Source organism: Pedobacter heparinus (assembly GCF_032678725.1).
GTDB lineage: Bacteria > Bacteroidota > Bacteroidia > Sphingobacteriales > Sphingobacteriaceae > Pedobacter > Pedobacter heparinus_A.
Window position 1 is genome coordinate 1 of record NZ_JAVTSC010000002.1, and the last position, 230,686, is coordinate 230,686.

The following is a 230,686-nucleotide window of genomic DNA, read 5'->3' on the forward strand; positions in this document are numbered from 1 at the left end:
CTTGATAAGAACGACCAAATTAAGCCTGTATCTGCATACCTAAATGATGATTTTCCGTCTTCTTTAGAACTAATTTCCATGTTAGAGAATGGGCTTAAAAAAGGAGTCAAAAATGGGGATTATAAGATTGCAGTCCTGGTGATTGATGTTACTATTAAGGAAAATAATATCAGTACCGATGCAATCGAACTGCGCTTTTTTCAGCCGAATATTATAGAAGAGAAACAACATATAGAATATATAACTCATGGCAGCTATATTGAATTTGTGTAATACAAAATCCAGATTTTTTGTTCCGATGCATGTTGAGCATTTAGAGCAAATATGCCCATTAATTTTGAAATACTTAGGCCTTGCCCCAGGATGGCGATTTCTTATAGATGAGGATTATGAAGATGTTTGGGAGGATCAGTTAGGCATAACCTATTGGAATATTAACTTGATTCATGAAAATTAAGTTATATTGTAATAAGAATGGGAAAGTTAATGTTTTGTTTCCAAAAGAATTTTTGGAAAGTAAATTTGGCGAAAATACTAAGCAGAGGGAAAAATGATTTGGACGTCCATGGAGATACGATGAATGAAAAACAATTCGTGTCAACAGTTAAATCATTACTTTTCGGCGTAGCCGTAGGTGATGCCCTCGGTGTTCCCGTAGAGTTTACAAAAAGAGAGGTCATTCGTATAAAGCCCGTAGCTGACATGACTGGATATGGCACATACAATTTACCTGCAGGGACTTTCTCAGACGATAGTTCCTTAACTTTTTGTTTGGCTGAGGCATTATGTGACGAATTTAGTTTAGATGTTATCGGACAGAATTTTGTAAAATGGTTCTACGATAATTATTGGACAGCAACGGGACACGTTTTTGATGTTGGAATCGCAACTCAACAAGCTATCAAACGACTAGAAAAAGGTGTAAAACCAGACTTAGCAGGTGGATTTGAGGTTTCATCTAATGGAAATGGTTCGTTAATGAGAATCTCTCCATTACTCTTTTATTTGTTTGACAAGCCCATTCATGAGCGATACGAAATTACCAGGCAGGTTTCATCCATTACGCATGGACACACACGCTCGGTAAATGCTTGCTTTTACTATCTCGAATTCGCAAGGTTGATATATAAGGGCAGGGACAAGTTTGAGATATATGAAATTCTTAAAACTAAAATTACAGATCATTTAATTTCGTCTTTGGTAGAACCGAAAGAAATTGAATTTTTCGATCGGTTGTTAAAACAGGACATTTTTGAATCTGGCGAAGATAAAATCTTTAGTAGTGGGTATGTTATACATACACTTGAAGCGAGTATATGGTGTCTTTTAACCACCAACAGTTATAAAACAGCTGTTTTGAAGGCCGTAAACTTAGGCGACGATACAGACTCAACAGGTGCTGTAACAGGAGCGCTTGCCGGACTATTATATGGGTTTGAAGGGATCCCAAAAAAATGGATTGGCCAAATTGCAAGAAAGAATGACATCCTAGCATTGGCTGAACGATTTGGAAAAAAATCTTTTACGCAATTAAGTTCATTATCCACTATTTATTAACTTTATAACAACTACCACATATCATACTGAAATCTAACCTAACATTAAGCACAATGTTCAACTCTTTCATCATTACTATTGAAACGGAAATCGGAGTACGAGAAATTTTCATGAGTCCGTTTTTGCTGCAATCTAAACAAGAGCCTAACATTAAAACAGGTGAACATGATATTAAAGTACTATATTTTTACGATAACCTGAGAGATCAAGATTATCTGGCAATGCTTGGACAGAAAGAATTTTTTATAGAAGAATGGAAATCAGATCGGTATATTATTAACTGGGGACAGGATTTTGAAAAGTATTATTTAGGAAGCCTACATATAAACTACCAGACTCAGCGGTATTGGCAATGGGAAGGAAAATCAGGTAGTTTTACCGATAAAGATGTAAAAGCATTGGTTGATTCCGTGCTAAATCCTCAATCTAAAATTCGACCGGTTACATTGGTCGCACCTACCCTTCCATCTGACTTTAATTTAAGTTTAAGAGACTAGAAAACAATGCCGATATAAAGAATGGCTGAATGGATGGCTACCAAGGGTGGGTTACAGCAAGCTGGAAATACTCAAAACCAATTTTAAGAAGCACAGTATTTAACTAAGATATCAAAATCCCCGAATATGAAGACGCTTAAGATATTAGCTGTTATCTGCATTACAGGAGTTTTGCTTCAGATTTATTTATATATAAATCTGAAGGTTAGCAATAAGTATGAAGTGGATCTGATGGAAACTCATGTTATTGTATCTAAAACGAGCGCGACAGAAAAAGCTGAAAAGCTCCATCAAATAGCCTTAAAGAAACAGGAAATTGCTTATGACCAGAAAGTCATTAAGGTATTATTTTGGATGTTTTTGATTGGATTAATAATATTATTATACCTCATTTCGGATAAATGCAAATTAAGAAACAAAGTTATAACAATCTAATTTTCCCGTTCAGTTTAGCTGATATATCGATTTTACGTCAATTGGAATATAGCGCTGAGCCTTACTTAAGTGCTGACTTCGAATAAAACGACATCGCATCGCTGATAAAAACTCTGTCACTTGGTAAATTTTCGCCGGTCACGTAATCTACCCTATATCCATGGGATGCCCAAGGTTTAATCTTCTGGGCCACTGGCTGTAGCTAACCAGGAAATTACAGAGACTCAATATGACGAAACAGTAGTCCCAGGAAAATTCTATAAAGTTCTCAGCGAAGCTTATATTAGGTGCTGAAATTACAATGAAATGGCGATTGTAAAAAATATAATAAACTTTTTTAAAGCTTTCGTTAATGTATCAACTAGAAGATTCAGGTCAGAGGAGTTGTTCTTTGGCGGTTCCATGATAGCAACGGTTATATCGAATTATAATTCGATTATTCCTGATCTGTTTGTAATGCTGCTACTCGCTTTTTATTATCTTTTTTTTGGATGGATGATTTTATCTACTAAAGCAGAGAATCATCTAATTTTTTCCATAATCTCAGGTATCGTGTATTCAATATGTTTAGTGAGTATGGCAATTATGGAAATTGAAGGTAAACCATACATATTTTTGGTTTTCTTGCAGGCATTAATGCTATTAGCTCTGTTTGTCTATTTAAAAATGAAGGAGTGGGGTGTATATAAGGGCAACCATTATATTCGAATAAGCATAATGATATTTTTAAATCTGTTTATTTATTTTTTAAAAATAAAATAATCATCGATCAAGAAGAATTTATCGAGTTGATTAAAAAGATATGATTAAATCAAAGTTATGAACAAAAAAAATACTTATAGATTTATAAAGAACCTGAAGGTAGACCTATCAATGGGAATAAATTGAACTTTATGATTTGGTTAAAAAAACTCAAAGAAAAATGGCTTGCTGAAAATGCAATTAGTGAATCAGCGGTAGACGATAATTATTTGTCGTTATTCCAGGAAAAAAATGATGTTAGGTTGCCTGATGATTTAATTGAATATTTTAAATCATTAAATGGGACTGGGGGGGATTATGCAGATGATTTTTATAAATTTTATTCAATTGATAGGATTAGAAAAGTGAAAGAAGAGTTCAAAAACTGGCATGGTGTTCCAAATTATCAAGATATCTTGAGCATCAATAACATTAATGATCTCTATGTATTTGCTGATTTTAATTGTAACCTTTTTGCATATGCAATTGAGCTCCGTTCTAAATTCGCGAATAAAAATGACGTATATATTCTTTGTGGGGAGAACTATAAGAAAATAGCGAATTCGTTTTCAGAATTTATTGATCTCTATTTAAAAGATGCTATCGAATTGCAGTTTTCCTAGCTCCCCCCTGACATCAAATTTTTGAATGCTAATCCAAAATTCCGATATAAATATCAAATCATTAATAATTAAGAAATATATAATCCTTATAATTTATTTAAATTTTGTTTTAAACAATAAAAGTTCTATTTTTGCTTAAAAGATCTTATGCAAAAAGAGGACTTTACAGAAAATGTACTTGCCGAACCGGTTGCTGCTTACAGCATTCAGGAAGGAAAGCCTTACTTTATCGATCCGCTGGATGATCTCGGATTCAAACGCCTGCTTGGTGCTGAGCAGAGTAAGGACATTACTATAACTTTCCTGAATCATGTACTCAAAGGAAAACGGCAGGTAGTCTCGCTCGAATTTCTGAAAAACGAATATCCCGGCGAAACCAAGGAAGAAGGCGGGGCGGTAATTGACTTGGTATGTAAAGACCAGAACGGTGCCTATTTCATCGTAGAAATGCAAAGGAACTGGCAGAAGAGTTTTAAGGAAAGGTCTTTATTTTACGCTTCCAAGCTCGTTATGGAACAGGCGCCGCATGGCAATCGCAAGGGATGGGCCTATGCACTTAAAGACGTATACGTGATTACATTACTGGAAAAATTTAGGATTAAGGCAGGAAACAAAGGTAAATGGTTACACGATGTAGCATTAATCAACGCAGATACAGGAAGGGTTTTCAATGAGCGACTGCGTTTTACTTACATCGAACTGCTCAGTTTTAACAAAACAGAAAACCAGCTGGAAAACGAACTGGAAAAATGGATTTATGCTCTCAAAAACCTGAAACACTTAAAAAACACACCTGCTGCATTTACGGAGCCCCAATTGCTCCAGTTTTGCCAGGCTGCCAGATACATTAACTTAACAAAGGAGGAAAAGAACATGATCAGTGCAAAAACAAAAGCCAGATGGGATTATTACGCCGTAATTGACGGAGCAAAGATAATGGGCCGCGAAGAGGGAGAAACCTTGGGAAGAGCCGATGGAGCGCACGAAAAAGCCATTGAAATCGCGCAAGCTCTATTAGCCAAGAATATTGATCTAGGCATCATTTCCGAAGCAACAGGCTTGGGCCAGAAAGAAATTCTGTCCCTTCAATAGAATCCACAGTTAACACCTGCTGCATTTACGGAGCCCCAATTGCTCCAGTTTTGCCAGGCTGCCAGATACATTAACTTAACAAAAGAGGAAAAGAACATGATCAGTGCAAAAACTAAAGCCAGATGGGATTATTACGCCGTAATTGACGGAGCAAAGATAATGGGCCGCGAAGAAGGAGAAGCCCGTGGAGAAGCACGCGGTGCGCATGAAAATGCAGTTAAAGTGGCTATCAAACTCAAAAACAAAGGGGTGCCTTTAGCAGAAATCGAAGAACTAACGGAACTCAGTATTGAAGAAATTAGTAAACTTTAAGCCATAAATTGGTTTGCCCTCTACAAAGGAAGCTGCAGGACTAAAAATACCTTGATAAGGGTTGGTTGGAGGGTTGGTTGGGGTTTGCTGGGCTAAAAGGTACCTCTAGCCCAGCAAACCCCAACTGAGCCTGCACTAAAGGCTCTCTCAGCCCAATAGTTTTATTGCACCATGCTACCTTTTAGGTGGTTTTGAGTGCTTAGTTTTTCATTAAACGCCTCTAATTTCTCGATACGTTTATTTTGATCAGAAATTGCTTTTTCCTTTTCAATCAAATGCAAAGTCAACTCCTCTATTTTCTGCAACAGCTTCACATTCATTTCTCCCAGATCAATACCATTGGCCTTTACTTCTGCAGCTGACGGGATACCGGGCAAATGGCCTTTATCCTTGATGTGCTGTTCGGTTTGTTGAAGAGTTGGAAGTTTGTAATCTTTTGTAAAGACATAATCAGGCCAATTGGCGGTTTCAACTTTGATTTCTCTTGCTCGGATATTGCCGTTTACGGATAGCCTTTCCTGCGGCGACAAGGTTCCAATACCCAAGTATCCGGAAGATGTAAGGCTCATTTCGACCGATTCAATTGTTGTATTGGCCTGTCGAGAAATCCATTGAAATAATGGCGCGCCGGCAGTTTCTCCTCTCGTATCAATCCTAAACGCACCTCCAACGTAAGTATTGTCCTTATTTGATGATCTAAAATTTACATCAAAATTTAACAAAGGCGTTGCAGTCCCTTGAAATTCGGTCATCAGGCCCATAGGAATCAATGAATTAGAAATCAAAATATTTCCATTGACTGCAAGTTTTTCAGAGGGGGAAGTGGTCCCTATTCCATAATTTCCATTTTCATTAGAAACAAGAACTTGTCTCCACCCTTCCCAGGTAGGTGTATATCCCGACCGAAAAAAAAGTTTTGAATCATCAGAAAATGCAAGTTCATGGGCCTTGCCACCAGTATTGTCATTCCAACCTCTTAATCCGATTACGGTATGGTATGAACTTCCTGCCAAAGGCAACCCCAAAATGTTGGAATACTTAAAATGGGATTTTAACATTCGGCTATAGTCAGCTGGTGAAGTAGCAGTACCTCTGGTATCATGTACATTTAAGCTGTCTGCCTGAGCAAAAGTATTATAACTGCTAAATACTATAATCAAGACAATTAATGATGTTTTCATTACCAATCAATTTAGTTTGTGCGTTAATTCTTCAAGTTTCAATGCCAATTCTTCTACTCGATTATTTGTCTTGACGATCTCTTTTTCCTTTTCTATTAAATGCAAAGTCAGCTCCTCTATTTTCTGCAATAACTTCGCATTCATTTCGCCAAGATCAATTCCATTGGCTTTTACCTCAGCAGCTGAAGGGATACCAGGCAAATGACGTTTTTCTTTGATGTGTTGTTCGGTTTGTTGGAGGCTTGGGAGTTGGTAATCATTATTGAAAACATAATCCGGCCAGTTGGCAGTTTCAACTTTGATTTCCTGTGTACGGATTTTGCCATTGACAGCAAGTTTGTAGCCCTTTGGATCTATTGTTCCAATACCAACATCTCCAGATGAAGTAATTCTCATGCGTTCAATTCCATCTGTTGTTTCGGAGGGCACGCCGAAAACCATTGCACTACCAGTGTTTGTATTTGGCCCCGTTACTATTCCTTTTATCCAACTAACAGCACCACCATTGTTAAGATTTAGCCTTACTGCACCATCAAGATTACCATAACCGTTACTTATAGTAAGTTGTCCTCCCAGTGCCGAAATATTATCAAGATTAACATTAGCCGTTCCACCTTGAACATCCAATTTATGACCTGGATTACTAGTTCCTACTCCAATATTTCCATTTGACAAAATCTTCAAGGCATAGCTACCCGCACCCCGCCAACCAAATTGGATTGGCAACTTTGATCCCGAAGCGTCTAGCGGCGCTTCAATGAGCAGTCCATACAATTCGGAATAAATACCTGTTTTCTGATAAGTCGTTCCATCTAGTCCACCTCCCCAAATGAATAGCGGAGAATTCTGAGCCTTTGCAGAAAAAATGTTTACCAATAAAAGACCTGTTATTAGGAATATTTTATTTTTCATTCGTATATAATTTTATTTCTGATTGTGATAATTTATCGTGGCCAAGTTCATTGTCCTGATTTTCTTTCCAAAGATTCTAGGCGACCGATCAATTTCTTTATTAAACTATTTTGACGATCCGAATTCAACTGTTGATCTTTTTCTTGCTTGATCAAATGCAGCGTCAACTCCTCAATCTTCTGCAACAGCTTCACATTCATTTCTCCCAGATCAATACCATTGGCTTTTACTTCCGCAGCTGAGGGGATACCAGGTAAGTGACCTTTTTCTTTGATATGCTGTTCTGTTTGTTGAAGGGTTAGGAGTTTATAGTCGTCTGCAAATACAAAATCTGACCATGATCCCTGAAGTTGAACTTTAATAGATTCTGCAATCATATTGCCGGCAACTGCAAGTTTGTACCCTTTAGTATCCTTTGTACCGATACCTACATTAGAACTGGCAGCACCCAGGTTCAGGAAACTAAAACCATTTTCTGGGTCAATTAAAAGTTGTGCATAATTTGATCCAGAACCATTTTTTGACGTTTGAAACCTTATCCTACTTTTATCAGCATCAGTTCCAACCTGCTCAAAATATGCACCACTTACATCCTGGCCCGTATAGAGATAATTGGTGTCTTCACCACCCCATCTAATAGCTCCAATTACATGTAAATTGGCCAGAGGGTTCGTTGTTCCTATGCCTATATTACCGTTACTACCAATTCTCATTCTATGTTGAAAGTCACCATATGCACCATTATAATTCGTATAGAAATCCAGACCCGTGCCGTAGCTTCCATCTCGAAAAAAACCAATGGCAGCACCACCACCGCCTCCACTTTGATAGGTAATTCCATTATGACTTGTGTTAGCGATAGAACCGTTAATTCTGTATCCTTCTAACATATTGATATGAGTTGGCACAGTGGCGCCTGCAAACGAAGAAGAATTTGCCGTAATCAATGCAACAGAAATACCATTGGAAGTTGTAGCCCCGTTATCTGTTACCTGTTGTAATGTTTGAGCTGTTATATTCCTTCCGCCCAACAAAATGATGAATAAAATTATTGCTCTGATTGTTTTCATTTTAGTTTTAGGATTATCTTTTCAAGACTGGATCTCAAGGTTTGATTCTCTTTTTTTAATTCATCAATGGTATTTTTAAAGAGGTCAACCTCTTTTTTATTCCGTATCAAATGCAGCGTCAGCTCCTCAATCTTCTGCAACAGCTTCGCATTCATTTCACCTAAATCAATACCATTGGCCTTTACTTCTGCAGCAGAAGGAATACCGGGCAAATGACCTTTTTCTTTGATGTGTTGTTCGGTTTGTTGGAGGGTTGGAAGTTTATAGTCGTCTGCAAATACAAAATCTGACCATGAGCCTTGAAGTTGAACTTTAACTGATTCAGCAATCACATTACCGGCGACTGCCAGCTTATAGCCTTTAGTATCCGTTGTGCCGATACCAACTTTACCTAAGGAATACAAATCACCTTGATTGGTTACTATCCCCTGAAATCTATTTTTGTAAGCTAAGTTGTGAATTTGAGTGCCTTGGATTGGCTCATCAGCAACTGTCCACCCTTGAAACCAACTACTTTGCTCTGCCATACCTTGTGCAAATGCAGTTACCTTAAATCGCTGATAATAGACCCTATCATTGATAAAGACATTTACAAATCCGTTATTATTCGTTAAAAAAACTTCTGGGGTATATCCACCAGATGAAGAAATCGCAGGATTGTAAAAAACACCACTATATATATACCAGACAATATTTAATGAGATAACTTCCGATAGACCGTAACTATAGCCCTCAATTTTTAAACTCACCATTTGGGTACCGTCTCCAAAAGGTAGATTTGTTCTAATATTTACACCATTCGTTGGCGTATCGTTGCGATTATAATTTACTACTTCGTATGATTGTGCTTGCGTAGATACCCAAAAGAATAAGAGACAGATGGTAGGGAAAATTCTTTTCATTTTCTATAGTTTATTAGTTGTTCAATAAGTTTTTTTTGACCACTAAGCTCCGATGACTGCATTTCTATTTTTTTATTTTGCTCTATCAAATGCAAAGTCAATTCTTCAATCTTCTGCAAAAGCTTCGCATTCATTTCTCCTAAATCAATCCCATTGGATTTTGCTTCCGCAGCAGATGGAATCCCAGGTAAATGACCTTTTTCTTTGATATGTTGTTCTGTTTGTTGGAGGCTTAGGAGCTGATAATCCTTGGTAAAGACATAATCTGGCCAGTTGGCGGTTTCTACTTTGATTTCATGAGCGCGAATTTTGCCATTGACTGATAGCTTTTCTGTTGGTGTAGTTGTTCCGATACCCACTTTACCTGCAAAGAAATTTGTTGCTTGCCCATTGAAGTAAGCATTATATTCATGAGATATTCCTTGAGTATTTACATACTGCTCTAACGTCGTTTTAAAGGTATGATCTGTCCCTGCCGGATCATACGCTGAAGGCTCGTTAAATGGTAGCGTGTTAGATACACCATCATAAACCGCCGGACTAACTTCAAAATTGCTATTATAGTAATAGGTAATTCCTCCACCTTTCAGCCAAATTATGATTTTCTTATTGTCACCACTATTGGCAGTTGCGTCCTTCCAGCCTGCTATAAACACAATCTCAGATTGCCTGATGTCTGCATTTATAAAATTGGACTTATGTCCACCTAAACTGACATGAAAAACAAACTTTGACATCAATGAGCCTAACCAGATAGCGTCAGTATGAATAGAAGAACGCCCTAAGTATAACTCGGTTGGAATGTTATTATCCCAGGCGCCATCTACAAAAGTTACCGGATAAAATTTATCACTGTCCCCATTTACCTTAAAGCTGCCATTAAATCCTGCATAACTCACAGACATGGACAGTAGCATGAAGAGTATGGTAATTACTGTTTTCATTTCTTATTTTCTAATTGATTCACCCGTTTGCTCAAATTCATATTTTCTTTTTTCATCTCGATTAAATGCAGCGTCAGTTCCTCTATTTTCTGCAATAACTTTGTATTCATTTCTCCTAAATCAATTCCATTGGCTTTTACTTCCGCAGCTGAGGGGATACCAGGCAAATGGCCTTTTTCTTTGATATGATTCTCCGTTTCCTGAAGCGTTGAGAGTTGATAGTCTTTGGTGAAAACATAATCTGGCCAGTTGGTATTTTCTACTTTGATTTCCTGAGCACGTATTTTGCCATTAACAGAGAGTTTTTCTGCGGGGGTAGTAGTTCCAATACCAACATTTCCATTTTCTAACGCTCTAATCGCGATGCTTGCCCCTTCAGTTGTAACAGTGTTACCAACATACAAACTCCAATCGTTTGTCATTGGAAGGAATTTGCTTACCGTCAAGTCATTTCCAATGGTACTCACAGTTGTCCAGGAGGCATTGAAATTAATAGACCTTACTTTAATGTAAACTAATAAAGGTTGTGATGTTACTCCATAAGTATTGATTGCCCTGATTCTAAACCTGGGATTTGCATATTCAGTATTACAATCAACTGTAAAATTATGGTTTTCAGATCCCGGAGTGACGTAACCATTGCTATTGACCCTCCCTAATTCTCTCCAAATATCAGGATTTGAATGTGTTATACTTGCAAGGTATGTTGCTGCAGCAGCGATGTTTCCCCTGGTATAACAAATGGAGATTTCATAGTTTCCTGATGCACCAGCACCAATTGGCGCAACTCCTACAAACTCCCTATAATCCCCCACCTGATAATTATCCGGAAACGTAACGGATCCTTCCCAATAATTACTGGTTTGCCCGTATCCAAGTTTAACAAGAAAGAATAACCCTATTAGAAATAGCTTTTTCATCTTTTATTATTTTTTAATTGATTAATCTGATCCCTTTGCTCTCCTACAGTTGAGTTTAGAAGCCCAATTTTTTTATTCATATCAATCAAATGCAGGGTAAGCTCCTCTATCTTTTGCAACAACTTCGCATTCATTTCCCCCAAATCAATTCCATTGGCCTTTACTTCTGTAGCAGAAGGAATGCCTGGCAAATGACCTTTTTCTTTGATGTGGTTTTCGGTTTGTTGGAGGCTCGGGAGTTTATAATCCTTGGCGAAAACATAATCTGGCCAGTTGGCCGTTTCAACTTTAATTTCCTGAGCCCGGATTTTACCGTTAACGGCGAGCTTATCGGATGGAGTAGTTGTACCAATGCCTATGTTACCAAATCGATCTATCCTCAAACGTTCTCTTGAATCATGCCCGTTATTATGTGTTACAAATGCTATCTCTGCGCTATTGCCCGTTCCCCCACTAGTGTGTACTATTGCCATACCTGCCGAACCATTATCTGTGCTTGAAAGATTGCCTCCATTAAAAGTTCCATCAGCACCAGTAATACCTATAAAAGCAAATTGTCCAGCCAAAAGAGAAGAATATGTACCAAGACTAATTCCTTGAGCATTTGATATAATAGGCACGGTAAGTGGTTGGCCGGGGCTTGTTGTTCCAATACCAACATTTCCATTCTTGCTAATCTGCATTCTTACAGATGGCGTACCCCCAAGCGGATCTGTGTCATCATTTGTTAGAAATTGTAAGGTCGTTCCCATGGAACCATTTCGGTAGGCCTGAATTTGCGCTTTACCTGCCGAAATAAAATCAAATGATATATTCCTGGCACTTACAATACCTACCGGGTCGTTTTGCCCAATTATTCTAATAGAGGTCGGGTTGTTCGCATCGAGGGACGTTGTGGTTATTGTATTGTAACTCTCATCTTGAGCGTACACGGAAGAAATTAAAAACAAGGATAGTACACTTAACGCTATAACTTTCATACGCATTATTTTAGCTTTTGAATAATTGAATTGATTTGTTCCTGCTGCTTTTTCAGCTGAAATTGTTGCTTATCGAGGACCTCTTTTTGAAGTTTCAGTTCAGCCTCCTTTTCTATTAAATGCAGCGTCAGTTCTTCGATCTTTTGTAACAACTTTGCATCCATTTCACCTAAATTAATCCCATTGGCTTTTACTTCTGCAGCAGACGGAATGCCGGGCAAATGACCTTGTTTTTTGATGTGTTGTTCTGTTTCTTGTAGGCTTGGTAGTTGGTAGTCTTTGGCGAAAACGTAATCGGGCCAATTGGTATTTTCTACTTTTATCTCTCTGGCCCTTATATTTCCATTCACTGCAAGTTTGGAATTTAATGCTGATGTGCCAATATTAACATCTCCACTAATATTGAATTGCGGAACATCATGGGTTTCGATCTGATTGGGAATAAAATCCTGAATGTTACTTAACACATCCTGATTAACAAGAGCACCACTAATCTTATATGGAACTGTAAGCATGTTTTCTCCTGTAGAAACCGTCCAACCGGTAAATCTATAACCATAGTCATGATGAGATGCATTATAGGGTACATCTAATGCCAGGTAGTTCTTACCATTAAACACACATGTCTTTAATTTCCATTCCCCCGCGTTGTTGAAAATAGAAGTAACATTTGCTGAAACCGAATTATAAGCAGATGAACTATTAATCTCAGCAATATTTACTCTATTCCAGGATGCCGTGCTCCCCCTATAGGCAAATAATGTTCCCACCGCGTAATTGGCGTTAATTAGTGTCCCATCTGATGCTTCGTGAAGCAGGATCAAACAATTAGTGTAATCACTATTAGTGCTATAGTTGGGGATAATGACGTTTTTATAGTCTCCAGGAGCGATTGAAGTAACTTGCGCATTTAGTTTAAAAAATGCCAGGCAAATAAATAAAATCAAAGATGCTCTCATTTCTTTAAAGATTTGGTTTTCAATTCAGTTACTTCTAACTGTAGTTTGTTAAATTGATCTTTATAGTGCTCTGCGTCTTTTTTCATATCAATCAAATACAATGTCAACTCCTCGATTTTCTGCAACAGCTTGGCATTCATTTCCCCTACATCAATTCCATTGGTCTTTACTTCCGCAGCTGACGGGATACCAGGCAAATGGCCATTCTCTTTGATATGTTGTTCTGTTTGTTGAAGGGTTGGGAGTTGATAATCTTTGGCGAAAACGTAATCTGGCCACGGAGAAGCTTCTACTTTGATCTCCAGGGCGCGGATTTTACCGTTAACGGCCAATTTATATCCTTTGGGATCAGTTGTCCCTATACCGACATCACCTCCGCTATTTTGTAGGATTAGATTGTTTAAAGTATTGCCACCATTACTAAATGCTCTTATTTGAGAATAAGTATCGCCAGATGCCGCACCCTGATCCATTTGTATGAAAGAGCCGACGGAACCTATTGAAAGATCTGTAGTACCGATAAATAAATTGCCTCTGACATCAAGTTTACCGATGGGCGCGGTTGTTCCTATTCCTACATTTCCGTTAAATGCAATGTTAATCCTGGGAATTCCAGCAGTAAAAAATCGTAAGCCTGCATGAGCGGACAAATAAGCAACCGGACTACCTAGCCCTTCATCATACCATCCTAATGCATAATGGCCTACCGGTAGACCAGAATAATTAAACCGATAATTTGAGTCATTAACTGAAGCTCCATGCCCTATACCTGGTACATTTAATGGTACATCTGTCTGACCAAAAGCCGTTAATCCATAGCAAAAACTTAATAATACTAAAAACTTTTTCATTTGATTTGTTTATCTGATTGGGATCTTCAACTTTCTTTTAAAGGTTTCGTTTTCGCTTTGCAATACATTTACTTTTTTCCCTATTTCAATCACATGCAGCGTCAACTCCTCAATCTTCTGCAACAGCTTCGCATTCATTTCACCCAGATCAATACCATTGGCTTTTACTTCCGCAGCAGAAGGGATACCTTGTAAATGACCGTTTTCCCTGATGTGTTGTTCTGTCTGTTGGAGAGTTGGGAGTGGGTATTCCTTTTTGAAAACGTAGTCTGGCCAATTGGCGGTTTCTACCTTTACTTCCTTGGCTCTTATATTGCCGTTCACTGCAAGCTTTTCAGCGGGCGAAGCAATACCTATTCCTAAATTTCCACCTTGGGTAAACACCATTCTTGAAGCAAATGAACTTCCATTATAAGTCCAAAACTCTAAAGGAGAACCCACCCCGGTATTGTTCTCAGAATATATGATTCCTGCCTGCGAAGATTGGTTATAGCCCAACGATATCCCCTTTATCCCTGTAGGATCGGTAAAAGTAGTAAGTAGCGTCATGTCTCCAGTAACGTTATTACCGTATTTGGCCACCTCAAGCGGTACTTTGGGGACAGCTGTCCCAATACCTATATTTCCATTTGAAATTATACGTAATCTTTCAGCATTATTGACTGAGAACAACATCGCTCTTGGGACAGACCCCAGGTAGAAATTATGTTCAAGGGCAATATGGGCTGCTTCGCCATAATAATCATAGAACTTAAGTTTCCCCAATGACGATGTTCCCGATGTTAAGGTAGTTCTATCTCTTAAGGCTATTGATCCTCCGTATTCGCCAATCGTAAGGTTTGCGACCAGGTCTTCTGTACCGATACCTACATTACCACTCGTAGGAAATGTGTTTTGACCGAATGAACTATGTGTTATTGTCAAGAGCATTGCAGTTATTAAATATATTTTCATATGCCTGGTTTTGTTATGCTGTTACAACCAAGCAATCTTAAAAAAAGAAAGGGCAACCAGATTGCCCTTTACTTTTTTTTGAAAATTATTTTTTTACAGTGTTTTTGCTCCAAACAAACATCAAAATAGGCCTTCATTTAGCATGGGAAGCATTATTAAGAATTGAAGGAGATAATCTTTAAGTTTTTTATGAAATTCTCCGGGGCAGTTTTTTGTCCTACCCCCGGCGTAAACCTGCTTTGAAATTTAGTTTATGGTTTTGTTATTCAGCATTAATATGATTTCGTCGAGTTTCAATCTGATATCTTTGTTTTCATTTTTCAGCACCCTGGTTTCTTTATCCTTTTCAATCAAATGCAAAGTCAATTCTTCAATCTTCTGTAAAAGCTTCGCATTCATTTCTCCTAAATCAATCCCATTGGATTTTGCTTCCGCAGCAGATGGAATCCCAGGTAAATGACCTTTTTCTTTGATATGTTGTTCTGTTTGTTGGAGGCTTAGGAGCTGATAATCCTTGGTAAAGACATAATCTGGCCAGGGCGAGGCTTCTACCTTAATTTCCTGAGCACGTATTTTTCCGTTGACGGCTAATCGATACCCTTTGGGGTCATCTGTTCCTATGCCTACATTACCATCTGCATCAATCCTCATTCTTTCCAGAAGTGTATTTGCAGCACTTGATGAGGTTGTAAAGAACGCCAATCGGCTTCCCCAATAATTATGCAAATTACTGTAACTTCTTATTTGAGAATAATTACCAGTTCCATTTCCATAATCCCCGTCCAATGTAATGGCTACATAATGCTGAGCATTATCTGGGTTAATGGTATTACCTTGTACAATCATCGCTGATTGGTCAGGAAGACTTTGATATATATGTAGCTTGCTTTGTGGGTTGTTAATCCCAATGCCAACCTTCCCGGCAGTTTCCAATAATACTTTACTCCATGGCTGGCTAGCGCTATTGCTAGTTTTTCTGAAATGCAATTCCTGATCATAAAAGCCTCCTGAAAATTGCATAGCAAAGTTATTACTTGGATTACTATGTCTAACATCTAAAAGATGCCACCAGCCAGTAGCACCTGCTGGATAATTTACCGGGGCATTTGCTTCGAAAAAACCGGACGTTGCCCCTGCATCGCCTTGCAATCCAGCATCATTTCGGGTTTGTCCAACAATAAACATTGGCAGAACCAAAGTAATCACCAGAATTGTATAGCATTTTTTCATATTGAGTTGATTTTTTATTAATTTTTAATCTCAATTGTTTTCACTCTCTTTTCAAGATCTATAATGTAAAGCGTCAATTCTTCAATCTTTTGCAACAGCTTCGCATTCATCTCCCCTAAATCAATACCATTGGTTTTTACTTCCACAGCTGATGGAATGCCTGGTAAATGGCCTTTTTCTTTGATGTGCTGTTCTGTTTGCTCGAGGGTTGGAAGCCGATAGTCCTTGGTGAAAACATAATCTGGCCAGTTAGCATTTTCTACTTTGACTTCCTGGGCACGAATGTTTCCGTTAACGGCAAGTTTTGAACTAGGTGTTGTGGTACCTATTCCTAGGTTACCATTGTCCATTAATGTTAATCGGCTTGAACACATGCCGCCAGAACTACAACCAATGTTATCATAAGCCCAAAATTGAAGGCTATTGCCATAGCTACCTGCCATGTTAAAAATAATCCAGCTGCTTGCAACTCCATTTGCAGTCTTTGCAGGATTACGGAGTTCAAGATGCCCACCAATATCTGCTCCTGCTAAAGAACTGATTATTTTTCCAGAAACAAATGCATCGCCAGATGGGGGGAAACTATTTTGAGCATACGATCCAAGCGAAAGAAAAATTAATATTATCCATAAAATGTGCTTCATAACTATTTTTTATTTGAGTTTATTATCAATTTTTTCTGGTCAGCTAATTCTTTCCTTATTGCTTTATTCTCCTTGCTTATTTCTATTAAATGCAATGTTAATTCTTCGATCTTCTGCAACAGCTTCGCATTCATTTCTCCCAGACCAATACCATTAGCCTTTACTTCCGCAGCTGATGGGATGCCAGATAAATGACCTTTTTCTTTAATATGCTGTTCTGTTTGTTGGAGGGTGGGAAGCCGGTAATCTTTGGTGAATACATAGTCTGGCCAGTTGGCGGTTTCTACTTTGATTTCCTGGGCGCGGATCTTGCCATTAACAGCAAGTTTGTACCCTTTGGTATCATATGTACCGATACCTACATCACCTGTATTTGTATGCTTAACCAGCAAGCCATCATATGCAACTGTGCCTTCAGGATGTATGAAAAATAGTTCGGAAAGCCCTAACTCGTTACCGGGTCCTGAAGCATTATAAAATGTATATCTTATTTTGCCAACCGCGGCTCCATTGACTAATGCCATATAACTAAAACCTGAATAGCTAGCTTCTTCTGCAACAGTCACCCATGTATTTGCTCCCTCATGAATGTTATAAATTTCGATTTTAAATTTTATAGGATTATAAAATCTTGTAGTCCAGCCAATCCATGCACCCGCCTGAACATGTGCATTTGGCAAATTCTCGATGAGAACAACGAATGGATTAAGCGGGTCAATAGGACTAGAATACAACGGCTGAAAACTTCCATCAAATAGGTTAGCAAGTGGCAGTGACGTACTGCCACTCTGGCTAACTGAATACCGCTGATCCGAATAGAACAACATATTCTTTTCAAGAGATGTTGTCGATCTGTTAGACGGGGGAATTACTGTTTCTATCTGTCCAAGTACTTTGTCAGAAAAGAAAATCAGCATTATAATGCTAAGTAGCGTGAACTTTAGGCTTGTCTTCATTTTATTGACTTTTAGATTCGAGAGAGCTCATTCGTTTTTCCAGCTTCTGGATTTGTTTATCCTTTTCAATCAAATGCAGTGTCAGTTCTTCAATCTTCTGTAACAGCTTCGAATTCATCTCACCCAGATCAATTCCATTGGCTTTTACTTCCGCAGCTGACGGTATACCGGGTAAATGGCCGTTCTCTTTTATATGTTGTTCCGTTTGTTGAAGGCTTGGGAGTTGGTAATCTTTGGTGAAAACATAATCCGGCCATGGCGAGGCTTCTACTTTAATTTCCTGAGCGCGTATTTTTCCATTGACGGCGAACCTATAACCCTTAGTATCTGTAGTTCCAATCCCGACATTGCCCGCCTGTGTTATCCGCATCACTTCATTATCTGTTGATGAGATATCTGTGTTCAATGCGCTTGCAACCCCAGTATGGAAGGTGATACCATGATAATAATTCAAAGACACATACGATCCTGGATCATCTGGACTAACAAATCTTTGAACCGTATTATTTCCCAGTCCTGCCTTCACATTGTTTCCCAAAATTGTAGATGCACCATTTAAAGATTCAGACAATGTCGCGTACTGAATAAATAAGCCTCTACTTTGCCCATTTATCTTTATACTTCCATCAATAGTGAGCTTTTGTGTTGGATAAATTGTACCAATCCCAACATTGTTTGTAAATCTTACATTTCCAACATCTGAGCTGATAACTAAATTATCTCCATCATGTTGTAGATAACCCACTCTTGATAAATTCCCGGCATTTCTAAAAGATAAGTATGAATTCCCAACTAATCTTAATCCCTCGTTTCCTGTATTTATGGATATTGTGTTAGAAGTTGTACTTCCAATATCTGTAACTTCTTGTAATGATTGCCCCTTGATGTTAGAAGCAATAAAAGATAAAACTAATAGTAAAATAGTATTTTTCATTTGCGTTTCTTTAATTGTTCAATTTCCTTTTGCTGACGGATCAAATGCAATGTCAGTTCCTCTATTTTTTGCACCAGCTTCGCATTCATTTCGCCTAAATCAATGCCATTGGCTTTCACTTCCGCAGCAGATGGGATGCCGGGTAAATGCCCTTTTTCTTTGATGTGTTGTTCCGTTTGTTGAAGGGTTGGAAGTTGGTAATCTCTGGAGAATACATAATCTGGCCATGGAGAGGCTTCTACTTTGATTTCCTGAGCGCGTATTTTTCCGTTTACGGATAGTTTTTCTGTTGGTGCTTCGACTCCAATTCCTAGGTTTCCCTGAAAATAAGACTGAGCAGGTGAGTCACTATAAATTGCATAACTACTAGAGGCACTGGCAACATTATAAATTCTTAAGCCCAAATTCGATGTTGCACCGATTGCAGTAGTAAAAAGGCCTATATTGGTATTAGCCCCGGAACCCGTAGCTTTTCCAACAACACCATAGTTAGTTCCAGTGGTGCGACCAATTTCAACTTCTACACCAACATCATTTTCTGAAACTGCAGTTACTAATCTGAACTTTCTACTACCTGGATTGGTTGTGCCAATTCCTACATTTCCCTGATTAATTGTCAGATATGTATTTGCGCCATCTCCCCAGGATTGTATATTATTATAAGGATCTCTTTCCCACCAACATCTTGTATCAACCTGAGGTGTAAGAAAGGAGATATCAACACTGATCCCGTCATGCAAGCTTGCATTGTACCAACTATTGCCATTCTGCGTGCGATACAACCATTTTTTATTCATAAAGGAATTTTCGGTGGCTCCACCAGCAGATGAAATTTCAACACTATTCCCCTGAAGCGGACCCAGGACCTGCGCCTTCCCAGCCACTGGTAACGCAACAAGTAGGAGCCAAATTATCTTGTTTATAATTTTCATTGTTTTACTTTTTAAGCGCCTGAATTTCAATTTGCTGTCTAGCCAATATTTCCTGTTGACTATTTATTCTTTTATCTTGTTTCAGTAAATACAAGGTGAGCTCTTCTATTTTCTGCAACAGCTTCGCATTCATTTCACCAAGATCAATCCCATTGGTTTTTACTTCCACAGCTGATGGAATGCCAGGTAAATGGCCTTTTTCTTTGATATGTTGCTCTGTTTGCTGAAGCGTTGGAAGTTGATAGTCTTTGGTAAAAACATAGTCTGGCCACGGAAAAGCCTCTACTTTGATTTCCTGGGCGCGGATTTTACCGTTAACAGCTAATTTATACCCTCTTGAATCTGTTGTACCTATACCAACATTCCCCGAAAAATAAGTTTGTTCTGACAGGGCAGATTGTGTTCCAAGTAAAGATTGTATAGATGGCTCATCTCCGTTCACCAAATCCACACGAGGCGCATAAAAATACTGCCTATCACTAACTTCATTGTCATAATACAAATAACTCCTATGATAAGTATTAACTGTAGTTGTGAAGAATTTAAAGTCTGTACAGTCTAAAACCTTGGCTCCTGTTGTTCCATCGTAAATTCCTCCCAGACTAGTTTGAGATGCATCACCACTACCATGGATATACCCCACAAGCAAATACCATTTATTCAGCTCCGGCAAATCACCATACCAGAAATAAGCGTTTGGATGCGCGGTTCCGTCAAGATCAGTTACATTTTCACACCCAAAGTAAGAAGTGCCATTGTGCGAGTTTGTTTTCTTTATCCACACACTGAAACGATACATTTTCGTATGATCAATATCAAAAGGATAACTGTTCCAGCCTCCGTCATCATTTACATTCCCATCAGGTTGCGCTTTCCATACGATAACCCTCTTGCCATGTGGCCCATCTCCCCATTCCCTTATATTTTCTGTAAGTTGACCATTTGTAGTAAAGTGATTTATTGATGCCTGACCAGGGGTCCAACCTTCAAGATTAATTAAATTTTGTGCATTGCTTTCATTTATAAAAAGTATGCTGACAATGCCTAAAAAAAACTTTTTCATAGAACTCTTTTTTTATTTTCAACATTTAGTAGTCTTTGATTCAACTCCTCATTTTTCTTTTTCATCTCGATCAAATGCACAGTCAATTCTTCAATCTTTTGCAAAAGTTTCGCATCCATTTCCCCTAAATTGATCCCGTTAGCTTTTACTTCCGCTGCGGAAGGGATGCCCGGCAAATGACCTTTCTCTTTGATGTGTTGTTCTGTTTGTTGAAGGGTTGGGAGTGGGTAGTCTTTGGTGAAAACGTAATCTGGCCATGGAGAGGCCTCAACCTTGATCTCTTGGGCTCGTATTTTTCCGTTAACGGCAAATCTATAAGATTGTGTATCTGTAGTACCTATTCCTACATTTCTTCCAAAGTAGATATCGCTTGAATAATACAATTGTTCCCTTGGGGCTAGGTAAATGCTGTTAGCTGGAATTGTACCGGATACCATATCACTTGTCCAATTCCCAGAAACTGATTTTAAGATTAGTAGGGAAGCCGAACCTGTAAATGCAGGTAGATAGGCATAAAAATCCCATAACTCTAAGTTAACCTGGACAATTCTAAGGCTGTCAATTACTTTTCTGCCAGTATTATAATAACTCCCTGAAGCGTAAAATCCGGAATTTTCTGAATTACCATTACTTGTCCTAAAATGAATAGAACATTCACCCATTTGATCTGGATTCGCATTATATCCTCCACCAGAAACAATATTTAACTCAGCATCTTCACCTTGCTGTGGTAAATATAGCCTTCCTAGCTTATACCAGCCAGAATTAGAGCCGCTATTGCCAAGATTAAATATTTGTGCATCACTGTTTTTCGCAAAGCAAAGACACAGAAATATCAGTAATGATCTATAAAGTAGGTTCATTTTATTTATTTTTAGTGATTTCAAATTCTAGTTTTTTGAGTCGCTGTTCCTGATTTTTATTAATTGATCTTTCTTCGGAAAGCTCTTTGTCTTTTTTTATTAAGTACAATGTCAATTCTTCAATCTTCTGCAACAGCTTGGCATTCATTTCACCTACATCAATACCATTGACTTTTACTTCCGCAGCTGACGGAATGTCTGGTAAATGACCCTTTTCTTTAATGTGTTGTTCGGTCTGCTGAAGGGTTAGGAGTTGATAGTCCTTACTGAACACATAATCCGGCCAGGGGGATGCTTCAACTTTGATTTCCTGGGCACGGATTTTTCCGTTAACAGCGAGTTTGTAACCTGAGACAGGAATATAATTACCAATCCCAATATTGTTATCGTTTGTAATAAAAATTGGCCAGGAATTGTTGGTACGGTTAAAAATTCCAAAACCATTCGGCTGTGGGTAAAGCTCCCAGGTACTCCCCGCACCTCCAGCCGTAGCGAACTGGACATTATTTGTTCCGTCGTAATTACCGGATAATTTAACATGGCCATTTACATGCAATTTAGCCTGGGGATCGGATGTACCAATACCAACAAAACCATTATGTTTTAGAATAAATTCGTTTTCAACGCTGATCCTTCCATTGCTTGCAATGCTTCGTACGTCTCCACCTCCATCAGGGAGTGTTCCGGTATACAAAGTTGCCGCACGCCATCCGTAGTCATCTAACAACAATGTTAGCGTTGTAACAGCTGCCGTAAAATTCACCTCAATGTAAGCGTTCAGGCCGTCGTCTGTAATCCGGAATCCGGACCAATAAGGTGACTCATCAGAATCTGAATAAATGGAGAGTCCGGCATTGGAACCCCAATCGTGATGCCAATTGACGCTGGTCATGTTGGGGGTATAAGTACCCCCAATAGTGTATAGGCTGATGCGACCAAAGCCCCGGCCATTGTCCCCCTGAATGCTTGCAATTCTTTTCCACCCTGATCCACCTACAGATACATTGGCAGTTTGTTGTGCCAATATCCTGGTATTTGAAAAGATTCCAGTAATCAATATAAATAATAGTATCCTTTTTTTCATTTACTTTATTTTTTGCTTTCCTTTAAACTCTTAATTTCCTTTTGTATTAGGTCATTTTGTTTTTTCATCTCAATCAAATGCAATGTCAATTCTTCAATCTTTTGCAAAAGTTTCGCATCCATTTCCCCTAAGTTGATCCCATTGGCTTTCACTTCTGCAGCTGAGGGAATACCGGGCAAATGCCCTTTTTCTTTTATGTGATTTTCCGTTTCCTGAAGCGTTGGGAGTTGATAGCTCTTAGTGAAAACATAATCCGGCCAGTTAGCGGTTTCTACTTTAACTTCTCTTGCCCTGATATTGCCATTTACTGCAAGTTTTTCATTAGGGTTATTCGTGCCTATTCCTACATTTCCAGAACCATCAACCCTCATTCGCTCATTGCCACCATTGGTAAAGAATGCTATTGGCGAATTTTGCCCAGTGTAAATATTTAATGCCCCAGAACCACCATAAAAACCAGTGGAATTTTCATTGTTTGACCATATATAATTGTCAGAAGCACCCGCTTTAATATTTACTTGAGAAAACTGATTTGCAGTTATACCATCGGTATTTTCAACTTTCAGCATTGTACCGCTACCCACGAGGTGAAACTTAGTTTGCGGATCTAATGTCCCAATTCCTACATTTCCAGCCGTGGTTAAGGTCATTACATCATTCCAATACCCCGCTGTAAAAGTCAGATTATTATTGCTTTCTGTACCAATTTTCCCATTATACCCAGCATGAGCATACATGCCGACCTTAACACCACTATTTTCCGTAACTAAAAATTTGGCGTGCTGTAGTCCATTTAGTTGAAGTACTTTATTCCAGCTCTGCGTGTTATCAATAGTCGAGGTACCAATTCCAACATTTCCTGTAACAGGATCTTCATACACCTGAGCCTTAATTATAATCGTTGTGAATAGCATACAGCAGGTGAGCACTACTTTGATTATTTTCATCCTTATATTTTTAGCGGTTTTCAATTTTATTAAGGCGTTCTTCTAACATTTTAATTCTCTGCGCTCTTTCCACCTCTTTCTTCTCCTGATTCTTTAATCGCTGCTGATTTTCAGCGTTCTTTTTACTCTCGTGAATCAAATGAAGTGTCAATTCTTCTATCTTCTGCAACAGCTTCGCATTCATTTCTCCTAAATCAATACCATTTGCTTTAACTTCTGCGGCTGATGGTATACCGGGTAAATGGCCCTTTTCATTGATGTGTTGTTCTGTTTGTTGAAGGGTTGGAAGTGGATAATCTTTGGTAAAAACATAATCCGGCCAGGGGGAAGCTTCTACTTTAATTTCCTGGGCTCTGATTTTGCCGTTAACGGCAAGTTTGTACCCTCTTGTTTCAAGTGTTCCAATACCTATATCTCCAGATGTAACTCTCAATCCTGCACCCTGAACATCAACATAACTTTTTCCATATGAAACTCCAGGATCTAATATTATACCGGTATCCCATGACAGTCTTAGTTGTTGATAATTAGGGGCCGCCCATGTACCAGCGGTTCTGTGTATTCCATAAACTAAAGAATTAGGACTATACCAGGTAATTCCATCAGTATTATCGTTAGTTAAATTATTGAAACTAATTTTTGCAGTAGGGTTGGTATTCCCAATCCCTATGTTTCCAATGAAATTATGGGCAGGTGCTTCATAATTTAACCTCGAATCGTAACCAAATATTGCTCTTTGTGGACCGCCACCCAAATGATTAAAAAACTCTAAATAGCCGTAACCAGCCTGTTTTTCCCAAATCTGTAAGCCATGTGCGCCATCTCCTGCTTTAATTACAACAGGCATGTTAGTCCCTGTTTGAATAATCCGTCCATTATCGTAAGCAGTTTGTAGAGTTTGGGTATGAACAGCTTTGTGTAATAGTAAAACAATAAATATTGCAAATACCTTTTTCATCTTAGTTATTCTTTAGCTTGTTTATTTCCTTCTCCTGAGCACTTAGCCTTTTGTTTTGTTCAATCAAATGCAAAGTCAGCTCTTCAATCTTTTGCAACAGCTTCGCATTCATTTCTCCTAAATCAATTCCATTGGCTTTTACTTCCGCAGCTGAGGGGATACCTGGCAAATGGCCTTTTTCTTTGATGTGTTGTTCAGTCTGCTGAAGGGGTAGGAGTTGGTAATCCTTAGTGAAAACATAATCTGGCCAGTTGGCGGTTTCAACTTTAATTTCGTGGGCCCTGATTTTCCCATTTACAGAAAGTTTTTCCTTAGGAGTTGTTGTCCCTATCCCTACGTTGCCATTAGATAAGAAATTCATTAAGTATCCATAACCAGACTGATATACCCACCACGATCCACCACCGGTATTATTTACACCTGTTTGCCAAATGCCATAGCTTGTGGTGGAATATGTAATATTTGTCTCTTGTTCAGGCCCCGTGTCACTTAACTTCAATCTTAAGCCATTGCCTCGAATTTCTAGATTTGCAGAAGGTGTGCTTGTTCCAATCCCGACATTGCCGTCATGATTAATCCGCATTGCCAAAATTCCATTAGGTCCGATATCGTAGTTTGCCCCATCGTTAGTATTGTTCACGTAGAAATCCAATAATCCTCCGGCTACAGAACGGCCGGCAACGATTCGATTGCTTCCATTATTTCCCAGCTGCAGCCCTGCCCACCTTAATGAGCCATAATGGTTATTTGTCCCATCATAATCAAAACGTATCTCTCGATTGCCCTGACCTATATGAAGTTTAGCCGCAGGCGACTGAGTTCCAACTCCAACATTCCCGTTAGCAGGATCCTCGTAAACCTGAGCATTAAGGGCAAAGGCAATCGATACCAGGCCCCAGGTTAGCAATAATCTGGTTGTTCTCATGTGTATGCTTTAATGGTTCTCAATTTTATTAAGACGGTCTTGAAGTATTTGGATCTTTTGTTCTTGTGCTGCATTTTTCTTCTCCTGATTTTTCCGGCCTTCATCGTTTCTTTTGTTTTGCTCTATCAAATGCAATGTCAGTTCTTCAATCTTCTGCAACAGCTTCGCATTCATTTCTCCTAAGTCAATCCCATTCGTTTTCACTTCCGCAGCAGAGGGAATACCTGGCAAATGCCCTTTTTCTTTAATGTGTTGTTCAGTTTGCTGAAGCGTTGGAAGTTGATAGTCTTTGGTAAAAACATAATCCGGCCATGGAGAAGCCTCTACTTTGATTTCCTGGGCGCGGATTTTTCCGTTTACAGCGAGTTTGTAGCCCTGGAAATTATTAGTGCCAACTCCAAGATTGCCATCCACTACAATATCTTTATATGGGGTTGCCTCATGAATTTGTGAAGTTGTACCGGAAGGCATTTCTCCTTCGGTAAATGTCCATCCACTATAGTAGTTGTAAGTATGATCTCCAATATCAGTAGCAGACACTGAATAATTGGACCAATACACTGAATTATTTGAAACCTCTATTCTAATAAATGGAGAGCCATTTTTTATGTAAGTTCCAAGTCTTATTCTTGAAGGTTTTTGATAGCCTAAGTCACTATGCCACTGCGACCAATAAAAATTGCCTTGATAATGATACCATCCAATGGTAATTTTCATTGCTTTATTTGCGGCACCATACATATAGCCGGTAATTTGTATCTGAGGTGCTGCATAATCAGCTGCTGGTATATTGGTGTTGATGTAGAAATAGCCAGGGCTGGAATCCAGGGACGGGATTTTTAGAACATTTATAAATGCACCATTTCCTCCGATTATTCCCGAAGAATGAAGATCTCCGGCAACTGTAAGCAGACTTCCCGGGCTTAAAGTCCCAATACCAACATTTCCGCTCGTAGGAAACGTATTCTGCCCAAATGAAACACCAGCAAATGCCCCGAGCATTGCAGTAAGTAAAAATCTTTTCATATTATCTGGTTTTGTTATTCTGTCACAACCAAACAATATTAAAAAAGCAAAGGGCAACCAGCTTGCCCTTTACTTTTTTTTGAAAATAAATTTTAACCTACTTCTTTAATGCAAAAAACCTTGTTCCAATACTTGAAACAAGGTTTTTTATTTTCATTTGCTGGCTTTGCCCGGTCAGCACCGAAATTTGCGGGGCTAAAAAGTGTACCACCCCCCGCGTGATCGGCTACCTCAAGGTACTTAGCGCTTATCCCACCATACTTTAGAAAGGAACGAGTCCCCGTTAGTTAAACGGCCCACCGCAGCATTGTAATTACTGGTATTCAGCTGAGATTCCCGGGTTGAGTAAATCGCCCTGCGCGGGATCTGCCCGTTGGTAGAGCCCAGGTTGCTGCCAGGGGTTAAAGCGGGTAAACCGTTTCTTCTCCATTCTGCAAAGGCTTCATAATTTCTGCCGAAAAGATGGATCCACTTCTGGGTCATGATCCTGTCCAGCTTCTGTGCATCGTTAAGCCCGGTAAAGGAAAGCACGGCAGTATCGTAAGCCGGAGGAATGGTAGTGATGTTGTAGGGTGGCAATTGCAGCGCAGCAGCCACTCCTGCTTTAAAGAAACCTTCGGCTGCTGTAGTTTGCGCACCCCAGCCCAGCAATGCGGCTTCGGCTTTGAAAAAGCAAACCTCTGCATAAGTCAGCGCATAAGCCGGAATAGGTGTAAAAGTACGGCTAAACCAGGTACTCAGCGAAGCCGTTGAGTAATTATTCCGGATCACCTGCGACAATTGTGCATCAGTTAATGCCACACCAAGACCTACATAGTCAGGCTGCCCGGCGTTTACATTGTTTACCGTTAGTTGTGCCAATAATGGCAGGCGCGGATCGTTATAGGTTTTCAGCTTGGTTACCAATGCAGCGGCAAGGTACCTCAGATCGGAACTGCCTGCAAGAAACTGCTGCAGCATAGGATTGGCATTTGTAGTTTGTGCATCGCTAAAAGTTGGCACTGCGGCATTGTCCGTATTTGAACTGAACAGCAAAGCGGGTTTGCCCATTGCCGATTCAACAGTTGCCCTTGCCAGTGTAGGGTTTGCATAACGCAGCCTTAAGCCCAGGCGGAGTTTTAAAGAATTGGCATATTTACGCCAGGAGTTGATGGCTGTAGCCCCTTTATAAAAGAAATCTGCAGTGCCATAATTCTCGTCCGTATCGTTCAGGTTGTTCATCGCCACATCCAGATCAGCAATCAGCGAGGTATAAATGCTTTCCTGGGTATCAAATGCCGGCGTAACATTAATGGCTGTTGCATCTTTGGAAACCTCTGAATAAGGAATGTCGCCAAAAAGATCGGTAAGGCGTTGCCAGATGCTGATCTCATAGATCCGGGCAATGGCCAGCTTTGTTCTTCCGGATGGGTCATTTTCCTTTCCTGCCAGTTCCAGGCGGATCTGCCGGAGGTCGCGGATCAGGCTGTAATGCTGTTCCCATATCAGATCTTCCGATGATTCGATGTACCGGGACACGGGAACCACCGCCGCACCAGCCCAATGCTGTACCCATGAACCAAATTTATTATTGGGCAGCTCGCCACCCTCGGCAAAAGTACCGTCCTTCTGTACCCTGGAGAACAACAGTGCCGGATCAATAGAGGTAATGGAAGTGGGCGGTGTATTCAGGTTTTCAAAATCTTTGGTACAGGCGCTAAAACCAATAGCGATGGCTAAACTGTACAGGCTTATTTTGATGATATTTTTCGTTTTCATAATTTCTAATGCTAATGGTCAGGTTAAAATCCAATACTCAGGTTAAATCCGATGTTTCTAAGCATAGGCAAGGAGGTAGACTCGATACCAATGGAAGAATTGGAGGTGTTAAAAGAGGCCGACTCTGGGGAGAACCCATCTGTTTTACGCTGAAAGTAAAACAGGTTGCGTCCGTAAACACCAATTGACGCATTGCGGATTTTATTGCGCGGTAAAAATTTGGTAGGGATCTGGTAACGCAGGCTCAGTTCGCGCATGGCGATATAGCTGCCGTCGTTCAGCATCTCTTCAGATACCATTACCTCTTTATCACTGGCCACTACATTCCAATAGTCCTGCGCTTTAACGGTTTTGGTATTGGCCACTCCTGTACCGCTCCAGCTGCCATCGGCATTTTTTACAGCCACTACACCTGTTGCCAGGTAAGAACCATCCCTGCCTGCCAGGGTCTTTTTCGTGGTTCCGTAAATGATCTCTTCACGGTTACTCTGAGAAAAGATCATCCCGCCCTGGCGGATATCTATCAAAGCATTTAAAGTGATGCCTTTATAAGTAAACGAGTTGAAAAATCCGCCCAGCCAATCTGGCTGCGCATTGCCTATGGTTTCCTGCACCCGGCTGGTAGTGGTTAAGGGCAGGCCGGTATTCGGATCAATCAAACGGTTGCCGTTCGCATCCTTTAACCAGGCAAACTGGGTACCGATCAGCTGTCCGAAAGGTTTGCCCACTTCGGCCACCACGTTGATCCCCCTGTCCGATCCCAGTAAAAAGGTTTCTACACCAGGGTACAGCGACATTACTTTATTGGAGTTCTTGTTGTAGTTAAAGGTCGTTTTCCAGGTAAAACCCGATGCCGTTTTTATCGGAGTTGCATTTAAAGAAAGTTCAATACCCCGGTTGCGGATTTCGCCGGCATTGATCCGCATCACGGTAAACAAGCTGGAAGGCGATATTGGCACATCCAGGATCTGGTCTTTGGTAGCAGCCTGGTACAGGGTAAAGCCCATACCTACACGGCCCGACCACAATTCCAGGTCTACACCAACCTCTATGGAAGTGGTGAGCTCATTGGTCAGGTTCTTATCCGGAAGGATCGTGGTAAAAGAACCCAGCGGAACACCGCCATGGGTAAACTGGCTTAAACTATAGGTACCTGTTAACTGGTAAGGATTTCCGGAGCTGCCCGCCTGTGCCCAGGAACCCCTGACTTTAAGGTAATTGACTACACTGCTTTTAAAATTGAGCGCTTCGGAAGCGATGAAGCTGGCACTTACAGAAGGGTAGAAAAAGGAATTGTTCTCTTTGGAAAGCGTAGAAGACCAGTCGTTACGGGCCGAAAGATCAAGGTACAGGAAGTCTTTATAGGAAACCTGTCCGGAACTGTACACGGAATTGATTTCTGACTCCGTTAAACCGAAGATATAGGAGTTGGTGAGGGTATTGTTGATCACATACAGGTTTGGTACGATAAACTGGCTGCCCGAATTACCGGTTTGGCGCAGGTAACGGCTCAAATGGCTGGCACCCACATTGATGGTAAAGCCGAGGCCGTTTTCCAGCTTAAAGTTGCTGTTTAACAGGGCATCGTAGTTGTCTTCCCTAACCCGGATAACTGTTTCGCTCATGTCGCCTTTGCGGTTCAGGCTCTGGTAGGTATTTACTGCACGATAACGCAGGCGCTGGTCGGTATAAAAATCAGTACCTCCTGTAGCGGTCAGTTTTAACCAGGGTGTAAAATCATAAGATAGCCTGAGCAATCCGATCACACGGTCCCTGCGGTCGGTATTTTTAGTTTCATTGATGGTCCAGTACGGATTGGCAGTGGAACTGTTGGTGGCATAGGTTTTTTCCAATCCTGCAAAAATACCGGTATAGCCCAGTTGTTTAGCCACATCATTTGCAGTCCATTTGTATTGCGACATGATATCCATAGGGATACTCCTTGGCTGGCTGATCAGCAGATAGGCCGGGTTGTCAGAAGCATCTGACAAGGTAGGCCTGTTGGTACCATCCTGCATAATGTAGTTCAGCTTGGCGTCAAGGTTAAATTTATCGGTAATTTTAGCCTGGGTACGCAGGTTAAAGTTGTTCCTGTTGATCACATTGGTAGGTACGTAGCCATCGATATAGGTATTGGCATAAGACAGCCTGTAGTTTACCTTTTCATTGCCACCCTCTACACTCAGGTTATTGGTGTATTGTTTTTCCGTCTGAAAAAATGCAGAATAGGTATTTGCCTGCGGGGTAAGGGAAAGCAGGTTTCCCCATTGGTCTTCATAGCTCTGCCCTTCCATTTTTGGCCCCCAGCTGGAACGGGTAAGGCGGTCCCGGCCGGCACTCATTTTCGGTGTGCCCTGAATGCCCCCGGCAATGGCCTGGGCCATGGTAATGATCGTTCCGTCTGCCCTTCTCAAATGGGTAAAGTCGCCATTTAGTCCCTGTGCATATTCGTTTTGAAAATCGGGGGCAACCAGTGTATTGCCCAACGAAAAATCGCTGTTAAACTGGATATTCATCCCTTTTCCTGCCGTTCCGGCTTTGGTAGTGATCAGAATTACACCATTGCTTCCCCGTTGCCCATATAATGCTGCGGCATTTGGTCCTTTCAGTACCGAAATGGTGGCGATATCATCCGGGTTGATGTTAGAAATACCATCCCCGTAATCGGTACCGCCGGTGCTGGTAGCCGAGCCTACGGTCTGGTTATCGATCGGAACCCCATCTACCACGTACAGGGGCTGGCTGTTCCCGATCAGTGAGTTGTTGCCCCGGATGATCACTTTGGATGAGCCTCCGGATCCGGAAGCTGCCCTGCTTACCTGTACACCGGAAACTTTTCCGGACAAGGAATTGGCCACATTGGCTTCTGCGCCCTGTGTGAGTTCATTTCCTTTTAATTCGGCCATGCTGTAGCCCAGCGCTCTTTTGTTGCGCTTGATACCCAGGGCGGTGACTACTACTTCGCCCAAAGCGGAGGCATCTTCATCCAATACCACCGCGATGGAGATCTTATCCGTAAGGCTGATGGTATAATCCGTCATCACTTTTGGCTTAAACCCTACTGAAGTAATGGTAATGGTGTAATTGTTGCCTGCAGGTATACCGCCGATGGAGAATATCCCCTGGGCGTTGGTACTGGTGCCGGCCCTGAAATTGGTGGTTTTGTTTTCTATTTTTACAGAAACTCCCGGTAGCAAAGCGCCCTGGGCATCCTTTACGATTCCTGTTGCTGTTGCACCGGTTTGTGCAAACCCTGTACCATTACAGCAGAGCAAAAAACAACAGCACAGTACGATCCTGTGAAAAACTTGCCTGGTTTTTAATAAAAATTGGTCCATAGTTTAGTTGGTTAGGTGAATGAATTGGTTAATTATTGGTCTGATTGCTTTTCAGGATATAGGTACTATCCCTTCTTTCTATATTCAAGTGGTTCAATAGTGCAATTTCATTTAATACAAGTGCCACGGTATGGGCACTCCGCTTAAAGGAGCCTGTAAAATACATGCCTGCAACCTGGGCCTTATCGAATTCGATGACGGCAGAAAAATCGCTTTGTAAAACACGGAAGATTTTATCCAGGGGCTGGTTGCGGAACGAAATTTCAGTTGCGTTGAGCTCTGTTTGCCCTTTTGGTGCCATGAGTTTACGGCCCGGAGCCTGCAGCCCGGCTTTTTTGATCAGGGTAAGCGCGAAATTTGTTTTGTTGATCAGCAGTTTATTGCCGGGAAGCAGGTAGGTTTTTTTCATGCGGCTGGCGTTTGTACTGCTATCGGCACTAACTACGACCTTGCCGCTGTGCAGCAGCACACTCACCCTGTTGCCCTCTTCCTGCGAAGAAATGGTGAAATCGGTGCCCAATGCAGTAGTTACCGTACCGCCTGCATATACGTTAAAAGGGCGCATTTTATCCGCAGCTACTTTAAACCTTGCGATACCTTTCAGCGTAAAATCCCGTTTTTGTTTGCTCAGCTGTTCCAGATAGCGGATTTCGCCGCCCGGCTTTAAATAAATGATGGAGCCATCGGCAATGTTCAGCTTCATGTCTTCCCTGCCGTAATTGATCTTAACCAGTGTATAAGCTGTTGCCGGCTTGTTTTGCAATTGAACAGGCTGATCTGTGCCCCTGCCGAGCCACCATCCCAGGCCCAGGATGAGCAGCAGGGATGCTGCCACTGAAAGCACCCGTACAAGTGTGGTTCTGCCCTGCTTGATTGCTGTCTGTTTAAGGATGGCCTGCAGCAAAGTTTCCTTTTTATCAGCAGGCATTACGGACAGCGCTTCCATATCCTGCCATAGTTGTTCCGGAAAGAGTTCATCCAGCTTTTGAGGATGCGTTTCCAGGTATTTAACTACCTCCAGGGCTTCTTCCTCTGTGCATTGGTTGCGAAAAAACCTTTCCAAAAGTGTATTATCCATCTTCATATGCTGATAATACGCCCGGGACCGGGCCATCCCCCAATGAGATTTTATTTATTTAGAAAAAATGTTCAATACAAGGCCAGTAAGATCATCAATAGCGTAAAGCGACGCAGGTATTTCAGGGCCAGGCCAATATGGTTTTCAACCGTTTTTGGGGAAATGCCCAGCTTTTCGGCGATCTGCTGATGGGAGAGGTGCTCACGACGGCTCATCAGGAATACCTGTTTCCTGATGGCAGGCATCGCTTCTATTGCCTTGTTGATTAATTCCAGGGTTTCTTTGTTCTCGAAATTATCCTCTATAAAATTTTCGGCTTTCTTTTGCTGCAGCTCATCGGCATAGCGGCGGGCACGTGCGGCCTTTCTCAGTTCGTCGATAAAAATAGTTCTCGACATCCGGAACAGCTGAACATTAAGCGCATACTCCGTAGAAAGACTTGTTCTTCTTTCCCACAGGCGAACAAAAACCTGCTGTACAACCTCATCCGCTATTGCTTCAGATCCGCATTGCCGGAATATAAAAGTGTATATTTTTTCACTCCACAAGTGATATGCCTGCTCAAACGATTTTACGCTGCCATTTTTGATGGAAAGGACGTCGTTCATTAAATGGAGATTAATAAGGCCACACGCATAATTTGCAACTTATTCTCTCAACAAAGAAATTTGTTTTTAATTTATTTCGATAATAAACAAAACGGCGAGGGTATGAACTGATCAGACCGTTGGTTCATGGAGGGGCATTGTAGGTGCTACTGAGCTAAAATTGCTTTTTACAAACAGCAATTTTTACATAAATTGCTTTATAAATAAAGCAATTTATCGTATTTTTGTTAAATAGAATAAGTAGTATGGAAAATCTATTCGAAAAATCTTATCAAAAGTTATTGCGGGTACCCACAAAGTTTAAACGATACCTGGCAGATGAAATTGATTGGAGCAGTCGCCTGATTGGCATAAAAGGCGCCCGGGGTGCAGGAAAGACAACTTTAATGCTACAATATGCAAAGTTACATTTGCCTCAGGGTAAAGAGACCTTATATACCAGCTTAGATAGTCTATATTTTACAGACAATACCCTGGTTAATCTCGCCGATCAGTTTGTAATGCAGGGGGGCAAATTCCTCTTACTGGATGAAGTACATAGGTATGCAAACTGGTCTCAGGAAATTAAAAATATCTATGACGACCAGCCAGATCTGAAGATCATATTTACAGGCTCGTCAATTATGCACCTCAATAAAGCCAAAGGCGACCTGAGCAGGCGGGCGGTAATGTACGAACTTGCCGGACTTTCGTTTCGGGAATACCTCAATTATACACAGGATACTACATTTGAAGCAATCGGTTTCAGCGAGCTGATCAGTAACCATACCGCCATAGCAATGGATCTGGTAACAAAGATGCGTCCTTATGAACATTTTGGCAATTACCTTAAATACGGTCACTATCCCTATTTTTTGGAGAACATTAATCTATACCCTCAAAAACTGGCCGAAACCATATCCCTCGCCATTGGCATAGATCTTCCGGCTTTTCACGACATCAGTTATAAGAGTATTGAAAAAATCCGGTTATTGCTGCACATTATTGCAGAGTCTGTTCCCTTTAAGCCTAACATTTCAAAACTTAGCGAACGCATTGACATTAGCCGGAACAACCTGGTTCAGTACATTAAATACCTGGAAGACATGCGGATCATAAGAGGCCTATATCCGGATACCAAGGGAATAGGGTTGCTGCAAAAACCTGAAAAAATTTACCTGCACCATCCAAACCTGCAATACGCACTGGCCGATGAACAAAGTGATGTTGGTAATATGCGGGAGAGTTTCTTCATCAATCAGGTTGGTAAACTTGGGCCTATTACTTACACAGCCGAAGGTGATTTCGCATTCAAAAACTATACTTTTGAAATTGGCGGAAAGAATAAGACAAACAAGCAGGTAAAACACCTTGAAAATTCTTTTGTAGCAGCGGATGAGATCGAGATTGGGCATCAGCATAAAATTCCTTTGTGGTTGTTTGGGTTTTTGTATTAGTGGGATTTCCTGAAAATAAACAGCATCTATCTCAATCAAGAGCCAGGATTATTTTTGCCGATCAGAGAACAAGGAACCTTTTACATTACACAACAGTCATTGTTGCGCTAAAGGAGGACAACCAAAATATAACTTAAATGCTTTTTGATTCCCATTTCTAGTGACAAAAACTGTATCCGTACCTTTTCTTTTAACAACTTCATCCCCCCGGGTAAGGTAACTAAAGAAGCTAGAGGTGTCTACACCAAGAACTAGTGTCCGATTATTTAACCTGACAGTTTTAGAATTATGGTTAAGATCATCGAAATATTTGCTTTCAACATTGCCCTTAATATACACCTCCTTAAACTCTGTTAACTTGTCACATGCTAAAGCCTGACTCAATTTCTCGTCATTGAAGTAAATCAGCAAAGCAACAGTTACTATTATTAAAAATGAAACAAATACTTTTATATAATATTTCATAGACATCTAGTTGTGGTTCTCGACCAGGACATAATAATAATATTTATGCAGCCTATTGATTAAAGCTTGTTATCTAATTAATCGACAGGTTAAGTATTTGCAAGATATACAACAAAATACAAGAATAGACCAACGGTGATTATGACATTCAAATCAATAAGGTCTTACCTTAAATTACTTTTATTAGCATGTTAGGGTTGAGGTCGTATACCACCTGGTAATTTCAACTATTTTTACAACTTTCCAAACATTTTTTTCAAGTCCGTTGTAAATTCTATAACATCAAAATCCTGTAGCTTATATTTTTCAATAATTGATGGGACTTCTTTAATGATTTTACCTGCGACAATTCTGTTCCTTTCTTCCTGATCTATTTGCTTAAAAAGCAATAAATCAAGCATAATGTCTAAATAAATACTTTTCTCTTTTTTTGAATGCCTTATTCGTTGTTTTAAATTAAGCGCGGGTTCCTGACACATTAAAACAATTATGATTCCTTCGACTGAACATCCGTAATTCTTTTCGTTAAAAAAACGTCTATAACCTAAATTATTTAATGCAAATAAAACTGCATCTATTTTTGCTTCCCAATCGGCGTCGCACAGTATGTTTAATTTCATTGTTACCTTATTATTTTATTTCCTGGAGGCAAGAAGCTAGTGTTAAATTTAAAATTCAAAATCTTCATTTTTTCCAATTGCAATGATTCCTTTAAAGTTCCAGAAAATTCTTTAGAATAAAACACTCCATATTCAAGCCTGCAAACGAAGGCATCGGTGCTAAATTGTTAAATTCAAATGTCGCTTGACGAGTAAAGGTATATTGTTTAAGTGCGAAAGTTCTTTCAATTCCTGTAATAAATCTTCCTCAGTATTAACTAAACGAACCTTTTGGACTAATTTTTCAAGTAAGATTTTCTTTAATTCGCTTGTTCTGCTCTCTTTGGATACCTTGCTTTCAAGATCTAATAACTCTTTAATTCTCGTATTTTCGCGGTCATCTAAAGAACCTAAGCCACTAAATATGTGCATAGTTAGTCCATTTAAAGGAATTGCATTTAAGATGTATCCGAAATTGACGTAAAAACTATTACTAAATTGTGATTTTTGAAGGTTTACCATTTTAGTAATCTCAATACCATTCAGAACCCAATAGTTTCCTTTTTTCTTAAATCCAACTGGGACAAGCATTTCACTCAAAATACTTGCTAGTTCTTTTTTTTCCATTGAAAATTTACTTTTAATAATGGTCTAAAATTATATTCCAAGTGCCACCATAAGTCTCCTCAAAAAGAGCTTTGCCTAACTTTATTCACTACGGTTATCGATACCATAACCATTTACTTACACGGCCGAAGGCGATTTTGCATTCAAAAACTACACTTTTGAAATCGGCGGAAAAAATAAGACAAACAAGCAGGTAAAACACCTTGAAAATTCTTTTGTAGCAGCGGATGAGGTCGAGATTGGGCACCAGCATAAAATCCCTTTATGGTTGTTTGGGTTTTTGTATTAGTGAGATGAAAGGCGACCTTATAATCCATTGTCAAATTCTATAATCATGCCACCAATAGCATAATCCAACTCCAGACTATCAACTACCGTCCTGGCTAACAGACCTTTCATTTGCGATAAATTATAAAAATTATATTTCTTTAAAATCCCCAAGACCCAATGAATATCATCTCGTTGCTTATCTAGCGGATCTAACTGTTCTAATTTGTTTGTTAGAAATCTTTCTAGATCTCCTTTTCTCCTGTTAAAATTTTCTTCGGTCATAACTTTCTTAAGTTCTTTAAATGTGGTATATACATCTGATAATTTCCACCTGTATATATTCCACCTTGTGACGCAGCTCTACCGTAAATATAGACAGAACCTGGTTTAACTTGAAATTGGGATATGCCACTCATGTCATTCCATGCTTTCGGCAAGGCCAGGCCTGCTCTATTAGTAGTTTCAGTAAATGTTGGAAATAAGTAATGACCTGTTTGTTTACCGGCACCACCATAAAACCTTAATCCAAATGTACTATTACCTGCTGTTTTCAATGAAATAGTTTGAACTCTAAAACTTTCCAGGATTTGTTTCCGATATACTCTAGCAACACCCAATTCTTGTAAGTAAGTAGATGCCGCTCTTACTCCACTAAAAGAAGAAGATGCCACTTTTGTAGCTGCTCCTCCAAAGGAGGCTAAGGTACCCATCTGAGCAAAAAAGCTAATACCAGCTAATACACCTCCTGCAATATTTCCTTGTCTTCCAGCTTTTGTAGCCGCACCTATGGCGCCAAATGGCGTAAAAACAATAAGGGCTCCAGCCATTTTTTGTGCCAGGCTACCAAATGAAGAAACATTTCTGCCAGCACCTCCACTTTCTGGGTATCTACCTCCATGGCTAAAATATTCTTTCATCAACTGTTTTCTCAAAGTGAGAAAATGCTGTCTATACAATTCATCTGACTGCGCAATGGGTCCATATTTACCTGCAGCTGCGTCGCTTCGATAGAACATCAGTTGATAGCCCCTAGCTATAGCTTTTTCCTGATCCCGGGTAGGATCATTTCCATCCGGATCTATAAAATTAACTGGATTATTGACTGCATAATTATATGTAGAAAGATCATAATATTTTTCAGACATTTTATCTATAACATTCCATCGGGCAATCACCGGATCGTAGAACCGTGCGCCGTAATCATATTGCCCACCTTCACCTGTTGAGCTTAATTCATCTTGTATCTCCTTTCCATTATAAAGATATTTATTATTCAAAGAAATAGGTGAACCTGATTTTCGTTTTCCAAAGGCATAGTAGTCATCACTTTGCAATCGCTGTATTGCTCCCGTACTCGGGTGCTTGTTGAAAGTGTACCTTACATTTCCCAGATAATCTGTTAAATTATACTCATAACTGTAGGTTCCCCCATTATTTCTCGCCACCCCTTCTTCAGTATGGATTACATCAATGTTATTACCTACATATTCTATTCCTGAAATATATTGTGTCGTAATGCCATTGCTTATTTTGCTCAGCTTATCCCCTGTTGCATCGTAAGTATATGCAACGTCAACTCCGCTTTTTGTTATTGTAAGTGGAAGGTTTAGCAGATTGTAGGCTATGGTTACCCCACTTCTACCATCTGTTGTGGCATTACCGTTCAGGTCATATACATAAGTGCCAGTAGTCAGCGGACCACTAATGCTGTTCAACCGGTTACCCGTATAGCTGTAATTACTGATGCCATTGCCATCCCTATTCATTGAGATGATATTACCCATTACATCATAAGTTAGTGCCTCGCTGATCATAATTCCAGTACTGGTGCCACTAGTTAATCGATTTAATTTATCGTAGCCATAATTAAAAACATTTGGAAAAGAAGAAGCCACACCCCATTCCTGATTGGCGACATTTCCATTATGCTGAGGAACTGACCCGTCCTCATATTTTAATCTAAAACTAAGTTCGTTAGAAACATTATCTTTCAGCCAACCACGTTCATTATATGCATATTGAGTGCTTTGAAGAAAGCTTAAGCCGTTATCTGTACTATGTAGTTCCTTACTTGTCAATTGCCCTATTTCATTATAGCTATGTCTGCTCAATATGATGTCCGTACCGTCATTAATTTTCTGTTTAACTATTTTCTTTCGGCCAAAATTATCATATTCATAAGAATTAAGGATAGTTGTTGTTAATCCGTTTGCAGAATGGGTACGCGTACTGACTTTCAACTCATCTGCAAAATTCCATGTATTTACAACTTCATCTGATCCACCAAATACATTCTGATTGCTTGTTCTTAATACTTTTCCATCTTCATCATAATAGGTAGTACCAAGCATCATTGTACTCATCTTTGCTGTGTTATTATTTAATACATTAACTTTACTTCCGGTAGGTAAGCTTTTTACAGCAGAACTTTCGCCACCTCCTGGACCAGAATGTGTGTTTCCAAAGAAAACATAGTCATCATAATAGTTGATCGTATAATAGTGCATAACATCATTATCAGAGGGTAAAGTGTTATTGGTATACCCCGTTCCAGTTGCGTTACTATTTAAATCGTCCCGGATTTCCCATAACGTTGTTTGTCCATTTATATTGGCTTGCCAATCTGGCCTGCCTGTAGTACTATTAATAATTCCAGTAATAATTGCTCTACCAAGTGCATCATATTTTACAAAGGCCCACTTGCCATTGCTTCTTTGAACAGCATCTCTTGTTAACACAACCTGATCGATCTTATTATAAACTATATCTTCCCAGCCTTTCCCTGGTATTTTCTTTTCTACTACTCTTTGGTTACCGTCAAAATGATAAGCATAAATATATTTATCAAAAACCTGTTGCGTTTCATCAAAGCTATAGATCTCAGAGATTCCGTTTTCATTTACCGCTGGCGGCAATACATAACGTGTATTACCAAATTTATCGTAAACATAATACGTAGATAAACTTATGGAATCCGTTTCCCATATTCTTTTAAGAACAATTCGACCATTAAAATCCTTAAACTCTTCCTGCGTTCCAGATTTTCCATTCGCTGGAGTCCAATTTTCATCTTTTAGTATAGTTTTATGTAGCTTTCCAGAAAGATATGTCCCCGACGAAGCACTGCCGTTATTTACCGTCCACAGTTTCACTTCATTCGCGGCATTGGTTAAGTGCTCGGTTTTCATAGTATGTCCTGTATTACTCCCTGGTATTGGCTGCCATGCATCTCCCGAAAATCCCTCTTCCGTTATGCGATCTAATGGTGAGGCTTCAAATACTGTGACAGAGTAAGGTGTATTCATATCTTTATATCCATGTCCACTTAATGAATAAAATGACTTTTGCGCACTATTAGCATATCCGACACTGCCCTTTAAGGCATTTGAACGAAAGCTCCCTGCTACACCTTCAGAGTCCGTGTAAGGAAGATATTTTATGGATTCTCTACCAAAGACATCATATGCATACGGCTGAATTATATCCCGAGATTCCGGGCTACCCTGGGTGGTCACATTTTGTACCGGCCTTCCCAAACCGTCAAAATATTGTACAGCTTGGTTTACTTCGCAATTGCTTCTCGAACTGTCAATATTTGACATTTTAACACCTGGCATTTTAAATAAACGCGTACTTATATAATTCTGATTAATACTGGGCACCCCGGCAAATGGAATACATTGTACAGGCCCTGTTGTAAAAATATGGACACTATTACCTGCTGGAATGTAAAATCCATCGGTTAAAGTAATGCTGCCACTTGCTTTGATCTCATTTTGATTATTGTACACGTTTAGTGTAATATGCTGAGCAAATGATGTTACAGAGCATAGGAAACTTAACAAAATGATTATATAATATTTTTTCATATTAAACTTGTAATTTGGTTAGCATAAATCTTTATCTTATCACTTTTCTATAATATCAAGATGAACAGGTCCGTTGAACAAAGACGGGCCGAACTGAGCGAATTGACCACTCTGTACCGCACCAATAAAATAAAAATCATAAACACCGCTATAAGTTACATCATCAATTGTAACTGTATATGTTCCTTGGGGTATATCGTAAATCACACCCGAATCAGACACCTGATAAGTTACCCAGGTACCAGTCACACTACTTAAAAAGCCTATCTCGAATACTTTACCATACGGTAGTGGACCATAGCTCAATGTAAACGTTGGTATACAAGTCCCGTTACTGTTTGCGTAATTCTGGCCATCTGCAAGAATTTCATCATAAGCTTTTCGATTGGCATCTTCCTGGCTTATTGTTGACATATACTTATCAGCCGGAACAGTGACATCTACCGAACTGCCAGTTTGTCCAGGTGGGCAGTTATTTTTTGTTACGGATTGAGAAACCGCGATATTATAGTAAATAGGGGTTGAAGGAACTAAATAATTATAAGTATAATTTTTTAGGATATTCTGGTTGTTGTCCTTGATATTCTGCAAGCGATTGAACATATCATACTCATAATAAGTTGTCATGCCTTTTGCATCAGTTTCACTATACAGACCTAACATTGGCAAGTAGATATAGGTGTTAATCTGCGCATCAGGCAGGTTTGTTCTTAATGGCAGTAAAAAGGCATTTACTGCGGAAGGTGATGGATTGGCTATTTCCCTAAATGCGTCTACATTTGTCTGACCACCCAATGCAGCTATGACAGCACTTAATTCCGCATTCTTAACTTCTGCAATTGGATAATGGCCCTTATAACCCCACAAATAATTTGTCTTTATTCCGGCGAAATTAGAGGAGGAAAGAATATTTCCATTTAAATCATAACCATGATATTGAACCTTGGTTTCATTCAACTGGCTGACAGAATTGTAATTTTCCAGACTCAGAGGTTTATATATATTAGAATAAGGCTGATAAAAGTTGGTTTTAGTGACTTTTGTTAATTCGCCACCTATTAATTCTTTTTCCTCTATAACCGGGCTTAGTAGATTTTTATTGAACATGCTTTGATAAATACCTGTTGGATCATTTAGGTTTTGGACCATTTCCGATGGATAGCTCAATTGCTTTTCGGTCACTATACCATCACTGCCAACGGTAGTTATACGTGTAGGCTGAACATGTGCCGAACTCTCATAAAAAAAATTACTTTCAGTCTCAATATTGCCATTTGTAGTTATATCCGTTTCCCGTTTCTTCTTTAACAATAGATATTGCTTCAGGAATGAATAAGCACTAACGATAAAATTCTTTGTATTCTGATTGATGTTAATATTATTGGTAAGGCTTTTTAAACCTTTTACCTCAGCTTCTTTTATTCTTGTATATTCGTAATTACTCTCTTTAACTTTAAGATTATTGCTATTGTAGTATTTTTCTGATAAGATCTTGCCCCTCAAACTCATCTGAGAAATGTTAGGTAACAATGTAGTATAGTTATATGCTGCACTCTGATTTTGATTGGAGTGAGTAAACGTGGAGGTAGAGTCTGTGTATAGGTCGTAATTAGTAAACTGATATTCTATTTTTGATCCGTCCAGACTTTTCTTAATGACTTTTGAGTATCCAACATGGCTATTAAAAATATCTAAGTTATTGTTGTAGCTTTTAGAAGTTGTCCGCCTGACTTCTGCAATACAAGGCGCTGGAAAGCCTGCTATTGTCCCATAGCCTAAAGTATAGTAAATGACAGTTTGATAATCAATTTGCCCTGTTTGCACGCGGCCATATGACTGGTTGGTAAGGGTATCCCTGTAAATGTAGCTTTCAGAACTACTGAGAATTCCCTGATCTTCATGAACGATTTTGGATACATGAAGTCCCCCCCTGTTAATGTTGTTTGTACCATCAAAATATTCATTAAGGCCATACTCAAATTTTGTTAATCCACCATATTCATTTTCTATGCTAATAAGATTATTTATTCGGGTCCTTGCCAAATTAGGAACCTTATCTGCTACAGGATAAAATGGAGTTCCAGCACTGTTATTATTATAATACCCCCAATGGTCAAAACTATTGGAATTTCTATTAGGCGAACTGTAACTTTCATCGTAATAAAATCTTGCTAGTTTAAGCGCTTTGGCACCTGAAGATATTTGATCGACACCCGAAAGTTTCAATTTTCTTTCTCCGGATGAAGAGAAAAAATAATCATTATGCAATCTTATTTTATTTACCAAAAGATCGCTACTATCATAAAGTTCAATAAAATCAAGTTTTTTTTCGTTGATAATATCCAATCTGGAAGAATATACAAATTTGACCTGTTCAAGATCGTTATATATTCTCTTTAGTATTAATTTGTTCAATATAGTTATCACATTGTTTTCAAAGCTTTCAGTAGGATTAACATTAAAAGAACAAACGGTAGTTATCACATTGGTTACTTGTGACCTGACGGAATTATAATACAACTGATTTATCTGCCCGATATTTTCATATTCAAACTTCAGTTTTTCATTTGTGTTGGGCGTTGTAACCTCTATCAAATTCCATGTTGAAGTATATTCCTGGCTTGTTGATTGATGAGAAAATTTAGTTTGTATAATCTCTGTTCCTGTTGATGTACCTAACTTATATTCAAACCCGTTGATATCCTGTATAATCCATGCACCATTAATTTTATCATAATTTTGAGAATTATTACCAAAGGGGTTTGATACGATCTTAAAATCGTTATTGTTTAGTATCAGCGGTGTACCATTTGTACTCAAGACAAAGTAGAAAGATCCTGAAGGCAAATTCACATAAAATAAATCCGGTTCAATATCCCAATCACCTATATACCCCTTATTTAAAGTGTTATAGTCATAGTATGTAACATTATCACCAATATGGTTGGTACCACAATACCCATTTGCGTGTTCGTCTGGTAACCCCCTGACAGTTCTGGACACATATCCTCCACCTGACAAATTCCAACCAAGGCCTATTGATGAAGAATAATCTTCTACCTTTTGCCCTTTCCCATCATAAAAAATCGAAATCTTATGTTCTGTCTTTCCCAAATCGATTTCTGTCAAAGGAATTGAGACATTTAACGCACCGGTATACAAGTCAACAGAATTATCGAGTGCAACCTTAGCATACGAACTGTTCGAAGATGGGTGATAACCCGATTTGGTTTCAAATTGGCTTTTAGATATTGTAGGATAAGATATCAATCCAATCAAGAAAAAATAGAGTTGGTAATTAATCGTTTTTTTCATCGCTTATAGAATTAATCCATTGGTATTTTGGCTAATAAAAGTTTAAAAGGATTTAATAAAGTATTTTTATTTAAGAGCACCTCTATTTCAGATGAAGAGTAATGTGATCCGTAAATTAGAAGTTCCAGTAAACTCCCCCACAGGGATATTGTCATATTTGTTAAATGAATTAGACTCGGGAGACTTCGGAATATTTTTGATTATAAATGATATTTTGGGGTTACTAAATGTGCTATAAACCAGATTTAGAAGAACTACTAAAAATAAATACTTTCTCATGATAACTTTAATTAAATAAAACAACTACAACAGTCGCTTCAATATTAAAAAAGCAAAGGGCAACCAGTTTGTCCTTTGCTTTTTTTTGAAAATAATTTTGAAATAATTTTTTCTGCATTGAAAAACCCACTCTAAACACAAAAAAACCGAGCTTTAATCCCCAACTTTTACTCTCCCAAACCATATTTCACAAAAAGACCGGGGCAGTTTTTTGTCCCCGGTCAAAATTTTTCTTCCTGAAAATTGCTTTTGTTACTTTCCCTTTTAAAGCGCCAGCGATAAATAGGCCACCTGCTTAAACAGGTCTGGTAAAAAATACCAGCCCAAAATCAAGGGCGGAAAGTATTTCTTCAAGGCTTCATCGATGGCTTCTGTAACAATTTCCTTGTTACTGGCCCGGAACTTAAAATCACATCGCCCTTTCTGCGTATAAATGTAACTTTGCTTGGCATTGTCGAACCATATAGGGGCTTCGCAATCCTGTCTCATTTTTTTGATGATGTACTTTACTTGTCTTGGAGAGATGGCCAGTTTTTCGGCAAGGGTATCAACCGGACCTGTACTTTTTAGGCATATGAGGTCATTTAGCCTTTGATAGAGTGTTAAATTCATCTGAGAGTAATTTAGTTTTTTAAATGGTTGGTTTATTTGGCAACGATTATGAGCGCGTAGTTAAATACATTTTTCTGGAAATTATAAGACTTGATACGAAATGCAGGCTGGAAGGGACGGAAAGCCTTCCCGACGGTACGAAAAGAAACATGAACCAAAAGTGAATGGTATATATTTAGAGTTAACTTTTAACTGCACATTCTCTATTAAGTAAATAATGACGTACAGATGTATCATAATTGACGACGAGCCCCACTTTACAGAACTGCTGGAAGACTATATCGCTTCGCTACCCCAACTGGAACTGATCAAAACATTTCATAACCCGGCCAGGGCAATGCTGGAAATAACAAATGAAGATTTGGCAGATATTATTTTTCTGGACATCAATATGCCCCACATGAGCGGTATTGAGCTGGCCCCATATTTTAAAGAAAAATGCAGGTTCCTGATATTTGTAACTGCACACTCCCAATACGCGGTCAATGCATTTGAGCTGGAAGCCGATGATTTTTTACACAAGCCCTTCAGGATACAACGGCTTGAACAGGCAATTAAAAGAATAGCCCGGAAAAAAACACCTATGGTATTGGAGCCGCAGCTGCCTGAGGCTTTCTTTGTCAGAATTTCCAGTAATTCCGTTAAATACCGGAAGTTTGTGTACAGCGAAATTGTTGCTTTTGAAAGCGATAAAAACAACATCATCATTTATACGCCCTACGATAGCCACAGGGTTCACCTGGGCTTAAATGACGTGGAGCATAAACTAAACGGAAGAACTGATTTTATAAAAGTACACCGCTCGTTCATCATTTCGAAGGATTACATCCAGGAGGTGGAACACAATACGGTTACCATGAAAGAGAGCCGGATTAAAGTGAGCATAGGAAAAAATTACAAAGAGGCTTTTCTGGCGTATATGGAAAACCACAAGTTTTAAGCGGCACCACCTTTTACCACCTGATCAAAGCACTGGCCCAGGTAAAGCCAGAGCCGAATGCCGCGAGGCAAACCAAGTCGCCATCCATAATTTTTCCGGCTTCCCAGGCCTCGCAAAGCGCGATGGGAACTGAAGCCGCTGTGGTATTTCCATATTTCTGGATGTTGTTAAAAACCTGGTCATCAGACAGCCCCAACAGTTGCTGCACATACTGGCTGATGCGCAGATTGGCCTGGTGCGGCACCAGCAGGTCAATATCAGCTGCGGTCAAATTATTGGCAGCTAAGGCTTCATTGATCACCTCAGGAAATTTAACCACGGCCTTTTTAAATACGGCCGGGCCATCCATATAAGGGAGCGCTGCGCCACCTTCCAGCTGTTCTTTGGTTAAAAAAAGCCCCCCAAGTTCCTGATCGGGATAACCGGGCATGTCTTTGAGCCATTTATTGGCATGTGCGCCCGGGTAATACATGGCCAGCAGTTCTGCATCTGCGCCATCGCTGTGCAAATGAGTACTTAAAATTCCCTGCCCTTCCCGCTGTGCAGGCTGCAGCACCACAGCACCCGCTCCATCACCAAATATCACAGAAACATTGCGGCTGCGGGTTTCAAAGTCCATGGCAAAAGAATGCTTTTCGCTGCCAACCACCAGGATATTCTTATACATACCTGTTTTTATGAACTGATCGGCAATGGAAAGTGCGTATACAAAGCCCGAGCATTGGTTCCGGATGTCGAGCGCACCAATTTCTTTCATTTTCATTTCCCGCTGCAGCAACACCCCGCAGCCCGGGAAATAATAATCGGGGCTAAGGGTGGCAAAAATGATAAAATCAACATCCTGAGCAGTAATGCCCGCCCTTTCTATGGCAATTTTTGCGGCTGCCACCCCCATGGTGGTGGTGGTCTCTTCCAGCCTGTCGGCAAACCTGCGTTCCTTAATTCCGGTACGTTCCTGTATCCATTCATCACTCGTGTCCATAAACCGCGACAGGTCCTGATTGGTATAAACATTCCTGGGCACATAATATCCTATTCCGGCAATCTTTGAACGCTGCATCATATCTGGCTTTGTGATTAATTTTAAGCAAAAATAACTTTAACTGCAACATTATTTTGAAATTAGCTTATTTTTGTAAGATGTCAACAGAAACAAAAGAAGAAACATTTACATTAGAAGAAATACTCACTTCATTAAAAACCGTTCACCGTTTGATACTTTGGAATGATGATGTAAATACTTTTGATCATGTGATCCACTGCATGATGAAATATCTGGACTATTCTGAACACCAGGCAGAAAAAATCGCATGGGAAGTACACAATAAAGGCAAATGTGCTGTACTGGAAGGCTCCTTTACGGAAATGGAGGTTTACCGGAAAATTTTACAGCAGGAAGGTCTTACCGTTTCTGTCGATTAAGCCGGAAACTCCGCTTAGCCTGTAATAAAATAGTTACGCCACGTTTTTTAAACTTCCTAGTCGTTTATTTGTCCAACCTTAACACACACAAATAGACCTTATTTAATGATTACCAACTTTTACAAAGTTCTGCTTTTTACGCTTGCCATTTGTACTACCGCTGTAACACTTCATGCACAATCCACTAATGAGGGTAAAATAACCGCTAAGGTTGTGGATGCCCAGACCAATGAGACCATTCCTTTTGCTTCTGCAATGATCATCAACAGAAAGACTAAAGCTGTGGTGAAGGGCATGCAGACCGATGCCAATGGAAACCTGAACATGTCTGCTTTGCCTAAAGGTGTTTTCACTTTTAAAGTAAGCTATGTGGGTTATCAGACGATGGTAAGAGATTCCGTTTCTATTTCTGATGCGCAAAAAACCGTTCAGCTGGGTACCATTAAAATGAAACCTGCCAAAGGTACGGCCTTAAAGGAAGTAGCCATTACTGCCCAAAAAGCTACCATGCAGCTGGGCATCGATAAAAAAGTTTTCTCCGTTGACCAAAGTCTGGTAAGTGAAGGCGGATCGGCCTCAGACCTGCTGCAAAATGTACCTTCTGTTCAGTCGGATATTGACGGGAACGTCAGCTTAAGGGGTTCTGCAGGCGTTAAAGTATTGATTGATGGCAAACCTTCGATGATCGCCGGTGGCAATGTTGCGCAGATCCTGCAATCTATACCGGCCAGCTCTATTGAAAGCGTAGAACTGATCACCAATCCTTCTGCAAAATACGATGCGGAAGGGCAATCGGGCATCATCAATATCGTGTTAAAGAAGAATAAAAAGCTGGGCTTGAATGGCTCAGTAGCACTTACGGCTGGTAACCGCGACAACTACAATGCAAATACCAGCCTAAGCTTCCAGAACAGCAAAGTAAACATTTATGGAAACTACAGCTACCGCTATGGAAACCGCCTGGGTGGCGGCTACAGCAATATCCAGTATTTAAACCCCAGCTTCCCTACTGCTTTTGCCAATCAAAGCACAGATTCAAAATCACTGGATAAGGGCCATAATTTTAAAGCGGGGCTTGATTATTACCTTGCCCCAAAAAGCATCCTCAGTTTTACCGGCGGCTTTAACATCCGCGATAACGACAGGAATGAGTTTTTAAATATTGATAAACTGAATACTTCAAAAAACCCACTGGAGCTGAGCAGGAGAAACAATTCCAACTCAGGCTCGGGCGGCAGTTACGACCTTAGCCTCGATTTTGTGCAGAAATTTAAAAAGCCAAAGGAAGAGCTTACTTTTAATTTCAGCTTTTCAGACGGAACGAACGACAATTACCAGAACTACCTGACCGACATTTACAACATCAACGGGTCGGAGGTAAGCACCTTGCCTGCCATCCAGATCAACGATGGAAAAGGCAACAGCAGAAGTTATAACGTCCAGACGGACTATACCCTCCCGGTAGGCAAAAACGGTAAAATTGAAAGCGGTTACCGCAGCCAGATCCGTTATTCTGACAACAATACCTTTTCTACCAATTTCAACAACCTGAGCGGGGAATACGACGTTAACTTTGCTTTGACCAACGAGTTTAACAGCAAAGACCAGGTGCATGCCTTATACCTGAACTACCAGAACCAGGTTAAAAATTTTGGTTACCAGGTAGGCCTGAGGGCCGAAGATGCCACACTGGACACCCGGCTGGGCAGGTATGACAACAGCGGGCAGCTGACCTATGTTCCGGGAAAGGTAGAATATACAAGGTTGTATCCAAGTATTTTCCTTACCCAGAAACTGAATGCAGAGCAACAGCTCCAGCTGAGTTACAGCCGCCGGGTAAACAGGCCACGGGGCTGGGACACCAATCCTTTCTTAGACGTATCGGATCCATTGATCTACCGCCAGGGTAATCCCAATCTAAAACCGGAAGATGTACATGCTTACGAGTTAAGTTACAGCAAGTACTGGAAAAAGATCACCTTCATTTCTACAGCCTATATGCGCCAGACCAATGATGTGATCCAAAGGATCAGGACAGAGGCTGATGAAAACGGGATCACCATCGTTACCCCACAAAACTTAACCCGCGAGATATCCAGCGGTCTGGAGCTGATCGGCCGCTTCGACCTATCCAAAGCCTGGAACTTCACAGGAAACGTAAACTTATACCAGCGAAAACTTGATGGCGTACCCGAGTACGGCATAGTAGACAATTCCGGGTTCAGCTGGAATGCCAACCTGACCAACAACTTTGTGCTCCCATACAACATCACCCTGCAGGTAAAAGGCGATTACCGTTCCCGGGAAATCATGGCGCAGGGCAAAAGAAACGCCATGTACGTCATCGATGCGGGAGCCCGGTACGACTTTAAGAACAAAAAGTCATCCTTAAGCCTGAATGTGAGAGATGTATTTAACACCCGCCAGTGGAGCATGACCACCGGCGCCAATAATGCCATTACCGATTTCAGACGCTACATGCAGGGTACAATGGCCAGTTTAACTTATGCTTACCGTTTTGGTAAAAATGATTTTAACTTTAAAAAGACCAAAAAATCTGATCAGCAGGAAATGCGCTCAGATGAAGAATCCTTTTAGCAAACCCTAAGCCTGAGCAAACCTTGAAAAAGTATCTGTTTTTAATTATTGGTTTCCTGTTCAATCTTGCTGCTGTCAGCGGATATACTGCTGTCGACAAAGGAGTGATCACGGGTAAGGTTGTGGAAGAAGTAGGGGCACTGCCCATACCCTCGGCCGTGGTAGCGGTTTATGAAACCGGCTCTGAACGCCCTTTTGTAACCACTGCTACCGATGAGAACGGGTTCTTTAAATTCGAAGCATTAAAATACGGCACCTATAAAGTGAAGGTCAGTTTTGTTGGCTTTGCCAGCCTGAGCGTAAATGAGGTTATCCTTACGGAAAAGAATGCGGAGCGCAACCTGGGCACCCTGAAACTGGGCAGCGACCAAAATAACCTGAGCGAGGTAACCATTACTGCAGAAAAGCCGGTAATTGAATTTGCAGCAGACCAGATCACCTATAACGTAGACAAATCTATCCTGGCCGAAGGGAGCACGGCTACGGATATCCTCAAAAATGTGCCGATGGTGCAGGTGGATATTGATGGCAATGCCACCATTTCAGGGAAACGCTCTACCCGGATCTTCATCGACGGCAAGCCATCGGACTATATGACCTCTAACATTGCCGACCTGTTAAATGTACTGCCCTCCGATGCGATAGAAAAAATAGAGGTCATGACCAATCCGCCTGCCAGGTATTCGGGAGACGGGGAAGGCATCATCAACATTGTGATGAAGAAAGGTTTTGCCATCGGTTTTAATGGCAATGCCGGGATAACCGCGGGTTTACAGGGCAATACCAATATGAATACCAATGCGGCTTACCGCAGTAAAAACTATTCATTAACCGGGGGTGCTGCCTACAGGAGCAATATTGGCAGGAGCACCTCGCATTCTTACCGCGAAAACTTTGACCTGGTAAAAGACACCACCTTCTATTACGACAACTACAGCAACAGTAAAAGTAACAACAACGGTGGAAACTTCAGGGCCGGGCTGGACTGGGACATCAGCCCCCAGCAAAACCTGCGGGTAAGCACCAATTTTAATACGAATGAGAACAGCAGCAGGGCCGGTACGGATTTTAACTTCTTAAGTGAAGAACTTGCGCTAAGACGTGTACGTAACCAGCTTAGCACCAGCGGGGGGAACAGCCATAATTTTGTTTTTAATACAGATTATAGCCTGAAAGCAACAGAAAGCGGGGCAAAACTGAGCCTGGGCCTTACCTATAACAACAGTGCCAATGATTACCTGAGGTTACTGGACCAGCATTATACCCTGCCGGTTACCGCCAGACCTTCGCTGCGCGAAAATACGACGGGTATCGGCAACGAAGGCCTGACCATTAACCTGGATTATGACCGGCCGGTGTTTAAAAAGCGTGACCAGCTGGAGGCCGGCCTGATGTACAATTACCGCAAAAACAACAACGACATGCTGGTCCGGGATTTTGATTTCGATGCCCAGCAATATGAAATTGCGGAGAAGCTGAGCAATGAGTTTTTATACAATGAACGCATACTTGCGGGGTATGCTTCATACAATTACAGGGCTAAAGCTATTGGTGTTAAAACCGGCCTCCGGGCAGAGTTAACCGACATGGATTTTGACCTTTCTACAGGGGACAGTTACAACATCAAACCCTATCTGAGCTTGTTCCCTACGATCGCCATCAACCGCTTTTTCAAAAAAAGATACAACATCGGGGCAACCTATAGTGTAAGGATCAACCGCCCGAGGGAGAACACCTTAAACCCGCAGATCAATGACAATGATACCCTGAATGTATCCTATGGTAATCCTGACCTTATTCCCGCGTATACCCATCAGATGGACATCAGTTTTGGTGCCTTTGGCGAAAAATGGTCTTTTACACCCCGCCTGTCCTATTCAACCAGCAGCGGCGTAATCGAGCGTTACCGGGCTGTGAGCGTGGTAAACGGGGTGGCAAAATCAGAAACGACCTATTATAATGTGGGCTCCAATGACATTTTTGGCCTGGTCCTGATCGGTAATTACCGGCCAAACAAAAAGCTTTCTACCAACGCTAACCTTACCCTTACCCAAAGCAATTATAAATCCGCTTTAAACTCCGCCCTGAACAGGAAGGGCCTGAGCCTGCGCAGTGCCTTTGGCCTGTCCATGCAGCTTCCTTTAAAAACAGCCTTTGAAGCGAATGTAAACTATGCCAACGATGTAAACGCGCAGGGCAGGACCAAAGGTTCCATCACCAGCAGCATGGCGGCAAGGAAAATGTTCCTTAAAAACAGGCTGTATGCCCGGGTCAGCATTAGCGATCCCTTTGGAAAACGGAACTATACCCTGTTTAGCGAGGGCAGTAATTTCAGGCTGCAGAGCTACTCGGCCAACAATACCAGCAATGTCAGTTTAAGCCTCAATTACCGCTTTACAAAAATTAGAAAAGTGCCGCCTCCGCCTAAAGCGAATTAGCAGTGCTAAAACCAGAATTTTGTATATTGCGGCCATGGAAAACAGCAATCCCTGGGTAACAATAGACAGCCGTAAAATTTACGAGAACAACTGGATCGGGTTAACAGAGCACAATGTGATCAACCCTTCTGGCGGCAAAGGCATTTATGGTGAGGTACATTTTAAAAACTATGCCATTGGCATTATGGTACTGGACGAGGACCACAATACCTGGCTGGTAGGCCAGTACCGCTTTCCTTTAAAAGCCTATAGCTGGGAAATTCCTGAGGGCGGCGGTCCGCTGGAATCAGATCCGCTGGAAAGTGCGCAGCGCGAACTGATAGAAGAGACCGGATTGCGTGCCGGCGAATGGATAGAGATCCAGCGCATGCACCTGTCCAATTCTGTAAGCAATGAACTGGCCATCATTTACATAGCCAGGGCTTTAAGCCAGGGGGAGTCTGCTCCTGAAGAAACCGAACAGCTCAGCATCCGCAAGCTTCCTTTTGAAGAAGCCTATCAAATGGTGGTAAACGGGGAAATCACCGATAGCATCAGCGTTGCGGCCATTTTAAAAACCAAAATATTAATTCAGGAGGGTCATTTATAATTCGCTATGAATAAATTTTTAGGCTATATTTTCAGCCCTTTCTTTTATATTTTCTTTGGCCTGATCCTGATCATTTTTCATCCCATACAATGGATCTGCTACCGATTTTTTGGCTATCAGGCACACAAGGTCTCTGTGGATGCACTTAACTTTTTCCTCACCTACAGCGACCTCCTGCTGGGCTCTTCCATTACCTTTGTAAACCAGCAGAAACTGCCCCTGGGTCAGCCCATTATCTTTGTGGCCAACCACCAGAGCATGTACGACATTCCCGGACTGATCTGGTTCCTCCGGAAATACCATGTAAAGTTCATCTCAAAAATAGAACTGACAAAGGGCATACCCTCCATTTCTTACAACCTGAAATATGGTGGCGGGGCCAATATAGACCGTAAAGACAGTAAACAAGCAGTTTCAGAGCTGATCAAGCTGGGCCGCAGAATGAAAGAAAACAACTGGTCGGCTATGATCTTTGCCGAAGGTACCCGTGCAAAAGACGGACAGATGAAAACTTTCCAGGTTGGCGGCATTGCTACCCTCTTAAAAATTGTTCCCCATGCCCTGGTGGTGCCTGTAGCCATAGAAAACTCCTGGAAACTGGTACAATACGGCGCCTATCCGCTGAGTTTTGGTGAAAAGCTGCGCTGGACGGTACTCCGGCCCCTGGATACTTCCGGCAAAAATCCGGAAGAAATTGTGCTTGACGCCGAAAACGCGATCAGGGTTAAGCTAAACCAGGTAAAAGCTGAAGTAAAGCAGCCTTAAATATTCTTGTTGTCGATGTGCCTGAAAAATTCCTCCCTGTAAGTATCCCCAACCGGAATAATCTTATCGCCTATCGAAATCCGGCTGCGTTCAATGCTTTCAATTTTGTCGAGGGAAATGATGTAAGATTTATGCACCCGGATGAACTGACCCTTAGGCAGGGTCTCGTCCATTTTTTTCATGTTCTGTAAAGTGATCACCCGTTCGGTTTTGGTGAAAATGGAAATGTAATCTTTCAGCCCTTCTATATAAAGGATATCATCCAGTTCAATCTTTTGAATTTTATGTTCCGTTTTTACAAAAATAAAATCCTGCATGGGCTTAGCTGCTGCAGCGGGGGGCGATAAAAATGACTGAACCGGGGGCTGTTCTGCTGGTTTTGCAGCCTGTAGCTGGTTGTGCACCTTCTCTACCGCCTTATAGAACCGGTCAAAGGCAATGGGCTTTAACAAATAGTCTGAAACATTCAGGTCATAGCTCTCTAATGCATACTGAGAGTACGCCGTGGTAAAAATATAACTGGACTTGCCATTTGCAATCTTCAAAAACTGGATGCCTGTCAATTCAGGCATCTGTATATCCAGAAAAACGAGGTCAATCCCACCGGCCTGTACCATTTGCAGGGCCTCTATCGCATTTTCCGTACGTTTGATCAGCTCCAGAAAAGGTACTTTAGAAATATAATCTTCTATTATGTCCAATGCCAGGGGCTCATCATCAACTGCAATACACTTTAACTTTGTCATATATCTAGCATTAATTCACTGGTATAATGAGTAGCCGAATTTACGATATTTAATTTATATCGTTCCGGATAAAGCAACTGCAATCTCCGTTCAACGTTGTTTAAGCCCACACCACCCATCTGGTCTTTATTGTGTTTATTCTTTTTATTGGTAATACTGAAATGCAGGATTTTTTGGTTCGCGATGATATTGATGCGAATGGGATCCTTGGGATCGTTGGCCACGCCATGCTTAAAAGCATTCTCCACAAAAGAGATCAAAATCAGGGGTACCACCGGCTGATCGTCAATTTCACCGTTAATCGTGAACTCTACCGCTGCGCCGTCTTTAAATCTCAGCTTCTGCAGCTCTATAAAGCTCTGTACATAGGCAATCTCCTTGCTTAAGGATACCCAGCTGTCGTTACTCTCATAGATCATGTAGCGCATGATCTCGGAAAGTTTCAAGATCGCATCTGCTGTTTTATCTGATTTCTGGTAAGCCAGCGAGTAAATGTTGTTTAAGGAGTTGAACAGAAAGTGCGGGTTTAACTGTGATTTCAAAAACTGCAGCTCCATATCGCGCTTTTCGCTCAGCAGGTCACGTTGTATCCGCTCGGTGCCAAACCAGTCTATCGCAAATTTTAACAGCGCACTCACCACCACAAAAAAACCTGATACAAAAATAGCGAACACCACATACTTTGTAATTTCTTCGTACGCGATCTTGCCGGAGTCCTGGCTGAAATCGGTTAAAAAGAAATCGCTGTTCAGGCTGGCCACCACCGTTTTGATGATCACCATTACCGCTATCAGCAAACAGATAGAAAGGATATACAGCCCGTATTTCTTCTTTTTCTTTACCAGGATGGGGATCAGCAGCGTATAGTTGATATAAAATATAGAAAGGTTAATGATGGCAAAATACCCGAGTTTAATGGCTACTTCGTACCTGGACGGTGTTTGGCTGCCGCTGAAAGTATCCCAAAGCAAAATGGAAAGTATGATCAACCAAAAAAAAAGATGTACAACTAAGGGGCCTCTGCTTTTCATTAATAATCATTTTGCTGTTCATTTTCGACCAACGGGCAATTTTCTTCTACGAAAAGCCCAAATTGTTCAATTATTCACAAAACTATTCATTTTAACTGTTTATCTAAGATAAAATGCAATTGGTCTAAAACATTTTAGCAGTATTTTAAAAATCATTCTATTTGTTTCATCAACGGAGCGTAGCAAACTCTGGAGAATTAAAATAAATATACTACTATGAAAGCGTTAGCCAATACATCGCCATTTTTATTGTTACTTGTACCTGTTTTTATCGTCATGCTATTGACCTTTGCTGCAGGCAGCACCGTAAAACAAAACGAAGAGCTGGCGGCAAAGTCAACAGCAACAAAAGGTACATTTATCAAAATATTGAACCCTTTTTCTAAGTAAGAAGGTTCAATGCGCGCTCCATGTTTGCCAGTTCATCTGGCAGACAGCAATCAAATCGAAATTTAGTTTAGTTAATAATAAATCTGGCGGTGGATGCCGCCATTTTTAATACCCTGAACTCCCGGCCTGGGCGACTCCATTACTATCCATTTTTTTTATAAAAATATTTTGAAAACTAAAATATTAGTTATAAGTTTATACTAAATCTTTAGTTATACCGGAAAATGCGCGTTAACCGGAATAATTATTGGATAAGATTGATTAGACCAAAATAACATGGACAGCAGTAACAACTGTCTCTTAAAAGGAAGAACGATGGAAATAAAAGATCTAACAAAAGCAGAAGAACAGCTCATGCAGATCATCTGGCAAATAGAAAAAGGCTTTGTTAAGGATGTAATGGATTTTCTGCCTGAGCCTAAACCGGCTTACAACACGGTATCTACCATTATCAGGATATTGGAAACCAAGGGTTTCATCGGGCATGAGGCCTTCGGAAAATCACACCAGTATTATCCCCTGATCAGCAAGGAAGATTACAAGCGCCATGCTACGGAAAAACTCCTGGACAATTACTTCGAAAACTCCGTAGAAAGTATGTTCTCCTTCTTTGTAAAGGAAGAAAAGCTGGACCTGAGCGACGTGGATGAAATCCTTAAAATGATCAATAAAATTAAAAACAGACCAAGATGAGCACCGCACATTACATCCTGCAGGTCAATATTTACCTAATCGTATTTTATGGCTGCTATAGGTTATTGTTAGCAAAAGAAACCTATTTCCTGCTCAACAGGATCTACCTGCTTGCTGCCGGCCTGCTTTCCCTGGCCATTCCCTTTTTAAGGTTTGGGTGGTTTACCACACAGCCGGCCGCCGAACCCCTGTATGTTGGGGTAGCACAGCTGAACAATTTCATGACCCAGGTGATTGTAGCACCCGAAAAGCCTGAAAACTACACCCTTGGCAAGCTCGTTGTATTCATTTACCTGGCGGGCGTTCTGTTCTTTATCGGAAAGCTTGGCTGGCAATTGATAACTGTAAGTAAGCTGCTGAAAAAAACAGCTCCCGGCACTGCCTTTTCTTTTTTTGCACAAAAAAGGATCGACAGCACGCTACCCGGGCTACCGACCATCCATAAGCATGAGGAAGTCCATATCCGTCAGTTGCACAGTGCCGATGTGCTGTTTTTTGAATTGCTGGGCATATTTGCCTGGTTTAACCCGGTGATCTATGGCTACAAGTATTCCCTGAAAAACATCCATGAATACCTGGCTGATGAAGCCGCAGCTAAATTTCAGGGTGATAAAAAACAATATGCCCTATTGCTGCTCAGCAGCGCATTTGGCATCCCTGCCAACACCCTTACCAATAGTTTTTTTAATAAATCGCTGTTAAAAAAGAGGATATTTATGCTCCATAAACAAAGATCCAGGAAAACAGCCATTTTAAAATATGGCATGTTTGTTCCTTTAATGGCAATTGCCCTGATCATGTCTTCGGCCACCATCCGGAATAATGTCCAGATCCAGCAGATCGCAGATGAGATCCCACTGAACCATCCCATCGCTGCAGTTAAAGAAGTAGTGAGTCCGGTGATCAGTGAGGCGGAAACTGTAAATGTGATTAAAAAAGTACCAAAAGCGATGCAGGTTGTACCGCCTACCAGAACAGCAGGGACCGCAGAAGAAGCCGACTGGCAAAAATTTTACAAGTTCATTAAAACATTTGTAAGATATCCTGCCGCGGCCCAGCGGCAAAAAATACAGGGCAGCACCATGATCAAATTTACCGTGGCAGAGGGCCAGCTCGAAAATATAGGTATCGCGGCAAAATTAGGTGGTGGATGTGATGCCGAAGCCATGAGAACCATTTCAACATTTCCTATGTATAGAAGCATAAAGGACGGGAATTACAGCATCAGGATCAAATTCATCCTCAGCGATACCAATACTCCTAAAATAAACGAAAATATAATGCCTCTAAAAGGATACGCTGCATTAAGTGACATTATGATCGTTGCTTACGGCGGCTCAGAAACTGAAAATGACGATAGGGTTTACGATTTCGTGTCAATCGATAAACAACCAGGCTTTCAGGGGGGAATGCAGAATTTCTACGAGTACCTGAAAAAAGCCGTCCGCTACCCTGCAGAAGCACAAAAAAACAACATCCAGGGTAACGTGTTTCTATCCTTTATTGTAGAAAAAGATGGTACCTTGAACGACATTAAAGTAGAAAGAAAACTGGGAGGGGGTACAGATGAAGAAGCCGTAAGGGTATTGAAAGAATCACCAAAATGGACGCCGGGTATGCAGAACGGCAAAGCTGTACGTGTTAAATACAATATCCCGATCAGTTTCAGGCTAAGCAATGGCCCAGCTCAAACCCCGGCAAGTGGTTCAATCGATAACAATAGCGGGATCATCTTCAGGGATGCCAATGGCGGCCAGATGAAATTTGGCGACAAGGCCACAAATGCACCGCTGGTTATAATTGATGGCAAAACACAGGACAAATCAGACCTTTCAGGCATAATGCCAGATCAAATTGAATCCATTAATGTGCTTAAAGATGCCAGGGCGACAGCAATATATGGGGCAAAGGGTTCTAACGGCGTCATTATCATTACAACAAAAGCAGGTAAATTCGACAAGACCCCGCCAAAAAACAAAAAAGCAAGCGAATAAAACAGCGCTCCATTACACAAAGAAACCCGGCCATAATGGCCGGGTTTCTTTGTGTAATCCCTTGTCTCGTTGTATAAAACTATTAAATATCTTCCTCAGATACAAATTTTGCAGAATAAAAATCTCTGTTCATGCGTGCAATGTTCTCTAAAGATATGCCTTTAGGGCATTCTGCCTCACAAGCTCCTGTGTTGGTACAATTACCAAAACCTTCGGCATCCATCTGCGCCACCATGCTCTGAACCCTGCGGTAGCGTTCCGGCTGTCCCTGAGGCAATTGTGCCAGCTGAGAAATCTTTGCAGAAACAAACAGCATCGCCGAAGCATTTTTACAAGTGGCCACACAGGCACCACAGCCAATACAGGCCGCAGCTTCGAAAGCCGAATCGGCCTGAACCTTAGGGATTGGCAGGTTGTTGGCATCCTGCGCATTTCCCGTATTTACCGAAATAAAGCCTCCTGCTGCGATAACCCGGTCAAAGGCCGACCTGTCTACCGTTAAATCTTTAATCACCGGAAAAGCCTTTGCCCTCCATGGCTCAACCACAATGGTATCCCCGTCTTTAAAAGAGCGCATGTGCAGCTGGCAGGTGGTAATCCCTTCTTTTGGCCCGTGCGGCCTGCCGTTGATGAACATGGAGCAGGCCCCACAAATCCCCTCTCTGCAATCGTGATCAAACACAACCGGCTCGTCGCCCTTAGAAATTAACTGTTCGTTCAATACATCAAACATTTCTAAGAAGGACATATCAGGAGAAATCTCCGATAGTTTATAATCCACCAAATTGCCTTTGGCTTTTGTATTTTTTTGACGCCAGATTTTCAGCGTTAAATTCATATTTCCTGTACTCATGATATTGAGATTTTAGTACTTAGCTATTATTTATAACTTCTTTGTGCAACCTTGATGTTTTCAAATTTCAGCTCTTCTTTATGCAGCTCAAATTTAACACCCTCTTTGAACTCCCATGCCGCAACGTAAGCATAGTTTTCATCGTCTCGCATGGCTTCGCCCTCTTCCGTCTGGTATTCTTCCCTGAAGTGACCTCCGCAAGATTCATTTCTGTTCAATGCATCGATACACATCAATTCTCCAAGTTCGATAAAGTCGGCCACACGACCTGCTTTTTCCAGCTCCGGATTGAACTCATTGGCTTCTCCCGGTACACGGACATCGCTCCAGAACTCCTTGCGCAGTTCCTGAATTTCAGCAATTGCTTCCGTTAAGCCTTTTGCATTACGCGCCATTCCGCATTTTTCCCACATGATCTTTCCTAATTTTTTATGGAAATGATCAACGGTCTTGGTTCCTTTAATTGCAAAAAACTTATCAATAATTCCTCTTGCACTAGCTTCTGCTTCTACAAAGGCCGGGTGGTCCTGAGGGATTGGTTTGGTGGCCAGCTCTTTAGACAAGTAAGCCCCAATAGTGTAAGGGATTACAAAGTAACCATCGGCCAAACCCTGCATCAAAGCAGAAGCTCCCAAACGGTTGGCACCATGATCAGAGAAGTTCGCCTCTCCCAAAGCATATAAGCCCGGAACGGTTGTCATTAAGTTATAATCTACCCACAAACCGCCCATGGTATAGTGAACTGCAGGATAAATACGCATTGGCAGTTCATAAGGATCTTCTCCGGTGATCTGTGCATACATATCAAACAGGTTACCATATTTTTCCTTGATCACCTCACGGCCTAAACGCATGCAGGTTTCCTTATCAGGATTATGGATATTCTGTACATTGGCCTCAATGCGGCCATAACGCTCGGTATTGGCTTTAAAGTCCAGGTAAACGGCTAGTTTAGAGTTACCTACACCGTAACCTGCATCGCAACGTTCTTTAGCGGCACGTGAAGCCACATCACGCGGCACCAGGTTACCGAAAGCAGGGTACCTGCGTTCTAAATAATAATCTCTTTCCTCTTCAGGAATCTCTGAAGCTTTACGGGTATCGTCTTTCTTTTTAGGCACCCAGATCCTGCCGTCATTACGCAAGGACTCAGACATCAGGGTTAATTTACTCTGGTGATCACCCGAAACCGGGATACAGGTGGGGTGAATTTGCGTATAGCAGGGATTACCAAAGAAAGCTCCTTTTTTGTGTGCTTTCCATGCAGCCGTTACGTTACTGCCCATTGCATTGGTAGAGAGGTAGAATACGTTTCCGTAGCCACCGCTGCAAAGCAACACTGCATGTCCTGAATGACGTTCCAATTCGCCGGTAAGCAGGTTACGGGCAATGATCCCACGTGCTTTACCATCCACAACTACAACTTCCAGCATTTCGTGACGGGTAAACATCTCCACTTTACCCATGCCTACCTGGCGCTCCAAAGCGCTGTAAGCACCCAGCAGCAATTGCTGACCGGTTTGTCCTGCAGCGTAGAATGTCCGCTGAACTTGTGTACCACCGAAAGAACGGTTGTCCAGCAAACCTCCGTATTCCCTGGCCAAAGGCACACCCTGGGCCACACACTGATCTATAATGTTTGCACTCACTTCAGCCAAACGATGTACGTTGGCTTCACGGGCGCGGTAATCACCACCTTTTATGGTATCATAAAATAAACGATAAGTACTGTCGCCATCATTCTGATAATTCTTTGCTGCGTTGATACCACCCTGAGCCGCGATAGAGTGCGCCCTTCTGGGTGAATCCTGGAAGCAAAAACATTTAACCTTATAACCCATTTCAGCAAGGGTAGCCGCTGCCGAAGCACCTGCCAGCCCCGAACCTACTACGATAATTTCTATGCTTCTTTTATTGGCCGGATTAACCAATGGCATAGAAGAACGTAATTTGGTCCACTTCTCTGTTAACTCTCCTTCAGGTATATGAGCATTTAATTCTGCCATGTTGTTTAAACTTTAAGATCAAAAATTATTTAATAAGGCCCAGATACATTGCGATAGGCATAGACGCAAACAGCAAAGAAATGATAATGGAATACCATACGCCCAGGGATTTAATGATTGGTGTATACTTCTTATGGTTCCATCCTAAAGTCTGGAAAGCAGAAGCAAAACCATGCAACAGGTGATAAGCCAACGAAACCATAGCCAATACATACAACAAAACCAGCAACGGATCTTTAAAAGTTTCTACCATAACAGCAAACAGGTCATGATTGCCATTTACATCTGTGGTAGGGATGCCTGTAAAACGGGACATTACCCAGAACTTGTTGATATGGACGATTAAAAAGATCAACAGCAAAGTACCCAGTAAACCCATAGAACGGGAATACCACTTGCTGTTCGCGGCACCATTGGTAACTGCATATTTTACCGGACGTGCGGCCTGGTTTTGAAAAACCAGTCTGAAACCCTGAATGATATGCGCAAGTAAACCTGCGAATAAAACGATTTCCATAGCCCTGATTATCCAGTTGGTACCCATAAAGTGAGCCCCCATGTTAAAGGTTAACCCGCCGTCATTTACATAGATCAACGCATTGATAAAACAGTGCACTAAAAGAAATGAAATGAGAAACAGGCCGGTTATGCCCATTATTAATTTTTTTCCAATTGATGAGGAAAAAGCCTTTCCGAAACTTGCCATTAGATTGTTTTTTTATTTCTATTATGTGCAAAAGTATTTAATAAAAGAATTAATCGGTTAATTCCAAGCACAAATCAGCTATTTAGAAACATTCTAACCTTACAATTAAATGATAATTGAAATAACCATTCTCTTCAATCGCGGGAACTGCGCAGCAATCTTGAGGACTAACAAAATAAGAGCTACCGAAAAAACCTTTTTCCTGAAGAAGGAAAAAATTTTCCAATGCGCTTTCAGAGAAGGTAATTTCTATGTGAAACAGGGTGCTTAAAGGGCAAAAAAATTCCTGATGAATTGTATATTTCTCTTGCTATTCTCTTGGTAGAACAGGAGAAACGCAAAAATAAAGCAAGAGAAACTCAACTTTTAATAAGGCTTTCGTTAAAGCAAACAACAGCAGGGCTGGCAGCCTGAACAAAAAAAGGCTGCACCGTACGTAACGATGCAGCCTTAAAAAAAATTAATTAATTATTCTAGTTGGTTAAAGAATAGGTGAATCTGCCTTGTGGCCCAACTCCTGAAATGGTTGTCATGCCGTTCCTTGATCTTGGCAATGCGCTCTCCACATCTTTGGCGCTATTTACGGGTGTACCGTTCACCGAGGTGATCAATACTCCTTTAGGAATTTCCCAGGAATCAAACAGTTTACCAGCCTCTATGCTGCTCACCACAACACCACTTTTTACACCATAACGTGCTTTAAGCTGCGCAGATGCCGGCTCAAAAGCCGCACCCAACTTACCTAAACTGGTACCTGTAGATTTCTCAGCTAGTTTAGCTGTTTTTACACCTACACTACTATCGTCCCTTAATGTAACCTTAATGTCTTTTAAGGCTCCATTTCTCAACACCGTCAACTGAACTTTGTCGCCCGGGCTCAAACGCCCGATCTTTTCCTGAAGGTCCGGAGAGTCATAAACGGCAATACCATCTACTTTTTTAATCACATCCCCTTGTTTTATACCGGCAGCTGCGCCTCCGCCATCTGGCGATACACTGCTTACATACAATCCGTTGATGTCATTCACTTTTAGTTCTTCGGCATTGTCAGCATCCAGCGGAACAAAAGAAACGCCGATATACCCACGTTTCACGCTTCCGTATTTTCTAAAATCGTCCAGGATCTTTTTCGCCAGGTTAATCGGAATGGCAAAACCATATCCTTCATTGGTACCGGTTTGCGAAGCAATTGCCGCATTGATCCCGATCAGCTCCCCATTGGTGTTTACCAACGCACCGCCACTATTTCCAGGATTAATGGCTGCATCAGTTTGAATAAAGGATTCAATACTGCTGTTGGTACGCTGAGGGGCTTTACCCGTTCTCCGGTACTCTTCGTATTCTTCCTCGGTAGGCTGTTGTTGCTGCCTGCCTAAAATACCTATACTTCTGGCTTTAGCGCTCACAATTCCTGCGGTAACCGTAGTTTGCAGGTCCAAAGGGAAACCAACAGCCAATACCCATTCGCCAATCTGCACATTGTCAGAATTTCCCATTTTTACCACTGGCAAATCATTGGCCTCAACCTTAATCAGGGCAAGATCTGTATTTGGATCTTTACCGATCACTTTGGCACTCACCTTACGTTTGTTGGATAAAATCACTTCAATCTTATCTGCATTATCCACTACGTGGTTATTGGTTACAATATAACCATCAGGGGTTAAAATAACACCCGAACCAGAAGCGGCCCTTGGCATACGCTGCATCCGGCGGCCACCACCACCACCAAACAGGTCGTCGAACATATCAAAAGGCGAAGACGAACGCGTCTGACCTTCTGACGAACTACCACCGTACGACGTTTTAATGTGGACCACAGCCGGTGAAACCGCAGCAGCAGCCTCTACAAAATCTACTGCGCCTGCAGATGAAATTTTGGGGTTACTCGCAAAAAGTACCTTTTGCTGATCAGCAAACGACAACATCTCACCATTTTTGGGCTCCAATAATTTATAGCCACCAATTGCGGCCGCACCACCTATAAATGCAGCCAACACTATTAATCCTATCCTTTTCATTTATATATCAGTTTAAATTTATCTGTTAAAAAAACCATTAAATATTTCTTTTCATTGATTTATTCAAATTTAATACCATATCACCGATATTTGCATCTGTAAACAGTCAAGAATACTGTTAAAAAATGTTAAATACCTTCGCATTACGCTAATGAACATCCACTTCTTTAAATACCAGGGCGCCGGAAATGATTTTATTCTGATTGACCACAGGGAAAGTCCAACCAAAGATATTGATTATGAGCAGATTAAAAAACTATGCGACAGGCGTTTTGGCGTGGGTGGCGATGGGCTGATGTTTTTGACCAAGCATCCGGATTATGATTTTGAGATGCTTTATTTTAATGCCGACGGGAAACCGGGCAGCATGTGTGGCAACGGCGGGCGCTGCATTGTAGCTTTTGCCAAACACCTGGGAATCATCGACAAAGAAACTAACTTTTTGGCAGTTGACGGCCCGCACTATGCCAAAATTTCAGCTGAAGGCAACTGGGTAGAGCTGCAAATGATAGACATCACTACCATCAACCGGGATGGCGAAGCCTATGTATTGAATACCGGCTCGCCCCATTATGTAACCCAAATGGAAGGGCTGGCCGATTATGACGTTTATCACGAAGGTAAAGCCATCCGCAATAATGAAACCTATAAAAAAGAAGGCATCAATGTAAACTATGTAGAAGATAAAGGTGACCACCTGTTTGTTCGCACCTTTGAACGCGGCGTAGAAGATGAAACCTATGCCTGCGGCACCGGGGTTACAGCGGTAGCCTTGTCCATGGCAAAACATAAAAATCAAAGCGGACACATCAAAACCCCGGTCAAAGTACTGGGCGGGGATTTAAGCATCGCTTTTGATTATGATGGCCAGAAATTTACCAACGTATTTTTGTGTGGCCCGGCCGAAAAGGTTTATGAAGGGGATATCAGACTTTAATCCCTTTCTGCCAGGTGTGCCGCGATGCCGATCTTGATCTCGCCAAAAGAATAATCACGGCCCAGATGTTCCCTGATCGGGTTCATCTGTAAGGTTTGCAGTACTTTGATGGCATCCAGTATGTGGCCCAGCTTTTTACCGCCAATGATCTCTTTTGCCGAGATTTCCTGTTTGGCCACATAGTGTGCAAGGTGCCCTTCAATGGTGCCGGCAACCATTTTACGGGCCTCGGCAATTTCGGCAATGGTTTTTCCTTCCTTCAGCAGCGCAAGAGACAATTCTTTGGTATCTGCTTTTGGCTCCTTTTCTTTTTTCGGAGCTTTTGCTTTGGGGCCCGTTTTGCTTTTTGTTTTTTTATCGGTAAAGTCAAGTTTGCCCGGCATAGCGAAAACAGTTTCCATTTGCGCAGCCCTGTCTGCCTGGCTCAGCAAGGCATTTACATCCTGTTTGGTAAATTCCTTTCCGCTGATGGTGGCACTTAACAATGCTGTAGCCTTGCGGATTTTTTTGACCTGCTCATAAAACAGGGCTTCCATTTCCAATAACTCGGTTAAATAGGCCACCACTTGTTTGTCCTGTTTTACCAGTTCCATTCGCTCAAATATCTTTTTTGAAAACGAAGCAAGCAGGGGTTTAAAATAGTTTTCAGCAGCGGCAGTCCTGTTCAGCAGCATTTGCATGCCACTTTCTGATTTGTCCTGGTACAGCCTTTGGATCTGCAATAAAAACTTATTGGCATGGGCCTTCACTTCACCCAGGTCCTTTAACAAAGCTGCGGCCCATTTCACATGCTTTTGCTTGGCCGATTTGTTGATGTCCTTGGTATAGGAATGCACGTGTTCATAGACGTAATTATCCAGGGGATTGAGGTCAAAACACTGTAGCAGATAGGTCCTTAAAAAGTTTTCACTTTCCTGTACAATCTGTGTTTCCAGCACCGCATGTTCCTGCTTGTTCTTTGCGAAAAAAGAAACATTCTGGTCCTGTCTGATCCCTGAACCGGAAATGAGGGAGGTTAACACCAGCCCGTCTAAAGAACGCAGCCGGGACAAGGCCACATAGATCTGTCCGGGGGCAAAGGCATTGCCTATATCAATAATCGCCTTATCAAAGGTTAAACCCTGGCTTTTATGTACGGTTATTGCCCAGGCCAGTTTGAGTGGATACTGGGTAAAGGTCCCGATCAGTTCCTCCTTTATTTCGCCGCTAACCTTATCTGTAGTATACCGGATGTTCTCCCATTTGTATTTTTCTACAACGATCTTTTCCTTATTGCCTTCGGTTTGCACTTCAATCCGGTCTGGTGCCAGGGAAATTACCGTGGCAATTTTACCGTTAAAAAAGCGCTGCTCCCCACTGGGGTCGTTCTTGATGAACATGACCTGCGCCCCTGTTTTCAGTTCCAGGATGTGTTCTGCCGGATAGGCATATTCGCTGAATTCATCCTCCACCTTTGCCACATACAGGTAAGCCGGGCTGTTCAGTTCTTCCAGGCTTTGTTTATTTAATGTCTCCGCCTTATTGTTATGGGTGGTTAAAGTGATGTACTTATCTTCCAGGGCCGGTTTAAAATCAGCCTGGTAGTATTTTTCCAGCAAGGCAACATCCTGCTGGCTGACCGTATTGTTCCTTAAGTTGTTGAGCAGGTCAATAAATACATTATCGGCCTGCCTGTAGATCTTTTCCAGCTCTATATAAACCGGCGGCTGCTGCTGCAGGGCATGGGCATCAAAAAAATACGCACTGTTGTAAAACTGCCCCAGTAAAGTCCATTCATTAGATTTTACTACCGGGGGCAACTGGTGCAGGTCGCCGATGAACAAGACCTGTACGCCGCCAAAACTAGCCGAATTGTTTCTCCTGATGTAACGTAAAACCATATCGATAGCATCCAGCAGATCTGCCCGGAGCATACTCACCTCATCAATGATGAGCAATTCCATATCGGTAAGCACTTTGCGCTTGGCAGCAGTCATGTTCAAATGCCTGACAATAGATTTTGGAGTATTGTATTGCTGGTTATAATGATTGCCTTCAGCTGCGGGCGGTTTAGGCAGATAGGCCCCAAAAGGCAACTGGAATAAAGAATGGATGGTCACCCCATTGGCGTTGATGGCGGCAATTCCAGTTGGCGCAGCAATTACCGCCTTTTTATGCGTCAATTCAATCAGACCCCGTAAAAAAGTGGTTTTACCTGTTCCCGCTTTTCCGGTCAGGAAAATGTGCTTCGAGGTATAATTTACAAATCTGGCCGCAAGCTCCGCCGGGTTGGCATTTTCTGAATTCAGCATATGCAAATCTAACAAGAATTGTAACTTAACCCCATATCCCTAATGCTTTTATGCTGGTTAAACCGTTTAAATAAGACATTTAACAAAAATTAACATTAAATATTTCTATTACTAAAGTTTTAGTTATAACTTTAGATGAAACAAACCTAAACCATGAAATTAAGCGCTCTAGTCTTTTTATTCCTTTGCCATGCCCTCTTTGTTACTGCACAGCAACGTTATACACTGAAAGGATCTGTAACAGATACAATGGCTACCTACAAGCTGGTCAATACCACCATCACGGTTTTAAATCAGAAAGATTCTACCCTGGTAAAGTTTAGCCGGGCCAATGAGGATGGTAATTTTTCCATAAATGCGCCGCGCCCCGGCAAATTTATTTTGCTGCTTACTTATCCTGGTTATGCAGATTATGTGGAAGAATTTGCGCTGGACAGTGCCCATGCCCTTAAAGATTTTGGCAAACTGAATATGATCCTTAAGGCCACTTTACTGGAAGGAGTGATCATTAAAGGTAAAACCGCCGCGATTAAAATCAAGGGTGATACCACCGAATTTGATGCGGGCAGCTATACCATCCAGCCCAACTCCAAAGTTGAAGACCTGTTGAAACAGTTGCCAGGAATACAGGTAGATAAAGACGGAAAAATAACGGCACAGGGCCAGACTGTAAATAAGGTACTGGTTGATGGAGAGGAATTTTTTGGAGATGACCCTACATTGGTTACCAAAAACATTCGTGGGGATATGGTGGACAAGGTACAGTTGTATGATAAAAAAAGCGACCAGGCCGCCTTTACCGGAATCGATGACGGCGAGAAAACAAAGACCATCAATATCAAACTCAAAGAAGACAAAAAGAACGGATATTTTGGCAAGGTAGAAGGAGGTATAGGAACGGACAAATTTTACAAAAGCCAGGCCATGTTTAACGCCTTTAAAGGCAAGCAGAAATTCTCTGTCTACGGCATAGCCGGGAATACCGGGCAAACAGGATTGGGCTGGGGCGACAAGGATAAATACGGGAGCTCAGACATGCAGGTTTCAGATGATGGGGGGTTCTATTTCAATGGAGGAGGTGACGACCTGGAAAATTATAATGGGCGATACAATGGACAGGGTATTCCTTCGGCCTATAGTGGTGGTTTACATTACGAAAACAAATGGAACAGCGATAAAGAAATTATCAATTCCAATTATAAAATCGGATCTATCTCGGTGGAGGGCACCAGGGATAACCTGACACAAAACAACTTACCCTCCGGGCTGATCAACAGCAGCTCAAACCAGAAGTTTGATAATTTCATGTTCAGACAAAAGCTGGACGCTACCTACACCATCAGTTTAGACACCAGCTCGACCCTAAAGGTATCGGTAAACGGAACCTTGAAAAACAGTAAAACAAGGGATGATTTTACCTCATCCAGCTCAAGGGAAGACAATTCCCCCTTAAACTCCGGCATCCGCTCATTGAGTAATGACGGTGATCAGCAGTTATTTAATGCTACCGCGCTCTGGACTAAAAAGCTGAAGAAAAAGGGCAGGACGCTTTCTGTAAACCTTAGCGAGGCCGTCAATAAGAATGACACCAAAGGCTTTCTGAATTCTACCAATGAATTCTTTAATGAGCAGGGAACCAGAGACAGTATACAAACGGTAAACCAGTACAAAACAAATCACAGCACCAGCTCCGTATTCAATACTAACATTACCTATACAGAGCCATTGTCTAAAACGTTGACACTTGCAATAAACTACGCCCTGAACGTCAACAACAGCAATTCCAACCGGAAGTCTTTCAATCAAAGTGCCTCAGGACAATACGATGTATTCGACAGTCAGTTTAGTAATGATTTTAGTCTGGACCAGCTTTCCAATCAGGGCGGAGCAACATTTAACTACAACAAAAAGAAGACAATTATAACTTTTGGCACCAAAGTAAGCGCCGTAGATTTTAAACAGTTTGATGCCTATACCGATCAAACATTCAAAAGAGATTTTATCAACTGGAACCCGCAAGCTACCTTTCAGTACCGGTTTTCTCAGCAAAAATCCTTCCGGTTAAGTTATTATGGCAATACCAATCAACCCCGCATAGATCAGATCCAGCCGGTAAGGGTAAATACCGACCCCTTGAACATTACATTAGGTAATCCGGATTTAAAGCCCTCGTTCAGGAGCAGCTTTAATGCAAGCTACAATTCCTACAAGATACTGACAGACCAGTACATTTATGTAAGTGGTAGCTATTCCTTCACCACAAACCCTATTGTCAACAATACCAAAACAGATGATGCCGGAAAAAACACTTATCAGTCTTTCAACTTAACAAATAGAGACCCGTACAACTTTTACTTTTATGGCAGCAGCAGCAGGAAAATAAAAAGTATAGCACTAAATGTAGGGCTTAACCTGCAGGTAAACGGCAATGTAAATTACAATATGGTAAGCACCGAGACCAAAACTGAACTCAATACCAGCAAATCTTACAGTTACAGTGGTGGTTTAAGCCTTTCCAAATATAAAGAGAAGAAATATAGTTTCTGGGTTTCCGGTGGGCCGAGTTACAATGTCATCAGCTCTTCTTTACAGACCAGGACCAATAACAAAGGGCTGGGTGTTCAGGCCGATGGAAGTTTCAACGTGTTCCTGCCCGGAAAGATTGACATCGGTACAGATGCCAACTATCAGTTTGCCGCTAAAACGCAAACCTTTAACGAAGACCTGGAGCGTTTTATATGGAATGCCAATATATCCAGAAAGTTTTTCAAAGCTGAAAATTTAAAACTGGTCATCTCCGGAAATGACCTGCTCAACCAAAATGTGGGTTTTAGCCGGTCTGCAAATAACAACATGATCACACAAAACAGCTATACGACCATACAAAGATATTTTATGGCCAGCCTGGTTTGGGATTTTAATAAAATGGGCGGAGCCGCCCCTAAAAAATAAGAAAATGAGGCACCTACTGATATTTACCTGTTTAATCCTTTTAGGAAATAACCTGCCTGCACAAAATGTGCGGTTCACTACTGATGGTGTAATAGAATTTGAAAAGAGCTCCAATATGTTTGCCATCATGAAAAAACAAATGGAAAAACGGACCAGCAGCTACATGCAGCAGGCTTATGATGCCTACAAAAAAAACCAACCGCAATTCCGGGTGCTAAAAAGTACGATGGCCTTTTCAAAAGACAAAACCCTGTTCACGCCTCAGGAACCTGATGCTGCCCCAAGGGGATATTTCTTCAGCTCTCCCCTGGCCGACCAGCCCAACACGATCTATACCGATTTTGCCAGCGGCCTGTTTACCGCCAGAAAAACCGTTTTTGAAGAAACCTTCCTGGTTAAAGACAGCATCAGAAATATCAACTGGAAAATCACCAATGAAATGCGGACCATAGCCGGGTATGAATGCCGGAGGGCAAATGCAATTATCCTGGATTCCATATATGTTGTCGCATTTTATACTGATAAAATTCCCGTGTCCGGGGGGCCTGAGTCTTTCACCGGACTTCCTGGAATGATCCTGGGAGTGGCTTTGCCACATGAAAACATCACTTGGTTTGCAAAAACGGTCACAGACAAAACAGTAAGTCCAAATGAATTAAAAGTGCCTGCCAAAGGCAAGTCTGTAAACAATAAGACCTTAAGAGAAACCATCAATTCGGCCTTAAAAGACTGGGGAGATTATGCGCAATCCGCATTAAAAGCATTCCTGCTTTAATTCACCAGCAATTTATAGCCTTTGCCATGTACGTTTAAGATCTCCACTTTGGGGTCCTCTCTAAGGTATTTTCTCAGCTTGCTCAAAAAAACATCCATACTGCGCCCGTTAAAATAATTGTCGTCATGCCAGATGCTCAGCAAAGCTTCCTCCCGGGTAAGTACGGCATTCTTTTTAAGGCAAAGCAGGCGCAGCAGCTCGGCTTCTTTGGTAGATAGTTTTTGCTGCAAGCCATTGTGGTTGATCAATTGAGTCGTATAGTCAAAGGTATAGTCTCCTATCTGAAATTCGGTTTGAGCAGGCCCCTGATCAACCTGTTCCTTTACTGCTACGCGTTTTAACAAGGCATTTATCCGCAGCAATAACTCTTCGATCCTAAAGGGTTTGGTAATGTAATCATCTCCTCCTAAATCATAGGCCGAGGCTTTATCCTCCATCATCGCTTTTGCTGTCGCAAAGATGATCGGCACATCCTGATTGATCTTCCTGATTTCTTTACCCAGGGTAAAACCATCTTTTTTGGGCATCATGACATCCAGTATACAAAGGTCAAATTCCTGCTTGCTAAATGCGCGCAGGCCTTCTTCGCCATCTGCACACAGCACCACATCAAACTTGCCTTTTAATTGAAGGTAATCCTGTAAGAGCAGCCCAAGATTGGGATCATCTTCTACCAATAGTATTCTTTTCATTTGCTATGGTTATGGTTTAGCGGTAAACTGATTTCAAAGGTAGTTCCTTTATCTTTTTCACTATGTACTTTTATAGCACCGTTCATTTGCTCAACAATATCCTGCACATAATTTAGCCCCAGACCAAAACCCTTTACATCATGCAGGTTACCGGTTGGAACCCGGTAAAACTGGTCAAAAATACGTTTGCTATGTTCTTTGGTCATGCCAATTCCTTCATCTGTAATTTCAATGAGCAATCCTTTACCGGTATTCCTGGTGGCAATGGTAATCTTAGGGTTTTCCGCACTGTATTTGTTGGCATTGTCTATCAGGTTGTAAAATACATTGGACAGGTGCAGCTCATCGCCTGAAATAACCGGCTGAACAGCTTCCAGATCTAAGCTTACCCGGGCATTTTTCTTTTGCAGCTGTAAGTTCATGCTGTCTACCACCGCAGTGATCAGGTCATGAATATTTACTTCCCTGTGTTCCAGTTTTAATTCTTTCTTTTCCAGCCTGGCGATACTCAGTACCCTTTCTATATGGTTACCCAAACGTACATTCTCGTCATAGATAATTCCGGCGAGCCTGCTGATGCGGTTTTTATCCGCTGCAATCTCGGGGTCTTTGAGCGCTTCACTGGCAATCATAATGGTTGCTACCGGTGTTTTAAATTCATGGGTCATGTTATTGATGAAATCTGTCTTCATTTCCGAAATCTTTTTCTGCCTCAGGATCGCGTAAATGGTATAAGCAAAAATAAAGATCAGTACCAGCAGCAAACCCGCCGAAGAAGCCATCGTTACACTCAGGTTAGCAAAGATAAGGGAGTTTTTATTTGGAAAATAGAGGTACAACATGCCCGGGTCCCGGGTGATAAAATTATTAAAAAGCGTTGCTTTATAGGTGTTCTTAGGCAATAGCTCTCCGCTCGCATTGGCCGCTTTCTGATACACCAGGGAATCCTTTTGCGCCAGGCCAACCCAGAAATCGTATTTCAGGCTGATGTTCCTGTTCAGCAATTCCTTTTTGATGAGGGTATCCAAAACCTCCTTGGAGATCATTTTACTCAGGGGAACATTGGCATCACGCATTTCTTTTGCCACATCCTGCAACAGGATTTCGGTTCCCGGTTTCATCGGAATGGTATCAGAAGACAGCCTTTCCAGACCCTCCTCATATTTCCGTCTGGCCAGTTTGTCTTCCAGTATAAATTTTCTTTCCAGTTCAGCACTTACTGTTTTTACACTGATCAATACATTTTTTCCCGTACCCGGATCAACGGCCAGGTAATGGATGCTATCGGGCATTTTAGTCTGTGCCACGTTAAATATTTTTTGCCTTTCCTGCACAAAGGTCGATTTGATCTGTCCGGCAACCACATTTCCATAAGCATCCAGCCCGACATTCACATCTACATGCACCGGAGATTTATTGGGGTTACTCAGGTCGGATGCCGCCCGAAATTCCTCTTCAGAGATCAGGATGGGATTCGCGTAAGATTTTCTGATCTCCAGATCAGTCTGGTTCAGGTCTGCTACAATAAGCCGCTGCCGCTGCAGTACACGCTGTTGTTCTTCATCCTTAAAGCGGTCTTTGTAATCCACGAGTTGCTTGGCCTGGTCCTGTACCTCAGCTTTTCTCTCCAATTCCAGCTGCCGGTCCTTTCTGCTGATGTGCAGGGCCGCATTGCGCTTTTGCACTTTGGTAACCACCGCATTTAATGCCTGGTTCACATCCTGCTCAAAAAGCTGGGAATTTAGGTTATAGGCCTGCCTGATGTAATACAATTGCATTACAAACACACCGAGCAATGCTACGGTCATGAGGCCGGTAATTAGCCAAAGGCTTCTTTTTTTCATTTACAGCAGCTCAAAAATAAAGAAGCAAAAACACATAAGTCCTTAATTTAACAAATTTTAACACGCGCCTGATGCATAATTATTATATTTATGTGGCCTTTTGCCTTAGTATTAAAAGCGATGGCCCTAAAAGCATGAAATTATTGTTGTTCACTTTATTGATCTGCAGTACTGCATTTGCGGAATTAACTGCACAAACCGCTGCCATTAACGGGGCCTGGCAATTGAACGAAGGAGATAAAACACACAACCTGCTGCTAACCGATGGTTTTTATTTTCATACCATATACCAGGGAAAACAGTTGATCATGACCCAGGGCGGCAGCTACGAAATAAAAGGCAATAAGCTGGCCTGTTCCAGTTTGTTCAACAGTGCCGATTCTACTAAAGTTGGCACCCTAACGGATATTCCATTTAGCCTTACGGCAGGGCAGCTCAGGCTGGATGTTCCGGAAGGACGCGTCAATTTCAAACGCATAGATGAGGGCAAAGCACCACTTGCCGGGGTATGGCGCATTACCGGCCGCATGGGCGATGATGGAAAAATTAATGCCATACACCAAACCGGCACCCGGCAAACTTACAAAATGCTTACCGGCACTAAGTTTCAATGGGTAGCCATTGATCCGGCAAAGAAACAATTCTCTGGTACAGGAGGAGGCTCCTATATTTTTAAAGATGGCAAATACACCGAAAACATTGAGTTCTTTTCGCGCGACAACAGCCGCGTTGGCGCTTCACTGGTATTTGATGGTAAGCTGGAAAACGGAGACTGGCACCATAGTGGCTTAAGTAGTAAAGGCGCTAAGATTTATGAAGTATGGAGCAAAACCGCTATGTAAAACCAAAAAAAATGCCGGAAGGTACTTCCGGCAGATCGTTCAATTTGTTTATTTAAAAAAGCTCTTAAAAAGGAAGATCATCTTCCTCGCCCGGTGTGCTGTTCAAATCAGCTGGCGGAGCGTATGCTGGAGTAGCTGCGGCAGCTGCATTAGCGGTTAGTGCATTGATGCGCCATACTACCAGACTGTTAAAGTAAGATGTTTTACCGGCTTTATCTGTCCAGGGACGGCCACGTAAATTGAATGAAACTTCTACATCATCGCCTTGTTTTAAGCTGTCAAATAAAGCGGTTTTATCTTGTAAAGCCTCAAACCTGATGTATTCAGGATAAGTAGGGTTTTCTGCATATTCTATAATCAGGTCCCTTTTCTTAAAAGTCTCACTCACCTGCTGTAATGCACCAATTTCATGCACTTTTCCTTTTATTTCCATAACAAATACTCTTTTATTCTACTACGATTTCAAATCTCTATATTTTTATTGATAACTTCGCAGAATAAATTATGCAAGTTTTCCACACCAAAAGCAAGGTGATCATCACCTGCAACAAAAGGCTTTCGCCTTATCTTCTGGACGAGGTTAAAGCCCTTGGTTATACCATTGTCAGGGATTTTCCGACAGGCCTGGAATTGGACATTACACTTAGCGAATGCATCAAACTCAATTTAAACCTGAGGTGTGCCAGCCAGATTTTGTACTGTTTAAAAAGCTTCAAGGCCAACAATCCTGAGGAGCTTTACCGGGAGTTGCTGGAAATGCCCTGGGAAGAGCTGATCGATTTTTCCGGTTATTTTTCGGTTACATCCAATGTGGATAACCCGACCATAACCACCCCGCTTTTTGCGAATTTAAAAGTTAAAGATGCCATTGTTGACCGCATCAAAGATAAGAAAGGCATTCGCCCGAATTCCGGATCTGATGCCAACAAAACCGTAGTGCACTTATACTGGAAAGACGGCGACGCTGATATATTTCTGGATACTTCGGGAGAAACTTTGGCCAAACATGGCTACCGTAAAATTCCGGGCAAAGCTCCTATGCTGGAAGCGCTTGCCGCGGCCGTAGTGCTGAGCAGCAAATGGGACCAGAAATCTCCGTTTGTAAACCCGATGTGCGGTTCCGGAACGCTGGCCATTGAAGCTGCGCTGATAGCCACCAACCGCCGGCCTGGCCTGTTCCGCATGAACTATGGTTTTATGCACATTATGGGCTATGATGAGCAGGTATTTTTTGCAGAGCGGAGAATTTTAAAAGACCAGGTGATTAAAAACACCGAACTGCAGATCATCGCCACTGATTTATCGGATGATGCGGTAGATATCAGCCGGAAAAATGCAAAAACGGCCGGCGTGGATACCCTGATCACTTTCGAAGTCTGTGATTTTGCTGACACGCAGGTTCCGGAAGGCGGAAGAGGTGTGGTGATATTTAACCCGGAATATGGGGAACGCTTAGGTGTGCATTCCAAACTGGAAGCTACCTATAAACGTATGGGCGACTTTATGAAACAGGAATGTAAGGGGTATTTTGGCTATATCTTTACCGGCAATCCTGATCTGGCTAAAAAGATAGGCTTAAAAGCCGACCGCAAAGTAGAGTTCTATAACGGAAAACTGGACTGCCGCATGCTGGAGTACGAATTGTACGATGGCAGCCGGAGACCGGAAGAGGAACGCCCGGTTAAACCCTGATATAAAACACGCATGAGTAGCGCAATTGACCAAACTATTGCTTTTGTTAAAAAGACTTTAGCCAATGCGGAAGCCGGCCATGACTGGTTTCACATTGAGCGGGTATATAAAAATGCCCTGCACATCAATGCTATCGAAAAGGCCGATGAGCTGGTGGTTGCACTTGCTGCACTGCTGCACGACATTGCAGATGCCAAATTCAACAACGGTGATGAAGAAATTGGCCCAAGGATAGCAGCTGATTTTATGCGCAGCATTAACCTGGAACCAGCTGTTGTTGAACATGTACAGCAGATCATCCGGAACCTGAGTTACAAGGCAAGCCTCGGGCTGATCACCTTTCAGTCTAAGGAACTGGATGTAGTGCAGGATGCCGACCGGCTGGATGCCATTGGTGCCATTGGTATTGCCCGGGCCTTTACCTATGGCGGTTATAAGAACAGGGTTTTATATGACCCTGAAATTAAGCCGGTACTGAACATGTCCAAAGAGGAATATAAAAATACCACCGCTCCCACCATCAATCATTTTTACGAAAAACTACTGCTGCTTAAAGCGCTGATGAAAACAGAAGAAGGCCGGAAAATGGCGGAGAAACGTCACCAGTTTATGCTGGATTATCTGGAGCAGTTTTATTCAGAATTTTATCTCATTATCTAATTATTTTAGCAAAATTACTATATTTGTTAGTAAATTAGCTATTATGTCTGAACGGATAAGGGAAAAACTGACCATATTGGCCGACGCGGCTAAATATGATGTATCCTGCTCGTCGAGTGGTGGAACAAGGAAAAATGACAACAAGGGCCTTGGTGACAGTCATGCCTCGGGTATCTGTCATACTTACACAGAAGATGGACGCTGTGTTTCCCTGTTGAAAATCCTGCTGACCAATCATTGTATTTTTGACTGTGCATTTTGTGTTTCCAGGAAGAGCAACGATATCGAACGTGCAGCTTTTACAGTGGAAGAGGTGGTATCTTTAACGATAAACTTTTACCGGCGTAACTTTATCGAAGGCCTGTTCCTTAGCTCCGGCATCTTCAAAAATGCAGATTTTACCATGGAGCGCCTGCTCAGGGTAGTCAAAAAACTCCGCCTGGAAGAGCGGTTTAACGGCTATATTCACCTAAAAACGATTCCGGGCGCGAGTGAGGAACTGATCAGAGAGGCAGGCCTTTACGCAGACCGGATGAGCATTAACCTGGAAATGCCCACCGAAAGCGGCTTAAAGCTGCTGGCTCCCGAAAAAAGTCATGAAGAGGTGAAAAAACCATTGGGCTTTATACAAAGCCAGATCATACAGTTAAAAGACGAGCAAAAGCTGATTAAAAGCATTCCGAAATTTGTACCCGCCGGGCAGAGCACGCAAATGGTGATTGGCGCAACACCGGAAACAGATAAGGACATCATGCATACCGCGGCCGCATTTTATAAGGATTACTCACTCAAAAGGGTTTATTATTCCGGTTATATTCCCATCAGTAGCGACAGGCGGCTGCCCGTTATCGGTTCCCAGCCTCCCCTGATCAGGGAAAACAGATTGTATCAGACAGACTGGCTGATGCGTTTCTACGGTTTCCATGTGAATGAATTGCTAAATGATGCCAATCCCCATCTGGATATAGATATTGACCCGAAGCTCAGCTGGGCCTTGAGAAACCTGCAGTTTTTTCCGGTTGACATTAATGTGGCGGCTTATAAAATGATCCTGCGTATACCCGGCATTGGGGTAAGTTCGGCAAAAAAGATCATCCAGGCACGCAGGTTTGGTAAACTGCGGATTGACCAGTTGAAAAAGATTGGCATTGCCTACAATAAAGCCCGTCATTTTATCAGGTGCGCAGACAGTCCTTACCAGTTAAAAGAATACCTGGGAACCCAGATCAAATCTTTTATCCTTGCTGAAAGCCAAAGCAAATATTTAAAAACGGATGTGCAGCAACTGAACTTATTCTAATGACCGTTTACCTGATCGACAGCAGTTTTGAAGGGTTGCTCTGCGCAGTTTTTGAATGGTTTGAACGCAAACCAGGACCCGTCATGCTAAAAACAACACAACAGCATCAGCCAGATGCTTTTTCTGATATTTTTCATGTGCACAATGACCATAAAAAAGCAGACCGGGTATGGAAAGGCTTACAAGCGAGGTTAAGCAAAGACTGGATAAGAAAGTTTTATTGTACTTTTTTGTCTGAAGACCCTGCAGCTTACCACAGCCTTTTTGAGTTTAGTTGTTACATTTTTAACAATGCGCCGGGAGTTGAGGCCAATTATGGCAATGAGTACGTACTGGCCCTGGCACAAACAGCCAAAAAAGTAGAAAGAGAAAAGCACAGGATGGAAGCCTTTATCCGCTTTCAGCATTCGGCCGACGGCATTTTTTATTGTACAATAGATCCTGATTTTAATGTCCTTCCACTGATCTTGTCCCATTTCAGGAACCGTTACACTGATCAGCAATGGGTCATATACGATATTAAAAGACACTATGGCCTGTACTATAACCTGGAAATTGTAGCAGAAATACAGTTGGAAAGCCTGGAAGAAAAAAGGCTTCAAAAGCCCGCAGAGGCGTTCCTTTCAGAAAAAGAAAATTTATATGCCAGGCTTTGGCAGGACTATTTTAAAAGCACAAATATTGCAGCCCGAAAAAACACCAGACTGCATGTGCAGCACGTCCCAAAAAGATATTGGAAATATCTTACGGAAAAGATTAGCATATAAAATTTATCTTGTAAATTGCTCCTGGCATAAGCGTCCGTCTTACCATAAAATTATTAGGATGAAGTTAAGTGTTTTGGTGTTAATTGCTGCATTTGCAGTTGGGCTGTCCATCGGTCTGGTTAATTTTTACTTCCAGAAGGACTGGTATTTTATGTTGGTTTCCTTTGTGGTAAGTTTTATCACCAGCTTTATTGTTTTTTACTACCTGCTGGAAAAGTACATCTACTCAAAAATCGTACTGATCTATAAATTGATCCACAACCTGAAACTGGGCAAAGACCTTAAAGATGCTTTGGGCGAATACGTAAGTGCCGATCCTATAAACGATGTGGAACAGGAAGTAAAAGAATGGGCCGGGGCCAAAAAACGGGAGATTGAAGTACTGAAAAGACAGGAGCAGTTCAGACGGGAATTTTTATCCAATGTATCACATGAGTTTAAGACCCCGCTGTTTGCGATACAAGGTTATATTGAAACCTTGCAGGACTGCCTGACCGAAGACCCGGAAACGGCCGCTAAATTCCTGGCCAAGGCAGAAAAGAATGTAGAGCGGCTGAGCTACCTGATTACCGATCTGGACTCCATCTCCAAGCTGGAAACTGGAGAAATCCCCATTAATTATGAGAAGTTCGACTTTGTTCCCCTGGCCAGGGAGGTGATGGACGGCCTGGAAGATAGTGCACGCAAAAGAAACATTACCCTTTCTTTTAAAGACAAGTACACGCATCCGGCCTATGTTCGGGCCGACCGGGAAAAGATCCGGCAGGTTTTGATCAACCTGATCCACAATTCATTGAAATATGGCAGGGAACAAGGTTCTACAGCTATAAAGATCTTTGAACTGCACGACCAGTATTTAATAGAAGTAACGGATGACGGGATCGGCATTGATGAAAAACACCATACCCGTTTATTTGAGCGCTTTTACCGGATTGACTCGCACAGGTCCAGAGAGGAAGGGGGTACCGGCCTTGGTTTGGCTATTGTAAAACACATCCTGGAAGCCCATGAACAGATTATATCCATCAGGAGCACCCCTCAAATCGGGACTACCTTTGCTTTTACACTGGAAAAGATTGGTTAACAGCAAGGTGATAAATTAAAATAAACTTAACACTTAACACTAAGTTAACATTACAGTTATACTTTTGCATCATATTTTAATATTAATATGAATAGCATTTTTAAGTTCTTTACGCCGAGAGACAAGAAATTTCAGCCTTTATTTGAGCAGGCAGGAAGCAACGTATTAAAAATTTCCCAGGCCCTGTTGCTTGCGCTTAGCGCAACCGATATGGAGAAAAGGAAAGAACACATTAAAGAAGTGGAGCGCCTGGAACATGTTGGAGACGACATTACCCATTCCATTTTCCTGGAACTCAGTAAAAACTTTATTACTCCTTTTGACAGGGAAGATATCCATGCACTGGCCAGTGCAGTTGATGACATTGCAGATTATATCCATGCATCGGCAAGCAATATAGAACTGTACAATGTAACCAATATTGGCGATGCGATGATCAAACTTGCTGAATTACTGGTAGAAATGTGTACAGATCTGGAAAAGGCCATCAAAGAACTAAGAAGCTTTAAAAATATCCGCGTGATCGCTGATGCCTGCGTACGCATCAACAGCGGAGAAAATCAGGCGGATTACGTCTGCAACCTTGCCATTGCCCGTTTGTTTGAGTTTGAGACCAATGCCATTGAGCTGATCAGGCAAAAAGAAGTATTGCAAACTTTAGAGCTGGCAACAGATAAATGTGAGGATGCAGCAAATGTGCTGGAATCTATTTTGGTAAAGAACGCTTAAACCCACAAAAAATGGTAACTACCTTATTGGTTGTTGTAATCGTTCTGGCCATTGCCTTCGATTATATAAACGGCTTTCACGATGCGGCAAACTCTATTGCAACTATTGTATCCACAAAAGTATTGTCGCCTTTTCAGGCCGTACTCTGGGCTGCAATTTTCAACTTTGCTGCCTATTTTTATTTTACAGACCATAAAGTGGCCAATACCATTGCCAAAACTGTAGTAGAGAACTTCATTACCCTGGAGGTAATCCTGGCCGGACTTTTAGCCGCCATTACCTGGAATCTTTTTACCTGGTGGTTTGGTATCCCTTCCAGTTCTTCACATACACTTATTGGTGGTTTTGCAGGTGCTGGCATGGCCAAAGCAGCTTCACTGGGTGTTGGGGTAATGTCGGCCATTAACCTGGCCCCGATATTAAAAGTAGTCGCTTTTATAGTACTGGCCCCGGTTATTGGTATGGTGATATCTGTGATCATTTCCATCATCATTTTACACATTTCAAAAAATGCAAGGCCTTCTGTGGCCGAAAAATGGTTTAAACGTTTACAGCTGATCTCTTCTGCTGCACTGAGCTTTACCCACGGTGGTAACGATGCCCAGAAGGTAATGGGGATCATTTATGTAGCGATGGTAGCGGGCAATGTATTGACTACAGGTGATCCAATGCCGGAATGGGTGCCGATCTCCTGTTATGCAGCGATTGCCCTGGGTACCATGAGCGGCGGCTGGAAAATTGTGAAAACAATGGGTTCAAAGATTACCAAGGTAAATGCCTTTGAGGGCGTTGCTGCTGAATCCGCAGGTGCGGTAACTTTAGGGATTACGGAGCATTTTGGTATCCCTGTTTCTACCACACATACCATTACCGGATCTATTGTTGGTGTCGGTTTGTTAAAAAGGGTATCTGCAGTGCGCTGGGGGGTTACAGTTAGTTTATTATGGGCATGGGTATTAACCATTCCGGTATCGGCTACACTGGCAGCCATTGTTTTCAGCATTATCCACCTGTTCTTTTAGAATGTGATCTGGAAGGTCATGCGGCTCCTGGATTTCTCTGGCACTTCCCATTTAGGCCCATTGAGGATCAGCCTGATGGCTTCTTCTTCATATTTTGCTGCTGCACCTTGAACTATTTTAATATCCGCAGGGCTTCCGTCTTTGGCGATCCGGAAACTGAGTTCAACTACCTGTCCGGTCTTTTTTTCATGGGCAAAACTGTTGTTTGTTTTGATGTAGGCAAAAAGTTTATCCCAGCCACCAACAGGGTTGGACACCATGACCACTGATTTGGGCAGGCTGCTTGTACCTCTGATCATGATGTTCTTATTGGTATTGACTCCCGCAATTCTCCCTGAAAGGGCCAGACTTAGCCCGGCGGAATCCTTTGCCGCAGCTCGTTCTTTCTTCGCCTTACCATAACCCACGATTACGGTTTCATTCAAGGTCGAATTTTCTGGTGCCAGGACAATGTTTACCGGCTGGTTTACTTTGGCCAATGCTTCCGTCCGCTTAAATCCAATATAATCTGCATGGATCAGCCCTGTTTTCACTGAGGTATCTGCATTGATCTTAAATTCTCCGTTTGCGTCTGTTACTGCAGTTAGATTTCCGCCTTCCACCCTTACCGAAACACCCGGAAGGGCTTTTCCATCGTCCATAGCAATTACCTTACCGCTCAATACATGGCCCGGAGCAAGGGAAACTGTTGAAATTGAGCCAACCAAATCGCTTCTTTTTTGCGTGCCATAGCCAACGATAACCACATCATTTAACTGCTGAGGGGCTGCGGCTGCGACAGTTGCCACAGAACGCGCTGCATCATAGTTTTCCGTTTTTGCCCTGGCGGCATAACTGTTCGTTTTAGCGGCTCTGATCGCTTTTTCCAGCTCATCCTTTTTTACCCGATCCCTGGTAACTGTGGCAGCCGGTGCTGTCGGTGCCGCTGCAACAACAGGGGCTGTCTCCCGGATACTATCCATAGGTGCAATGCTCACCTCTACTTTTTTGGCCCTGCCCGCAAGTTCTTTCTGGTGGTTATTTTCCCGCATCCAGAACATAATGCTTACAGCAATAAACAGCACCGCCGCAGCCGCCGCTATACTCAAACGCTGCCAGGTAATTACTGATGTTTTCTTTACTGTTTGCTGCTGGGCAATCCTTTCGTGCAATTGTTTCTGAAGCAGGGAAATAGATTGCAGGGAACGCTTTGGCGATTCACTTAAACCAGCAAGGGCTTCGGCCACAAAAGGATCATCAAGCGCTTCACGCTCTACCCTGTTCATGGTTTTAGCATCCAGTTTACCATCCAGGTAATCCTCTAAAATCCCTATATCTAACCAATCCTTATTCACCGCTGTTCTTTTCTATACAAATTTTAAGATTTCTTTTCCCATTCTGGATATAACTTTTCACTTTAAGCATATCATAACCGGTAATATCTGACACTTCCTTATAACATTTCTCCTGCAGATAAAACAAGTCTACACTTAAACGCTGTTCTTCAGGAAGTGTTTCCATACACTTTTCCATAACGGTAAGCTGCTGCTCTTTTGTATCATCCATATCAAGATGCACAAAATCTGTGTTTTCCACAAAAGTATCATCTATGGACAATGTGGTATGCTTTGATTGCTTGCGTAAGGCCATTAAACAATGGTTGCGGGTAAGTACATGCAACCAGCTTTTAAAATTCTGGACCTCATGGATTTTTAGCTTCAGTACCAGTTCTTCAAAAATCTGCATGACCGCATCCTTGCTTTGCTCCTCATCTTTCAGGTAGTTTAAACAGACCCCGAATACCAGGTGCATGTACCGGTTATAAAGTGTGCCCAGCGCATTCAGGTCGCTTTCGCTTTTATAGCGTGCGATTAAAGCAGCGTCGTCCTGCTCCTGTATCCGGGCGTTATTCTTTATAAACTTCAAGGGAGTATTTAAAACATAAGGTTTTATCAAAAATTCAGCAGTAATCCTGCTAAGGTTGTCCAAGTATAAAAATATTTTTTGACACTAGTATGGAAATTCTGCAAAGCTGACATCATAAACAAAAAACAAACGATTATGAAAAAGTTATGGCTACCTCTATTTCTGCTGATGGTAATGGGCTTCCACGAAAGCTTTGCAGCAGTAAAAACAATCACCGGAAAAGTAACCGACAAAGCCGATGGCAAAGGACTGCCCGGTGTTAGGGTAAGTGTGCCAGCAGGCAAAACCTATACCAGCACAGACAAAGATGGGCGATATTCCATTTCGGTAGCTACCGATACAGAAAGTTTACGTTTTTCTTTCATCGGTTATAAAACCCTTACCCTAAAAATTGGGAAGTCTTTCAGCCTGAACGTAGTGCTGGAGCAAAGCCAGCAAAGTTTGAATGAAATAGTGGTGATAGGCTATGGCGAGCAGAAAAAAAGCAAGCTCGTCAGCTCGGCTTCCGCTCCAATGGTTTTACGTGGCCGGGTTTCGGGGCTGATGGCACAGCAGGACCGGGATACAGAAAGCTATGCAGCCATTGCTGAAAATGGTTTCCAGAACCCCACCAAAAAGCCACTTTCTACTTTTTCCATTGATGTGGATGCGGCTTCCTACAGTAATGTCCGGAGGTTCATCAACAACGGGAGCCTGCCGCCTAAAGATGCGGTAAGGATTGAAGAAATGATCAATTATTTCGACTATGAATACCCTCAACCCAAGGGAAATGACCCCGTAAACATTGTAACAGAAATTGCGGACGCTCCATGGAATACAAACCACAAACTGGTACAGATTGGATTGCAGGGAAAGCAGATCTCGACAGCTAAACTTCCTGCATCCAATCTGGTGTTCCTTATTGATGTATCCGGTTCCATGAACCAGCCCAATAAATTACCGCTGCTGGTTGCCTCATTTAAATTACTGACCGACCAGCTGCGGTCGGAAGATAAAGTGGCGATTGTGGTCTATGCCGGAAGTTCGGGCCTGGTATTGCCTTCAACTCCGGGCAATGAAAAAACAAAAATCAAAGAAGCGCTCCACCAATTGAGCGCCGGAGGATCCACAGCGGGAGGCGCCGGCATCCGGCTGGCCTACCAGGTAGCTGCTGATCATTTCATCAAAGGCGGCAACAACAGGGTCATACTGGCTACAGATGGCGATTTTAATGTGGGCGCATCCAGTGATGCAGCTATGGAAAGCCTGATTGAAGAAAAACGCAGATCAGGAGTGTTCTTAACGGTGCTGGGCTATGGTATGGGGAATATCAAAGACAGTAAAATGGAAACGCTGGCCGATAAGGGCAACGGCAATTATGCTTATATAGACAACATCAGCGAAGCCAGGAAGGTATTGGTCAATGAGTTTGGAGGCACGCTGTTTACCATTGCCAAAGATGTGAAACTGCAGCTGGAATTTAACCCCGACAAGGTACAGGCCTATCGTCTGATTGGCTATGAAAACCGTTTGCTGCAGGACAGGGATTTCAATGACGATAAAAAAGATGCCGGTGAAATGGGCTCCGGACATACCGTAACGGCTTTATATGAGATCATACCTGCCGGCATTAAAAGTAGTTTCCTGGATACTGTAGACAAATTGAAATATCAGGCCAATAAAAGGCCGCTTAAAGGCAATGGCAGCAATGAAATGCTTACCGTAAAGCTGCGTTATAAAACCCCTGAGGGAAATTCCAGTAAACTGATCACCCAGGTGGTGATTGACCAGTCTGTTCCTTTTAGCCATACCGGTAACAACTTTAGGTTTGCAGCCGCTGTTGCAGAATTCGGGATGCTGCTGAGGCAATCGGACTTTAAACAGGGGGCTTCTTTTGAGCAGCTGATCGGCATTGCAGAAAACGCTAAAGGAAAAGATAAAGAAGGTTACCGTTCTGAATTTATCAAACTGGCCAAATCCACCAGATTAATGGCCGGAGATTTGCTATCTTCAGCCAAAAAATAACAGTGATGAACAAGAGCTTTCTTTATCTGGCCTTAGCAACAGGATTACTATCTACCCAACAGGCACAAAGCCAGATTAAAATCGGCAATATTTTAAAACAGGTGACCGGAAAAAACACCAGCAGCACCGCTGCCGCCGGCACCCCAAGTGTACTGGAAATTGGGATGGGTATTAAAGAAGCGCTGGAAATAGGCACCTCGCGCGGGGCCGACCTCCTTTCTGCAAAAGACGGCTTTCTGGGCAATATGGCGGTAAAGATCCTCTTTCCTCCGGAAGCCCAGAAAGTTGAAAAAACCTTACACGGCATTGGTATGGGTAAACTGGCAGACAATGTGATCGTAAGCCTGAACCGAGCCGCTGAAAGCGCAGCCAAAGAAGCCAAACCGATTTTTATTTCGGCGATCAAACAAATGACCATTACCGATGCGACCAATATATTACTGGGCAGCAAAGATGCGGCAACCAATTATTTTAAAAGAGTAACCACTGATCAGCTGATGGAGAAGTTTAAACCGGTCATTACCACCAACCTGGCCAAAGTAGGAGCTACCAAATACTGGGGCGATGCCGCGGGCCAGTACAATAAAATACCCCTGGTAAAACCGGTCAATACAGATCTTTCGGATTATGTAGCGCAGAAGGCCATAGAAGGGATGTTTATCCAGGTGGCCCAGGAAGAGCTCAAAATCAGGGATAATCTGGGTGCAAGGTCATCTTCCCTGCTTCAAAAAGTGTTTGGTTACGCCGATAAGAATAAATAGATAAAAAAGCATTACTTTTATACGGTAAATACTAACAACACAGAAGTATATTGGATTTTAAAGATTTTAATTTTAACCCTGAATTACTGGAAGGGTTACTAGCCATGGGGTTCCGCAAAGCAACTCCAGTCCAGCAGCAGGCAATTCCGCTTATTTTAAATAAGAAAGATTTAATTGCCTGTGCGCAAACAGGAACCGGAAAAACGGGAGCCTACCTTTTACCGATCATGAATATGATTGTGAAAACGGAAAACCGGCATAACAATACCCTGATCCTGGCGCCAACACGAGAGCTTGCCCAGCAAATAGATTTGCAGGTAGAAGCCCTTTCTTATTTTACAAACATCAGTTCCTTAACGGTTTACGGAGGAGGGGATGGTATTGCTTACGAACAGCAAAAAAGATCGATGCGTGAAGGGGTGGACATCATTATTGCCACACCGGGCCGTCTCATCTCTCACCTTTCATCGGGCGTTTTGAAGCTGGACCAGCTGCAGCACCTGGTACTGGATGAAGCAGACAGGATGCTGGACATGGGCTTTTACGATGACATTATGCGCATCGTGAGCTACCTGCCACAGGCCAGGCAAACGGTGATGTTTTCGGCAACTATGCCGCCAAAGATCAGAAAGCTGGCCTCCACCTTGCTGATCCATCCTGAACAGATCAGCCTTGCGATTTCCAAACCCGCTGAAGGGATATCCCAGCAGGTATACCTGGTCCATGATGAACAGAAAGTCCCTTTACTGAGCAGCCTCTTAAAAACGGATGTATATAAAAGCATTATTGTTTTTGCCTCTACAAAGGAAAAGGTAAAAAACCTGGGCAAAGTTTTCAGAAATCTGGGGCTTAAAGCCGAAGCCTTTCATTCCGATCTGGGACAAAGCGAAAGAGAAAGCATTTTACTGAAATTTAAAAACAAACAACTGCCCATACTGATCGGAACTGACGTTTTGAGCCGGGGTATTGATGTGGAAGGAATAGACCTGGTTGTCAATTTTGATGCCCCCCATGATGCGGAGGATTATGTGCATCGCATTGGGCGTACGGCCAGGGCAGCAAGTAAAGGTACCGCGATTACCCTGGTAAACAGCAGGGACAAGCGTAAACTGGTCAATATTGAAAAACTGATAGAAAAGGAGATTACCAGAATGCCTTTACCGGAACACCTTGGGGAAATACCAGAAGCAGCAGCAGATCGTCCTGCAAGGCCAAGACCCGCCGCGCAAAAAGCAGATTCTGCCAAGCCCAAACGTAAATTCTGGAAGAAAAAACCAAAAGCCAGTTCTCCCGAAGGCGGGGCATAAGCAGATCAAAGAAGGATTTTCTTTGCTACTTTTTTTAGTATCTTTACTTTTATGCAAAACCTCCCTCCTTTAGCAGAACGCATGCGTCCACAAAACCTGGACGAATATGTTGGACAGCAACATTTGGTAGGGCCGGATGCCGTATTGAGAAAGGCCATAAAAAGCGGTCAATTGCCCTCCATGATTTTCTGGGGGCCTCCGGGTGTGGGGAAAACAACCCTTGCCTATATCATTTCGCAAACACTGGACCGGCCATTTTTTAACCTGAGTGCCATCAATTCCGGTGTGAAGGACATCCGGGATGTCATAGACCGGGCTGCCCTGCTTAAAGACAGCCTGATGGGCCTTCCCATTCTTTTTATTGATGAGATCCACAGGTTCAGTAAATCACAACAGGACAGCCTGCTTGGAGCTGTAGAGCGTGGCCTGGTCACATTGATCGGGGCTACCACAGAAAACCCCTCTTTTGAAGTCATCTCCGCTTTGCTGTCCAGGTGCCAGGTCTATATTTTAAAAGGGCTGAACGAAGATGAGCTATCTGGCCTGCTGCAAACTGCAATTCGGCAGGACATCATCCTGAAAGAAAAGAAGATCACGATCAAGGAACACGAAGCCCTGATCCGCTTATCGGGTGGCGATGCCAGAAAGCTGCTCAATGTACTGGAGATTGCGGTTAATGGGATTGGTGGCAATAAAATTGTACTGAGCAATGAGAACGTTTTGGCGCATGCGCAGCAAAACCTGGCCTTGTACGACAAAGCCGGGGAACAGCATTATGACATCATATCGGCTTTTATCAAATCCATAAGGGGGAGCGATCCGAATGCAGCCGTTTACTGGCTGGCCAGAATGATAGAAGGCGGTGAAGATCCGCTTTTTATTGCACGCCGCCTATTGATTCTGGCCTCAGAAGACATTGGCAATGCCAACCCCAACGCGTTATTACTGGCAAACAATTGCTTCCAGGCCGTCAATGTGATCGGCTTTCCCGAATCGCGGATCATTCTTTCGCAGGCTGTTACCTATATGGCCTCCTCTGTGAAAAGTAATGCGGCTTATGAAGCGATCAACCAGGCACAGGCACTGGTTAAGCAAACCGGTAATTTGCCGGTACCCCTGCACATCCGCAATGCCCCTACCAAACTGATGAAGAATATCGGCTATGGGAAAGACTATAAGTATTCACATAGCTATGAGGGAAATTTTGAAGCGCAGGAGTATCTGCCGGAACAACTGAGCGGCACCAAATTGTACGATCCCGGAAAAAATCCGGCGGAAGACAAGCTCAGGGAACAATTGAGAAAAAACTGGAAGAACAAATACAATTACTGATATGCTGCGTACTTTTTTAGAACACCAGTGGAAAGCCTTCTGGCGCTCCCGCAACCATAAGGGCAGCCTGGCCACACAAATTGTACTTCTTTTTTTTATGCTTTATTTTCTGGCTGCAGCAATAGGCCTGGGTTTCGGAATGGGGCATTTCCTGTCCCAGCTTTTCCCTAAGCAGGACCTCATTAAAAGCTTTAACGGGATCATTTTATATTATTTTGCCCTGGACCTGCTCCTGCGCTTCCAGTTACAGGAACTGCCTACACTCAGCATCATCCCCTATCTTCACCTTAAAATTACCAAAAGCAATATCATTAGCTTCCTGAATATCAAAGCGCTGTTTTCGGCTTTTAATTTATGGCCCTTCCTGTTGTTTCTTCCTTTTTGCCTGACCAGAATAGTAGTTCAATATGGCGGCCTGGTAACCCTCCTGTATATTGTTGCGATACTTTCCATTACTTTTTTTAATAATTATTTTGTTTTATACCTCAAACGGAAATCCATTTCCAATATATTTTATACCGTTGCCGGATTGGCCCTTATTGCCGCCTTTGCGGTTTTAGAGTATTATAAAATCATTTCCATCATGAGCGGATCCAACGCTATTTTTCAGACCATTGCGCGTTTACCTGTTACCGGTCTTTTTTTTAGCGGTATGGCCATAGTGGTATTTAAAATAAACAGCGCTTACCTGCGCAGCAATTTATATGTAGAAGAACTGAGCACGGCCACTGAAAAAAAAGTAAGTACAGATTACCCTTTTTTAAACCGCTTTGGCAGGACAGGCGAGCTTGCAGCTCTGGAACTGAAATTAATTCTGCGCCATAAGCGTTCCAGGGTTTCTTTCTTTATGGGCTTCCTTTTCCTGTTTTATGGGTTTATTTTTTACAAGGAAAACGTGATTGCAGCGGATGCCTTCGGGCAGATGATGTTTGGTGCTATATTTATGACGGGCATTTCTATCCTGATGTACGGACAGTTTATGTTTGCCTGGCAAAGCGCCCATTTTGATGGTTTGCTGAGCAACAAGATCAATTTTAAAGACTTTATAAAAGCCAAATTCTTACTTTTCACCATAGGCTGCACCCTGATTACGCTGCTGGCCAGCTTTTACGGTTTGCTGAGCCCCAAACTCCTCTTGCTGCACGTCACCGCTTACCTGTACAATGTAGGTTTTGGAACCGTTGTGGTGCTTTACCTGGCCAATTTCAATTATAAAAGAATAGACATTAACAAAAGTGCCACCTTTAATTACCAGGGCATCAGTGCCACCCAATGGCTGCTGATGTTTCCTTATGCCTTAACCCCGATTTTGATCTACCTGCCCTTTGGCCTTCTTGACAGACCTTATTCAGGCCTGATCACTGTGTCTGTATTTGGCCTGGCCATGATTTTAATGCGTGGTTACTGGATCAATTTCATCACCAAAAAATTTAAACAGCAACGCTACAAAATAGCCGAAGGATTTAGAGCATAATTATGATTTTAGCAATAAAAGATTTAAAAAAGGTTTATGACGGGGTACCTGTACTGGACATTGCGCAGCTACAGGTCGGACAGGGGGAAACCATTGGCCTGGTAGGAAACAATGGTGCCGGTAAAACTACCCTGTTCCGCATGATCCTGGACCTGATCCGCCCAAGTGCGGGTACTGTTTTATCAAACGGGGAAAATGTAATGCAAAGTGATACCTGGAAAAATTATACCGCTTCTTATTTAGATGAAGGTTTCCTGATCGATTACCTGACGCCTGAAGAATACTTCCTGTTTATTGGCAGCCTGAACAATCAGACTGCGGCGCATGTAAAGGACTACCTGACCCGTTATGAAGAATTTTTTAACGGCGAGATCCTGAACAAGGGAAAATACATCCGGGATTTCTCTAAAGGTAACCAGAACAAAGTGGGGATTGCTGCGGCGCTGATGCAAAACCCGGAACTGCTGGTTCTGGATGAACCTTTTGCCAACCTGGATCCCACCACCCAGATCCGGCTTAAAACGCTCATCAGATCGTTTAAACGACAAGGAAACATGAGCACCCTGATTTCCAGCCATGATTTAAACCATGTAACCGATGTCTGCGACAGGATCATTCTTTTGGAAAAAGGTATGATCATTAAAGACATCCATACAGATGAAAACACCCTGAAAGCACTGGAGGAATACTTTTCGGAATAATGGATTGTATAGAATTATAGTCACCACCTGGCATGGCGCTGCCTGCATTGCCTGAACCATCCTATTTTGTATGCAATTTAAGGACATCATCAACCTAAAATGAGGAAACATAAAAACTTGGCATTAGGTTTGATTTGTTTTCGATCTAAACAAATGATAACATTATGATGACTTCGAAATTTAAAATAGCAACATTCAGTATAGCATTAGCCCTTGGTGCCATGGCATTTCAAGGTTGCGATAGTTTAACAAAAACACAGAAAGGAGCAGGAATTGGTGCTGCTGCCGGTGGTGTAATTGGTGCAATCATTGGTAAAAAAGCAGGCAATACTGCTGTAGGTGCTATTATTGGTGCCGCTGTTGGTGGTACAGCAGGAGGATTTATCGGTAAGAGAATGGATAAACAAGCTGCTGAAATACAAAATGCCATCCCTAATGCAGAAGTAATCCGTGAGGGTGAAGGTATCATTGTTAAGTTTGACAGCGGAATTCTTTTCGGTTTTGATAAAGCAGATTTAACCGCACAGGCAAAAACAAATATCAAATCTTTAGCGGGTTCCATCAATCAATATCCCGGAACAGATATTAAAGTAATCGGACATACCGACAATAAAGGTACCGAAACTTATAACATGGGCTTATCGGAAAGAAGAGCTGCAGCAGTTAAAGCTTATGCAGTTTCACAAGGAGTTCCGTCATCCCGCCTGATCACGATAGGAAAAGGTTTTTCTGAGCCAATTGAAGACAATGCAACTGAAACAGGAAGAGCTGCAAACCGCAGGGTTGAAGTGGTGATCGTTGCCAACGACCAGTTGAAAAAAGAGGCTCAGCAACAAGGAAAATAATTCAGCACATTTACATCCACCTATAAAAACAAAAACCCGTTGTATACTATACTTCGGGTTTTTTATTTTTATACGTTTTTATGGTTTCACATCATTAATCTCCGTAGATATCTTCAAAGTAGTGTATGGCCAGGGATTTGAGCAGCAGTTCCTGCTCCATCATTGCAAAAGACGGAACCGGCTTAACCAGTTTCCAATGCGGCCAGCCATCCTGGTCCAGGCCTTCCAGCTCATAAAATCCCATCTCACTCAGCAAGCGACAGGTAGCAATATGCATCAGCTCTTCTTTTTGGCGTTTGCTGTATTTCCCCGGGCCTTTACCCAGCTCCTGTACACCGATCAAAAACAGGACTACTTTTAAATCCGGGATATCTGAATCAAATTCTCCGGCTATTTTATGTTGCAAAATTTTCCATTTTGCATGTGTTTCTGCAGGCTTCATGTACAAAGATACAATTTAGCCTACAGCTTTGTGATAATAAATGGGGGGCATCCGGATCCTTATTCTTAATTTTATGGCCATGGAAAAAGCAATTGTAACAGGCTTACTCGCCTTTGGTATGTCGGGTAAAGTATTTCATGCACCATTTATTGATGCCCATCCCGGGTTTAAATTTCATGCGGTACTGGAACGCAACGAGAAAAAAGCTGCGGCAGCATATCCCGGTGTGAAAAGCTATGCTACTTTTGAAGCGCTCATCGATGATCCTGAAATTGAACTGGTGATTGTAAACACCCCTAATTTTACACATGCTGATTATACACGTAGGTCGCTGCTGGCCGGAAAACATGTGCTGGTTGAAAAACCTTTCACCGCAACTTCGGCAGAAGCAAAGGAGCTGTTTGAGCTGGCCAGAAGTTTAAGTAAAAAGATCTTTATCTACCACAACAGAAGATGGGACAGTGATTGTAAGGCTATTCAAAAAGTAGTCGAAAGTGGGCAACTGGGCCAGATCAATGAAGTCCATTACAGATATGACCGTTATAGAAAAGCCATCGGGCCTAAAATATTTAAAGAAGAACCTCATCCGGCAAGCGGACTATTGTATGATCTGGGGCCTCACCTGCTTGATCAGGCCATCAGTTTATTTGGAAAACCCAGCTCCTTTTATAAAGTCCTTGGGAAACACCGTCCGGACACCAAAGTTGACGACTACTTTATGATCCATTTAGCCTATCCTGATGACCTCAATGTATTCCTTACATCCAGCCTGTTGGTTGCCGATCCTCAAAAAGCATTTGTACTGCATGGATCTGCTGGCTCATTTGTAAAAGGCCGTTCAGATGTACAGGAAGAACAGTTGCTAAAGGGAATGAAATTAGACAACCCGGCATACGGCATAGAAGCCTCCGAAAGCAAAGGCCGCCTGACCACTATGGATGAGCAGGGAAACCCTCATCATCGTTTAGTTGATTCTGAGCACGGGAATTACATCGGCCTGTTTGAAGCCGTATACCAGTCTGTAGTAAATAACGCCGTATATCCTGTTACCGAAGATCAGGTCCTGGCGCAGCTGGAAATACTGGAAGCCTAAATCTCCTTACAGGCCATAGCAGGAAAATGTGCTACAGACTGCCCAGCAGCGCAACCGTAAATTCTGTTGGGATCTCGATGTGCGGAATATGACCAGAACCGTCAAATTCGATAATTTTTGCCCCTGGTATTTTAGCCGCGGTTTGTTTGCCTAAAAACCTGTACTGACCATATAAAGCCTGCTGATCGGGACTAAGCAGGCCTTTGCCCACGATGGTCTTATCTTCTTTACCAATAAATAAAACCGTTGGTACCCTTACGTTGATAAACTCGTAAAATACAGGTTGCTCATAAATCATGGTATAGGTCATGGCGGCAACTTTTGCCCAGCGCGGAAAATCAGCACTGTTGGTAACGCCTCCTGCTATACGGACCAGCTCTTCATATTCGGGTTTCCACAAGGTGAAATAAGAGCTCTGATAATATTTACGGACACTTTCGGAAGTAGCCTTCAACTCGGTAGCGTATTGCTGTTCTGTTGTAATGTAAGGAACAAAACGGCGGTAATCTTCCAGGCCTATCGGATTCTCCAGCAATAATTTTTCTGTCTGGTCCGGGTACATCAGGGCAAAGCGCGTGGCCAGCATCCCGCCCATAGAATGTCCTAAAATACTTGCCTTCTGGATCCCAAGCGCGTCAAGCAAGGCCTTGTTCCAGGCCGCCATCTGGTGGAAACTGTAATGGATGAAAGGCTTGGACGACTTGCCAAAACCAATCTGATCAGGAACCAGGACCCTGAAGCCCCTGCTGGTTAATGATTTGATCACCCCGGTCCAGTAATAGCCGCCAAAATTTTTACCGTGAAAAAGCACCACGGTACGACCGTTAGCCAGCTGGGCAGGGGCAACATCCATATAAGCCATCCTTACATCCTGTCCTTCAACTGTTATTGGAAAATATTTTACAGGATAGGCGTATTTAACGTTTTCTAAAGTAATGGAAAGTGTATCTGCTTTTTGTGCCAAAGTAGTAAAGGCAGTATAACAAAGCAGGAAAACAGGTAGTGCTATTTTTTTTAACATAGGTTTTTTTAGGAAAGAATAATAAAAATCATCGAATTTCTAAACTTAAGCATTATTTATAAAACCACCTTAGCCCTGTAAAAAAAATACCGTCTAACCGCTGTATACTTACATCGTTTAGACGGTAGGGTTAAAAAATGTAATGTTTACAATAATGGAACACTGATCCCGAAGGTAATATTGCGTCCCGGGTTATAAATATTTGCCAGCTTGTACCTGCTCAAATGATTGTAATAAGTTTTATTCAACAGGTTTTGTCCGATTATCCATAAGTTAAGCCTGCCTTTAGCGGTCCTGACGCCGGTACCGATACCAGCATCAAGCAAAGTATAACCATTGGTCTGGGTTTCAAAACTGTCAAAACGTGCCTGTTTAAAGGTGTTGCTTACCCCAACTTTAATATAGCTGTCGGCAAGACCTTTGATATTCGGTTCAAAACGCATTTCATTATTGATACTGGCTGCGGGAATAAAAGGCAACGCGGCATCCGTAGCCCGGTTAATTCCCCTGGTATAAGAAAAGGAATTTTCGAAGTGCAAGGATTTTATCAGGTGAAAATCTACGGAAGCCTCTCCACCCAGCAGATCCGCGTTGGTTTGTACATAACGGTAAACCGGCAGGATTTCTGTACTGCCGTCTTCATTATCGAAAGGGATGGTTTCATTGTTAAAATTTCCCGGATAGATATAATTAAAGATGCGGTTGGCATAAGCATTTAACCCAAAGGTTACACTTTCTGCTGTGTACTCCAAGCCCAGGTCAAACTGCAGGCTCGTTTCCTGCTTTAACTTGCTGTTGCCGATTTCATACCTGAAAGTGCCTTCATGCCGGCCATTAGCGCCAAGCTCGGCGATATTGGGCGCCCTGAAACCAGATCCTGCATTTCCTTTAAGTACCAGGTTCCTGGCAATTTCAAAGGCAAAGCCCAGGGAACCGGATACATTGGAAAATTCATTATCAAATGCAGTAAAAACGGTTGTTCCCCCGGTGTTAAGATCTTTCCCGTTTACCTTTTTATAATCATAACGCGCACCAATGTTAAAGGCACCTTTTTCAAAATTCCGCTTCAGGTATACAAAGGCGCCTACATTATTGCTGTTATAATCCGGGATCAGGAATTCTTCGCCCTTGTTCACATTGTCCTGGTACATCCCCTGAATACCAAATGCAGGCTCCCATTTTCCCAGGTTGGGAAAGTAATATTTCACATCGTAGGTATAGGATTTAAGGTCCAGGTTCAGCCCTGGCTCCTGCACACTTTCTTCAAACTCTTTCCTCAGGTTGTTCTGAAAAGCAAATACTGTTTTCAGCTGTCCTTTTCCTAAAATAAAATTGCTGTTCAGCGCAGCACGGTAATGGTTGATGTCCTGGTAAGGCAAACCCAGTCTCCGCGCTTTTGCGGTTGAATTTGAAATGACAGCGCCTTCTTCATTTAAATAGTTCCCATCTTCATCCGGCCCGTTTTCGACGAGTCCGATATTGGTATGAAAACGGGAGAAAGTTAAGTGAGAATAACCCCAGCTTTTATTTAAGCCCAGCATCCCGTTAAAATTGAGCTCATTAAATCCAGAATTGGGCACTGTTTTGTCCTTATAACCAAAGCCATAAGCATTTTTGTAGGAGGCACGTCCACGATATACCCATCCGTTCTCATTGCCCTGCAGCATCAGAGAAGAAGCCGTAAGTCCATTGTTGCTGCTGTAGGCCGAACTGAACTCCGCATTGTGCACACCAGGCGCAGGCACCAGGTCATCGATGACATTGATCACCCCTCCTAAGGCATCCGAGCCATATAATAAACTCGCAGGCCCCTTCAAGATCTCAATCCTCGCAGCCGAAAACTGGTCTACCTCAATACCATGCTCATCGCCCCATTGCTGGGCTTCTTCTCTTGCGCCATCAACCATGGTCAATACCCGGTTGTAACCCAATCCGCGTATAATGGGCTTAGAGATTGCCCCGCCCGTGCTTACCTGCGAAACCCCTGGTATTTTAGCGATCGCATCCACCAGGTTAGTTCCTCCTGCCTGTGCCAGTTTGTTTTTACCTACAGTAACTACCGATAAGCTGTTGGTCTTATTGTTGGAGCTGAAGGGTGATCCGGTGATTACGACCTCTGCACTTTCAATGATAGAGGGCGACAAAAGGATGGTCAGGTTGCCCTGGCTGGCCAGGTCAATCACTGCGGAATGGGTTTTATAACCTACAAACCGAACTTCCAGTAAAAACCTGCCTTTGGCAGGGACATTCCTGAATACAAATTCACCCTGGGCATCGGTAGTAGTAGAAGCCTTCAGGTCAGTAATATAAACACTTGCACCAACCAGCGGTGACTGGTCTGAGGCATCGAGGACCCTGCCCTTAAACTGGGCAAGTCCGGCCGTAAATCCCCTGGCGGGAATAAATAAGTATAACAATATAAATAGTGAAAAATATATGCGCTTCATCAAAATAATTTTTTAATCGCTATGAACACCACAATGCAGTATCCTGAACAGATCGGCTGCTATGGTGATCATTTGAAAATGATTCATAATTGCAGCAGGCATAAAATACCTGTGCTTCAAAATAATTGGGTTCATTAACAAGCGAAAGCCTGTTTCAGTGGATTTAAATTAGCTCAACGGTGGCCCCCTGAGCGCCAGTCCAACCAGTTTGGTATAAAAGCCACTGGCTGTTGCGTAGTACCGGATTACCGTTCTGTTTTCCAGGTATACCTGGAAATGCTGAATGCTGGTTGTATAGTTTTTCTCGAAATGAGCGGCACACACCAGACACTGTTCGGTATGACTGCCTACATGCAGTTGATGTGTACAGGATTTTTCATGGACAACACATTCCCGTTCCTCATGCTGATGGTTATGAAAGACACTAAAAGGCGTAATTGCAATGGCAAAAACCCATAACAACAGGATCGAGCATACCCGATGGATATATAAGTGCTTTTTTCTCAAGTCAAACAAAACTACTGAATTCTGAAGATAAACCGGCAATATCATTTCGACCACAGCGCAGCAATCTTAAAATTACAAACGGATGATGAAACCTGGTCATGTTTTAGGCTTTATGGTAAACTAAGCATGCGGCATATACGTTTATGAAGATAAAAGACAATGGCAACAGCTCAACAAATCAAAAATGCCTATATAGATTTTGTGCTCATTCATGATGAACAGCCAAAATCGGTATACAGCTTTGTTAAAAAGCTCAAAATTTCAGAGGCCGACTTTTACCAGTTTTATGCTTCATTTGATAGTATTGAAAAATTAGTCTGGGCAGAATTAACTGTTGAAACCATCAGTACCATTCAGGAACAGGAAGTCTGGCCTCAATATTCATCCCGGGAGCGTATCCTCGCTTTTTTTTACAGTTATATAGAGGTACTTAGAAAGCAGCGTAGTTTTATCTTATATACATTGAAAAAGCAAAAGGGCAGGTTGGCGATGCCCGCCGTCCTTTCAGGAGTAAAACCCATATTTGAGAACTTTGCAGAAGAAACCATAAATGAGGGCATTGACAGTGGGGAACTGGCAGACCGGAAATTCTTCAGCAAGCGGTATAAAGATGCCTTATGGATGCAGTTCCGTTTCCTCATCGATTTCTGGCTGAATGACGACAGTGCCGGCTTTGAACAGACTGATGAGGCCATAGAAAGGGGGATCAATGTTTCTTTCGACCTTTTCCAGCATTCACCTCTTGACAATCTGCTGGATTACGGGAAGTTTCTTTCCAGGAATGGGCAGTTTAAGCAAAAAATGGGCCTCTAAAAAAGATGAAAGAACAAAACAGTATCCCGGTTACCAAAACAGAACGGTCTGCAAAATTTGTGAAAACAGGGATCCAGATTGGCGGAAATTACATCAAGCACTATTCAAAAAAGCTTTTCAACCCCCAGCTGAGCAGGGATGAACTGAATGAAGACAATGCAACTGATATTTATAAGTCATTAAGTGAACTGAAAGGTAGTGCGCTGAAGATTGCCCAGATGCTGAGCATGGATAAAAATATCCTGCCCAGGTCTTATGTAGACAAGTTTACGCAATCCCAATACAATGCACCACCACTATCGGGCCCGCTGATTGTGCGTACCTTCAGCAAGATCTTAGGGAAAACGCCGGCCCAGATCTATGATAAATTTAACCTGCAGGCTGCCAATGCCGCCTCTATCGGGCAGGTGCACCAGGCAGAACTGGACGGCAAACTACTCGCGGTGAAAATCCAGTATCCGGGCGTGGGTGACAGCATTTCCTCCGACCTGAAAATGGTAAAACCTTTTGCCTTCAGGCTATTGGGCATGAACGAGCGGGAACTGAGCATTTACATCCGGGAAGTAGAAGAACGTTTGCTTGAAGAAACCGATTACGAACTGGAAGTAAAAAGGTCCATTTCCTTTTCTGAGGCCTGCGGCCATCTTAGAAACGTAGTCTTCCCTAAATATTACCCGGAGCTTTCTGGTAAGCGGATCATTACCATGGACTGGATGTCGGGCTTACACCTGAAAGAATTCTTAAAAACAAAGCCGTCCCAGGAGCTGCGGGATAAAATAGGACAGGCTTTATGGGACTTTTATAATTTTCAGCAGCATGAGCTCAGGGCTGTACATGCAGACCCCCATCCCGGCAATTTCATGATTACCCCCGATGAGCGCCTGGGGGTAATAGACTTTGGCTGCATCAAAGAACTACCGGACGATTTTTATATCCCCTTTTTCTCGCTGATCACTACAGATGTCATGCAGGATAAAATAAAAACAATCGCGGCCTTTCGCCAGCTGGAGATGATCCATAAAGAGGACAGCCCTGCACAGGTTGAATTCTACTATAAAGCCTATCGCGAAATGATCGGGCTTTTTGCCATGCCCTATACCAGCAAATCTTTTGATTTTAGCCAGCCGGAATTTTTCCGGCAGTTGTACAGCTACGGAGACAAAATTGCCAAAATGCCGGAATTTAAACAGGCAAGGGGGGTTAAACATTTTATTTATGTTAACCGCACCAATTTTGGACTGTATACCATTTTGCACGAACTGGAGGCAAAGGTTAATACGGAAACCTACCTGCCTCATTTAGGCTGATGTGATTTTTCTAACCGCTTTCCATTCCAAAACGAGAGCAAAAAAGGCCATAAAATATTATTGTTTAAAAAAATCAAATAATAAATAAACAAATCAATCTACTTAATATATTTGTAGGCAATAAAATCGCCCAGGCTTTGAAAAAAAACTCAGCAACCTATAAAAATATCTTAGTAATTGAAGACAATCATGCCATACTTGACGTGATCACTTTAATTCTGCAAAGCGAATCCTATAAAGTAAACGGGCTAAATAAAAGTGCTGATATGATGCTCCATATAGCGCAATTCCGGCCCGATCTGATCATTTTGGACATCATGCTGCCTGATGGGGATGGAAGAACGCTGTTGAAAGACATCAGAACCAATGCGGCAACTGCGCATATCCCCGTATTGATGATTTCAGCAAAGTATACTGCCCAGAACATTCAACATGGCGAGTATAAGCCCAACGGCTTTTTACCAAAGCCATTTGATATCGATGACCTGCTGGACAGGATCGAAGGCATACTTGCCGGAAAAACCTATTAAAGGGAAAATAATTTCTTAAATTAGCTGGAAAGCATGCGATATGACCGCAAACGAAGAATTGATCCGTCACTTTTATACCAGCTTTCAACAGCAGGATGTCAAGGCGATGCAGGACTGTTATGCGGCAGAGGCAACATTTAGTGATCCTGTATTCAGCCATTTAAATGGCGGGGAGCTCAGGGCTATGTGGGCTATGCTGATCAGGAACGGAAAGGACATGCGTCTGGAGTTTAAAAACATCAAAGGCAAGGAAAATGGGGCAACAGCAGAATGGGATGCCTGGTACACCTTCTCCGCAACAGGCAACAAGGTACATAACCGCATAAAGGCTTCCTTCCTGATCGAAAACGGGAAAATCATAGAGCATACTGACCAATTCAGCTTTTACCGCTGGGCAAGACAGGCGCTTGGCCTTACAGGCATGTTACTGGGCTGGACAGCCTTTCTCAAAAGTAAGATCAGTAGTACTGCCCGGAAAAATCTGCTGGCTTTTATGACCAGAAAAGCCTAATTGGTTTTCAGCAGTTCACTAATTGCTTCGGCAGATAGTTTTTGTTGCAGTCCGCTTTGCATGTCTTTTAAGGTCAGTAAACCGGTCTGCATTTCGTCGCTTCCTATCAATATCACATAGGGGATGTGTTTGTCATCGGCATAACCCATCTGTTTTTTAAGCTTCGCTGAGGAAGGATAGAGTTCTGCCGCAATGCCAGACCTGCGCAATTGCTGCAATACCGGCAGGGCGTACCTTTCGGCTTCCTGATCAAAATTACTGATCAGCACCTTGGTACCGGCCGCTGCTGATTCGGGAAAAAGATCCAGTTCCTGTAACACATCATAGATTCTGTCTGCACCAAAAGAGATGCCCACCCCGGTTAAGCCTTTTAAGCCAAACATTCCGGTTAAATCATCATAGCGCCCACCACCGCCTATGCTGCCCATGGCCACCTGGTTGGTCTTTACTTCAAAAATACAGCCGGTATAGTAGTTTAACCCTCGTGCCAGTGTGATGTCCAGTTCTACATCGGGGTGTACAGCAGGGTCAGTAGCCAGCATCCCCTTCACATAAGCAAAAACACTTTCAATCTCCGCAACACCTGTAAGACCTGTCGGCGAAGTTGACAATACTGTTTTTAAGCTTTCCAGTTTTTCGGTATTGCTGCCTTCCAGTAAAATAACCGGTTTCAGCTTTTGGATATCTGCTGCTGTAAAACCACGCTCCAGCAGCTCTTTGATGACACCATCCAGCCCTATTTTATCCAGTTTATCTATGGCTACTGTCATGTCAATGATCAGTTCCGGCTTGCCTACCACTTCAGCAATTCCAGCTAATATTTTGCGGTTATTGATTTTTATGGTGAAATCTGTTAAGCCCAGGTTGGCCAGTGCTTGCTGGTAAATCAGGATAAACTCTGCTTCGTTTAATAAACTGTCAGAACCCACCACATCTGCATCGCATTGATAAAATTCCCTGTAACGTCCCTTTTGCGGTCTGTCGGCACGCCATACCGGCTGTACCTGGAAACGTTTAAAAGGAAGGGAGATGTCATTCTGGTGCATCACCACATAACGTGCAAAAGGTACAGTCAGGTCATACCGCAAAGCCTTTTCACTAATGCTTGGGATCAGCGCATTGGAGTTCAGGGCCGAAAGATGGGCAGCATTCGCTTTAGAAAGATAATCACCAGAGTTTAAGATCTTGAAAATCAGTTTATCCCCTTCATCACCGTATTTGCCGGTTAATGTGCTCAGGTTCTCCATACTTGGCGTTTGTATTTCTGCGTAACCATATTTTTTGAAGACCGTTTTAATGGTATCAAAAATATAATTGCGTTTCACCATTTCCAGGGGAGAAAAATCACGGGTTCCTTTTGCTAAAGCGGGTTTGATAGTCGACATGGCGCAAAAGTACAAAAACTAACAGGCATAAAAAAAGGTTGTCTGCTTTATGGGCAAACAACCTGCTCTGTTATTTTATCGGGGCCTTAAACCAATAATCTTATCGGCTCTTCCAGCAACCCTTTAAGGGTTTGCAGGAACGCGGCACCCGTAGCGCCATCCACCACCCGGTGATCGCAGCCTAAGCTCAGTTTCATGACGTTACCCGGTACAACTGCTCCGTTTTTAACCACAGGAACTTGTTGTATCGCACCTACAGATAGAATTGCACCATCTGGCGAGTTGATGATTGACGTAAATTCATCAATACCAAACATACCCAGATTAGACACTGTAAAGGTAGAGCCTTCCCAATCCGATGGTTGTAATTTTTTAGCTTTTGCTTTCTGGCCATAGGCTTTAACCTCAGCAGAGATGTGAGATAAAGATTTGCCATCAGCAAAACGAACCACAGGAACCAGTAAACCGTCTTCTACTGCCATGGCTACACCGATGTTCGTATGCTCATTGAAGCGGATTTTATCCCCACCCCATGAAGAATTAACAGCAGGATGTTGTTTTAATGCAACTGCAACTGCTTTGATTACAATATCATTGAAAGAAATCTTTACCGGAGCAACAGCATTGATTGCCGTACGCGCGGTTATCGCATTGTCCATATCTATACTGATGTTCAAGTAAAAATGTGGTGCGGTGAACAGGCTTTCTGCCAGGCGCTTGGCAATCACCTTACGCATTTGCGAAACTGGTTTCTCTGTGTATTTCTCTTCTCCAATATATTGAGGGATAACTGCAGCAGCTTGTTCTGCAGCCGGAGCCGATGAAGATGCTGCTTTTGCAGGCGCCTCAGCCGGCTTGAAGTTCTCAATGTCTTTTTTAATGATCCGGCCGCCGTCTGCACTGCCTGCAACCTGGGCAAGATCGATCCCTTTATCTTTTGCAATCCGTTTAGCCAATGGCGACGCTTTTACACGGTCGCCCGTTCCGGCAGCAGCAACAGGAGCTTCTTCTTTTACCTCAGCGGTTTTTTCTGCAACAGGCGCATCCGATTTTGCATCAGCAGCAGGTTTAGCCGGTGCATCGCCCTGGTTCAGGATACCACTGATGTCAGTACCTTCAGGACCAACAATCGCGATGATTCCATTTACCTTAGCCGCCTGCCCTTTTTCCACACCAATGTGCAGCAAAGTTCCGGTGGCATATCCCATCACTTCCATGGTAGCCTTATCGGTCTCCACGTCGGCAAGAATATCATCGTCTTTAACCTGATCCCCTACTTTTTTATGCCATTCAGCTATTACGCCTTCGGTCATGGTATCGCTTAGTAAGGGCATACGAATCACCGTAACACCTTTGGCAGCAAGCTCGGCCTCAGATAAACCTCCTTTTGCTTCCGCAGCAGCAGGTGCTTCTATTTTCTCTTCAGCAGGGACAGCAGCAGCTTCAGCAGGTTTACTTTCGGCAGCAGGCGCGGCAGCGCCTTCTTCTGCGGCCAAAGCAGCTTTATAATCTTCCCCTTCTTTACCAACTACAGCAATGATCGCATCCACAGGAACAGCCTTTCCTTCTTCTACACCAATGTATAAAATGGTACCATCCCAATATGATTCTAAATCCATGGTCGCCTTATCGGTTTCCACTTCGGCCATTACATCGCCGCTTTTAACTTTATCGCCAACTTTTTTATGCCACTTCGCCATCACCCCTTCGGTCATGGTATCGCTCATTTTGGGCATTCTAACTATTTCAGCCATGCTATAATATCTATTGAAATGCGTTCTTAATTAATCTTTTACGTATGGGTAATCCTGTTGCACATAAACATCAGTATACAGCTCTGATGCATCTGGCCAAGGAGACTCTTCAGCAAATTTCACAGACTGGTCAACAATTTGCTTTACCTTATTTTCAACTTCCTCAATCCAGGCCTGGTCAGCATACTTTTCTTTCAGTATAACTTCTCTCACCGTCTCAATAGGATCTTTAGCCTTATACTCTTCCAGTTCGTCTTTGGTACGGTATTTGGCCGGATCAGACATAGAATGACCACGGTATCTGTACGTTCTCATTTCCAGGAAGGTCGGGCCTTCGCCAGCTCTTGCACGCTGAATGGCTTCATCCATTGCATTATGAACTGCAACCGGATCCATACCATCAACCGGTGCACATGGCATATCAAAACCTAAACCTATTTTGTAAATATCAGTCATGTTTGTGGTACGCTCCACAGAAGTTCCCATTGCGTAAAAATTGTTCTCGCAAACAAATACTACCGGGAGTTTCCAAAGCATGGCCATATTGAACGCTTCATTTAAAGCACCCTGCCGAACTGCCCCGTCGCCCATATAGCAAACGTTTACATTATCCGTGCCTTTGTATTTTTCAGCAAATGCAATACCTGCACCCAATGGAATTTGTCCGCCAACAATGGCATGCCCGCCATAAAAATGATGTTCTTTGCTAAACATGTGCATAGAGCCCCCTTTACCTTTAGAGACGCCCGTAGCTTTACCATACATTTCTGCCATAATACTATCTGCACTTACGCCCAGGGCCAGTGCATGTGCATGGTCACGGTAAGTAGTGATCATGGAGTCTCCTTGCTGCATTGCAGAAATAGCCCCGGCTACTACCGCTTCCTGACCGATGTATAAATGACAAAAACCACGGATTTTTTGTTGTCCATAAAGTTGACCGGTTTTTTCTTCGAACTTGCGCATCAGCAACATCGACTCAAACCACTTCAGATAGGTATCTTTATTTATTTCTACTGCACTCATTTGGGTATTGATTTTTTTACGAGAGCAAATCTACTTTTTTATTGCAATATATCGAAGTAAATGATGTAAAATGCACACTAAGCGAACAGAATTTACAGCGCCCGACAATCCAGCTAACCCGGTCAATATTAGCACTTATGCACATCTTAGCAAATATAAAGCAAACATATTGACCATAAACCATCATAAGTTGCAGCTAAATCCTAAGTCGCCGAAACTTATATGGTACAAAAAAAAAGAACACTTTGCCAAAAATGTTGATAACTTTTGTGATTATATATATTACATTTGGATAACATTTGTAAAATACCTAGTTTTGACATCCTAACAATAAGCCCTAGTGGTGTACGTTTAAGTGTAAGTGAATCATACCCAAACTTAACAGTATAACATGATAAAAAAGTTTCTGTTTTCTTCCCTCATTGGTTTATGCAGTTTTACCGCATTAAACGCACAAACAAAAACAAAAGAGACCAATAAATTAGCAGATCCTGACAATTTAGCTTCCCAATATTTTTCACAGGTTATGGGTGTTGCGGTAGATGCAACCTCAAATGTGAAGCTGTACAAATTCATCTACGAATGGATTGGCACACCTTACAGATTTGGTGGAAATACGCAAAAAGGAATTGATTGTTCAGCATTCACCAAAGCCATTTACGATAAAGTTTTCAACACAACCATACTCCGCAATTCGAGGGATATCTTTAGCATGGTCGACCCATTGCCAAAAGATGAACTGAAAGAAGGAGACCTGGTTTTCTTTAAGATAAAAAGCAGAAGCATCACCCATATCGGAATTTATCTTGGCGACAACCGCTTTGCCCATGCTTCATCTAGCAGGGGTGTGGTCATCAGCAATTTAAATGAGCCCTATTACTCCAGGTATTTTTACAAGGGCGGCCGGATATTAGATGAGGTAAAGGAAGACCTGATCCAGGAATAGCCATATCGTTGCTGTTTGCAGGCGCTCATGATGGTTTTATAAAATGAAATGAAATTTCCAGTAATCAGTTTGCTAACTATTGGCATTGCTGTGGCTTATTTAAGCTGTGCAAGCAGCACCTCAAGCGCCCCGCTTCCTCAGATTGAGCCAGACACTCCTATAATTGCCAAAAAAGACACCATTTCCATTGTTGCGGTTGGCGATATCATGATTGGCTCCGCCTACCCCGACAGATCCAATTTACCGCCAGATGATGCAATAGACAGCTTTAAAGCAGTAGACAGTCTCTTGCAGGGGGATATTGTTTTTGGCAACCTCGAAGGCTGCCTGCTCAACAATGGCAAATCGACCAAATGCAAAGATCCCAACAGCAACAGTTGCTTTGCATTCAGGATGCCTGAACGCTATGCGGGTATCATTAAAAAGGCTGGGTTCAACTTGCTGAGCATCGCGAACAATCATGTCGGGGATTTTGGGTTAAAAGGCCGCAGGCGTACCACAGAAATTCTCGATTCGCTGAACATCCATTATGCCGGCTTACAATCCCATCCTTCAAGCCTGTTCGAAAAAGACAGTGTGAAATATGCCTTCTGCGCTTTTGCACCAAATGAAAATACCCTTTCTATTAACCAGACCGATAGTGCGAAGCAGCTGGTAGCCCGCTTAAAAGAACAGGCCGACATTGTCATCGTTTCCTTTCATGGTGGCGCAGAAGGTGCCCGCTTTGAACATGTACCCAGAAAGAAGGAAATATTTTACCAGGAGAACAGGGGCGACGTTTACGCATTTGCCCATGCCGTAATTGATGCCGGTGCCGATGTGGTACTGGGCCATGGCCCACATGTTACCCGGGCAGTAGAAGTATATAAGCAAAAGTTTATTGCTTACAGCCTGGGCAATTTTTGCACCTATGGCATGTTCAGTCTTAAAGGCCCCAATGGCTTTGCGCCCCTGCTGCAACTTAAGATCAACGCCAGGGGAGAATTCTTATTTGCCGACATCGTATCTGTAAAACAGGATAAGATCAGTCGCCTGACACTCGATCCAGCGGACAATGCGTTCAAAAAACTGAGGTTCTTAACAAATGCAGACTTCCCGGAACACAACCTGGTCTTTTCCGGAAGGGGGCATATTGAACAAAAGAAAAATTAGGCTTCGTCCTTGGTGTTCTTCACCAAACCGATTCCTGAGACAAAGAATATCACCCCTATCACCGCAGCCACGGCCAATTCCCGGCTCTGCAGGCTATGTTGTATAAACCCGTACCCGGCATAAATAAGACCAATTATACCCAGAATTGTCAGGATGGTTCCAAAAGTCCTTTTAACGTTCATAATGTTACATTTAGTTTCAAGAGAGGTGCATGCAATATCGGTGCCAGTATGTAAAATTTCCGTATATTGAAAGATCTATTCACCATTTAAACAATCTTATGGGTTATTCACTTTACATCTTTCTTTTCCTTGCGGTCGTTATCCTGTTGAGTTCTTTTGTTACCGTTAAACAAGGAACAATTGCGGTAATCACCATATTTGGAAAATACCGGCGGCTCTTAAGCCCTGGGCTCAGCTTTAAAATCCCCTTAATTGAGACGATACATTCCAGGATCTCTATACAGAACCGATCTGTAGAATTGTCATTTCAGGCTGTTACGCAAGACCAGGCCAATGTATATTTTAAGGCCATGCTGCTCTACTCAGTGATCAATCACGATGAGGAAACCATTAAAAATGTGGCTTTTAAATTCGTTGATTCGACCAATCTGATGCAGGCGCTCATCCGTACCATAGAAGGTTCGATCAGGGCCTATGTGGCTACACAAAAGCAGGCAAACGTATTGGCACAGCGCAATGAAATCGTAGATCATGTTAAACATCAGATAGACCAGGTATTGGAAAGCTGGGGCTATCACCTGCAAGACCTGCAGCTGAACGACATTACCTTCGACGAAGAGATCATGCGTTCGATGAGCCGCGTTGTGGCCTCAAATAACCTAAAAGCCGCCGCAGAGAATGAAGGCCAGGCTTTACTGATCACCAAAACCAAAGGAGCAGAAGCAGATGGTAACGCCATAAAAATTGCTGCTGCCGCTGAACGCGAAGCCGCCCAGCTGCGCGGACAGGGCATTGCCTTGTTCCGGGCCGAAGTTGCCCATGGCATGACCAAGGCTGCAATGGAAATGGAAGAGGCGAACCTGGACATCTCTGTCATTCTTTTCACCATGTGGACAGAATCCATCAAACAATTTGCCGAGAACAGTGAAGGCAACGTGATCTTCCTGGATGGGTCAACCGAAGGCATGAACCGCACGATGAAAGAAATGATGGCCATGCAGCTACAAAAAGAAAACCAGAGTAAACCGGACAAATAAACGATAAATAAAAAAGGCAGCCTTGGCTGCCTTTTTTATTTGATCAGGAATAGCTAATAGACACCGCTCTGCGTTTTTACCAGCCCCTTGCCGGCTGGATCAGTAACCTGCATGAAATCCGCCATGACGCGTAAACTCTCGTCCTGTATAAAATCAAAGTTTTCTTCTTTCTTAATTTTATCTCCCTTTTTCACAGGGGCCAATCCTCTGGAAACCCTTAAAGAATTGATCTTTGCCAAGTTCTTTGCTTCCAGGCTATCCCGCTCTGCTTTCAATTTGGTTTCGTTCAGGGAAACGGAAACTTCTCCTTCCCGTTTTTTGGCATCAGCAATATCCTGCTCCATTACTTTATAATCCAGCGACTTTGCCATCCGTTCCTTATGTAAGGCAATCAGTCCTGGTTTAACCGGCGTCAAATTGGCGACCGCTGTAAAGTTAGACCGTTTCACCTCATCCCAGGGCAAAGCAGAAGGCTCTGTATCTTCCCCTATTTTATCCATTGGATAAATAGACGGGAACTCAATATCAGGTATTACACCCTTATGCTGCGTGCTGCTTCCCGTTACCCGGTAAAACTTAGCCATGGTCAGGTTAATCTGCCCCAGCTGAACACCTTCCTTCTCTGTTTTCAGGATGCCTCCGTTCTTACCTACCAGGGCGGCCAGCCTTTGAAGAATAGACGGGTTGACCACTTTGTTCATATCAATGGAAGACTGGACCGTTCCTTTACCATAAGTTTGTGTACCCATGATAATTCCGCGGCCATAATCCTGAATTGCCCCGGCAAAGATCTCTGATGCAGAAGCACTCAAACGGTCAATCATCACTCCAAAAGGCCCGCTCCAGGCCACACCTGGGTTATTGTCCTCATTAACTTCTATGCTGTTCCTCAGGTCTTTTACCTGAACCACTGGTCCCTTATCAATAAATAGACCGGTAAGGTCTATAGCCTCTACTAAGGAGCCCCCGCCATTTGCCCGGAGATCCATGACTATGGCATCCACCTTATCCCGGTTCTTTAGTGTATCAATCAGCAACCTTACATCACGTGTAGTACTTTTATAATTAGGGTCGCCGGCATTTGCTGCCTTAAAATCTGCATAAAAGGCCGGCACAGTAATGATCCCGATTTTGTAAGGCTTTCCATTGGACTGGATCGTTTGTATTTTCTTTTTGGCCGACTGATCTTCCATTACGATCTTCTCCCGTACCAGTTCAATAATTACCGGCTTGGAAGACATTTCCATACCCACAGGGATGATCTTTAAACGAACTTTTGTTCCTTTAGGTCCCTTAATTTTAGCCACTGAGCTTTCTATTCTCCAACCTATAATGTCTTCAAATTCAGCATCCCCCTGTGCAACACCGATGATCCTGTCTCCGGCGCTTAACAGCTTGCTTTTAAAAGCAGGGCCACCCGGGATCACCTCAGCAATTTTAAGTATTTCGTTTTCCAGCTGAAGTCTGGCGCCGATGCCCTCAAAAGAACGCGCCATCTCTTCATTAAACTGTTGTGCATTTGTCGGATTGAAATAATTGGTATGCGGGTCAATGGTCTCCGTAAAGGCATCCATAATCGTCTGAAAAACATCCTGGTTATTTAGCTTGGATGCCTGCGATTTAAGCGATTCGTATCTTTTGGTTAAGGTTTCTACATTTTTAACCTCCGTTGTACCGGCAATTTTCAGGTTTACCAGTTCATACTTAACCCTTTTTCTCCAAAGCTCATCCAGCGTTGCTTTGGCAGTTGTCCATGGCATTTTTTCGCGATCAAACACGTAAGTCTCATTCTGTCCAAAATTCTGTTTTGCTTTGATCTGGGTAAAGGCATAATTTATAAATTCATTGTACCGTTTTAAGTAAACATTAAAAATATAAAACGGTGCGCTCAGTTCTCCGTTACGGAAATCATCATCCAGTGTATACCTGAACTTCTCGAATTCTTTAATATCCGCCGCAAGGAAATAATATTTATAAGGATCAAGCGACTTGATGTACTTGTCCAGAACCAGTGAAGAAATAGAATCATTCACTTTTATTTTTTTGTAATTGTAATTTTCAATCAGGCCCACGATTTCCTTACATACCAGAGCTTGCTTTTCATCAGGCAGGATATTGCTTACGCCCTGAACCATTGGCTGTGGTTTAGGAGCTGCGTGACAGGCAAGAACAGCGGCAGTAAAGGTTACCAGTAATATCTTTTTCAACATCTCTTTAACAATTTTAAAATCCATTTTTATATCTCACACTAATATGATACCAATTTCATAAATAAACAGAAAAGAGACAGTAATAATACTGTCTCTTTTCTGTAAACATACCAAAATAGTCAATTACTATACAATCAATTATACAAAAAAACTATTTTTGATACAATTTATTTGGCAATCAATTACTTCTTAGCGCCGGCTTTGGCAGGGATCTGGGCCCTTGCCTCCCTGATCTGGGTCTTAAACCTGCTCAGGCTGGAAGACTTCGCTAACAGTTCGGCCCGGTTCAGGTCTCTGGCCGCCAGTGTATATTCTTTTTTCTTTGTTTTAACCTGTGCCAGGCCCAAAATGGAATCTATGTATGCGTTGCTGTTGCCAACCTGCTGGGCAAGTATACCCTGCTGCGTATAAAACCATAAAGACTGCGTCAGTTTATTGGCTGCAAAATATATTTTACCGAGCTGACCATAAGATTCCATCTGACCGGTTTTACTGCCAATCTTCGCATAGTTTTTAAGCGCAACATTCAAGGTAACCTGTTCTGCTTCCGAATAATGCGCCATTAAAAAATGAACATTAGCCAGTCTCAGCAATGCGGAACCATACTGTGTAAACTTTTTTGCGCTGTTGTACTCAAATGCCGCTTTGCCAAATAAGGTAATGGCATCATTTAAATCTCCCCGCCTTTCATTCTTTTCTGCCTCAGCAAAATAATCATCGCCGTCATTTTCCTCCAGATTAGAAACCACAATGTTGATGGCTCCGCTAGCCGGTTGCTGCGACAAAAAAGTATTGGTTTGCGACATTGTCCAATTGGACAGTAACGAGCAAATCAACAGTAAACAAATTTTGTTCATTCGATAAAGATATAACAATTTTAAGTAAGCAGCTGTAAACTAAATCAAAGCCAACCGCTAAACCTTACTTAACGGGATATAGCCCAGCTTTATTTCATCGTCCGGGGCATCGCTATCCGCCCTCAGCTGCAAGCTGAACCTCTGCCTGACATTTGCGGGCAGCACATCCTCAATTTCAAAGACATCATCCACATCCACACCATATTTATCATCAATGTGGGCAACTGCCCCTTCAAAACCGGTATGCTTATAAAATGCAGTATTTTTAGCCATACGGGTAGCTTCCGCAAGATTGCGCGCAACCACCAGCATTTTATAATGTTGCTCTTCAAACTCTCCTTTCTTATACCCGCCAAGATTAATAAAAAAAAGCCTGTGCTCCCTCATACCAGCATCGGCTGCTGCAGGTACAATTTTCAATTGATAGCCGTCCACCACATTCACTTCCCGCCAGGCATCAATATGTATCTTTCCGTTGGCTTCCGGCCAAAAACCGGTCATAGCAGGTTTCAGATCGGCCAGAGAATCCCCTATGGCAAAAAAAATGTCGTGCTGTTCGGTATGTCTCCCAGCTGGCTTACAGCCCAGCAAAACCATAAAAAGTTTCAGTGATTCCATCATTTGTTATTTTGCAAACACCCTGCTTTAATTACTTCAGTTCTTTAATGAGCTGCCGGCAACGCGCCTCTATTCCTAAAAATACAGGCTCAAACAAACTGTCATCGTAATAAGGATCAGTCACCTCCAGTTCGCCGGCTAAAAACAACCTTACCTTTTTCCGCTGCTCCTCATTTGAGGCCAGCCCCAGTACATCTCTAAAATTGTTCTGGTCCATCACCAGGATATGATCAAATTCGTCAAAAAAACCTGCATGGAAATGCCTGGCCCTCTGGGCAGAAATATCGTAACCAAATTTCCTGGCAACCGCAATACTTCTGCGATCTGCGGGTTGGTTTACATGCCAGTCACCAGTTCCGGCCGAGGAAATTTCCCAATCCAGGTGCTGCTCATTTACCAGGTGCCTCATGATGCCCTCTGCCAGTGGAGAACGGCAGATATTTCCCAGGCAAACCATCAATATCTTCATCACTATTTATAAATATCGTTAAGGAGATTGGCCAAACAGATGCCCCCTTTTAACAGCTGCTCATTTAACAAGCCCACAAACTCAAAATTATACTTGTAGCTCAATCTTTCTTCCGGTTTCACATTTGCATAAATCCGGTTACAGGCCTCATAAGATCCATAAACAAAATCCTTTAGGGAACTGTTCCGCCAGCTGCTCAGCTGATCTTCCGAAGGATAGTTAATGGCACTGGCATATTCTGTATAACTTAGTTGCTGATATCCGATCAGCGATTCGTCCCAAACCCTATGCAGGTTGGATTTTTCACCAAACCAGGTCACATATACCTTATTGCCACCCAGATCTTCCTTCCTTGCCGTATGCATCGGCTGATTTAGATCCCCAACCAGATGGATCAATAAACGCATGGCCAGCTTTTTCTCCTCAGGAGTACTTTGCCTGTTCTTTAAAACAGCCATCATTTCGGGTATCTTATTGTATACATTCGGCGAAGTTTCTTTAGTTAAAAAGTCAAAAACCCCTTGTTTGTCCAGCCCCGCCGGCAGGTTTACAAAATGCCAGTTGTACAGGTAATCATAGGCAGGATCCGATTTGATAAAATCGCCCCAGTTACTGGCCATGGCCAGTCGTTCATTTCCCAGTACTTCCTTTACCCCTCTCTTCGCCTTACTGCTCAGGTAACTTTCGGCAATCTGACCAACAATACGATGACCGAGCATGCCCCAGGCAGCAGCATTCAATGGCAGGTATAAGCTAATGGCAAGCACCAGGATGGCCTTACTCACCTTCTTAATGATATTGTTGTTCATTGATCTGTTATATTTTTTCATCGGTTTTGATGTTTACAAAGCTTTAGGCTTACAAATGATCTGCTCCTTTAAAACCAGGTTACATTCCCGCTGGTCATTCACACTTTCCAGCTGCAGCTGACCCGGTGCAGAAGACCTGATGTAGAAAGATTTGATATACCGCCCGATCTGGTAACAGCCAGATATTTTCTGTTTATAATTGGCTTTGGTATAAGTACCTTCCAAAAACAGGCTATCCCCTCTTACTGCATATACACCTTTTGCATATTCTTTCCAGATCCCGCCGTTAAAGCAGGAATCTGTATAGTAATTTACCTTGGAATGCGTGGTCAGGTCTACATAAAATGAATCGCAGGTAAACTTAAATTTATGCCGGGTATAACTCAACAGTTTATCCGCATTGGCGATGCTGTCCTGGTTCCATACGCCCTGCATTAAAGCCGCTCCTTCACCCTGCAGGTTGGGTAACCTTCTGCATGCAGCTGTAACGCTTAAAATAAACAGCAGAAAAAAAGCCAATCTCAACATACCCATCCGGCTGATTCTGATTTATTTTAAACTGCCAACCATATCTTCCGGGCGAACCCACTCGTCAAATTGCGCTCCGCTCAACAAGCCCAGCTCAACCGCAGCATCCCTTAACGTTTTATTTTCTTTATGTGCTTTCTTAGCAATTTTAGCTGCATTTTCATAACCAACATGTGGATTGAGCGCCGTAACCAGCATCAATGAATTTTCAAGATGTTTTTTAATCTCAGGAAGATTTGGCAAAATCCCCGCAGCACAATGGTCATTAAACGAAACACAGGCATCACCGATCAAACGTCCGGATTGTAAAACATTGGCCGCAATTACCGGCTTAAAAACATTCAGTTCAAAATGACCTGTAGCCCCTCCTATACTGACCGCAACATCATTTCCAATTACCTGCGCGCAAACCATTGTCAGCGCTTCCGGCTGTGTAGGGTTCACCTTTCCGGGCATTATAGAAGATCCAGGCTCATTGTCAGGGATGATGATCTCCCCAATGCCAGAACGTGGCCCAGAGCTTAACATCCTTATATCGTTAGCCACTTTCATTAAAGATACAGCGATGCGCTTGTAAGCCCCCGAAAGTTCCACCATCGCATCATGTGCTGCCAATGCCTCGAATTTATTGGGCGCGGTTACAAAAGGTAAACCTGTCAATTCAGCTATTTTTTTTGCAACCAGAACATCATAACCTTTAGGGGTATTTAACCCTGTGCCCACTGCAGTACCGCCCAGTGCCAGCTCAGTAATCATAACCAGGGCATTTTTAACGGCTCTGATGCCATTGCTTACCTGCTGTGCATAACCAGAAAACTCTTGTCCAAGTGTTAAAGGAGTTGCATCCATAAAATGGGTACGGCCGGTTTTAACGATATTGGCAAATTCTTCAGACTTTGCAACAAGCGTCTGATGCAATTTCTCCAGCCCCGGAAGCGTAACTTCTACAGCTTGTTTATAAGCTGCAATGTGCATCGCGGTTGGATAAGTATCATTAGAAGACTGGGATTTATTCACGTCATCATTTGGGTGCAGCACTTTTTTCCCGTCGGCCAGTGTACCACCATTTAACACATGCGCACGATAAGCAATCACCTCATTGGCATTCATGTTACTTTGTGTACCCGAACCTGTTTGCCAGATCACCAAAGGAAACTGATCATCCAGTTTTCCCGCAATGACCTCATCACAGGCTTTTGCGATCAGGTCCGCTTTATCGGGTGTTAAAACACCGAGTTCAGTATTCGCCAGTGCTGCTGCTTTTTTCAGATAGCCAAAAGCATGAATGATCTCCTTAGGCATAGAAGCCTCCGGGCCAATCTTAAAGTTATTTCTTGAACGTTCAGTTTGAGCACCCCAATATTTATCAGCAGGCACCTGCACTTCACCCATCGTATCGTGTTCGGTTCTAAAATTCATAGTGTTTATTTTAATGCCGCAAATTTAAGGTTTTTGTACCTCATTGGATTGTATTTATGTAACTAATAAAACACAAATGATATAATGTTTAAAACTCTTTTACGTTTAAAGGGTTAAAAATCCTTAATTTTCGACTTTTTAACCCGTATTGCAATTCTTCATGAAGTTTCATCTGCTAACCCTGATCCTGTCCATAACCATTTTATCCTGCTCATCTTGTTCAACTCCCGAAGAAAAAGCTAAAAAGGCCGAAGCTGATAAAAAAGTAAGGGTTGCAGCAGACGACAAAGCCGATAGCCTGTTGTTGTTGTATAACCCCGCTAAAGGAGACAAATGGATTGCAGATTTTGTACAGAACCTGCATAAAAAATATGGCTTCAATGGAAATATGCTGGTGGCGAAAGACGGAAAGATCCTTTACGAAAAAGCGATCGGCTGGGCAGATTACCTGCACAGGGACAGCCTCAAAATCAACTCAGAATTTGAACTGGCCTCCATCACCAAAACCTTCACAGGTGTTGCCATCATGCAATTGGTTGAAGCCGGGAAACTAAAACTAACCGACGATGTAAAAAAATTCTATCCCAACTTCCCCTACGATGGGATCACTGTAGAATTACTGCTGTCACACCGCAGCGGGATGATGAATTATGTTTATTTCATCGACGACATCTGGCGTAAAGAAAAACGCAACATGAAAAAGGGGGTATCCAACCAGGAAGTTATGGAAATTATTGCGGAGAAAAAACCCAACCCATACACCAAACCCAATAACCGTTTCCATTACAACAACTCCAACTTTATGGTGCTGGGCGCCATCGTAGAAAAAATAACCGGCAAGCGCTTTTCCCAGTACATGATGGAATATGTATTTAAACCTGCCGGGATGAAACATACGCATGTCTATTCAACCACAGAATATGAAAAAATCCCTGTAGATGTGGTAGGCCACGACCGTACCTGGCGCTATTCCGTTGCCCAGAATTTCTTAGATGGCCCTGTAGGTGACAAAGGCATTTACAGTACTTTGCACGACCTGGTTTTATATGACAAGTATTTAAAGAACGGCCGCCTGCTTACGCAAAAAAGCCTCGATTCTGCCTTCAAGGGCCGCAACAAACCTGTAAACGGTCATTTCAATTATGGTTACGGCTGGCGTATGTTCGATGGCAGTAAGGGCCAGAAAGTTGTTTACCATACCGGTTGGTGGCATGGCTTCAGGCACATTTATGTGCGCGATGTCCAGAAAGACATTGTCGTCATCTTTTTAGGGAACCTGACCAATGGCAGCCTGATGCACCTGGACGAACTGTACAAATACCTCAAAATGCCGGTTATCCGTAAGGGCGCCTATTCGGGGGCAGGTTCCTTACCGGGAAGTGATGAAGATTAATCAGGAAATTTTATCGAAGGCAATGCCGCTTTTTCTTTTAGACAAGTAAGTCTTCAGCAAACTGTTTTCCGGCAATTCCAGATGTGGGTCTGCCGCAAGGATTGCAATGACCGTATTTCTTGCTTCCTGTAAAATGAGCTGGTCTTTTGCCAGGTCTGCCAGCTTCAATTCCAGCACACCACTCTGTTGCGTTCCGGTAATATCACCAGGCCCGCGAAGCTGCAGATCGATCTCCGATATCTCAAATCCGTTATTCGTCTTCACCATGGTCTCCAGCCGCAGTTTTCCGTCTGCACTTAATTTATTACCCGACATCAGGATGCAAAAAGACTGTTCTGCACCACGACCCACCCGGCCTCTCAGCTGGTGCAATTGTGAAAGCCCAAAACGCTCCGCATTTTCAATGACCATCACAGATGCATTGGGCACATTAACGCCAACCTCTATAACCGTCGTAGCCACCATGATCTGGCTCTTTCCATCAATAAACTGCTGCATCTCATATTGCTTGTCCGCATTGCTCATCTTACCGTGTACGATACTGATCTGGTAATCCGGTCGTGGAAACTGGTATCCCATCTGCTCTATCCCGGCTTCTAAATGCAGCAGGTCCAGTTTCTCGCTTTCCTTGATCAATGGGTAAACCACATAGACCTGCCTGCCTTTGGCAATTTCCTGTTTCATAAAGCCAAACATCCTCAGGCGCTGCCCTTCAAACAAATGCCTGGTTTCAATAGGCTTCCTGCCTGCAGGAAGTTCGTCGATCACAGACACATCCAGATCACCATACATGGTCATGGCCAATGTCCGTGGTATGGGCGTAGCAGTCATCACCAGAATATGTGGTGGTATGGCATTTTTGCGCCAAAGCTTTGCCCTTTGCTCCACACCAAAGCGGTGTTGCTCATCAATCACCACCATCCCTAAGTTTTTAAACACCACCTTATCCTCAATCAAAGCATGGGTTCCCACCAATATATCTATTTCACCGGCTTCAAGCCCCGCATGCAGCAAAGTCCTTTGCTTCTTTGTCGTACTGCCAGTAAGTATAGCCACCTTAACCAAGCGGTCTTTCAGCAAGGAAACAATAGATTCATAATGCTGGCGGGCCAGGATCTCCGTAGGGGCCATCATACAGGCCTGGTATCCATTGTCACTGGCCAGCAGCATACTCATCAGGGCCACCACAGTTTTGCCACTCCCTACGTCTCCCTGCACCAGCCTGTTCATTTGAATGCCACGCTGCGTATCCAGCCTGATTTCCTTGATAACCCGTTTCTGGGCACTGGTGAGTTCAAAGGGAAGGATCTCTTTGTAAAATGTATTTACCCGCGCTCCGACACTGCCAAACAAATGTCCCTTAAACTTCAGTTCCCGGAGCTGCTTATTGTGCAGCAACTGCAGTTGTATAAAAAAAAGCTCTTCAAATTTCAGCCTGCTTTCCGCCTGCTTCAATATCTTCACATCTCTAGGAAAATGAATATTTAAGATCGATTCCCTTTTGGAGATCAGCTGATATTTTTGAAGGATATAAGGTGGTATGTTTTCTTTAACCTCGTAAAGATATTGCTCCAGCAACAGGGCCTGCAATTTCTGGATACCTTTACTGTCCAGAAAAGACTTCTTTAATTTCTCTGTAGAATTGTAAACCGGCTGCAGCCTTAAATTTCCCGTAACATTTGCAGGCCGCGGATAGTTTTCCAGGTCAGGGTGCGAAATGCTGAAGTTGCCGTTAAAAACCGTGGGCTTACCAAAAACAATATATACCTTACCCTTTGTTACATGCTCGTCAACCCATTTTAAACTTTGGAACCATACCAGTTCAAGCGTACCGGTTTCGTCCGTCAATTTAGCTACTATCCGTTTTTTATGCTTTTCTCCGGTTTGCTCCTTGGCGGTAATCCTTCCCAACACCTGAACATAAGGAAGCTCTGCACTTAACTCATTAATTTTATAAAACCTGGTCCTGTCAATATACCGGAAAGGAAAATAGTTGAGCAGCTGTTCATAGGTAAAGATACCAAGCTCCTTCTGTAAAAGTTCAGCGCGCCTGGGTCCTACACCCTTTAAAAATTCGATAGTTGTAGCTAAGGAAGATGCAAACAAAGCTTTAAATATTTGATGGTTTCCGCTTAAATGTAAGGATATCTTTTAAAATGCTCCAATTAAATACAACTACCGATGCAAGCAGCAGTAGGTAAGCAAACAACTTGTGCCCATCTAACTGCTCATCAAAATAAAAAATAGCTACAGCAAAAGCAATGATCGGATTGGTATAAATGATAATACCCAATGTAGATGATGGAATGCCGATTAACGCGTATAAACTTAAAAACAGGGGTATAACGGTAAAGAAAACAGCAATTATTATAATGTTACCCCAAAACCACAAATCCTGCGGGATCCCGTTATGTCTGGCCAGGTAAAAGGGCAGCATCAGTATTACTGCAAAACCAATTTGAACTGCAAGTATATTTAATTTGTCCAGATGCTGCATTTTGCGTTGGATGATCAGGTAAAAAGCATACAAGGTAGCAATAATTACCGACCACAAGACCTCTATAAACGAGCCAGTAGCCAGGAGTAAAATACTCAATAAAGCAATACCAAGCGATACCAGCTTTAAGCGGGAAAGTGTTTCCTTTAAAATCAGGAACCCGCCAAAGGCTGTGATCAGCGGACAAACCATATAGGCAAAGGCAGCCGATTGCAAGCTGACATTATTTACGGCAAAAATATACGTATACCAGTTGCCGGTCAGCAAGAGTGTAGCCCCCAGCAGCTGCAATAAAATATTTCGCCTTTGTTTGGGATCAATGGCTGATAAATACGCCAGATCCGCTTTAAGCTGTTTTTTTCTGAATATAAAGATGGTCAGCCAGATGACCAGCAGGGAAGTAAAAATACGGTAATACAAGATCTCTTCCGCAGGAAAACCCTTCAGGTTTCTTAAAGGAATAGAGAAAAATCCCCAAATGACAGCAGATGAAATGCCAGCGAAAAAATACCGTAAACTTGATTTCGGCAAAGCATTAACCTTTAAATGCGGTTATGGAAATCTCCACATTAACGCCTTTAGGCAAGCCTTTAACCGCAACGGTCTCCCGGGCAGGAAAGTCGGTTTCAAAATAGGAGCCGTAAATCTCGTTTACTTCAGCAAACAAATTCATATCAGCTAAGAAAATGGTTGTTTTAACCACATCTCCGAAACCATAAGAAGCCTCCAGTAACACGGCTTTAATATTTCTCATCACCTGATGGGTCTCTTCCGAAACAGAAGACTGAACCAGTTCACCCGAGGCAGGATTAATGGCGATCTGTCCGGACAGGAACAAAAAACCTCCGGCCAATGTAGCCTGGTTATATGGTCCGATTGGAGCAGGGGCATTTGTGGTATTTATTATTTTTTTCATGAGAAGATTGTTTTAAAGATCATGAAGCTATCCGCCGTTAAAAGAAAGTCTCGATCAGCTTCCACAATATCCCCGCTGCAAACATAATGATAGCCGTTGCATTAATGATATGCATGATTTTGATGTTGATATTTGTAGGCCTGTTCGGGTCTTTTTTTCTAAATAGATACATACTTATACAAAGGTATAAATAAAAAAAAGAGGGCTTCAAAACTGAAGCCCTCTTTTTTCGTATTTAATTAGAAATATTAGTTTCTAGCTGATTCAACACGACGGTTCTGGATACGACCTTCTTCAGTATCGTTAGAAGCAACTGGGTTAGCTTCACCATTACCTTTAGTTACAACTTGACTAGCGTTAACACCAGAGTTAACTAAGTAAGTTTTAACAGAGTTAGCTCTGTCTTTAGACAATTTCAGGTTGTATGCAGCAGTACCTTCGCTTGAAGCGTAACCGTTTACAGTTACTTTACCACCGTTTTCACGCAATACTGAAGATAATTTATCTAAAGTAGGATAAGACTCAGTTTTTAAAACTGAAGAGTTGAATTCAAATTGGATAGTTTCAAAACCAGTTAAGTTACCAGTTGCAACAGCAGTAGGCTCTGGTGCTTTAGGTAGAGGACATCCTGAACCATCAACAGCAGTACCAGCTGGAGTACCTGGGCATTTATCAAACTGATCAGCTACACCGTCACCATCGCTATCTTTTTTCAAATCTTCAACAGATTTTTCGATGTTAGACACACGGTTTTTCAAAGCTTCAACTTCCTGACGTAATGAAGGATCTTTCAATTCATCATACATTACAGCCAATGGGTTAACCCAGTCAATGTTTGATTTAGATTTAGAACCTAATGAGAATTCTAAACCAGCATATCCATAAGAGAATTTATCTTTGGAAGTACCTTTAGCGTAAACACCATCAAAGTTATCTCCGTCTAAGAAGTGCATGGTATAACCTAAGTTAAAGGATACACGCTCAGAAACTTTGAATTTAACACCAGCACCAACCGGGATATAAGCTTCTTTGATGTATTTTTTATCACCGTTATCACCTTTGTTTTCTGGTACGTCTTTCACATCAGCACCATTCAATGCAGTTCTGTAAGCAGCAGCACCGTAACCAGCAGTTAAGAAGAAGTTAACAGAGTTTTCACGACGTAGGAAATCAATAGATCCAATGTTGAAAACTGCTCTTAAATCTGCAGCATAAGCCAATTCAGTTTCAAATTCACTGATACCGTTTACCATACCACTAGGAGCATCTTTGTTGTTTCCAGATACTTTACCACGGAAAACATTACCTTCCACGCCAATTACGTGACCAAATTGTTTTCTCAAAGAGATACCGTAACCCAGGTTTACGTCAGCATTAGTAAAATCGTTTGATCCACCGATAGCAACAAATGGAGATAGAACACCACCGTTAACACCTAAAGACCACGTTCTGTACTGACCGCCTCCACCAAATACCTTGGCAGAAGAAGAAGTCGCAGCTGCATCTTGTGCGCTAGCAATGGAAGTAGCTCCCATTAAAGCAACAAAAGAAACTGCTAGACCCTTTTTTAAAGTAGAATAATTCATAATTTTCTTTTTTAAGGTTAAACAAATTTTAATTGTATAATTTTTTTGTGTAGCAAAATTAAACAAATTTTTAAATTCTCAAAACACTTATACAAACTCCGTTCCAAACTTCTAAAGAATCAATAAATAAGCTCATTTAAGGATAATTAAGCAAAAAAAACAACGCTTAACTGGTCAAAAAAGGCATTTTTACAGCACCAAAAAAAATAATTCAGCTACAAAACGTGTTTAAAGTACACCTTCCTGTTCATTTAAAATTACATATCCGATTAAAAACCGCTTTATCTATTGTCCTAATCCATGATACAGCAAAGTCCTTTTTTTAAGACAGGTCAATAACCAAATGCGACAGTCAAAGGCCAGGTATTTAAAATAAACAGATTTAACGTTAACGAAACCGCACACAAATGATGCCGCTATCAGATCCAGTTGTCCGTAAAGCGATAGATGTTAAAACCCGGGTCTTTCATTGCTCCGGCAATGGCTTCCTGCAGTTTCTTCCTGTCCAGATCTGCCATGCGGTAATGCTGTATAATTTTAAACGCTTTTTCTGTCATTAAAAAAGACCTGCGGTCGTCTGTCGCCTGCACAGGCTGCAGCAACCAATCACATAACGCTGCAATGCCCTGTTCTTTATCTGCTACTGTTTTAAAAACGGGGATCACCTGGTGCTGCTGGTAAACCAGTTTTTTCAGCTTATTGGCAAAAGCATCCGCGCCATCCCGATCGGCCTTATTCACCACAAAGCCCTGGGCAATCTCCATCAATCCCGATTTGATGTGCTGGATTTCATCCCCCGATTCGGGCACAAGGACAACGACGGTCTTATCAGCAAGCCCCGCAATTTCCACTTCTGATTGTCCGACACCCACGGTTTCCACCAGTATCAGGTCAAATCCACCGGCCTTAAGCACATCTACAATCTCTATTGTTTTTGCAGAAATCCCACCCAATGCACCCCGGGTGGCCAGCGACCGGATGTAAACATCAGGGTTATTGAATTGCTGGGACATCCTGATCCTGTCTCCGAGCAAAGAACCAAAATTGAAAGGAGATGTAGGATCAACAGCCAGGATCGCCACCTTTTTCCCCTGTTTAACCATTTGCGCAGTAAGCGCGTTAACCAGTGTACTTTTACCCGCCCCCGGCGGCCCTGTAATGCCAATCACCGGAACCTTAGCATCCAGCTCTATGGCCCTTAACAATGCCGCAGCCGGAGCAATGTCATTTTCCACAAGCGTGATTGCCCTGGCCAAAGCATTAAAATTTCCTTGCTTAATTTCTGTGATAAGTGACAAATGGGTATTCATTACAGCTTCCTTATTTACAAAGAAACAAATTTTATTCTTAGCAGGCCAGCACTGTAGATAAAGTACCCATGATGCCCTTATTTTGAACATGCTTGTAAATCCTTACCTTTGGTAAATTTCAAATTCTTAAATGAAAGACTATTTCAGATTATTAGCGTATGCAAAGCCGATTGAAAAATTTGCCATCCCTTATGTCATTACAACCCTGCTTTATATCCTGTTTAATACATTAAACCTGGCTTTGCTCGTTCCGCTATTGGACACCTTATTTAATAGTCAGGCTGTTATAGCAAGCGCAAAAGCCATTAATCCAGTTAGCATCCAAGATAAAGACTGGTGGAATATTATGGCGCGTTTCAGGGAAGAAACAAACTATTATGTAACGAACTATGGCCCTCAGGGGGCCTTAAAGTTTGTGTGCATTGTTATTGTGATCTCGGTACTGTTGTCTAATATCTTTAAATACTTTTCTAACAGGATTATGGAAGATCTTCGTGTCCATACCTTGTTAAGCTTAAGAAAATCTGTTTTTAACAATGTGATGAATCTACACATTGGCTTTTTTAACAGCCAGCGCAAGGGAGACATCATCTCCAAAGTCTCCTCAGATGTACAGGTGGTACAATTTACGGTGACCAATACTTTACAGGTTGTATTTAAAGAACCGGTAACATTAATTGTATATATCATCTTCCTGTTTGCCATATCGGTAAAACTCACTTTATTTTCTTTACTGGTTATTCCCATATCAGGATTGATTATAGCCAAAATCGTAAAACGTTTACGGCAGCAGGCTACCAAAGCACACGAAACCTTCGCCACCATGCTGGGATACCTGGATGAAGCCTTGTCCGGCATTAAAATCGTGAAAGCCTTTAATGCTACTGAATATGTCAAAGCCCGTTTTCACCAGGAGAACGTCAACTATTCTAACATTACCCGAAAAATGGTTCGCAGGCAACAGCTGGCTTCTCCCGTATCGGAATTTCTGGGGGTAATGATGGTAGCCGGAATTGTCTATTTTGGTGGTTCTATGGTATTAACGGGGCAATCTTCCCTGACCTCATCAGAATTTATTGCCTATATCGCTATCTTCTCTCAGGTTACCCGCCCTGCAAAAGCACTGTCTGATGCGTTTAGTGCCATACATACCGGATTAGCGGCTGGCAGACGTGTGTTAGATCTGATCGATACCAAACCCGAAATGGTTGATAAACCTGATGCAGTGGTCATAAAATCTTTTAAACAATCGATAAAGTTTACCGATGTATCCTTTGCCTATGGAGAACGCGCCGTATTAAATCAGGTCAATATAGAAATTCCCAAAGGCAAAACAGTTGCCCTTGTAGGTCCTTCGGGAGGCGGAAAATCTACCTTAATGGACCTGTTACCTCGGTTTATCGAACCACAAAAAGGGGACATCTATATTGACGACGTAAACATACGAGATGTAAATACGGATTCTTTAAGGAGCCAGATGGGCTTTGTAAACCAGGAATCGATCTTATTTAACGATACCATTTTCAATAACATCGCCTTTTCCAAACCAGAAGCCACTCTTGAAGAAGTGACCAGGGCAGCTAAAATAGCCAATGCCCACGATTTTATCATGGATTCAGAAGATGGCTACCAAACTTTTGTGGGAGACCGTGGCATCCGTTTATCAGGGGGACAAAAACAAAGACTCTGTATCGCAAGGGCTATATTGGGCAACCCTCCGATCATGTTATTGGATGAGGCCACTTCAGCATTGGATACCGAATCAGAAAAACTTGTACAGGATGCGCTTTACAAACTCATGGAAAACCGTACTTCTTTAATTATTGCCCACCGCCTGTCCACCATCCAGAATGCCGATACCATTATTGTATTGGATAAAGGGAAAGTAGTGGAGCAGGGTTCTCACATCGAACTCATGAAAAATGAAGGTCTGTACAAAAGACTGATAGATATGCAGACTTTTGAAGAATAAAATTAACCCGATATCGCTGTAACTGCTTTTTCTATTTTGTGAAGTACCAGCTTCCAGTTGTAATGATCATTGACATATTTTTTAGCCTTTAACCGCATCAACCCGAGCATCTGCTCATTATTTAGTACCTCATCCACAGCGAATTTAAAACCAGGAAAACTTGTGAAAGCATATCCTGCACCACTATTTTCTACATGGTCTTTTAAAACTTCGCTACGCGCATTTACAATAACCGGTACACCAAGCTGCATGCTCTCCAGCGTAACCAGGGATAAGCTCTCATAATACGAAGGCATGATCAGGGCCTCTGCCTGTTTTAGTAAGGCCCGCTTTATGTCTTCCTCCACAAAGCCCAGATAAATCACATCGGGGTGTTCAGTAATTTTCATAAATGACTTTCCCAGCAACACCATTTTTAATTGGTGACCTGTTAACTTTTTATACTTTAAAAAATAATCGAGCATCAACTCACACCCTTTTCCGGCATCAATTCTGCCGATATAAATTAAATACCGGTCTTCAGACCCTAAAATCTCAGCAGCAACAGGGATATCCTTTTCAGCAACTTCATCCATACCGACACCAACGATGTCTGAGTAAATTTCCTCATTGTTAAACAAACGATTCACCAGCTTCTTTTCAGACAGCGTATTGTATAATATTGCGGCAGGCAATTTAAAAAACTCCTTGTATGCAGGAAGATGAATTGCCGATTCATCATGTGCAGTAGGAATAAGTATGGATTTATGAGGAGCAACCCTCAAGCCACAAAAAGTTGGATAATACAGATAAGTAAAAAAGATCAGTGCATCATAATCCTTTTCATGGGCTTTAAGATAGCTGATCAGGCCCGGCAGGTAAGGGCCCTGTTGTTTAGACCACTCCTCTGCCAAAACCTGCGCATTTCCATAAAAAGGAAAAATCCTGTTCAACCTCATTTTCTTAAACAACCTTCGCGATTTAACAGGATTCCGCTCATAGGGCACCGCAAACCGCTTTAATTTGATGCGATTAACTTCAGATGGACCTTCAGGATATGCATTTGCCCAGGTGGTATATTCTTTTGCACACGAAGTCAATACTTCTACATCATAGGAGGATCTCAGCTGCTCTGCCAAAATCCTGCAATGAAGTTCTGCACCGCCATTTACGGCTAAACCATACCGCTGCACAATAAGGGCAATTTTTTTCATGGAATCAATCTATTTATCCAACAACATTGAACTGCAATAATACATATTTGAATCCCGATTATTATCTTCGGAGTTTATTCCACACCAAAATCAATCCCTATAATGGCTGTTATGCGTGACAAAATTTCAATAATTACCGTCAACTACAATAATAAGGCTGGTTTGCAAAAAACGATCAACAGCGTTATAGGCCAGGTTTTTAAAAACATGGAGTTTATATTAATAGATGGGAACAGTACAGATGGCAGTAAACAATTGCTACAGGAGCATCAGGATCATTTCAGCTATTGGGTAAGCGAGCCTGATCATGGGATTTACCATGCCATGAATAAGGGGATCAGAAGAGCAACGGGCGATTACCTGCTATTTTTAAATAGCGGAGATTGCCTCGCCGACGAACAGGTACTGGAGAAAATTGCCCGGGAAATAGACGGCACCCATGACATTTATTACGGTGACATTATTTTTGAACGCACAAAAAAAAGCACGAAGGTCGTATTCCCTGAAAAACTCAGCTTCAATTTTTTTGTCACAGATAACCTGTCCCACCAGGCTACTTTCATCAAAAGAATACTGTTTGATAAATTCTTTTATTACAATGAGCATTTCAGGATTGCATCCGACTGGGAATTCATGATTTATGCCATATGCAAACGAAACGCCTCTTATAAACATTTGAACCTACTGGTTACAATTTATGATGGCAACGGACTTTCCTCCGATTCTGCCAATTATAAAACCTTATATGAAGAACGCAGCATTTCGATGAACAAGTATTTCCCGCTGTTTATTGCTGATTACGAACAACTTTCGGAACTGGAAAACAAGAGAATTAAGCAGGTACTGGCGATAAAAAAGCATTCAGCATCCTGGAAAATATTAAAAATCTTTATCAAAGCGATCTACTTATTCCTCCCCAAAAAAAACTTATAGTTTGTATTTATGGTCAAAGTCATAGCCGGTTCCGGGCGAATATGTCAACTTAGGTGTAATGCCCATCACCCTGTAAATAAGCCTATGCTTCAATTTTTGGATTGGGATCAATTTTGCAATGAACCTGATGATACGCATGAAGGATAAATAATAGCCGGCATTTCCAAGTTTTAGTTCTCTTTTAACAAGCATTTTCAGCTCATCCACATATTCTTTAAAATTATCCTTGCTCTTCTGACTACGCCTCACCCTAAACCCACTAAGCATAAACGTTGTGGTATATAAACGCTCATGCCTGAAAAACCGCAACCACAAATCTGCATCCCCCGCAAGGGAAAGGTCCCTGTCTACATATCCTCCGGCCTTCTCCCACAAACTGCGTCTCCAAAAAACAGATTCCTGCTGAATAAACCTGCCGTCGAGATCATACATCCGCCATTTTGACCAGCGGTGATAAAACATATCAGGATCAGGAATAAACATTTTACCCGCTTCATCATAAAAAGTATTAGCACCCATTATCCAGTTAATTCCAGGCAATGAGGCGAATAATTCTGCCACAGTAACTAAAGACTTCCTATGGTGCATATCATCAGAGTTTATCCAGCACATGATCTCCCCTGTTGACCGCGCAAAACCCTTTTGCACCGCATCATAAAGTCCATTGTCTATTTCACTCACCCAATACGCCAGTTGCTGCTCATATTTTTTAATGATCTGAACCGAGTTGTCCGTGCTTCCACCATCAATAATAATATATTCCAGATTGGGATATTGTTGGCCAAGAACAGAAACAATAGTATCTTCCAAAAAGGCACCCTGATTATACGAAGGGGTAACAACAGTTATCTTGGGGTATTTATCCAGCATATTCCAAATAAGAATTTATTCTTTATAAGAAAAGAACCATTTTGTTAACTTTGGCAAAGTTAGCAATTGATCTATTAATATAGGCACCGGATTCAAAGATCTGATAAATCAGGTGAGCCGAAATTGATGGATGATCTACGCCAGCATGCAATGAATAAAAAGGGTATAACAGTTCTGATCTGTACTTATAACGGCGCCGGGAGATTACCTGATACACTTGCGCACCTCTCCAGACAATCCGTAACTGGTGATATCAAATGGGAGGTCATCGTCATTGACAATGCCTCAACAGACGGCTCTGCTGATACTGCCAGAAAAGAGTGGGCGAAATATCATCTGCCAGATGTCGGTTTCAGGGTATCCCTGGAAGCAACGCCGGGAAAAATAAATGCGCTGGAAAAAGGCACCAGTCTTGCTTCATTCGAATATTTTATCATCTGTGACGACGACAACTGGCTCGCTCCCGATTATGTCCAACACACTTATACGATACTCGAAAAAGATGCGTCCATTGGAGCAGTAGGCGGCCAATCAGTCAAAACAAATGATACAGGCATATTTCCATCCTGGTTTGATGAATACGCAGAAGGATATGCCGTTGGGAAACAAGGAGACATTATTGGCGATGTGACTTTTTCAAGAGGCTACCTATGGGGGGCGGGCATGGGCACAAGAACGGCACTCTACAAAGATACCTTCAAAGAATTTTCTTCTCTGCTTACCGGCAGAAACGGAGAAAAGCTTTCCGCTGGCGAAGACTCTGAATATTGCCAGAGACTCATTTTAAGAGGCTATAAACTTTTCTACGATCCCATACTGGTCTTTCATCATTATATTCCTCAGCAAAGACTGGAAACAAGCTATAGGGATTCATTAATAGCTGGTTTTGAGGAATGCAGTAAGATCTTAACCAAATATCATTTTGTCAGGGATTTAAAGCATCAGCTCGATAAAAACCCATGGAACAGGCTAGGCCTCTTAATGATTTCATTTTATAAAGTTTTATTTGCTTCTACCAGAAGAAAACGCAGCCATCATAAAGACATCATCAGATATTTACTTCATATGGAATTCAGAGATGATCCGGTTCAACAAGCGATTATAGCGATTGAAAAGAAAGGCAGGCTGTCTGCTTAGTCCGTTCTTATTCATCCTGTCAGCAACAATTCATTCCTTTTATTATTTTCAGTCACATTCCACATCACATGCCTAAAGTATCCGTAATTATTCCCAATTATAATCATGCCGCTTTTTTAGTTCAGCGAATTGAAAGCGTAGTCAATCAGAGCTTCCAGGATTTTGAAGTGATCCTTATGGACGATTGTTCAACTGATCATAGTAAAACCATAATAGAACAATACAGGTCACATCCAAAAGTCTCTCTAATTGTTTACAATGAAGAAAATACCGGAAGCACTTTTAAACAGTGGGAGAAAGGAATCAGTTTATCAAAAGGCGAATACATCTGGATAGCTGAAAGTGACGACTGGTGTGAACTTAACCTGTTGGAATACCTGGTCGATGGTATAGAAAAGGATGAAAACTGCGTAATCAGCTATTGTCAATCTTATTGCGTTCAGGATGAAAACAAGATCAACTGGGTTTCCCATGATCATTACTTATCAGAGATAACAGACGGCAACGCATTTATGAAAAACAGGATGTTGCTGCATAATCCAATCTATAATGCCAGTATGGTGCTATGGAAACGGGATTTCTTTCCTAAGATATCGCCGGAATTCAAGAATTATAAACTCTGTGGAGACTGGTTCTTTTGGATGGACTTATGCAGACAGGGAAAAGTCCATATCAGCGGCAGGTTGCTCAATTACTTTAGAAAACATGAAAATGATGTAAGCGGCAAAGCCATGAAAAGTGGCCTGATCTATGTTGAGGCCCTTAAAATTATCAATTCCTTTTTTCAGCGGGGCTTAATTTCCAAAAAGGACTACAACAAGGCTTTTAAAATGCATTTTAAAGCCTATTATCCGCTCAAATCATCTCTTGACCCGCAACTGGTGAAACAAACTGAACACCTGTTCAAAACAGCTTTAACGTCCAAAACACTTTATTATAAGCTCTTTATCAGTGCTTACTGGAAAAAAATAAAATCAGCGAAAAAAAATAAATAGCTCATTTTTTCCGGCGTATATATTTGGCAATCTTAAAGCATATCCCCCAGCCAAAATGGTTGTAAATTTTACTTTTCCATAAAATACGCCACATGCTCATTTTGGTATAGCCCGCCAAATACATCTGGTCTATAAAAAAAAGAAATGCTTTTTTTTCACATTCCAGCGCATCCCCTTTGGCCAAATATGCTTCGCCTTTGGGAAGTCTTCCTTTCCATTTCTCATGAACCAGCAAGGTACTTTCTATCCATTTCTGATCATAATTCCCTTCAGAAAAGTGCGTGATCAGCACATCAAAAGTCACTGCAACATCCCATTTTTCAGCTACACTTAATGAGAAATCAACGTCATAGCCATGAAAACCTTTAAGTAAATGCTCATCAAACCTGATTTCATCTGTTACTCCTTTATGCGTACAAAACCAAACCCCATCTACGCCATTTACTTTCGCCAGCTTTTCCTCATTTGGGTTCTGGTAAACCACCTTCATCTCCGTATCGCTAAACTTATACTGCTGAATCATATTGAAGCGGTTGTATTGATCCAGCCAGCTAAACCAGGAAGAAGGTGACAACGCCTTATACAGGCTTCCGGCTATACCTATCAGGCCCAGTTTCGGCTGAGCTTCAAAAATATCGAGTACAGATCTTCCCCAATTACCCGTATGGATCTCTATATCTTCGTGCATAAAACAAAGTACATCGTATTTCGCCTTTGTAATTCCCAGATTGTATACCTCGCATATGCCTTTTTGCCCACTGGCATTGTCAAAAGCTATAATTTCAAAATCAACACCAATAGTGCGCTTTACATTTTCACTAACCTGAGCTAAAAACTCCTTATTTGCAGATGCGATGATTACTGATATCATGTATAACAAAAAATATTTATGGCCATATCAAAATTTCCTCCAATTACCTCCCTGTCCGTAAAGGGGCTTGCCCTTGTCCAGGACTCTTTGATATAATAATGGAAGCCCGCATCTTTCACCATGCCTAACAATTCATGAAGCGTCTGCGCCTGATTCACATCATTATGGTATTCAAAGAAAAAAGAACCGAGTTCCTTCAGCTTGTCTTTACAGTCTCTTAACACCACATCTTCTGCACCTTCAATATCCAGCTTTAAAAAGTCCACTTCCGGGCTAAGGTAGTCTAATAACCGTACCGCTTCAATTTTGGTTGGCTGCAGGTCCAGGTAAGGGGTATTGGCCCTGCTCCCCATCCCGTTATCCCCATAAAATTCCAGGATTTCTTCTTTTTGCCAGACCGCCTTCTCCAGCAAAACAACATTACCCAATTGAAGCGTTTGTATATTCTCTTTTAAGATCTGATAGATTTCCTTATCCGGCTCAAAAGCATAAATGACATGATCCGGGTAATTACTGGCAAAATACAGCGTGCCCAAACCCATATTTGCGCCACAATCCAGAATTGTAGATTTGCCGGCGACCGGTTTAAAAGCGTATATGTTATGAATGAAGATCTCTTTATAAGTAATGACAAAACTTAAGCTATCGTGAAATTTAAATGGCTTGCCAAATATATTCGTGTAACCTGCTTTAAAACGAGGATATTCCTGAATCCTTTCCAGTTCAATCTCAATTTTTGTCAGTTTTGATTTTCTTATTTTATTGGCTATTAAGCTTCTTAACCCCATATCATTTAGGCTGAATATTTAATTTAATTCTGCTTCCCATAAAGAACAGCACAGGGAGGCCATTATTTTTGAGCAAGGATTATTTTATGGTACGGAGGGACATCATTTTTAGCAATAACGTTAAGATTGTAATGACGGAGTGCCTGTGTCAAAAGGTCAAATGAAAATACATGATGATGAAGGCCCCTCACTTCAAAATTATTTTCACCTCTTTTCTTAAAAACGTTAAAATCTTTTCCCGCACCGGGATCAAGTCTCAAATCGTGCAATGCCAGTATTTCGCTGAGATGTGTTAAATCATGTTCGTCCACATCTGATTCAAAATCTGATATCAGATGGGAAAAAGTGGTATCTGGTCTTTTATGATCAAATGTATACCGCTTATCAGGTAAAATAAGCAATATAAACCCACCAGGCTTTATGACTCTGATCCATTCTTTCAATGCTTTCAGCGGATTTGCAATGTGTTCCAGATTATGGGAGGACAACAAAAAATCATACTGGGCATCTTCAATTATAGAAAGATCAGAGCCCTCCATAATATACTGCTTCCCCGATTTATTTGGAAAATAGCGGTACTGGCTGGTGTCTATTTCCCCTTCCCATATCGTATTGTTGCTAAAGTTACAGCCATCTATTTCCTTTGCCCATTCATAAACCGGCAAAAGTTCAGTTTTAAAAAAATCACTGGGCCCACCAATCTCCAGACCCTTTTTACCTTCAAATGCATATTTATAACTGAGGAGCTGCTTTCTATATCGGTTCCTGAACAGAAACAATAAGAAATCTGATCTGACCTGCAGTTTTTTATAGCTTAAATTGTAAAAGAAATCCATTCAGTTTTTATTTTTTTGATTTACAGGTGCAAGATCAGGTTTCATAAAAGCAGCTGAGTCAGCTGCCAGCCCTATCATTGTGTATGCCCGGAACACCTAAATCATGACCGCCAATAATTCTCCGAATGTATAAAAAAACACACAATTTCCAGCTACAGATCCGCAATAAACCTTAGTTAAACTCCTATCGACCATTTGAACCGGGTTTTCAAAAATAACTTTACAACTATCTTCTCCATAGGTTACGAATATGGCGATAGTCAGAGAAATGATTATGTTAGCAAAGTATTTAGAATGTATGTTTTTTTTTATACTTTTCCGCCAGACGAAAATTGCATTTTCATGAATAAAATCGCTTACATCTACGAAACCGCCAGCGGATCGGACCATATGGCCAGAACGGCAGCAAATGGATTTAAAAATGCTTTCGTGGAAATGGGAGATTCCTTCCGGTTTTTTGACCTTGATAAATTAAAAATTTCCTACTGGCCCGCTGAAAAGATCAAACTGACAAATTTTAACCCGGATATTATTTTTACTGCAGTTGAAAATGTCCGTTACCTGCCTTTGAATATATTACAACCTGCATCCTTGGTCCTTTTGGGTTCCTTTTACTCCCCCTGTAACTATGACGACCGGATTCGCGTCCTGACTGAAAAAGCGAAAAAGGTATTGAACAGGTACAGTTCCAGGCACAATATATTGATCTGCTCGCCCTACAACCAGCAGATCAATGCACAATTTTTTTCAGGTTATGAAACAGAATTAGGGCTGAAGGTAATCCAGCTGCTCCACTGCATCAACAAAACAAAGCTTACAGACCCTATACTTAAACCCGAGTTCGACTTGCTATGGCTGGGCAACACCACCCGTCGTTTAACGGCCTATAAATCCCTTATCGCCCCTTTAAAAAAAGAATTCAGCAATTTCCTGGAATATACACAACACAACATGATCGATCCGGAAATTGTGGAATCAGAAAATTTGTACGCCCGTGCGTGCATACTGCCCAATCTGCACACCGATGCACAGGTCAAATATAACATGTTACTCAATCAAAGGTTGTTTACGGCACCTGCATTTGGCGGATTTCAAATTTGTAACAACACATTTGCCAGAAAATATTTTAAAGAAGATGAACTGGTCATTGCTACCGAAAGCAGCGATTTTATAGAAAAAACACACCATTACATCTCCCATCCGGAAGAGCGGGTGTTGATGATCAAAAAGATGCAGGACAACCTGTTAAAGAACCACACTTATGTTAACCGGGTAAATGAGATCATGACTGCATTAGGTTAACATTTAGAAATTGCATCTTTGCCCATCATCACCGCTTATTTACAAATTTTATGAAAGTTGCCGGTTTTACTTTTATTCGAAACGCCATTCTAAACGATTATCCGATAGCAGAGGCCATAGAATCTATCTTACCCATTTGTGATGAATTTGTAGTCGCCGTTGGGAAATCTGAAGATGAAACGCTGCAATTGATCAAAGACATCGGGTCAGCAAAGATCAGAATCGTTGAAACCACCTGGGACCATAGTCTGAAAGCCGGCGGACGTGTATTTGCTGAAGAAACAAATAAGGCTTATCAAGCCATTTCTGCTGATGTGGAATGGGCCATTTATATACAAGGAGATGAATGCATCCATGAAAAATACCTGCCTGTAATTAAAAAAGAAATGGAGGCGACACTAGACGATGTTATGATTGATGCCTTGCTTTTAAAATATAAACATTTTTATGGAGCTTATGATTTTGTAGCCGAATCCAGAAGGTGGTACAGGCGGGAAATCAGGGTATTGAAAAGATTGCCTGGGATCAGTTCGTATAAAGATGCCCAGGGCTTCAGGATAAATGGCCGAAAGCTTAAAGTGAAGCTAATTGACGCCTACGTGTATCACTACGGCTGGGTTAAACCACCTAAAAGTCTAAACCTGAAAATGAATAATTTTAAGCGGTTTTATAACGATGGCCAGTTTGTTCAGCAGGAAGAATCCGTCGCAGAAGATTTTGATTACGGCAATGCAGATAAAGTCCTGCATTTTAACGAGAGCCCTCCTGCTGTAATGAAAGCCAGAATAAGCAAAGCAAACTGGAAATTCAAATTTGATCCCACTACCCAGCAAATCAATCGAAATTTAAAACGGAAGCTGCTGCAATGGATTGAAAACATGACCGGTCTGCGTTTATTCGAATACAAGAACTACAAAATTGTGAAACGCGGTTAAATCACTTCAATACACTAGTAGTCTGCTCCATTTTTCTCCAGTGCTGATGCCCTTTGTAAAGCAGTTTGCTTAAAGGTAAACGGGGCCTGATGGCCTTTTTATAATCTTCTCCAAGAATCCTGTACTTTGCCTCCGGATCTGCTGCCATACATTCCAGAACAGCTTTAGAATAAGCTGTAGGACCAGTCATCCAATGTACACTGTTGGGGTATGCATTCTGCCTGATGTTTTCTAAAACTACCTCGAGCGTTCTTTTCAAAAAAGGGTGGCCTGCTTCATAGATGAGGGCCCATTGCACAAATATATTGGGGAACCGCTCCTTTGAAATAACCGCTGCATCAGCCGGCTTAATGATGTCGTCCAGCCGGCCCAGTACATAGGCATCAATGTCCAGATACACCCCTCCTTTTTTATAAAGAATAGCATAACGGAAAAAATCCGCTTTAGCTGCACCAATGTTTAGTTGATGGTAAAGCCCTAACACCTCTTCTCCGTAGGCCTCCAAAATAAAAGACACTATCCGTTCATCATCATAAAATTCATAGCGATAGTCCTTATTCCTAAGCTTTAACCATTTGATGGCAAGCCTGTTGATAAAGGGCAATTCTGCACTTTTGAAGGTCTGATAAATTACTTTAGGTATAGGCATATAAAAGCTATGAAAAAAGGCGCTTCAGAATATTCCGAAGCGCCTTATCTTTATTTTAAAAGAATTACAATTTCCTTTTCACTTCAACCTGTTCGTAGGCTTCCACGATGTCACCCACCTCAATATTATTGAAGTTCTGGATGTTCAATCCGCATTCGTAACCTCTGGAAACCTCTTTCACATCATCTTTATAACGTTTCAGTGAAGCCAGTTCGCCCGTATAAACCACCACTCCATCTCTAACGATACGGATCTTGCTGTTACGGGTAATCGTACCATCCAATACCATACAGCCGGCAATAGTACCCACCTTGGTAATTTTGAAGGTCTCCCTGATCTCTACGTTGGCTGTAATTTTCTCTTCAAACTCAGGCGCAAGCATACCCTCCATCGCTGCTTTGATCTCGTTGATCGCATCATAGATGATCGAGTACAAGCGGATATCGATCTGTTCCGCCTCGGCCAGTTTACGTGCACCAGTTGATGGACGCACCTGGAAACCGATAATGATCGCATCAGAAGCCGAAGCCAGCAATACATCCGATTCCGAGATCTGACCTACTGCTTTTCCAATGATGTTCACCTGGATTTCCGGTGTAGAAAGTTTCAGTAAGGAATCTGATAAAGCCTCGATCGAACCATCCACATCACCTTTAACAATCAGGTTCAGCTCTTTAAAGTTACCGATAGCCAATCGACGGCCAATCTCATCCAAAGTAATGTGTTTCTGGGTACGAAGCCCTTGCTCACGCATCAGCTGTAAACGCTTGTTGGCAATCTCTCTGGCTTCTACTTCACTTTCCAGTGCGTTGAAACGGTCACCCGCCGTAGGGGCGCCCTGCATACCCAGTACCTGTACCGGCACCGATGGGCCTGCTTTGTCAACCTTCTGTCCGCGTTCGTTAAATAAAGCTTTAACACGGCCGCTGTAACTACCTGCAAGGATAGGATCACCTACCTTAAGTGTACCCGCCTGAACCAGCACTGTAGTTACAATACCGCGTCCTTTATCCAGCGTAGCTTCGATAACACTACCTGTAGCACGTTTGTCCGGGTTGGCTTTAAGGTCTAACAATTCTGCTTCCAGTAAAACCTTCTCTAAAAGGAGGTCTACATTTAAACCACTCTTACCAGAAATTTCCTGCGACTGGAAGTTACCCCCCCAATCTTCAACCAGGATATTCATGATGGACAGTTGTTCGCGTATTTTATCTGAGTTTGCACCCGGCTTATCAATTTTTGTAAAGGCAAATACCAATGGCACACCCGCAGCCTGCGCATGGTTGATGGCCTCTTTGGTCTGCGGCATCACCGCGTCATCCGCAGCCACCACAATAATGGCAATATCCGCTACCTTGGCACCACGTGCACGCATGGCCGTAAAGGCTTCGTGGCCCGGTGTATCCAGGAAGGTTACTTTTTTACCCGTAGGCGTAGTTACCATATAGGCCCCAATGTGCTGGGTAATACCACCGGCCTCTCCAGCCACCACATTCGCTTTACGGATATAATCCAGCAAAGAGGTTTTACCATGATCCACGTGTCCCATAATGGTCACCACCGGTGCCCTTGGCAATAAATCTTCTTCGCTGTCCTCTTCTTCGATAACGATATCACTTTCATCATCCGGTTTAACGAATTGGATTTCGTAACCAAACTCATCTGCAACAATCGTTAAGGTCTCTGCATCCAGACGCTGGTTGATGGATACAAACATACCCAGGCTCATACAAGTTGCGATGATCTTTGTAACCGGCTCATCCATCATGGTAGCCAGTTCATTTGCAGTTACAAACTCGGTTACTTTAAGTACCCGCGATTGCAGTTCCTGCTCCATTGCCGCCTCATCAGCAGACATGGCTACATCGTCACGTTTCTGACGGCGCAGTTTGGCACGCTGAGCAAACTTACCAGATTTACCTGCACCACTTAAACGGGCAAGTGTTGCTTTGATCTGATCCTGTATTTCTTTTTCCGTAGGCTCTTCTTTAGGTCCGCTATGGCCAGGAGCTCCTCCCGGTTTATTGTTCCTGAAATTAGGCCTGTTGGCTGTATTGTTGGTATTGTTCCTGAAATCCGGTCTGTTGCCAAATGTTGGCGCAGGTTTAGGCGCACCAGGCTGTCCGGCTTGTTGCTGACCTTGCGGGGTATTGCCCTGCTGGCCACCACCTTGCTGACCATGTTGTCCTGGCTGGCCCGGATGTCCACCCGGTGTTTTTTTGCGTTTCCGCTTTCTTTTCGCATCTGCGCTCTCTCCAGAGGAAGCAACAGGCTGTGATTTACGGTCTGGTGTAACCGGCAAAGTGATCTTTCCGATGATATTCGGACCCGAAAGTTTTACCGAACGTGCTTTGATCACTTCGTTTTCATCAGGTTTTTCCACTTTGGGAGGCTCAGGAGCTGTTTTAGGTGCAACTGATGGTTCAGGAGTTTTAACCACCGGCGTCTCGGCAAGCGGTTTAGGCTGCTCCTCGGCTTTTGGTGTTTCCACAGGCTTAACAGGTTCAGGTTTTATTTCTGCAACAGGCTGTTCAACCGGCTTCTCTACTTCTACTTCCTTAACCGGTTCAGGTGCTTGCTCAACCGGAGCTACCGGAGCAACAGGTGCTTCAGTTTTTGGTTCCGGTTCAGGCGTTTCCTCTTTCTTAACAGGGCGTGTTTTAGCATTTAAATCATCAAGGTTGATCTTTCCTACTATTTTCACACCAGGTAAAGCACCTTCCTCCGCTTTTTCTTCTGCTTTTTCAGTAGCAGGAGCTTCAGCCGCTGGCTTCTCTACAGCAGGAGGGGTATAAGCATTCAGGTTTTTAACTAAAATCCCTTCATTTTCAAATTCAACATTTTTTCTAGGTGCTTCCGTAACTTTCTCAGTCACTTCAGGCTCATCACGACGAATTTTACCAATAACGATCTGATTGGCTTCTTCTTTTACGATCTTATCGCCCTGAAACTCTTTCAACAATGCATTGTACATGTCGCGGGAGAGCTTAGTAGTGGGTTTATTCTCAACAGAAAAGCCTTTCTTTTCTAAAAACTCAACGGCCGTAGCAATTCCTACGTTAAGTTCCTTAACTGCTTTAAATAAAATTATTGGTTTGTCGTCTGACATTGATATCCTATTTTTTCTTAATTCTTATACAAAAGTAACGTTTATTCTTGTTTATTTCATGTGTAGTCAATTAGTTTTTAATTACTACATAATTTTGTAAACACCATGGCGAACATTTTTATTCAAACTCTGATTTCAAAATACTCATCACTTCTTTGATGGTTTCTTCCTCTAAATCGGTACGTTTCACCAATTCGTCAACAGAAAGTGCCAGCACACTTTTCGCGGTATCACAACCGATCGCTTTCAGCTCATCGATGATCCAGCTATCGATTTCATCCGAGAATTCTTCAATATCCACATCCTCATCTTCTTCACCCGCTTCACGGTATACATCAATTTCATAACCGGTTAATTTACCTGCCAGTTTGATGTTATGGCCACCACGGCCAATCGCCAGTGAAACCTGGTCAGGCTTCAGGTAAACCGAAGCATGTTTGGTTTCATCATCTAATTTAATAGAGGTGATCTTGGCCGGGCTCAAAGCCCTGGTGATGTATAGCGAAATGTTGTTTGTAAAGTTAATTACATCAATATTTTCGTTTTTCAGCTCCCTTACGATACCATGGATACGTGAACCTTTCATACCCACACAGGCACCTACCGGATCAATCCTGTCATCATAAGATTCTACCGCAACCTTAGCTCTTTCACCTGGCTCACGCACGATCTTTTTAATGGTGATCAGACCATCAAAGATCTCAGGGACCTCTATTTCAAACAGGCGCTGTAAAAACTCAGGCGCAATCCTCGAAATGATGATCTTAGGCGTGGCATTTACCATGTCCACCTTCAGGATCACTGCACGTACGGTATCTCCCTTTTTGAAATAATCCGCAGGGATCTGCTCCGTTTTAGGCATCATCAGCTCGTTGCCTTCGTCATCCAGCACCAAAGTTTCTTTTTTCCATACCTGGTAAACTTCACCGGTAACAATCTCGCCAACCCTGTCTTTGTATTTTTTAAAGATCTCGTCTTTTTCCAGTTCCAGAACTTTAGAAACCAATGTCTGACGGGCGGCTAAAATTGCCCTGCGGCCAAAGCTTTCCAAAGTGATCTGCTCAATGTAGTCGTCGCCAACTTCCATGTCCGGATCCAGTTGTTTTACCTCCGCAAGTTCAATTTCCAGATCGTCATCCTCAGAAAAACCATCCTCCATCACTTTTCTGGTACGCCAGATTTCCAAATCACCGTTATCCGGGTTGACAATTACGTCACAATTCTCATCAGTACCATATTTTTTGCGCAGCATACTGCGAAATACCTCTTCCAGCACACTGATCACTGTAGGACGGTCGATGTTCTTGAAGTCTTTAAACTCTTGAAATGAATCGATTAAATTAATATTGCTCATTTTTATTTAAATGAAATTAAAACCTTTGTTTCTATTATGTTATCAAAGCCTAACCGGGTTTCAACCAGCTGGACTTTTTTGCCTTTTTCTTTAACTTTTGCGGCTATGGTGATGCCATGGTCATCTGCACTAAGCAATTCCCCTTCTTTCAGCTCGCCCCCGTTTAACTTTACACTCAACTCGCGGCCAATGTTTTTAAGGTACTGCCTTTTCAGCTTTAAAGGCTCACCAACACCGGGCGAAGAGACTTCCAGGTTGTATGCTTTTTCTATGGCATTTTCTTCTTCCAAATGAAAACCTACATGTCTGCTGATGGCCGCGCAATCCTGGATACTGATCCCTTCATCGCCGTCTACATGGATGATAAGTTTGTGATTTGGCAGCATTTTCACCTCTACTAAAAACAGCTCCGGCCTGTCCGAAATCTTCTCCTCAACTAATTCTGTTACTCTTTTTTCTACCTGCATAACCAATTTGCCAATAACAGAAAAGAGGGGACTTCTGCCCCCTCTTACCGCTATTACTTTGCAAATGTAAGAAATATTTTTAAAACTAAAAATTCCGGCTCGAAATCAGCTGCTTATATCTGTATTCAGATCCAGGTCTCCCAGGGTTCCAATTGCATACAGCGGAAGGCTGAATACATTTTTTCCAAAGGAAATATAGCTATTTGGCTGGAACCAGCACCGTCCCCATGTACTGGCTATGCGACTGACAAGACCTGTCTTTTGCTATAAAACCCATGTACACATGGTACTCCACAGCTTCCTTCCGGGCAGATAGCTGCAAGCTATCCGTACCGCTCATTCTAAGTGCCCCGGTTGAAACCCCAACCTTAGTGCCCAACCTCCTCTTTTCGTCTGGAAGCGCATAAGCCAGCATAAATACCTGGTCGTAGGGATTCCCGTTATCACCGGTTTCCGGGCTCCAGTTAAAGCGCAGTACATTGCCCGCTTCCAGAACGATTTCCGTGTTTAAGGGAAAATGCAGCTCTCCGCCACAAACCCGGACCAAAGCCGGATCTACATACCGATCGGGGAATTCGCCCCTGAGCGCATTTTTCAGGGCATAGGAAACCGCCCCCCTGTATCCGCCCGTTTTTGTGCCATAATCTTTATAGCCTACTTTCAACAAGTCTTTGAGCGGCTTTAAAAAGGCCTGTACTTTAGTAAAGCCCGAAGTATTGTTTTTTTCTTTTTTCGTTTTTTTCCCGGTTCTTTTGCCCGGTGTACTCCGTACAAAACTTTCTCCGTTTACCGTATAATAGACATGGTTGCCTACTTTACCGGAAACAGGGCCCGATGGGCCATCTGGTGCTTTTCCCATAATCTGATTTGTTTTAATTAAATAATAAGTTAGGGATGAATTTAAGTATTAAACTTAATATAAACGAATTTTAAACATTATAAAAACAGTGTTTAAACAATAATTGATTGTATAACCATTGTATAAGCAATGTCTAATCATTGTATAAATATTGTTTAAAACTGCTATTCATCTCTAACAGATCTAGACAAGAATGCCGGGAATTATTAAAAAAATATTTAAGAAATTTTTACCTGGTCAGCAGTTTTTGCTGGGGTTTTACCCTGTTTTTCAACTCTCCGACCAGCAGGTCTTTCATCTGGCCAAACTTTGCATTCAGGTGCGTGATCACCAGGTAATCCCTTCCCCTTACAAAAGGGCGGGCCGGGATAAAGACCAGGTTGCTGTCGGTAACGCTAAACCGGCCTTCAACCGGAGCCTCATTAATGCTCGTATCTTTTTCAGAAGGCGTTTGTAAAACAGCGACCAGGTTGTTAAAAGCGGAGTCTCCGGGCTTCAGCTGTTGCAGCTCCAGCAAACCGCTTTGTTCGATCTGCTTAAAAACAATAGCGGTGCTATCGCTGTTAAAGCCAATTAAAAGTGGCTTATTATTTGCAGAGGAACAGGCAAACAAAAATAAAAAGGCAGCAAAAAAACTGACCCGCTTAACAGAACTTTTAACCATACCGCTAAATTAAACATTATGAGACTGATTGTAGAAATTTTATTAATGGGCCTGGCCGTGTTGATAGGGGCATATGTTGTACCTGGAGTGCATGTAGACGGCTACGGAACGGCCATTATTGCCGCAGTGCTGATTGCACTGGTCAATGCAACCATCGGCTTTATCTTGAGGGTCTTGACTTTCCCGGTTAATTTTTTGACCCTGGGCCTGGTATCTTTTATCATTACCGTACTGATGATCTTGCTCGTAGATAACCTAATGGCTGGTTTTAGCACATCGGGCTTTTGGTCGGCGGCCTTCCTGGCCATTGTGATCGCATTGATCAAAGCTGTGTTTAATGCCGTTGCCGGAACGGATAAAGATTAAGCAGCGAACATAAAAAACCGGGTACCCAATACCATGGGTACCCGGTTTTTCAGGAATTGTTTATTTTACCTGATGATCTCCCTCGAGATCACCATTTTCTGGATCTCTGAAGTCCCTTCATAGATCTGGGTAATCTTCGCATCGCGCATCAGACGCTCTACATGGTATTCTTTAACAAAGCCATAGCCACCATGGATCTGAACCGCTTCTACCGTTACGTCCATGGCTACTTTAGAGGCATACAACTTGGCCATAGAACCCGCCAGGGTATAGGGCTGGCCCTGATCTTTTAACCAGGCAGCTTTATAAACCAGTAAGCGGGCAGCTTCTATCTGCGTAGCCATATCGGCCAATTTAAACGCAATGGCCTGGTGTTCTGCAATAGGTTTACCAAATGATTTACGTTGTTTGGCATAATCCAGGGCAAGTTCATAAGCCCCTGCAGCAATACCCAGGGCCTGGGCAGCAATGCCGATACGGCCACCTTCCAGGGTTTTCATGGCAAACTTAAATCCAAAGCCATTTTCTCCAATGCGGTTCTCTTTGGGAACTTTAACATCGTTAAACATCAGGGAGTGGGTGTCCGAACCACGTATGCCCAGTTTGTTCTCTTTAGGCCCGACAGTAAAGCCTTCCGTTCCTTTTTCTACAATAAAGGCATTGATGCCTTTATGCCGCAAAGATTTGTCCGTTTGTGCGATCACCAGGTAAGTAGAAGCAGTGCCGCCATTGGTGATCCAGTTTTTAGTGCCGTTTAAGAGGTAATGATCTCCTTTGTCCTCGGCGGTGGTTTGCTGTGAGGTGGCATCAGAGCCGGCTTCAGGTTCTGAAAGGCAGAAAGCGCCGATCTTTTCTCCGGAAGCCAGGGGTTTTAAATATTTTTCTTTTTGAAAATCAGATCCATAAGCTTCCAGTCCGTAGCAAACCAGGGAGTTATTTACAGATACAACCACCGAAGCAGAGGCATCTATTTTAGAGAGCTCTTCCATCACCAGGACATAGGACAAGGCATCAAGGCCACTTCCGTTGTATTTTTCAGACACCATCATTCCCAGAAAGCCCAGTTCCCCAAGCTTTTTCACCTGTTCTGCCGGGAACTTCTGGTGCTCATCTCTTTCGATCACCCCAGGTTTGAGTTCAGTCTGCGCAAAATCCCTGGCAGCCTGCTGGATCATCAATTGTTCTTCATTGAATTGAAATCGCATAATAATATTGTAAAATAATAAGTTAGGCCAAATTTATATAATTCCGCACCAAATTACTATGGCTGCATAATATTATTTTACAGAAAGGATAGCCGCTACTTTAAAAGATGGTTGTTGTCATCGGGGAATACGAGGATCGGATGGTATTTCCTGGCCTCTTCTATAGGCAGGGAACCATAAGACATGATGATCAGGATGTCGCCAACCTGTACTTTCCGGGCAGTTGCCCCGTTTAAACAAACGGTACCGGAGCCACGCGCGCCTTTAATGACGTAAGTTTCAAAGCGTTCGCCATTGTTGTTGTTTACGATCTGCACTTTCTCATTGGGAATGATCTGGGCGGCGTCCATCAGATCTTCATCTATGGTAATGCTGCCCACATAGTTCAGTTCTGCCTGTGTTACTCTAACACGGTGTATTTTCGATTTTAAGATCTCGATAATCATGATGCAAAGTTAGCTAATTTTATGAATAAGCGGTTTTCTTATCTCAGTTCAGTATCATATTATCGATAAGGCGGGTCTGGCCAACTTTAGCGGCCACCAGGGCTACAATAGGGTGATGGCCTTTATTTTGTTCTGGCAGCAAGGTGTCGCCATCGGCAATGCTGAAATAGTCGAGCTCCACACCCGGGGTACTGTTGATGAGTTTCCTGGCCGCCTCCAGCAATTCGGGAATGCTGTGTGTTGCAAAATTATCCTGCACATAACGCAATGCTTTACTTAAAACCAGTGCATTTTTACGGTCTGCGGGCGTAAGATGGATGTTGCGCGAGCTCATGGCCAGGCCATCTTCTTCCCGGATGATCGGGCAGGAAACGATCTGTACGGGCATGTTAAAATAAGCTACCATGTTTTTGATCATGAGCACCTGCTGGAAATCTTTCTGGCCAAAAAAGGCCACATCGGGATTTACGGCATCAAAAAGCTTTTTAACAATCTGGGTTACGCCCTGGTAATGGCCTTTACGGAATTCCCCTTCCAGAATAAATTCGGCAGGACCAAGATCGATTTGCCAGACTTCGGGTCGGGGATACATTTCGGTAACAGCAGGCATGAACACCACGTTGCATCCCGCTTCTTCCAGCATTTTCATATCGTGTTCCAGCGGACGGGGATATTTTTCCAGGTCTTTGGGATCGGTAAACTGGGTGGGGTTTACAAAAATACTGCATACCACCACATCGGCCTGCTGCTGCGCTATTTTGATCAGCGATACGTGTCCTTTATGCAATGCACCCATAGTGGGCACTAAGGCAATTTTCTGTTGAGCCAATTTTATTGGTTCAAGCAGCGACTTTAATGCCGCTATGGTATTTATAACTTTCAAACCAGCCTGTAAAATTTCAAGGGGCAAAGTTGGTTAATTATACATTCCCAACAAAACATCTTGCGTATATTATTGATAAATGTTATTATTTTGCTTACCTTTGCCCCTTGATAATCTTTTCTTTAACATAAATTTTTATTTAGAATATGGAGATGGCAAAAACGAAGCTACTGATTGTTACACACGAGATGTCGCCTTTCCTTGAACTCACAAAGATTTCTGAAATTACCCGTCAACTACCACAGGCAATGCAGGATAAGGGATTTGAGATCCGCATCTTAATGCCGAGGTTCGGGAACATTAATGAAAGAAGGAACAGATTGCACGAGGTTATCCGTCTTTCAGGAATGAACATCATTATTGATGACAATGATAACCCTCTAATTATAAAGGTAGCCTCTATTCCGGCCGCACGTATGCAGGTTTATTTTCTTGACAATGAAGATTATTTTCAGCGCAAGTATGTATTCAGGGATAAAGAGGATAAGTTTTATGCAGATAATGACGAAAGGGCGATCTTCTTTTGTAAAGGCGCACTGGAAACGGTTAAAAAATTAGGCTGGGCACCTGACATTGTACACTGCCATGGCTGGATGACTTCCCTGGTACCGGCATACATTAAAACTTCGTATAAAAACGATCCTACTTTTAAAAACTCGAAAGTGGTTTACTCGATTTACGAGAACTGTTTCACGGAGACCTTAAATGCCGACCTGCATAAAAAAGCGATCATGAATGCCATGACAGCTGAAGACACCAAAATGTTTGAAAATGCGAACTGCGACACCCTGCATAAAGCTGCGGTAAGCTATAGTGATGCTGTGGTGCTGGCTGATGAAAATATTGGCAGCGATGTGTTAAAATTTGTTAAAGATTCTAATAAACCAATATTAGCCTTTAATTTAACCGAAAATTTTGAAAACTTCTATGCTTTATATGAGGAGATTTCAAATGAAGAATTGGCTTCAATAGCATAAACTCAGGTATTATTAAATTATATATGAAATTTACAAAACAAGACTTATTAACCCTGTTGATAGGTCTTTTTCTTTTTGCTTCCTGTAAGGATTCCAATACCATCGGTTTGGACCTTGACCCTGACTATGCCATTACAGGCACGCTGATGGATTCGGCTACGGTGGCTTCCCAAACTTTAAAAGATGAGGTGACCTCGGGTGTTGGCCTGATCAGACATCCGCTTGGCGTGATGACCGATCCTGAATTTGGCAAATCGGAAGCGGCTTTGGCGATGGCCGTTGGCCTGCCAAACACAGGTTATAAGTTCGGCACCAATGCCCTGATTGATTCGGCGGTGCTGGTTTTACCTTATTCTACCCAGCTATATGGTGATACCATTGTACCGGTTTATACGGTAACGGTGAAACAGCTGACGAATGACCTTGCTCAGGAAACCTCTTACAGTACGGATAAAACCTGGCCTGCTGGAGCTACACCGCTTGGAACTTTTAGCGGGAGAATCAAGCCCAGTACCAAAATCAAGATCAATGACATTGTTGCCGGCGCAGCAGATACCCTGAAAACCGTTGTGCCGCAAATGCGGATCAAACTGAACAATACTTTTATCCAGAACCAGATCATCAACCTGGATTCGGTTACCTTATCCAAACAGGCTAATTTCTTTAAATCGTTCAAAGGCCTGCACCTGACTGCCACCACAACAGACAAAGGGGGGATCGTGTTCTTTAACCTGAGCGGCACGGATGGCAAGGTTGAAATTTATTACAAAAGACAGAATGCAACAACAGCTACAGCAACCGATACGGTAGCGGTAAGTTTCCCTATCGGAACAACTACAGGACCGGTAACAGCGAGCATTAAACACGACTATACCGGCACTCCGGTTAAAACCCAGCTCGACAATCCTACGCCGGCTACACCATATGCCGTTACTTATTTACAGGGATTGGGCGGATTGAGGAACAAAATTTCTTTCCCTTACTTAAAGAACTTTGTTGCCAATTCAAAAAAACCAGAAAATGGTGGTAATCCAAATACAAGGCTCATAGTAAACAAGGCCGAACTGGTCATTGACCTGAGCAGCGGAACGGATGCACTTCCTTTTAGTGCCGCACCAAGACTTTCTTTATACAGACTGGACATTGCCGGACAAAGGGCCAATGTGCCGGACAATGACAACAGTGTGCAGGGCCAGTATAATGGTGATCCAAGGGCGCTTGGCAGTGAGGTTTTGTTTGGTGGCTATTTTGACTCCGTTAGGAAAAGATATTTGTTTACGGTAACGAGCTATATCCAGGACTTATTGGATGGAAAAACTGAAGATAATGGCACCTATTTGGCAACCAGTTCTTCTACAGAATTTAATATCAGTCCTTCGGTCACTTCGGCGGCAAGATCCATCATCAATAAATGGAAAAAAGACCCTGCAACTGGCGACAGGCTTATAAAACTGAATATTTACTATACCAAGATAAATTAAAAATTCCGCTGATTTTGTGGTCAAATCCCCCGAGAATAATTACTTTCGGGGGATTTTTATTTACAACGAAATATAAACCTATTGTATGTGTGGAATAGTTGGTTACATCGGCCATAGAGAAGCCTGGCCTATTGTCATTAAAGGACTAAAAAGATTGGAGTACCGCGGCTATGACAGCGCCGGTATTGCCCTGATCAATGATACCGGGTTAAATATCTATAAAAAAGCCGGCAAAGTCCAGGAACTGGAGCACTTTGCTGCCGGTAAAAATTTATCAGGCACCATAGGTATCGGGCATACGCGCTGGGCAACACATGGTGCGCCTTCCGACAGGAATTCACATCCCCATACCTCTAACAACGGCAAGCTGACGATCATCCATAACGGGATCATAGAAAACTATGCCACGCTGAAAGAGGAATTGCTGAGCCGCGGGCATGAATTTAAAAGTGATACCGACACGGAAGTGCTGGTCCATCTGATCGAAGAGGTTTACAAGAATGACAATACGGATCTGCTGGAGGCGGTAAGGCTGGCATTGAATGAAGTAAGCGGGGCTTATGCCATAGTTGTGATGGATGAAGACCAGCCGGCGCAACTGATTGCCGCCAGAAAGGGCAGTCCTATGGTTATTGGCGTAGGTGACGGCGAATATTTTATCGCTTCGGATGCAACCCCGATTGTAGAATATACTAAAAATGTAATTTACCTGAACGACAATGAGATTGCGTATTTGAAACGCGATGAATTGCTGATCAAACGTTTGGACAACGTGGTGCAGAGCCCTTATATCCAGGAGCTGGAGCTTAAACTGGAAATGCTGGAGAAAGGTGGTTATGAGCATTTCATGCTGAAGGAGATCTTTGAGCAGGCACGTTCGATAAGGGACTGCATGCGGGGCCGTATATACCCCAACGAAGGAAAAGTACAGCTTGGCGGAATTAAGGAATATGCAGATAAATTAAAAAATATTGACCGCATCATTATTGTGGCCTGCGGCACTTCCTGGCATGCCGGCCTGGTGGGTGAATACCTGATTGAGGAATATGCACGCATCCCTGTTGAGGTGGAATACGCTTCGGAATTCAGGTACCGCAACCCGATCATTACAGAGAAGGACGTGGTGATTGCCATTTCTCAATCGGGAGAAACCGCGGACACCATGGCGGCCATTGAAATGGCTAAAGAAAAGGGCGCAACCATTTTTGGTGTCTGTAACGTGGTAGGGGCTTCTATTCCAAGACTGACCCATGCGGGGGTGTATACCCATGCCGGGCCGGAAATCGGGGTGGCCTCGACAAAGGCATTTACTGCCCAGGTTACGGTGCTTACTTTAATGGCTTTTTATATGGCACAGCAAAAAGGCACCTTAACACATTCTAAACTGGTAGAGCTGCTGACGGAACTGGATTGCATTCCGGATAAGATCCAGCATGCGCTGGAATCCAATGAGCTGATCAAGGAAATCGCAGCAAAATTTAAAGATTCCAGGAACTGCTTGTTCCTCGGAAGGGGAAGCGGATTTCCTGTAGCCCTGGAAGGCGCTTTAAAGCTGAAGGAGATCTCTTATATCCACGCGGAAGGTTATCCCGCTGCAGAGATGAAACATGGCCCTATCGCTTTAATTGATGAAGAAATGCCGGTTGTGGTGATCGCGACCAAAAACTCTTCGTACGAGAAGGTGATCAGTAACATCCAGGAAGTAAAAGCGAGAAAAGGAATTGTGCTGGCGATTGTGACCGAGGGTGATACGGAGGTTAAGAAAATGGCAGACTATTGCATCGAGATCCCTGATGCAAGTGAGGCATTTCTGCCTTTACTGGCCACCATACCCTTACAACTCCTGTCGTACCACATTGCTGTGCTGAGGGGCTGCAATGTAGATCAGCCCAGAAACCTGGCCAAATCTGTAACTGTAGAATAATGTATAGAAGGGTGCTTAAACAGCACCCTTTTTCATTTAAAAGGGTAAATCTCCCGATGGATCTGTAAGATCGGTATACTCGGTCTCGCTTTTAGGCGTGGTATTTTCTGTACTGACCGGCGTTTGTTCAAAATCACTTTTCCTGCCCAGGATGGTAAAGTTTTCGGCTACAACTTCTGTAACATACTTCTTTATTTTTTCCCGGTCCTCAAAAGAGCGGGTGCGCAGTTTACCTTCAATGTAAACCAGCTTGCCCTTTTGCAAATACTTGGAAGCAACTTCTGCCAGGCCTCTCCACAAAACAATGTTGTGCCATTCTGTTTGCTCTATCCGTTTGCCATCTTTGTTATAGGTCTCTGATGTAGCCAATGGGAAACTGGCTACAGTTACACCTCCGTCTAAATGTCTGACTTCAGGATCTTTTCCTAAATGCCCGACTAAAATCACTTTGTTAATACCTGACATGAATTTTGGTTTTTCTATGTAATAAAATGCTTACAAATGAAATTGGTGATCACTTTAGGCTGTGGCAATTCGTCAAATTCCTGCAAAGAGACCCATTTTATTTCTGCATTCTGATTAAAGTTAATGATATAATTATCTAAACCAAAAAATTGAACATATATAGTTTGGTGCGTTAATAAATGTTTTTGCTGTGCCAAAGTCCGTACCTGGCAGGCTGCACCAAAGCCGGTTTTCAGCATACTGACAAATTGTTCCTGGTCTTCGAGGTAACTTTTAGTGGTTTCGATGAGTGGAAAATCATACAGTTCCTGCCATATATCGCCAGCGCTTCTTTTTTTGACCAGGATGTTTTCGCCTTCGGTGCAGACGAAATAATTGAAATAACGGGTGCGCTTTTTGAGTTTGTTTAATTTTACCGGAAGCAAGTTCACCTGGTCTTTGTTTTTGGCAAAGCAGGTGTTTTGGAGCGGGCAAATGCTGCAGTTGGGTGATTTGGGCTTACATTGCAGGGCGCCAAATTCCATAATGGCCTGGTTGTACAGGGATGCCTGCTGCCCTTCCAGAAGTGATTGTGCCAGTTCAGCGAACTGCTTTTTTCCGCTGGTACTGTTGATCGGGGTTTCGATACCAAAATAGCGGGCCAGCACCCGAAAAACATTTCCATCGAGTACGGCTTTGGATTCATTGGACGAGAAAGAGGCAATGGCAGCCGCGGTATAATCGCCAATCCCTTTCAGTTTGATCAGCTGTTCGTAACTGTTTGGAAAAATCCCGCCATGCAGCTCCACTACCTGCCTTGCGGTAAAAAGCATATTCCTGCCCCTGGAATAATAACCGAGACCCTGCCAGAGTTTAAGGATCTGGGTTTCACTGGCTGCTGCAAAATCTTGTACTGTGGGGTAATGCTGCAAAAAATTATTAAAATAAGGCAGGCCTTGTTCTACCCGGGTCTGCTGCAGGATCACCTCGGATAACCAGATGACATAGGCATCATTACTGCTCCGCCAGGGCAGGTCCCTTTTGTGTTTTAAGTACCAGTTCAGGATTTCGGATGAAAAACTCATGGGGGTAAAAATACGGTCTAATTATTTGTTTTTCGTAAAACTTGCAATCCGGTGATGGAAGAAAGGACAAATAAATCATCTTTTATTTTCCTATCTCATTAAAAAGCAATACTTTTGCAACCCCAAAACATTTATAATATACAACACACAGTAAATTAATAAAACAAAAAATATGACTAAGGCAGATATTATTTCAGAGATATCAACGAAAACAGGAATTGAAAAGGTAGATGTACAAGAAACCGTTGAAGCATTTTTCAAGGTCATCAAAAACAGTATGATCGGTGGCGAAAATGTATACGTTAGAGGTTTTGGTAGTTTTGTTGTAAAAAAGAGAGCACAAAAAACTGCAAGAAATATTTCCAAGAACACAGCAATCATCATCCCTGAGCACTTTGTTCCAAGCTTTAAACCGGCAAAGGTTTTTGTAGACAAAGTAAAAAACAACTCTAAAAAACTTAGTGTAGAAGCTTAATAGCCATGATCAACAGTATCCGTTCTAAACAAACTATTTTAATTGGTGCAATGGTTTTGCTTGTTGCATTTTTGTTTACAAGGGATATTAAAGGTTTGGTGAAGCCAAAAGAAGAAACTACGGCTGCTGTTCCTGCCGGCGGTCAGATGGCCCCTGCTGAAACAGCAGCTATTGATTTAAAAGGGGTTTCTACTACTGGTAAAAATCTATTGAGTGCGAGTCTTTCAGCAGAAATTACTGCTTTAGAAAATGCTTATCAATCGGCTTCAGCGGCTAAGAAAGCCGCTGCGGCAAAGCTGCTGGCCCAAAAATGGGATGATGTGGAACAGGCTGTTCCAAGCGCCCTGTACCTGGAAATTGTAGCAGAAAAAGAGCAGACACTAAACAATTGGTTAATCACCGGGGAAAGGTTTTTGAAGGCCTTTGACAATACGCGTGACAGTTTATTGCAACCGGCATTGTTGCAAAAAGCCCATACGGCTTACACCAATGCGGCAAAAATAGATTCTACAAGTGCTGATGCGAAAACCGGGCTGGGCATTACCATTGTAAATGGAATGGGCATGCCAATGCAGGGTATAGCAATGCTGATGGATGTGGTTAAAAAAGATCCTAAGAACTTAAAAGCAAACATGAGCTTAGGTACTTTTGCCATGAAATCGGGTCAGTTTGACAAGGCGGTTACCAGGTTCAATGACATTATTGCCATAAAGCCATCTCCTGATGCGTATTTTTACCTGGGAACGGCGTATGAAAATCTTGGCAGGAATGAGGATGCTATCGAGGCTTATTTAAAAAGCAAAAAGTTAGCTGGCAATGCAACTTTATCTAAATTTATTGACGATAAGGTAAAAGCATTAAAAAGTAAAAATTAATAAACAGATTTATAAAAATATTTAAAATTTAAGATTATGCCGAGCGGTAAAAAAAGAAAAAGACATAAAATGGCTACCCACAAACGCAAAAAACGTTTAAGAAAAAACAGACATAAGAAAAAATAATTTTTCTTAATGTATTGCTCAACAACTAAGGCTAGGATTTGTGATCGTAGCCTTAGTTGTTGGCAGCAATGTTTTTTTTTATTGTCCATGTGTTAATAAGGTATTTATACCTTAAAATCTGTAGCTTTTGGTAAAGGAACTAATTATAGATTCATCTCCTTCGGGAGTAACCATAGCTTTAATTGAAGATAAACAACTTGTAGAGCTTCATAAGGAGCAGATCAATAACAATTACGCTGTTGGCGACATTTATTTAGGCCGCATAAAGAAAATTATGCCAGGCCTAAATGCTGCGTTTGTTGATGTTGGTTATGAAAAGGATGCTTTTTTGCATTACTTCGATCTTGGTCCGCAAGTTCAATCTTTAATAAAGCTTACGAAAATTAAGCGTAACGGCTCTGTTAATGGCACCTTATTAGATAATTTCAAGTTAGAGGGCGACATTAATAAAGCAGGTAAAATATCAGAGGTGGTAAGTAAGAACCTCGTTTTGCCTGTCCAGATCGCGAAAGAACCCATCTCCACAAAAGGACCCCGGTTAAGCTCTGACCTTTCGATTGCCGGTAGGTACATTGTATTGGTGCCCTTCTCTAATGTGATCTCTATTTCCAAAAAGATCAAGAGTAATACCGAACGTAATCGCTTAAAAAAGATTATTGAAAGTATTAAACCTAAGAATTTTGGCGTGATCATCCGGACGGTGTCGGAAGGCAAGGGTGTGGCTGAACTCCAGAAAGATCTTTTGGATTCGGTGGCCAAATGGGAAAACTTCATTAAGAAGTTGCCTGATGCGGAACCTTCTAAACGTGTCTGGGGTGAAATGGACCGTACATCTACACTCATCCGTGATATTTTAAGTACCGACTTCACGAATGTCTATGTAAGTGACAACAACTTATTCGAAGATATCCGGTCTTATGTACATGAGATCTCTCCGGAAATGGAGAAGATTGTAAAACTGTACAGGCACAAAGAACCGATATTTGAACATTTCGGGATTGAGAAGCAGATTAAAAATGCTTTTGGGAAAACGGTGAACCTGGCTGGTGGTGCTTACCTGGTGGTAGAACATACTGAGGCTTTGCATGTGGTTGACGTGAACAGCGGCAACAGAACAGCAAGCAAGGAGAATCAGGAAGAAAATGCCTTGCAGGTAAATAAAGAGGCGGCAAAAGAGATTGCCCGTCAGCTGCGTTTGCGTGATATGGGCGGGATTGTGGTGATTGACTTTATTGACATGCACAAGCCGGCGAACAGGAAAATGTTGTTTGACCACTTACGTGACCTCATGCAGCTTGACCGTGCCAAGCACACGATATTGCCTCCAAGTAAATTCGGACTGGTTCAGATCACCCGTCAGCGGGTAAGACCGGAAATGAATATTGTGACCAGTGAGAAATGCCCAGCCTGTGACGGGACGGGAGAAATTAAGGCGAGTATTGTTTTAATGGACGACATTGAAAACAATCTGACCTATATTTTGCAGGAGCAAAACGAAAAAAATATTACGCTTTGTGTACACCCTTACATTGAAGCATACATTAAAAAAGGATTGATTTCTTTACAATGGAAGTGGTTCTTTAAATTTGGACAGCGCATAAAAATCAAAGCTGTTCCATCTTATAACCTTACTGAGTTCCATTTTATTTCGTCAAAAGACGAGGAGATCAAATTATAATACCTTTCCGGTTGTTCAACAGGCCTGTTTTCTATACGAAATCAGGCCTGTTTTGTTTTGGCTACCTGCTTTTTCTGGAATTTATTTAAATTCGTAAATCATACAGCATGGTTAAATCCCGTTATCTGCAGGCACTCCGGAGAGCCGGGAGCTATAAAAAACAGCTGTACTTTAATCTCAATCCTAAAAATTAAACCATTGGCTAAAACAAAATCAGCATATTTTTGCCAGAGCTGCGGATACGAATCAGCGAAATGGCTGGGCAAATGTCCATCCTGCAATGCCTGGAATACCTTTGTGGAAGAGGTAATTGAAAAACCGGCAGCAAAAGTTCCTTCCTGGAAAAGCAGCCCGGGCAGCCAGCGCGTAAGTAAACCCAATAAAGTTGAGCATATCCGGTCTATTGCAGAAGAACGGACCCTAACGGGTGATGCGGAACTGGACCGGGTTTTGGGCGGGGGCCTGGTGGCCGGTTCAGTGACCCTGATCGGCGGGGAACCTGGTATTGGAAAATCAACCCTGATGCTGCAGCTGGCCTTAAATATCCCCGGCAAAAAGATTTTATATATTTCCGGGGAAGAAAGCGAGCAGCAGATCAAAATGCGCGCGGAACGGATCACCAGCCAGCCTGCAGCGGATTGTTATATCCTGACGGAAACTGCTACCCAGAACATTTTTAAACAGATTGAGGAACTGGAGCCTGATATGGTGATTGTAGACTCGATACAAACCCTGCACTCCGCTCATATAGAATCCACACCAGGCAGCGTTTCCCAGGTAAGGGAATGTACCGCGGAGCTACTGCGTTTTGCCAAAGAAACAGATACGCCTGTGTTCCTGATTGGCCACATTACCAAGGACGGCACCATTGCCGGCCCTAAAATACTGGAGCATATGGTAGATACGGTTTTACAGTTTGAGGGAGACCGGCATCATGTATACCGGATATTGCGGTCTATCAAAAACCGCTTTGGCGCTGCTGCCGAGCTTGGGATCTATGCCATGCATGGCTCCGGGCTGAGACAGGTTTCCAATCCTTCAGAAATCCTGCTCTCGCAACGGGAGGAGGAGCTCAGCGGGATTGCCATCTCGGCCACATTAGAGGGTGCCAGGCCCATGTTAATTGAAACGCAGGCCCTGGTGAGTGCCGCGGCGTATGGAACGCCTCAGCGCTCTTCAAATGGTTTTGACACCAAAAGAATGAACATGCTGCTTGCGGTGCTGGAAAAAAGGTGCGGCTTCAGATTGAGCACCCGGGATGTGTTTTTAAATATTGCCGGGGGAATTAAGGTGGAGGATCCGGCCATTGACCTGGCCATCCTGGTGGCCATCATCTCTTCTCATGAGGATATATTTATTTCTTCAAAAATATGCTTTGCGGCTGAGGTTGGCCTGTCTGGCGAGATCAGGGCGGTTAACCGGATTGAACAGCGGATAGCCGAGGCAGAGAAACTGGGTTTTGAACGAATTTTTATCTCGAACTACAATAAGAAAGGACTGATGCTGGAGCGGTATAAAATTGAGCTCTGTGCGGTCAGTAAAATAGAAGATGTTTTCGCCCAATTGTTCGGATAAACAGCATTTTTGTGGAAAATAAACCACGTATTTCCACAATACGAGTATTAAAATACCCAAATTCAGCATAGCCAAATTTCCATAGATTTATGTATAATGCTAATTATAAGATAGTTAGAAAACCAAATGAAATGATTTTGAAAATGGCCTGTTAATTGCCTTTATTCAGACGTTGACGTTCATTTATGGATTTTAACAAACAATAGGGATGATTATCCTCGTTATCGTAAGGTAACGAGGATTTTTTCATTTAACGCAGTTCCTACCGAAGGTTGCTAAATAAAAAAGTCCCTTTCGGGACTTTCAATTTTATTTGGACAAATACATCGATTTATCTTTAATCAATTTTCTGAAGTAAGGGTCCTCCGTGTCTTTAATGAACCTGATTGCCTCGCCTGTTGACTTCATCTCCGGGCCTAATTCTTTGGTTACCTCCGGAAATTTGTTGAAGGAGAATACGGGCTCTTTAATCGCATAACCTTCCAGCTTACGCTCGATAGTAAAGTCTTTCAGTTTGTTCACACCCAGCATCACTTTAGCAGCAATATTGATGTAAGGAACATCATAAGCCTTGGCAATGAAAGGAACTGTTCTGGATGCTCTTGGATTAGCCTCAATTACATATACTTTTTCATCTTTAACTGCAAACTGTATGTTTAACAGACCGATTACATTCAGGGCCCTTGCAATCTTTTTAGAATAGGTTTCCATATCGCTCATCACCTTTTCAGATAGGCTGAAAGGCGGCAGCACCGCACTCGAATCTCCGGAGTGGATACCGGCAGGTTCAATATGCTCCATTAATCCTACGATATGTACATCTTCTCCATCGCTGATGGAATCTGATTCGGTTTCTTCTGCCCTGTCTAAGAAATGGTCGATCAGCACCCTGTTTCCAGGCAGATCTCCCAATAGCTTTACTACAGCTTTTTCGAGGTCCTCGTCATTGATCACGATGCTCATTCCCTGTCCGCCCAGTACATAACTTGGTCTGACCAATACCGGGTAACCCACTTCGTTGGCAACTACAATGGCTTCTTCTGCATTTTCTGCCACACCGTATTTAGGATAAGGGATTTCCAGTTCTTTCAAAAGATCGGAGAAACGTCCCCTGTCTTCAGCCACGTCCATATCATTGTATGAGGTGCCTATAATTTTTATACCGTTCTCATGCAGCTTTTCTGCCATCTTTAAGGCAGTCTGTCCTCCCAATTGAACAATTACGCCCACCGGGTTTTCCAATTCGATGATCTCGCGCACATGCTCCCAGAACACTGGCTCAAAGTATAACTTATCGGCCATGTTAAAATCTGTAGATACCGTCTCCGGGTTACAGTTGATCATGATGGCTTCGAAGCCGGTTTCTTTAGCCGCAAGCAAGCCATGCACACAGGAGTAGTCAAATTCTATACCCTGACCGATACGGTTAGGACCAGAACCCAAGACGATCACTTTCTTTTTATCAGACGGCAGAGACTCATTCTCTTCTTCAAAAGTTGAGTAGTAGTAAGGTGTTTGTGCGGCAAACTCGGCAGCGCAGGTATCCACCATTTTGTAAACGCGTTTGATACCTAGTGATTTTCGGCGTTCGTATACTTCATCTTCCGTTACATTGCCCAGCAAATAAGCGATCTGTATGTCAGAGAAGCCTTTTTGCTTTAAGGTAAAGAAGAAATCTTTAGGGATATTATTTAAGGAATAGCGTTTCAGTTCTGTTTCCAGCTGAACCAGTTCGTGGATCTGTGATAAGAACCATTTGTCGATACGGGTGACTTTACGGATCGATTCTAAGGGCACACCCATGCTCATGGCATCCTTGATCAGGAACAACCTGTTCCAGCTGGGATGCTCCAGACCATGCATGATCTCATCAATGCTCCTGTTGTGTCTTCCATCTGCGCCCAGACCTGCGCGGCCGATCTCTAAACTCTGACAAGCTTTTTGCAGGGCTTCGATAAAAGTACGTCCGATGGCCATAACTTCACCTACCGACTTCATCTGCAGGCCAAGTTCCATATTGGCACCTTTAAATTTATCGAAATTCCAGCGGGGAACTTTTACAATTACATAGTCTAAAGTAGGCTCAAAGTAGGCTGAGGTTGTTTTGGTAATCTGGTTTTCCAGTTCATCCAGGTTGTACCCGATGGCCAGCTTAGCTGCAATCTTGGCAATAGGATATCCTGTTGCCTTACTTGCCAGGGCCGATGAACGAGATACCCTGGGGTTGATCTCGATGGCAATGATCTCATCGTTGTCCGGATTTACCGAGAACTGTACGTTACAGCCTCCGGCGAAGTTTCCTATAGCGCGCATCATTTTGATGGCCTGGTTACGCATATCCTGATAGCAACGGTCTGATAAGGTCATGGCCGGTGCTACGGTGATGGAGTCTCCGGTATGGATACCCATTGGATCGAAGTTTTCAATAGAACAGATAATGATCACATTGTCATTGCTGTCTCTTAACAACTCCAATTCATATTCCTTCCAACCTAAAACGGCTTGCTCTACCAACACCTCATGGGTAGGAGAAGCTTCAAGCCCGCGTTTTAAAGCCTGGTCAAATTCTTCTTTTTTGTGCACAAAACCACCACCAAAACCACCTAATGTATAGGAAGGACGGATCACCAGTGGATAACCGATTTCCTGGGCGGCTTCTTTACCTTCAAGGAAAGAGTTGGCAATCTTTGAAGTAGCCACCCCTACACCTATATCCACCATTAGCTGGCGGAAGGCTTCCCTGTTTTCTGTTTTCTCGATGGCGGCAACATCTACCCCGATCACCCTAACCCCATATTTTTCCCAAATTCCACGTTCAGATGCTTCTATACAAAGATTCAAGGCCGTTTGCCCGCCCATGGTAGGCAATACCGCATCGATTTTGCGTTCCTGCAAGATCTGCTCAATGGAATCCACCGTCAATGGCCAGAGGTAAACATGATCCCCAATCACCTTGTCGGTCATGATGGTTGCAGGATTGGAATTGATGATCGAAACTTCAATTCCCTCTTCTTTTAAAGATAAGGCGGCTTGAGATCCCGAATAGTCAAATTCGCAGGCTTGACCAATGATGATAGGGCCCGATCCGATAATTAGTACTGAGCGTATGGAGGTGTCTTTAGGCATAAGGCTTTGAAAAGTCTAATGTATAATATGGGTAAAAAATGCGGTTTTACCGTTTCTTCTGTCGGGATGCAAAGTTACAGTTTTGTGCATTAAAAATCAGCTATTTTTGAAAAAACCCTTATAAATAAAAAAGGAGGGTTAAATACCCTCCGATTTCATGTGTTAACCCTTTATTACTGGAGCAGTTTGATCTCTCCGACATCTGTTGTGGCGCTGTCTACTACTGCGACATTCTCTACGGATGTGTCTTTATAAGGGGCTTTTGCTTTTACCCAAATGGTGTAGGTGGCAGGTTTAACCCCGCTGAACACAAAACTACCATTGTTAATTTCGGTTTTAAGCGTATCTGTACCCGATACGGCTATCACCTGAAGAGCTCCATCGGCCGGGCTCACTTTACCTTGGATTCCGCCATCTTTAATCAAAGTAAAGGCGAAGAAGCTGAGCACCAATCCCAGCACCATTAAAAAACTTAATCTTTTCATAACCTTTCAATTTTAGTTTAAATTTATTTAACTGGTAGCCGTATTCTCATTTGCCTGTTTTTTGTTCCCAGGTGTTACTACAACTGGCAACTCCTATTGTTTTAATTTTATACTTTCCATTTAGTACTTTTGGGCGACAATGGAATTACTCAAAGACAGCTTCAGCCAGTTTTTCATGCAAACAGGCGCCCTGGAATGGTTTGGCGTTTTCACCGGCATACTCTGCGTATGGCTGGCGGCCAAAAACAACATCTACAGCTGGCCCATTGCCATCGTCAGTGTAATCATCTATATTTTTATTTTCTTTGAAGCCAGGCTTTATGCGGATATGGGCCTGCAGTTTTACTTTTTTTTCATGAACGTATACGGCTGGTACTACTGGAGCAAACACCGGAACAACCCGGAAGCTTCCAGGCCAATCGTCAACATTACGCAAAGGGAAATCCTGTTCTCTGTAATCGGTATCATGGTATTCACTTTCCTGCTTGGGCAATTGCTGCATAAAAATACGGATGCTTCTTTTCCTTTTATCGACAGTTTCTGCACGGCCTGCAGTCTGGTTGCCCAGGTATTTCTGGCCCGAAAGGTGATTCAGAACTGGTTGATCTGGATTTTCGTGGATATCATTTACGTGGGCGTGTATGTTTCCAAAGACCTGTATGCAACAGCAGTGATGTACGCGCTATATGTTTATATTGCAACCGTTGGTTATTTAGACTGGAGGAAGATCTATCGTGAACAGGAACATTAAAAAGATCGCCGTTGTTGGCCCCGAAAGCACCGGCAAATCGACCATCACCGCGCAGCTGGCCGCTCATTACCACACCTTATGGGTGCCTGAATACGCCAGGTATTATTGTGCTGCCCTTACTGAACCCTGCAATTTACAGGATGAGACCAATATGTTTCATGGACAGGTGGCACTTGAGGAGGCCATAACTGCCATTGCCACAAAGGAGCTGATTTTTTGCGATACTACTTTTCTGACCGTAAAGATCTGGAGTGATGAGGTTTTTGGCGAAACCCCGCAGGTGGTACTGGATGCCCTGCCGGATTACCATTATGACCTTTACCTGCTGATGGACATCGACCTGCCCTGGCAGGAAGATCCGCTGCGCGATTTCCCCCATAAACGGGAATATTTTATGCAGGTATGGCACCAGGAACTGCAGGCACTTAACGCAGATTATGTTTTGGTGGGCGGCCAGGAGAACAGACTGGAGAATGCCATCGCTGCTGTAGACCGCTTCCTTAAAAACATTTAAACACCGGCAATTTTGCTATTGATAAAATAAGCGAGTACCTTTGCCTCATCAAAAAGGGGTGCCTTGTTTTGTAAAAAACACGAAAACAGGCTGAGAGTATACCCATTATATCTGCAAAAGGATATAAGCACCTGATCCGGATAATGCCGGCGGAGGGAATAAGATTATGGAAGTCTATTTAAAAAAACACAAATTGAAAAGATCAATTATCGCAGCCTTAGCTGTGCTGCTTGCGCCTGCTTTCTTAAATGCGCAAACCAAACCCGATGTTAAATCCAGAAGAGATACTGCAATCAGGCTCGATGAAATTACGATCAAAGCCACCAGGGCCAATGAAAAGTCTGCCACGACCTATAAAAACCTGGATAAGGCCGAGATTGAAAAAAACAACTTTGGCCAGGACCTGCCCTTTATACTCAACAATACACCCGGAGTGGTGGTCACTTCAGATGCGGGTGCAGGGGTGGGCTATACCGGCATCAGGATCCGGGGCAGCGATGCGAGCAGGGTAAATGTAACCGTAAATGGCATTCCGTATAACGATAGCGAAAGCCAGGGCACCTTCTGGGTAAACATGCCCGATTTTGCTTCATCGGTAGAGAACATCCAGATCCAGCGCGGTGTGGGAACTTCCACAAATGGAGCCGGTGCCTTTGGGGGCAGTGTAAATATACAAACAGCCGGCGTTGCTGATCAGGCCTATGCCGAACTGAACAACACCTACGGCTCGTTTAACACTTTAAAAAACACGGTAAAAGTTGGAACCGGAATGATAGACAACAAGTGGAGCTTTGACGGACGCCTGTCTCGCGTAAAATCTGATGGTTTTATTGATCGCGCAGCTTCCGATCTGAAATCCTATTTTTTATCAGGTGCCTATTATGGAAAAAAAGACCTGTTACGCCTGAATGTGTTTTCGGGACAGGAAAAAACCTACCAGGCCTGGAACGGGGTTCCTGAAGCAAAATTAAGGGGAGACCTGGCCGGCCTGGAAGAACATTACAACAACAACCTGGACTACCTGTATTATACGGAGGCCGATCGCGCAAACCTGTTCAACTCCGACAACAGGACCTATAACCAGTTCACTTACAAAGACCAGAACGACAACTACACCCAAAGCCATTACCAGGCTTTGTATGCCAGGCAGTTCACGGAACAGTTTTCTTTTAACGGTGCCCTGCACTATACCGATGGGGCAGGTTATTTTGAGGAATTTAAAAATCAGCAGAAGTTTAGCAAGTATGGTTTGCCCGATGTAAGTGTTGGGGGGACAAGCATCAGCAAGACCAACCTGGTACGCCGCCGCTGGCTGGACAATGATTTTTATGGGCTGACTTATGCCTTTAACTATGCTCCAAATCAGGAATTAAATTTTACACTTGGTGGTGCCTATAACCAGTACAGGGGTAAACATTTCGGGCAGATCATCTGGGCGGAATACGCCTCGACCGCAATGAATGACTACCATTACTACGATGGCAAGGGCAACAAGGATGATTTTAACAGCTATGCCAAGGTAACTTATAATCCGCTTGCACAACTGAGCTTGTTTGCAGACCTGCAGTACCGGAACGTGGTCTACGACATTACCGGAATGGACAAAAACCGCCAGCCACTGGATTTCCACAACACCTACAACTTCTTTAACCCTAAGGTTGGTGCAACCTATGTGGTAAATGAGCAGAGTAATGTTTATGCGTCCTTCAGTGTGGCCAATAAAGAACCAAACCGTGACGATTTTACCAATCTAAAAGTAGGATTGCCTGTGCCTAAAGCAGAACGGCTGAACAATGCAGAGGCCGGTTACCGTTTTAAAAACGAGCGCATCACGGCAGGAGCAAATGTTTATGGCATGTTTTACAAAGATCAGCTGATCTTTACGGGCGAGATCAACGACGCTTCTGATGCTTATCGCCAGAACGTGGACAAGAGTTCCAGGATCGGCCTTGAACTGGATGCGGCTTACCTCATCAGTTCAAAGTTTGCACTGAATGCCAATGCAGCTTTCAGCCGTAACAAGATCAAAAACTACATCGACTATGTTTCGGAATATGATGCTGATTTTAACCTGATCAATGTGCAGGCTACCAATTATGCCAATCCCGACATCTCCTTTTCGCCAAACACAGTATTATTTGGAGAGCTGGTGTATAAGCCTCTGCCTGGTTTTGCCCTGGCCTGGCAAAGCAAATATGTGAGCAAACAATACCTGGACAATACGCAGAACGAAAGCCGCAAGCTGGATGCCTATTGGGTAAACAATGCGAGGCTGGGCTATGATTTTAGCCTGAAAGGGATCAAAAACATCAATATCGGCTTGCTGGTGAACAACATCCTGGATAAAAAATACGAAAGCAATGGCTATACCTACAGCTCCATTTATCCATGGGCCAAGGTGACAGAAAACTTTTACTTTCCTCAGGCCGGAACTAATTTCTTACTTTCGCTGAACCTGAAATTTTAATCCGCTATGAAGAAGTTCATCGAAAAACTCCATTTTATTACACACGACATTCAGCAGTTGAGCCATGTAGAACAAGCGCAGATTGCCTGCACTGCAGGTGCAAAATGGATACAATACCGTTGTTTAACTAAAAATGAGGATGAGCTTTTAGCCGACATCAATGCCATCGCAGAGATCTGTGACGACTGGGGGGCTACCCTGATCGTTACAGATCATGTACAGCTGAATGGTAAGGCCGATATTCAGGGCTTTCATATCGAAGATATGGTTGCTGATTTTGTAAAGCTCAGGGAACAACTGGGAGAGGCCGTAACCATTGGCGGCTCGGCAAATACAGTAGCGGGTTTGATCAGACTGGCTGCAGAAGGTGCAGACTATGCCGGTTTCGGCCCGTTTTATACTACGATGACCAAACCCAATGATTTGCCCTTACTGGGCATTGAAGGCTATCGTAAAGCGATGCAGCTGCTACAGGAACAGGGCATTGACCTGCCCGTACTTGCCGTAGGAGGTATTACCCTCCATGACATCGATCCTTTAATGCAGACCGGTATCTTTGGAATTGCAGCTTCTGCAGCCATCAACCAGGCGGATGACATGCGTGAGGCTTACCTGTCATTTTATGACATGATCATGTAATTATTTATACAAAAATTAATTCCGCTAAAGCCTACATTTGTTCCAAACACTTATCCTTTGGACAATACCGACAACATAGAGCAGCAGGACCCCTTTTATGCCGTATTGCTGTTCAGGGAATTCCGGTCCTACCTGGGCATGCGCTTCTTTTTTACGTTCGCCTATCAGATGCAGGCGGTTATCATTGGCTTCCACATTTATCATTTAACAAAAGACCCGCTTGCGCTGGGCCTGGTTGGCCTTTGCGAGGCCATTCCGGCCATCGGCATTGCCTTGTATGGGGGCTATGTGGCCGATAAATCGGAAAAAAGGGGATTGCTGCTGAAAGTTTTTTTCGGGGTATTGCTCTGTTCGCTGGTGATGCTGGTGGTGACGGCCAAAAGTATGCACGCTTATATACCAAACAGCTATATTGTCCCCATCATGTATCTCATGGTATTCGGGATAGGCATTGCCAGAGGCTTTTTCAGCCCCGCCACATTTTCTTTGATGGCCCAGATCATCCCCAAAAAGTTATACCCGAAATCCAGTACCTGGAACAGCACCAGCTGGCAACTGGCCTCTATCCTGGGGCCGATGGCGGGAGGCCTGATCTATGGATTTTACGGCATTACCGTCACCTATGTCGTCATCGTAACTTTTATCTGCATTTCACTGGTCTGTATTTTCTTTTTAAAGCCCCATCCACCTACTTTTATCCCCAAAGAAAGCATTGTAAAAAGCCTGACCGAAGGGGTACAGTTTGTATTTAAAAACAAAATGATGCTGGGGGCAATGAGTCTGGATCTGTTTTCCGTGTTTTTTGGTGGTGCAGTGGCCCTGCTTCCGGTTTTTGCCAATGACATCCTTAAAGTAGGACCTGAAGGTTTAGGCATGATGCGCGCAGCGGCTTCCCTTGGTGCGGTACTGACCATGCTGGCCATGACCGTTTTCTCGCCCATGAACAAGCCCTGGAGAAATCTTTTGATTGCGGTTACCGGCTTTGGTACCAGCATCATTTGTTATGGTCTTTCTAAAAACTTCTATTTAACCCTTGCCCTGCTGTTTATGGAGGGGGCCTTTGACAGTGTGAGTGTGATCATCCGTTCTACCATTATGCAGCTGCTTACGCCTGATGAGATGCGGGGCCGCGTATCGGCGGTAAACAGCATGTTCATCGGATCCTCTAATGAAATCGGTGCTTTTGAATCGGGCTTAACCGCCAAATTGATGCGTACTGTTCCTGCTGTCGTATTTGGGGGCAGCATGACCATACTTGTTGCAGGCGTTACTTATTTAAAAACAAAAGGCTTAACCAGGTTAAGCCTCGATGAAATTAATGAGCAGGCGGGCTAAGCGCAGGGCTTTCCAGGCTTAAACTTCCAGTCTTTCCCCAATCTGCTGCCGCCACATCGCATAATACAGTCCGTTTTGGGCCACCAGTTCGTGGTGGGTACCTTCTTCGGTCACATTTCCTTTTTCCAGCACATAGATCCGGTCGGCATGCCGAATGGTAGACAGCCTGTGCGCAATTAAAATGGTGATGTGGTTGTCTATATCCGATACCTCCCGGATGGTAGCCGTGATCTCTTCTTCCGTCAGGGAATCCAGCGAGGAAGTGGCCTCATCAAAAACCAGGATATCTGGCTTGCGCAACAGCGCCCGGGCGATGGATAAACGCTGCTTTTCTCCACCCGATACTTTCACTCCGCCTTCTCCGATCACTGTATCCAAACCTTTATCTGCCCGGGACAGCAGGTTCTGACAGGCCGCCTGGTGCAATACCCGCATGCATTCTTCATCCGAAGCACCCGGCCTCACAAATTGCAGGTTTTCCCGTATGGTGCCAGAAAACAACTGGGTATCCTGGGTCACGAAGCCTATCTTTTCTCTCAGCACATCCAGGTCTATGTTTTTACCCGAAATGCCATTGTATTTGATCTCACCCGTTTTAGGGCCATATAATCCTACCAGCAGTTTAACCAATGTTGTTTTTCCTGAACCTGAAGGCCCAACAAAAGCAATGGTTTCCCCTATTCCGGTTTTAAAACTGATGCCGTTCAGCGCATTTGTACTGGCCGACTGGTGTTTAAATCCCACATTTTCAAATTCCAGTTCTGTTATTTTGGCTAAAGTGGCCGGGCGCTCAGGTTTCTTGTCTTTTGGCATAGACATGATGCGCTCAAAGTTGTTTAGGGATACTTCTGTTTCCCTATAGATGTTAATGATATTGCCCAGTTCCTGCAAAGGTCCAAAAATAAAGAAGGAATAGATGAACAGGGAGAAGAATTCTCCGACAGTGATCCGCCCCGCAAAGATCAGGTACATCATCAGAAAGAGCAGACCGTTACGCAACAGGTTCACAAATGTGCCCTGTATAAAACTCAGGCTCCTGATGTATTTTACTTTTTTAAGTTCCAGGCCCAGTATTTTGGTGGTTGTCGAATTCAGCCGGTTGATCTCCTGCTTGGCCAGCCCTAAGCTTTTTACCAGTTCTATGTTGCGCAGGGATTCTGTGGTAGACCCCGCCAGTGCAGTGGTTTCTGCAACAATGTTTTTCTGCACCCGCTTAATCCTTTTGCTTAAAAAAGAGCTCAAAAAACCCAGTAAAGGGATGGCCGAGAAATAGACTACCGCAATCACCCAGTATACAGAAATGGCATAAACCGTCACAAAAATGATCCCGATGATGCTGGTGAACAACACATTGATCGCCGCCTGCACCAGTTTTTCAGTATCCAGCCTTACTTTTTGCAGGATGCCCAATGTTTCTCCGCTGCGCTGGTCTTCAAATACCTGGTAAGGCAGTTCCAGCGAATGTGCAAGACCATCCGAGTAGATCTTTGCGCCCAGCCTTTGGGTAATTACGTTTACATAATAATCCTGGAAGTTCTTGGCAATGCGGGAAACCATCGCGGCACCCATAGCCAGCAGGATAAGCACACCTGCCCCTTTTATGAATTCATCCGTACTGAAATTCTTATAATTGGTTACGTACTTATCTATGATCAGGCGAAATACGTAAGGGTCAAGGAAAGAAAATATCTGGTTCACTGCAGCCAGAAACAAGGCCAGCAGTATCAGGCTTTTATAGTTTTTTAAATAACTGAATAAAATCTTCATATATAAGTGTTTGGTAGATCAAGCAATGAAAAAACAGCTGTCAAAAATAAAGAAAGGGAATGAAGCATTCGCTTCATTCCCTTTAATTTACAAGTAGATTATAATCTTTACCTAAACGGTCATGATGTCTTTCTCTTTGGCTTCTGCGTGTTTGTCTACTTTAATGATGTAGGCGTCCGTAATTTTTTGGACCTCGCCCTCGCCCGTTTTGATCTCATCGTCAGAAACACTTTCGCCTTTCAGCTTTTTGATCTTTTCATTGGCATCCTTACGGATGTTACGAACGGTAATGCGACCTCTTTCCGCTTCTTCCTTCACCTTTTTTACCAGGTCTTTCCTGCGCTCCTCAGTTAGCGGCGGAACCACCAGACGGATCACGATACCATCATTTTGAGGGTTAATGCCAATATTTGCCTCCATAATGGCGCGTTCTATTGGCGTAAGTAAGCTTTTTTCCCATGGCTGTACAATCAATGTACGGGCATCAGGGGTATTGATACTTGCTACCTGACTTAGCTGGGTTGCACTTCCGTAATAATCAACCATGATGCCATCCAGCATTCCAGCTGAAGCTTTTCCTGCGCGGATTTTAGTCAGTTCAGCTTCACAATGCAAAATAGCCTTATCCATGTTTGCCTGGGCATCTTCTAATTGTTTCTTTATGAGGTCATTCATAATTATAAAGTTTAACCAAAAATATAAAATTTATTTAGCATCAGCTCCTAACCAGTGTACCAATCCCATCACCTTTTGCTATTTTCATAAAATTGCCGGTTTTGTTCATGTCGAAAACGATAATCGGAAGGTTGTTCTCTTCACAAAGTGTAAAAGCAGTCATATCCATCACATTCAATCCTTTAGCATAAACTTCTTTAAAGGATATTTCCGAATACCTGGTTGCTGCCGGATCTTTTTCAGGATCTGCGGTATAAATGCCATCCACACGGGTCCCTTTTAAAACCACATCCGCTTTAATTTCGATGGCACGCAATGCAGCAGCAGAATCTGTCGTAAAGTACGGGTTACCCGTACCTGCACCAAAAATAACTACACGTCCCTTTTCCAGGTGGCGTACAGCCCTGCGTCGAATGAAGGGTTCACAGATCTGTTCCATCTTTATGGCAGTAAGCAGCCTGGTTTTCAGGCCAACTTTTTCCAGGGCATCCTGCAGGGCCATGCTGTTGATTACGGTGGCCAACATGCCCATATAATCTGCCTGGGCACGGTCCATTCCCGATTTCTCTGCACTCAATCCCCTAAAAATATTACCTCCGCCAATCACAATTGCAATTTCAAGGCCTTCATCGTGTACCGCCTTGATGTCTTCCGCATATTGTCTTACTACCTCGTTATCAATACCATATTGCTTTTCGCCCATCAGCGATTCGCCACTTAATTTTAGTAGGATCCGTTTATACTTCATGAGGCCAAAAATAACTATTTGTTTTAATTAATAAGGGGTCAAATCTACAAACCACCCACAAAAACTTTACGGAGCTGAAGTTCAGCATCCAGCAACAAGAGATCGGCATTACTGCCCACCTTTAAATTACCGACTTTATCAGACAGGCCCATTAACTTTGCAGGCTGTGCAGCAGCCATGTTTATGGCATCATTTAAGGCAATACCGCAATGTTTCACACAATTCTGTACTGCCTGCAGCAAGGTAATGTTAGACCCTGAAAGTGTGCCATCAGCGGTGATGAACTTTTCGCCCGACAGCTGGTGCTGATAAGGGCCGATATGGCATTCTGTTACCGCATCTGTAATTAAAAACAGGCGGTCGCTCATCAGTTTGTGGCTCATCTTTACCATCTCAAAATCCACATGGTTACCATCGGCAATGATACTGGCCATTGCGCTGGGGTGGTTAAACACAGCTACTGGTAAATTAGGTGCCCTATGGTGTATGGAAGGCATGGCATTAAATAAATGCGTGGTGGTCTTAAATCCATTGTTATAGGCAGCAGTAGCTTCAGCAAAGCTGGCATCACTGTGCCCCAGCGACAACAGCACATCATGCTCCAATAAATAGCTGATCACCGCATCATCCTGAAGTTCTGCGGCAAGGGTCATCATCTTTACCGTTCCATCAGCATAATCCAGCAAGCGCTTTACTTCATCCAAACTGGCTTTATGGATAAAGGCCTCCACATGTGCACCCCTGCGTTTAGGGTTAAGATAAGGCCCTTCCAGGTGCAGTCCTAAAAAACCCTTCGCTTCCGGACGGTAGGCTTTTGCCGCATCCATGCTCTGGTAAACGATTTCCATGCTATTGGTGGCCACACATGCCAGAAAACCGGTAGTGCCTTTGCCAATCAGGTCTGCGTCCATTTGTTTTAAGGTCTCTGCAGTTGGGTAGGCCGAAAAAAGCGGGCCTCCGCTGCCATAGATCTGCAGGTCTATAAAAGAAGGGCAAAGCTGATCGCCCCCGGCATCAATGCGCTCAACACCCGATGGAATGGCTTCATCAGAAATCTTTGCGATTTTTCCATTTTCTATCAGTACATGCTGGTCTGTTAACAGCAGCCCATCTTTGAAGAGCTTACAATTGGTTATTGCGATCATAGGTAATTGTCCGTTTTATACCGTAAATATAAAACAAAAAAAAAGCCTCCTGAAAACAGAAGGCTCTCCCAAAAAAATTAATTAAAATATTAAGCTCCCAATTGGATGCGTTTAAACGCTACCACTGTTAGACCATTAGATACATCATTTAAGAATTTACGTACGTCTTTAGATGAATCTTTAACAAATTCCTGGTTCAGTAAAGTGCTGTCTTTGTAGAATTTATTCAATTTACCGGCAGCAATTTTTTCTACCATTTCTTCCGGTTTACCTTCTGCGCGGATCTGCTCTTTAGCAATTTCAGTTTCACGCTCGATGGTAGTAGCATCTACGTCAGCTTTATCTAAAGCTACAGGACTCATGGCGGCAATTTGCATCGCTACATCTTTACCAGCTTCCTCTACACCTGCACCTGCCTGGTTTAAAGCTACCAGTACACCTAAGCGGTAGTTACCGTGGATGTAAGGAACCACTTTATCACCTGTTACTGTTTCGAATTTAGAGATACCGATTTTCTCTCCGATTTTTCCTGTGTTTTCAACGATGATGTCTGAAACTTTCTGTCCGTCAATCTCTAAAGCCAAAAGCTCTTCTAAAGAAGCAGGGTTTTTAGCAATAGCCAGGTCAGTAAAAGTATTGGCCAAAGCAACGAAATCAGCGTTTTTAGCCACAAAGTCAGTTTCGCAGTTCAATTCAACCACCACACCACGTGTGCCATCAGCAGTAGCTTTAGCAATAACAACACCCTCGTTAGAATCACGATCCTGACGTGAGGCTGCTACTTTAGCACCTTTTTTACGTAAATAATCAACCGCAGCTTCGAAATCACCGTTCGCTTCGATCAATGCTTTTTTACAGTCCATCATACCAGCACCAGTTTGTTGGCGCAATTTGTTTACATCAGCTGCAGAAATTTGTACTGTCGACATTTTATTTCTTTTTAAGTTTTTATCAAAAAATTAAGGGTTGTACGCTGATTGTTGTAAGTAGAACCTGCAACGCACAACATACAACCCATATTATATTATTTAAGCTTCTTCGCTTGTACCTTCTTCGGTTTCAGCTTCTACTTTTTTCCTTCTTGCACCAGGAGCAGCAGCTTCCGGAGCATCAGCAGCAGCTTTAGCAGCTACAGCTTCTTTTTCAGTTTCTTCGTCTTTTTCGCGTTTGCGCTCATCCAAACCTTCTTCAATTGCTTTGATGATGACATCAGTAATTAAAGAGATAGATTTAGTAGCATCATCATTCGCAGGGATCGGGAAATCGATGTTTGAAGGGTCAGAGTTGGTATCAACCATTGCAAAAGTTGGAATGTTTAATTTCAACGCTTCGCTAACAGCGATGTGCTCTTTTTTAACGTCAATTAAAAAGATAGCAGCCGGTAAACGGTTCAGATCCGCGATACCACCCAGTAAGCTTTCCAATTTGATACGCTCACGCTGGATCATTAAACGCTCTTTCTTAGAAAGGATCGAATAAGTACCGTCCTTAGTCATCTTATCGATGTTAGACATCTTTTTGATCGACTTGCGTACGGTAGCAAAGTTGGTTAACATACCACCCAACCAACGCTCGGTTACGTAAGGCATGTTTACTTTTTTCGCCTGATCAGCAACAATTTCTTTAGCTTGTTTCTTAGTGGCTACGAATAAGATCTTACGACCTGATTTCACGATCTGTTTGATCGCTGAAGCAGCTTCTTCAGTTTTAGTTAAAGTTTTATTTAAATCTATAATGTGGATACCGTTGCGCTCCATGAAAATGTATGGGGCCATTTTTGGGTTCCATTTACGGGTAAGGTGACCAAAGTGTACACCTGCATCCAATAAGTCTTGATATGTAGTTCTTGCCATTGTTTTGTCTCCTTAAGATTAACGTTTACTGAATTGGAATTTCTTACGTGCTTTCTTGCGTCCTGGTTTCTTACGTTCAACCATACGCATATCACGGGTCATTAACCCTTTAGCGCGTAATGCTGGTTTCTTCTCAGCATCTAATTCAACAATAGCTTTAGCGATAGCCAAACGAACTGCTTCTGCCTGACCTTTTACGCCACCACCTGCTACGTTTACATTTACATCATACTGACCAACCAGTTCAGAAACTTCGAACGATTGGTTAACAATGTATTGCAAAGGCAATGTTGGGAAATATACTTTGTAGTCTTTACCATTTACGGTAATGGTGCCGTTGCCTTCTTTTAAATAGATACGTGCAACAGCTGTTTTTCTTCTTCCTGAAGTGTTTGTAACTGACATTTCTTCTTTAATTAAAGTGTAATGGTTTTTGGTGATTGCGCTGCATGAGGATGCTCAGTACCTGTGTAAACATAAAGGTTGGTGAATAATTTTGCACCAAGCTTAGTTTTAGGTAACATACCACGAACGGCTTTCTCGATAACACGCTTAGGATGTTTCGCCATTAACTCTTTCGGAGAAATGAAACGCTGACCACCTGGATAACCAGTGTAAGAAATATAAACCTTTTCAGAGAATTTATTTCCGGTCAACTTGATCTTGTCTGCATTAATAACGATAACGTTATCTCCGCAATCTACGTGTGGGGTGTAATCAGGCTTGTTTTTACCACGGATGATCATAGCGATCTTCGATGACAAGCGCCCCAAAATCTCGCCTTCAGCATCCACAACAACCCACTGTTTGTTAACAGTTTTTGCATTGGCAGAGACAGTTTTGTAACTTAACGTATTCACTTGCTTGTATTTAATTTGTTTAACAATTATTTATTCCCCCTAATTTTTAGGGACTGCAAAGATAGAGAGAAATATTTAATTGTCAAACAGTTGGAGAGATATTTATTTGGGGAATTCAAATTATTTAATTTGTCCTGGGCTGGACTAATGAAATAAACTGCGGGCAATTTGAAGATTTAGTCTGTAAAATTAAGTGATATAAATTAGTGATCTGCTCAAGGACTGCATTAGCTTGTCCCTGAAAAGGGCCAAACAACGCTGAGGTCCTTTCCCAGACACCAAATTTATTGTAAATAAAAATACAACAAAAAGGCCAGATGTTCGATCCGGCCTTTTTGTTGTTTTGAGAAGTGAAATCTATTTCGCTTCTTTTGCTTCGAAATCTTTTTTAGCTGTCTCGAATTGTTCTTTTATTACTGTTATCATCCTATCCGACACTACTTCTGAGATTTCTTCTGAGGTCATGTCACCACGAATTTGACTCTTGTCTAAAGGATGTTCTCTAAAGCTTGAAAGCACATCTTTTACATTGAATCTAGCCTGTGATAACTCTGGATTGAAAAATGTAATGCTCATATTGATTTATTTATTAAAGTAATTTTCAAAAAAATGTTTATTCAATTCTGGATTAAAGTAATGTTTTCTTTTTATCCAAACAAATCCATCACCTTTCGAAATAATGGCTACATCAACCGGGCCACCAACACTTTCTTCTGCAAAGGTAATTCTTCTTTTCAAGTATGTCAAGTATATCAAACTCTCTGCCATTTCTGCTAAATCCTCTTTAGAAAGACTACAAACTGCATTCATTAGCGGCACAATATACTTTTCTTTCTTAATCAAGCTGTTCATTTCAGCAAACTCCTGCCGTAAAACATCTGTATTTAAGGCCGCGATTTGAGCAGTTAGCTGTGGGTTGCTATCCCCTATTGTATTTAATATTACTTCATTATACTTTTTAAATATAGATGAAAAGTTTTGCAAATAGGTATTATCCAGGTCTGGATCTATACCACTCAATATGGTATCAATAACATCTTGTTGCGCAAATGGACGAATTGCACCTTCATTATTATTTGTTATACCTGCAATTGCACTTTCATCTACATAATATCTAATTCTATCATCAACCACAAAACAGATATTAATAGGTATCAATTGGGGATATATCTCATCCTCTCCAAAACCAGAAAAAATCAACCCTGTATAGTTTGTTGTTCTTTCTTGAGCTTTTAAAATAGTATAGATTGCCCTGCTTATCGATTTTATAATATTATCAGTAATAGCAAATCCATTTTGAGTCAGCGTGCTATCAACAAGTTCATTAATAATATCTTTCGAATATATTTTAAAAGCTTCAAAAGCATAATCTATAAATTCTGGACAAACATCCAGGCTATCGAAATAATCAGAAAGCCCCGTCAAGTTTTCTTCCACTAAGACTAGAAATTTCTCCTTACTTTCATCTGTAGGCTGTTCCAGTAAAGCAGCGTTTTTAGTGGCAACCGCACTTATAGAGTCTCCAACAATCATATCCCCAAAGTCTCTCAAGAACGCAAGTTGTGTGTCAGGTGTTGTAAAAAAATCCTTTGATCTTAAATAAGTAATAAAGTCTTCTTGATATGCTTTAACTGTTGCACAAGATCTATCTCCTAGCTGCTTTCTATACATTTTTATAATCGTCTCCCAGGGAGTTGACATAAAAGACGCGGAATTATATATCATGATTCCAATTGGGTGATACTTCGATAATGTGAAAACCTTATTCGCTTTATTAAAGATCTTTCGGCCTTTTGCGCCGCTAATTGTAACCGCGCTATCCGCTGCTAATGCTACAGCCTGTTTATTAAGTATTCCAACTACCGCTGTCATATACGTAATTTATAAATGGTTTAACCAAATATAATAATTTATTTAAACAACACGTAATTTCTTTAAAAACAAATATTTGACATTTAAAATTATATTTTGGTTTTTGAAAGATATAACAAGTTGTATTTTCCAAATTTTATAGCGTATTTCCTTATCTTCCCCCATCTAAAAACGCATTTCAAATATGAACCAAACCTTACGAATCCTCTTAACCAGTACCCTGCTGATTATCGGTGTATTTAAGTTTATCCGGTATATTAACAGACCTGATGGCAACGCAGAAATAATTGATAAAACCTTTCAGACTGAGTGGCGCAACGACGGCAGGTCAATGGAACAATGGGTAAAGCTGGCATTAAAGGAAAACCACATCAATTATTCCAGCTTTTTTGTTAAAACCAGTGGTAGTGACAGCAACGAGGCCGTTGTGGCCTGCACCAGTGACGACGAAACATTTCAGTATTATAAATACAATTACACTTATAAAAGCCTGGAGCCTATTGAAGATGATGGGATAGCCAAGCCTAAAAACGTTCAATAGACGGATTCTTAAAACAACAGCATTTCTATTAATTTCTGTAGTTTTATATTCATGGAACCCCTCGTTTTTTTACAACAATATCCTGAACAGGTTTTCAGTCATGCAAGGCAATTGCGCGAGGTATTGCTGGCCAATCTGCCCAATATTACTGAACAGGTGGACCTACCTGCGAAAATGGTAGCCTACGTCTACGCACAAAAATACGCCGACATGGTCTGTGTTATTATTCCTTCCAAAAAGGGGTTGAAACTAGGTTTTTACAAAGGCGCTGAACTTCCCGACCCAGATCAGCTTCTGCAGGGGAGTGGTAAAATTTCCCGCTATGTAGTGATCAAAGATCAGAAAGATATTTACAGTGGGCCCTTGAAAAAATTAATAACCCATGCACTGGCTGCCTGTAAACAAAGGTCCCGGCAAAACCCCCTCCATAAAAAACTTTTGCTTTTTTTGGGGATGTAACTCCTTTTGTATAAGTTCGTTAAAATAATTGAATTCAATAGGGAGAATTCATTATTGCTAAGACCGAAAATTAACACATGCTGATTTTAAATATCATCACGCTGGCCAATTTGCTATTGCTCTTTTCCTTGCTTTATTTCAGGAAGGACAATTCCCTTCCCAATAAAATCCTGGCATTGATCCTGATCAATCCAGGCATCAATTTCCTGAGTAATATTGTGGTGCTTTCAGGGTATTTCCCGTCATTCCCCTACTTCTACTTTTTTGCCCAAATTACCTGCTTCTTATTTGCGCCACTGGTGTATGCCTATGTTTGCCTTTTTACCGGCAGCAAAATCAATCTTAAAAACCCCCTTTTTTTATGTACCGGTGTTTGCATGCTGCTGGGCGTCTATTTCACGATTGAATTCTCTTTGCTACCTGCCGCAGGGCAAGCGAAATACCTGAGCGGAATATTAAATGAGCCTTATCCCGATCAAATGGTATTGGCCAACGGACTTTTTATTGTGATGCAGCAGGTGTATTTTACCGTAGCGGCAATAAAAGCTTACCAATACAAAAAGGGGATCAATCAATTGCTTTCGAATTTTGAGAAAACCCGCTGGCAATACATCTATCGTTTTATAGTCATCATCTGGATACTCAACTTCATCACCATCACTTTATATCTTTGCCTGCCAATGGTGCAGGTAGAGTATATATACCTGCCATTGGTATTAACTGCCATCTACTTTTACATTCTGGTCTATAGTTTTAACCAGAATTCGGTTTTCTCTAAAAACGATTTTAAAGAATTTCTTGTAGAAAACAGTTTTCCTGGGCAGGCTGACCTCCTGCAGGCAACTAACGGGAAACCGGAAGAAGATCTGGAAACAGATAGCTCATTTCTGCTCACTTACCTTTTAGAAAATGAACCCTTCACCAACCCTGATCTTACCTTAGAGATGCTGGCCAAAGAGATTCAGCTGCCGGTAAGCCGGCTTTCTTCGATTATAAACCGTGGCCTCAATAAAAATTTTTATGACCTGATCAACGAAAAAAGAGTCGAGAAATCTAAAAAATTACTGCGGCAAATGGCCCAGGAAAATACCATAGAATATATTGCTTACGAATCTGGCTTTAACAGCAGGGCTTCATTTTACCGCGCCTTTAAAAAAAACACAGGCATTACGCCAACTCAATTTTTGAGTAAAGATGCTGCATAGAAATCACAAAAAACTTGTCTCAACAAATTAATTGAGACAGTTCTACCTGTTGAGTAGCTTTTATTTGGAATAAATATTCCATCTAAAACCAACAACAAACAACATGAAGCATTTAAAAAAATTATTTACCATCGCACTGCTAGCTGCTGCAGGTAATTTAACTGGGCAAACCCTTGGCGAATTTAAGCCTAAAGATGATAAATACGGCATCAGTAAAGCCAAAAGTGCTAAAGGCATTTACATTTCAAATTTTTCGGTCAGCTACCAGATCTATAATGAAAAGGAGAAGTTTAAGCAGGGCGGTTATCAACTGGGTGGTGGTTCTAAAGGTGATGCCAAGGCGGAAGTTTCGGTAGGCCTGGCCGGACTGAATGAAGCGGATGTGCAACAGATCACCGATAAATTGTACCAGGAGTTTGTAGATAAGATCAAAGCGAAAGGTCTGACCATCATTAATGCAGAAGAAGCCGCAAAAGCGGACACCTATGCCGACTATGTACGGATGCAGGGTGGTAAAGCCAGCCAGTCGCAGTTTCCCGGCATGATGTCTACTGCGCCTACGGGTTACGAGTTTTTTGTTAAAAAAGTAAACAAGGATGGTAAGACCAAAAGCGGTGGATTTCTGGGCAATGCAGGCATGTTGTACCCAAAATTATCTAAAGATCTTGGGGATGCCATCATTGCGGATGTTAACATTTACGTGATGTTTGTAGAAGACAAAAATGCTTTTCAGGGAGGTGGTGCAAATATAAAAATCAAAACGAACCTGAGGATTGCAGATCAGGAAGCCATCGTCATGACCGACAACAAATCAATGATCAGATTTAAAGGACAGAATTCCATTACAGCGATCAGCAGCTCGGTAAAGTTTGCGCATGGCAAAATGGGTTTAGGTGCAACTACTTCCTACAATGGTTATTTAGGCAAAGCACTGGAAATAGCGGGTGTGCTCGAAGACACCAAAGTAACTTCCTTTGCCCGCGGAAGTATAGATATGATTGGGACAAAGACCATGTATGGTACTTATTTCAGTCCGGAAAACCGGACCTCCGAATCCAGCAAAATTGTTGAAGTAGATAACAAGCAATATATTGCCGGTGTATACAGCGGAGCAAAGAAATTCCTTGATTACCACACAGATAACTTTTTGAGCGAATTGAAGTAATTTTTGCGGCCAAAGCTCCAGTGTCAGTAAATTGTCACGAAATTATTTTTACCAATCAGTCCCAAACTTTTCCGCAACATTCTCCGTTATAGTTGCAGTTTGTTTGGTTTAGGTTGATCTGTGGTGGATCAACCATCTTATAACAGGGACTCATCGCCAGATGGTCCCTGTTTGTTTTTACCTACATTTTCTGAGCCGCAAAATCCTCCCCTAATTAAAAAGTCAAAATTATCATACAAAGATAATATGAGTCATAATACGTTAATTTTCAACAAGATTAACAATAAACCAGGAGTTAAAACCACAGTAAATCAGCCGGCAAGAATAAGGTGCAGCAACCGTTTGGCACAGTTTTTACCAGTGCCTTAGCTAATTTATTTTTAACCTTACCTCATTTATGATGATGAAAAAAGCAATCTATCCTATTTTATTATTAGTAACCATTTTTGCGGCATGCAGCAAGGACAAAGACAAAGCCCCAGATGGCGCAGATAAATCTGCGGAAGTATCGCAAACCTATCAAGGCAAATTATCTGTTGGTTCTGTTGATTTCAACAACACAAAAATTAAAGTAACCAGAAAAGCGGCCAATGAAGTTGTAATTGAACCGGTGAGCGGACAGGAATACGGCACTTTTACCGCTTTAACATTTTCAAACTTCATCTATTCAGAAGCAACCAAGCAGTACGCTTCCTCTTCTGGCAGCAGCAGAGTAGTGATCTTCTCTTTCCAGTCTAGTGGAGCTATAGAAATGTCTTTAGTCAATAACTTTCAGGATGCCATGTTCAAGTTTGAAGGCGTCAACGTTAAATAATATCATCACATCCCTATGAACGAGCCGCGTAATGTAAATATTACGTGGCTTTTTTTATGAATTAGTCCGGGACCTTAAACCATTCGGCCCTATTTTTGTTTATCTTACAACAGATAGGGCATAAAAGCCCAGGCGTATAAATCATTTAAAATTATCACGATGAAGAAAGAAACTAAAATAATTGCAGGTGTACTGGCTGGTGCTGCTTTAGGGGCCGCTATAGCGTTAATATTATCATCAGATAAAACAGGTGATGTAAAAGATAAAATGTCAGATTGGTTTTGCGACCTGTTAGATGCCTCAAAAGAAAAACTGGCTGATGTAACCGATCAGGTTAAAGAAAGCATTGCAAAAGTTCGCGCATAAATTCCCGTTACCTTCTAAACCTATTTAATGAAAATTGCTTTTCATGGTGCCGCGCGTGCGGTAACCGGCAGCAAACACCTGATCACCTTAAATAAGGGTGTCCAGATCTTGCTGGATTGTGGCCTGTTCCAGGGCATGGGAGATCTTACAGATGGCCTGAATGAATCTTTTGGCTTTAACCCTGCAAAGGTGAACTATATGATCCTGTCGCATGCCCACATAGACCATTGTGGCTTGCTGCCCCGATTGGTAGCAGAAGGCTTTAGGGGGCCGGTGTATTGTACCCCGGCAACGCGGGACCTGGCCAGGATCTTACTGCTGGATTCGGCAAAGATACAGATGCAGGACGCTGACTATGCCAACAGAAAAATCAGGCGTGTTGAAGACCAGGAAATGCCCTTATATACAGATAAGGATGTAGAACAAACCCTCAGCCAGTTTAAAACCATTCCTTACGATCAGGATTTTAAAATAGATCCGGATGTGACCGTACGCTTTACAGATGCCGGCCATATTGTAGGCAGCGCTGCAGTGCATTTACAATTAACTGAAGAGGGCAAAACCACCCGGATCACCTTTAGTGGCGATGTTGGCCGTTATGGCGACCTGCTGCTCAAAAGCCCGCAGGATTTCCCGCAGGCAGATTATATCCTGATGGAATCTACTTACGGGGATTCCCTGCATGCAGACCTGGATCCGATTGAAAATATGCTCTTACAGGTGATCAAGCGTACTTGTATAGAAAAAAAGGGAAAGGTGATCATACCGGCATTTAGTGTTGGCCGTACCCAGGAGCTTTTGTATGCCCTAAACGGCCTGGAATTAAAGCATCAACTGCCTGACATCCCTATTTATGTAGACAGCCCGCTTTCACTGGAAGCTACTGAAGTGCTTAGGAGTCATCCCGAGGTATACAACAACGGGGTAAAAGAAGTATTAAAGGTGGATCAGGATATTTTTGGTTTTAAAGGCTTGCGGTTTATTGAAAGTGTTGAAGAATCTAAAGCCTTAAACATCGACATGCATCCCTGCGTGATCATTTCCTCTTCAGGAATGGCCGAGGGCGGGAGAGTAAGGCACCACATCAGAAACAACATCAGCGACAAGAAAAATACCATTTTAATGGTGGGCTATGCCAGTCCGGGTTCTTTAGCCGGTCGGTTAATCGCCGGACAGAAGCGGGTCTGGTTATTTGGACAGGAATACGATGTAATCGCCGAAGTTGGCTCCATTAAATCCATGAGTGCACATGGCGATTATGAAGACCTGCTGCAATTTCTTTCTGCTCAGGATCCTGCAAAAGTGAAGCGCTTGTTCCTGGTACATGGCGAGTACGATGTGCAGCAAAGATTTGCCCGGCGCATTACAAACGCTGGATTTAAAAATGTATCCATTCCCGAATATCACCAGGAATTTGAACTGTAATTTCCATAAGTTTGCGGCATGGACGTTTTTGGAGAAGCCCTGAAAGATCAGTTTTTAAAACCACCTGCCGAAACCCTTTGGGTACACAATTCTTATGATGAACCGGAGGAAATGCCGGTAGATATTTATTTCAGGGCGGAAAGCGAGATGCCCGAACTGGAACTTAAAGCCCTTGAGCTTTGTAAAGGAAAGGTACTTGATGTTGGCGCCGGAGTTGGCAGCCATGCCTTAATCCTGCAAAAAAGAGGGTTGGATATTACCGGAATGGACATTTCGGCGGCAGCCGTACAGATTATGACGCAACGTGGCCTGAAAAAAGCCCTTGAAGGAAATATCCTGAACTATGCCTTGCCTTCAGCCGGCGCAAAATACGATACCCTGCTGTTTATGATGAATGGCATTGGCCTGACCGGATCTGTTGCAGGCTTAAAATCCTTTTTACAGGAAGTTAAAAAACTGATCAATCCTGATGGGCAACTGGTTTTCGACAGCTCCGATCTTTCCTACCTGTATCTGGAAATCCCCTTCCCCGAAAAAGGATATTTTGGCGAAGTCAGTTTTCGCTATGAATATAAAGGCTTTAAAGGCAACTGGTTTAAATGGATCTATGTAGATCAGCAAACGCTGACCGACCTGGCCAGACAAACGGGTTGGCATACGGAAATCATCTTTGAAGATGATTCTGATCAGTACCTCGCCCGGCTTACGCTCGCCAAACCAGCTTAGGCCTTTTCTTCCCAGATGGCCGCAATGTTGACGATGGTCTCTACTGCTTTTTCCATATCCTGTACCGATGCCCATTCCTGCTTGCCATGAAAAGCATGCTCTCCGGCAAAAATATTGGGACAAGGCAAGCCCATAAAGGATAAGCGGGAACCATCGGTACCGCCCCTGATGCTTTGTTGCTTAGGCGTAACACCTGTCCTTTTTATGGCCTCAATGCCATATTCCATAATTTGCGGATACTGGTCCAGCACCTGTTTCATGTTGCGGTATTGTTCCGTAATCTTCAGTTCATAGGTCGAATTCGGAAAATCTTCGATGATGTTCTGAACTGTGGCGTCCAGTAATTCTCCGTTCGCGGCCAGCTCTTCATCGTTAAATGCACGCAGGATAAAACGGGCTTCGGCCTGCTCTACATTACCACTGATACTTACCGGATGAATAAAGCCTTCTTTTGCTTCCGTTGACTCGGGTGAAAGGCAATCGGCAGGTAAAGCGCTGATCACATCAGACAGGATCTTGATGGCGCTTTCCATTTTTCCTTTAGCAAAACCAGGATGCGCACTTACGCCTTTTATGGTCAATACAGCACCATCCGCCGAGAAAGTTTCATCTTCAATAGAGCCCAGGGTTTCGCCATCAATGGTATAAGCGAAATCTGCCCCCAGTTTTTCGAGGTCCACTTTATCCACACCCCGGCCTATTTCTTCGTCGGGTGTAAACAATATTTTAATGGTACCATGTTTAAATTCCGGGTTTTGCATCAAAAATGCCGCGGCTTCCATAATTTCAGCAAGGCCCGCTTTGTTATCGGCACCCAACAATGTAGTGCCGCTGGCGGTAATGATGTCGTTGCCGATCTGGTGCTTCAGGTCGGGATGTGCTGCTTTTTTTAAAATAACCGAAGGGTCATCCGGAAGGACCAGGTCCTGTCCCTGGTAGTTTTCATGGATGATCGGCTTTACGCCATAGCCGCTGCAATCCGGGGAAGTATCCATATGCGAGCAAAAACAAATGACCGGAACTTTTTTTTCAGAATTGGAGGGTATGGTCGCATAAACATATCCATAGTCATCCAAATGAGCATCTGCTATGCCCAGCTCCAGTAATTCCGCAACCAGCACCCTGCCCAGGTCCTTTTGCTGCACCGTAGAAGGTACAGTTGGCGAGGAAGGGTCTGATTGTGTGTCGATTTGCACGTATTTTGTGAATCTATTTTGAAGAGATTTATTTTTATTTATATAAATTAGCATACGCTTATGAAAATCCAAAGTTAGATAAAGTTTATAGTTTTGCCCAAAAATTTAAAGAAGATCCCTTGAAAACAATTTTAACCCTCTTACTGCCCGTTTTACTATATGTAAATGCTGCAGCACAATCTAACTTTTACAAACTGGGAATAGGCGGCGGATTTGGAGTTACGCAGTCATTTGCCGATCTGGCCAAGCATGATTTCGGAACAGCAGGCTACGGCAGCTTTGACTATTACTTTACCCCCTTTGTCAGTTTTGGCGCCGAAGGCCAGATGGGTGAAGTGAATGGGGGCGACGTGAACGAGGATCCCAACAGAAGACAGTTCATCAACAGCTATAAGGCCTTTTCACTAAATGCCAGGCTGTACCTGGGTGCCATCATCGATTACAGGCGGACTGGCTTTACCAATGCCATAAAAGGACTATATGCTGGTGCGGGTGCAGGGGTAATCATGAACAAGATGAAGTTTGTTGTGCGCGAAAAGCCTGATGATGGTTATATATTCCCGGGAAGCGACAGTTCTAAAGACCTGTTGGTCCCTTTAAACGCAGGCATTACCTTTAATTTTCCGGACCGCTCGGGTTATACCAGGTATGGCTTCAACTTGAATTACCAGGCCAACATTACACTGGGTGAGGGCCTTGACGGCTACAATGACTCACCCATTAAGTTTAAAAGTGGCAAGCCGGATGTGTATACCTACATTTCGGTTGGTTTAAAGTATTATTTCGGCCCGATGGGACTCTCCATAAAATCGCTATATTAGCCGGAAATCATCGAAATGGAATATTTAATAGATACACCTGTTGCCTCAATCGTCTTTCTTTTTACCATCGTAACCAGTATTTACGCGTTTAACGACAACAGCCTGTATGGCAAATTTATGCTGCACCCATACAGCGTTTCGCGCCGGCATAAAGTGTATACCTTAATTACCAGCGGATTGATCCATGCGGATTGGATGCACCTCATCTTTAACATGATGACCTTCTTTTTCTTTGCCTTCAGGCTGGAAGCAATGATCGGTTCCTGGCAGTTTGGGATGGTGTATTTTATTAGCTTAATCCTGAGCGATATCCCCTCGGTGATGAAACATAAAAACGACATGTGGTACAATAGCCTGGGTGCCTCAGGCGCCATTAGTGGGGTACTGTTCAGCTTTATTTTATTTGATCCATTTTCCCGAATGATGATATTCCCCTTGCCAATTCCCATCTGGGCCATAATTTTTGGGCCATTGTATTTGGTTTATTGTGTGTATGCCTCCAAGCAGTCCAGGGACAACATCAATCACGATGCCCACTTTTTTGGAGCGCTGGCCGGAATGATTGTAACGGTATTGGTAGTACCAGGCACCATCCCTAACTTCCTTTCGTTGATATTGGCCAAAATTGGTTAAGATAATTTAATGGGTTTCTGGTAAGGCAGGCGGATTAAAATAACTTATCGGCTTTGTCGGGTCTTTGATGATCTCGAACAGGGTATGCCCCCAGGGTTTCCAGAAATCCTGTAATACCTGTGCATAGGTTTTATGTTGCCAGTGGTCAAACAAGGCTTTGTTCAGTGTCCCTTTCAATGGCATAGCATCAATGTATATTGCCCCTTCAACCGGCATAATGGCGTATTCGGGCAGACGGTTAAACAGGTAGGCCGAATAAAAGAAGCGTGCACAAAGTTCTTCAAACTGCACTGCAGACAAAGGCGATCCGGCAATCTGCTCCAGCAATTCCTGGTGATATTTTTTATTGGTGCCGTTATCCTGCAAACAGGCAATAATGCCAAAATCTTTCAGTTTCAGTGAAAAGGTAAGGGTATTGATCTCATCGCGGAAGCTGAACGGGGTATCCTGATCTTCAAGCGGCACCACCAGGATAGACCAGGGCTTAAAATCTTCAAATACCACATCCAGGTAAATGCTCTGGATCATGGTATGCAGGTTGCCAAATTTATGCATCAGTCCCTGGGACATATTTACCCCGTCGGCACTCAGCTGTTGTAAACGTACCGCAGCATTCATTTCAATATAGATCAGGCTGTACATAAATCTGCCGATCCACTTGAAAAGATCAGCTTCATCCAGTTCAGACACGCCTGCATAACCATTTGCAAAAGCAGCAGAGATTTTTTCCTCCAGCGGCTGTATAAAATGGCCGGATAATTCTGTATTGCAGGGAACTTTCAGCGCATTGTACGAACGCACACTCTCATCCAGCAGCTTGATCTGCTCTTCTCCGCTAAAGTTAGCCAATTTCAGCAACCACTCTGGTAGGATACTGAGCTCCTCAATCGGTGTATTAAAGGTATCTCCGCTTAAAAAACAGTTTTTATATTTAAAGTCGAAATTTTTAAAGGGCTGGTATATCATGCTACTCATAAAAGGCACAATATTAGGTATATTATTTTTACATTAGCCCCCGCACGCTTTTATTTAACCTTTAAATTACCAAATTCATTTGATCCATGAAACTTGCTTATACCGCTTATAACCTGGAATTGAAACATCCATTTGCCATTGCCAAATTTTCGAGGACCAGTACCCCCATTATGCTGATCAGGCTGAGTTATGAAAATGTACAGGGTTACGGTGAAGCTTCAATGGTGCCTTATATGGGCGAAAGTATAGAAACGGCGGTTAAATTTTTACAGCAGGTAGACTGGAACAGATTTGTACACCCCTTTAATTTTGAGGAGATTATCCAATACCTGGACAGCCTGGAAAAAGGCCACCCGGCTATAAAAGCGGCCATTGATATTGCCCTCAATGACCTGAACGGAAAACTGCTAAACAGGCCTTGTTACGAAATTTACGGTGCCGATCCGGCTAAAATGCCTGTCACCTCCTATACCATTGGCATTGACAGCCCGGAGGTGATCAGGGAAAAAGTAGCAGATGCCAAAGGCTTTAAAGTGCTTAAAATAAAACTGGGCAGGGACAACGACAAAGAACTGATCAATACCATCAGGAGCGTAAGCGATTTGCCGCTGTATGTGGATGCCAACCAGGGCTGGGCAGATAAAAAACAGGCTATAGATATGATCTACTGGCTGCACGACCAGGGTGTACAGTTGATTGAACAGCCCATGGACAAAACCAACCTGGAGGGCAATGCCTGGCTTACGGCCCGGAGCCCGATCCCGATTCTGGCAGACGAGGCTGTACAGCGGCTGGCAGATATGGATAGCTTAAAGGGGGCCTATCATGGCATCAACATCAAACTGATGAAAAGTACAGGGATGTATGAAGGGCAGCAGATGATCCTGAAGGCGCGGTCTTTTGGCATGAAAGTGTTGATTGGCTGCATGAGTGAAACCTCCTGTGCTACACAGGCAGGGATTGCACTTGCCCCATTGTGCGACTGGGCAGACCTGGACGGGCCATGGCTGACCACAAACAATCCTTTTAAGGCCCCGGCAATGGTTGAGGGCAAATACCAGCTCAGTGCATTGCCAGGGCTTGGACTAAGGGGGATAGATCCCGGATTGTTTACTTCTTTTTAAGTGTATTGCGCATTTCCTTTACCAGCTGCAGCTTTAAATAAAGAAAAAAGGCGCCCGTAACCACAAACAGGGCTATGGCTAAATACTTGGTGTTGTTATACCCCCATACCACCCCAAAAATGGAAACGATAAGGCCCAGGTTATAAAAAACGTTTAAAGCGATTTTCTTTCCCATGCTTAGTAAACAGGCATTTCAGGGTCAAAAGCTTCCTGCCAGGCAAGGATACCACCTTGCAGGTTATATAAATTGGTTAAACCCAATTGCTGCTCTAACTGCATTACGGCTGCCGCACTTCTTTTTCCGCTTCTGCAATGGATGATCACCGGTTTGTCCTGCGCAATTTTATCAGCCTCAATTAAAATTCCGGCTAAAGGGATGTTAAGGCCTTCCAGGTTGGAGGTCTCATACTCAAATGTTTCCCTGACGTCAATCAACTGAAAATCTTCTTTATTGTCAATCTTTTCTTTGAGTTCCTCAACGGTTATTTCTTTTATCATGTCATTTGATTTTTTCAAAGATAATTAAATCGGCTGTCATCCGGAATTATTGCCGCATTTATTGATTTCTGATGACGCTGCCCCCAGCATCTGAAAAAATTCTGTAACAACTTGGTAACCCGGGCGTTTAAATAGTAGTCTTCATTAAATTGAACCCACATCATGAACGCGATATCCCGTTTCTTCTGGTTTTGCTCAGGGGCACACCTTTCTACCTTAGAAAAACACCCCACAGAACACAACAAATATATTGGTATTGGTGCCACCATTTTTTTTACCGGCCTGTTTGCTGCACTTTCGGGCGGTTACGCCATGTATTTTGTTTTTAAAGGGGATAGCGGCGCGGTACTTTTTGCTTTGTTCTTTGGCCTGATCTGGGGACTGGCTATTTTTAATATGGACCGCTACATTGTGTCCAGCATCAACAAGAGCGCCAGCACCAATAAACAGGTCTTACAGGCAACACCCCGTATTTTGCTGGCCATCATGATCGGAATTGTCATATCACGCCCGCTGGAGCTAAAAATATTTGATAAAGAGATCAAAGAACGTTTAAAAGTAAGTTACCTGAACAACCAGCGCTCAAAAATTGACACCCTGAATGCAGCATTTGAAAATAAATACCGCATAGAAATGGTTAAGCTGGGGGAGAGCAAGGCGCAAAGGGATTCCATGGCCAGCGCCATCAAAGCAGACCGGAAAAAACTGAACTTTGAGATTTTCGGGAACAAGACGGAGGAAACCTCGGGCATCATGGGCTATGGCCCTTATGCCAAAAGAAAAGAAACCGAACTGAAACAGCGTGAGCAGGAATTGGATACCTTAACGGCCAGTGTGCGTCAGCAGGAAGCTTTTGTGGCTGGCAGGAAACAGTTTGACGGCCTGATGACGGAAAAATTATATACCGGGAAACAGCTGGACAGCCTGACCAGCATCGCCGGCTTTGCCGACCGCAACTGGGCCCTGGGACAGCTGAGTTTTAACCGGGACGGCACGCGCGACACGAGTACCTATCTTGCCGTAACTTTTATTGGATTATTATTCATATTTTTCGAATGTTTACCTGTTTTTGTGAAGCTGATGAGCAGCCGGGGTCCTTACGACAGAACGATAGAAAATGTGGAAACGGCACAGGTGTATGAATCGGACAAAGACAAGGATTTTGAAATTGAGGTGATAGATGGTGTACACGAAACCCGTGTGCATACGGAAATCGAACGAAGAAAAAACAAACTATACGAAGGATGAAAAAGCTTGGCTACACTTTAATGTTTTTGTTATTCACCCAGTTCAGCTGGGCCCAGGACATCAATAAAATCATCAGTACCGGATATGTTGACCATTTAATTAAAACCCTGAGCAATGATGACATGGAAGGCCGCGGGTTGTATACTCCGGGTATTGATAAAGCCGCGGCTTTTATTGAATCCGAATTCAAAAGTATTGGCCTGCAGCCTTTAATCGGGGAAACGGGCTTCAGACAATCCTTTGAAAAGGATGGTAAAGCCTTGTTTAATGTGGCCGGAATGATCCCGGGCAAATCTAAAGCCAAAGAAATTGTGGTATTTTCAGGTCATTACGACCACCTGGGTATTGTAAAAGGCGACCTGCAGGACAGCATTGCCAATGGTGCCGATGACGATGCCTCGGGCACAACCGCTGTAATTGCACTGGCAAAGTATTACAAGCAGCTCAACAACAATGAGCGCACGCTGATATTTGTCGCGTTTACTGCCGAAGAGATCGGGGGCTTTGGTTCCAAATATTTCTCCAAAAAACTGAACCCCGACGAAGTAGTGGCCATGTTTAACATAGAGATGATTGGTAAGGAAAGTAAATTTGGAAAAAACACGGCATTCATTACCGGCTACGACAAGTCAGATTTCGGCAAGATCTTACAAAAGAACCTTGCGGGTACCGAATTCACCTTCCATCCCGATCCTTATACTGCCCAGCAACTCTTTTACAGGAGTGACAATGCTACTTTAGCAGCCTTAGGTGTCCCGGCGCATACCATCAGCACAGATCAGATTGACAAAGATCCATTTTACCATACCGTAAAGGATGAATACAGCACTTTAGACACGCAGAATATCCTGGCTACCATTAAGGCCATTGCCAAAAGTGCGATCAGCATAGTAAAAGGGACAGATACACCTGTGCGGATCCCTAAGCTGGTAGAAAAGCAATGACTAAATGGGCATCTCCATTACATAATCATTCATCAAAAAACCATTACCAATATCCAGATCAACGGTTTCTTTGATGGTGAAACCTGCTTTTTTATAAAATTCGGTTGCCTTATTGTCCCTGTTCACATTCAGTTGCAGGAATTTCCCTCCTGCAGCCCTGATCACATCTACCACCTCATTGATCAGCAATTTACCTACGCCCATCCCATGCGTTTCGGGCAATACATATAACTTGTGCAGCTTATACACCCCGTTCCTGGAATCAGTTGCCGAAAAACCTGCAAAGCCCAGGTCTTTGTCATCCTCCTCGGCGATTAAAAAATAGTGCCCCTCCTGAAACTGGGAAAGCAGCTCGCCTTTATTGTACATTTTGTCAAGCATGTAGCTGATCTGTTCGGCGGTGATGATGCCCCCGTAAGCCTGAGGCCAGGTTTTTTTGGCGATGTTTTGGATCGATGGGATGTCCGCCTCTTTCGCTTTTCTTAAAATGATCATAACAACTCACTAATGAATAAGTATTCCGTGTTGAAACTAAACTCCACAAAACCATCATTAATAACGGTAAAATCTCCGTTTTCTTCCTGTCGCAGGTTACTGGTTTCAAAATAAGAGAGCACTTCTATTTTAAAAATACTGCCTTTTGGTTTCCATACCTTAAAGCCGCTTTTTATGGCATAGGCCTTTTCTGTGGTGGTAAACACGACAATATTAAGCGCATCAATGTAACTGCCCAGCTCTCTTAAATTACTTTTTGTATCGATCACATTTACCGCAGGATATTGCTCGGCAATCAGGTAGTCTAGTACGGCATCCAGCTCTTCTGTTCTGGCACTGATCACCTTGGTGTTTTCCTGAAAAGCAGCCTGTGCATTTAAAGTAACCACTGCATCTACTTTTAAGCCCATACTAATGGCCTTTTCGTAAACCGCTTCGCTGACGATCAGTGTGGGGCTCCACTCTAAAAGCTGCCCGAGGTATTCTTCATTAAAATCGCCCAGCTGATGGATATAGAGTGCGGGCTCCTGTTTTTCCCTGATGATATGGTGTGATGACATACAACAAATATATAAAAACAAAGCTGCGGGAAAATTTCTGAAGATTAAATTTATTAACATCAACATTAAATGGATATATGCATCTTTGCAGTATAAATGAATAGCATGAAACACGGACTTTTAATTGATATGGATGGCGTTATTTACAGCGGGGAAACGCTGATAGATGGTGCTGATAAATTTATTGCGGGATTGCTCAAGAACAACATCCCTTTTACCTTCATGACCAACAACAGCCAGCGCACCCCACTTGATGTGGTTCGGAAATTAAAACTACTGGGCATATCGGTAACTGAAAAACATGTGTACACCAGTGCAATGGCAACCGGTAAATTTCTGGGCGATCAGGCGGCCAATGGTACTGCATATGTATTGGGTGAAGGTGGCCTGATTACCAGTTTACATGAAAACGGCATCAACCTGGTCAATACCGATCCGGAATTTGTGGTATTGGGAGAAGGCCGGAACTTTACCCTGGAAATGGTACAACGCGCGGTAGACATGATCCTGGCCGGGGCCAAGTTCATCACCACCAACCAGGACCCATCTCCTAAAAAACCGGGATGGAGCAACCTGGGCATTGCCGCCACTACAGCCATGATAGAAGAGGCTACCGGTCGCAAAGCTTTTGTAATTGGAAAACCAAGCCCGGTTATGATGCGTTCGGCCAGGAAATATCTGGGTCTGGAAACTGCAGAAACTACGGTAATTGGCGACACGATGGAAACCGATATACAGGGTGGTGTGCAAATGGGTTATAAAACCATTTTGGTTTTATCCGGCATCGCCAAAAAGGAACGTTTAAGTCAGTATGCTTTTAAACCGGACCTGGTTGTCAGCTCTGTAGACCAGCTGGAATTTCCGCTGAAATGGTGGTAGCCTCAATTCCGGTCATAAACCCTTAGTTTAGTGTTAAATTTGGTGTAATGCTGATATTGTCCGCTCATCCATAAAATGACTGGTTTCTTTGCAGGCGTGTTGACTACTGCACAGGGCCGGTAATTGTTTTCTTCTGAGTTGGCTGTAATGGCGTTTATCAGCCATTTCATGGCTGTTTTTTTCCAATGCTGGACTTCAAAAACATGATTTACCTGTAGTGCCATATAAACATTTGAGGGGTCCTGATGATCCAGTGAAATCCCGGCTGAATAATTTGGCTCTGTATTTTTTTGTCCGGCAGGTACGATGCACATAGAACCTCCGGCCTTAGTCAATTCTTCATCCTGCCAGTGTTTGCCATTCCAGCTTGCATAATGATACCTGTGATCTGTTTGCTCTGGATAGCGGGTATATACAAGTACGGGCCTTTTGTTCTTATCAAGAGCAACATCAGAAATCCAGGACCTGATATTTGTAGCCCGGGCATCATACACTTTTTTTACATCGCTATGCACAATGGGCAACTGGGAAATTGATTTAATGCTTTCCCCATTGGTTTGATAAAAATTCCCTTTCTCATAATACATATGGTATACTGAATTGCTGGTTTCAACACCCGGATGCCCATCCGTAAAAGCAAAATCAATCCGGTTTTGATGATCTGAGCAAACTTTCAGATAGGGCCTGTTTTTTAAGCCCTTGCTTTCAATTAACCCAACGGCTTTGCTCCAGGTATCGCCCAGATCATCGCTGTAGGCCATTGTTGGCCGCCAGTCTGATCCCCGCCAAAACATATAGATCCGGTTGTGTTCTCCTTTAAGCATGACCGGATGACTATAGGTAATCTTGTTGCCACCAAAGGGGATTACCCTTTCTTCTTCCCAACTGCTAATGTCTTCCGCATTTTTACTTTTACGCATAAAAAACCGGCCATTGTGCTCTGTATAAAAAACGAGCATTTTTCCATCAGGCAGAAATAAAATGGAGGGTACATTATGGTCGTCCACTTGTAGCTGCGGATGCAGTACAAAATCAGCAACGACTTTCGTTTTCTGGTTCCTGGCGCTGATCATTACATCGCCCTTGCTGGTAATGTAGGAAAAGTAAATGCTTTCCGTCCGGCCTTTGTAATAAACCGCCCTGGGATCTGAAAACCAGCACCAGGAAGCATCTCCCGCCAGGGCCTCATAAGTAGAAGATTTCTGCTGGGCAAATATGGACAGGCTGCTAAAGAACATTAAAAGTGCACATACAACCCTCATTTTTGAGCTGACACAAAATTGTTCTTCCTTAAATTTATCCGCTTTTTTTCTTTTCATGAATACAGTTTAAGCTTTTATCTGGCCTGCTGCAATAAAAAATCAGGACTCATTATCGCAGGTGTTTCGGTTTTAATTTTTGCGCTGCGCATGCTATTATTTCGGCAATGCGCTTTTGCCTTGTTTCTGGTCTTCTCGCAAGTACGAGCCATTGAAGCATCGCTTTTTTTGAGGACCTGCTAAGCCCTTCAAAGAAATCACTGGCAACTGATTTGCTTTTAAGCGCAGCATGCAGATCCTCAGGAATAATTAGTTCTTCAACACTATCTAAAATTGTCCAGGAACCATTTTGTTTTGCAATGTCAATGCTCTTATACCCGGCTTCAGTCATCAAATCCTCTTCAATAAGCCGGGCAATTTTAACCTTGTTGATTTTGGACCAGGTGCTTTTGGCTTTTCGCTTGCTGAAAAACTGATGGGTGCTCTGATCGTCAATCTTTATTTTCTTGCTATCTATCCAACCATAACATAAAGCTACTTCTACCGATTCACTCCAGGTTATTGATTTTTTACCGGAATTTTTGTTGTAGCAAACCAGCCATACAGCCTGTTTGGAAAGGTGATTTTTAGCCAACCATTTCCTCCAGTCTGCAATGCTCCTGGCATAAAAAATTTCTACTTCTGATAAACTCATGGCTATACTACCGTTCGCTACGTTCATCCATATTCAAATCTGTATCAAACGGACTTTTTGTAAAAGGGTAAATTGATTGTTTTACAAATCCTTTAGGATATTGAGCTTCATGTACTCCTGTTCCGGCCGGCCATTTCTTACCAGGAAGGTAATATGTACCGAATATCATATCAATAAAGGGAAATATCGATGCAAAGTTATGCCCATAATACTTAGGATCTTCACAATGATGCCAGTGATGGTACTGAGGAGTAGTAAATATGTATTTTAAAAACCCAAAATTAACGCGGGTATTGGCATGTATAAGAACCGCATGAATGGCTATAAAAATAATGTATACATTAAAAACGGTGGAAGAAAAGCCCAGGATATACAAGGGGATAAAAGTCATGGCCCTGGTAAAAAATATATCCATAAAATGGGTGCGGCTACCCGCTAACCAATCCATGCTTTTTGTAGAATGGTGTATCGAGTGAAACCTCCACAAGTACACCCGCGTATGAAAAAAGCGATGTGCCCAATATTGGAAAAGGTCTGTTGTAAAAAAAGCCAGAAATAAGGCCAGTAAAAAAGGTAAGCCCTGTACCCAGTCATGTACTTTGTCTAAACCGATCCAACCAAAGAACAATACAGCAGGTTTTTGGGTCACAATGCCAAAAAACTGGATAAAAAGATGACTGATCACAAAATACATCAGATCGGTCCGCCATTCTTCATGAAACTTAGTCTGTGATTTATTTTTAGGAAAGAAAAGTTCCAGGGGAATAAAAATAGCCGTCATGAGCAGCAAATCGAGCAGCATCCAATCCAGCCCAAAATGCCAGCTTGTCTTTTCCACAGCCCGGCCTTCTACGGTAAAAGCACCTAAAAGAATAGCGATCCCCGCAATTCCAGAGCCGATCAGTGCCCATTTTATACGCTTGCTAAGGATTAAACTAAGCAGCGCGAAGAAAAACGTGGCGATGATGCCTCCCGCCATTAAAGTTTCCATACTCTCTTTAGTATATATTGCTCTGAATTCAGGGGTAGTTAACTGTTCAGGATAACGGAAGCAGAAGATTCCAAGCAATACCAGTATGGATAAAAAAATAGAAATGTATCCGCTGATTTGGCCCTGGCCAACTTTTAAACGCTTATTAGGTGACATAAAAAATGGTAATTTAGTTTTTCGCAGGTTATTTATACGTGAAGATATAAAAAAGAGGGCAATACTGAAGAACCCCAGGCAAGCTGGGGTTTCTGTGGGAATTACTGGACTCGAACCAGCGACCCCTACCTTGTCGAGGTAGTGCTCTAAACCAGCTGAGCTAAATTCCCGCTCAAGTAACAAAGCCTTTCAGATCTTCTAAAAGGCTTTGTTGTGGTCTCGACGGGAATCGAACCCATATCTAAAGTTTAGGAAACTTCTATTCTATCCGTTGAACTACGAAACCAATCGTTACCTTAAAAAGCAACGGTCGCAAATATAACAATAAAACCCTTTGTTTAAATAGCGGCAAAGAAAAAAACCTCTTAATTTGCTGTTTAATTTGATGGGATTACCATTTCACAAGCGATGCATCGTACAACTGCCGATGTAGCTGATACATCCCTTCCAAAGGCATCTTTAACACCTTTCTATCATACGTAAAGAGGCCATTGGTTTCTATTTCCACATCCGTTGTCTGGGTATAAACCGCAGCAGATAAGCCCAAACGGATCAATTTAGGAATAGCGCTGATAAACTTGGTATACTGTTTAAACAAGTCTTCCTTGTTCTTGTAGCTCTGGTATCCCCAGTTGCCCTTGTCCAGCCAGGTATGCCCCTCAACCGGCAGCCCCAATCCGCCAAATTCACCCAATACCAAAGCTTGTCTGGCACCATAAATTGCAGGATCAGGCATCGCGGGAGCCGGATAAATGTGCAGGTCGAATACCTGTCCTGCGCCCATAAAATAATTACCGCCGCTTGCTGCGTTTACCAGGCGGGAGGGATCATATTTCATTGTCCAGTCTACAATTTCTTTGGTTTTAAATTGTCCCCATGCTTCGTTAAAAGGAACCCAGGACACAATACTCGGGTAATTGTGGCACTGGTCCATAATGGCTTTCCACTCTTTTCTGAAAATGTTTTCCGATTCCGGACTACGGTCTTTATCCAGCTGACCACCAGTGATGAAACCTGGCTTCGCATCCCAGACATTTCCGCCGGTATCGCCGCTTGGCATATCCTGCCATACCAGCATGCCCATTTTATCGCAATGGTAATACCACCTGGCCGGCTCTACTTTAACGTGCTTACGGATCATGTTAAATCCCAGGGCCTTCGTTTTTTCAATATCAAATTTTAATGCCTCATCCGTTGGGGCCGTGTAAAGACCATCTGGCCACCAGCCCTGATCTAAAGGGCCGTATTGAAATACAAACTGATTGTTCAGCATCATCCTTTGTATACCGGCGGCATCCTTAGCCATAGCAGATTTACGCATTCCAAAGTATGATCCAACCTCATCAATCGTTTTCCCTTTTCTTTTAACCGCAACTTTCAGGTCATATAGAAATGGCGATGCTGGCGACCATAGTTTGGGGTCAGGGATGTTCAGGACCAGATCCCCCTTCGGATCTGCGGATTTCAGCAAAGCTACCTGCTTAGCGCCTTCCCAGGCGCTAACTTCCAGCTGATCGCCGGATTGTAGATCAGCTATTTCAACGCGGACAGCCAATTGCTTTTTATCTATATCAGGTGTTTGTTTAGTAGCTACAATATAAGTTTGAGGCACATTTTCCAGCCATACTGTTTGCCATATTCCTGTAACTGGTGTATACCAAATGCCTTTGGGCTGTTTAACCTGCTTTCCCCTGGGCTGTGGGCCATCGTCTGAAGGGTCCCAGACTTGTACGGAAATGTTTTGTTTAGCTCCCTTTTTGATCAGGGAAGTAATGTCGAAAGAAAAGGCATCATAGCCTCCGGCATGTTCGCCTGCAAGTTTTTCGTTTACGTACACCTTACAAGACCAATCTACAGCGCCAAAATGAAGTAATAATTTTCCTCCAGCCATTTTTGCCGGCAGGTCAATGCTGCGGTTATACCACAAAACATTGTTTTCGCCTACTGTTTTGCCCACCCCACTTAATGAAGATTCAACTGCATAAGGTACCAGGATCTGCCCTGTGTAGCTTGCCGGTATTTGGTCACTGCCTTTGGGTAAAATGGCATATTGCCATAATCCATTAAGGTTTACCCAATTTTTACGGACCATTTGTGGTCTGGGATACTCGGGCAAAGGATCGGATGGGTTTACTTTAGCCGCCCATTCTGTTGAAATTTTTCCAGGAACAGGCTTCCATTGCGCATGCGCACAATGAACCACAAGCAGTAGCAGCAAGCTAAGATTTAGTCTTGTCATAGCATCAGGTTTATATTGGGTTTAGGTTTAATCTCAATTTGTGTGTGATCTTTTACCTGATCACACTACCGTTATGATGTTGAGCTACCGGCGCTACAAAAGCCAGTTTGCCATCCCCATCTTCCGACATCAGGATCATTCCCTGCGAAACAATGCCCTTGATCTCTCTCGGTGCCAGGTTCACGATCAGGCTTACCTGTTGCCCAATTACTTCCTCCGGCTTATAAAATTCTGCAATGCCAGACACCACTGTTCGCTGATCTATCCCTGTATCCAGCGTTAGTTTTAGCAGCTTTTTAGTCTTCTCTACCTTCTCGGCAGCGATAATGGTCGCTACCCTGATATCAACAGCGGTAAAAGCTTCAAACTGGATGTTCTCTTTTGCAGGCGCTGTAACTGCGGAAGCAGCTGTATTATCGGCCTTGCTTTTGTTCAGCTTATCGATCTGGGCCTGTACGGCATCATCTTCAATTTTTTCAAACAGCAATACCGGTTCATTCAACTGGTGCCCTCTGTGCAATAAATTTACTTTACCCGCCGATTCCCAGGTATGTCCGCCATAATTCAGCATCTTCATCAGCTTATCTGCTGTAAATGGCAGGAAGGGTTCAATCAGGATCTCTAAATTGGCCGCAATCTGTAAGCTGATGTTCAGAATGGTGCGTACCCTGTCTTCATCCGTTTTGATCACTTTCCAGGGCTCAGTATCGGCCAGGTATTTGTTTCCCAAACGGGCCACGTTCATCACCTCGCCTAAGGCTTCCCGGAAGCGGTAATTTTCAATCGAGGCACTGATTTTTGCCGGGGCAGCAGCCAGTTCATCCATCACCTGCTGGTCTTCCGGTGTAATGTGCATACACATCGGCACTTTGCCACCGAAGTACTTATGCGTCAATACAACCACCCGGTTGATAAAATTACCCAGTATAGCCACCAGTTCATTGTTGTTCCTGGCCTGAAAATCTTTCCAGGTAAAGTCGTTATCCTTTGTTTCAGGCGCAGTAGCCGTTAACACATAGCGCAATACATCCTGCTTGTCCTTAAATTCTTCCAGGTATTCATTTAACCAGACCGCCCAGTTTTTAGAGGTAGATATTTTTTGTCCTTCCAGATTCAAAAATTCATTGGCAGGCACATTATCTGCTAAGATATAGTCGCCATGTGCCATGAGCATTGCCGGAAATATAATACAATGGAAAACAATATTGTCTTTTCCAATAAAGTGGACCAGCTTGGTTTCCTCATCTTTCCAGTAATCTTCCCAACGGCCTTTCTCTACTTCGCTCTGGTTGATGTAATATTCTTCAGCCTTTGGGTTCCAGACATCAAGCCGGGCATATTCAAAGAGCTCTCTGGTAGCCGAAATGTAGCCTATAGGTGCGTCAAACCACACATAAAGCACCTTTCCTTCTGCGTCTTTTAAAGGGACTTTAACGCCCCAGTCCAGATCGCGGGTCATCGCCCTGGGTTGCAAACCTGCATTTAACCAGGACTGGCATTGGCCAAAAACATTTGGTTTCCATTCCTGATGTCCCTCAATATATTTCCGCAGCTGATCTTCGTATTTGTCCAGGGGCAAAAACCAGTTCCTGGTTTCTTTTCTTACAGGCGGCTCTCCGGATAAGGTAGATTTCGGATTGATCAGATCGGTAGCATTTAAAGTACTGCCGCAATTTTCACACTGATCGCCATAGGCGTTTTCATTGCCACATTTCGGACAGGTACCCGTGATATAACGGTCGGCCAGAAAGGTCTGTGCTTTTTCATCATAATACTGCTCAGTAACCTCCTCCGTAAAAACCCCCTTTTTATATAAGGTTTGAAAAAAGTCAGCTGCAGTCTGGTGGTGCATCAAAGAGGAAGTACGGTGATAAATGTCAAAAGAAACGCCAAATTCCTTAAAAGAATCGCCGATGATCTTATGGTATTTATCTACAATGACCTGGGGTGTTACCCCTTCCTTTTTAGCTTTAAGCGTAATGGGAACTCCGTTTTCATCAGAGCCACAAATGAACTTAACGTCCCTTTTATTGGAGCGAAGGTACCTTACATAAGTATCCGCAGGCAAATAAACACCTGCCAGATGGCCAATATGTACCGGGCCGTTGGTATAAGGAAGCGCGGCAGTTACCGTATATCTTTTTATTTTACTGTTATCCAAAACTATTTTTATTATTTTGTCAAAGATAAGTGTTTTACCTATGATTAAGCAGCCAGCCCATTTAAAAAAAGGCGACAAAATTGCAATTGTCTGCCCAGCCAAAAAATTACCCAAAAGCATAGAAAGTGCCATAAGCGTGCTGGAACAATGGGGGTTAACAGTTATTACAGGGAAAACGGTACATGCAGGGCACCATCAGTTTGCCGGTGATGACGCGCTGAGAGCCGCTGATCTGCAAGGTTTTTTAGATGACCCGGAAATCAAGGCCATTATCGCCGGAAGGGGCGGGTATGGTACCATCAGGATTATAGATGACCTGGATTTCACAAAATTTAAGGCCAGTCCCAAATGGATTATTGGCTTTAGCGACATCACCGTCTTGCTTTCCCATCTCTTCGCTAAGCTGAATACACAAAGCATCCATGGGCAAATGCCTTATACCTTTGATGAGGCCACTCCTGAATCATTGGAATCTTTAAAAACAGCCTTGTTTGGCGGTGAACTGCGTTATAGCTATACCAGCGATTTTGAAAACCGCAGTGGCAAAGCCGAAGGGGTATTGATTGGCGGCAATTTAACTTTACTGGTTTCGGTACAAGGCTCTGTGTCTGAAATGGATTATACCGGTAAGATCCTGTTTATTGAAGATGTTGGTGAGCATGAATATTCCATAGACCGGATGATGCGTTTGCTTAAACGCAGTGGCAAACTGGCTAAGCTGAAAGGCCTTATTGTGGGTGCTTTTAATGAAATTACCCCCGAAAACATTCCCTTTGGCGCCAGCCCCGAGCAGGTGATCTGGGATATGGTGAAGGAATATGATTACCCTGTATGTTTTAAATTCCCTACAGGACATATTGAGGATAATAGGGCTATGGTACTGGGGAAACAAGCGAAGCTGGAGGTGGCGGGGCAGGATGTAGCCTTGTCTTTAGCATAACAAATGGAAATTATTAAATAACCATAAAAAATGGGCTTCCTCTTAACTGAGGAAGCCCATTCGTATTTTTGCTTGATCTTGTTTAAATCTATAAATCAAACCAAACCTTATCTGTATATTTTGGCTGTGGATTTGGAATGTTCGGATTTGAACGGATCTCATCATCCGACAAAGGCAGACGTCTGAAAAGGGGCCCTGCTGTTGCACCAAAAGGTACCGTCAACAAAGGTACTTCACTACCATCTGGTCCGGACCTTCTCCATTGCCAGAAGGCGTCGATTGGCCTGTCCATTAAATCGATCCACTGCTCCATATGGATCTCTTTAACCGGGTCGGCAGCGGTAACCAAATTTACCAAAGCCCCACCAGATGCCATATATGCCGAGATCGCAGCTGGATCAGCCTGGTAAAACTCCATTGAAGCCTGAAGCCCTTGTTTAAACAACGTCTGGGCAGTAACTAAATTTTTAGCAACACCAATACCCCTTGCATAAACCTCCGCTTGTAAAAACGACATTTCCTGGAAAGAGATGATAAGGGATGGTGCTGTTTTTCTGAACAGATATTTGCTGATCAATGAAGTTTGCGGATCTGCATCCACATTAGCCGGCACTCCTATGTACCCTGGCGCCCCAGCAGGAATATCAAAGAACTTTGGAAGTCTTGGATCATTTTTAGGAACCATCCAGTCCGTAACAATTTTACTTGCATACGTAAAAGGGTTGGTACCTAAGAAAAGTCTGTATTTAGGGTTTTCATTATTTGTATTCTCTGTATACAACACTCTGAAGTTATCCGCCGGAGCAGCAATCATAGATGCTGGGGCCTGAGCCAGCGCACCTATCGCCGCAGCTTTACTCGGATCTTTATCCACCATTGTCAATAAGATCTTGAACTTAATGGAATTAGCCAGTTTTTTCCATTGGGCCATTTGGCCATTGTAAAAAACATCATAATCTCCAATTTTTTCTGGGCTAGCTACGTCAATCTGGGCATTTGCTTCGTCTAATAATTTTATCAACGATTCCAGCACATCTTTCTGGGCATCATATTTAGGATAAGGAAACTTGTCAATGTCGTAGGCCTCAGAATAAGGCACATCGCCGAAAAGAGTCGTTGCTTCAAATAATATTTGTGCCAGTACAATTTTACATTGTGCAGCTCCATTGTTATTTACAGGTTTAGCAGATTCGGCCGCTTTAATTGCCTGCTTCAGGTTAAAGCCCGCAGTACTGTAATAAACCTTCCAGCCATTACCAATGATATTGGTACTGATGTTGTACAAGTTGGAAGAGCCCCAGTTTTCAGAGAAATCTCCACCTGAAGATAATGTTTGCCCAAGAAAGCCAAGCGCGATGTAATTATCCCCACTATTTTTACTAACATCCCAGGCCGTCACGGCATAACCAAACAGCAATTTCGCCTCTACTTTAGAAGCAGATAAGGGATTTGAATTTATATCCAGATACTTTTTGCACGATACCCCTGCCATTGCAATAAGCAATAACAAAGAGCCTGCAAAAATTTTATTTCTAATTTTCATAACATTCGTGTTTTTATTTTTTTACAAGGTCAACCTTAAATTCATACCAAATGATCTGGTAGTAGGAATGCTGTTGAATTCAACGCCTTCACCAACACTACCTGCTCCAAAAAAGTTAAGCTCCGGGTCAACATGAGGAACATGGCTTTTGATCAACCATAAATTCCTGCCTTCAAGCCCAACCTGAACGCCCCTGATAAACCCTGATTTAAATGCTTTAGCTGGAATTGCATAAGATAAGCTCACCTCTCTTAATTTCACGAAACCCGCATCAAAAACATTTCCTTCTGTATTTGTTGTACTGGATTCCCATACCCAATAATCCTGAGCAGTCATTGTGGTTGCATTCTCTTTATACTGCCCTCCACCAAGGGAGTTTACACCTGAAACCAAAATAGGAGCTCTGTCGCCGCCTGTTTCTTTCGCTAAACCACCACCACGCAAGTTGGCTACGGTTCCTGAATAAAACACACCGCCTTTACGGATATCGATCAATGCACTAAGGTTAAAACCTTTATAATTAAAGCTGTTATTGATACCCATAGTCCAGTCAGCATAAATATTACCTAAACGTTGGTTTGTTACCGCAATCTTTTGACCATTGTCTTCATTGATCACAAAACGGCCATTGTCATCTCTTAACCATTTTGAGCCATACAACCCAAAAGGTTCGCCAACTGCAGCTTTAATCGACAATCCGCTATAACCACTAGCCAGGCTGTATTGAATCAATCCAGGGGCCAGTTCATCAACAGTCTGCTTGTTTTTTCCAAAATTCACGTCAATGTTCCAGTTAAAGTCTTTGGTTTTTACCGGCACCAAATTCAATGCGATCTCAATTCCTTTATTTCTGATTGCACCTGCGTTAACATATTTAGCAAAATATCCTGTCGCAATAGGCACATCAATGGGGATTAGCTGATCTTTGGTCAAGTTGTTGTAAAAAGCGAAATCAATACCAATACGATTATTTAAAAACTTCAATTCGGTACCCAGCTCATACGAATTTTGCTTTTGCGGTTTCAATTCTGGATTTGGTAATATCTTGGGCGCAGTAAAAGCTGTTGAAATTGGTCCGGCAGGGAAAACTACCGCTGTGGAGGAAACATACTGTAAGAATACAGTTGAAATTGGATCATATTGATAATCCAGTTTATACGCTTCTAAATCGCTACCCACGGATGCCCAGCTTGCTCTTAACTTTCCATAGCTTAACCAGTCCATATTTTTTTCCTTTAACAATTCAGAAAAAACAAATGATCCACTCACAGAAGGATAAAAATAAGACCTGTTCTTTATGGGCAGGGTTGATGTCCAGTCATTTCTTCCGGTAACGTCCAGGTACAAATAATCTTTATAATTCACGCTTAAGGCGCTGTACAAACCTAGTAGTCTTCTTTGCGTATAAATTGAAGTTGGGTTTTTACTGGACGCATTGGTGTAATTATACAATTGATCTACAGTTAAACCAACAGCTTCGATATTTGTGCTTTGATTTAGACGTTGGTTAATGTTACCCCCAACAATCAACTTAAATTTAAAATCCTTAACCAGATTGTTCTGCTCAATAGTCGCGATTAAATCATCGTTAATCTGTTTACTCAACAAGTCAAAATTGGTAAACTTACCAGTCATAAAACCGGCAGTTCCTTTTCTTACCAACAGTGACCTTTTTTCTGTATAGATGTCCGCACCAAAGTTGTTGCTGATGTTAAGCCAATCCAAGGGCTTGTAAGTAAGGTTATAAGTTCCGGTAAAACGATCAACGGAGTTGCTGTTCCTATTGTACTCCATAACCCAATAAGGGTTGTTACCATTACGGTTAGGGCTTAAAAAGATCTGGGTACCAGCCTCTTTATCCTCAAAATTGTTTCTGAGTAAATTGATATCAATCGTTCTTGGCAAGCTAAAAATAGTAGAAACGATTGCATTGGTGTTATTCGAGCTCTGTGCCGGTCTTCCATCAGCCTTGAGGTTAGTGTAGGAACCTGTGAACCTGGAAGAAAGCTTTGGACTAAAATCTTTCCCTGCATTTAGGGAAAGGGTATACCTGTCTAATTTTGACTGGGGGATAATTCCTTTTTCATTTGCACTCGAAAAGCTGACCCTGTAATCTGAATTGTCTCCCGCACCTGAAAATGAGATGTTATTCATTATTGCCGTTCCTGTATCAAAGAAATCTTTTACATTATTAGGATAGGCTTGTAAATTAACCTGATTTCCTAAAAAGTTAGGGAAGGTTTGATTTTGTACATCTGCAATTCTAGGTCCCCAGCCGTTCGTCTGGGTCAATTGATAAGCGCCTTTATTGCCCTGAGCGTATTCATTTTGGAATTCAGGCAATACCAATGGGTTTTCAAAGCGAAATGAAGAATTGACATCGATAGCACTTGGTGCTCCTTTTTTTCCACGTTTAGTGGTAATGATGATCGCCCCATCTCTTGCTCTTGCGCCGTACAATGCCGTTGCTGCAGCACCTTTTAACACGGTCATCGATTCAATGTCATCAGAGCTTAAATCACCAATACGGTTACCAAAATCGACATTGCTTGCAGTTGTTCCACCAACAGCATTAGATTCAGTAACTGTTAAACCATCAATAACGTACAATGGGTAACCACCGTCCAAAGAGTTCACACCACGGATGACAACTTTAGAGGCTCCGCCAAGTGTTCCTGACTGAGCATTTACACGGACACCCGCAGCTTTACCAGCCAAAGAGTTTAATACGTTTGTTTCTCTTGCTTTAGTCAGATCTTCAGATTTAAGCGTTGTTGCACTATATCCCAATGACTTTTTTTCTCTGGAAATACCTAAAGCCGTAACCACAACCTCACCCAATTGTTGTGCGTCAGTGGCCATAACAGCGTTTACAACAGCTGAAGAACCAATAGCTTTAGTTTGCTGCAAATAACCAATGGAAGAGAATTCGATTGAAGCTGCATCTGCAGCAATTTTAATGGCGTATTTACCATTTGCATCTGTTGAAGTACCATTTTGAGTACCAACAATTTTTACGGAAACTCCAGGAATCGGCAATCCGTCGTCCTTTCCTGTAACCGTACCAGTAATTGTTCGATCTTGCGCCATCGCTGCTCCTGCAACGAACACAAAAATGAACAAACTTTGTAGAAGTTTTTTCATTAGATAAAAAATTTAGGTTAGTTAATAATGGTCAAATATACCAACTTTGATATGCAAGCATAACATATTCAGCAAGTTCAACATATATATGACACTTCAGTGACACAAGATATAAACAACAATACGCTGTAAAAAGTTTTAATTCGAAATATTATTCCGCCAAGTTCAGCCAAAATAGAATAAAATGTCATTAGGAAGACAAAACGGTATTCAATTCAAAATTTTAACTTTTTTTAACACCTCCCTGGAAATTTTTTAATTATAATAAGAATCATTTACAAAAACGGGCAGAGAGCCTGCTTAAAAAACTGTCAACATTTTAATTTACCAGGAAAACCGCATTGGCAAACAACTGCTTTCCATTTTCCCAAAATGAACGGAAAAGTATGTTCGCACCGATGTAAATGATCGTCCCTTTTCCCTCGGGCTGCACGCCAAAAAGCATTCCGGTCCCAATTTTTTTAAGGGCACCCTCCCCGGCAATTCCTGCTACATAACTACCTGGTTTCAAAACACCTGTATTCCATCCCTTGCTCAGAAATTCGTATACCTTATCGTCTGTTTTTAAGGTATAATAATAATTGCCCAGCCCGGCCGAGATGGGATGGCTGTGGTCCAGCTCTACTTTAAAGATGGCGCCGGGAATCGCATTGGATAAATTGGCCTGTTTCCTGCTTAAATATTTGGGAATAAAATTAACTGACAGTTCATCTTTAAAATATTCCTTCTTTTGAATGTCAAATGGTTTTTTACCAACAGCACTCAATATCGCGTCTTCAAACAGGATCAGTTTGCCCCCGATCTTCAGCCAGTCCTGCAACTGCTCTCCAATGCCTTCACCATACGAGCCATCCGGAAAAATCAATACGTTTACTTTATTGATGTCCAGGCTGGCAATATCTTCAAGACTGATCGTAGTTAAAGGATAGCCCAGTTCCTGCTCAAAAAAATGCCAGATCTCACCCATGCTTTGCGCCGCACTCTCCGCACCGGCAACTATGGCTACCTTTGGTACATTTAATACCGGGTAAACCGATGAGCCGAAATCTTTACCCTTGTCTACAAACCCGCCGGCAACAGAAAAAAAATGCACTTTAGCCTGCTGTGCTACAGCCATTATCTTTGCAGAAACATCTTTAACCGAACGTTCGTTCTCCGCCCGGTAAATCAGCAGGGCACCTGGGTTATACGTCTTGCCTCCAACTGTAAATTCTTCCTCTGCCACCCTCACCTTTATGCCGGCTTTCTGCAGTGCATGTAAGGCCTTTGCATCTTCCAGCGAAGTCCAGGGCAAAAGCCATGCATAAGGCTGCTGGAGCAGAAGGCCGGTTTCCTTCGTGTCTTCAATACTTGTGTACTTGCCTTTTATGGGTTCTTTACAGGCATAAGCATTTAAGCCAAAAGCATAGGGCAATGCCCAAGCTGTAATGTCATAGGTGTTGGAGTCAACCACGGTTGTCTGGGGTTCAAACAGCACATTGGCCAGCACAGCCCTGGGCTGCGACAGGTTAACAATTAAATCATTGCGTTCCAGCTTAAAAGTTTCTGTTTTGCCGGTTTCGTAATTATAGCCACTGGCTGCGCCTTCCGATCCAAAAGCAAATTCCACATGGTTCTTCTTTAATAGTTCCGCCATCCGCTTTAACCGACTCAGGTTCTGGGCTTTCACTACATATGCCTTAAAACTGCCCGGCGGAGCAACTATCCCCCTTTCGAAGTATTTTCTAAACTCTTCCAGCAGGCGATCTGCATTTTTAGCTACGGTTTCCAGGGTAGCCATTCCGGCAGTATAATGATGGTCAATCCGATCCTTCAGCGTCAACGTATCTCCGTCTATGGTAATTACGGATAAGCCTGCGCCTATGCCTCCCTGTTCATAGGTCATTCCCACCGCGCCATTATACAAAGGATAGGTATCTCCGTAAGAAGGGTATAAAAGATCAAATTGTTCTTTCGTAAAATATTGCCAGCCCTTCTGATCAAAGTACTTCGCATTGTTTTTTCCTACGGTTACCTGAAATTCTCTTTGCCAGGGCGTTACATCCTGGTGTATCGGCTCTGCTGCCGGCGCAAAATAATAGGGTTCATTGTAATTCTGCTCATGAAAATCCACATGCACCTCTGGCATCCAGTCCTGGTATAAAACCAGGCGCTGCTGTGTTTCCACCTGGGTTTGCCAGGCCCAGTCCCGGTTCAGGTCAAAATAATAATGATTGCTCCGCCCCCCTGGCCAGGGTTCAATATGCTCCCTCGCCATCGGGTTCGGATTGGGCCTAAGCCCACTTACGCTGTTAAAATAATTTACATAGCGCTCTCTGCCATCAGGATTTAAACAAGGGTCAATAATTACCACTGTACGTTGCAGCCAGTCCGGAATGTTTGCTCCCTTAGCCGCAGATAATGCGTACAATGTTTTTAAGGCCGTTTCTGTCGAACTGGCCTCATTGCCATGCACATTATAGCTCAGCCAGAGGATCGCAGGCTGTTTCCCTGTAATTTTTTGTCCCCGGCTTAAACTCAGGTTGTTTTTCCTGATCTGCTCCAGACGTTCCAGGTTTTCCTTTGAAGAGACAATGGCTACCAGCAGTTCCCGCCCTTCATAAGTTTTGCCATAATTTACAATCCGTACATTTTTACCTGTTTTACCCATGTACTTAAAATAATCCAGCACTTTGTCATGGGAGGTAAACTTACTCCCTAAAGGATAGCCAAGAAACTCGTCCGGCGATTTGGTTTGTGCCACAAGGCAAAGTCCGGTTATCCATAAAAACAAAAAAGAAAATAGAAAAGATTTGACCATAGCTTCGTTTTTATAGGAACAGGGGCATATACACTGTGTTAATATACCAAAATAATAAAGAATATTTTTTGTTTCTCTTTCATAATGTAATTTTACAACTTCATTGATCAATTTAACTATGGCCACCAGCAGCTCCCTGTATCAGCATTTCCTGCATCATCCCATCATTTGTACAGATACCCGGAACATCGTGGCTGGCAGCCTGTTCTTTGCCCTTAAAGGCGAGAAATTTGATGCAAATACTTTTGCAGAACAGGCTTTACATCTCGGTGCAGCTTATGCGATTGTAGATGACCAGGCTTACGCGGGTCATGAGCGGTGTATCCTGGTGCCTGATGTATTGACTGCTTTGCAGGACCTGGCCAGGCAGCACCGTTCGCAATTGAATATCCCGGTGATTGGCCTCACGGGAAGCAATGGCAAAACCACCACTAAGGAGCTGATCAATGCAGTATTATCCCGCAAATATAAAACCTTCGCAACCAAAGGGAACCTGAACAACCATATTGGTGTTCCGCTTTCCATCCTTTCCCTTAGCCCGGAAATAGAAATCGCTGTGATTGAAATGGGGGCCAACCATCAAAAAGAAATTGAATTTCTTTGCGGCATAGCACAACCAACACATGGGCTGATTACGAATATAGGAATGGCACACTTAGATGGTTTTGGCGGCTTTGAAGGGGTTAAAAAAGGCAAAGCCGAGCTTTTCGCCTACCTCAAAGCGCATTCAGGTTTTGCATTCATTAACCGCAACAATCCTTATTTAATGGAGATGAGCGAAAAAGCAGAACTTCACAAAGTGGTCTATTATGGTACCGAAAGCAGTAATGCGGTATCCGGGAAGTTATTAAAAACTGATCCCTTTATTGAACTTTCCTGGCAAAATAAAACCAGTTCCTTTAACACCAGGCTACAGCTGACAGGAGCTTATAATTTTGAGAATATCCTTGCGGCCATCTGCATCGGACAGTTTTTTGAAGTAAGCCCGGAACAGATCAATGCGGGCCTGTCAGGTTATTTTCCCAACAACAACCGTTCGCAGCTTAGCAAAACAGCCCGCAATACCGTCATCTGTGATTTTTACAATGCCAATCCAAGCAGCATGGCCGCAGCATTAACCAACCTGGAGTTGTTAAAGGCCACCAATAAAACGGTCATTATCGGCGATATGTTTGAACTGGGAGAGGAATCGGCCCGGCAGCACCTGGACATTATTGAACAGGCCGAAAAACTTGCTGTCGAAAGTCTTATTTTTATTGGAAAACACTTTTACGAAGTCAGGGAAAATCACAAGGGGCATTTTTTTAGCAGCCTTGCAGCTGCCGGGGACTATTTAAAAGCTAAGCCTATAAGCAACAACCTGGTTTTATTAAAAGGATCACGGGGCATGGCCCTTGAACAATTGTTGCCCCTGCTTTAGTTAACGACAGCAACTTTTATACCCGCATCACTTACTTCTTTGAGGGGATTATCCCGCATGTTCTGTTCCAGCTCCAGCTCGTACCTGCCCGGGGCAGGAAACTTAAAACGGGTAAGTAAAGGGGAAGTATAAGTATAAAGATTGCCGGAGCCGGAGCCGTTCCATTGTCCATCGGCCTGTGCCAGCTTAAATTCATAACGCCTGCTCCGTTTTTTTTTCGGCGTTTTTACATTTAGAAGGACAAAGATGTTGGAATACCGGTAATCAGCGGTATGGCGCAATTTAAAATAGATACTGTACAGTTTATTGCTATCCGTAATGTCTACCAGTACCTTTACTTTATTGGCATAACTCCAGTTGCGTGCCGGCATGGTCTGGTTGCTGTCTGCTATATTATTGGTGTCACAGCCGGTAAAAAGCATTACCAAAACCGTAAAAAAAAAGAGCTTAAAATTATTCATTTTTCGGCTTATCCGTTGGCTTTTTCCTGCGATTGTTCCTGTTCCTGTTATTCCTGTTACCAGATGGCTGCCCTGCATTAGGCTGCGCATTGGCACTACCTGCCTGCTGCACAGCGGGAGCCTGTTGCCCGGCATGCGGTCTTGCTTTAGCCTGTCCAGGAACATTGTCTTTCTTATTCCCCTCGGGCCGGTTTTTAGCTTGCTGCGCCGGTTTTTGCTGTTTATCTGGTCTGGGAGTCCTGTCGTTCCTTTCCGCATTATTTTTATTGCGATTCTGGTTGTTCCGGTTATTTTTATTGCCTTTATTCCTGGGTTTGTCGTCCAGGCGGGTTAAGCTATCCTGCCCCACCACATTCTCATAATCAGGAATTTTATCCAGCACGGCAGCCGTTACCAGCTCAACAGCTTCTTCCTTAAGGTTAACCGGCTTTTGTCCCTTTCTGTTCATGGCCATGATCTCCTTTACCCGGTCAACCTTCAAAGGGATCCAGTCTTCCGTATTCGGATAACTAAACCACATCAATTTCTTAAAAATATCTGTTTTCTGATGTCTCGCCACACCGATTTCGGTTTGCAGGCTATCCACACGGTCCGGGATATCTTTCAGCGCATCCAGGTAAGTATCCAGCTCATAATTTAAACAGCACTTTAATTTGCCGCATTGTCCGGCCAGTTTCAGGGTGTTTAAAGAAAGGTTCTGGTACCTTGCCGCAGCTGTAGATACTGTTTTGAAATTTGTTAACCAGGTAGAGCAGCACAGTTCCCGGCCACAAGACCCAATCCCGCCCAATCGTCCGGCCTCCTGGCGCATCCCGATCTGACGCATTTCTATCCTGATCCGGAAAGTTTCTGCCATTTTCTTGATCAGCTCCCGGAAATCTACGCGGCCTTCAGCGGTATAAAAGAACGTGGCCTTGGTTTTGTCACCCTGGTAATCCACATCACTTATTTTCATGGACAAGCGCAGGTCCAGCGCAAGTGTCCTGGCTTTGTGCATGGTTTCCCATTCCATGGATTTTGCGACTCTCCATTTTTCCACATCAGCCTCTGTTGCTTTTCTGTAAATTTTTCGTGTAACCTGATCAATGGCCGTTTTGCGACGTTTCATCTGCATCCTTACCAGTTCTCCGGTTAAAGAGACATGACCTACGTCATAACCACCTGTAGGGCCTTCAACAGCCACCAGTTCGCCAATTTCAAGATAAATGTTGTCATTATTTACAAAGAATTCTTTCCTTGCGCCTTTAAATTTAACTTCTATAACCTGAAAAGGCTTATAATTTGAGGGCATGTCCAAATTTGACAGCCAATCGTAAACTTCCATTTTTCCGCATCCGCCAGTGGCGCATGAACCATTACTTTTGCAGCCAGCCGGAGCACAGCCGCCGCTACCAGTAGAACAACTTCCACATCCCATAACTAATTGTATATATATTGAGTCCCTTTCGGGAGCGTTTTAAACTTAATTATTTTTACCAATTGTAAAGATACATCTAAAAACAGAATTTTAGGATTCGCATTTCGTTCAATGTGATAATGCGCCTGCTCCAATTCGGAAATGATGGCATCCGCCATGTTCAGGTCCAGCACATGGGCTGCCAGTTTTTTGGCCGTTTCCAATACCCTTGCAGGCAATTTTACCAATTCATCGGCCCCGCTGATCAACAAACTGCACTCCCGTAAAAAGCTGATTCCGTACTTTAAAAAATTCTTTTGGTTTTCTCTTCCCCAGCCCGCAGCCTGCTCCGTAAAAGCCGCCAGGTCAAGCACCCGGTTGCCATAACCCATCCGCAGCCATTCCGCAAATTTATCCGCATTCTCATTATGGGTATTGGCCACCAGAGATTTTGCCTCTATCAGGTTTCCATCGGCCAAAAAGCTATATTCTGTAGCCTGGTTTTCCGGCAATCCTTGCCCTTCCATTAAATATTGCTCCACCGTAGCATGCGCAAGCTTTGATATTTTTACAATCTGCGTACGCGACAACAACGTAGAAAGAATCTGCTCCTGGTTATTGGCTACTAAAATGAACAAAGTATTTTGAGGCGGCTCTTCAATGATCTTCAGTAAAGCATTTCCCTCTTTATCCAGGTATTCGGGCAGCCACATGATCAGCACCTTCGTCTCTGCTTCAAATGCTTTATAACTTAATTTTTTAATGATGTCATGACATTCCGCAATATTGATATTGGCCTGTTTGTTCTCTGCACTTAATTTAGAGCGCCAGATGTCCATATCAAAATATGGATCGGCCAGCAACATGCTTCTCCACTCTTCCAAAACATCAACAGCCGTTTTTACATCTTTGGAAGCGAAAAAAGGATAGGAAAAATGCAGATCGGGATGAATATACCGTTCATACTTGCGGCAGGAAGAACATAGTCCGCAACTATCGGCTGCTTGCTTATCTAAGCAATTGATATACTGCGCATAGGCGATAGCCAGCGGTAAAGCTCCGCTGCCATCGCAGGACAGGAACAACTGGGCATGACTGATCCTGTTCTCGGCAACTGTTTGTATCAGTTGCTGTTTGACGTTTTCCTGGCCGATGATCTCTTTAAATTGCATTTGGTGCAAAATAGCAAAATTTTAAGACTTGTCTATAATGGTCATAAATTTGACAAACTGTCGAATTTATTATCTTTGCCACTATGCCAAGGATTGTTGCTTTTGATTATGGAACCAAACGTATCGGAATAGCCGTTACAGATCCTATGCAAATTATTGCAACCGGACTGGATACGGTTCATCCCGCAGCTATCGTTGATTATTTGAAAAAATACCTGCTTACGGAGCAGGTGGAAGCCTTTGTTTTTGGAGATCCCAAACAAATGGATGGCACCCCATCTGAAACTGCACAGCACGTAAAAGGTTTTGCCCGAACTTTGAAAAAAACCTTCCCTGACATCCCACAGCATTGGATGGACGAAAGGTTTACCTCAAAGCTGGCCCATGAAGCCATTCTGCAAAGCGGTTTAAAAAAACAGGACAGAAAAAATAAAGAACGGATAGATACCATCTCGGCAACCCTGATTCTGCAATATTTTATGGAGCAGCACCGTTTATGAGAAAGCAAACAGGACATTAAAATATGAGTTTAATTCAGGAGGATATGCAGCAACTGCTGCTCAATTATTGCGAACCAGAAAGTGTATTGCTGCAAAAAATTGACCGGGAAACCCATCTTAAGGTTTTGATGCCGAGGATGCTCTCAGGACACTACCAGGGCCGGGTGCTCAGCATGCTCAGTAAACTGGTAAACCCCCGCAGAATTTTAGAGATCGGCACATTTACCGGTTATGCCACCCTTTGCCTGGCAGAAGGCTTAACGGCAGACGGGCTCATTTATACCTTAGACATCAATGAAGAGCTGGAAGAAATGGTCCGCGCTAATTTTGAAAGTTCTGAGCTTAAGCCCAAAATAAAATATCTCCTGGGAGACGCTGCAGAGACTGTTCCTGGATTAAATGAAACCTTTGACCTTGTTTTTATAGATGCAGATAAAAAGAACAACGGTACTTATTACGACCTGGTATTCGATAAGCTACGGCCGGGCGGACTGGTCATTGTTGATAATGTATTGTGGAGTGGAAAAGTACTGAACAGCAGCCCGGATAAGGACACTAAAAATATCACTACTTTTAATGATAAGATTGCGGCAGACAACCGGGTAGAAAAATTGATCCTGCCGGTCAGAGACGGGCTGTTTGTCATCAGGAAAAAATAATTATGTTTAAAACACTATACTGTACCTGGTTCTGTTTTACCCTTATTACTTTTAGTGTCTCGGCGCAAAGCACCGAAAATTACATCAATGCTTATGCCGCTCATGCACAAACGCTGATGCGTTCGTCTAAAATTCCCGCGAGCGTGATCCTGGCTGTTGCCATTCATGAATCTGCTGCCGGCACCAGCAAAATTGCCCGTTACCTGAACAATCATTTCGGCATTAAAGGCGCCAACAGCAACCACCAGATCCGCTCTTCGTATAAGGATTACCCCAGTGCGCTGGAATCCTATGATCATTTTATTGAATTTCTGAGCAGCAGGATGGCTTTCAGAACTTTGTTTGACAAATACGACCAATGCGATTATAAGAACTGGGCCCGGGGGATTCAGCGGGGAGGATATGCCAGAAGCCGGACCTGGGCAGCCCAGATCATTGGCATCATTAACAGGAACAATCTTTACCAATACGATGAAAGACCCGAAGCTAAGCCCGGGCAAAAACTTAAATTATAATGAACAACAGATTATTAGCTTTAGCCCTGGCCGTCGTTTTTTTTAGTGCCTGTAAAACCAAGAAGTACAGCCGCAACAACAAACAGATAGAAAAGACTGCAAATAAGACAAATCCGGATATCAAGTCCTATACTACCCTGAATTACATTGATTCCTTTAAAGGCGTTGCCATTGAGGAGATGAATAAATATGGCATTCCGGCAAGTATTACTTTAGCCCAGGGTATCATCGAATCGGGTAGTGGCAACAGCAGCCTGGCAAAATATGCCAACAACCACTTTGGCATCAAATGCACATCGGAATGGAAGGGAAAAGCCTATTATAAAGATGATGACCAGGCAAATGATTGCTTCAGGGTATATAAAGATGCCCGTGAATCGTACAAAGACCATTCGGAGTTTTTAAAAAGAAAGCGTTACAGTTTTTTGTTTGAACTGGATAAGAACGATTATAAAAACTGGGCTTATGGCTTAAAACAGGCGGGTTATGCCACCAACCCTAAATATCCAACCCTGTTGATCAATGTAATTGACAAGTACCAGCTGTACCAATATGACCAGCCTGAATCGGAGAAAGACAAGCTGAACCGGGAAGACAAGGTATTTACCGAGATCAACGCGAACATTCCCAACGAGAAAAAGAAATTTACGCCCGTGGAGACCCCGCCTTCAAAACAGGTGATCAAAACCCCTGATACCTTAAGGGTTTCGGCCCCTGTTGTACCGGATACATCGGCAGCCGTGCCTGATATTGCACCCATCTTTAAGCCCGCAAGCTATACGGTTAAACAGGGCGATACCTTATATGGCCTGTCCAAACGTTTTAACATCAGCGTCGATGAGCTCAAAACTTTAAATAACCTGACGGATACAGGGATTAAAATCGGACAAAAACTGATCTTAGTTAAATAATGTTAATATTACGTTAGGCTTATCCTTATCTTGTAATTTTGTACCTGAATGAAGTTTTTAATTCTCCTGCTCCTTTTTTATGGCCTGACATTTAAAGTTCTTGCACAACAGGGAAATGTCCAGGGCTTTGTGGTAGATAAGGATTCCAAACTCCGGCTGGCCAAGGTTTACATTTACAATTCGGCCAACGACGAGGGGATTTACAACACGCCGAAAGGTGAATTCAGCATTAAAGCAAAAGCCGGAGACACCTTATTTGCCGTTTTACAGGGCTATGCATTAGATACGGTGGTGTTAAAAGGTCAGAAGGCAGTGTACTTCCAATTGAAATCGCTGGGGATCACCCTGAAAGAGGTGGCCATTATCGGCGACAAGTATACACCAAGGGAGCGCCATGAAAAAACCTTAAAGGAATATAAATACAAGCTGGATAAAGGCAAGGCAAAAGACCTGCTGAATTTGGGTCTGGGAGGTGCCGGACTGGGGATTGATGCCATCTACAACCTGCTGAGCCGGGAAGGTAAAAATGCGCGGCATCTGCAGAAGATCCTGGAAAGGGATTACAAAGAGGCCATTATAGATTACCGCTTTAAACCCGATTATGTAAAGCGGGTTTTGCAGATTGGCGATTATGAGGCGGAGGATTTTATGCAGCAGTACCGCCCCTCATACCAGTTTGTTTTAGCGGCTTCTGATTATGCATTTGTGGTATACCTGCGCAACAGCTATGCCAGCTATAAGCGGAACCCATCGGCTTTCAGGCTGCCCGCATTGCCTAAAATAAACATTGAGCAGTTTTGAAACCATGGTTCCTGATATGGCACAGGCTTCCGGCAAACGGAATGGCGATATTCCCTTTTATTATCATTAAAGATGTGCGGATGAAAACAGACCCGGTGCTGGTTAACCATGAGCGCATCCATTTCAGACAGCAACTGGAATTGCTGGTCCTGCCATTTTACCTGCTGTATCTTTTGAATTACCTGGTCAACCTCATCCGGTATAAAAAACACTACCTGGCTTACTTCAATTTAATTTTTGAAAAGGAGGCTTATGGCTGCGCCGACAACCTGGATTATTTGAAGACAAGGAAGTTTTTTGCCTGGCTAAAGTACCTCTGAACGCTTACCTTAATCTGTCTATTCTGCAATTAGTTTACTATTAAACTTTTAATCAATCACTTTTTTGTTTTTCTTTGTAGGAATGAAGATTTTTTATGCCTACATACTATTCGTCTTTATCGGCACTACAAGCCTGCAGGCGCAGGAAATTGACACGATTCCGATCAATACCAAAGGACTTGACATCAAATTAAAACGCAGTCCGCTGCCTTCAAGAACCGGAACCATCCCATTTAAGGCGGTTCAGCTGGCCCCTGTCGTGGTAGATGCCCGGGTGAATTACTGGAAAACCAGGACTTCTGTAGGCATTAACGTAAACCAGGCTACTTTTTCCAACAACTGGAAAGGCGGGGGTGTAAACTCCCTGGCCATTGGGGGTTTGGTAAACTACAAAGCTGAGTACTCGAAAGAGAGCTATAGTTATGTAAGTGAGGTGATCCTGGAATACGGGAAGATCAAGAATAAAGATCAGTTACAGAAAAAGACCAGGGACAGGATTTTCTGGGACAATAAGGCCGCATTGCAATTGTCGAAAAACTGGTATTTCTTCGGATCGGTAAACTTTGAGTCTCAATTTGACTCCGGCTTTGCTTACAGCAAGAATACGGACGGCAACGAATTTCCAAACCTGATCTCGAAGTTCATGTCCCCGGGCTACCTGACGGAATCTTTCGGTTTCGAATACAAGCCCAGTAAATTTTTCTCCACCAGGATTGGTACCGGTACTGCCCGGCAAACTTTCGTACTGGATACTGCAGTTTATATTACCAGGGATCCAAATGACCCTGACAATCGATTAAAAGACAAAAAAGCCGCTACGAAATACGGCGTTGATTTTGGAAAGAAATTTAAAAATGAACTGGCTTTCCAGGTTGTTGCTGCTTTTGAAAAAGAGATTTTCACCAATACCATGCTCAAATCCAGGTACCAGATGTTTATTCCTTACGACAGGGCACTGGTAAACATAGATCATCGCCTTGATATTTCCATCACCTCTAAATTGAACCGGCTGATGAATGTTTCCCTTACCGGGGTGGGATTGTTTGATCGCGACAATGATACCAGGATACAAGGGAGCCAGACGCTTGCCCTTGGCGTCATGTTTGTCTTCCCGCGCTAATACTTTGAATTGATCCCCTGATTTTCGGGCAAAATTAATACCTTTGGGGCTACAAAAAATTGAACACTAAGCATTAAAAAAAGAAATGTTTGAAAATTTACAGGATAAGCTAGACCGGGCATTTAAAGTTTTAAAAGGACAGGGCAGCATTACAGAGATCAACGTGGCCGAGACCATGAAGGAGATCCGTAAAGCGTTATTGGATGCCGACGTAAACTATAAAACGGCCAAGAGCTTTACCGACGAGGTAAAAGAAAAAGCCTTGGGCCTGAACGTTCTTACAGCAGTTTCTCCGGGTCAGTTGCTGACCAAAGTGATGAACGATGAACTTACGGCTTTAATGGGCGGTGAGGTTACTGAGCTTGATTTAAAAACAAACCCAACCATTATATTAATTGCAGGTTTAAACGGTGCTGGTAAAACCACTTTTACCGGTAAGCTGGCCAATTTCCTGAAAAGTAAAGGCAAGAAGCCTTTATTGGTGGCGGGCGACGTTTACCGGCCTGCTGCGATTGACCAGCTGCAGATCCTGGGCGAACAGATCGGTGTGCCTGTATATGCCAATGTCGCATCCAAAGATCCTGTGGCCATTGCCATGGAAGGTATTGCCGAGGGTAAAAAACAGAACAACAACGTAATTATTATAGATACAGCCGGCCGTTTAGCGATAGATGAGCAGATGATGGATGAGATTGCCGCTGTAAAAGAAAGTACAAAACCGCATGAAATCCTGTTTGTTGTTGATGCCATGACCGGACAGGATGCGGTTAATACTGCAAAAGCATTTAATGACAGGCTCGACTTTACCGGGGTGGTATTGACCAAACTGGACGGCGATACCCGTGGTGGAGCTGCCCTTTCCATTAAATCTGTAGTGAACAAACCGATCAAATTTATCGGTACAGGTGAAAAAATGGAAGCCCTGGACGTGTTCTATCCGGAAAGGATGGCTTCACGTATTTTAGGGATGGGTGACGTAGTTTCACTGGTAGAGCGTGCACAAGAGCAGTTTGACGAAAAAGAAGCCGCAGAACTTCAGAAAAAGATCCGTAAAAATAAGTTTGACTTCAACGACTTTTACAACCAGATCCAGCAGATCAAGAAAATGGGTAACATGAAGGACCTGATGGGCATGATACCGGGTGTAGGAAAAATGATGAAGAACGTAGACATTGAGGATGATGCTTTTAAAAATGTAGAGGCCATTATCCAGTCGATGACCAAATATGAGCGCGAAAACCCGGACAGCATCCAGCAAAGCAGGCGTTTGCGTATTGCCAATGGATCCGGCAATAAAGTAGAGGAGGTAACCAAGCTGATCAAACAGTTTGAAGACATGCGGAAAGTAATGAAACAATTCTCTAATCCGGCGGCCGCAGCCAGGATGATGAAAAACATGCCTAAAATGCCTCAGGGCAGAATGTAAGGTTATTCTAAAAATAATTTCTGGTTTTTCTGACCACCTTATCATAAAATCGGTATAGATTCACTTAAATGAATTTATACCGATTTTTTTATGCTGATAAAAACTTACGGCAGTGCCGTTTTTGGGGTAGATGCTTTAACCATTACCATTGAGGTAAGCATAGGGGGAGGCAACCGGTACCACATTGTGGGATTACCCGACAATGCGATCAAAGAAAGCCTGAGAAGGATAGAGAGTGCCATACAATCGGCAGGACTTAAAATGCCCAGGCAAAAAATTGTGATCAACCTGGCCCCTGCAGATATCCGGAAGGAGGGTTCTGCCTATGACCTGCCTATTGCCATTGGCATTTTAGCGGCCTCTGGCCAACTGGAAAGCACGGAGATAGAGAAATACTTTATCATGGGCGAACTGTCGCTGGATGGCGGCTTACAGTCAATAAAAGGCGCCTTACCCATTTCCATACAGGCCCAGGCTGCAGGCTTTAAAGGCTTCATCCTCCCGGAGGACAATTCCAGGGAGGCGGCCATTGTAAGCGGGCTCCTGGTATATGGGATGCGCAATTTAATGGAGGTAGTTTCCTTTTTTAATGGCAGCTCTGCTGCTGCACCGGTGCAAGTAAATACCAGGGATGAGTTTTTAAGCCACATCAATAGTTATGAGCAGGATTTTTCGGATGTAAGGGGTCAGGAAAACATCAAAAGGGCCCTCGAAATTGCAGCAGCAGGGGGCCATAACCTGATATTGATTGGTCCGCCGGGTGCAGGGAAGACCATGCTGGCCAAACGCCTGCCTACCATTTTACCTCCGCTAAACCTGCAGGAAGCACTGGAAACAACCAAAATATATTCTGTTGCCGGAAAGCGGAATGCTGCCGATTCGCTGATGACAGAAAGACCTTACCGGAGCCCGCATCATACCATTTCGGATATGGCCCTGGTAGGTGGCGGGGCCAATCCACAGCCCGGAGAGATCTCTCTTGCCCATAACGGTGTTTTGTTCTTAGATGAGCTGCCGGAATTTAAACGCAGTGTGCTGGAAGTGATGCGACAGCCACTGGAAGACCGCAGGGTAACTATTTCCAGGGCGCGGTTAAGCGTGGAATATCCCGCCAGTTTTATGCTCATTGCTTCAATGAACCCCTGTCCCTGCGGCTTTTTCAATCATCCGGAAAAAGAATGTATTTGCGCTCCGGGGCAGGTTCAACGTTACCTGAGTAAAATTTCAGGGCCGCTGTTAGACCGGATAGACCTGCATGTAGAGGTAACCCCGGTAAATTTTAATGAGCTGGCCTCCGCGCACAAAGCAGAGAAAAGTTTAGCGATCCGGGAAAGGGTGATCAGGGCACGGGCCGTTCAGGACCTCAGGTTCAGCCGCCGGACCAACCTGCATTACAATGCACAGATGAGTCCTAATATGGTGAGGGAGATCTGTAAAATAGATGATGCCGGACAAACACTGATCAAAAAAGCCATGGAAAAACTCGGGCTTTCGGCCAGGGCATACGACCGCATCTTAAAGGTAGCCAGGACCATTGCCGACCTGGCAGAGACAGAAGCCATTACATTGGCGCATCTTGCCGAAGCCATACATTACCGGAGCCTGGACCGGGACAGCTGGTCTGGTTAATCCGGCAAGTCTTCTTCGTCCTCTTCTTCGGGCACATAAGCGACTATGGCGCGTCCGATGGCATTGATCTCTTCATCCAGTTCAAATAAAGGCAAGCTGGTTTCGGGATCCAGCTTTAGCCATTGTTCGTCCGTATCTTTCTGGATCTCGACGTATTCTTTGCCATTTTTAAAAATTACATAAGTATCGTTGCCTTCCGGGAAAACGGCATAGTCTGTAGTTCCGATGGTGATGTCAAAAGGTTGTTGCATAATCAGCGCAAAGTTGAATAATTATAGAATTGAATTTTTCCAGTGCCGTTAACCGTTATGGTTTTGGATTCTTCCGTCCCTCCGGCAGATTTTAAACTAAGGGTTAGGGTATTGTCTCCCCTTTTTAATGGGATACGGGTATAACTGATGTTGGCAGGCAGCGACTGCCAGTTGCGGGTATCGGCTTTTTCCGAGAGCAGGCTGTACAGCTGCATCCCGATGCCCAGGCCTTCCAGCAGGGAATTGTCTTTCCCATCCTTGCCATTTCCTTTAGCGCTTTGCCTCAACACATACTCTGCACTCTTTTTAACGGCGAGCCGGGTCAATACCTTTCCCATTTCTTTCATAAAACGCTGATCAAGCGTTTTAAAAGCCAGCTCGTTGATGTCTTCTGCTTTTTCAAATGAAAGCATTTCCGTTCCGTTACTTAGCGTTGCCGTGCTGTAGTAAGGTATACGTAACTGGTATTTGGGATACGTTGCCCTTAGGCTTTCTACCCCATTGAGGCTAAAATTGCTGTTGCTGTAGGAATGGTTAAAAGGGATGATGATCGTTCCGCCAAGGTTGGTAAAGAACAAGTCGCCATTACTGCCTTTGATCAACGAGAAGAACAGTTCTTCCTGCTTTTTTATTGGTGCCAGACCATTTTCCCAGAAAAAGATAAGTTCTCCGCCATCCGGGGCCTGCTCAGGCTGGTATTTCAGCCCAAACAATTCTTCAAAACGGTTAAGCTCGGCGGTAAAACCATTCTGCGCAGCCGTTTTCAACACATCCCGTTTCAAAGCTTCCGGCATTTTTACACCGTACCAGGTCTGGTCTTTATTTTTCAGGTAAACTTCCGCTGCATTTCTGTAAGCAATAAATGCATTGTTCACATCTCCGTCCTGCTCATAGATCAGGCCCTGAAGCATCAGGGAAAATGCGTCTTTTGAGTAGCGGCTCTCCTTATCATTAAATTTATCTCCCTGCTCCTGTGACTGCAGCGTAATGCGTCTGGCTTCTACAATGGCGTCTTCGGTCCTATTCAGGTATACATAGTTCAATGCCTTATAGTAATGGATCATGAACTTCTCGAAATCCTCCCCTTTATAACTTTGCGTCATTGGGTTTACCAGGGTGCCTACCATAGCATCCATAGCCCCGCCAATTCCGCTTTCCAGCAGCTGATCGGCTTCATTAAAATACCGGTTGCTATTTTCATAATCGCCGGCCAGATGGCTGGCCTTTCCTTTTTCCATCAGGAAAAGGAGCTTGTTGCGCGGTTTCTGCAACAGCTTGTTCTTGTCCAGCTCCTTTACCGCTTCGGGGTAATTACCTGCAGAGATTTGCTGGTAATAAGACGCGATCATGTCGTTATAGCTGGCGCAGCCGGAAAGAAAAAGCACCAGACCCAAAAAGAATGATGCTTTAAAAATATTGCTTCGGATAGCTGTCATAGGGTATTTAGCCGGGCTGCTGCCAACTAATTCTTAACGTATTTAGCTATTTTCTTATCGCCGATCCATACCACTTCATTGGTCTGGATGTCTGTAAGCTCCAGGTTTACCTGGTAATAAACAACCTTTTTGCGTTTATGGGAATCCACAATAGAATTGATAGAACCTTGCAGGATATAATCAGCCCCGTTTTCCAGTCCGAACTTTTTCATGGTAGATACCGATGCGTTGTCCTGCTGATCGGCTTTCTCTGCACGCAGTTCTTCTCTTTTTTTACCCCCCTGCACCAGGCGTACACGTTCGCTTTTAATAAATGCCTGCTCTACATCTTTTACAAAGGTTTCTGCATCAATGTGTTCATGGCTTTTATTTTTAACCACCCCAATAACCACAACTGGTCTTTTGCCTTGTTTTTCTTCCAGATGTGTGGATAGCCACTTACCGCCTAAAACGGTCTGGGTCATTTCTTCAGCTACAAGCCTGGAATCGGTGTTGTTCCAGTTGCCGCTCACGTCTATGGCCTGTTCGGTATTTACCCGTGTAACTTGTCGTGAACAGGAGCTGATGAGCATTCCGGAAACGGCGACGGCCGTTAAGATCATTATTTTTTTAAATTGCATATTTTGAATATAAAGTTTTAATGTTGTTTTTACCTCCTGCCCCAGGGCCTGCTGTTGCCCCAGCTATAACCCATGTATCCGCCATAGTTGAAGCCTCTGCCAAAACCATAATTACCATAACTGATAGATGGGTAATAATAAGGGCTGCCGTAATAGTAACCACTATTGAGATTCAGCTGATAATTCCTTTCTCTTCTGAGTTTTCTTTTTTCTTCCCGGGCCTCATACCAGTCATAGGCCTTATAGGTTTGCTGTACGGTTGACCCCTGGTCACGGTTCAAAGAATCGGCCAGCTCAATGTATTTGGCCCGGCTTTCCTGATAACGAGGGTTTTGATCCTTTACCAGGTCTGGTTTTTGGGCATAGCCTGCAGAAGCATAAACCATCACTGTTATGCATGTCCATACAAAAGTCCAGTTCGTTTTCATTTCATCCATTTTTTATCTAATGAACCTGTACTGCTGATACCCGGCTCATTATTTGTTAGCTTTATATAAAATTACAGAATTTTAAATGATCTGTAAGGCTTTAACCTATTTTAACATCAGACGTGCAACAGGGGCTAAATGTTACTTGCTTTTAATTTTTTTATAAACTCAATAAACTTTTCGCTGGCGTAATTTGCCGCACCAGATTCCTGGTAAGAAATACGTCCCTTTTTATCAAATACCACAGTTGTTGGCAATGAGCCCTTAAAAATGACATCGGGGATACTGCTGGCAGCGATGTACACAGGCATCTGATAACCTTTTCTATCCATATATTGCTGTGCTTTTGCAAAATTGCTGTCGGCATCCACCAGGATAAAAATAACGTCTTTATCGCTTTTAAACTGCGTATACAGTTTATGAACAGATGGCATTTCGGCCAGGCAGGGCGGGCACCAGGTAGCCCAGAAATTCACGAAAACCACCTTCCCTTTTAAACTGCCCAGGTCAATTTCCCTGCCTCCGGCATCCTTAAACTTTATCCCCGACAGACCGTTTAGCACTGTACCTGTATTTTTTGTTTCCGTTTGTACCACATCAGGCCTGAAAAGTCCAAATTCCATCAGCCCTCTTATCATCAGGGCCTTGGCAGCAGGAACAAAAATAAGCACTAGAAAAATGGCTACAAACAAAAGGTTCAGGCCATTTTTTTTGTTAAAAATCTTGTTCATGGGCATTTGTTTTTTGTAAAGCTACAGGATTATTCTTGTAAGCTTTCCAAGCTGTCCGGCTTTTGACATTTTGCTGTTAAAGGAAGGATTGATGGAGATTAGAAATCAAACTTCAGCCTGATACCCGTACCCAACAGGTAAAGATTTTCTTTAGTAAATTCCTTTACCGGCAATTTCAGAAAAGGTTCTACTGATAAAGAACGCTTGTCGGATATCTGCTGTTTATACCCAAAGGAAATGTTATAAAAACCAAGGTATTTATCATTCCTCACCTCTGCCGAAGGAACCGCTTCCGAAACGCTTTTCTGGCTGAAAACAGCATTGAATCCAGCAGGGTTTCCCTGATCTGATAACCTGGGTTCAACCGTTCCCTGCAGGTAATTGTTATTTTGTTTCTGGCTTAACACTGCAAAAGCAGAGAGCCCGACATTGGTATAAAACTTTTTGTTGAAATAATATTTGACCTCGATCGGGATATCCAAACCAACCAGGTTGGCATCAACAGATTGCAAACTTTTGGTCTCATGGACCATTGCTGACGGTCCTGCGGGACTGTTTGGTGCGCTTTCTGTTGCACTGCTCAGGTCTTTTGAAGCCCCCATCTCACTGTAGGAAATACCCGAGCTAATGGAAACTTTATCGGATAAAGCGTATGCCATACTTACGCCATAACCCATATTCAACTTTTTACTGTTTCCTATAGAAGGGGCCACCACAAGTCCCATTTCCCATTTGTCGCCCTTTTTAGCCGTTGTTTTTGTCTGGGCCAGCGCCGGATTGGTTTTTACTTCTGCATCCAGGAATTCCTGGAAACTGCGCGGCGGATCAGTTTTAACTGGTGTTTCCGCTACAGGGCTAGCCTCTGCGGATGCTACAGTTCCATTTTTTAGACCAGGAACAGGGTCCGTTTTAACCTGAACCGGCTGGTCTTTTGAATCAATTGCAGGCCCTGAGTCCGGCTGTTTTGCTTTAACAATTAAAGGACTGTTACTGATGTTATTGTTGCTGCGCTGCACATTTACTGCCTCATTTTGGGCTACCGTGGTTTTCAGATTTTCGGTGATGTTGCGCACTGTACCTGTTTTGTTAACTTCGGATAACACTGCCGTATCTGGCAACTCCACTTTATCTGGCAGGATGTCGTTCGTTTTTGTAAGCTTTACTGTTTCCTTATCCGTCGTTTTATTGCTGGCATTAAATAAGGCAAAGCCAATGATCAGTGCAACGGCAGCCGCGCTTAAACTGCTGAGCCAAAGCAAACCTCTTCCCCTGCGCTCTTTCTTTTCAAAGCGCTCCCATGCACCAGGAAGATAGGCTTCCTCGTGTTCCGTCAAACTTTCCCTAATATGAGCAATCAGCTCGTCATCTTCCGCTTTCATGTTTTTCGGATTTGAATGTTTGTCGACTCGTATGCATTTATAAGCGAGTTCTTATAAAGTGCTCTCAACTTGTTCTTTGCCCTTGTGAGGTAAACCCTGCAGGAGCTCTCAGGGATATTCAACATATTTGAAATCTCTTCATGCGAAAAGCCTTCAATTTCGTACATATTAAAAACCAATTTGTGTGTTTCTGGCAGTTTGTTCAGCATCTTCATCATATCCTGTACATTTAGCTGCGAAATGGCACTCAACTCCGTAAGTGGCTGCTGCGCTTCTGTAATGTCGTCAACATATAAAAAAGTCTTTTTACCCCTTAAAAAATCTATAGCCGTCCGGGAAGAAATTTTGGCGATCCAACCCTTAAAGGCCTTTTGCAGCTGGTCGTTATATTTAGGGGAACTAAACTGGCCAATGTTTTTAAATATCTTGATAAAGCTATCATTTACAAGTTCTTCCGCATCATTTCTATCTTCAACGTAGCGTAAAATTACGCCCATTAAATAGCCATAGAATGATTTATATACCATCTCTTTACTCTTATTGTCGTTCCTTAAGCACCCCGCAATAGCGTCCTCAAACTTGAGCATTCCTTCTTAAGCAATTAGGGGTTTACTTTGTTTCATAGGCCTCAGCTGAATTAAAAGAGGATGTCTGTACAAAATTACAGAACATCCTCTAATATAAACAGATATTATTTGTGTGTGTAAATTGCAGCACCCAGCTTCAGGCTGTCTATCGCAGCAGCCTGAAGGCCTTTCGCATAAATGGTATAGATTTTACCTTTTTCTATTTTAACATTTGGCAAGGTTGTTTTAACCGCATTATTTTCTTTAATGTCGAAAGTGATGCTTTCGCCAGGGTTAACGTCAGCAAAGGTAGTGTACTCATAAAATGTCTTGTTGGTAAACAGGTCCGTTTCTGCATCATGAATACCCAGGCTTAAAGAACCACCATCTTTACTTAAATTGATAAAGCGAACTTTTGCTTTGTCGGCAGCAGGAGCAGTCAGGTCATCCTCTGTTAAAAGGAATTTTTTTGTATTCTCTTTAACGGTATCTATCACAAAAACAGAATAACCTACACCTGATTTCAGGTTAAAATTTTCAGACATCAATAATTTATTGGAATTCCTTTTGGTTATGCCCAGCCTTCTGGTTCCTGGAAACAGATTTAAATAATCAATTTTAGCATTGTAATTTAAAGCTTTAGCATCGTTTACCCGGGTCTGGTCAACAATAAAATCCAAAGATAAGGTATCTGGATAAGCCATGATGATGGAAAGCCCTGCCACTTGCTGAGGCTCAATCCTGTCTTTTGAACAAGCCGCAAAAACTACGGATACCGTTACTACAGCAATAAGCGTTTTAAATATCGTTTTGAAATTTCTTGTTAGTTTCATCTTTTTATTTTTTTTAGTTGTTTCATGAAGCCGCTGATTAAATAATCCTGCCACATTCATGAGTTCATTTTTAAATTTTATTAAACAATTTGTTAATGGCCATTAACTCTTTTTCTTCTTAAAACGAGTGCCACATCAAAAACGCTACATTACATCTGTTTTTTTTGAGAACGGTTTATTCCCGAAAAGAATTATTGATGGAAATCCCTTAATTTTGACAGTAAATAATTTAAGGTTACATCACAATTCATTAGCCATGCAGGAATCCAATTCATTAACCCAGGTAGCTGAGTTTCATAAAACATTTAAACACCCGATAAAAGAAACACCGGGCATCCCTTCAAGGGAAAGGGCAAATTTAAGGGTTTCCTTACTGGCAGAGGAACTTCAGGAATTAAAACAGGCGATTGAAGCCAACGATTTTGTTGAGGTTGCCGATGCCCTGTGCGATCTGCAATACGTATTGGCTGGGGCCATCCTTGAATTTGGATTGGGCGATAAGTTCAAATCCCTTTTTGATGAGGTGCACCGGTCCAACATGAGCAAGGCCTGTAAGTCGCTTGAAGAAGCAAACGAAACCATCGCCCATTACAGAAAAAACCACCAGTGCGATGCTTATCACAAAGAAGAAGAGGAATTGTTCCTGGTATACAGATCAAATGACGACAAGACTTTAAAATCGATCAATTACTCTCCGGCTGACCTTAAAAGACTGATCTGATCGAAGAACAACACAACGGAAATATCATACAAAGGCCGGGCGCTATAATGAGCGCCCGGCCTTTTATTGTAATATTTCAGAAAAAAATCAGCGGCTCCGAGGAGGCATAGCGTCTTTCCCGATTCTTCATCGGGAATTATGCAGCCTCCGAAGAGCCTGCTTATTTTTTATCCTTATCAAACTATATCAATTCTACACTCCTGCTTACAAAAGCTGTCAATTCCGCTCCCGTCAACATTCCCTGAGCCAATAAAGCAAGATCTACAGCCTGTTTGGCCAGCAAGCCCTGCTCCTCTTCGTCCTTGGCAGAAATAATCTTTCCAATCAGCTTATGGTTACCATTGATCGCCACTTTATAGCTATCAGGCATATTGCCATAAAAGCCCATTCCGCCACCCATAGCGGCCATATCCTTCATACGGCGCATAAACTCATCCATGGTTACTGTTACTGGCAACTCATCAGGGTTTAAACCTACGATTTCCACATGATAACCTGGTTTGTTAATGGCTTTGTCAAATATCTCCGCAACCTTTTTACTCTGCTCTTCTGTCAATACCGACTCCACATGGTCGTCCTTCTCGATCAGCTTACTCGCTACACTCGAATCCACCCGTTTTAACGATGTTTTTTCCAGTTTCTGCTCCAGGTGCTGTACAAAATGATTGTCAATCGGAGAATTCATCAGCAATACGTCGTATTCCTTTTTATTGGCCGACTGGATAAAACTATCCTGCTTGGCCGGATCGTTCGCGTAGATGTAAACCAGTTGCCCGTTTTTATCGGTCTGGGCGTCTTTTACCTTATCCCTGTACTCTTCTAAAGTATAGCTTTCCTGTTTTGTATTGGTCAGCAAGGCGAAATCCTTAGCTTTTTCATAGAATTTCTCTTCGCTCACCATTCCGTATTTTACGAACAGGCCGATATCCCCCCACTTCTCTTCATAACCTTTACGGTCTTTATTGAACAACTCCTGTAGCTTATCTGCCACTTTCTTGGTAATGTAGCTGTTGATCTTCTTCACGTTGCTATCGGCCTGTAAAAAGCTCCTGGAAACGTTTAAAGGAATATCCGGAGAATCAATCACTCCATGCAGCAACATTAAAAATTCAGGAACAATATCTTTTACCTCATCCGTGATGAACACCTGGCGGGAGAACAACTTGATCTTATTGCGTTGCATGTCAAAATCATTCTTCACCTTAGGGAAATACAATACACCTGTTAAGTTAAAAGGGTAATCTACATTCAGGTGGATCCAGAACAAAGGATCTTCCGAAAAAGGATACAATTGTTTATAAAAGTCCAGATAGTCTTCGTCTGACAAATCTGCAGGTGCCTTGGTCCAGATCGGATTGGTCGTATTGATGATGTTATCTACCTCAACACTTTTCGTTTTTGCTTTTCCTTCTTCATCTTCGCCGTCTGGCTCCTGTACCGTTTTTGTGCCAAACTTAATCGGAACAGGCAAAAACTTGCCATATTTATCCAGAATTTCTTCCAGTTTGTGTTTACTTAAAAACTCTTCCGACTCTGCATTGATGTGCAGAATGATCTCAGTACCCCTTGTGGTTCTGTTGCCTGCTGTAATTTCAAATTCAGTACTGCCATCACATACCCAACGTGCAGCTTCAGCACCTTCCTGGTAAGAAAGTGTCTGGATCTCTACCAGATCCGCAACCATAAAGGCCGAATAGAAGCCCAAACCAAATTTACCAATGATCTCGTTCGCATCTTTGGCATCTTTAAACTTCTCCACAAACTCACTGGCACCTGAAAAGGCCACCTGGTTGATGTATTTTTTGATCTCTTCGGCAGTCATTCCCAAGCCATTATCGGTAATGGTAATGGTCTTTTTTTCTTCGTCTACTGCAACTTCAACCAGCGGGCTGCCCAGCTCCCCGTTGTATTGTCCAAGTGCTGCGAGGCGTTTAATTTTTTGTACCGCATCAACGGCATTGGAAACCAGTTCTCTTAAAAAGATCTCGTTGTCTGAATACAGGAATTTCTTGATGATCGGGAAAATGTTCTCCGTGTGAATGGATATGCTTCCTTTTTCTTCTATGCTCATATGTTAACTCATTTTTAAGTACATAACACTGCTATCAATGCCTATTCCAAACTGGCATTGTTGTCAAATTGACAGTTCAATAAAATTATAATGCCATGATATATTTCTCCGTACCTTTGCCCCTTAATGGAATATAACGTTCATACTTTGCCAAATGGCATCCGCTTACTTCATGTGCCCGCAGCCTCGGCCATATCACATGCCTGTATCATCATCAACAGTGGGTCAAGAGACGAAAAAGAAACGAAATCAGGGCTCGCACATTTTATTGAACACCTGATCTTCAAGCGCACGGAAAAACGCAGCACCAACCAGATCCTAAACAGGCTGGAAAGTGTAGGCGCAGACCTGAACGCTTACACCACCAAAGAATACACTTGTATCCATGCCTCTTTTCTGAATCCATATTTAGACAGAACACTGGAGCTTTTTAACGATATCGTTTTTCATTCTACTTTTCCTGAAGAGGAAATGGAGAAGGAAAAAAGCGTGGTCCTGGATGAAATCGCTTCTTATCTGGACCAGCCTGAAGAGGCCATATATGACGACTTTGAAGACCTTGTTTTTACCGGTCATCCATTGGGCCGGAATATTTTAGGTACTGCAGAAAGCGTCAGCAAGCTGAGCAAGAAAGACATTGAGCAATTTATTGCTGCCAATTACCATACAGACAAAATGGTAATTGCTGTGCTGGGAAACTATCCCTTAAGCAAAGTTGTTAAAACCGGCAGTAAATATTACTCGGAGATTCCGGCGAACCTGTATAGCAAGACCAGAACAGCCCCCCAGAAAACAATTGCAGTTAAAAAAACCTTTAATAAGCCCATTCAGCAGGCACACGTCATGCTCGGCGTACCCGCTTATTCTTTGCACCACCCTTACAAAACCGGCTTGTTATTGTTAAATAATCTGCTGGGTGGAACAGGGATGAGCTCTATCCTGAACCTGCAGATCAGGGAAAAATATGGCATCGCCTATACCATTGAAACGGGTTACAGCCCTTTAAGTGATACCGGTATCTTTACCTTGTATTTTGGAACAGATAAAGAAAAGGTGAACAAGGCCTGGTCACTCATTTTTAAAGAATTTAAAAAACTGAAAGACAATCCACTAACAGAGGTACAGCTTCAAAAGTCAAAAAACAAGTTCATCGGACAAATTGCCCTGGGCGAAGAAAACCGCATCGGGCTGATCATTTCTATGGCCAAAAGCCTGATCGACTATGATAAAATAGACGACCTGGAAACGGTTTTCAGAAAAATACAGGACGTTAGCAGGGCCGATATGGCCAATATTACCCATGAAATATTAGATGAAAGTAATCTTACTTCGCTAACTTTTTATCCTTTAGGGTAATATTTGTATTTTTGCAGCATGAAGTTACCCATTATAGCCTACGGCGATCCGGTTCTTAAAAAAGTGTGTACACCTATTGATGCGCATTACCCGGATCTGAAACAACTGATCAGCAACATGTTCGAGACCATGTACAATGCGCATGGCGTTGGGCTGGCGGCACCACAGGTAGGCCTTCCCATTCGGTTGTTCATTGTAGATACCGGCGCCGATGAGGGGGATAAAAATAAGTTTAAAAAGGTATTCATTAATGCAGAGATCCTGGAAGAAACAGGTGAACCCTGGGCTTTTAATGAAGGCTGCCTGAGTATTCCTGATGTCAGGGAAGATGTGATGCGTAAACCGAATATCCGCATTAAGTACTATGATGAAAACTGGGAACTGCAGGAAGAAGAGGTAACCGGAATGCCGGCAAGGGTAATACAGCATGAATATGACCACATAGAGGGCAAGTTGTTTACAGATACGTTAAGCCTGCTGCGCAAAACCATGTTGAAAAGCAAGCTGGATGCCATTTCTAAAGGAAACGTAAAGGCAGATTATAAAATGCGCTTTCCCAAACAAAGCAAAAAACGTTAGTTGCTTTCGCTCCTGATCTTATCGCCCTTAAAAATAGACTGCATTAGCTTACCCCAGGCAAAAGGGTTTAGGAGCGGGTTGGTCTGAACCATATTTTTGTTCAGTGCCCGGTCATGGCTCAACCTGTTGTTGATGCTCTGGATCTCGCCACCATCCCTGGGTAAGGTCTGGATTAATCCGCTGAGACTTTCCTGAGAAAGGTTTCTGGCAGCGATTACGTAGTCGTCATCCGCAATTTTCATGGACATGAAATCTCTTGTAAACTCTTCCACAGTAGCCCATGGATAGACCCGGACAGTTGGCAGGTTTACAATCTCCGCCTTCATTTTGATCATAGCAGTATATTTACTGTCATTAACCTGTGAAGGAATGGCCAGCAACAAATCTTTGTACCCAATTGCAGTATACAACAGCGTATCACCAGGATGGGCAATAAAAGAAAAGTACCCCTTATAATTGGCCGCATGCCGTTGGCCTTTATTCGTCAGGTTCGTAACGGTAACATAAGGGACCACAGTATTGCTATCCACATCCGTAATGATACCCGTAAATTGGATCAATGGTTTCCCGACCGTATTTTGCTGTGCAAATCCGGAAGAAACGATAAGAAACAATAAAATGGTCAGGGCATACTTCATATTACAAAAATAGCGGTTACAATTAAAACGGCTAGTTAAATTGTGTTAAATCATCTTATACCGGCTCAGCAAGATTTATGGCCTCAACAGCAGTAATTTGCGGTACTGATTTCATAATTGCCTGCTCAATGCCTGCTTTCATCGTCATAAAGCTCATTTTACAGGAGCCACAGTTACCTAATAATTTTAATCTAACTACATTTTCCGGCGTAATCTCTTCTATGGCAACATCACCACCATCTGCTATTAAATAGGGTCTGATTGTTTCTAATGCCTGCTCTACTTGTTCTGTTAAATTCATTTTGGTAAATTATTAAAATATAAAAATAGTAAAATTTTTCCTCATTTCGCATCTATTTCAAGCCCAGAGGAAACATTACCCGCAGTTCTGGCATTATTTATGGCGATTTGCTGGGCTACTTTGCCTGCAATTTCTGCAAAAGACTGCGCAATACTATTGTCGGGGTCTAATGCTATAGGAACACCGCTATCCCCGCCTTCGGTAATGCTTTGTACAATCGGAATTTCTCCAAGGAAAGGGACATCAAATGATTTCGCGAGCGCTTTTCCCCCATCCTTGCCAAAAATGTAATATTTGTTTTCAGGAAGCTCTTGTGGCGTAAAATAAGCCATATTCTCGATTACACCAAGCACGGGGATATTTATGCCCGGCATTCTGAACATGGCCAGTCCTTTTCTCGTGTCGGCCAGGGCTACCTGTTGTGGTGTTGTTACAATTACAGCACCGGCAATTGGAAAACTTTGGGTAATGGTGATATGGATGTCGCCTGTTCCAGGCGGAAGATCTACAATGAGATAGTCCAGCTCTCCCCAATCGGCATCATTAAAAAGCTGTTTCACCGCATTGGAGGCCATTGGTCCGCGCCATGGCACTGGCTGATCAGGATCTGCAAAAAAACCGAGGGACAACAATTTTATGCCATATTTTTCAATGGGCATAATCAAGGTTTTCCCTTCTTCGGTTTCCCTTGCACTTGGTTTTGCCCCTACAAGATCAAACATGGTTGGTACTGATGGGCCATAAATATCGGCGTCAATCAGGCCTACTTTTGCGCCATCGGCCCCTAAGGCAATCGCCAGGTTACTGGCAACCGTTGATTTTCCTACGCCCCCTTTTCCGGAAGACACCAGCACAATGTTCCTGATGGCTTTCAGCTGGGTAGTATCCATTGGCTTTGTTACCCTGGAAGTAATGTTAATTTCTATTTCAGCCTCCTGGCTCACAAAATGTTTGATGGCATTCAAACATGCATTTTTCAGCATGTCCTTCATCGGACAGGCAGGAGTGGTCAATTCTAAGGTAAAACGTATTTGTTTATCTTCTATTTTTAAGTCCTTGATCATGTTTAAAGTCACCAGGTCTTTCTTAAGATCCGGGTCTTCAACATTCCTCAA

The 230,686-nt window shown here is 42.7% G+C and carries 215 protein-coding genes and 2 tRNA genes (1 of these 217 cut by a window edge); 91 read left to right on the forward strand and 126 right to left on the reverse strand.

The genetic code is table 11. The features are described 5' to 3' along the window. The 7 genes from R2Q85_RS03155 to R2Q85_RS03185 form a co-directional block, all read left to right on the forward strand. The coding region (locus R2Q85_RS03155; RefSeq protein ID WP_316810296.1) for a hypothetical protein at nt 1-273 on the forward strand (273 nt) is incomplete at its 5' end. Between the two features lie 201 nt (nt 274-474). Then, nucleotides 475-1,557, forward strand: a complete 1,083-nt coding sequence (locus R2Q85_RS03160; protein WP_316810297.1) for an ADP-ribosylglycohydrolase family protein — start codon at nt 475-477, stop codon at nt 1,555-1,557. A 53-nt stretch (nt 1,558-1,610) separates the two neighbouring features. Next, nucleotides 1,611-2,054: a hypothetical protein gene (locus R2Q85_RS03165; protein ID WP_316810298.1), complete on the forward strand. Its 444-nt coding sequence runs from the start codon at nt 1,611-1,613 to the stop codon at nt 2,052-2,054. A 126-nt stretch (nt 2,055-2,180) separates the two neighbouring features. Next, nucleotides 2,181-2,489, forward strand: a complete 309-nt coding sequence (locus R2Q85_RS03170) for a hypothetical protein (RefSeq protein ID WP_316810299.1) — start codon at nt 2,181-2,183, stop codon at nt 2,487-2,489. Nucleotides 2,490-3,382: 893 nt separating this feature from the next. Beyond that, a complete protein-coding gene (locus R2Q85_RS03175) occupies nt 3,383-3,853 on the forward strand; it encodes an SMI1/KNR4 family protein (protein ID WP_316810300.1) in 471 nt (156 codons plus the stop codon). 147 nt (nt 3,854-4,000) lie between these two features. Then, the gene (locus R2Q85_RS03180) at nt 4,001-4,945 is read left to right on the forward strand and encodes an Rpn family recombination-promoting nuclease/putative transposase (protein ID WP_316810301.1); all 945 of its coding nucleotides are present in this window, start codon (nt 4,001-4,003) and stop codon (nt 4,943-4,945) included. Nucleotides 4,946-4,984: 39 nt separating this feature from the next. After that, nucleotides 4,985-5,257: a hypothetical protein gene (locus R2Q85_RS03185; protein ID WP_316810302.1), complete on the forward strand. Its 273-nt coding sequence runs from the start codon at nt 4,985-4,987 to the stop codon at nt 5,255-5,257. 161 nt (nt 5,258-5,418) lie between these two features. Here R2Q85_RS03185 and R2Q85_RS03190 read toward each other — a convergent pair whose 3' ends face one another. The 26 genes from R2Q85_RS03190 to R2Q85_RS03315 all read right to left on the reverse strand — a co-directional run bounded on the left by R2Q85_RS03190 (nt 5,419) and on the right by R2Q85_RS03315 (nt 33,274). Further along, nucleotides 5,419-6,438, reverse strand: a complete 1,020-nt coding sequence (locus R2Q85_RS03190) for a hypothetical protein (RefSeq protein WP_316810303.1) — start codon at nt 6,436-6,438, stop codon at nt 5,419-5,421. Nucleotides 6,439-6,444: 6 nt separating this feature from the next. Then, a complete protein-coding gene (locus tag R2Q85_RS03195; RefSeq protein WP_316810304.1) occupies nt 6,445-7,350 on the reverse strand; it encodes a hypothetical protein in 906 nt (301 codons plus the stop codon). Between the two features lie 47 nt (nt 7,351-7,397). Beyond that, complete coding sequence (locus R2Q85_RS03200) at nt 7,398-8,420, reverse strand: hypothetical protein (RefSeq protein ID WP_316810305.1); 1,023 nt, start codon at nt 8,418-8,420, stop codon at nt 7,398-7,400. Further along, nucleotides 8,417-9,322: a hypothetical protein gene (locus tag R2Q85_RS03205; RefSeq protein ID WP_316810306.1), complete on the reverse strand. Its 906-nt coding sequence runs from the start codon at nt 9,320-9,322 to the stop codon at nt 8,417-8,419. The genes R2Q85_RS03200 and R2Q85_RS03205 overlap by 4 nt, the downstream gene beginning before the upstream one ends. Next, nucleotides 9,319-10,266 carry a hypothetical protein gene (locus R2Q85_RS03210; RefSeq protein ID WP_316810307.1) on the reverse strand — a complete coding sequence of 316 codons (948 nt, stop codon included), beginning with the start codon at nt 10,264-10,266 and terminating at the stop codon, nt 9,319-9,321. Before R2Q85_RS03210 ends, R2Q85_RS03205 begins: the two co-directional genes overlap by 4 nt. Beyond that, nucleotides 10,263-11,186: a hypothetical protein gene (locus tag R2Q85_RS03215; protein WP_316810308.1), complete on the reverse strand. Its 924-nt coding sequence runs from the start codon at nt 11,184-11,186 to the stop codon at nt 10,263-10,265. Before R2Q85_RS03215 ends, R2Q85_RS03210 begins: the two co-directional genes overlap by 4 nt. Next, complete coding sequence (locus R2Q85_RS03220; RefSeq protein WP_316810309.1) at nt 11,183-12,166, reverse strand: tail fiber protein; 984 nt, start codon at nt 12,164-12,166, stop codon at nt 11,183-11,185. The genes R2Q85_RS03215 and R2Q85_RS03220 overlap by 4 nt, the downstream gene beginning before the upstream one ends. A gap of 5 nt (nt 12,167-12,171) precedes the next feature. Then, the gene (locus R2Q85_RS03225) at nt 12,172-13,125 is read right to left on the reverse strand and encodes a hypothetical protein (RefSeq protein WP_316810310.1); all 954 of its coding nucleotides are present in this window, start codon (nt 13,123-13,125) and stop codon (nt 12,172-12,174) included. Beyond that, a complete protein-coding gene (locus R2Q85_RS03230) occupies nt 13,122-13,976 on the reverse strand; it encodes a hypothetical protein (protein WP_316810311.1) in 855 nt (284 codons plus the stop codon). The genes R2Q85_RS03225 and R2Q85_RS03230 overlap by 4 nt, the downstream gene beginning before the upstream one ends. 9 nt (nt 13,977-13,985) lie before the next feature. After that, nucleotides 13,986-14,930 (reverse strand): hypothetical protein, encoded by a 945-nt coding sequence (locus R2Q85_RS03235; RefSeq protein ID WP_316810312.1) that lies wholly within the window; start codon nt 14,928-14,930, stop codon nt 13,986-13,988. A gap of 246 nt (nt 14,931-15,176) precedes the next feature. Then, on the reverse strand, nt 15,177-16,160 hold the full coding sequence (locus R2Q85_RS03240; RefSeq protein ID WP_316810313.1) for a hypothetical protein: 984 nt from the start codon (nt 16,158-16,160) through the stop codon (nt 15,177-15,179). 17 nt (nt 16,161-16,177) lie between these two features. Then, nucleotides 16,178-16,804: a hypothetical protein gene (locus R2Q85_RS03245; protein ID WP_316810314.1), complete on the reverse strand. Its 627-nt coding sequence runs from the start codon at nt 16,802-16,804 to the stop codon at nt 16,178-16,180. 2 nt (nt 16,805-16,806) lie between these two features. Beyond that, nucleotides 16,807-17,760, reverse strand: a complete 954-nt coding sequence (locus R2Q85_RS03250; RefSeq protein WP_316810315.1) for a hypothetical protein — start codon at nt 17,758-17,760, stop codon at nt 16,807-16,809. A gap of 1 nt (nt 17,761) precedes the next feature. After that, the gene (locus R2Q85_RS03255) at nt 17,762-18,694 is read right to left on the reverse strand and encodes a hypothetical protein (protein WP_316810316.1); all 933 of its coding nucleotides are present in this window, start codon (nt 18,692-18,694) and stop codon (nt 17,762-17,764) included. Then, on the reverse strand, nt 18,691-19,626 hold the full coding sequence (locus tag R2Q85_RS03260) for a hypothetical protein (protein WP_316810317.1): 936 nt from the start codon (nt 19,624-19,626) through the stop codon (nt 18,691-18,693). Before R2Q85_RS03260 ends, R2Q85_RS03255 begins: the two co-directional genes overlap by 4 nt. A 4-nt stretch (nt 19,627-19,630) precedes the next feature. Beyond that, complete coding sequence (locus R2Q85_RS03265) at nt 19,631-20,689, reverse strand: hypothetical protein (RefSeq protein ID WP_316810318.1); 1,059 nt, start codon at nt 20,687-20,689, stop codon at nt 19,631-19,633. Next, complete coding sequence (locus R2Q85_RS03270; protein WP_316810319.1) at nt 20,686-21,576, reverse strand: hypothetical protein; 891 nt, start codon at nt 21,574-21,576, stop codon at nt 20,686-20,688. The genes R2Q85_RS03265 and R2Q85_RS03270 overlap by 4 nt, the downstream gene beginning before the upstream one ends. After that, on the reverse strand, nt 21,554-22,636 hold the full coding sequence (locus tag R2Q85_RS03275; protein WP_316810320.1) for a hypothetical protein: 1,083 nt from the start codon (nt 22,634-22,636) through the stop codon (nt 21,554-21,556). The genes R2Q85_RS03270 and R2Q85_RS03275 overlap by 23 nt, the downstream gene beginning before the upstream one ends. A gap of 5 nt (nt 22,637-22,641) precedes the next feature. Next, nucleotides 22,642-23,583 (reverse strand): hypothetical protein, encoded by a 942-nt coding sequence (locus R2Q85_RS03280; RefSeq protein ID WP_316810321.1) that lies wholly within the window; start codon nt 23,581-23,583, stop codon nt 22,642-22,644. Nucleotides 23,584-23,593: 10 nt separating this feature from the next. Beyond that, nucleotides 23,594-24,541: a hypothetical protein gene (locus R2Q85_RS03285; protein ID WP_316810322.1), complete on the reverse strand. Its 948-nt coding sequence runs from the start codon at nt 24,539-24,541 to the stop codon at nt 23,594-23,596. Nucleotide 24,542: 1 nt separating this feature from the next. Continuing rightward, on the reverse strand, nt 24,543-25,466 hold the full coding sequence (locus R2Q85_RS03290) for a hypothetical protein (protein WP_316810323.1): 924 nt from the start codon (nt 25,464-25,466) through the stop codon (nt 24,543-24,545). A gap of 9 nt (nt 25,467-25,475) precedes the next feature. Further along, nucleotides 25,476-26,492, reverse strand: a complete 1,017-nt coding sequence (locus R2Q85_RS03295; protein ID WP_316810324.1) for a hypothetical protein — start codon at nt 26,490-26,492, stop codon at nt 25,476-25,478. A gap of 240 nt (nt 26,493-26,732) precedes the next feature. Then, entirely contained in the window at nt 26,733-28,250 is a 1,518-nt protein-coding gene (locus R2Q85_RS03300) for a SusD/RagB family nutrient-binding outer membrane lipoprotein (RefSeq protein ID WP_316810325.1), read from the reverse strand. 23 nt (nt 28,251-28,273) lie between these two features. Beyond that, complete coding sequence (locus R2Q85_RS03305) at nt 28,274-31,588, reverse strand: SusC/RagA family TonB-linked outer membrane protein (RefSeq protein WP_316810326.1); 3,315 nt, start codon at nt 31,586-31,588, stop codon at nt 28,274-28,276. Between the two features lie 28 nt (nt 31,589-31,616). Then, a complete protein-coding gene (locus R2Q85_RS03310; protein ID WP_316810327.1) occupies nt 31,617-32,666 on the reverse strand; it encodes a FecR family protein in 1,050 nt (349 codons plus the stop codon). 71 nt (nt 32,667-32,737) lie between these two features. Further along, complete coding sequence (locus R2Q85_RS03315; protein WP_316810328.1) at nt 32,738-33,274, reverse strand: RNA polymerase sigma-70 factor; 537 nt, start codon at nt 33,272-33,274, stop codon at nt 32,738-32,740. A gap of 245 nt (nt 33,275-33,519) precedes the next feature. Here R2Q85_RS03315 and R2Q85_RS03320 point away from each other — a divergent pair, with 245 nt between their 5' ends. After that, a complete protein-coding gene (locus R2Q85_RS03320) occupies nt 33,520-34,710 on the forward strand; it encodes an ATP-binding protein (protein ID WP_316810329.1) in 1,191 nt (396 codons plus the stop codon). A gap of 96 nt (nt 34,711-34,806) precedes the next feature. Here the strand turns inward: R2Q85_RS03320 and R2Q85_RS03325 are convergent, their stop codons facing one another. The 7 genes from R2Q85_RS03325 to R2Q85_RS03355 all read right to left on the reverse strand — a co-directional run bounded on the left by R2Q85_RS03325 (nt 34,807) and on the right by R2Q85_RS03355 (nt 44,746). Continuing rightward, nucleotides 34,807-35,175, reverse strand: coding sequence for a hypothetical protein (locus R2Q85_RS03325; protein ID WP_316810330.1), 369 nt, complete (start codon nt 35,173-35,175; stop codon nt 34,807-34,809). A 233-nt stretch (nt 35,176-35,408) separates the two neighbouring features. Beyond that, nucleotides 35,409-35,795: a hypothetical protein gene (locus R2Q85_RS03330; RefSeq protein ID WP_316810331.1), complete on the reverse strand. Its 387-nt coding sequence runs from the start codon at nt 35,793-35,795 to the stop codon at nt 35,409-35,411. A gap of 159 nt (nt 35,796-35,954) precedes the next feature. Next, nucleotides 35,955-36,401: a DUF4304 domain-containing protein gene (locus tag R2Q85_RS03335; RefSeq protein WP_316810332.1), complete on the reverse strand. Its 447-nt coding sequence runs from the start codon at nt 36,399-36,401 to the stop codon at nt 35,955-35,957. Between the two features lie 306 nt (nt 36,402-36,707). Next, nucleotides 36,708-36,953, reverse strand: coding sequence for a hypothetical protein (locus R2Q85_RS03340; protein WP_316810333.1), 246 nt, complete (start codon nt 36,951-36,953; stop codon nt 36,708-36,710). Then, on the reverse strand, nt 36,950-40,540 hold the full coding sequence (locus R2Q85_RS03345; RefSeq protein WP_316810334.1) for a DUF6443 domain-containing protein: 3,591 nt from the start codon (nt 40,538-40,540) through the stop codon (nt 36,950-36,952). Before R2Q85_RS03345 ends, R2Q85_RS03340 begins: the two co-directional genes overlap by 4 nt. Before the next feature lie 39 nt (nt 40,541-40,579). Next, nucleotides 40,580-43,855 (reverse strand): DUF5977 domain-containing protein, encoded by a 3,276-nt coding sequence (locus R2Q85_RS03350; RefSeq protein ID WP_316810335.1) that lies wholly within the window; start codon nt 43,853-43,855, stop codon nt 40,580-40,582. 543 nt (nt 43,856-44,398) lie between these two features. Further along, nucleotides 44,399-44,746 (reverse strand): helix-turn-helix domain-containing protein, encoded by a 348-nt coding sequence (locus R2Q85_RS03355; RefSeq protein WP_316810336.1) that lies wholly within the window; start codon nt 44,744-44,746, stop codon nt 44,399-44,401. A gap of 217 nt (nt 44,747-44,963) precedes the next feature. Here R2Q85_RS03355 and R2Q85_RS03360 point away from each other — a divergent pair, with 217 nt between their 5' ends. Then, the gene (locus R2Q85_RS03360; RefSeq protein ID WP_316810337.1) at nt 44,964-45,686 is read left to right on the forward strand and encodes a LytTR family DNA-binding domain-containing protein; all 723 of its coding nucleotides are present in this window, start codon (nt 44,964-44,966) and stop codon (nt 45,684-45,686) included. Between the two features lie 13 nt (nt 45,687-45,699). Here the strand turns inward: R2Q85_RS03360 and R2Q85_RS03365 are convergent, their stop codons facing one another. Then, nucleotides 45,700-46,749 (reverse strand): beta-ketoacyl-ACP synthase III, encoded by a 1,050-nt coding sequence (locus R2Q85_RS03365; protein WP_316810338.1) that lies wholly within the window; start codon nt 46,747-46,749, stop codon nt 45,700-45,702. A 77-nt stretch (nt 46,750-46,826) separates the two neighbouring features. Here R2Q85_RS03365 and R2Q85_RS03370 point away from each other — a divergent pair, with 77 nt between their 5' ends. The 5 genes from R2Q85_RS03370 (at nt 46,827) to R2Q85_RS03390 (ending at nt 53,498) form a co-directional block, all read left to right on the forward strand. Further along, nucleotides 46,827-47,108: an ATP-dependent Clp protease adaptor ClpS gene (locus tag R2Q85_RS03370; RefSeq protein WP_136835944.1), complete on the forward strand. Its 282-nt coding sequence runs from the start codon at nt 46,827-46,829 to the stop codon at nt 47,106-47,108. Between the two features lie 105 nt (nt 47,109-47,213). Further along, entirely contained in the window at nt 47,214-49,706 is a 2,493-nt protein-coding gene (locus tag R2Q85_RS03375; RefSeq protein WP_316810339.1) for a TonB-dependent receptor domain-containing protein, read from the forward strand. Between the two features lie 23 nt (nt 49,707-49,729). Continuing rightward, a complete protein-coding gene (locus R2Q85_RS03380; protein ID WP_316810340.1) occupies nt 49,730-52,144 on the forward strand; it encodes an outer membrane beta-barrel protein in 2,415 nt (804 codons plus the stop codon). Between the two features lie 34 nt (nt 52,145-52,178). Beyond that, nucleotides 52,179-52,733: an NUDIX hydrolase gene (locus tag R2Q85_RS03385; RefSeq protein ID WP_316810341.1), complete on the forward strand. Its 555-nt coding sequence runs from the start codon at nt 52,179-52,181 to the stop codon at nt 52,731-52,733. Between the two features lie 6 nt (nt 52,734-52,739). Next, nucleotides 52,740-53,498, forward strand: a complete 759-nt coding sequence (locus R2Q85_RS03390; RefSeq protein ID WP_316810342.1) for a lysophospholipid acyltransferase family protein — start codon at nt 52,740-52,742, stop codon at nt 53,496-53,498. Here R2Q85_RS03390 and R2Q85_RS03395 read toward each other — a convergent pair. Beyond that, nucleotides 53,495-54,244, reverse strand: a complete 750-nt coding sequence (locus R2Q85_RS03395; protein WP_316810343.1) for a LytTR family DNA-binding domain-containing protein — start codon at nt 54,242-54,244, stop codon at nt 53,495-53,497. The two genes, R2Q85_RS03390 and R2Q85_RS03395, sit on opposite strands and share 4 nt — an antisense overlap. Continuing rightward, nucleotides 54,241-55,275, reverse strand: coding sequence for a sensor histidine kinase (locus R2Q85_RS03400; RefSeq protein ID WP_316810344.1), 1,035 nt, complete (start codon nt 55,273-55,275; stop codon nt 54,241-54,243). The genes R2Q85_RS03395 and R2Q85_RS03400 overlap by 4 nt, the downstream gene beginning before the upstream one ends. 216 nt (nt 55,276-55,491) lie before the next feature. Between R2Q85_RS03400 and R2Q85_RS03405 the strand changes: the two genes are divergently transcribed. The 3 genes from R2Q85_RS03405 to R2Q85_RS03415 all read left to right on the forward strand — a co-directional run bounded on the left by R2Q85_RS03405 (nt 55,492) and on the right by R2Q85_RS03415 (nt 58,352). Then, on the forward strand, nt 55,492-55,665 hold the full coding sequence (locus tag R2Q85_RS03405; protein WP_316810345.1) for a hypothetical protein: 174 nt from the start codon (nt 55,492-55,494) through the stop codon (nt 55,663-55,665). 315 nt (nt 55,666-55,980) lie between these two features. Then, on the forward strand, nt 55,981-56,358 hold the full coding sequence (locus R2Q85_RS03410) for a BlaI/MecI/CopY family transcriptional regulator (protein ID WP_316810346.1): 378 nt from the start codon (nt 55,981-55,983) through the stop codon (nt 56,356-56,358). Further along, nucleotides 56,355-58,352 (forward strand): TonB family protein, encoded by a 1,998-nt coding sequence (locus tag R2Q85_RS03415; RefSeq protein ID WP_316810347.1) that lies wholly within the window; start codon nt 56,355-56,357, stop codon nt 58,350-58,352. The genes R2Q85_RS03410 and R2Q85_RS03415 overlap by 4 nt, the downstream gene beginning before the upstream one ends. Before the next feature lie 82 nt (nt 58,353-58,434). Here the strand turns inward: R2Q85_RS03415 and R2Q85_RS03420 are convergent, their stop codons facing one another. The 4 genes from R2Q85_RS03420 to R2Q85_RS03435 form a co-directional block, all read right to left on the reverse strand. Beyond that, nucleotides 58,435-59,205 carry a succinate dehydrogenase/fumarate reductase iron-sulfur subunit gene (locus tag R2Q85_RS03420; protein ID WP_316810348.1) on the reverse strand — a complete coding sequence of 257 codons (771 nt, stop codon included), beginning with the start codon at nt 59,203-59,205 and terminating at the stop codon, nt 58,435-58,437. A gap of 26 nt (nt 59,206-59,231) precedes the next feature. After that, a complete protein-coding gene (locus R2Q85_RS03425; protein WP_316810349.1) occupies nt 59,232-61,211 on the reverse strand; it encodes a fumarate reductase/succinate dehydrogenase flavoprotein subunit in 1,980 nt (659 codons plus the stop codon). 25 nt (nt 61,212-61,236) lie between these two features. After that, nucleotides 61,237-61,917 carry a succinate dehydrogenase cytochrome b subunit gene (locus tag R2Q85_RS03430; protein WP_316810350.1) on the reverse strand — a complete coding sequence of 227 codons (681 nt, stop codon included), beginning with the start codon at nt 61,915-61,917 and terminating at the stop codon, nt 61,237-61,239. A gap of 473 nt (nt 61,918-62,390) precedes the next feature. After that, a complete protein-coding gene (locus tag R2Q85_RS03435) occupies nt 62,391-63,938 on the reverse strand; it encodes a trypsin-like peptidase domain-containing protein (protein WP_316810351.1) in 1,548 nt (515 codons plus the stop codon). A gap of 151 nt (nt 63,939-64,089) precedes the next feature. On the opposite strand from R2Q85_RS03435, the gene dapF reads away from it, so the two are divergent. Beyond that, the gene (gene dapF / locus R2Q85_RS03440) at nt 64,090-64,875 is read left to right on the forward strand and encodes a diaminopimelate epimerase (RefSeq protein WP_316810352.1); all 786 of its coding nucleotides are present in this window, start codon (nt 64,090-64,092) and stop codon (nt 64,873-64,875) included. Here the strand turns inward: dapF and R2Q85_RS03445 are convergent. Then, nucleotides 64,872-67,166 (reverse strand): helix-turn-helix domain-containing protein, encoded by a 2,295-nt coding sequence (locus tag R2Q85_RS03445; RefSeq protein ID WP_316810353.1) that lies wholly within the window; start codon nt 67,164-67,166, stop codon nt 64,872-64,874. The genes dapF and R2Q85_RS03445 overlap by 4 nt on opposite strands. A gap of 153 nt (nt 67,167-67,319) precedes the next feature. On the opposite strand from R2Q85_RS03445, the gene R2Q85_RS03450 reads away from it, so the two are divergent. Together R2Q85_RS03450 and R2Q85_RS03455 are read left to right on the forward strand one after the other, a co-directional pair. After that, nucleotides 67,320-70,118, forward strand: a complete 2,799-nt coding sequence (locus tag R2Q85_RS03450; protein WP_316810354.1) for an outer membrane beta-barrel family protein — start codon at nt 67,320-67,322, stop codon at nt 70,116-70,118. A gap of 4 nt (nt 70,119-70,122) precedes the next feature. Next, complete coding sequence (locus tag R2Q85_RS03455; RefSeq protein ID WP_316810355.1) at nt 70,123-70,893, forward strand: GLPGLI family protein; 771 nt, start codon at nt 70,123-70,125, stop codon at nt 70,891-70,893. Here R2Q85_RS03455 and R2Q85_RS03460 read toward each other — a convergent pair. Both R2Q85_RS03460 and R2Q85_RS03465 read right to left on the reverse strand, forming a co-directional pair. Further along, nucleotides 70,890-71,585 carry a response regulator transcription factor gene (locus tag R2Q85_RS03460; RefSeq protein ID WP_316810356.1) on the reverse strand — a complete coding sequence of 232 codons (696 nt, stop codon included), beginning with the start codon at nt 71,583-71,585 and terminating at the stop codon, nt 70,890-70,892. The two genes, R2Q85_RS03455 and R2Q85_RS03460, sit on opposite strands and share 4 nt — an antisense overlap. Continuing rightward, entirely contained in the window at nt 71,582-73,429 is a 1,848-nt protein-coding gene (locus R2Q85_RS03465) for a HAMP domain-containing sensor histidine kinase (protein WP_316810357.1), read from the reverse strand. The genes R2Q85_RS03460 and R2Q85_RS03465 overlap by 4 nt, the downstream gene beginning before the upstream one ends. 71 nt (nt 73,430-73,500) lie before the next feature. On the opposite strand from R2Q85_RS03465, the gene R2Q85_RS03470 reads away from it, so the two are divergent. Further along, nucleotides 73,501-74,271 carry a hypothetical protein gene (locus tag R2Q85_RS03470; RefSeq protein ID WP_316810358.1) on the forward strand — a complete coding sequence of 257 codons (771 nt, stop codon included), beginning with the start codon at nt 73,501-73,503 and terminating at the stop codon, nt 74,269-74,271. A gap of 64 nt (nt 74,272-74,335) precedes the next feature. Here R2Q85_RS03470 and R2Q85_RS03475 read toward each other — a convergent pair whose 3' ends face one another. Continuing rightward, nucleotides 74,336-74,704: a DUF3127 domain-containing protein gene (locus tag R2Q85_RS03475; protein ID WP_316810359.1), complete on the reverse strand. Its 369-nt coding sequence runs from the start codon at nt 74,702-74,704 to the stop codon at nt 74,336-74,338. Between the two features lie 71 nt (nt 74,705-74,775). Between R2Q85_RS03475 and R2Q85_RS03480 the strand changes: the two genes are divergently transcribed. The 7 genes from R2Q85_RS03480 (at nt 74,776) to R2Q85_RS03510 (ending at nt 81,525) form a co-directional block, all read left to right on the forward strand. Next, nucleotides 74,776-75,963: a class I SAM-dependent RNA methyltransferase gene (locus R2Q85_RS03480; RefSeq protein WP_316810360.1), complete on the forward strand. Its 1,188-nt coding sequence runs from the start codon at nt 74,776-74,778 to the stop codon at nt 75,961-75,963. Between the two features lie 12 nt (nt 75,964-75,975). Then, nucleotides 75,976-76,623 (forward strand): HD domain-containing protein, encoded by a 648-nt coding sequence (locus tag R2Q85_RS03485; RefSeq protein ID WP_316810361.1) that lies wholly within the window; start codon nt 75,976-75,978, stop codon nt 76,621-76,623. Nucleotides 76,624-76,666: 43 nt separating this feature from the next. Then, the gene (locus tag R2Q85_RS03490; protein WP_316810362.1) at nt 76,667-77,923 is read left to right on the forward strand and encodes a putative DNA modification/repair radical SAM protein; all 1,257 of its coding nucleotides are present in this window, start codon (nt 76,667-76,669) and stop codon (nt 77,921-77,923) included. Continuing rightward, nucleotides 77,923-78,690: a TIGR03915 family putative DNA repair protein gene (locus R2Q85_RS03495; RefSeq protein WP_316810363.1), complete on the forward strand. Its 768-nt coding sequence runs from the start codon at nt 77,923-77,925 to the stop codon at nt 78,688-78,690. The genes R2Q85_RS03490 and R2Q85_RS03495 overlap by 1 nt, the downstream gene beginning before the upstream one ends. 58 nt (nt 78,691-78,748) lie before the next feature. Further along, on the forward strand, nt 78,749-79,774 hold the full coding sequence (locus R2Q85_RS03500) for a sensor histidine kinase (RefSeq protein ID WP_316810364.1): 1,026 nt from the start codon (nt 78,749-78,751) through the stop codon (nt 79,772-79,774). 87 nt (nt 79,775-79,861) lie between these two features. Further along, nucleotides 79,862-80,503: a DUF47 domain-containing protein gene (locus tag R2Q85_RS03505; RefSeq protein ID WP_316810365.1), complete on the forward strand. Its 642-nt coding sequence runs from the start codon at nt 79,862-79,864 to the stop codon at nt 80,501-80,503. Nucleotides 80,504-80,514: 11 nt separating this feature from the next. Then, nucleotides 80,515-81,525, forward strand: coding sequence for an inorganic phosphate transporter (locus R2Q85_RS03510; RefSeq protein WP_316810366.1), 1,011 nt, complete (start codon nt 80,515-80,517; stop codon nt 81,523-81,525). Here R2Q85_RS03510 and R2Q85_RS03515 read toward each other — a convergent pair. Further along, nucleotides 81,522-82,859, reverse strand: a complete 1,338-nt coding sequence (locus tag R2Q85_RS03515; protein WP_316810367.1) for a carboxypeptidase-like regulatory domain-containing protein — start codon at nt 82,857-82,859, stop codon at nt 81,522-81,524. The genes R2Q85_RS03510 and R2Q85_RS03515 overlap by 4 nt on opposite strands. Next, on the reverse strand, nt 82,852-83,430 hold the full coding sequence (locus R2Q85_RS03520) for a sigma-70 family RNA polymerase sigma factor (RefSeq protein ID WP_316810368.1): 579 nt from the start codon (nt 83,428-83,430) through the stop codon (nt 82,852-82,854). The genes R2Q85_RS03515 and R2Q85_RS03520 overlap by 8 nt, the downstream gene beginning before the upstream one ends. A 135-nt stretch (nt 83,431-83,565) precedes the next feature. Here R2Q85_RS03520 and R2Q85_RS03525 point away from each other — a divergent pair, with 135 nt between their 5' ends. The 7 genes from R2Q85_RS03525 (at nt 83,566) to R2Q85_RS03555 (ending at nt 91,854) form a co-directional block, all read left to right on the forward strand. Continuing rightward, nucleotides 83,566-85,434, forward strand: coding sequence for a vWA domain-containing protein (locus tag R2Q85_RS03525; protein ID WP_316810369.1), 1,869 nt, complete (start codon nt 83,566-83,568; stop codon nt 85,432-85,434). 5 nt (nt 85,435-85,439) lie between these two features. Further along, nucleotides 85,440-86,195 carry a DUF4197 domain-containing protein gene (locus R2Q85_RS03530; protein ID WP_316810370.1) on the forward strand — a complete coding sequence of 252 codons (756 nt, stop codon included), beginning with the start codon at nt 85,440-85,442 and terminating at the stop codon, nt 86,193-86,195. Between the two features lie 50 nt (nt 86,196-86,245). Further along, on the forward strand, nt 86,246-87,502 hold the full coding sequence (locus R2Q85_RS03535) for a DEAD/DEAH box helicase (protein WP_316810371.1): 1,257 nt from the start codon (nt 86,246-86,248) through the stop codon (nt 87,500-87,502). A gap of 51 nt (nt 87,503-87,553) precedes the next feature. After that, nucleotides 87,554-88,834: a replication-associated recombination protein A gene (locus R2Q85_RS03540; protein WP_316810372.1), complete on the forward strand. Its 1,281-nt coding sequence runs from the start codon at nt 87,554-87,556 to the stop codon at nt 88,832-88,834. 1 nt (nt 88,835) lies between these two features. Then, complete coding sequence (locus tag R2Q85_RS03545; RefSeq protein WP_316810373.1) at nt 88,836-90,308, forward strand: DUF5687 family protein; 1,473 nt, start codon at nt 88,836-88,838, stop codon at nt 90,306-90,308. Between the two features lie 2 nt (nt 90,309-90,310). Further along, a complete protein-coding gene (locus R2Q85_RS03550; RefSeq protein ID WP_316810374.1) occupies nt 90,311-91,009 on the forward strand; it encodes an ABC transporter ATP-binding protein in 699 nt (232 codons plus the stop codon). Between the two features lie 164 nt (nt 91,010-91,173). Beyond that, a complete protein-coding gene (locus R2Q85_RS03555; protein ID WP_316810375.1) occupies nt 91,174-91,854 on the forward strand; it encodes an OmpA family protein in 681 nt (226 codons plus the stop codon). 94 nt (nt 91,855-91,948) lie between these two features. On the opposite strand, the gene R2Q85_RS03560 is transcribed toward R2Q85_RS03555, so the two are convergent. Beyond that, entirely contained in the window at nt 91,949-92,296 is a 348-nt protein-coding gene (locus tag R2Q85_RS03560) for a hypothetical protein (RefSeq protein ID WP_316810376.1), read from the reverse strand. Between the two features lie 79 nt (nt 92,297-92,375). On the opposite strand from R2Q85_RS03560, the gene R2Q85_RS03565 reads away from it, so the two are divergent. Next, the gene (locus tag R2Q85_RS03565) at nt 92,376-93,389 is read left to right on the forward strand and encodes a Gfo/Idh/MocA family oxidoreductase (protein WP_316810377.1); all 1,014 of its coding nucleotides are present in this window, start codon (nt 92,376-92,378) and stop codon (nt 93,387-93,389) included. A gap of 31 nt (nt 93,390-93,420) precedes the next feature. On the opposite strand, the gene R2Q85_RS03570 is transcribed toward R2Q85_RS03565, so the two are convergent. From R2Q85_RS03570 to R2Q85_RS03580, 3 genes are all read right to left on the reverse strand, one after another. After that, a complete protein-coding gene (locus R2Q85_RS03570) occupies nt 93,421-94,410 on the reverse strand; it encodes an alpha/beta hydrolase (RefSeq protein WP_316810378.1) in 990 nt (329 codons plus the stop codon). A 146-nt stretch (nt 94,411-94,556) separates the two neighbouring features. Further along, nucleotides 94,557-96,857 carry a TonB-dependent receptor gene (locus R2Q85_RS03575; protein WP_316810379.1) on the reverse strand — a complete coding sequence of 767 codons (2,301 nt, stop codon included), beginning with the start codon at nt 96,855-96,857 and terminating at the stop codon, nt 94,557-94,559. A gap of 168 nt (nt 96,858-97,025) precedes the next feature. Continuing rightward, the gene (locus tag R2Q85_RS03580) at nt 97,026-97,418 is read right to left on the reverse strand and encodes a hypothetical protein (protein WP_316810380.1); all 393 of its coding nucleotides are present in this window, start codon (nt 97,416-97,418) and stop codon (nt 97,026-97,028) included. A 105-nt stretch (nt 97,419-97,523) separates the two neighbouring features. Between R2Q85_RS03580 and R2Q85_RS03585 the strand changes: the two genes are divergently transcribed. From R2Q85_RS03585 to R2Q85_RS03600, 4 genes are all read left to right on the forward strand, one after another. Next, on the forward strand, nt 97,524-98,177 hold the full coding sequence (locus R2Q85_RS03585; protein WP_316810381.1) for a TetR family transcriptional regulator C-terminal domain-containing protein: 654 nt from the start codon (nt 97,524-97,526) through the stop codon (nt 98,175-98,177). A gap of 5 nt (nt 98,178-98,182) precedes the next feature. Then, nucleotides 98,183-99,484: an ABC1 kinase family protein gene (locus R2Q85_RS03590; protein WP_316810382.1), complete on the forward strand. Its 1,302-nt coding sequence runs from the start codon at nt 98,183-98,185 to the stop codon at nt 99,482-99,484. A gap of 137 nt (nt 99,485-99,621) precedes the next feature. Continuing rightward, entirely contained in the window at nt 99,622-100,014 is a 393-nt protein-coding gene (locus R2Q85_RS03595; protein WP_316810383.1) for a response regulator transcription factor, read from the forward strand. Nucleotides 100,015-100,054: 40 nt separating this feature from the next. Then, nucleotides 100,055-100,525, forward strand: coding sequence for a nuclear transport factor 2 family protein (locus tag R2Q85_RS03600; protein ID WP_316810384.1), 471 nt, complete (start codon nt 100,055-100,057; stop codon nt 100,523-100,525). Here R2Q85_RS03600 and hisS read toward each other — a convergent pair. The 3 genes from hisS to pdhA all read right to left on the reverse strand — a co-directional run bounded on the left by hisS (nt 100,522) and on the right by pdhA (nt 104,690). Further along, nucleotides 100,522-101,910, reverse strand: coding sequence for a histidine--tRNA ligase (gene hisS, locus R2Q85_RS03605; RefSeq protein ID WP_316810385.1), 1,389 nt, complete (start codon nt 101,908-101,910; stop codon nt 100,522-100,524). The two genes, R2Q85_RS03600 and hisS, sit on opposite strands and share 4 nt — an antisense overlap. 86 nt (nt 101,911-101,996) lie before the next feature. Next, nucleotides 101,997-103,664: a 2-oxo acid dehydrogenase subunit E2 gene (locus tag R2Q85_RS03610; protein ID WP_316810386.1), complete on the reverse strand. Its 1,668-nt coding sequence runs from the start codon at nt 103,662-103,664 to the stop codon at nt 101,997-101,999. A 30-nt stretch (nt 103,665-103,694) separates the two neighbouring features. Further along, a complete protein-coding gene (gene pdhA, locus R2Q85_RS03615) occupies nt 103,695-104,690 on the reverse strand; it encodes a pyruvate dehydrogenase (acetyl-transferring) E1 component subunit alpha (protein ID WP_316810387.1) in 996 nt (331 codons plus the stop codon). 391 nt (nt 104,691-105,081) lie between these two features. On the opposite strand from pdhA, the gene R2Q85_RS03620 reads away from it, so the two are divergent. Beyond that, the gene (locus R2Q85_RS03620; protein WP_316810388.1) at nt 105,082-105,636 is read left to right on the forward strand and encodes a C40 family peptidase; all 555 of its coding nucleotides are present in this window, start codon (nt 105,082-105,084) and stop codon (nt 105,634-105,636) included. A gap of 48 nt (nt 105,637-105,684) precedes the next feature. Further along, nucleotides 105,685-106,788 carry a CapA family protein gene (locus R2Q85_RS03625; protein WP_316810389.1) on the forward strand — a complete coding sequence of 368 codons (1,104 nt, stop codon included), beginning with the start codon at nt 105,685-105,687 and terminating at the stop codon, nt 106,786-106,788. Here the strand turns inward: R2Q85_RS03625 and R2Q85_RS03630 are convergent. Then, nucleotides 106,785-106,970, reverse strand: a complete 186-nt coding sequence (locus R2Q85_RS03630; protein ID WP_316810390.1) for a hypothetical protein — start codon at nt 106,968-106,970, stop codon at nt 106,785-106,787. The genes R2Q85_RS03625 and R2Q85_RS03630 overlap by 4 nt on opposite strands. Nucleotides 106,971-107,068: 98 nt before the next feature. On the opposite strand from R2Q85_RS03630, the gene R2Q85_RS03635 reads away from it, so the two are divergent. After that, nucleotides 107,069-108,007, forward strand: coding sequence for an SPFH domain-containing protein (locus R2Q85_RS03635; protein ID WP_316810391.1), 939 nt, complete (start codon nt 107,069-107,071; stop codon nt 108,005-108,007). 53 nt (nt 108,008-108,060) lie between these two features. Here the strand turns inward: R2Q85_RS03635 and R2Q85_RS03640 are convergent, their stop codons facing one another. From R2Q85_RS03640 to fumC, 7 genes are all read right to left on the reverse strand, one after another. Then, nucleotides 108,061-110,241, reverse strand: a complete 2,181-nt coding sequence (locus tag R2Q85_RS03640) for a carboxy terminal-processing peptidase (RefSeq protein ID WP_316810392.1) — start codon at nt 110,239-110,241, stop codon at nt 108,061-108,063. A 158-nt stretch (nt 110,242-110,399) separates the two neighbouring features. Continuing rightward, complete coding sequence (locus R2Q85_RS03645) at nt 110,400-111,074, reverse strand: hypothetical protein (protein ID WP_316810393.1); 675 nt, start codon at nt 111,072-111,074, stop codon at nt 110,400-110,402. 57 nt (nt 111,075-111,131) lie between these two features. After that, nucleotides 111,132-111,695, reverse strand: coding sequence for a DUF1543 domain-containing protein (locus R2Q85_RS03650; protein WP_316810394.1), 564 nt, complete (start codon nt 111,693-111,695; stop codon nt 111,132-111,134). A 28-nt stretch (nt 111,696-111,723) separates the two neighbouring features. Then, nucleotides 111,724-112,161, reverse strand: a complete 438-nt coding sequence (locus tag R2Q85_RS03655; protein WP_316810395.1) for a low molecular weight protein-tyrosine-phosphatase — start codon at nt 112,159-112,161, stop codon at nt 111,724-111,726. A 2-nt stretch (nt 112,162-112,163) separates the two neighbouring features. Then, complete coding sequence (locus tag R2Q85_RS03660; protein ID WP_316810396.1) at nt 112,164-112,991, reverse strand: S1/P1 nuclease; 828 nt, start codon at nt 112,989-112,991, stop codon at nt 112,164-112,166. Between the two features lie 12 nt (nt 112,992-113,003). Further along, nucleotides 113,004-113,498, reverse strand: a complete 495-nt coding sequence (locus R2Q85_RS03665; protein WP_316810397.1) for a fumarate hydratase — start codon at nt 113,496-113,498, stop codon at nt 113,004-113,006. A gap of 21 nt (nt 113,499-113,519) precedes the next feature. Beyond that, entirely contained in the window at nt 113,520-114,917 is a 1,398-nt protein-coding gene (gene fumC / locus R2Q85_RS03670) for a class II fumarate hydratase (protein ID WP_316810398.1), read from the reverse strand. A gap of 160 nt (nt 114,918-115,077) precedes the next feature. Between fumC and R2Q85_RS03675 the strand changes: the two genes are divergently transcribed. After that, nucleotides 115,078-116,310 (forward strand): serine hydrolase domain-containing protein, encoded by a 1,233-nt coding sequence (locus R2Q85_RS03675; protein WP_316810399.1) that lies wholly within the window; start codon nt 115,078-115,080, stop codon nt 116,308-116,310. Here the strand turns inward: R2Q85_RS03675 and recG are convergent, their stop codons facing one another. The 6 genes from recG to meaB form a co-directional block, all read right to left on the reverse strand. Beyond that, nucleotides 116,311-118,416: an ATP-dependent DNA helicase RecG gene (gene recG / locus R2Q85_RS03680; RefSeq protein ID WP_316810400.1), complete on the reverse strand. Its 2,106-nt coding sequence runs from the start codon at nt 118,414-118,416 to the stop codon at nt 116,311-116,313. Nucleotides 118,417-118,420: 4 nt separating this feature from the next. Then, nucleotides 118,421-119,338, reverse strand: a complete 918-nt coding sequence (locus tag R2Q85_RS03685; protein WP_316810401.1) for an EamA family transporter — start codon at nt 119,336-119,338, stop codon at nt 118,421-118,423. A gap of 4 nt (nt 119,339-119,342) precedes the next feature. Continuing rightward, nucleotides 119,343-119,723 (reverse strand): RidA family protein, encoded by a 381-nt coding sequence (locus R2Q85_RS03690; RefSeq protein WP_316810402.1) that lies wholly within the window; start codon nt 119,721-119,723, stop codon nt 119,343-119,345. 37 nt (nt 119,724-119,760) lie between these two features. After that, nucleotides 119,761-119,895: a DUF6728 family protein gene (locus tag R2Q85_RS03695; protein ID WP_316810403.1), complete on the reverse strand. Its 135-nt coding sequence runs from the start codon at nt 119,893-119,895 to the stop codon at nt 119,761-119,763. A 76-nt stretch (nt 119,896-119,971) separates the two neighbouring features. Next, complete coding sequence (locus R2Q85_RS03700; protein WP_316810721.1) at nt 119,972-121,309, reverse strand: OmpA family protein; 1,338 nt, start codon at nt 121,307-121,309, stop codon at nt 119,972-119,974. Between the two features lie 419 nt (nt 121,310-121,728). Continuing rightward, complete coding sequence (meaB, locus tag R2Q85_RS03705; RefSeq protein ID WP_316810404.1) at nt 121,729-122,619, reverse strand: methylmalonyl Co-A mutase-associated GTPase MeaB; 891 nt, start codon at nt 122,617-122,619, stop codon at nt 121,729-121,731. Nucleotides 122,620-122,749: 130 nt separating this feature from the next. Between meaB and R2Q85_RS03710 the strand changes: the two genes are divergently transcribed. Further along, nucleotides 122,750-124,591, forward strand: coding sequence for an ABC transporter ATP-binding protein (locus tag R2Q85_RS03710; RefSeq protein WP_316810405.1), 1,842 nt, complete (start codon nt 122,750-122,752; stop codon nt 124,589-124,591). Between the two features lie 2 nt (nt 124,592-124,593). On the opposite strand, the gene R2Q85_RS03715 is transcribed toward R2Q85_RS03710, so the two are convergent. Continuing rightward, nucleotides 124,594-125,784 carry a glycosyltransferase family 4 protein gene (locus R2Q85_RS03715; RefSeq protein ID WP_316810406.1) on the reverse strand — a complete coding sequence of 397 codons (1,191 nt, stop codon included), beginning with the start codon at nt 125,782-125,784 and terminating at the stop codon, nt 124,594-124,596. Nucleotides 125,785-125,895: 111 nt separating this feature from the next. Between R2Q85_RS03715 and R2Q85_RS03720 the strand changes: the two genes are divergently transcribed. Beyond that, nucleotides 125,896-126,717 carry a glycosyltransferase family 2 protein gene (locus tag R2Q85_RS03720; protein ID WP_316810407.1) on the forward strand — a complete coding sequence of 274 codons (822 nt, stop codon included), beginning with the start codon at nt 125,896-125,898 and terminating at the stop codon, nt 126,715-126,717. Here R2Q85_RS03720 and R2Q85_RS03725 read toward each other — a convergent pair. Further along, nucleotides 126,712-127,587: a glycosyltransferase family 2 protein gene (locus R2Q85_RS03725; RefSeq protein ID WP_316810408.1), complete on the reverse strand. Its 876-nt coding sequence runs from the start codon at nt 127,585-127,587 to the stop codon at nt 126,712-126,714. The two genes, R2Q85_RS03720 and R2Q85_RS03725, sit on opposite strands and share 6 nt — an antisense overlap. Before the next feature lie 126 nt (nt 127,588-127,713). Between R2Q85_RS03725 and R2Q85_RS03730 the strand changes: the two genes are divergently transcribed. Then, nucleotides 127,714-128,724 (forward strand): glycosyltransferase, encoded by a 1,011-nt coding sequence (locus R2Q85_RS03730; RefSeq protein ID WP_316810409.1) that lies wholly within the window; start codon nt 127,714-127,716, stop codon nt 128,722-128,724. A gap of 68 nt (nt 128,725-128,792) precedes the next feature. Beyond that, nucleotides 128,793-129,719, forward strand: a complete 927-nt coding sequence (locus R2Q85_RS03735; protein ID WP_316810410.1) for a glycosyltransferase family 2 protein — start codon at nt 128,793-128,795, stop codon at nt 129,717-129,719. Nucleotide 129,720: 1 nt separating this feature from the next. Here R2Q85_RS03735 and R2Q85_RS03740 read toward each other — a convergent pair whose 3' ends face one another. From R2Q85_RS03740 to R2Q85_RS03750, 3 genes are all read right to left on the reverse strand, one after another. After that, complete coding sequence (locus tag R2Q85_RS03740) at nt 129,721-130,590, reverse strand: glycosyltransferase (RefSeq protein ID WP_316810411.1); 870 nt, start codon at nt 130,588-130,590, stop codon at nt 129,721-129,723. Next, nucleotides 130,587-131,378, reverse strand: a complete 792-nt coding sequence (locus tag R2Q85_RS03745) for an FkbM family methyltransferase (RefSeq protein ID WP_316810412.1) — start codon at nt 131,376-131,378, stop codon at nt 130,587-130,589. Before R2Q85_RS03745 ends, R2Q85_RS03740 begins: the two co-directional genes overlap by 4 nt. Before the next feature lie 62 nt (nt 131,379-131,440). Next, complete coding sequence (locus R2Q85_RS03750; RefSeq protein ID WP_316810413.1) at nt 131,441-132,214, reverse strand: methyltransferase domain-containing protein; 774 nt, start codon at nt 132,212-132,214, stop codon at nt 131,441-131,443. Between the two features lie 342 nt (nt 132,215-132,556). On the opposite strand from R2Q85_RS03750, the gene R2Q85_RS03755 reads away from it, so the two are divergent. Together R2Q85_RS03755 and R2Q85_RS03760 are read left to right on the forward strand one after the other, a co-directional pair. After that, nucleotides 132,557-133,516, forward strand: a complete 960-nt coding sequence (locus R2Q85_RS03755; RefSeq protein ID WP_316810414.1) for a glycosyltransferase — start codon at nt 132,557-132,559, stop codon at nt 133,514-133,516. Between the two features lie 50 nt (nt 133,517-133,566). Further along, the gene (locus R2Q85_RS03760) at nt 133,567-134,451 is read left to right on the forward strand and encodes a glycosyltransferase family 2 protein (RefSeq protein ID WP_316810415.1); all 885 of its coding nucleotides are present in this window, start codon (nt 133,567-133,569) and stop codon (nt 134,449-134,451) included. 1 nt (nt 134,452) lies between these two features. On the opposite strand, the gene R2Q85_RS03765 is transcribed toward R2Q85_RS03760, so the two are convergent. The 6 genes from R2Q85_RS03765 to R2Q85_RS03790 form a co-directional block, all read right to left on the reverse strand. After that, nucleotides 134,453-135,100 carry a glycosyltransferase family 32 protein gene (locus tag R2Q85_RS03765; protein ID WP_316810416.1) on the reverse strand — a complete coding sequence of 216 codons (648 nt, stop codon included), beginning with the start codon at nt 135,098-135,100 and terminating at the stop codon, nt 134,453-134,455. A gap of 64 nt (nt 135,101-135,164) precedes the next feature. After that, the gene (infB, locus tag R2Q85_RS03770; protein ID WP_316810417.1) at nt 135,165-138,209 is read right to left on the reverse strand and encodes a translation initiation factor IF-2; all 3,045 of its coding nucleotides are present in this window, start codon (nt 138,207-138,209) and stop codon (nt 135,165-135,167) included. 118 nt (nt 138,210-138,327) lie between these two features. Continuing rightward, nucleotides 138,328-139,563 carry a transcription termination factor NusA gene (gene nusA, locus R2Q85_RS03775; protein WP_012780319.1) on the reverse strand — a complete coding sequence of 412 codons (1,236 nt, stop codon included), beginning with the start codon at nt 139,561-139,563 and terminating at the stop codon, nt 138,328-138,330. Between the two features lie 2 nt (nt 139,564-139,565). Next, nucleotides 139,566-140,030 (reverse strand): ribosome assembly cofactor RimP, encoded by a 465-nt coding sequence (rimP, locus tag R2Q85_RS03780; RefSeq protein WP_316810418.1) that lies wholly within the window; start codon nt 140,028-140,030, stop codon nt 139,566-139,568. 199 nt (nt 140,031-140,229) lie between these two features. After that, entirely contained in the window at nt 140,230-140,889 is a 660-nt protein-coding gene (locus R2Q85_RS03785) for a DUF6266 family protein (protein ID WP_316810419.1), read from the reverse strand. A 229-nt stretch (nt 140,890-141,118) separates the two neighbouring features. Beyond that, the gene (locus R2Q85_RS03790; RefSeq protein WP_316810420.1) at nt 141,119-141,553 is read right to left on the reverse strand and encodes a hypothetical protein; all 435 of its coding nucleotides are present in this window, start codon (nt 141,551-141,553) and stop codon (nt 141,119-141,121) included. An 18-nt stretch (nt 141,554-141,571) separates the two neighbouring features. Here R2Q85_RS03790 and R2Q85_RS03795 point away from each other — a divergent pair, with 18 nt between their 5' ends. Continuing rightward, the gene (locus R2Q85_RS03795; RefSeq protein WP_316810421.1) at nt 141,572-141,919 is read left to right on the forward strand and encodes a phage holin family protein; all 348 of its coding nucleotides are present in this window, start codon (nt 141,572-141,574) and stop codon (nt 141,917-141,919) included. A 65-nt stretch (nt 141,920-141,984) separates the two neighbouring features. Here R2Q85_RS03795 and R2Q85_RS03800 read toward each other — a convergent pair whose 3' ends face one another. The 3 genes from R2Q85_RS03800 to panC form a co-directional block, all read right to left on the reverse strand. Continuing rightward, nucleotides 141,985-143,124 carry an acyl-CoA dehydrogenase gene (locus R2Q85_RS03800; RefSeq protein ID WP_316810422.1) on the reverse strand — a complete coding sequence of 380 codons (1,140 nt, stop codon included), beginning with the start codon at nt 143,122-143,124 and terminating at the stop codon, nt 141,985-141,987. Between the two features lie 95 nt (nt 143,125-143,219). Further along, on the reverse strand, nt 143,220-143,570 hold the full coding sequence (gene panD / locus R2Q85_RS03805) for an aspartate 1-decarboxylase (protein WP_316810423.1): 351 nt from the start codon (nt 143,568-143,570) through the stop codon (nt 143,220-143,222). 43 nt (nt 143,571-143,613) lie between these two features. Beyond that, nucleotides 143,614-144,453, reverse strand: coding sequence for a pantoate--beta-alanine ligase (gene panC / locus R2Q85_RS03810; RefSeq protein ID WP_316810424.1), 840 nt, complete (start codon nt 144,451-144,453; stop codon nt 143,614-143,616). A gap of 152 nt (nt 144,454-144,605) precedes the next feature. On the opposite strand from panC, the gene R2Q85_RS03815 reads away from it, so the two are divergent. The 3 genes from R2Q85_RS03815 (at nt 144,606) to glmS (ending at nt 148,835) form a co-directional block, all read left to right on the forward strand. Further along, nucleotides 144,606-145,430, forward strand: coding sequence for a glycogen/starch synthase (locus R2Q85_RS03815; protein ID WP_316810425.1), 825 nt, complete (start codon nt 144,606-144,608; stop codon nt 145,428-145,430). Between the two features lie 23 nt (nt 145,431-145,453). Continuing rightward, on the forward strand, nt 145,454-146,911 hold the full coding sequence (locus R2Q85_RS03820; RefSeq protein WP_316810426.1) for a DUF4270 domain-containing protein: 1,458 nt from the start codon (nt 145,454-145,456) through the stop codon (nt 146,909-146,911). Between the two features lie 85 nt (nt 146,912-146,996). Then, complete coding sequence (gene glmS / locus R2Q85_RS03825; protein WP_316810427.1) at nt 146,997-148,835, forward strand: glutamine--fructose-6-phosphate transaminase (isomerizing); 1,839 nt, start codon at nt 146,997-146,999, stop codon at nt 148,833-148,835. A 36-nt stretch (nt 148,836-148,871) separates the two neighbouring features. Here the strand turns inward: glmS and R2Q85_RS03830 are convergent, their stop codons facing one another. Continuing rightward, entirely contained in the window at nt 148,872-149,300 is a 429-nt protein-coding gene (locus tag R2Q85_RS03830) for a single-stranded DNA-binding protein (RefSeq protein ID WP_316810428.1), read from the reverse strand. Between the two features lie 14 nt (nt 149,301-149,314). After that, the gene (gene mutY, locus R2Q85_RS03835; protein ID WP_316810429.1) at nt 149,315-150,364 is read right to left on the reverse strand and encodes an A/G-specific adenine glycosylase; all 1,050 of its coding nucleotides are present in this window, start codon (nt 150,362-150,364) and stop codon (nt 149,315-149,317) included. 172 nt (nt 150,365-150,536) lie between these two features. Here mutY and R2Q85_RS03840 point away from each other — a divergent pair, with 172 nt between their 5' ends. The 4 genes from R2Q85_RS03840 (at nt 150,537) to radA (ending at nt 155,093) form a co-directional block, all read left to right on the forward strand. Then, nucleotides 150,537-150,839, forward strand: coding sequence for an HU family DNA-binding protein (locus tag R2Q85_RS03840; protein ID WP_012780307.1), 303 nt, complete (start codon nt 150,537-150,539; stop codon nt 150,837-150,839). Nucleotides 150,840-150,844: 5 nt separating this feature from the next. Next, complete coding sequence (locus R2Q85_RS03845; RefSeq protein WP_316810430.1) at nt 150,845-151,714, forward strand: tetratricopeptide repeat protein; 870 nt, start codon at nt 150,845-150,847, stop codon at nt 151,712-151,714. 253 nt (nt 151,715-151,967) lie between these two features. Continuing rightward, the gene (locus tag R2Q85_RS03850) at nt 151,968-153,518 is read left to right on the forward strand and encodes an Rne/Rng family ribonuclease (protein ID WP_316810431.1); all 1,551 of its coding nucleotides are present in this window, start codon (nt 151,968-151,970) and stop codon (nt 153,516-153,518) included. A 198-nt stretch (nt 153,519-153,716) separates the two neighbouring features. Then, nucleotides 153,717-155,093 (forward strand): DNA repair protein RadA, encoded by a 1,377-nt coding sequence (gene radA, locus R2Q85_RS03855; protein ID WP_316810432.1) that lies wholly within the window; start codon nt 153,717-153,719, stop codon nt 155,091-155,093. 309 nt (nt 155,094-155,402) lie between these two features. Here the strand turns inward: radA and carB are convergent, their stop codons facing one another. Together carB and R2Q85_RS03865 are read right to left on the reverse strand one after the other, a co-directional pair. Beyond that, on the reverse strand, nt 155,403-158,219 hold the full coding sequence (carB, locus tag R2Q85_RS03860; protein ID WP_316810433.1) for a carbamoyl-phosphate synthase large subunit: 2,817 nt from the start codon (nt 158,217-158,219) through the stop codon (nt 155,403-155,405). A 173-nt stretch (nt 158,220-158,392) separates the two neighbouring features. Continuing rightward, entirely contained in the window at nt 158,393-158,704 is a 312-nt protein-coding gene (locus R2Q85_RS03865; protein ID WP_316810434.1) for a carboxypeptidase regulatory-like domain-containing protein, read from the reverse strand. A gap of 139 nt (nt 158,705-158,843) precedes the next feature. Here R2Q85_RS03865 and pnuC point away from each other — a divergent pair, with 139 nt between their 5' ends. The 5 genes from pnuC to R2Q85_RS03890 all read left to right on the forward strand — a co-directional run bounded on the left by pnuC (nt 158,844) and on the right by R2Q85_RS03890 (nt 164,410). Further along, nucleotides 158,844-159,455, forward strand: coding sequence for a nicotinamide riboside transporter PnuC (gene pnuC / locus R2Q85_RS03870; protein ID WP_316810435.1), 612 nt, complete (start codon nt 158,844-158,846; stop codon nt 159,453-159,455). After that, nucleotides 159,439-159,969, forward strand: coding sequence for an ATP-binding protein (locus R2Q85_RS03875; RefSeq protein WP_316810436.1), 531 nt, complete (start codon nt 159,439-159,441; stop codon nt 159,967-159,969). The genes pnuC and R2Q85_RS03875 overlap by 17 nt, the downstream gene beginning before the upstream one ends. Before the next feature lie 193 nt (nt 159,970-160,162). After that, entirely contained in the window at nt 160,163-162,436 is a 2,274-nt protein-coding gene (locus R2Q85_RS03880) for a TonB-dependent receptor (RefSeq protein ID WP_316810437.1), read from the forward strand. Between the two features lie 6 nt (nt 162,437-162,442). Beyond that, complete coding sequence (locus tag R2Q85_RS03885; protein ID WP_316810438.1) at nt 162,443-163,075, forward strand: thiamine phosphate synthase; 633 nt, start codon at nt 162,443-162,445, stop codon at nt 163,073-163,075. A 57-nt stretch (nt 163,076-163,132) separates the two neighbouring features. Then, nucleotides 163,133-164,410 (forward strand): MFS transporter, encoded by a 1,278-nt coding sequence (locus R2Q85_RS03890; protein WP_316810439.1) that lies wholly within the window; start codon nt 163,133-163,135, stop codon nt 164,408-164,410. 18 nt (nt 164,411-164,428) lie between these two features. Here the strand turns inward: R2Q85_RS03890 and R2Q85_RS03895 are convergent, their stop codons facing one another. From R2Q85_RS03895 to R2Q85_RS03940, 10 genes are all read right to left on the reverse strand, one after another. Then, a complete protein-coding gene (locus R2Q85_RS03895; protein WP_316810440.1) occupies nt 164,429-166,177 on the reverse strand; it encodes an ABC transporter ATP-binding protein in 1,749 nt (582 codons plus the stop codon). Nucleotides 166,178-166,288: 111 nt separating this feature from the next. Beyond that, a complete protein-coding gene (frr, locus tag R2Q85_RS03900; RefSeq protein ID WP_316810441.1) occupies nt 166,289-166,852 on the reverse strand; it encodes a ribosome recycling factor in 564 nt (187 codons plus the stop codon). Between the two features lie 40 nt (nt 166,853-166,892). After that, complete coding sequence (gene pyrH, locus R2Q85_RS03905) at nt 166,893-167,600, reverse strand: UMP kinase (protein WP_316810442.1); 708 nt, start codon at nt 167,598-167,600, stop codon at nt 166,893-166,895. Nucleotides 167,601-167,644: 44 nt separating this feature from the next. After that, nucleotides 167,645-168,745 carry an N-acetylglucosamine-6-phosphate deacetylase gene (nagA, locus tag R2Q85_RS03910; protein ID WP_316810443.1) on the reverse strand — a complete coding sequence of 367 codons (1,101 nt, stop codon included), beginning with the start codon at nt 168,743-168,745 and terminating at the stop codon, nt 167,645-167,647. A gap of 89 nt (nt 168,746-168,834) precedes the next feature. Beyond that, nucleotides 168,835-169,674, reverse strand: a complete 840-nt coding sequence (gene tsf / locus R2Q85_RS03915; RefSeq protein ID WP_316810444.1) for a translation elongation factor Ts — start codon at nt 169,672-169,674, stop codon at nt 168,835-168,837. Nucleotides 169,675-169,773: 99 nt separating this feature from the next. Next, nucleotides 169,774-170,598 (reverse strand): 30S ribosomal protein S2, encoded by an 825-nt coding sequence (gene rpsB / locus R2Q85_RS03920; RefSeq protein ID WP_012780291.1) that lies wholly within the window; start codon nt 170,596-170,598, stop codon nt 169,774-169,776. Between the two features lie 18 nt (nt 170,599-170,616). Then, complete coding sequence (rpsI, locus tag R2Q85_RS03925; protein ID WP_012780290.1) at nt 170,617-171,003, reverse strand: 30S ribosomal protein S9; 387 nt, start codon at nt 171,001-171,003, stop codon at nt 170,617-170,619. An 11-nt stretch (nt 171,004-171,014) separates the two neighbouring features. Continuing rightward, on the reverse strand, nt 171,015-171,458 hold the full coding sequence (gene rplM, locus R2Q85_RS03930; RefSeq protein WP_316810445.1) for a 50S ribosomal protein L13: 444 nt from the start codon (nt 171,456-171,458) through the stop codon (nt 171,015-171,017). A gap of 357 nt (nt 171,459-171,815) precedes the next feature. Then, nucleotides 171,816-172,034 (reverse strand): hypothetical protein, encoded by a 219-nt coding sequence (locus R2Q85_RS03935; RefSeq protein WP_316810446.1) that lies wholly within the window; start codon nt 172,032-172,034, stop codon nt 171,816-171,818. Nucleotides 172,035-172,040: 6 nt separating this feature from the next. Next, entirely contained in the window at nt 172,041-173,330 is a 1,290-nt protein-coding gene (locus R2Q85_RS03940; protein ID WP_316810447.1) for a hypothetical protein, read from the reverse strand. A gap of 184 nt (nt 173,331-173,514) precedes the next feature. On the opposite strand from R2Q85_RS03940, the gene R2Q85_RS03945 reads away from it, so the two are divergent. From R2Q85_RS03945 to R2Q85_RS03980, 8 genes are all read left to right on the forward strand, one after another. Continuing rightward, entirely contained in the window at nt 173,515-173,871 is a 357-nt protein-coding gene (locus R2Q85_RS03945; RefSeq protein ID WP_316810448.1) for a hypothetical protein, read from the forward strand. Between the two features lie 51 nt (nt 173,872-173,922). Next, on the forward strand, nt 173,923-174,330 hold the full coding sequence (locus tag R2Q85_RS03950; protein ID WP_316810449.1) for a DUF1801 domain-containing protein: 408 nt from the start codon (nt 173,923-173,925) through the stop codon (nt 174,328-174,330). Between the two features lie 77 nt (nt 174,331-174,407). Then, nucleotides 174,408-175,535, forward strand: a complete 1,128-nt coding sequence (locus tag R2Q85_RS03955) for an AraC family transcriptional regulator (RefSeq protein ID WP_316810450.1) — start codon at nt 174,408-174,410, stop codon at nt 175,533-175,535. Nucleotides 175,536-175,638: 103 nt separating this feature from the next. Next, nucleotides 175,639-176,700, forward strand: coding sequence for a hypothetical protein (locus tag R2Q85_RS03960; RefSeq protein WP_316810451.1), 1,062 nt, complete (start codon nt 175,639-175,641; stop codon nt 176,698-176,700). A gap of 397 nt (nt 176,701-177,097) precedes the next feature. Further along, complete coding sequence (locus tag R2Q85_RS03965; protein ID WP_316810452.1) at nt 177,098-177,514, forward strand: hypothetical protein; 417 nt, start codon at nt 177,098-177,100, stop codon at nt 177,512-177,514. 159 nt (nt 177,515-177,673) lie between these two features. Beyond that, nucleotides 177,674-177,880: a YtxH domain-containing protein gene (locus tag R2Q85_RS03970; protein WP_316810453.1), complete on the forward strand. Its 207-nt coding sequence runs from the start codon at nt 177,674-177,676 to the stop codon at nt 177,878-177,880. Between the two features lie 27 nt (nt 177,881-177,907). Beyond that, on the forward strand, nt 177,908-179,305 hold the full coding sequence (locus tag R2Q85_RS03975) for an MBL fold metallo-hydrolase (protein WP_316810454.1): 1,398 nt from the start codon (nt 177,908-177,910) through the stop codon (nt 179,303-179,305). Nucleotides 179,306-179,323: 18 nt separating this feature from the next. Continuing rightward, the gene (locus R2Q85_RS03980) at nt 179,324-180,031 is read left to right on the forward strand and encodes a class I SAM-dependent methyltransferase (protein ID WP_316810455.1); all 708 of its coding nucleotides are present in this window, start codon (nt 179,324-179,326) and stop codon (nt 180,029-180,031) included. Here the strand turns inward: R2Q85_RS03980 and pepT are convergent. Further along, nucleotides 180,028-181,281 carry a peptidase T gene (gene pepT, locus R2Q85_RS03985; RefSeq protein ID WP_316810456.1) on the reverse strand — a complete coding sequence of 418 codons (1,254 nt, stop codon included), beginning with the start codon at nt 181,279-181,281 and terminating at the stop codon, nt 180,028-180,030. The genes R2Q85_RS03980 and pepT overlap by 4 nt on opposite strands. Before the next feature lie 65 nt (nt 181,282-181,346). Here pepT and R2Q85_RS03990 point away from each other — a divergent pair, with 65 nt between their 5' ends. Together R2Q85_RS03990 and R2Q85_RS03995 are read left to right on the forward strand one after the other, a co-directional pair. Continuing rightward, entirely contained in the window at nt 181,347-182,048 is a 702-nt protein-coding gene (locus tag R2Q85_RS03990) for an outer membrane beta-barrel protein (RefSeq protein ID WP_316810457.1), read from the forward strand. Nucleotides 182,049-182,063: 15 nt separating this feature from the next. After that, nucleotides 182,064-182,681 carry a rhomboid family intramembrane serine protease gene (locus tag R2Q85_RS03995; protein WP_316810458.1) on the forward strand — a complete coding sequence of 206 codons (618 nt, stop codon included), beginning with the start codon at nt 182,064-182,066 and terminating at the stop codon, nt 182,679-182,681. A 6-nt stretch (nt 182,682-182,687) separates the two neighbouring features. Here the strand turns inward: R2Q85_RS03995 and R2Q85_RS04000 are convergent, their stop codons facing one another. Beyond that, on the reverse strand, nt 182,688-183,656 hold the full coding sequence (locus R2Q85_RS04000; RefSeq protein ID WP_316810459.1) for a hypothetical protein: 969 nt from the start codon (nt 183,654-183,656) through the stop codon (nt 182,688-182,690). Nucleotides 183,657-183,742: 86 nt separating this feature from the next. Between R2Q85_RS04000 and R2Q85_RS04005 the strand changes: the two genes are divergently transcribed. Beyond that, nucleotides 183,743-184,780: a dipeptide epimerase gene (locus R2Q85_RS04005; protein WP_316810460.1), complete on the forward strand. Its 1,038-nt coding sequence runs from the start codon at nt 183,743-183,745 to the stop codon at nt 184,778-184,780. On the opposite strand, the gene R2Q85_RS04010 is transcribed toward R2Q85_RS04005, so the two are convergent. Together R2Q85_RS04010 and R2Q85_RS04015 are read right to left on the reverse strand one after the other, a co-directional pair. Continuing rightward, a complete protein-coding gene (locus R2Q85_RS04010; RefSeq protein ID WP_316810461.1) occupies nt 184,767-184,955 on the reverse strand; it encodes a DUF6358 family protein in 189 nt (62 codons plus the stop codon). The genes R2Q85_RS04005 and R2Q85_RS04010 overlap by 14 nt on opposite strands. A gap of 2 nt (nt 184,956-184,957) precedes the next feature. Continuing rightward, nucleotides 184,958-185,275, reverse strand: a complete 318-nt coding sequence (locus R2Q85_RS04015; protein ID WP_316810722.1) for a rhodanese-like domain-containing protein — start codon at nt 185,273-185,275, stop codon at nt 184,958-184,960. 165 nt (nt 185,276-185,440) lie between these two features. Here R2Q85_RS04015 and R2Q85_RS04020 point away from each other — a divergent pair, with 165 nt between their 5' ends. After that, the gene (locus R2Q85_RS04020) at nt 185,441-186,526 is read left to right on the forward strand and encodes a DUF4407 domain-containing protein (RefSeq protein ID WP_316810462.1); all 1,086 of its coding nucleotides are present in this window, start codon (nt 185,441-185,443) and stop codon (nt 186,524-186,526) included. Next, nucleotides 186,523-187,470, forward strand: a complete 948-nt coding sequence (locus R2Q85_RS04025; protein WP_316810463.1) for a M28 family metallopeptidase — start codon at nt 186,523-186,525, stop codon at nt 187,468-187,470. The genes R2Q85_RS04020 and R2Q85_RS04025 overlap by 4 nt, the downstream gene beginning before the upstream one ends. Here the strand turns inward: R2Q85_RS04025 and R2Q85_RS04030 are convergent, their stop codons facing one another. Together R2Q85_RS04030 and R2Q85_RS04035 are read right to left on the reverse strand one after the other, a co-directional pair. Then, complete coding sequence (locus R2Q85_RS04030) at nt 187,471-187,965, reverse strand: GNAT family N-acetyltransferase (protein ID WP_316810464.1); 495 nt, start codon at nt 187,963-187,965, stop codon at nt 187,471-187,473. Then, a complete protein-coding gene (locus R2Q85_RS04035; protein WP_316810465.1) occupies nt 187,962-188,525 on the reverse strand; it encodes a thiamine pyrophosphokinase in 564 nt (187 codons plus the stop codon). The genes R2Q85_RS04030 and R2Q85_RS04035 overlap by 4 nt, the downstream gene beginning before the upstream one ends. A gap of 105 nt (nt 188,526-188,630) precedes the next feature. On the opposite strand from R2Q85_RS04035, the gene R2Q85_RS04040 reads away from it, so the two are divergent. Beyond that, a complete protein-coding gene (locus R2Q85_RS04040) occupies nt 188,631-189,404 on the forward strand; it encodes an HAD-IIA family hydrolase (RefSeq protein WP_316810466.1) in 774 nt (257 codons plus the stop codon). Between the two features lie 2 nt (nt 189,405-189,406). Here the strand turns inward: R2Q85_RS04040 and R2Q85_RS04045 are convergent, their stop codons facing one another. The 7 genes from R2Q85_RS04045 to metG all read right to left on the reverse strand — a co-directional run bounded on the left by R2Q85_RS04045 (nt 189,407) and on the right by metG (nt 196,904). Next, nucleotides 189,407-190,723 (reverse strand): BNR-4 repeat-containing protein, encoded by a 1,317-nt coding sequence (locus tag R2Q85_RS04045; protein WP_316810467.1) that lies wholly within the window; start codon nt 190,721-190,723, stop codon nt 189,407-189,409. Nucleotides 190,724-190,775: 52 nt separating this feature from the next. Beyond that, nucleotides 190,776-191,384: a YdeI/OmpD-associated family protein gene (locus R2Q85_RS04050; protein WP_316810468.1), complete on the reverse strand. Its 609-nt coding sequence runs from the start codon at nt 191,382-191,384 to the stop codon at nt 190,776-190,778. Beyond that, complete coding sequence (locus tag R2Q85_RS04055; protein WP_316810469.1) at nt 191,365-192,504, reverse strand: sterol desaturase family protein; 1,140 nt, start codon at nt 192,502-192,504, stop codon at nt 191,365-191,367. The genes R2Q85_RS04050 and R2Q85_RS04055 overlap by 20 nt, the downstream gene beginning before the upstream one ends. A gap of 95 nt (nt 192,505-192,599) precedes the next feature. After that, nucleotides 192,600-192,674: transfer RNA gene (locus R2Q85_RS04060), tRNA-Val, on the reverse strand. A gap of 44 nt (nt 192,675-192,718) precedes the next feature. Beyond that, nucleotides 192,719-192,790: transfer RNA gene (locus tag R2Q85_RS04065), tRNA-Arg, on the reverse strand. A gap of 105 nt (nt 192,791-192,895) precedes the next feature. Next, entirely contained in the window at nt 192,896-194,743 is a 1,848-nt protein-coding gene (locus R2Q85_RS04070; RefSeq protein WP_316810470.1) for a glycoside hydrolase family 2 protein, read from the reverse strand. A 52-nt stretch (nt 194,744-194,795) separates the two neighbouring features. Further along, the gene (metG, locus tag R2Q85_RS04075) at nt 194,796-196,904 is read right to left on the reverse strand and encodes a methionine--tRNA ligase (RefSeq protein WP_316810471.1); all 2,109 of its coding nucleotides are present in this window, start codon (nt 196,902-196,904) and stop codon (nt 194,796-194,798) included. A 40-nt stretch (nt 196,905-196,944) separates the two neighbouring features. Here metG and R2Q85_RS04080 point away from each other — a divergent pair, with 40 nt between their 5' ends. After that, the gene (locus tag R2Q85_RS04080; RefSeq protein ID WP_316810472.1) at nt 196,945-197,844 is read left to right on the forward strand and encodes an LD-carboxypeptidase; all 900 of its coding nucleotides are present in this window, start codon (nt 196,945-196,947) and stop codon (nt 197,842-197,844) included. A gap of 88 nt (nt 197,845-197,932) precedes the next feature. Here the strand turns inward: R2Q85_RS04080 and R2Q85_RS04085 are convergent, their stop codons facing one another. The 3 genes from R2Q85_RS04085 to R2Q85_RS04095 all read right to left on the reverse strand — a co-directional run bounded on the left by R2Q85_RS04085 (nt 197,933) and on the right by R2Q85_RS04095 (nt 205,331). After that, on the reverse strand, nt 197,933-199,387 hold the full coding sequence (locus tag R2Q85_RS04085; RefSeq protein ID WP_316810473.1) for a SusD/RagB family nutrient-binding outer membrane lipoprotein: 1,455 nt from the start codon (nt 199,385-199,387) through the stop codon (nt 197,933-197,935). Between the two features lie 21 nt (nt 199,388-199,408). After that, complete coding sequence (locus tag R2Q85_RS04090; RefSeq protein WP_316810474.1) at nt 199,409-202,531, reverse strand: SusC/RagA family TonB-linked outer membrane protein; 3,123 nt, start codon at nt 202,529-202,531, stop codon at nt 199,409-199,411. 319 nt (nt 202,532-202,850) lie between these two features. Further along, the gene (locus R2Q85_RS04095; protein WP_316810475.1) at nt 202,851-205,331 is read right to left on the reverse strand and encodes a M14 family metallopeptidase; all 2,481 of its coding nucleotides are present in this window, start codon (nt 205,329-205,331) and stop codon (nt 202,851-202,853) included. 118 nt (nt 205,332-205,449) lie between these two features. On the opposite strand from R2Q85_RS04095, the gene R2Q85_RS04100 reads away from it, so the two are divergent. Further along, nucleotides 205,450-206,751 carry a UDP-N-acetylmuramoyl-tripeptide--D-alanyl-D-alanine ligase gene (locus R2Q85_RS04100; RefSeq protein ID WP_316810476.1) on the forward strand — a complete coding sequence of 434 codons (1,302 nt, stop codon included), beginning with the start codon at nt 205,450-205,452 and terminating at the stop codon, nt 206,749-206,751. On the opposite strand, the gene R2Q85_RS04105 is transcribed toward R2Q85_RS04100, so the two are convergent. Genes R2Q85_RS04105 through R2Q85_RS04115 form a run of 3 tightly spaced genes read right to left on the reverse strand, consistent with a single transcriptional unit; the run spans nt 206,748 to nt 209,780 of the window. Beyond that, nucleotides 206,748-207,212, reverse strand: coding sequence for a gliding motility lipoprotein GldH (locus R2Q85_RS04105; RefSeq protein ID WP_316810477.1), 465 nt, complete (start codon nt 207,210-207,212; stop codon nt 206,748-206,750). The two genes, R2Q85_RS04100 and R2Q85_RS04105, sit on opposite strands and share 4 nt — an antisense overlap. Further along, nucleotides 207,205-208,629 carry a regulatory iron-sulfur-containing complex subunit RicT gene (locus R2Q85_RS04110; protein ID WP_316810478.1) on the reverse strand — a complete coding sequence of 475 codons (1,425 nt, stop codon included), beginning with the start codon at nt 208,627-208,629 and terminating at the stop codon, nt 207,205-207,207. Before R2Q85_RS04110 ends, R2Q85_RS04105 begins: the two co-directional genes overlap by 8 nt. Nucleotides 208,630-208,631: 2 nt before the next feature. Beyond that, nucleotides 208,632-209,780, reverse strand: coding sequence for a hypothetical protein (locus R2Q85_RS04115; protein WP_316810479.1), 1,149 nt, complete (start codon nt 209,778-209,780; stop codon nt 208,632-208,634). Nucleotides 209,781-209,863: 83 nt separating this feature from the next. On the opposite strand from R2Q85_RS04115, the gene ruvX reads away from it, so the two are divergent. The 9 genes from ruvX to R2Q85_RS04160 all read left to right on the forward strand — a co-directional run bounded on the left by ruvX (nt 209,864) and on the right by R2Q85_RS04160 (nt 217,661). After that, the gene (ruvX, locus tag R2Q85_RS04120; RefSeq protein ID WP_316810480.1) at nt 209,864-210,280 is read left to right on the forward strand and encodes a Holliday junction resolvase RuvX; all 417 of its coding nucleotides are present in this window, start codon (nt 209,864-209,866) and stop codon (nt 210,278-210,280) included. 23 nt (nt 210,281-210,303) lie between these two features. Continuing rightward, nucleotides 210,304-210,939, forward strand: a complete 636-nt coding sequence (locus R2Q85_RS04125) for an O-methyltransferase (protein ID WP_316810481.1) — start codon at nt 210,304-210,306, stop codon at nt 210,937-210,939. A gap of 2 nt (nt 210,940-210,941) precedes the next feature. Beyond that, nucleotides 210,942-211,454 carry a glucosaminidase domain-containing protein gene (locus tag R2Q85_RS04130; RefSeq protein ID WP_316810482.1) on the forward strand — a complete coding sequence of 171 codons (513 nt, stop codon included), beginning with the start codon at nt 210,942-210,944 and terminating at the stop codon, nt 211,452-211,454. Continuing rightward, on the forward strand, nt 211,454-212,365 hold the full coding sequence (locus R2Q85_RS04135) for a glucosaminidase domain-containing protein (protein WP_316810483.1): 912 nt from the start codon (nt 211,454-211,456) through the stop codon (nt 212,363-212,365). The genes R2Q85_RS04130 and R2Q85_RS04135 overlap by 1 nt, the downstream gene beginning before the upstream one ends. Nucleotides 212,366-212,413: 48 nt before the next feature. Then, nucleotides 212,414-213,166, forward strand: coding sequence for a hypothetical protein (locus R2Q85_RS04140; RefSeq protein ID WP_316810484.1), 753 nt, complete (start codon nt 212,414-212,416; stop codon nt 213,164-213,166). Beyond that, nucleotides 213,163-213,486 (forward strand): hypothetical protein, encoded by a 324-nt coding sequence (locus R2Q85_RS04145; protein WP_316810485.1) that lies wholly within the window; start codon nt 213,163-213,165, stop codon nt 213,484-213,486. Before R2Q85_RS04140 ends, R2Q85_RS04145 begins: the two co-directional genes overlap by 4 nt. An 82-nt stretch (nt 213,487-213,568) precedes the next feature. Further along, nucleotides 213,569-214,606 (forward strand): DUF3078 domain-containing protein, encoded by a 1,038-nt coding sequence (locus R2Q85_RS04150; protein ID WP_316810486.1) that lies wholly within the window; start codon nt 213,569-213,571, stop codon nt 214,604-214,606. Nucleotides 214,607-214,691: 85 nt separating this feature from the next. Next, nucleotides 214,692-216,032 carry a signal recognition particle protein gene (gene ffh, locus R2Q85_RS04155; RefSeq protein ID WP_316810487.1) on the forward strand — a complete coding sequence of 447 codons (1,341 nt, stop codon included), beginning with the start codon at nt 214,692-214,694 and terminating at the stop codon, nt 216,030-216,032. A gap of 90 nt (nt 216,033-216,122) precedes the next feature. Continuing rightward, nucleotides 216,123-217,661 carry a YifB family Mg chelatase-like AAA ATPase gene (locus tag R2Q85_RS04160; protein ID WP_316810488.1) on the forward strand — a complete coding sequence of 513 codons (1,539 nt, stop codon included), beginning with the start codon at nt 216,123-216,125 and terminating at the stop codon, nt 217,659-217,661. Here the strand turns inward: R2Q85_RS04160 and R2Q85_RS04165 are convergent. From R2Q85_RS04165 to R2Q85_RS04200, 8 genes are all read right to left on the reverse strand, one after another. Beyond that, the gene (locus R2Q85_RS04165; protein ID WP_316810489.1) at nt 217,658-217,912 is read right to left on the reverse strand and encodes a hypothetical protein; all 255 of its coding nucleotides are present in this window, start codon (nt 217,910-217,912) and stop codon (nt 217,658-217,660) included. The two genes, R2Q85_RS04160 and R2Q85_RS04165, sit on opposite strands and share 4 nt — an antisense overlap. 2 nt (nt 217,913-217,914) lie before the next feature. Then, nucleotides 217,915-219,348: a hypothetical protein gene (locus R2Q85_RS04170; RefSeq protein WP_316810490.1), complete on the reverse strand. Its 1,434-nt coding sequence runs from the start codon at nt 219,346-219,348 to the stop codon at nt 217,915-217,917. A 26-nt stretch (nt 219,349-219,374) separates the two neighbouring features. Further along, the gene (locus R2Q85_RS04175) at nt 219,375-219,968 is read right to left on the reverse strand and encodes a penicillin-binding protein activator LpoB (protein WP_316810491.1); all 594 of its coding nucleotides are present in this window, start codon (nt 219,966-219,968) and stop codon (nt 219,375-219,377) included. Between the two features lie 29 nt (nt 219,969-219,997). Continuing rightward, nucleotides 219,998-220,396 (reverse strand): hypothetical protein, encoded by a 399-nt coding sequence (locus tag R2Q85_RS04180; protein WP_316810492.1) that lies wholly within the window; start codon nt 220,394-220,396, stop codon nt 219,998-220,000. A gap of 134 nt (nt 220,397-220,530) precedes the next feature. After that, entirely contained in the window at nt 220,531-221,127 is a 597-nt protein-coding gene (locus tag R2Q85_RS04185; RefSeq protein WP_316810493.1) for a TlpA disulfide reductase family protein, read from the reverse strand. A gap of 98 nt (nt 221,128-221,225) precedes the next feature. Next, on the reverse strand, nt 221,226-222,506 hold the full coding sequence (locus R2Q85_RS04190) for an outer membrane beta-barrel protein (protein WP_316810494.1): 1,281 nt from the start codon (nt 222,504-222,506) through the stop codon (nt 221,226-221,228). Then, complete coding sequence (locus R2Q85_RS04195; protein WP_316810495.1) at nt 222,503-223,093, reverse strand: RNA polymerase sigma factor; 591 nt, start codon at nt 223,091-223,093, stop codon at nt 222,503-222,505. The genes R2Q85_RS04190 and R2Q85_RS04195 overlap by 4 nt, the downstream gene beginning before the upstream one ends. A 104-nt stretch (nt 223,094-223,197) precedes the next feature. After that, the gene (locus R2Q85_RS04200; RefSeq protein ID WP_316810496.1) at nt 223,198-223,905 is read right to left on the reverse strand and encodes a DUF4397 domain-containing protein; all 708 of its coding nucleotides are present in this window, start codon (nt 223,903-223,905) and stop codon (nt 223,198-223,200) included. A gap of 214 nt (nt 223,906-224,119) precedes the next feature. On the opposite strand from R2Q85_RS04200, the gene R2Q85_RS04205 reads away from it, so the two are divergent. Next, on the forward strand, nt 224,120-224,626 hold the full coding sequence (locus R2Q85_RS04205; protein WP_316810497.1) for a nucleoside triphosphate pyrophosphohydrolase family protein: 507 nt from the start codon (nt 224,120-224,122) through the stop codon (nt 224,624-224,626). Between the two features lie 181 nt (nt 224,627-224,807). Here R2Q85_RS04205 and htpG read toward each other — a convergent pair whose 3' ends face one another. Continuing rightward, complete coding sequence (gene htpG / locus R2Q85_RS04210; RefSeq protein WP_410478837.1) at nt 224,808-226,697, reverse strand: molecular chaperone HtpG; 1,890 nt, start codon at nt 226,695-226,697, stop codon at nt 224,808-224,810. A 126-nt stretch (nt 226,698-226,823) separates the two neighbouring features. On the opposite strand from htpG, the gene R2Q85_RS04215 reads away from it, so the two are divergent. Next, on the forward strand, nt 226,824-228,053 hold the full coding sequence (locus R2Q85_RS04215) for a pitrilysin family protein (RefSeq protein WP_316810498.1): 1,230 nt from the start codon (nt 226,824-226,826) through the stop codon (nt 228,051-228,053). A gap of 18 nt (nt 228,054-228,071) precedes the next feature. Further along, nucleotides 228,072-228,632: a peptide deformylase gene (gene def / locus R2Q85_RS04220; RefSeq protein ID WP_316810499.1), complete on the forward strand. Its 561-nt coding sequence runs from the start codon at nt 228,072-228,074 to the stop codon at nt 228,630-228,632. On the opposite strand, the gene R2Q85_RS04225 is transcribed toward def, so the two are convergent. The 3 genes in view from R2Q85_RS04225 to R2Q85_RS04235 are tightly spaced (at most 55 nt apart) and all read right to left on the reverse strand, a layout consistent with a single transcriptional unit that may run on beyond the window. Next, complete coding sequence (locus R2Q85_RS04225; RefSeq protein ID WP_316810500.1) at nt 228,629-229,270, reverse strand: hypothetical protein; 642 nt, start codon at nt 229,268-229,270, stop codon at nt 228,629-228,631. The two genes, def and R2Q85_RS04225, sit on opposite strands and share 4 nt — an antisense overlap. A gap of 55 nt (nt 229,271-229,325) precedes the next feature. Further along, a complete protein-coding gene (locus R2Q85_RS04230) occupies nt 229,326-229,571 on the reverse strand; it encodes a NifU family protein (protein ID WP_316810501.1) in 246 nt (81 codons plus the stop codon). A gap of 41 nt (nt 229,572-229,612) precedes the next feature. Further along, nucleotides 229,613-230,686 carry the 3' portion of an Mrp/NBP35 family ATP-binding protein gene (locus R2Q85_RS04235; protein ID WP_316810724.1) on the reverse strand. Its footprint extends 30 nt past the window's final position, so 1,074 of the gene's 1,104 nt are visible here — the last part of the coding sequence; its start codon lies off the right edge, out of view; the stop codon is at nt 229,613-229,615.

Bases quoted from the DNA above. Each gene is read 5' to 3' on its own strand.
- R2Q85_RS03160 (WP_316810297.1), top strand. From the start codon at position 475: ATGGGAAAGTTAATGTTTTGTTTCCAAAAGAATTTTTGGAAAGTAAAT.
- R2Q85_RS03165 (WP_316810298.1), top strand. From the start codon at position 1,611: ATGTTCAACTCTTTCATCATTACTATTGAAACGGAAATCGGAGTACGA.
- R2Q85_RS03170 (WP_316810299.1), top strand. From the start codon at position 2,181: ATGAAGACGCTTAAGATATTAGCTGTTATCTGCATTACAGGAGTTTTG.
- R2Q85_RS03175 (WP_316810300.1), top strand. From the start codon at position 3,383: ATGATTTGGTTAAAAAAACTCAAAGAAAAATGGCTTGCTGAAAATGCA.
- R2Q85_RS03180 (WP_316810301.1), top strand. From the start codon at position 4,001: ATGCAAAAAGAGGACTTTACAGAAAATGTACTTGCCGAACCGGTTGCT.
- R2Q85_RS03190 (WP_316810303.1), bottom strand. From the start codon at position 6,438: ATGAAAACATCATTAATTGTCTTGATTATAGTATTTAGCAGTTATAAT.
- R2Q85_RS03195 (WP_316810304.1), bottom strand. From the start codon at position 7,350: ATGAAAAATAAAATATTCCTAATAACAGGTCTTTTATTGGTAAACATT.
- R2Q85_RS03200 (WP_316810305.1), bottom strand. From the start codon at position 8,420: ATGAAAACAATCAGAGCAATAATTTTATTCATCATTTTGTTGGGCGGA.
- R2Q85_RS03205 (WP_316810306.1), bottom strand. From the start codon at position 9,322: ATGAAAAGAATTTTCCCTACCATCTGTCTCTTATTCTTTTGGGTATCT.
- R2Q85_RS03210 (WP_316810307.1), bottom strand. From the start codon at position 10,266: ATGAAAACAGTAATTACCATACTCTTCATGCTACTGTCCATGTCTGTG.
- R2Q85_RS03215 (WP_316810308.1), bottom strand. From the start codon at position 11,186: ATGAAAAAGCTATTTCTAATAGGGTTATTCTTTCTTGTTAAACTTGGA.
- R2Q85_RS03220 (WP_316810309.1), bottom strand. From the start codon at position 12,166: ATGAAAGTTATAGCGTTAAGTGTACTATCCTTGTTTTTAATTTCTTCC.
- R2Q85_RS03225 (WP_316810310.1), bottom strand. From the start codon at position 13,125: ATGAGAGCATCTTTGATTTTATTTATTTGCCTGGCATTTTTTAAACTA.
- R2Q85_RS03230 (WP_316810311.1), bottom strand. From the start codon at position 13,976: ATGAAAAAGTTTTTAGTATTATTAAGTTTTTGCTATGGATTAACGGCT.
- R2Q85_RS03235 (WP_316810312.1), bottom strand. From the start codon at position 14,930: ATGAAAATATATTTAATAACTGCAATGCTCTTGACAATAACACATAGT.
- R2Q85_RS03240 (WP_316810313.1), bottom strand. From the start codon at position 16,160: ATGAAAAAATGCTATACAATTCTGGTGATTACTTTGGTTCTGCCAATG.
- R2Q85_RS03245 (WP_316810314.1), bottom strand. From the start codon at position 16,804: ATGAAGCACATTTTATGGATAATATTAATTTTTCTTTCGCTTGGATCG.
- R2Q85_RS03250 (WP_316810315.1), bottom strand. From the start codon at position 17,760: ATGAAGACAAGCCTAAAGTTCACGCTACTTAGCATTATAATGCTGATT.
- R2Q85_RS03255 (WP_316810316.1), bottom strand. From the start codon at position 18,694: ATGAAAAATACTATTTTACTATTAGTTTTATCTTTTATTGCTTCTAAC.
- R2Q85_RS03260 (WP_316810317.1), bottom strand. From the start codon at position 19,626: ATGAAAATTATAAACAAGATAATTTGGCTCCTACTTGTTGCGTTACCA.
- R2Q85_RS03265 (WP_316810318.1), bottom strand. From the start codon at position 20,689: ATGAAAAAGTTTTTTTTAGGCATTGTCAGCATACTTTTTATAAATGAA.
- R2Q85_RS03275 (WP_316810320.1), bottom strand. From the start codon at position 22,636: ATGAAAAAAAGGATACTATTATTTATATTGATTACTGGAATCTTTTCA.
- R2Q85_RS03280 (WP_316810321.1), bottom strand. From the start codon at position 23,583: ATGAAAATAATCAAAGTAGTGCTCACCTGCTGTATGCTATTCACAACG.
- R2Q85_RS03285 (WP_316810322.1), bottom strand. From the start codon at position 24,541: ATGAAAAAGGTATTTGCAATATTTATTGTTTTACTATTACACAAAGCT.
- R2Q85_RS03290 (WP_316810323.1), bottom strand. From the start codon at position 25,466: ATGAGAACAACCAGATTATTGCTAACCTGGGGCCTGGTATCGATTGCC.
- R2Q85_RS03295 (WP_316810324.1), bottom strand. From the start codon at position 26,492: ATGAAAAGATTTTTACTTACTGCAATGCTCGGGGCATTTGCTGGTGTT.
- R2Q85_RS03300 (WP_316810325.1), bottom strand. From the start codon at position 28,250: ATGAAAACGAAAAATATCATCAAAATAAGCCTGTACAGTTTAGCCATC.
- R2Q85_RS03305 (WP_316810326.1), bottom strand. From the start codon at position 31,588: ATGGACCAATTTTTATTAAAAACCAGGCAAGTTTTTCACAGGATCGTA.
- R2Q85_RS03310 (WP_316810327.1), bottom strand. From the start codon at position 32,666: ATGGATAATACACTTTTGGAAAGGTTTTTTCGCAACCAATGCACAGAG.
- R2Q85_RS03315 (WP_316810328.1), bottom strand. From the start codon at position 33,274: ATGAACGACGTCCTTTCCATCAAAAATGGCAGCGTAAAATCGTTTGAG.
- R2Q85_RS03320 (WP_316810329.1), top strand. From the start codon at position 33,520: ATGGAAAATCTATTCGAAAAATCTTATCAAAAGTTATTGCGGGTACCC.
- R2Q85_RS03325 (WP_316810330.1), bottom strand. From the start codon at position 35,175: ATGAAATATTATATAAAAGTATTTGTTTCATTTTTAATAATAGTAACT.
- R2Q85_RS03330 (WP_316810331.1), bottom strand. From the start codon at position 35,795: ATGAAATTAAACATACTGTGCGACGCCGATTGGGAAGCAAAAATAGAT.
- R2Q85_RS03335 (WP_316810332.1), bottom strand. From the start codon at position 36,401: ATGGAAAAAAAAGAACTAGCAAGTATTTTGAGTGAAATGCTTGTCCCA.
- R2Q85_RS03340 (WP_316810333.1), bottom strand. From the start codon at position 36,953: ATGACCGAAGAAAATTTTAACAGGAGAAAAGGAGATCTAGAAAGATTT.
- R2Q85_RS03345 (WP_316810334.1), bottom strand. From the start codon at position 40,540: ATGAAAAAATATTATATAATCATTTTGTTAAGTTTCCTATGCTCTGTA.
- R2Q85_RS03350 (WP_316810335.1), bottom strand. From the start codon at position 43,855: ATGAAAAAAACGATTAATTACCAACTCTATTTTTTCTTGATTGGATTG.
- R2Q85_RS03355 (WP_316810336.1), bottom strand. From the start codon at position 44,746: ATGAATTTAACACTCTATCAAAGGCTAAATGACCTCATATGCCTAAAA.
- R2Q85_RS03360 (WP_316810337.1), top strand. From the start codon at position 44,964: ATGACGTACAGATGTATCATAATTGACGACGAGCCCCACTTTACAGAA.
- R2Q85_RS03365 (WP_316810338.1), bottom strand. From the start codon at position 46,749: ATGATGCAGCGTTCAAAGATTGCCGGAATAGGATATTATGTGCCCAGG.
- R2Q85_RS03370 (WP_136835944.1), top strand. From the start codon at position 46,827: ATGTCAACAGAAACAAAAGAAGAAACATTTACATTAGAAGAAATACTC.
- R2Q85_RS03375 (WP_316810339.1), top strand. From the start codon at position 47,214: ATGATTACCAACTTTTACAAAGTTCTGCTTTTTACGCTTGCCATTTGT.
- R2Q85_RS03385 (WP_316810341.1), top strand. From the start codon at position 52,179: ATGGAAAACAGCAATCCCTGGGTAACAATAGACAGCCGTAAAATTTAC.
- R2Q85_RS03390 (WP_316810342.1), top strand. From the start codon at position 52,740: ATGAATAAATTTTTAGGCTATATTTTCAGCCCTTTCTTTTATATTTTC.
- R2Q85_RS03395 (WP_316810343.1), bottom strand. From the start codon at position 54,244: ATGACAAAGTTAAAGTGTATTGCAGTTGATGATGAGCCCCTGGCATTG.
- R2Q85_RS03400 (WP_316810344.1), bottom strand. From the start codon at position 55,275: ATGAAAAGCAGAGGCCCCTTAGTTGTACATCTTTTTTTTTGGTTGATC.
- R2Q85_RS03405 (WP_316810345.1), top strand. From the start codon at position 55,492: ATGAAAGCGTTAGCCAATACATCGCCATTTTTATTGTTACTTGTACCT.
- R2Q85_RS03410 (WP_316810346.1), top strand. From the start codon at position 55,981: ATGGAAATAAAAGATCTAACAAAAGCAGAAGAACAGCTCATGCAGATC.
- R2Q85_RS03415 (WP_316810347.1), top strand. From the start codon at position 56,355: ATGAGCACCGCACATTACATCCTGCAGGTCAATATTTACCTAATCGTA.
- R2Q85_RS03420 (WP_316810348.1), bottom strand. From the start codon at position 59,205: ATGAGTACAGGAAATATGAATTTAACGCTGAAAATCTGGCGTCAAAAA.
- R2Q85_RS03425 (WP_316810349.1), bottom strand. From the start codon at position 61,211: ATGGCAGAATTAAATGCTCATATACCTGAAGGAGAGTTAACAGAGAAG.
- R2Q85_RS03430 (WP_316810350.1), bottom strand. From the start codon at position 61,917: ATGGCAAGTTTCGGAAAGGCTTTTTCCTCATCAATTGGAAAAAAATTA.
- R2Q85_RS03435 (WP_316810351.1), bottom strand. From the start codon at position 63,938: ATGAAAAGGATAGGATTAATAGTGTTGGCTGCATTTATAGGTGGTGCG.
- dapF (WP_316810352.1), top strand. From the start codon at position 64,090: ATGAACATCCACTTCTTTAAATACCAGGGCGCCGGAAATGATTTTATT.
- R2Q85_RS03445 (WP_316810353.1), bottom strand. From the start codon at position 67,166: ATGCTGAATTCAGAAAATGCCAACCCGGCGGAGCTTGCGGCCAGATTT.
- R2Q85_RS03450 (WP_316810354.1), top strand. From the start codon at position 67,320: ATGAAATTAAGCGCTCTAGTCTTTTTATTCCTTTGCCATGCCCTCTTT.
- R2Q85_RS03455 (WP_316810355.1), top strand. From the start codon at position 70,123: ATGAGGCACCTACTGATATTTACCTGTTTAATCCTTTTAGGAAATAAC.
- R2Q85_RS03460 (WP_316810356.1), bottom strand. From the start codon at position 71,585: ATGAAAAGAATACTATTGGTAGAAGATGATCCCAATCTTGGGCTGCTC.
- R2Q85_RS03465 (WP_316810357.1), bottom strand. From the start codon at position 73,429: ATGAAAAAAAGAAGCCTTTGGCTAATTACCGGCCTCATGACCGTAGCA.
- R2Q85_RS03470 (WP_316810358.1), top strand. From the start codon at position 73,501: ATGCATAATTATTATATTTATGTGGCCTTTTGCCTTAGTATTAAAAGC.
- R2Q85_RS03475 (WP_316810359.1), bottom strand. From the start codon at position 74,704: ATGGAAATAAAAGGAAAAGTGCATGAAATTGGTGCATTACAGCAGGTG.
- R2Q85_RS03480 (WP_316810360.1), top strand. From the start codon at position 74,776: ATGCAAGTTTTCCACACCAAAAGCAAGGTGATCATCACCTGCAACAAA.
- R2Q85_RS03485 (WP_316810361.1), top strand. From the start codon at position 75,976: ATGAGTAGCGCAATTGACCAAACTATTGCTTTTGTTAAAAAGACTTTA.
- R2Q85_RS03490 (WP_316810362.1), top strand. From the start codon at position 76,667: ATGTCTGAACGGATAAGGGAAAAACTGACCATATTGGCCGACGCGGCT.
- R2Q85_RS03495 (WP_316810363.1), top strand. From the start codon at position 77,923: ATGACCGTTTACCTGATCGACAGCAGTTTTGAAGGGTTGCTCTGCGCA.
- R2Q85_RS03500 (WP_316810364.1), top strand. From the start codon at position 78,749: ATGAAGTTAAGTGTTTTGGTGTTAATTGCTGCATTTGCAGTTGGGCTG.
- R2Q85_RS03505 (WP_316810365.1), top strand. From the start codon at position 79,862: ATGAATAGCATTTTTAAGTTCTTTACGCCGAGAGACAAGAAATTTCAG.
- R2Q85_RS03510 (WP_316810366.1), top strand. From the start codon at position 80,515: ATGGTAACTACCTTATTGGTTGTTGTAATCGTTCTGGCCATTGCCTTC.
- R2Q85_RS03525 (WP_316810369.1), top strand. From the start codon at position 83,566: ATGAAAAAGTTATGGCTACCTCTATTTCTGCTGATGGTAATGGGCTTC.
- R2Q85_RS03530 (WP_316810370.1), top strand. From the start codon at position 85,440: ATGAACAAGAGCTTTCTTTATCTGGCCTTAGCAACAGGATTACTATCT.
- R2Q85_RS03540 (WP_316810372.1), top strand. From the start codon at position 87,554: ATGCAAAACCTCCCTCCTTTAGCAGAACGCATGCGTCCACAAAACCTG.
- R2Q85_RS03545 (WP_316810373.1), top strand. From the start codon at position 88,836: ATGCTGCGTACTTTTTTAGAACACCAGTGGAAAGCCTTCTGGCGCTCC.
- R2Q85_RS03550 (WP_316810374.1), top strand. From the start codon at position 90,311: ATGATTTTAGCAATAAAAGATTTAAAAAAGGTTTATGACGGGGTACCT.
- R2Q85_RS03555 (WP_316810375.1), top strand. From the start codon at position 91,174: ATGATGACTTCGAAATTTAAAATAGCAACATTCAGTATAGCATTAGCC.
- R2Q85_RS03560 (WP_316810376.1), bottom strand. From the start codon at position 92,296: ATGAAGCCTGCAGAAACACATGCAAAATGGAAAATTTTGCAACATAAA.
- R2Q85_RS03565 (WP_316810377.1), top strand. From the start codon at position 92,376: ATGGAAAAAGCAATTGTAACAGGCTTACTCGCCTTTGGTATGTCGGGT.
- R2Q85_RS03570 (WP_316810378.1), bottom strand. From the start codon at position 94,410: ATGTTAAAAAAAATAGCACTACCTGTTTTCCTGCTTTGTTATACTGCC.
- R2Q85_RS03575 (WP_316810379.1), bottom strand. From the start codon at position 96,857: ATGAAGCGCATATATTTTTCACTATTTATATTGTTATACTTATTTATT.
- R2Q85_RS03585 (WP_316810381.1), top strand. From the start codon at position 97,524: ATGGCAACAGCTCAACAAATCAAAAATGCCTATATAGATTTTGTGCTC.
- R2Q85_RS03590 (WP_316810382.1), top strand. From the start codon at position 98,183: ATGAAAGAACAAAACAGTATCCCGGTTACCAAAACAGAACGGTCTGCA.
- R2Q85_RS03600 (WP_316810384.1), top strand. From the start codon at position 100,055: ATGACCGCAAACGAAGAATTGATCCGTCACTTTTATACCAGCTTTCAA.
- hisS (WP_316810385.1), bottom strand. From the start codon at position 101,910: ATGTCGACTATCAAACCCGCTTTAGCAAAAGGAACCCGTGATTTTTCT.
- R2Q85_RS03610 (WP_316810386.1), bottom strand. From the start codon at position 103,664: ATGGCTGAAATAGTTAGAATGCCCAAAATGAGCGATACCATGACCGAA.
- pdhA (WP_316810387.1), bottom strand. From the start codon at position 104,690: ATGAGTGCAGTAGAAATAAATAAAGATACCTATCTGAAGTGGTTTGAG.
- R2Q85_RS03620 (WP_316810388.1), top strand. From the start codon at position 105,082: ATGATAAAAAAGTTTCTGTTTTCTTCCCTCATTGGTTTATGCAGTTTT.
- R2Q85_RS03625 (WP_316810389.1), top strand. From the start codon at position 105,685: ATGAAATTTCCAGTAATCAGTTTGCTAACTATTGGCATTGCTGTGGCT.
- R2Q85_RS03630 (WP_316810390.1), bottom strand. From the start codon at position 106,970: ATGAACGTTAAAAGGACTTTTGGAACCATCCTGACAATTCTGGGTATA.
- R2Q85_RS03635 (WP_316810391.1), top strand. From the start codon at position 107,069: ATGGGTTATTCACTTTACATCTTTCTTTTCCTTGCGGTCGTTATCCTG.
- R2Q85_RS03640 (WP_316810392.1), bottom strand. From the start codon at position 110,241: ATGGATTTTAAAATTGTTAAAGAGATGTTGAAAAAGATATTACTGGTA.
- R2Q85_RS03645 (WP_316810393.1), bottom strand. From the start codon at position 111,074: ATGAACAAAATTTGTTTACTGTTGATTTGCTCGTTACTGTCCAATTGG.
- R2Q85_RS03650 (WP_316810394.1), bottom strand. From the start codon at position 111,695: ATGATGGAATCACTGAAACTTTTTATGGTTTTGCTGGGCTGTAAGCCA.
- R2Q85_RS03655 (WP_316810395.1), bottom strand. From the start codon at position 112,161: ATGAAGATATTGATGGTTTGCCTGGGAAATATCTGCCGTTCTCCACTG.
- R2Q85_RS03660 (WP_316810396.1), bottom strand. From the start codon at position 112,991: ATGAAAAAATATAACAGATCAATGAACAACAATATCATTAAGAAGGTG.
- R2Q85_RS03665 (WP_316810397.1), bottom strand. From the start codon at position 113,498: ATGTTGAGATTGGCTTTTTTTCTGCTGTTTATTTTAAGCGTTACAGCT.
- fumC (WP_316810398.1), bottom strand. From the start codon at position 114,917: ATGAATTTTAGAACCGAACACGATACGATGGGTGAAGTGCAGGTGCCT.
- R2Q85_RS03675 (WP_316810399.1), top strand. From the start codon at position 115,078: ATGAAGTTTCATCTGCTAACCCTGATCCTGTCCATAACCATTTTATCC.
- R2Q85_RS03690 (WP_316810402.1), bottom strand. From the start codon at position 119,723: ATGAAAAAAATAATAAATACCACAAATGCCCCTGCTCCAATCGGACCA.
- R2Q85_RS03695 (WP_316810403.1), bottom strand. From the start codon at position 119,895: ATGTATCTATTTAGAAAAAAAGACCCGAACAGGCCTACAAATATCAAC.
- R2Q85_RS03700 (WP_316810721.1), bottom strand. From the start codon at position 121,309: ATGAATTATTCTACTTTAAAAAAGGGTCTAGCAGTTTCTTTTGTTGCT.
- meaB (WP_316810404.1), bottom strand. From the start codon at position 122,619: ATGAATACCCATTTGTCACTTATCACAGAAATTAAGCAAGGAAATTTT.
- R2Q85_RS03710 (WP_316810405.1), top strand. From the start codon at position 122,750: ATGAAAGACTATTTCAGATTATTAGCGTATGCAAAGCCGATTGAAAAA.
- R2Q85_RS03715 (WP_316810406.1), bottom strand. From the start codon at position 125,784: ATGAAAAAAATTGCCCTTATTGTGCAGCGGTATGGTTTAGCCGTAAAT.
- R2Q85_RS03720 (WP_316810407.1), top strand. From the start codon at position 125,896: ATGCGTGACAAAATTTCAATAATTACCGTCAACTACAATAATAAGGCT.
- R2Q85_RS03725 (WP_316810408.1), bottom strand. From the start codon at position 127,587: ATGCTGGATAAATACCCCAAGATAACTGTTGTTACCCCTTCGTATAAT.
- R2Q85_RS03730 (WP_316810409.1), top strand. From the start codon at position 127,714: ATGGATGATCTACGCCAGCATGCAATGAATAAAAAGGGTATAACAGTT.
- R2Q85_RS03735 (WP_316810410.1), top strand. From the start codon at position 128,793: ATGCCTAAAGTATCCGTAATTATTCCCAATTATAATCATGCCGCTTTT.
- R2Q85_RS03740 (WP_316810411.1), bottom strand. From the start codon at position 130,590: ATGATATCAGTAATCATCGCATCTGCAAATAAGGAGTTTTTAGCTCAG.
- R2Q85_RS03745 (WP_316810412.1), bottom strand. From the start codon at position 131,378: ATGGGGTTAAGAAGCTTAATAGCCAATAAAATAAGAAAATCAAAACTG.
- R2Q85_RS03750 (WP_316810413.1), bottom strand. From the start codon at position 132,214: ATGGATTTCTTTTACAATTTAAGCTATAAAAAACTGCAGGTCAGATCA.
- R2Q85_RS03755 (WP_316810414.1), top strand. From the start codon at position 132,557: ATGAATAAAATCGCTTACATCTACGAAACCGCCAGCGGATCGGACCAT.
- R2Q85_RS03760 (WP_316810415.1), top strand. From the start codon at position 133,567: ATGAAAGTTGCCGGTTTTACTTTTATTCGAAACGCCATTCTAAACGAT.
- R2Q85_RS03765 (WP_316810416.1), bottom strand. From the start codon at position 135,100: ATGCCTATACCTAAAGTAATTTATCAGACCTTCAAAAGTGCAGAATTG.
- infB (WP_316810417.1), bottom strand. From the start codon at position 138,209: ATGTCAGACGACAAACCAATAATTTTATTTAAAGCAGTTAAGGAACTT.
- nusA (WP_012780319.1), bottom strand. From the start codon at position 139,563: ATGAGCAATATTAATTTAATCGATTCATTTCAAGAGTTTAAAGACTTC.
- rimP (WP_316810418.1), bottom strand. From the start codon at position 140,030: ATGCAGGTAGAAAAAAGAGTAACAGAATTAGTTGAGGAGAAGATTTCG.
- R2Q85_RS03785 (WP_316810419.1), bottom strand. From the start codon at position 140,889: ATGGGAAAAGCACCAGATGGCCCATCGGGCCCTGTTTCCGGTAAAGTA.
- R2Q85_RS03790 (WP_316810420.1), bottom strand. From the start codon at position 141,553: ATGGTTAAAAGTTCTGTTAAGCGGGTCAGTTTTTTTGCTGCCTTTTTA.
- R2Q85_RS03795 (WP_316810421.1), top strand. From the start codon at position 141,572: ATGAGACTGATTGTAGAAATTTTATTAATGGGCCTGGCCGTGTTGATA.
- R2Q85_RS03800 (WP_316810422.1), bottom strand. From the start codon at position 143,124: ATGCGATTTCAATTCAATGAAGAACAATTGATGATCCAGCAGGCTGCC.
- panD (WP_316810423.1), bottom strand. From the start codon at position 143,570: ATGATTATCGAGATCTTAAAATCGAAAATACACCGTGTTAGAGTAACA.
- R2Q85_RS03815 (WP_316810425.1), top strand. From the start codon at position 144,606: ATGGCAAAAACGAAGCTACTGATTGTTACACACGAGATGTCGCCTTTC.
- R2Q85_RS03820 (WP_316810426.1), top strand. From the start codon at position 145,454: ATGAAATTTACAAAACAAGACTTATTAACCCTGTTGATAGGTCTTTTT.
- glmS (WP_316810427.1), top strand. From the start codon at position 146,997: ATGTGTGGAATAGTTGGTTACATCGGCCATAGAGAAGCCTGGCCTATT.
- R2Q85_RS03830 (WP_316810428.1), bottom strand. From the start codon at position 149,300: ATGTCAGGTATTAACAAAGTGATTTTAGTCGGGCATTTAGGAAAAGAT.
- mutY (WP_316810429.1), bottom strand. From the start codon at position 150,364: ATGAGTTTTTCATCCGAAATCCTGAACTGGTACTTAAAACACAAAAGG.
- R2Q85_RS03840 (WP_012780307.1), top strand. From the start codon at position 150,537: ATGACTAAGGCAGATATTATTTCAGAGATATCAACGAAAACAGGAATT.
- R2Q85_RS03845 (WP_316810430.1), top strand. From the start codon at position 150,845: ATGATCAACAGTATCCGTTCTAAACAAACTATTTTAATTGGTGCAATG.
- carB (WP_316810433.1), bottom strand. From the start codon at position 158,219: ATGCCTAAAGACACCTCCATACGCTCAGTACTAATTATCGGATCGGGC.
- R2Q85_RS03865 (WP_316810434.1), bottom strand. From the start codon at position 158,704: ATGAAAAGATTAAGTTTTTTAATGGTGCTGGGATTGGTGCTCAGCTTC.
- pnuC (WP_316810435.1), top strand. From the start codon at position 158,844: ATGGAATTACTCAAAGACAGCTTCAGCCAGTTTTTCATGCAAACAGGC.
- R2Q85_RS03885 (WP_316810438.1), top strand. From the start codon at position 162,443: ATGAAGAAGTTCATCGAAAAACTCCATTTTATTACACACGACATTCAG.
- R2Q85_RS03895 (WP_316810440.1), bottom strand. From the start codon at position 166,177: ATGAAGATTTTATTCAGTTATTTAAAAAACTATAAAAGCCTGATACTG.
- frr (WP_316810441.1), bottom strand. From the start codon at position 166,852: ATGAATGACCTCATAAAGAAACAATTAGAAGATGCCCAGGCAAACATG.
- pyrH (WP_316810442.1), bottom strand. From the start codon at position 167,600: ATGAAGTATAAACGGATCCTACTAAAATTAAGTGGCGAATCGCTGATG.
- nagA (WP_316810443.1), bottom strand. From the start codon at position 168,745: ATGATCGCAATAACCAATTGTAAGCTCTTCAAAGATGGGCTGCTGTTA.
- tsf (WP_316810444.1), bottom strand. From the start codon at position 169,674: ATGTCGACAGTACAAATTTCTGCAGCTGATGTAAACAAATTGCGCCAA.
- rpsB (WP_012780291.1), bottom strand. From the start codon at position 170,598: ATGGCAAGAACTACATATCAAGACTTATTGGATGCAGGTGTACACTTT.
- rpsI (WP_012780290.1), bottom strand. From the start codon at position 171,003: ATGTCAGTTACAAACACTTCAGGAAGAAGAAAAACAGCTGTTGCACGT.
- R2Q85_RS03935 (WP_316810446.1), bottom strand. From the start codon at position 172,034: ATGAGCATTACATTTTTCAATCCAGAGTTATCACAGGCTAGATTCAAT.
- R2Q85_RS03940 (WP_316810447.1), bottom strand. From the start codon at position 173,330: ATGACAGCGGTAGTTGGAATACTTAATAAACAGGCTGTAGCATTAGCA.
- R2Q85_RS03945 (WP_316810448.1), top strand. From the start codon at position 173,515: ATGAACCAAACCTTACGAATCCTCTTAACCAGTACCCTGCTGATTATC.
- R2Q85_RS03950 (WP_316810449.1), top strand. From the start codon at position 173,923: ATGGAACCCCTCGTTTTTTTACAACAATATCCTGAACAGGTTTTCAGT.
- R2Q85_RS03955 (WP_316810450.1), top strand. From the start codon at position 174,408: ATGCTGATTTTAAATATCATCACGCTGGCCAATTTGCTATTGCTCTTT.
- R2Q85_RS03960 (WP_316810451.1), top strand. From the start codon at position 175,639: ATGAAGCATTTAAAAAAATTATTTACCATCGCACTGCTAGCTGCTGCA.
- R2Q85_RS03965 (WP_316810452.1), top strand. From the start codon at position 177,098: ATGATGATGAAAAAAGCAATCTATCCTATTTTATTATTAGTAACCATT.
- R2Q85_RS03970 (WP_316810453.1), top strand. From the start codon at position 177,674: ATGAAGAAAGAAACTAAAATAATTGCAGGTGTACTGGCTGGTGCTGCT.
- R2Q85_RS03975 (WP_316810454.1), top strand. From the start codon at position 177,908: ATGAAAATTGCTTTTCATGGTGCCGCGCGTGCGGTAACCGGCAGCAAA.
- R2Q85_RS03980 (WP_316810455.1), top strand. From the start codon at position 179,324: ATGGACGTTTTTGGAGAAGCCCTGAAAGATCAGTTTTTAAAACCACCT.
- pepT (WP_316810456.1), bottom strand. From the start codon at position 181,281: ATGCTAATTTATATAAATAAAAATAAATCTCTTCAAAATAGATTCACA.
- R2Q85_RS03995 (WP_316810458.1), top strand. From the start codon at position 182,064: ATGGAATATTTAATAGATACACCTGTTGCCTCAATCGTCTTTCTTTTT.
- R2Q85_RS04000 (WP_316810459.1), bottom strand. From the start codon at position 183,656: ATGAGTAGCATGATATACCAGCCCTTTAAAAATTTCGACTTTAAATAT.
- R2Q85_RS04005 (WP_316810460.1), top strand. From the start codon at position 183,743: ATGAAACTTGCTTATACCGCTTATAACCTGGAATTGAAACATCCATTT.
- R2Q85_RS04010 (WP_316810461.1), bottom strand. From the start codon at position 184,955: ATGGGAAAGAAAATCGCTTTAAACGTTTTTTATAACCTGGGCCTTATC.
- R2Q85_RS04020 (WP_316810462.1), top strand. From the start codon at position 185,441: ATGAACGCGATATCCCGTTTCTTCTGGTTTTGCTCAGGGGCACACCTT.
- R2Q85_RS04025 (WP_316810463.1), top strand. From the start codon at position 186,523: ATGAAAAAGCTTGGCTACACTTTAATGTTTTTGTTATTCACCCAGTTC.
- R2Q85_RS04030 (WP_316810464.1), bottom strand. From the start codon at position 187,965: ATGATCATTTTAAGAAAAGCGAAAGAGGCGGACATCCCATCGATCCAA.
- R2Q85_RS04035 (WP_316810465.1), bottom strand. From the start codon at position 188,525: ATGTCATCACACCATATCATCAGGGAAAAACAGGAGCCCGCACTCTAT.
- R2Q85_RS04040 (WP_316810466.1), top strand. From the start codon at position 188,631: ATGAAACACGGACTTTTAATTGATATGGATGGCGTTATTTACAGCGGG.
- R2Q85_RS04045 (WP_316810467.1), bottom strand. From the start codon at position 190,723: ATGAAAAGAAAAAAAGCGGATAAATTTAAGGAAGAACAATTTTGTGTC.
- R2Q85_RS04050 (WP_316810468.1), bottom strand. From the start codon at position 191,384: ATGAACGTAGCGAACGGTAGTATAGCCATGAGTTTATCAGAAGTAGAA.
- R2Q85_RS04055 (WP_316810469.1), bottom strand. From the start codon at position 192,504: ATGTCACCTAATAAGCGTTTAAAAGTTGGCCAGGGCCAAATCAGCGGA.
- R2Q85_RS04070 (WP_316810470.1), bottom strand. From the start codon at position 194,743: ATGACAAGACTAAATCTTAGCTTGCTGCTACTGCTTGTGGTTCATTGT.
- R2Q85_RS04080 (WP_316810472.1), top strand. From the start codon at position 196,945: ATGATTAAGCAGCCAGCCCATTTAAAAAAAGGCGACAAAATTGCAATT.
- R2Q85_RS04085 (WP_316810473.1), bottom strand. From the start codon at position 199,387: ATGAAAATTAGAAATAAAATTTTTGCAGGCTCTTTGTTATTGCTTATT.
- R2Q85_RS04090 (WP_316810474.1), bottom strand. From the start codon at position 202,531: ATGAAAAAACTTCTACAAAGTTTGTTCATTTTTGTGTTCGTTGCAGGA.
- R2Q85_RS04095 (WP_316810475.1), bottom strand. From the start codon at position 205,331: ATGGTCAAATCTTTTCTATTTTCTTTTTTGTTTTTATGGATAACCGGA.
- R2Q85_RS04100 (WP_316810476.1), top strand. From the start codon at position 205,450: ATGGCCACCAGCAGCTCCCTGTATCAGCATTTCCTGCATCATCCCATC.
- R2Q85_RS04105 (WP_316810477.1), bottom strand. From the start codon at position 207,212: ATGAATAATTTTAAGCTCTTTTTTTTTACGGTTTTGGTAATGCTTTTT.
- R2Q85_RS04110 (WP_316810478.1), bottom strand. From the start codon at position 208,629: ATGGGATGTGGAAGTTGTTCTACTGGTAGCGGCGGCTGTGCTCCGGCT.
- R2Q85_RS04115 (WP_316810479.1), bottom strand. From the start codon at position 209,780: ATGCAATTTAAAGAGATCATCGGCCAGGAAAACGTCAAACAGCAACTG.
- ruvX (WP_316810480.1), top strand. From the start codon at position 209,864: ATGCCAAGGATTGTTGCTTTTGATTATGGAACCAAACGTATCGGAATA.
- R2Q85_RS04125 (WP_316810481.1), top strand. From the start codon at position 210,304: ATGAGTTTAATTCAGGAGGATATGCAGCAACTGCTGCTCAATTATTGC.
- R2Q85_RS04130 (WP_316810482.1), top strand. From the start codon at position 210,942: ATGTTTAAAACACTATACTGTACCTGGTTCTGTTTTACCCTTATTACT.
- R2Q85_RS04135 (WP_316810483.1), top strand. From the start codon at position 211,454: ATGAACAACAGATTATTAGCTTTAGCCCTGGCCGTCGTTTTTTTTAGT.
- R2Q85_RS04140 (WP_316810484.1), top strand. From the start codon at position 212,414: ATGAAGTTTTTAATTCTCCTGCTCCTTTTTTATGGCCTGACATTTAAA.
- R2Q85_RS04150 (WP_316810486.1), top strand. From the start codon at position 213,569: ATGAAGATTTTTTATGCCTACATACTATTCGTCTTTATCGGCACTACA.
- ffh (WP_316810487.1), top strand. From the start codon at position 214,692: ATGTTTGAAAATTTACAGGATAAGCTAGACCGGGCATTTAAAGTTTTA.
- R2Q85_RS04160 (WP_316810488.1), top strand. From the start codon at position 216,123: ATGCTGATAAAAACTTACGGCAGTGCCGTTTTTGGGGTAGATGCTTTA.
- R2Q85_RS04165 (WP_316810489.1), bottom strand. From the start codon at position 217,912: ATGCAACAACCTTTTGACATCACCATCGGAACTACAGACTATGCCGTT.
- R2Q85_RS04170 (WP_316810490.1), bottom strand. From the start codon at position 219,348: ATGACAGCTATCCGAAGCAATATTTTTAAAGCATCATTCTTTTTGGGT.
- R2Q85_RS04175 (WP_316810491.1), bottom strand. From the start codon at position 219,968: ATGCAATTTAAAAAAATAATGATCTTAACGGCCGTCGCCGTTTCCGGA.
- R2Q85_RS04180 (WP_316810492.1), bottom strand. From the start codon at position 220,396: ATGAAAACGAACTGGACTTTTGTATGGACATGCATAACAGTGATGGTT.
- R2Q85_RS04185 (WP_316810493.1), bottom strand. From the start codon at position 221,127: ATGAACAAGATTTTTAACAAAAAAAATGGCCTGAACCTTTTGTTTGTA.
- R2Q85_RS04190 (WP_316810494.1), bottom strand. From the start codon at position 222,506: ATGAAAGCGGAAGATGACGAGCTGATTGCTCATATTAGGGAAAGTTTG.
- R2Q85_RS04195 (WP_316810495.1), bottom strand. From the start codon at position 223,093: ATGCTCAAGTTTGAGGACGCTATTGCGGGGTGCTTAAGGAACGACAAT.
- R2Q85_RS04200 (WP_316810496.1), bottom strand. From the start codon at position 223,905: ATGAAACTAACAAGAAATTTCAAAACGATATTTAAAACGCTTATTGCT.
- htpG (WP_410478837.1), bottom strand. From the start codon at position 226,697: ATGAGCATAGAAGAAAAAGGAAGCATATCCATTCACACGGAGAACATT.
- R2Q85_RS04215 (WP_316810498.1), top strand. From the start codon at position 226,824: ATGGAATATAACGTTCATACTTTGCCAAATGGCATCCGCTTACTTCAT.
- def (WP_316810499.1), top strand. From the start codon at position 228,072: ATGAAGTTACCCATTATAGCCTACGGCGATCCGGTTCTTAAAAAAGTG.
- R2Q85_RS04225 (WP_316810500.1), bottom strand. From the start codon at position 229,270: ATGAAGTATGCCCTGACCATTTTATTGTTTCTTATCGTTTCTTCCGGA.
- R2Q85_RS04230 (WP_316810501.1), bottom strand. From the start codon at position 229,571: ATGAATTTAACAGAACAAGTAGAGCAGGCATTAGAAACAATCAGACCC.